This window comes from Streptomyces sp. GMY02, from assembly GCF_019056675.1.
Classification (GTDB): domain Bacteria; phylum Actinomycetota; class Actinomycetes; order Streptomycetales; family Streptomycetaceae; genus Streptomyces; species Streptomyces odonnellii.
Map to the genome: position 1 here is coordinate 7,822,855 of NZ_CP077658.1, position 227,949 is coordinate 8,050,803.

Consider the following 227,949-nt stretch of genomic DNA (forward strand, 5'->3'; position numbering starts at 1 on the left):
GTGGATCAGCCATGAGTCGCTGGTGGTGACGACCCCCTCGCGGGTCCGGTGCCGCCGGATCCAGGCCATCTTCGGTGCCGCGATGTACGGGTCGAGGGGCAGCCCGGTGAGAGCCCTCAACCGCTCGCCGTGCGAGGCGAGTTCGGTGCAGAGGGACTCGCTGCGCCGGTCGTGCCACACGATCGCGTCCGTCAGCGGCGTCCCGGTGACCGGGTCCCAGGCGAGCACCGTCTCGCCCTGGTTGGCCAGACCGACGGCCGCGACCGGCTCCGCCGCCTCGGCGAGGGCCTCGCGCCCCGCGTCCAGTACGGAGCCGAGCAGCACGGCCGGATCGATGTCCGCCACGCCGCCGGAGCCGTGCCGGGGAGGCGCCGGGGCCGACCCCGTACCGATCACGCCCCGTTCGGGGCAGATGACCAGGGCCTTGGTGGACGAAGTGCCCTGATCGAGGGCGAGCACCGGCCGGCCGGCCGCGTGGGCGCGCGGACGGCTGGATCGCTGGACTGGCGGCATGTCCTGTTCTTCGGTTCGAGGGGCTGCGGAGCCTCGGGTTCGAGGGCCTTTCAAGTGTTCTTCGAGGTCTTCCGGGGCCCGGCCGGACCGGTTTTCCGGCCCCGCGGAAGCCCCGTACACGGGCGGGTTGATCGCTCAGCGAAAGCGTGGTGCAGGTCAGAGCAGGCGTCAAGGGTTCCAGGACGCCGCCGCGGAACCGGTTCCGGAGGGGCGTAACCTGCGTTGATCAACGGAGAGTTGCGAAAGATCAGCAAAGTGTTCGAGTGGACTCATCGCGCCCCCTACACTGATCGCCGCGGCGGCAGGCGTCCTTGACCGGTTTCGCCCTTGCCGTGGCCCACGTCAGGTCGGTGCCCGCGTACCGCCCACCGGACCGCTCCACCCCCCTCACCGTCCCAGAGGATCTATGACGACCATCTTCTCAGCCGGGGGCCTCGTCGGCCCTGCCTGGCCCCGTCGTTACGAGCGGTCCTCGGCCGCCCGGGCCTCGTACCCCGGATCCTCGGCCGCGCGGACGGATCCGAGCTGATGGCGAGCGACAACTTCCGCCCCGTCTACCATCCGGCGGGCCACGACAACGAACTGCGCGCGGCGGTACAGGATCTGCGCACCGGACGCTGGCTCGCGATGCGCAACCTCCTCGCCGGGACGTCCGACTGGGGCCGGTGGACCCAGCGGACCCAGATCCTCGCCGCCGTCGCCGCCGGTTCCGACGCCGTACAGGCCTGGCGCGCCGAGGAGCCGGAGAGCCTCGCCGCCACGGTGATGCACACCCGGGTCGTGGTGGAACGCGCGATACGGGCCCATCGCGACGGCCATACGCGCACCCAGGAGCTGTGGCAGCAGGCCTGGGAGGCATGCCGGAGCGCCACCCGCCACGCTCCGGACGACCCGGTTCCCTGGGTGTGCCTGCTGGCGCTGGCCCGGCTCGACGACCGGCAGCAGATGGACGAGCACCGGCTCGCGCCGCCCGGACCGATGCTGTTCCCCGGCCCCTGGGGCCTGCTGGCGGAGGCCGACAAGCGCGATCCGTTCAACCGCGAGGCGTACCACCGTATGCTCCAGTTCGTCTACGCGCGGAGGAGCGACGGATCGCTCTCGGAAGCGGTCAACTTCGTTCAGTGGGCGGCCTCCGCCGCGCCCAAGGGCTCGCCACTGCACGCGCTGCCGCTGTTCGTCAGGGTCGAGCGCTACCGCCGCGAGAACGGCCACGAGAAGGCGCTCGACCTCCACTGGGTCACCGAGGACGCGACCCGGGACGCCCTGCGCGCCGTGCATCTCTGGTTCGACCACGCGGACCTGGCCGAGGCGGCACTGCCCGATCTGAACCATCTCGCGCACGCCCTCTGGGGCTCGCTCCAATTCACCGAGGGGGCCAGGGTGTTCGAAGCGCTGGGCCCGTTCTACGCGACGGTGCCATGGGCGTACCGTACGCGGAGTCCCGGTGACGCGGCTCAGGCCGAGGACGTGTTCGTCCGTGCCCGCAGCCGCTGTCTCAGCAGCCGGGAGGGGCGGAACGGGCCGTCCGGCTGACCCGCCCCGCCGGGACCGTACGACGCGTCTCCGGCACGTATGCGCCGCACGGCACCACTCGTACGGCACCACTCGCACGGCTCTCCTGGCACAGCACTCGCACAGCACTCGTACGGCACCACAGACATCACAGGCACCACCCGTACCGCACCACCCGCACGGCACCATCCGTACCGCCGCACCATCTGTTCGCTCCTGATCTCTCCTGTCAGTTCTCCTTCGTTTCCCTACTACAGGCGTTTCCCCGGAGGTACTTCCCGTGTCCGTTTCCCCACCGGCCTGGTCGAAGGCCGATCTCGTCCCGCAGAAGGACGAAGAGCAACGGCTGCGCGAACTGGGCTATCAGCCGGTTCTCGCCCGCCGCATGGGCGGCTTCGGCAACTTCGCGATCAGCTTCTCGGTCATCTCCATCCTCTCCGGATGCATGACCCTGTACGGATTCGGCATGGGCACCGGCGGCCCTTCGGTGATGCTCTGGGGCTGGGCGGGCGTCGGCCTCTTCGTCCTCTGTGTGGGCATGGCACTGGCCGAGGTGACGAGCGCGTACCCCACCTCGGGCGCGCTCTACTACATGGCCGACCGGCTCGGCGGACGCAAGTGGGGCTGGTACACGGGCTGGCTCAACCTGCTCGGACTGCTGGGTGCGATCGCCGGTATCGACTACGGCGCCGCGCTCTTCACCGGGGCCTTCCTGAACCTTCAGTTCGGCTTCGACCCCACGCCCGGCTGGACCATGGTCATATTCATGTGCATCCTGCTGCTGCACGCGACCCTGAACCTCTTCGGCGTCCGGCTGGTCAGTGTCCTCAACTCGATCAGCGTGTGGTGGCATCTCGCCGGTGTGGCCGTCATCGTCGGCGCCCTCGCCATCGTTCCGGACAGCCACCAGTCGCCGTCCTTCGTGTTCACCGAGTTCGTCAATGAGACCGGCTGGGAGAACCCGATCTATGTGGCGGCCATCGGCCTGCTGCTGGCGCAGTACACCTTCTCCGGATACGACGCCTCCGCGCATCTCTCCGAGGAGACCTCCAACGCCTCGGTGTCGGCGGCGCGCGGTATCGTCCGCGCCATCTGGGTCTCCTGGATCGCCGGCTTCGTGCTGCTCGCCGGACTCACCTTCGCGATCCAGGACTACGCGGGGACCCGGGAGAGCGCCACGGGAGTGCCGCCGGCCCAGATCCTGATCGACGCCCTCGGCACCAGCGGTGCCACGGCGCTGCTGCTGCTCGTGATCGTCGCGCAGCTCTTCTGCGGCAACGCCGAGGTCGCCGCCGCCAGCCGTATGGTGTTCGCGTTCAGCCGTGACAACGCCCTGCCGGGCTCGGCCCTGTGGCAGCGGGTCAGCAGCCGTACCCAGACCCCGGTGCCGGCCGTCTGGCTCTCCGTCGTCGTCGCGTGCCTGCTCGCCGTGCCGTCGCTGTACTCCACGACCGCGTACGGCGCGGTGACGGCCATCAACGTCATCGGCATCACTCCGGCGTACGCCATCCCGATCTATCTGAAGCTGCGCGCCGGCAACCGCTTCGAGCACGGCCCCTGGACCCTGGGCCGCTGGAGCAAGCCCATCGGCTGGATCGCGGTGATCTGGGTCGCGGTGGTCACGGTGCTGTTCTGTCTGCCGCAGTCCAACCCGGTGACCGTCGACTCGATGAACTACGCGGTGATCGCCCTGGCCATCGTGCTGATCCTGGCGACGGTGTGGTGGTACGTGGCGCGCAGCGCGTACAGCACTCCGCAGGCGTACGGCAACGCCCGCGAGCAGTCGGAGATCTCCGAGGGCATCGTCTGACGGACGAGGGTGGTGTGTGGTGGATGTGCCGTCCTGGGGTTTTCCGGACCGCACGTCCACCGCACACCATTCCCCGACCGCCGACGGCTCACCGGAGAATCGTTCATTCCTGAAGGGGAATCGTTAATTCTCCTGGAGGAACTGCTTCGCCAGTTCCTCGCCCTGACGGGCCGTGGTGTCCTGGTCCTCCAGGGACGGGACCTGCGAGTCCTTAAAAAGGATATACGTCACACCTTCTCCCACACCGCCCCTGCTGGGGTCGGTCGCGATCCCGAGGCCACGGGCCGCCGCGAACGATCCCTCGCCGATGATCCCCGGCGGACCCGTGTCCCCGACGACCGCGTACTGCACCCGGTCGCCATGGATGACAGCCGCGACGGACCCGCCGCTGATGCCTGAATTGCGGTAGTTCCAGATCCGGCTCGGGGTCGGCACGACGATGTACGGCAGTTCCTTGGCGTTCAGCGCCCTGCCGCTCGACTCCGTATACGACGTCGCACTCTGGAAGTACGGGTCGGTCCTCTTGTTGCAACGGTCCGTCACCTGGCCGTCGCAGTCGATGTCCATGTCCGCCTTCCAGAACACGGCCCCGTTGGCGTCGCAGACGGGTACCGCGGTAGGAGCGCTCTCACGGGTGCGGTAGAGGCCGTTGGAGATCTGCCGGCAGCGGCTGACCTTGGAGAGCAGTGCCGCCGCGCTGACCGGTCCGTCGCCGGCGGGCACGTCGCCCACCGGTTCGTCCCCGACGAGCCCGGGGTCGACGAGGCCGGGATCGACGGGCCCGGGATCGACGGGCCCGGCGTCGGCGCGCAGTTCCGGGGCGGGCGGCCCGCCCTGCGGTTTCGCGCCCGGTGGCCCCGGTACGCCGAGGCGCTCGGCCCGCGGCCCGTGCGGCGGCTCATCGGTGGGCTGGGCCAGGGCGGGAAATACGGTGATGGGAACGGCCGCGGCGGTCAGCAGTGCCGTACCGGCGGCGATAAGCACATAAGTGCGAGGATGCACGGGGTGATGCCTTTCCTGGTTCCTGGACTGGATGCGGGCTCCCGACGGCTCCTGGACGGCGTTCAGGGACAGCGAGGAGCCCCGGACCGATGCGGCCTAACGGCCGGGCGGAGGCTGACGCCGGTCGGTGCCTATGCACTCGCCCAGTCGTTCGAGGAACACTCGCTGTCCCGTTACCAGCGGTTCCACGGCGTCCGCCAGATCGAACCAGCCGACACGGTCCAGTTCCGGGAACTCACGCACCACACCCGACCCCCTGGGCCACTCCATGGTGAAGGTGCCGAACACGGCCAGGGCGGGATCCAGATCCCCCTCCACGGCCCATGCGGTGACGGTCTTTCCGCCGCGCCGGCGGGCTTCGCCGAGGGGGATCCAGGGCCCCTCGGGGACGGGCAGTCCCAGCTCCTCCCGGAACTCCCGGCGGGCGGCGTCCTCGGGCTCCTCCTCCGGCCCGAACTCACCCTTGGGGATCGACCAGGCGGCGGTATCGCGGCCCGACCAGTAAGGTCCGCCCATGTGTCCGAGAAGCACTTCGGTACCGGTGTCGCCGACCCGGTACAGGAGGAGTCCCGCGCTTCGTTTGCCCGACATGCCGTCAAGTCTCCGTGGGGGCGCGAAGCGTCGCCATTCGCGCGCCGGGGGGAGTGCGCCGCCCTACACGGGCACCGGACCGGCCGTCGGCCGGGAACGCCGGGGGCTCCGGCGCGGGATGACACGCCGGAGCATTGCGGTGACGCGCCGAGCCCATCGTATGAACGGTTGCGCCGAACGGCGCAGGGCCCGGCCTCCGTGGGGGGAGACCGGGCCCCTGTGTGCCGGGGGACCGGCGTGGGTCATGGGACCGACCGGGGGTTTACGGGAACGACGTGATGGTCGACGGGACCGTCGAGGTTCCCGAGGTCGGTGACCCCGTGCTGTTGATGACGTGGTTGTACTGGCCCATGCCACCGAGAGAGACGACCAGCAGGTCATGGAACTTCACACCGGGTTTCACCGGTGCCTGGAATCCGTGGTCCTGCTGGATGTTCGGGTCCGAGGTGTAGTTGCAGTAGCTGCCCAGACCCCAGCCCTCGTGGTTGTTGACGGAATCGGCGACCTTGTAGGCCGCGTATCCCTTGATGCTGCCGTTCTGGATCGCCGCCTGGTTGGGCGCGTCGTACGCCTTCTCGTTCTGGAAGAAGATCGTCCGGCCGTTCTCGCCGTACCATTCGACGTCGTACTTGTTGAAGTGCTCGACGAACAGACCGGTGGCCAGCACGTCGTCACCGTTGACGCGGACGCCGTAGTCCGCGCGGTTCGTCTCCCAGCCGACGCCCGCGCCATGGTCGGCACGCCAGACCCAGGTGTGGTCGATGATCGTGTCATCGCTGTTGATCACCATGCTGGTGGTGGCCTTGCCGGGGCCCGCGCCACCGATCCGGATGAAGACGTCCTGGACCGTGGTCGGGTTCGCGGAGTGGTCGGTGGCCGCGCCCGCCGGGCCGACCTCCAGCAGCGTCGGGGAGTTCACCGGACCGGCGTCGATCAGGAAGCCGGCCAGCTTCACGCCGTCCACATCGGCGACCTTCATCGCGGTCACCCCGTTGTCCGGGATGATCGTGGCGAGCCCCAGACCCAGGACCACCGTGTTGGCGCGGGTCACGTTGATGGTCTGGTCGACGTGGTAGACACCGGGCGTGAAGAGCAGGTTGAGCCCCTGCGCCAGCGCCTGGTTGATCGTCGCCGCGGTCGCGCCCGGCTTGACCACGTAGAACTGGTCGAGCGGCAGGGACTGGCCCTGCGGCGCGCCATTGCCCCAGGTGGTGCCCCGCGCGTTGGTGCGCTTGGCGGGGACGAACACCTTGTACGCGTTGCCGTCCAGGTACAGGAACGGCTTCTCCCGCGAGGTGGGCGTGTTGCTCAGGGTGGTGTACGGCGGGTTCGGGAAGCTCTGCGCGGGCGCGCCCTCGACCCCGGAGAACACCATGTTCCAGACGCCGTTGGTCCAGCCGCCGACGGAGCTGTCACGGGTGTACCACTGCTGCTGGGAGTACGGGCCGACCGTGCCGTCGATCTTGCTGTCGGCGATGTAGCCGCCACTGGCCCAGCCGTAGCCGTTGGGCGCCAGGTTGAGCCCGCCCTTGACATGCATACGACGGAACGGCGCGGCCTGCGCGACCGCCCAGCGGTTGGTGCCGCTGACCGGGTTGAGCGCGAGGTTCTCGGCGGAGCGCCAGAAGTTCTGGGTGGCGTTCCCGTTGAACCAGCCGGCGTCCACGGTCACATCACCGTTGAAGGTGGTGTCGTCGGGCGACAGACCGAGACCCGAGATCGAGGTGTAGAAGCCGAGCTGGGCGTTGATGTTGTTGTACGTGCCCGGCTTGAACAGGAACTGGTAGCGGCCGGAGCCGAACTGGTCGGCCTCCTGACGCTTGAAGACCTCGTCCAGCCTGCCCTGGATGTTCGGCGTCGACGGGTCGAAGACGATGACGTTGGGGCCGAGGTCACCGCCGCCCGGGATCGGGTCGCCGGTGCCGCCCGAGGTGCCGCCGTAGATCTGGAACTCCCACAGCGAGTAGCCCCACTGGGTGGCCCGCTGGGTGCCCGTCAGCTTCACGTAACGGGCGCTGCCCGAGACATTGAGCGTCTCCGTGCCACCGGGTCCCGTGGTGGTGGAGTACGCCTGGGTCCAGCCGTTGCCGTCGGTCGAGAACTCGATCTTGTACGCCTTGGCGTACGCGGTCTCCCAGTTCAGGACGATCTGGCTGACCGCGACGGTGGAGCCGAGGTCTATCTGGATCCACTGCGGGTCGGCAGCGGCGCTCGACCAGCGGGTCCCGGTGTTGCCGTCGTTGGCGCCGGTCGCGGGGGTGCCCGCGTTCTCCACGCTGGAGACGGTCACGGCCTTGCCCTGCGAGAGCAGGGTGGGCGCGGCCTGGGCGGTGGTGCTGGGAATGAGGAGCAGCAGCGAGGCGATCAGCGTGGCCGCGACGGAGGCGGCCAGTCCTCGCCGGCGTCCCGGAGCGGTTCTCCGGAACACCGGTGGAGTGAGCGGAGGAGCGTGCATGGGCAGGTCTCCTGAGTCATTCGGACAACGGGGCAGGCGGAGCGGGAGGGAAAGAAAGCCGGAGAGCGCTCTCTCGGTAGAGGAGATGCTTCTCTCGTGTTTCGGACACGTCAAGAGTTGTGCACGAGGCCGTCAAGTTCGGTTGTGCTGCCGACAACAAATAACGGGCGGGACGCGGTGATTGTCGGGTTTTGTGGGGTGACCGGGGCGTGTCGGGTGGGTGTCGTTTCAGAATCTGACGACGGGGGTGGGGTGCGTGAAACATTGCTACGAGATCCGGGTAGCGTCGATAACTGAAGGGTGTTAGCGTTGCTTCTGGGGGTGCGGATCGACGTACCCCGACCGGAAGGGAGCACTGTCATGCCTGAGAGCCCTGTGACTGACGCGAACGTCGCGAGCGTTGAGAACGGCACGCTTCCCGGGCCCCGGGTGGCCATCGTCACCGGCGGCTCACGCGGCATCGGCCGGCAGAGCGCCGAGCGTCTGGCGGCGGACGGGTATGCGGTCGTCGTCAACTACGCGGGGAGCGAGAAAGAGGCCGACTCGGTGGTCGAGGCCATCACCGCCGACGGCGGCCGGGCCATCGCGGTCCAGGCCGATGTCGCCGACGAGACGGCGGTCGCCGCCCTCTTCGACGCCGCGACCGAGACCTATGGCGGAGTCGATGTGGTCGTCCACGCCGCGGGCCGGATGGTGCTGTCGCCGCTGGCCGAGCTGGAGCTGGACGCTCTCGACGCCATGCACCGCATCAATATCCGCGGCACCTTCGTCGTGGGCCGGGAGGCGGCACGCCGCCTACGGAAGGGCGGAGCCATCATCAACTTCTCCAGTTCCGTGCTGGGTCTGGCCCTGCCCGGATACACCGGTTACGCCGCGAGCAAGGGCGCCGTCGAGGCGATCACCCTGATCCTCGCCCGCGAACTGCGCGGCCGGGACATCACGGTGAACGCGGTGGCGCCGGGGCCGACCGCGACCGCGCTGTTCCTGGACGGCAAGGACGAGGAGACCATCGCGCGGATGGCGGCCCAGCCGCCCTTGGAGCGTCTGGGCACTCCGGAGGACATAGCCGAGGTCGTCGCTTTTCTGGCGGGTCCCGGCCACTGGGTCAACGGTCAGATCCTGCGGGCGAACGGCGGCATCATCTGATCTTTCGGTCGCGCGATCCAGGGCGTCCGTGGTGGCCTGTGGGTCGCCGTGGGGCCCGTGGCGTCCGTGACGTTTCGGAAGGTCCCGGTGCGGGGGCCAGTGCGGGTGCGGGTGCCGACGGGAGGTGGTGCATGGTCACGGTTACGAGGAGCTGGGGGTGGCCGTCGGCGAGGAGACCGCGGCGTCCGGCGTGTCGGACGTGTGCGGGGCGCCGTGGACGTCGGGGATGTCGCGGCTGTCGTGGGTGCCTGGGGTTCCCGGGGTGTTCGCCACGCGCTGAAGCCACTCGGACAGCAGCGCGGCCTCGACCGCGGTCAGCGCCGAGGGCGGCGACTGGCGCAGCAGCGCCCCCAGCCGGGCCGCGGCGGCCGGGGTCTCGGTGCCGGGAGCGGCCGGAGCGGCGGACGCCCCGCCGTTGGGCACGGGGGAGCGCATTGCCTCGGGGGTGAACACGGCCGCGTGCAGGGAGTCCCGTACCCGCCGCGACATCTCGGGATCGGTGAAGGTGGCGGGCCGGGAGACCAGCATCAGTGCCACGCCCACATTCGCCGACATGATCATCTGGGCCGCCAGCTCGGGCGAGATCCGCAGCAGCCCGAGAGCCGCCGCGCGCTCCAGGTCGCGGGTGAGGATCCGGTGGGACTCCAGGGCCGAGGCGGGCGGCTTCCGCATCGCCGGGGAGTTCATCAGCCGGTACAGATTGGGATTCGCCACCGCGAACGCCACATGGGAGTCCCAGCCCTCGCGCAGGTCCGTGATCGGGTCCGCGCCCGGCTCATGCAGGCGCTTGGTCGCCAGATAGGCGTCGAAGCCATGGTCGACGACGGCGGAGAGAAGCCCCTCCTTGTCGCCGAACTGCCGGTAGAGCACCGGCGCCCCGACCTGGGCGGCGTCACAGATCGCCCGCGTGGAGATGTCGCCGTTCGGCGACTTCGCCAGCAGCTCGGCGGCCACCTCCAGAATGCGTGTTCGCGTGCTCATGAAGGGGATGCTACCAATTGGACGGTAGCGTTGCTATCGCGTAGGCGTATCTGTCGCTACGGGCTTGAGGCTGGGCGCGGGTTCGGGTTCCTCACATATGCATGATTCTGGATAGAAGGCCTCATATGTAAAGATTTAGCAAGAAAGGTTAGGCTTCTTGTTCGAACACATGAGCTTCGGCGACCGGGTGGAAGGGCGGCGGGGCTCCCGGCCCACCTCCGGAGCGGGGCGCATGGCAGCACGCAATCGGGACCGCAGCCGAGCGGCGATAGGCGCAGACGAGAGACTCGCGCTGAACCGCATGGGGAGTTTCGACTGGGATCTGGAAAACGGGATCCTGGAGCTCGACGCGGCAGCGCTTGAGGTGTTCGACCTGCGCCCGGACGAGTACGACGGCACGGCCGACGCCCTGTTCTCCCGGTCGCCGCGCGAAGAGCGGATACGGCTCAGAGCCGTCGTGGACGCGGCCGTCCGTGACGGCCGCTCGTCGTACGGCTCGTACTTCCGGTTGACCCGCCGTAACGGGGCGTACCAGTGGACCCACACCCGGGGCCGGATCCTCCGGGACGACGGGGGCCGCGCGTACCGCATCGTCGGAATCGTGCGTAACGCCACGGCCGAACTCACCGAATGCTCCACCCTGGCCGGTCCTCCGGAACTCGGCAGGCAAGGGCTGAACCGCCTGGTGCAGAGCACCACGGAAGCCCTGTCCAGGGCGGTCACCGTGGACGATGTCGCGGCCGTGCTGACCGGGGCGGGCGGGTTGGAGAGGTTCGGCGCCGACGGGCTGGCGCTCGGCCTCGTCGAGGGCGGCACGCTCAGACTCATCGCGCTGGCCGGGGAGTCCATGGAGGTCCTGGACGATCTGCGGCTGCACCGCCTCGACGGATCCCTGCCGCTCGCGGACAGCGTCCTCAACCAGCGGCCGCGCTTTGTCACCTCGCTGCGCGAGATGGTCATCGACCGCTTCCCGGGGCTGCGGCCCTATGTCGGCAGGCTCGGGTTCAACGCGGCGGCCTTCCTTCCGCTGGTCGCCCAGGCCCGCTCCATCGGCTGCCTCGCGCTCTTCTACCGGCGGCGCACCCACTTCTCGCCCGAGACCCGCACGATGTGCATGGTGCTGGCCGGGATCGTGGCCCAGTCGCTCCAGCGCGCCGTCCTCTTCGACCAGGAGCGCGAGTTCGCGACCGGCCTCCAGGCGTCCATGCTGCCCCGCGACATCCCCGAGTTCCCCGGCGCCGAGATCGCGGTGCGCTACCACGCGGCCTGGAGCGGCAGAGAGGTCGGCGGCGACTGGTACGACGTGATCGCCCTGCCCAGGAACCGGGTCGGGGTGGTCGTCGGCGATGTCCAGGGACACGACACCCATGCCGCCGCCGTCATGGGACAGCTACGGATCGCCCTGCGCGCCTTCGCGGGCGAGGGCCACGCGCCCTCGACCGTCCTGGCCCGTGCCTCCCGCTTTCTCGCCGAACTGGACACGGAACGCTTCGCGACCTGCACCTATGCCCAGGTGGACCTGTCGACCGGGATCGTACGAGCCGTACGGGCCGGACATCTCGGCCCGCTCATCCGGCACACCGACGGACGGACAAGCTGGCCCAATCTGCGTGGCGGGCTCCCGCTGGGCTTCGCCACCACCTTCGGGCAGGAGGACTTCCCCGAGACCCGGCTCGATCTCGTACCCGGGGAGACGCTGGTGCTGTGCACCGACGGACTGGTCGAGGAGCCCGGCCATGACATCACGGCCGGCATGGACACGCTCGCCGACATCGTCAGATCGGGCCCCGGCCCGGCCGGCTCGCTGGCCGACCATCTCTCCGACCGGCTCTGGGAGCGGTGGGGGACCGGCGACGACATGGCGCTGCTCGTCCTGCGCCGCAGGCCCGATCCCGGCACCGGCCAGGCGCCCCGGATCCATCAGTACGTCCATCAGGCCGACCCGGAGGGCCTGGTCGAGACCCGCGCCATGCTCCGCCAGGCCCTGGCGGACTGGGATCTGACCGCGCTGACGGACGATGTGGAGCTGGCCGCCGGCGAGCTGCTGGTGAATGTGCTGCTGCACACCGAGAGCGGCGCCGTGCTCACCCTGGAGGTCCTGCCCGACCCGGTCCGCCGCGTACGCCTCTGGGTCAAGGACCGCTCCAGCGCCTGGCCACGCCGCCGTACCCCCGGCGAGGCGGCGACCTCCGGCAGGGGCCTGCTGATGGTGGACGCGGTCGCCACCCGCTGGGGCGTCGAACCGAGAGGCGAGGGCAAGGCGGTCTGGTGCGAGTTCGAGTCGATAGGGAAGTGCGCCTGAGAGGGCGCGCCTGAGGATGCGAGGGCGCGGGGGCGCGCCTGAGGGCGCGGCTCAGGAAGGCACGACGCAGGAAGACACGACTCAGGGTCCGTCGACCGCGTTTGCGACGGTGTCCAGGAACCGCGCGTGCGCGAGATGGCTGCACGGTGCCTCCGGATTCCAGGCCACGATCCGCGCCCGCTCCTCGATGGCGCGCCAGTGCGTGTTGTCCAGGAGCCGCGCGCGTGGCGCCGCGTTCGCGCGGACATCGGCGAGCACGATGTCCGGTTCCAGCGCGGCGGCCTCGGCCCAGGTGACCGTACGCCAGTTGGCGCCGCCGCCCTCCTCGGGGTCGATGAGATCCACCCCCAGCTCACCGACCGCCCGTAGATCCGGCCAGGTCAGCGGCCTGGCCAGATACGCGGTCTCCGAGTCGGCGGCCGACAGGGCCAGCACTCGGGGCGCGCCCGGCCGCCCCGCCGCGGCCCGCAGCCGCGCCTCCGCCCGCTCCAGCTCGGCGGCCGCGGGCGGGCGCGGCGCGTCCAGCGCGCGGGCCAGCGCCGTGAACCGGTCCCGGATGCCGTCGAGCGTACGGTCCTTGCCCACATCCAGGACGACCACCGGCAGCCGCTCCTCCAGATGCTTGGCCGCCTCCGGGTCGATGCCGTACACCTGCCCGCCGCCATAGCTGACCGCGACCACCAGATCCGGTTCCGCCGCGTGCAGCGCGTCCAGATCGAGGGCGCTGCCCGCGCCGAACGAGCGCAGCCCGTCGAGGGGCAACTCACCGGCCTTCGCCGGGTCGGGAGCCTCTCCGTCATGGTGGGAACCGAAGATTCCCAGGGGCCGCAGGCCGTGGTCCCACAGAGTCGCGCCCGCCTGTATATAGGCCACGACCCGGGCCGGCCGGCCCGGCGCGACGGTCAGATGGCCACGGTCGTCAGTGAACTCCCAGCTCTTGCCCGGGTTCATGTCTCGCCTCGTTCCGCTTGTGATTCCGCTCGGGGTTCCGTGCGTGGTGGCGCGGCGTCCTGTGGGGGTGTTCGTACGCGTTGTTCGCGTGGGCGCCACCCACTGTCTGCCCATCCCGGGCTGCCCGGACTCCCGTCGTACGCCGGTCCTCCCGGCCATTCCGCACCCGCCCCCCGAGGTCCGCGCCCCGGCCGCCGTGGCCGGATGATGGAGAATCCGTGTTCGGGTGGCACGTACAAGTCATCCGCCGCTCAGGACCAGGGGCCCGGGTGTGTGTTGTAAGACACACCCCGCGCCCACCGACCTCTCAACACGCCCGTATGGAGCGTTTTCATGGAGCACACCGCTCATGTCAGCAAAACCGCCCTGCCAGGAGTCGGCACCCGCTACGACCTGAACACGGAGGCGGGCAAGCATCTTTCGGTCGTCGTGCACCAGGACGGCCGGCGGATCATCGCCTTCCACGATCCCGAGGACGACGACAACTGCAAGGAGGCCGTGTCCCTCGCCCCGTACGAGGCGACCGCGCTGTCCAAGCTCCTGGTGCCCGACCCCGTCGCCCATCTCCACCAGCACCTGGAGATCGACCTGCTCACCGAGCACATCCCGGTGACCAAGAGGTCGCCGTACGCGGGCCGGACCCTTGGCTCAGCCCAGGTGCGTACCCGGACCGGCGCCTCCATCGTGGCCGTTCTGCGCCGTACCGCCGCCTTCCCCTCGCCCACACCGGACTTCCGCTTCGCCTCGGGGGACACCCTCGTCGTCGTCGGAACCCGGGAAGGCGTCGACGCCGTCGCCGAACTGATCACCGGAGGATAAGCGCCCGTGCACGACACCACCGCACTGCTCATCGAACTCGGTTCCGTCATCCTGGTGCTGGGCATACTCGGCCGCCTCGCCGGCCGGGTGGGCTTCTCCGCGATCCCGCTCTATCTGCTCGCCGGACTCGCCTTCGGCCATGGCGGACTGCTTCCGCTCAACGCCAGCGAGGAGTTCATCGCAACCGGCGCGGAGATCGGCGTCATACTTCTGCTGCTTCTGCTGGGCCTCGAATACAGCGCTTCCGAACTCGTCAGCAATCTCAAGACCCAGTACCCCTCCGGCATCGTCGACTTCGTCCTGAACGCCGTGCCCGGCGCCGTGGCCGCGCTGATCCTGGGCTGGGGCCCGGTCGCCGCCGTCGCCCTGGCCGGTGTCACCTGGATCTCCTCCTCCGGAGTCATCGCCAAGGTCCTCGGCGACCTCGGCCGGCTCGGCAACCGCGAAACCCCGGTGATCCTCGGCGTCCTGGTGATCGAAGACCTCGCCATGGCGGTCTATCTGCCGCTGCTCACCGCCCTGCTGGCCGGACTCAGCCTGGCCGGCGGCAGCCTCACCCTGCTGATCTCGCTCGGTACGGTCGGCGCGGTCCTCTATCTGGCCCTGCGCCACGGCCGGCTGATCAGCCGCGCGGTCTCCAGCGACAACCCCGAGATGCTGCTGCTGGTCGTCCTCGGGCTGACGCTGCTGGTCGCCGGGGTCGCCCAGGAACTCCAGGTCTCCGCTGCCGTCGGGGCGTTCCTCGTCGGTATCGCGCTGTCCGGCGAGGTCGCCGAGGGTGCGCACAATCTGCTCGTCCCACTGCGTGACCTGTTCGCGGCGGTCTTCTTCGTCTTCTTCGGTCTGAACACCGACCCGGCCGCCATCCCGCCGGTGCTGGTGCCCGCCCTGATCCTGGCGACGGTCACCGCCCTGACGAAGATCGGTACCGGCTGGTACGCGGCGCGGCGCGCCGGGGTCAGGACCGCGGGCCGGTGGCGGACCGGCGGCACGCTCGTGGCGCGCGGCGAGTTCTCCATCGTGATCGCCGGTCTCGCGGTCGGCGTCGAACCCAGGATCGGGCCGCTGGCCACCGCGTATGTCCTGCTCCTGGTGATCCTCGGGCCGCTTGCCGCGCGCTGGACCGAGCCGCTGGCGCGCCGGCTCACCAGCGGGCTCAGCGGGGTGCGTGCACTGGGCGGGCCCGGCGGGCTACGTGGGCGCAAGGCGGCGCCGGTGAAAGCCGCCGAGCCCGAGCCGTCGGCGGAGTCCGCTTCCGAACTGCCCGCGTCGGAGCCGAGCGCGCCCGAAGCGACGGACCCGGCACCCAGCCACGGCTGACCGGCTGACCGAGGTCCGCCGCGAGCTGCCGGAGTGCGCTGATCGACCGGCCGAGGCTGACCGGCTGATCGGCTGGCCGTAACGCCATTGCGTCATTACGCCGTGACGCCGTGATGACGGACAACGTCCGTGCGAAGTCCGCGTCCGGCGATGTCCCGCAATGACAAACGGGGCACAGAACGCGCGCCCCGCGTCCTGTGCCCCTGCCGTGGTCGCGCCCGCCCACCCCCGCGCCAGTACGGGGCCGGCCGGCTGACCGGGATAGAATCTACAGCAGTGTAGAAGTGAGCGGGAGTGGTGACCGCGACAGCGAGGCGTACGCCGGTGCTCAGTAACATGAACGGCTGCCATCCAACGCGGCGGCGCGGCTGGAGGGAGACAACGTGAGGGTGCACGGCGGTCCGAAAGGTCCGGAAGGCCCGGACGGTTCCGGCGGTCCGGACGGGCGCCCCCGTCGGCGCGGCCAGGGCGAGCTGGAGTCCCAGGTGCTCGCCGTCCTGCGGCAGGCGCCGGAACCCGTCACCGCCGCCTGGGTGCAGGAACGACTCGGCGGAGACCTCGCGTACACAACCGTCATGACCATCCTGACCCGCCTCCAGGCCAAGAAGGCGGTCACCCGCGAACGGGCGGGGCGCTCCTTCGAATGGCGCGCCGCCTCGGACGAGGCCGGGCTCGCCGCCCTGCGGATGCGGAAGGTCCTGGACGCGGAGGCGGACCGCGAGGCCGTACTGGCCCGGTTCGTCACCGCGCTCTCGGCGGACGACGAGCGGCTGCTGCGCGATCTGCTCGGGCTGCCCGAGGACTCCGAGGCCGGGGCCGGGGGTCCCGATGCCGGTGCGGAGCCTGAACCCGGGGCCGAGTCCGGGGCGGAGGGCTGACGGGGTGGGGGTGTTCGTCTTTCTGCCGCTCGTACTCCCGCTGACCGCGCTGCCCATCGCACGGCTGGCCGAACCGTATCTCCATCCCCGTATCGCCACCCGCTTACTGACCGTGCTGGCCGGGGTGCTGGCGCTGTGCAGCACGCTCTGTCTCGGGCTGCTCGTGGTGGTCGGTACGGCGCAGCTCCCCGGCAATCCGCTGCCGGACGCCTGGTCCGACCCCGAAGTCCGCGCGGCCGTTCCGTACGACGAGATCGCGGGCAAGGCGGCCATCGTCGCTCTGGTCGCGGTCGCCGCCGGGTGTGTGGCGGCGGCCGGGCGGCACTGTACGGTGCGCCGCCGGGCTCACCGCGCCCTGGCCGGTCTGCCCGTGGGCGAACTCGCCGTACTGACCGACGAGGCACCGTACGCGTACGCACTGCCCGGTACGGGTGCCGGTACGGGGACCCGGGCCGGGCGGGTCGTGGTGTCCACGGCCATGCTGGACTGTCTGGACGCCGGGGAGCGCGCGGCGCTGGTCGCCCATGAGCACGCTCATCTCGGTGGGCACCACCACAGGTATCTGCTCGCCGTACGGCTCGCCGCGCGGGCCAACCCGCTGTTGCGCCCGCTGCGTTCGGCGGTGGCGTACACCACCGAACGATGGGCGGACGAGGAGGCGGCCCGGGTGACCGGCGAACGTACGGTGGTGGCACGCGCCATCGGCAAGGCCGCGCTGGTCTCCCGGGGCACGCCCACCCCGACGCTGGCCGGTTTCGCCGCGCCGGGCCCGGTCCCGCGCCGGGTCGCGGCCCTGCTGGAACCCGCGCCCACGGCCGTGAGCTGGCCGTCGGTGTCCACCGCGGTCGGCCTTGCGGTCTGGACGGCCGCGGCGGGAACCATCGGCTCGGCACTTTCCTCGGCGAACGCGACGATCACGCTCTTCCTGGTGCTCAAGGCCGCGACCCCGCTGTGAGCGGAGGCGGCTTCCGGGACCGGGCGCTGAGGATGCGGTGCCGGGGGCGGGACACTCCGGCCAGTCCGTCCCGCCGCTGCCCGGTTTCCGCGCGGTCAGCCAGCCGCGCTCTCCTTCCGTAGCGGCGGTTCCGTCGGCGCGGGCAGGACCGGGCCGAACAGCACCGCTCGTACGACGCGCGGCGCGAACAGCACCGAGACCGGTGATACGAGCGAAGTCGCCGAGCGGAACGCCGCACCGACCACCGGGTCACCCGGCGCGCGCCGCACCACCCGGGCGAGATACCAGGCAGCGGGACGGTCCACCGCACGGGTCCTCGCCGCGTCGCCCCGCGCGCCCGGCAGCTCCTTGTCGGCTCCGGCAGCGATGTCCCAGGCCTGCCGCGAGGCCCTGAGCAACGCCCGCTGCACTCGGCGTGTTGTGGGGGTACGGCGGGGATCGGCCAGCGCGTCGCGCAGTGCGACCGCGCCGAGCGCGGCGACCGCCAGACCCTGCCCGTACACCGGATTGAACGCGCACAGTGCGTCGCCGATGGCGAGGAAGCCGGCCGGACGGCGGCCCGGACGGTCGTACCGGCGCCGGACATTGGCCGTCGAGCGGAAGGCGTGCACCGGCGACTCGGGCCGGGCCTTCAACAGCCACTCGTGCAGCACCGGATGGGGGAGCTGGGCGGCGAAGTCGACGAACGCGGCCTCGTCGGACGGCGGTTCGCTCCCGCGCAGGCCGGAGAGCGTGACGAGATGGCGGCCACCCTCGACGGGCAGGGCGACCCCGCCACGGGCCTGGCCGCGGCCGGGGACGAAGTAGTAACCGACACTGTCCGTCGCGCCGGTGTCACCGCTACCGGCCACCGAGTTGTCGGGGTTGCTGTCCGTGACGCCGGCACCGGTGTCCGAAGCGCCGGCACTGGAATCGGCGGTGCGGGCAGGGCCGGTGTCGGCACCGGTCGGGTCGGTGTCGGTCGGGCCGGTGTGGGCCGGGGTGGTGTCGATTGGGCCGGTGTGGGCGGGGTGGGTGTGGGCCGGGGTGGTGTCAGTGGGGTCGGCGTGGGCCGGAGCCGTGTCGGTCGAGCCGGTGTCGGTCGAGCCCGCGTGGGCCGGGGTGGTGTCGGTCGACCCGGTGTCCGCGGAACCGTTCGTGTCCCCGTGCCGGTAGACCCGGGTCGCGTACGCCAAGCCGGTGTCGAGCGTCTCCTCGTGCGGCGGTTCCGCGCCGATCGCGGCCAGCCAGTCCGGTGCTCGGGAACCTCGGCCCGACGCGTCCACGACCAGATCGGCGGCGAGCTGCCGTACGTCCTGATGGGTCTCCGACCCGCGTCGGCGCAGCCGTACGCCCCGGACCCGGGCCGAGTCCCCGACCAGCCCCACCACCTCCGTGCCCTCCAGCACCGTGATCCGCGGCTCCGCCAGCACCCGCCGCCGTACCAGCCACTCCAGCAACGGCCTGGTCCCGGTGAGGAGATGGGCGGTGGCGCCGGTACGCCGGTAGTAGCGCCAGGCCTGCCACTGCACGATGTCGCTGGGCAGTCCGACCCGCGGCGCGCCGTGCTCGCGCAGTTCGGCGACGATGCCGGGAAGTAACTCGTCGAGCGCCCGCTGCCCGCCCTCCAGCAGAACATGGGTGTGGCGGCTCTGCGGGACACCCGCCCGTGGCTCCGGTCCTTCGGGAAGAAGATCGCGCTCGACGACCGTCACACGGTCGGCATGGCTGCTGAGCACATGGGCCGTCAGCAGGGCCGCGACGCTCCCGCCGACGACCACGGCATGGCGGGTCCGGCGGTCCGGGGAACGGTACGGACCCTCCCCGCGCGCCCGGTCGGTCTCCGCGTCTGCCGTGTTCACCATGCTTGTTCCTCCGCGGTCCTGTGCCCCGTACTGATCCTGATCGGTACGAAGTCAGTATTCCCACGGGGGAGGACCCGGAGGCGCGATGCGCGGATCACGGCGACTATGCGCCGTTTCCCGGTGCTCCGCGAGCCAATATGCCGCTGGGCGGTGTATCCCACGCCCATGTGCTTTCGATCCATGTGCGTCGCGCACATGTGTCCCGGATCGGTGCCCCGGGCTGATGTGTCCCGGACCCATGTGCGCTGCCCCTATGTGCGTCCCACCCATGTGCCCCCCGGCTCATGTGCCCCCGAGCCATGTGCTCCACACTCATGTGTTCCGCACCCATGTGCGTCGCGCCCATGTGGTCCGAGCCGGGCAGTCCGTGGGCGGAGGCACGGTCACCCCGATCGGCGTGCTCGCTCACGCCTTGTGGTACTGGTACGCCTCCGTCGCCGCCGCCTCCACCGCGTCCAGATTCCCGCCCGCCGAGGCGGTGACCAGCGCCGCCACCGCGCCCTCCACGAACGGGGCGTCCACCAGCCGTGCCCCCGCCGGGAGTTCGTCGCCCTCGGCGAGCAGACTCTTCACCGTCAGTACGGCGCTGCCGAGATCCACCAGTATCGCCACACCGGCACCCCGGTCCACCTGCGCGGCGGCGGCCGAGATCAGCTCGGAGCTGGTGCCGAGGCCCCCGTCCGGCGTACCCCCGGCCGCCGCCACCGGCGCGGTCGCGCCACCGCCCGCCAGCCCCCGGGCCATGACGGCGACGGCCTCCGCCACCGGTCCACTGTGCGAGACCAGCACGATGCCGACCGGCTCCCCATTGCTCATGGCGTCGCCTCCGCGGCTTCCGCGAGAGCGGCCATCAGCAGGGCGGAGGAGGTGGCCCCCGGATCCTGGTGCCCGATGCTCCGTTCGCCGAGATAACTCGCCCTGCCCTTGCGCGCCTGGAGGGGTACGGTCGCCAGGGCGCCCTTCTCCGCGGCCTCGGCGGCGGCGGAGAACGAAGTTCCAAGCGCCTCGGCCGCCGGCTCCAGCGCGTCCAGCATCGTCTTGTCCCCGGCCTTCGCTCCGCCGAGCTGAGCCACCGCCGCGACCCCGGCGCGCAGCGCCTCGGTGAACTCACCGGGGGTGACCTCGGTGGCATCGCCGAGCGCCTTGCCCGTACGCCGCAGCAGCGTCCCGTACAGCGGCCCCGACGCACCGCCCACCGTGGAGATGAGCCGGCGTCCCGCCAGCACCAGTACGGCCCCGGGGCCGGCCGGCGACTCCTTCTCCAGCTCGGCCGTCACCGACCGGAAACCGCGCTGAAGATTACTGCCGTGGTCGGCGTCGCCGATCGCCGAGTCCAGTTCGGTGAGCCGGCCGGCCTCGCGCTCCACCATGGCGGCGGCGACCGTCAGCCAGCGGCGGAAGAAGTCGGAGTCGAGTATCCGGTCGGGTTTCTGATCGGTCACGTGATCTCCCTCGCCCGTCAATCGTGCCCTGCTGTTCCTGTGTTCCTGAGCCCTGTCCTTGATGCCTGTCCCTGCCCGACCTTGTCCTGCACCGTTCTGCCCTGCCCCTGACCCTGCCGTCGCCCCCGCACTGCCAGTCTCCGCTTCCGCTCCGCCGTCCCCGTCGGCCTTGCTGTCTCTTTGCAGTTCTGAGCGGAGCCGCCGGAAGCTTTCAGCGGCCCCACCGGAGCGCGGGGGTCTTAACCGGCGCGTCCCAGAGGCGCAGCAGCTCCTCGTCCACCTGGCAGAGCGACACCGAGCAGCCGGCCATGTCGAGCGATGTCACATAGTTGCCGACGAGGGTACGAGCCACCGGTACGCCCCGCTCCTTCAGCACCCGCTGCACCTCGGCGTTGAATCCGTAGAGCTCCAGCAGCGGTGTCCCGCCCAGGCCGTTCACCAGGACGATCACCGGGCCGGAGGGCCGCAGATCCTCCACCACCGCGTCCACGGCGAAGTCGGCGATCTCGCGTGAGGTCATCATCGCGCGCCGCTCGCGGCCGGGCTCGCCATGGATACCGATGCCCAGTTCCAGCTCCCCGGGGGCAGATCGAAGGTCGGACTGCCCTTGGCGGGGGTCGTGACGGCGCTCAGGGCGACACCGAAACTCCGCGAGCGCTCGTTGACCCGACGGCCGATCGCCTCCACCCGCTCCAGCGGCGCCCCCTCCTCGGCCGCCGCGCCCGCCAGCTTCTCGACGAACAGCGTCGCGCCCGTACCGCGGCGGCCCGCCGTGTAGAGGCTGTCCGTCACCGCCACATCATCGTTGACCAGCACCTTCGCGACCTGAATGCCCTCGTCCTCGGCCAGCTCGGCGGCCATGTCGAAGTTCAGGACGTCGCCGGTGTAGTTCTTGACGACGAACAGCACCCCGGCGCCGCTGTCGACCGCGGCGGCGGCCCGTACCATCTGGTCGGGCACGGGGGAGGTGAACACCTCACCTGGACAGGCGGCCGACAACATCCCGGGCCCCACGAACCCTCCGTGCAAAGGCTCATGCCCGGACCCACCACCGGAGACCAGCCCCACCTTCCCGGCGACGGGCGCGTCCCCCCGTACCACCACACGGTTGTCCACATCGACAAAAAGCTCCGGGTGCGCCGCGGCCATCCCCCGAAGGGCATCCGCGACCACGGTCTCCGGCACATTGATGAGCATCTTCATGGGTGTCTCCCGGGTAGGTTAGCAGCTATGCCTCTGACCATGGTTTTCGCAGGTCACATGTGCTGTGGTCACTCTGCGATCTTGGCGGTCCCCGGCGCTCCGAAGCGGCTTTCGGCGATACTGATGCTGACTAGATGCTGACTTTTCTGACGCATGGTCAGCTCCTTCGGGCGCGGTTGAAGACGCTCTGCGGCGGTCCGCCGCTGGCATTCAGTATCGATCCAACAGCGCCGCGCGGCACGGCCTGCGGGACAAGGGTTTGCACGCGAGGGACACGTACATCCGTTCGGGTGAGACGGGGTGCTTCTGGGAGCCGAAGGCTGGATGATCATCCCAACGGGCGATCCGCGGTGAGGAGTGAGAGCGTCCGTGATCGCTGTGTGACGAACGATCCGAACGCCCGCGCGACCCCTCTCCATGTGAAGATCGACGGCTTGCTGAAGCAGGCCGCAGTTCCCTCCGTAGGGGCCGACCGTGGCGTCTTATCCCATGCCACCCGCCGGGCGTACACCAAGAGCCAACGAGACCTCGCGAGGCTGATGTGAAGCGAGTTGGCTAGAGGTTGGAGGGTAGTGTGGCGACGAAGTTACCGCCCGACACGGAAAGTTACTTACTGTGAGCGCTGCTGTGGCCCCGTCGACTTCGGACTTCTACTGCCATCAGGCCATCCCTGGACTTACGCCGGTCAAGGTGGTGGTGGAGACGGAGGATGTGCTCGCGTTCGAGCACACCAATCCCGCCCATCCGGTGCACGTCGTGGTGGTACCGAAGCGGCATATTCCTTCGCTGATCGACCTCGGTGACGGGGGCGAGGAACTGCTGGCGAAAGTCATGGCGGTTGTAGGGCAGGTCGCAGCGCAGATCAAGGGAGAGCACGGCGCGGCTTCTGTCACCACGAACGTCGGGCTGTATCAGGAGTCCCAGCACCTGCATTTTCACGTGTACCACCGCGGGGAGTCCGACGAGCAGATCCTGGCGATGTACGGGCACCACGACGGCTGAGTTCTACCGGGCGCGACGGGTGCGGCCCGGCCTGGTTGCAGCGACGGTCTCCTGCGCGATCAGGTCGGCGGCACGATGGATGACCTCCGGGCCGGGCCACTTCCGATCGGTCTGGCCGAGGTCGGCGGCAAGCTCCATACACGCCTTGGCCAGAGATGCTCCATCGTGCAGCCGGTCGTCGTCGGGCACCACAACGCACCGCCCGGGGTGCCGTCGCGCGTAGGCGGCGGCGTTGTCGAGCTGGTCGCCGCGGTTGACTGTGGCAGGCAGCGGAATGAGGACGGCTCGTTTGCCGAGCGCTTCGAGTTCGGCGAGCGTCGTTGCGCCGGCGCGTCCGATTACCAGGTTGGCGAGCCATAGGGCGTCGGCCATCTCGTCGTGGAGGTACTCCAGTTGCCAGTACCCCGGTACGTTCTGGAGTGAGGGGGCAAGGTTGCCCTTCCCTCGGACGTGCACGATCGCGAAGCGCGCACGCAGCGATTCGAGTTGGCTCTGTACGGCGTCGTTGATGCGCTGGGATCCGCTGCTCCCGCAGAAGATCAGCAGTACGGGCTTTCCGGCAGGGATGCCGAGCCCCTTACGGAGCCTTTCCGGGTCGCCGTTGGCGAGGTCGTGTCGCAGCGGCAGACCAGTGACGGCGGATTTGCGGGCGAGCCATTGTGGTGTGTCGGCAGGGGCGGCGACGGACAGGCAGACCCTGGTGGCCATCCGGGTGACGATCTTGTTGGCGAGGCCGAGGGAGTGGTCGGACTCGTGGATCACGATCGGGACTCGGCAAAGCCAGGCGGCGATCCCAACGGGCACGGATACGTACGAGCCTTTGGAGAACAGTGCGTTGGGGCGTTCGCGTCGCATGGCCCTCACTGCAGCAGCGATGCCGCGCAGCACAGTGAGTGGCATCAACAGGTTGCTCCATGAGCCGTAGCGCTTCAGGCCCGCAGAGGGAACTGGGCAAAACGGGATGCCGGCCTTCTCCGCATATTCGTGCTCAATACTGTCCGGCCGCCCGAAGAACACCAGTTCTTTCACGCCTTGTTCGGGAAGCCGGGCCGCTACGGCAAGGGCGGGGACGACATGTCCGGCGCTTCCGCCTCCGGTAATTCCAATTTTCATTCAGACTGCACCTGGCCTGTGTGGTTGCAATTTCATTGAAGGGGATTTTCTTCGGGTTTTCATTGCTACCGCGCCCGGCGCTGTGAGCTGGGCATCCGAGCGGTACCCACTGGGAGGTTTGTCGGGTCGGCTGGATTCGAACCAGCTCTTCGGCAACACTTATGCCGTGCTCCAGCCCTTGAGCTACGACCCGTTGGTGACTTCGAGGTTAGGGGAAGGGGGGGAAGTCCGGTCAATGCCGAGATCGGAATCGGAGGAGAATTTAAGTCACGCCTTTACCTTTTCTCTGGTCGTTCCTTTTCCTTATTTTTAGGCAGGCGGATTTCGACACACTGTGCGGTAATAGTTGAGCGACTGCTTACATTGGCTTTAGCTGGGAATGCGGCTGGCTTAACGCAGATTCAGGGCATCCGGGATTTGGCTGATTGGCATTCGGTGCGCCCTGGAGGTCCACCGGTCGATGAACTCGGCCTCGTCCCCGTCCTGTTGGGGGGAGAGAACCAAGGCATGCGGGAGGCCGAGGAGCTTGGCGTAGCGGAACTTCTCGCCGGCGGGTTCCGGGCGGTCGTCGACGAACAGAGCGGCTCCGCGGTCGCGGAGCTGTCGTACGGCCTGGTCGGTGCGTTCGCGCATGGCTGGCTGGTCGGGCCGCAGGACGACTATGTGGAGGTCGGCGGGCCCGGTTCCCTTCTTCCACCGGAGCCCGTCCTTGTCGCGTTGGAGGTCGGCAAGGGTCTGGAGGCAGCGGGTGATGCCGATGCCGGAGCAGGCCATGTACGGGGTGCGCGCGGCCCCGTGTTCGTCGGTGAAAGACACGTTCATCGGGGCGGTGTACTGGGTGCCAAGCTCGAAGACGTGGGCGAGTTCGATGGCCCGCGCCTCGCGATAGTGACCGTCCTCGCAGTGGCCGCATCCCATGCCCTGGGCTGCGCGGTGGAGGTCGGTGCCGGTGGGCGACAGAGTTTCCAGACCGGCGGTCCCCGACCAGCCCACATTGTGGCGCAAACCGGTAGAGCCGTCCGAGATGGCGAAGTTGTCGAGGTGGGCGACGGAGGTGTCGAAGAGGGTGGTGGTTCCGGTGCAGTCCCAGGGCGTGAGAGTGCCGGCCTCCTTGCCGAACAGCTCGGGCAGTTGGGCCAAGTCGAGGAGATCGACGCGGGTGGCGCTGGTGGCGGCGGCGAGTTTGCGAGGGCTGACCCGGAGGTCCGAGCGGATCGCCACGGCTGCCGGGACGGTCGAGCCGTCGTCTGCGGTGAGGGCGAAGGCGATGATGTTGACGACCGGGTCGTTCAGTGGAGCCGGCCGGGCCCGCAGAATGGCGTCGTCGCCGCGGTGGCCGCAGCGGTCGCAGACCAGGATGGTGCTCTGCCCGGTGTCGCCGAGGACCAGGTGTTCGGTGGTCGGGCCGGCCGAGATGCAGCCGCCGTCGGCCGCGGCCTGGAAGACGCCGGTCAGGCCCATGCCCAGCAGGGCGGCATGGCAGGCGTCGTTGAGGAAGCCGATCGACGTGCGCATTCCTTCGGGGGTGGTGTCGAAGGTGTAGGCGTCGGCCATGGTGAACTCTCGGCCTCGCATCAATCCGCCGCGCGGGGCAATCTCGTCGCGGTACTTGGAGGTGCTGAGGAACAGCCGGACCGGGAGGTCGCGGTGGGAGCGCAGGTGTTCGCGCACGGTGGCGGCTGCGATCTCCTCGGAGGTCGGGGCCAGACACATCTGCTCGCCACTCCTGCTCGTTGACGTCAGCAGCGCGCCCTCCGACCGGTAGACGTCCCAGCGGCCGGACTGCTCCCACAGCGTGCGGCTCTGCAGGGTGGGGAAGGCGACGGTGTTCGCGCCGCGCTCCTCGAACGCCGTCTGGGCGATCCGGGTGAGCCGATCATGGACGCGCAGCCCCAGCGGCAGCAGGGTGAAGACACCGGTGGCGTCGGTCTTGGCGACGTATCCCAGGGATTCCAGCAGGTCCATGGTGGGCGCGGTCGCGTCGGCGGCGCGGCGGCGTACGGGGGGCCACAGGCGGCTGGCGTACAGCGGGATGTCAGACACGGGCGGCAGCTCCCATCACGGTCTTCGACAGTTCGTGCAGGTGCGCGGTGGTGGTGCTGATGTCGTGGCGCCGAGCGCTGGTCGCTGCTACGTCGCCCAGGGTGCGGCGGAGTTCGGGGTCGTTGGCGAGCTGGTCGATACATGCGGCCAAGGCGGCGGTGTCGCCGGGCTGATAGGCCAGGGCCCCGGCGCCGAGGGTGTGGCGGAGGCCGGGCAGGTCGCCGTACACGATCGGGAGTCCATGGGCCTGGGCTTCGACAGCGACCAGGCCGAATGCCCTCAACTGCTTGGTGGTGAACAGGAACGCCTCGAAGCCGGCGAAGCGCAGCCATAGTTCCTCGCGGGGTATGAATGGCTTGAACCGAATCCGGTGGCTGAGGCCGAGGTCAGTGGTCCGCGCCGTGAGGCCGGGCAGTTCGCTGCCGCTGCCGATGACGGTGAGCTGATGCTCGTCGGCAGTGAAGGCCATGGCTTCGATCGCGGTGACCGTGGACTTGTTCGGGTCGAGTCGCCCGGCGTGCAGCAGCCGTAGTCGGCGCCTGTTGCTGGGCTGAACGGTGGGGTGGTCCGGTACGGGGATGCCTCAGGGGATGGTGATCAGCCGGTCGTTGAACTTCCTCTGGGTGAGGGCGTTCACCTGGTCGGCCATGGCCGCGTTCGGTACAGCGACGGCCGTGCTGGCAGCCATGATCTCGATCAGCGCATCGCGGACCTGCTCGTTCTCGGCGGCGGCGATCACATCGGTTCCGTGCGCGATGGAGATGAGCGGAGTACTGCCCGCAGCGCGGGCGAAGGCGAGCGCGAGTCCAAAGCCCAGGTGCTGGGCGTGGATGAGGTCCGGACGCCTCTCACGCACCAGGCGCTCGACCTCCTCCGTCAGCTTCTCGGCGTACTGGGCGAAGTCTGGGCCGTAAGGTCGCTTCGCTGCGGTGAGGTCGGTGGTTTCCTCGAAGGAGTGCTGCCATCCGCCGGAGCCGGGCAGGGCCAGAAACGTGATGCGGAAGTCAGGGGCAAGCCAGGTCGTTGCACCAGATGGTGGAGCCGCAGGACGGCTCCAAGGGCAGGTCGATGCCGGTCATGATGAGCGGCCGGGTCACTGTGCTTCCCCCGTGGGGCGGTAGGTGCTCAGGCCGGCGTTGAGCATGGCCGACACCCCGGCCCAGCCGATGGCGCAGGCGGCGTCGATGACGGACAAGCCCGGCTCGAAGCCCTGCTTGGGCCAGGCTTGGGCGTAGCGCGGGTGCCGGTCGGTGAATTCATTCCAGGTGACGGTGATTTTGTGCTCGGCGAGCGCCGTGGTGTCGAGGTACTGCCTCGTGCCCGAACCGGCCCATAGTTCGTGCTCGCCGGCGGCGGCGCAGATGCGTGCCAGGCGCTCGGACTTGTCATCGGCGGTGGTCGAGGACATCCGGGAGGTATGGAGCTGGGAGGCACGGGAGCCGAGCGCAAGCGCGATCTGCGTTACGAGGTCGGTGTTCAGGTCGGCCAGCCAGCGGTGACCGGCCGACAGGGGCGGCTCGATGACCTGGAGGGCTTCTTCGGTGTACGGGCTACGTCCGTAGGCCAGGCGTAGCGTCTTGACCATGCTCGGCATGTCGAAAGTCATCGGCAATCCGTGTGTCACGGATGAGCTGCCCTGTGGCACGGACCACCGGAACGGTGACCCAGGCGGGGCCGTTGGCGGTCTTGATCCGATTGCGGTTCTGCCATCCGCCCTGCGTGAACTGCACGTCGTCGTAGAGCGCGACGCTCGTGCAGGCGATCAGTGCCTCGCAGAAACCCAGCCACGGCAGGAACGGCGGCTGCTCGATGTAGATCACTGACTACTCCTGTTCCGGCACGGGGTGCAGCAGCGTGAGTAGCGGCGTTTCGAACGCCTCGAAGGCACGGCCCGCCGCGGCGTCCGAGGGTCGCAGCCGCCAGCCGGCCGCCGTCGCGCGTAGGCGGGTGTAGGTCTCGCCGAGATACCAGCGGCCTCGTTGTGACTCGTGCCTGGCCAGCGCTTTGACCTTGTCGTCCAGGAAGGCCGTGATGTCGACCAGGACGGTCGGGGTGAAGCCCCTGCGCGGGGCGTGCGGTTCGCCGTACAGCACGCTGCGGCAGGACGAAACGCGCGTTCAAAATTCCCTCCTTATGCGTGGTCGATCAAAGGCTTCGGGCCGCAGCCAGTCAGCCAATAACCAGCCCCGCCGTTTCGGCTGCGTGCAGGGCACCATTGAGCCCGACGACGCCTCGGCGCTCACCTCTCCGCGGAAGCGGTGCGCTCGCCCGCTCTGCGTACATCCCCCGCTCCCCTCTCAGGTGTTTTCGCGCAGGGTGGACCTCAAGGCGTCGATGGCTGCGGGGTCGTCGATGGTGGCAGGTGTGGGCTCGTGCTTGCCGCTGGCAATGGTGCGCATGTACTCGCGCAGGATTTTCCCGGAGCGGGTCTTGGGCAGGGAAGCGACGACGGAGACGTTTTTGAGAGATGCGACGGCACCGATCCGCTCACGCACTAGCTGGATGAGTTCGGCGCAGAGTATCTGCTGGTCCGTCGTAGCATCGGCCGTGAGGACGACGAAGCCGCGTGGCACCTGTCCCTTGGGCGGGTCCGTGACCCCGATGACGGCGCACTCGGCCACGTCCGGGTGGGAGGCGAGGATCTCTTCCATGGCGCCGGTGGACAGCCGGTGCCCCGCGACGTTGATGACGTCGTCGGTACGCCCCATGATGAATAGGTAACCGTCGGCGTCGAGGTGGCCGCCGTCGCCGGTCATGTAGAAGCCGTCGGCCGAAGCGAGGTAGGAGGATACGAACCGCGAGTCGTCGTTCCACAACGTGGTCAGCGCCCCGGGCGGCAGGGGCAGCTTGATGGCCCAGCAGGCCGTCGGTGCCGGTCTCGGTGGGTTTGCCGGACCGGTCGACAACCTGGATGTCCCATCCGGGCACCGGCTTTGTGGGCGAGCCGGGTTTGACCTTCATGGGGTCCAGACCCATCGGGTTCGCGGCGATCGGCCAGCCGGTCTCCGTCTGCCACCAGTTGTCGATTACCGGCACGCCGAGGTGTTTGTGGGCCCAGCCCAGGGTCTGCGGATCCAGCCGTTCGCCGGCGAAGAACAGGTACTTGAACCGCGACAGGTCGTACTCGCGCAGGAATGCGCCTTTCGGATCCTACTTCCGGATCGCCCGCACCGCGCTCGGTGCGGTGAGCATCGCTTTGACCTGGTGCTCGGCTATGACCCTCCAGAACTGCCCGGGGTCAGGAGTGCCAACCGGTTTGCCCTCGTACAGGATCGTGGTCGCGCCGGTCAGGAGCGGGCCGTACACGATGTAGGAGTGGCCGACCACCCAGCCCACGTCGGAGGCGCTGAAGAGGGTGTCGCCGGGGCCGATGTCATAGACATTGGCCATGGACCAGCGCAGGCCGACCGCGTGACCACCGTTGTCACGGACAACGCCCTTGGGCTTCCCCGTGGTTCCTGATGTGTACAGGATGTACAGGGGATCGGTGGCTGCCAACGATACGCACTCGACCGGGTCCGCCTGGGCGGTCGCGGTCTCCCAGTCCAGGTCGCGGTCGTGCATTGCGGCTTCGGTTTGGGGGCGTTGGAGAATGATGCACCAGTCAGGGGTGTGCTCGGCGATGTCGATGGCTTTGTCGAGCGGTGGCTTGTAGTCGATGACGCGGGTTCCCTCGATTCCGCAGGACGCTGAGACGATTACCTTGGGGCAGGCGTCGTCAATGCGGATGGCCAGTTCCTGAGGCGCGAACCCGCCGAAGACCACCGAGTGCACGGCGCCGATACGGGCGCAGGCCAGCATCGCGATCGCCGTGTGCGGCAGCATCGGCATGTAGATCACTACTCGATCGCCTTTGACAACACCGCAGTTGGTGAGGACGCCGGCGAAGCGGGCTGCTTCGTTCCGCAGTCGCGCGTAGGAGTAGGTGGCCTTGGTATTGGTGACCGGACTGTCGTAGATGAGTGCGGTCCGCTGCCCGTCTCCGGCCTCGATGTGTCGGTCAAGCGCGTTGTAACAGGTGTTCAGTTCACCGTCGGGAAACCACCGGTAGAACGGCGGATGGGACCGGTCCAGGATTCGAGTGGGTGTCTGGTACCAGTCGATCGCTGCTGCGGCCTGCTGCCAGAAGTGTTCCGGGTCGTCGAGACTTGCCCTGTAGGTGTCGTGATAGGTGCTCATTGCCGTGTCTCAGTCCTATTGAACTCGCAGGTGTTGTGGTTGGTCGGCCAGTGCGATCACAGGCCGAGGAGTGATGCGGTGGCCAAGCAGGACCGGCCGGTTGGCGTGGCCGAGCAGCAGTGGCAGCAACTCGTCGGCACGCACAGTTCCGTACCACCCGTGTCTGGCGGGTGCCTCGCCGAAGGCGGTGACCTCGTCACATCGGACCGTGGGGCCGACGACCGTCAGCGGAGTGGGCTCACCAGCGTGCAGCAGGCTGTGGGTGGAGGGCGTGGAGTGGTCTCCGGTGACGGCGACGATCGCGTGCTCGGCGATGTCTCCGAGACGGGCCAGTCCGCGGTCGATTCCCTCCAGGACGGTTCGCTTGGCGTGCGGGGCTTTGGTATGGCCGGCTTCGTCGGTGGTCTTGGTATGTACGTGAACGAAGCGTGCGCCGACGTCGATGAGTTCCTCGGCCGCGGTGAGACGGGCATCCAGGTCCTGCTTCATGTCTGCCTGGGGCCCGAGATGGATGTGCCGCATACCGAGCATGGTGGCCAGGCCCCGGTAGAGCCGGGTGCTGGTGACGGCCGCTCCGGCGACGCCGATCTGGTCGATGAAGGCGGGTACGTGCTCGTACACCCCGGCCCACTTGGTGGTCAGTACGTCCAGCGCGGGTAGACCGCGGGCGGTTCGGCGGCTGTTGATCGGGCTGCCGACCAGGTACTTCCGAGCCGCGTACAGGGCGTTCGTCAGTGTCACGGTAAACGGCTTGCCAGCGTCACTGGTGGGCCGGGGCTGCAGCCATGGGTGGAAGGCCTCGAAGAACGGGTCGGAGTCGGTGACATCCGCGATCGTGTGCGCGGGTGCGGTGAGCAGAGCCTCGCCCCGTCCACCGAGCGACTGGATGTGGATGCCGTGGTCGGCGAGTGTCGGCCCGAGTGCGGTGAGCAGCGCGTCCGCGTCGTCGTTGTCGGCACGCAGGGACCGTCCAGTGATCCACAGTCGGTCACCGTCTTGCTGGGAGGTACGCAGAGAGGCGTGGACAGTCGCGGCGTTCGGGGTGACGTTCACGTCGGCGCCGAGGGCTTCGAGGACGCCGCGGCCTGGGAAGGGCACCGTGGAGTAGCCGAACATCGCCCAGTGGGCGAGTTCGGAGGTGGGGGGCACGGCCCCAGCCGAAGGGCAGGTGCCAGCCATTGGATCCCTGGCGGGCCAGCGCGTCCAGGTGCGGGGTGTGGGCGGCCTCGGACGGTGTGCGGTCGGTCAGTTCGGGGACGGGGCGGTCCCCCAAGCCATCGAGGATGACGAGGACGATGGGCAGCCGGTCGTCGCCCGGGCGCTGATGGTCCTCGCCGTAGCCGGGCTGCTTCATGCGCCATGCTCCTTGGCCGTCGAGGTGAGAGCCGAGGTGAAAAGAGGGCGAAGGTGAGGGACGATTGCCTCGGGTACCAGCTCCTGCCAGTCGGAGTGCTCCGCCAGGCGGCCCCGGATGTCGGACGCGGACAGGCGGTGTCCGGGATCGCCCGTCAGCACGCGGACCTGATAGCCCGCCTCCGCCAACATCTGAGCCTTGTGCCATTCCCAGTCGCTGTACGCACGTACCCAGTGGACGGCGTCGAGGGGTACGTAGTCGCTCCAGTGCCCGGGACGCGTCAGGTCGAAGGGAACAATTGTCGTGCGGGCCTCCAGGCCGCGGGCGGCGCAGGCGGCCTGGAGCATGCGGACCCGCTGGTAGTACGTGAAGGGGTTGGACGACGGCAGGTGCCGGTGGGCCGAGGAGGCCTCCTCCCGGCGGGCCCCGGCGTCGGGGTTGGTGACCGCGACGATCAGGTGCTCGCCCTCGTGCAGTGCCAGCTCGAAGAGCTCCAGGTGCTGGTGGTGCACCGGCTGGAACCGGCCGGTGACGCATACGGGAGCACTCATGGATGTCCTCCCCGAACGCTCACAATTCCAGGGGCCCCAGCCACAAGATCACCGACGATCGCGGCGGCTCGGTCGCCGCGATCGCGCAGATGGGCCACCGCGGTGTCGGCGCGGTCGGGCTCGACCGCGAGCAGCAGTCCGCCGGAGGTTTGTGCGTCGGCGAGGAGTATCTGACCCGAACGCGTCAGCGGTCCTGGATTGAACCATCCCTCGTCGAGGGCGCCCGCGAGGGTGCGGCGCGTCCCGTCGGGAGCGCATCCCCGTTCGATCAGCTCAGTGACACCGGGCAGCAGCGGTATCTCGCCGGGCCGGACCCGTGCGGCAACGCCGGCGGCGAAGGCCATCTCATGCAGATGCCCGATCAACCCGTAGCCGGTGACATCTGTGCCGCCGCTGAGGCGTGCCGCGCGGGCCACCGCCGCGGCGTCGGCGTTGAGCCGGGTCATCGCCTGCACGGCGGCCCGGACGGTGGCGGGGTCGGCTTCGCCGCGTTTCACCGCGGTTCCCACAACTCCCGCTCCCAGGGGTTTGGTCAGCACCAGTACGTCACCGGCGCGGCCGCCACCCTTCCGCAGGATCGTGCCCCTGTCGACGTCGCCGACGACGGCGAGCCCGTACTTGGGGGCTGGATCTGTAATGCTGTGCCCGCCGGCCAGCAGCGCCCCGGCCTCGCCGACCGCCGCTGCACCGCCGCGCATCACTTCGGCGAGCAGTTCCCGGTCGAGATCGGCGGGCCAGGCAAGGATGTTGAGCGCTACAAGCGGACGGCCACCCATCGCGTACACGTCGGACAGAGCGTTCGCGGCGGCGATTCGCCCCCAGTCGTAGGCGTCGTCCACGACGGGGGTGAGGAAGTCGCAGGTAAACACCAGGGACCGGCTGTCCAGGTCGTAGACGGCGGCGTCGTCGGCCGGATCCGTCCCCACCCACAGGGGCCCCGAGACCGCGGCCAGCAGGCCGTCGCCGCGCATTGTGGACAGCACATCATTCAGCAGGCTCTGGGGCATTTTGCAGGCACATCCACCGCCCGGTGAGTACTGCGTGAGTGGTACGGCCTCTTGAGTGGTCATGCTGCACGCTCCCGGAGCAGGCTGCGAGCGATGGCATTGCGCTGGACCTCGGCGGTTCCCGCGGGGATGCGCAGGTTGCGGGCCACACGGAACAGCTTCTCCTCCGGCGAGCCGAGGAGAAGGCCCCTGGCGCCGCGGATCTGTACAGCGTTATCCGTCACACGACCGAACGCCTCGTCGTTGATGACCTTGACCAGGCTGATCAGGCGCGGTGCCTCGGGGTGCAGCGGGATGTCGAACGGGCCGAGCGCGTCGAGTTCCGCCTGGGCCACCAGCGAGGTCGCACGCGCCTGGTAGACATCGGCGTCCATGTCGGCCAGCAACCGCTGCACGGCCTGGAGATCCGCGATCGGCCGCCCGCCCGCCCGCCTCTCGCGGGCGTAGCCGAGGGCGCGGTCAAGCAGCCACCGGCCCCAGCCCGCGCACATGCCGCCCCGGCACAGCCGCCGCCAGTTGATCCATGACATGGCCAGTGCGAAGCCGTCGCCGGTCTCACCGACCATATTCTCGGCGGGGACACGGACATCGCTGAACTCCAGCTCGCCGGTGAGCCCGTCGGTCATCATCGTCGGCAGGTCGGCCCCGCGGCGGAACCCGGGCATGTTCGCGTCGACAAGGAACATCGACAGTGACCGGCTGCCCGTACCCGGCTCGGTGACGGCCACGACCTGCACGACATCCGCGAAGTGCGCGTTGGTGATCCATGCCTTCTCCCCGTTGATGATCCAGTCGCTGCCGTCCCGCTTGGCCGAGGTCGACATACCCAGCACGTCGGTGCCGGCGTCCCGCTCGGTGTTGGCGAACGCCGCGGTGATCTCACCGTTGATCAGGGGGCTGAGGTACTGCTCGCGCGCCTGCGGGGAGCAGTGCTCAATGGCCGGGTTGGGGCCTTCGGTCCACGCGAGGGCTGCCAGCCCCAGGCCCAGCCCGGCTCGGCGGTAGACGAACTCCTCGACATGGTGCATCTCCACTCGCGAGAAGCCTCCGCCGCCCACGTGAACACTGTTGTGCGGGGCGTACAGTCCGGCATCACCCGCCTGGCGCCGCACCTCGCGCCGAGCCTCCCACACCATCGGATGCATACGGCCCGCCTCGTCCAGGCCCGGCCGCCCCCCGGTCCCCACCTCCTGGCCGGCCAGCTCTTCCTCGACGGTGGCCACCGTGCCCTGGAGAAATGACGCGAAGCGCGCGGTGTAGTCCGCGACCCGCTCGCTGACAACCCTGTCCGTGTTCTGCGACATCGTTGAACGACACCACCAAGCAATGAATGATGTCCAAATTTTCGAACACTGTTCACGCTAACACTGGGACGGGGGGGGAATAAAAGGTATTTTTGGTGCAAATCTTGGTCGGTGAACACGGGGCGGCCGTGCTTCGGCTCAAGATGCCGTACGGAACGAGATGCGGCGCGAGCCGGGACAGACGCAACGTCCATCGCGGCATGGAAGCCTGTTCAATAAGGAACACTCTGATGCTTGCGAAAGCGTTACCGCACTTCGAGGGCGAGGTGGTCCCATGGCCGGGGACGCATCGGAGCGGCGGCGCAGCGCCGTAGCCGAAATGAAGCGGGGGATCATCCTCGAAGCCGCACTGCGCGTCTTCTCCGTAGAGGGCCTGCACGGTGCCAGCATCCGCGCCATCGCCAAGGAGGCGGGCTACGCCCCGGGCGCGATCTACAGCTACTTCCCGAGCAAGGAGCACATCTACGCCGCGGCACTCGGCGAGTCCCTGACACGCTTGCGGCAAGCCACGGAGACCGCCGCCGCCCCGGCGGGCAGCGCGGCGGATCGCCTCATCGGCGCGGGCGTCGCATTTTTCGATTTCTACGATGCCAATCCCCGCGATCTCGATCTCGGGTTCTACCTGTTCGGTGGCGGAATCGAGCCCCGCGGACTGTCCGAGGAACTCAACCGGGAACTCAACGCTTCTCTCCTGGCCACACTGGAGCCTGTGAGGCAGGCCGCGCGGGAGCTGGGAGCCGACCCCGATCGGGCAGTGGTGATCACTGCCGACGCCTTCGCACACGCCGCCGGCCTGCTCCTGCTGTCACACACACGGCGCCTGAGCTTGTTCCGCCTTCAGGCCCGAGAGCTGATGCAGCAGCACCTGCAACGACTCGTTGAAAGCGCTGCCGACCCGGGTACTGCCGCACCGTCACGCCACTGACGGCCGCCGGCTGCGCCTCGGCACCCTGTTTGCCGTGGAGATCCACTGGATCGGCGCTGTGCACGTTGCCCCATGTCCCGGTACACCAGCTACGTCACGGAGTCTTGCCAGGCCCAAAGTGTTCGCCGTCACCGCAACTTGGCCGAACGGCGACCCCGCCGAAGTCGGCCAGGTCCTTACCGTCACGTGACACGACGAGCCTTCGCTGCGACTCCGGCTGGGCGGCGACGCGTACGCCTACCGCCGCGCAGCCTGGGCCAGGAGCCTGGATGAGGACGAGAAACGTGACCCGAGTGTGTCCACGGACCACTACAATGCCGAGGGTTACGGACCAACGCTGGCTCGACGAAGAAGTCGGCCTGGAAGACCGAACCCGCTCCTGTTTGAAGCTGCCCGGTGGGCGCGACGCCGGCAAGCGGAACCTCTGGGTGCCGCTGCCGTGACGACGTCGCGGCAGTCGTCGTCGGTCAGTGCGGGAATCGCCGTCCGGAGGGTGCCGGTGAGGGAGCCCAGTGCTTCTGCGGCGGCGAGTTTGTATGCGCGGGCACGGATTCCGGTGGGACGGACCGCTCGAAGGCGGCGGTCACGTGAGGGGCCGGGCGGGTGTGGCCATCCATCGAAACGGGGGGGTACGGGCCTGTCGTTCCTTGTGATTGATGAACTCGGTGCAGGGTCTCCCTTCCCCAGGGCGCCATCGAGTGGAACCGCAGAGTGTCGGCGGTGGAACAGGCAGGTAGCCGCTGGCGGCTCGCCATCGAGGACGGCGACGAGATCGAGGCGGATCTCGTGATCGGCGCCGACGGCGTCAATTCCCAAGCCCGCGCCGCCGTCGCCGGGGAACCCCCTTCCTACGTCGGAGTCACCCTGATCGCCGGAGAGATCAAACATCCGCTACCTGGCTCGTAGGCGGCGGAGATCGTCGGCGGGGGATCAGGACTGGTCATCGGGGACAACAGGGTGTTGCTGTGCCAGCGCAACGGTGACGGTTCCATCCGCGTCTACTTCGCCCGGCGTTGCGACGGAGCCCCTGGCCGCACTAACAGTGCGCTGGTCAAGAACGCTGACTGCGTGCGTAACTCGACCGTGAGTGCGCCGGCTTCTCAGCGCGTGTGCGCGGCATCCTGGACGAGGTAAAAGCGATTTCATCCACGTCACGCCGCCCTTCACCGGACAAGGCGTGAACATGGGCCTCCTCGACGCCCTCGAACTCGTCGACGCACTGACTTCACGCACGCACATCGACGTCGACGCGGCGATCGGCGCCTACGAATTCCCCATGCTCATCCGTATGGGCGCGGCCGCGCGAACTACGGCAGCCCAGGGCCCGGGCTCGAACCGGACCCGCACAGCGCATCATGGCGCGGTGTCGATGACGCCTTACTTGATAAATTCACCGACTTGACTTTCACAGTATCATCTCTACTGTGGGTTGTGTGAAAGTTACCCCCGGACGGGCGCCCCTTGCCGGACTGCGCGAGCGTAAGAAGCAGATGACCCGACAGGCGATTCTGGACGCCGCAGAGAGGCTTTTCGACGAACAGGGCTTCGACGGAGCGACGGTTGCCCAGATCGCCGACGCTGCCAATGTGTCGGTGAAGACCCTGTTCACGTACTTCAGTTCTAAGGAAGACCTGGTCTTCGGGACCGAGGAGTCCACTCGGGACGCTTTGGTCGACGCGGTACGGAGCAGGGCTCCCGGTACTCCGGCGCTGGACGCAGTTCGGGACTTCGTGGATGCCATGGTCGACGACTTTGACCAGGTCCACGGTCTGGAGGGATTCCACCGGACGATCGGGAAGTCGGCCGCCCTGCAGGCGCGCCTGCTGGTGACCTTCGACCGGTACGAGGAGGCACTGGCCAAGGTGCTCGCGGAGGAGGCCGGTGCCGAGACACCCGACCCGCCGACGCGGCTCGCTGCAGCCCAGCTGGTGCTCCTTCTGCGGACCGTCACTTCGCAAGAGGTGCGTGTCCTGGTGGCACGCCATCCCCTGTCCGTACAGCAGCAGATCCTGCGTGACTGCGTAGGCCGATCGGCCGACATGCTGGCCGACGGTCTCGCCGACTATGCCGTTCGCCGCGCCTGATCGTCAGGTCATGACCCTGCTGCGCCCCGGTCACCGCTACTTCGTTTCTCGGAATCACCTTGAAGCGGCAAACTCACCACGGCGGTGACGCCTCGGCCGGGAGCGGTGTCCAGCTCCACGGTCCCCCCCCCATGAGAGAGGACGGCCGCCTGAACGATGGCCAGCCCGAGGCCGCTTCCGCTGCGTGTGCTGTCCTGCTCGGTCCGGAAGAACCGGTCGAACGCCCTGGCCGCGTCCTCGGAACTCAGACCAGGACCCTCGTCGGCCACGGTCAGTACGGCGTTCGAGCCCATCGGGCGGACGGCCAGAGCGACGGGGACGCCCGGCCCGGTGTGAGCGCGTACGTTGGCGAGCAGGTTCCCGATGACCTGGCGCAACTGGTACTCGTTCCCTAGGACACCGTCGGGCCGTCCGTATCGGCCTCGCGGAGACGAGCCGGGTCATCGGTGCCGCCGCTGTCATCATGGTCTGCGTCTTCGCCTCCTCCGCCATGCACGGAGAGTGGGTCAGCGAAATGTTCGGTCTCGGTCTCGCGGCCGCTGTGGCCGTCGACGCCTTCCTCCTGCGCATGGTGCTGGTTCCGGTGATCATGCACCTGATCGGCAAGGCCAACTGGTGGCTGCCGAGGAGAATCGACCGGACGCTGCCACGCCTGTCGCTCGAGGCCGCGGACGGTCCTGACAACGGAGCCGTTCTGTCGGACCCCGTTCTCGTGAACGGTAGCCTCTCTTCTTCGCATATCTCCAGTACACCAAAAATTCAGTGAGTGATGAAGGATGTCGAATGAGGGAATTTGCTGTTACTCTCTGTGCTTGGATAGGTCTGTTGGGTCGCCATGACCTGCTTGGGTGACGGCGAGGCTGCCCAGAAGACGGAGCCGGTCTTCGGTGGGTGAGCCGGGTTCGGCGGTGTAGCCGAACATCGTCCATCCGGGGCTCTCGGGGAGTTCCATCGTCTCGACGGCCAGCTCGAGGTCGCCGACGGCGGGATGGTGGAGGCGTTTGACGCCGCCGCGGTGGAAGCCCACGTTGTGCGCGGCCCAGCGGACCCTGAACTCGTCACTTCGGGTGACGAGTTCGCCGATGAGGTCAGTGAGGTCCTTGTCGCGTGGGTTGCGTCCGGCATGAAGGCGGAGGGTGGTGGCGACGTCGTCGGCTCCTTGTTGCCAGTCGGCGTAGAAGACCCGGGCGCCCGGGTTGAGGAAGACGTACAGGGCGTTGTTCCCGCCACTTCCCGGGTCCTCGAGCACCGGAGCGTAAAGAGCGCGGCCGAGCGGATTGCCGGCGACGAAGTCCAGACGCTGGTTGCGGATACAGGCCGGCGCCCTGGTGATGGAGTCGAGAAGCCGGAGCAGGCTCGGCCGGACCCCCGTGTCGCGCCGCGCTCTACGTCGTTTGGCCGGCTGGGGCCTCGCGGAGCGGGCGAGGTCGTACAGATACGAGGTTTCGGCTTCGTCGAGGCCGAGGGCGGCGGCGAGCGCGGCGAGTACTTCCTCGGAGACGCCGACGAGATTTCCGCGTTCCATCCGGGCGTAGTAATCGACGCTCACACCGGCCAGAAACGCCACTTCCTCGCGGCGCAGGCCCGGGACGCGACGGCGGGTGCCGCCACCAATGATGTTCGCCCGTGCCGGGGAGATCCGGGCGCGGCGGGTACGGAGAAAATCCCGCACCTCGGCTTGATTATCCATGCCTCCACGCTACGACCTTGACCGCCGGTGAGGGACTGACTGCCAGTACACGTACCGGCCGTCACTGCCTTAATCCCACGCAAGGGACTGAACTTGGAGTGGGATCACAGGGAAGCGGGTCTTCCCGCCTCCCGGACCGGATCGCGCCACCGTCCAGTGACAAAAGGATGTGCGTCTCATGCAGACAACCACTCTGAACAACGGCATCGAAATGCCGGTACTCGGTTTCGGTGTCTTCCAGCTCGACGCCGAGCAGACCGAGCGGGCAGTCTCCGACGCCCTCGAGGCCGGCTACCGGTCGATCGACACCGCCTCCGGCTACCGCAACGAAGAAGCCGTCGGCCGTGCCATAAGGAACAGCGGCCTCTCCCGTGGCGAATTGTTCATCACCACGAAGCTGTATGTGCAGAACGCAGGTGAGGAGAACACCAAACGTGCATTTGAAGCGTCTACGGAGCGGCTCGGTCTGAACTACCTTGACCTCTACCTCATTCATCAGCCCTTTGGCGACTACTACAGTGAATGGCGCGCCATGCAGGACCTTCACAAAGAGGGAAGGATCCGCGCGATCGGCGTCTCCAACTTCCCCGCAGACCGACTGATCGACCTCGTCGTCAACAACGAGATCACTCCGGCAGTGAACCAGGTCGAGACTCATCCGTTCCGTCAGAACTGCGACTACCACGAACTCATGTGTGCCGAGGGCGTGCAGATGGAGTCGTGGGCGCCGTTCGCGCAGGGGAAGAACAACCTCTTCGGCAATCCCACCCTCACTGCGCTCGCCGAGGCGCATGGGAGATCCGTCGCGCAGGTCGTACTCCGCTGGATGATCCAGCGCGGCGTGGTTGTCATCCCCAAAACGGTCCGCCGCGACCGCATGGCCGAGAACCTCGACGTGTTCGACTTCTCGCTCACTGACGACGACATGAAGCGGATCGCCGGCCTGGAGGTCGGTTCGTCGCAGTTCTTCGACCACGCGGATACGGACGTCGTCCGCCAGCTGAGCGCTCTGCGCTTCGACTGACCGCCCGCCGGCCACCTGTCCGACCGAAGCGCGGATCAGCCGGTGACGCTGAGGACCGCCTTCCCGGCCATGCGGCCGGCACCCAGGCGTTGCAGAACGGAGGGGGTCTCCTCCCAACTGCCACGATGCCCGATCTCGGCTCGCAGATGGCCGCTCGCGGCGAGGACCACGAGCGCCTCCAGGTCCTCGCGGTCGCCGCCCGTCATTCCTTGCGAGTAGACGAAATGGTGGAGCGTCAGCGACTGGCCGCCGGAGAACAGCCCGAAGAAGTCCAGGGTGATGGGTTCTCCGCCAGCCTGGCCGAACCAGAGAAAGGTCCCCCCGGTACGGAGCTTCGACGCGATGGCGGAGCCGAGTTCGCCTCCTACCGATTCCAGGGCCGCGTCGAAGGACGCGTCAGTGAGGTCGGAGGCGCGGTGGGCGACTTTGGCGCCCAGCTGAGGCAGGTGCTCCCACGGTTCGTCCTGCGCCGCGACCGCTGTGATCTCGGCTCCCCCGGCCGACTGGACGAGGAACTGTCCGACTCCTCCCCCGACCCCGGTGGCAACCAGTCGGCGGCCCGCCAGGTCTCCCAGCCGGTCGAGAAGACGTCGCGCCACCAGCCCTCCCAAGGGGAGGGCCGCCGCTGTCGCGGAGTCGAGGCTGTCCGGGACGCTGGCGATCTGACCGGTGGAGACAGCGATGCGCTCGGCGGCGGCGCCACCCTCGGGGGAGTGGAGGAGCACACGCGAGCCGGCCGCGGGGCCGCTGCCGTCGGCGGCAGGGTGCAGGATCCTGCCAACCGCGTCGATCCCGGGCCGGAACGTGGAGCCGGGTATCGCGAGATACAGATAGTCGGGGCGATTGAGCGAGAAGGCTTCGACCGAGACGAGCGCCTGGTCAGAAGTGGGTTCCGGCTCGGGTACCTCGGCCAGGCAGGCGAGGGTTTCCGGCGCAGGGGAAGCGACGAACGCACGCACGTGAATCTCCAATAGAGCTGGCGCTTCCCGCGCACGGCGACAGGAGGCGGTATATTCGGTAGTGCCACTATCGTTTCGGAACACTATCACCTAAGTGGTGGTGGCACACCCATTTTGTTTCGGTGGTGAGGAACGGACGCGACAGTGAGCGCAGCACTGAGGACCCAGGCCCACGAACCAACACCGCCGGAACGGCGCCGTGGGCCGCGCAAGGACCAGATCCGCAATCGCGCCCGCCTCCTGGAGACCGCGCGCCTGGCCTTCACCAGCAAGGGCCCCGACATCAGCGTCGAAACGATCGCCCGCGACGCAGGCGTCGGGGCAACCACGTTCTACCGGCACTTCCCGACCAAGGACGACCTCATCGACGCACTGATGGACCAACTCGCCGAGGGATCAGGGGAGGTAGGCCGCCGCGCAGAATCGATCGAGGACCCCTGGGAGGCCTTCACGATGGTCTTCCTCCACGGTTGCGTGCTTGATGACAGCGACCTGCTCCTGTTCGAGAGCCTGTGCCGCACTACCCCGCACGCCGCGCAGCGCGGACACCGCATAGGGACACAGCTCGTGGAACCCGTACTGGGCAGGGCAAGAGCGGCGGGGCTGCTGAGCACCGACGTCAGTGCCGACGACATCGCGACCTTCATGCGTATGACGGAGACAGGGACGAGACAACAGCGCGACACCGCGAAACGCCTGATGCTCGCCGGCCTCCACCAGCAACCGGCCGAGGCCTGAGCACATGATCAAGGTGCTTCTTGTCGACGACCACGAACTGGTCCGGACGGGCTTTCGAGTGGTACTCGGCGCAGCACCGGACATCGAAGTGGTGGGCGAGGCGCGCACGGGCACCGAAGCGCTGGCCGCAGTACGGCGGGAACGACCTGACATTGTTCTGATGGACATCCGGATGCCCGACATGGACGGCATCGAAGCGACGCAGCGCATCTGCGCCGAGTCCGATGATGCACGGGTGATCATGCTCACCACGTTCGAGCTGTCGGACCACGTGGTGGGAGCGATTCGCGCGGGAGCGAGCGGCTTCCTCGGCAAGGGATGCGACCCCGCACGACTCGTAGAGGCGATCCGCAGCGTGGCCGCAGGAGAGTCGCTGCTGTCGAGCAAGGCGACCCTGCATGTGCTGGAACGGGTCCGCAGCATGGCCGAGGGGCCGCGTGTGGGCACCTATTCCCTCACAGCACGGGAAGCAGAGGTCGTCGACTTGGTGGCACAAGGACTGTCAAACCACGAGATCGCCGCACGGCTGGACCTCTCACCGCTCACGGTCAAGACCCATGTGAGCCGGATCATGGTCAAACTCGGGGCGCGCGACCGCGCACAGTTAGTCGCCTGGTACTACCAGGGACACACCGGCGTCCGCCGGCCGTGACGTGTAGGGGAGAGCCGCGCTCAGCAGGAACCGGCCGTGGAACTGGCGGACCGTGAGGGTGCCGCCGACCTCCGTCGCCCGCTCCCGCATTCCGGCGATTCCCCTCCCACCCCTGGAAACCCGCGCCGCCCCAGCCCTGTTGCGCACCTCGATGCCGAACGACTCCTCATCGCGGTAGGTCAGAAAAAGGCTCGCAGTCCGCCCGGAACCGTACTTCACCGCGTTGGTCAGCGCTTCCTGGATAATCCGGTAGGCCGCCTCACTCATCCGCGGATCCAGCGGCCGAGGATGCCCCTCGGTGAACGTCTCCACCGTGAAACCCACCGCCGACAGACTCGCCGTCAGCTCCGGCAGCGAGCCGATCCCGGCCGCGCGATCCCCAAGGCCCGGACCGCGCAGGACGTCGAGCAGACTGCTCAACTCGTCGAGAACCGTCGCACCCGCGGCACGCACATGGTCGAGCGCCACTCTGGCGCTCACCGGGTCACTCGTAATGAGCTCAGCCGCCACAGAACTTTGAATATTCATGATCGCGATGCGATGCCCGACTGTGTCGTGGACATCGCGGGCGATCTGCAGACGCTCCTCCGCCACCCGCCTCCTGGCCTCGTTCTCCTGGGCCAACTCCGCCCGCCGGGCCCGCTCCTCGACGGCCCACAGGTAAGCGCGCCGATTGCGCGTGCGGTCGCCCGCGGTGACCGTGACTACGAGCCACAACAGCGTGGACAGCAGATCACTACTGTTCCAGGGCGCGGCCATCACACCGATGACCGCACCGGCACCCACCACCGTCAGCCACGCCTCACGGCGCGGCCCTTTCTTCGCTGCGGAGTACAGGGCGAACCCGAGACTCACCTGGTACGGCGTGATCCCGGTGTGCAGGGTGTAGCCGGACACCAGGGCAAGCGTCATCACAGCCACCGCCGCGTACGGCCACCGGTGACACAAAGCGATGGCCGCCACGCCGCTCACGGCGAGCACGCACTCCAGCGGCCCGAACCGGACGCCGTGTTCCCACTCAGGGGTAAACCACAGCAGGAGCACGAAGAGTGCCCCTGCCGCAATGTCCGTGCCCCTTTTCATCCCGGTAGATCTCCTCATTTCGTAGGACGATACCTAAAAGGAATGGTCGCGAGGTCGGACCAAAGGGTGAACGCGGCCTACTCCCGCGGGAGTACACGCCCCCGCAGAAGAAACAGCGCTGTCCGATCCCGCAGGCGGATTCGTCGGCACCCCGGTCCGCAATAGCTTTAGAATCATGATCAGCACATTGGCCCAGGCCGAACCGATCGGCGGCATCGCCGGATTCGCACTGGATCTCATGGACAAGATCGGCGCACCCGGAGCCGCACTGTTCGTCGCACTGGATAGTTTCATCGTCGGGTTCCCCGGCGAAGTCATGCTTCCGATGGCCGGCTTCAGCGCCAGCCGCGGATCCTTCTCCCTCGTCAGTGCAATACTCTGGACAACGCTGGGCTCCGTAGTGGGAGGACTACTCTCGTATCTCGTCGGCATGTATCTCGGCCGCGATCGACTCAGAGCGCTCATGCACAAACTGCCACTTATGAAAGCCGCCGACTTCGACAAGACCGAAGCATGGTTCAGCAAGCACGGCAGAAAAGCAGTTTTCTTCGGGCGGATGCTGCCGCTCTTCCGGACCATCATCTCCCTGCCGGCAGGCGTTGAACGCATGCCTATCCCTCTGTACGTCGCGCTCACAGCAGCCGGAAGTCTGATATGGAACAGCACTTTCGTGGGAGCGGGCTATGCGCTTGGCGCCAACTGGCAACGGGTCGAGCCATACATGGACACCATCCAGTACAGCGTTCTCGCAGTTCTACTCATCGTGATCGTCGGCTTCGTGGCGAAGCGGCTGCGCCGACGCGCCGACGAGAAGGTCAGCAACTGACTGCCCACCCGCCGGCCGCCCGGTAAATAATGGGCGCGGCAAGATTCGCGAGTTGGACGTAGCGCATCGTCGATGACATCAGCGGAGTTATGGACGATGCGCTATATTCCCGGTGACTGCGAAGTCCTGTCGAGGAATCGGGTAAGCCCGTTGTCGACCTGCTCGACTGCTTGCCGGATCCAGCCCCGCAGGGCGTCGGTCTCCTCACCGGGGAACCCGGAAACGTACTCACGGACCTCATCCGAAGTACATGATCTTATGATGCCGATGAGTTGAGTCGCCGCCAGGCGTATCGCGGGATCAGGCGCCGGAAGACTCGCCTCCCGGGCAAGGACCGTTGCAATGGCATCTTCGTAGTCGGCCCACATTCGCAACAACCTTGAACGCAGTGCTTCCGACTCCCCGAAGCCTCGGTGGAAGGCATCGAGGCCGCCTGAATCGGGGTTAAGAGTGCGGAGAGCTTGGTTCAGGACCTCGCCGACGGCCTGGGCATGGCTCGTACCGGAGGGGCGCCGGCTCAACGTGTCGACCACCGCGTCGATCAACCACGTGTCGGCGAAGGCGAGGTCTTCCTTGGATCGGAAGTAGACAAACAGTGTTTTCACGGAGATGTTCGCCGCGTCGGCGATCTCAGCGCCGGTTACCTGGTCATACCCGCGCTCCTCGAAGAGCCGTTCGGCATGGTCAAGAATGGCTGCGCGTGTAGCAGCCTTCTTACGATCCCTGAGTGACGGACATGGTGATGGGATGTCATGATCGGTAGCCATGTTCACACTTCACAGACACATCAGATAGAGGTGGGAGGGGTTTCGGTCCGTGCAGTAGGAGTCCGTGATCGGAGTGAACTACAAGGGCAGGGAGGGGAGAAGGCGGTGGCTGGATGAGTGATGTTTCATTTCCCTCCAGTCGGCTGATGTCCTGACCCGCTCGAACAGCACGTATTCGACTGCCGACGGGCCGGGCCACTGTTCCAGTGTCATCTTTCTTCTGACCGCTGTTTCCCTTGGGGTTGGAGGACGGTGATCAGTATTCAGGGGCTTCGGCTTTGCCTTCCACGATCTCGGCCATCTCCTCCGACAAGGGCTTCTCCTCCATCACCACGGCCAGGATCAGGGACAGAACCATGAAGGGAACGGTGAGCAGGAAGACTGTGTCAAAAGCATGAACCGACGTGTGGAGGCCGGGTGTTCCGGAGCCGAGACGCGCCGTCAAAACCGTTCCGAACAGAGCTGCTCCGAACGCTCCACCGATGCTCTTGAAGAAATTGAGAGCGCCAGTGGCCACGCCTAGATCCTTGTAGTGCGCCGCGTTCTGGCCCGCAAGGAGAGCGACCTGCACGAACAGTCCCAACCCCGCGCCGGCACCGACGAGTGGGGTTATGAGGGCGAGGGTGCTGGTGTGCTGGTCAGACAGGGAGATTACCCACATCGACACACCTGTGAGGACGGCCCCGATCACCGGGTAGACCTTGTAGTGGCCGGTTTTGGTGATCAAGGGGCCCACAACAGCAGTGGCGGCAACCAGGCCGACCAGCAGTGGGATGACGTAAAGTCCCGCAGCGAAAGCAGATTTCCCTTGGACTATTTGCAGGAACAGGGGAACGTAGAGCATGGCTACGAAAAGCACCATCGTCGAGATCAGGAACTGGGCCGCGGAGATATTGAAGACACTGCTGCGGAATAGCCTTAGCGGTGTGATGGGGGCAGCCACTCTTCGCTCGACGAGCAGATACGTGACCAGAGATACGACGCTGACTACGCCCAGGGTGATGATCCAGGGGGAAGTCCAGGCGTAACGGTTCCCGCCCCAGGTGGCGAAGAGCAGCACCGAGGTGGTGAACGCAGCGGCGAGGAGACCGCCGGAAATGTCAACGCGTGCCTCACTGGCGCGGCGAGGCAGACGAAGGCGCGCCGCGACGATGATCAGGGCGACAACGCCGATCGGTATGTTGATGTAGAAGATCCATCGCCAGGACAGGGTGTCTGCGAAGAGCCCGCCCAGGAACGGGCCGGCGATCAGGGCCAGTGTCGACACGATTCCCAGATAACTCTGATACTTCGAGCGCTGACGCGGCGGAACGACGTCGCCGATGATCGCCAGGATGAGAGAATTCAGACCACCGCCACCAATTCCCTGAAGTGCACGGAAGATGATCAGCATGGTCATGCTCTGTGCGGCTCCGCACAGTACCGAGCCGGCCAGGAAGATCACGATCGATATTTGAAAGATCTTCTTGCGGCCGTACATGTCGCCCAGCTTGCCGAATATGAGTGTCGTGATGGCGCTCGTCAGGAGATACGCCGTGGCAACCCACGCTCCCGTGGTCGACTGGAGATCCCGGCCGATGGTTGGCAGGGCTGTGGCCACGATCGTCTGATCCAGGTTCGAGATGAACAGCACGAGCATCAACGGCACCATGAGGAACAGCACGCTGCGGTGCGCAGATTGTGTGTCGGTGTCGGCTGAGACCGGCGGGGGGCTGGAGAGCATGGGCCCTCACCTCCAGGAGTTAGGTAAGTACATGTAGAAGGTAATGCACTAACCTTTTTGTTTCAAGTTGTGGCTCCGTCGCTGCCGAGGGTCGGCCGTGCGGCCTATCCGTGGCGCTCGAGAAAGCTGCGCGGTGTCGAGGAGAAAGCTGCGCGGTGTGGTGTCGAGGGGCGTTCCGGCCCAGCAGCGGTACGGCTCCGGTGACTGTCCGTGCACCGCGACGATGGCCCCGGTCCGGCGGCGAGGAATGCCTGGCCTGGGCGGGCCTGCGCGCATCAGTGCGCTGGCATGCCTGCGGGGAGCCGGCCTGGAAGCGGATGCGCTCGTCGAGTCAGCGGATCGGCTCGCCTGCTGCTCCCTCATGCATCGACAGCGGGAGGTCCACCCGCCGTCGATGCCCGCTGCCGGCTCGCGGCCTCCGTCCCCGCCCTTGCCGCCGGAGTGATGCGACGGAAGCGCCCGGCGTGAGAGGGCGGCAAGGGCCTACCTGGATGCGTGGCCGATCCAGTCCCGTACGAAAGGGCAGGTGAGAGGGGCTGTCGGAGCTAGCTTCGACAGCCCCTCTCTGGATTGATGTTTGCCGCAGGGCGGGTTCTCGGCCCGGTCCCTCTGGATCAGCGGCGCCGTAGATGCGCGTGGTGCATCAACTGCGCTGTCAGAACGGTCGATAGTAGGTGGCGGCAGCTCCCAGTGCGCTGCGGACCTGGTCGTTGACCGTCCCGTAAATGTCGATGTCGATGAGTTCGTACATGCTGCCGAGGAGTGCGCGGTCGCCGCCGTCGTCAGCTCCTATATTCGCCAGGAGCGCTGCGGAGCTGACGTGGCTCTCCAGGAAGACAGCCTGTTGCGTCTGATCGTCGTAGTAGTACGCCACACTCGCCGGACCGTTTTCGATCGGGGGCTGCTCGGAGACGCGCGTGATGAGTTTCTTGAACTCCTCGATGTGATCCGAAAGCACCTGTACACGAACTTTGAGGAATATGTCGGTTTTGCTCATTTCGGCTCCAGGTTCTCGATGGCATCAGCCCAGGTGTGCGGTCTGCTGACCAGATGCTGGTAACCGCGGGCCTGCTTCACGCTGTTACAGCTGAGGACGGCGGTGACATCGCTGTCCGTTCCGTACAGGGCGACGAACCGACCGCTGTCGAGGCCTCCTTGGGCGACAACGCAAGAGAAGTCCGGCCCGCAGGTGCCGCGTACCTGGATGGTTGTGTCGTAGTGATCGGTCCAGAAGTAGGGGGTGGGGTCGTAAGGCCGTCCTTGTCCCAGGAGGTTGCGGGCCACCACCATTCCCTGCTCGTTGGCGTTCATCCGGTGCTCGATGCGCACCAGCTCTCCGGCGGTGGGGTTGTACCAGCGCGCGACGTCTCCGGCGGCGTATATCCCCGGTGCGGCGGCGCAGGTCATGTCGCACACCAGCCCGTTGTCCAGGGTCAGGCCCGCACCGGTCAGCCACGCTGTGTTGGGCACGGATCCGATGGCCACCAGGACGAGTTGGGCATCGACGCTACTGCCGTCGGTTAGCTGTACGCCGGTGACCCTACCGTTCTCATGGAGCAGTCCCGCAGCGCCGACCCCCATACGCAGGCTGACACCGTGGTTCCGGTGCAAATCGGCTATGTGCTCGCCGACGACGAGCCCAAGCTGCCTGTACAGAGGTGTGGGAGAGGGGTCGATCAGCGTCACTCGGTCTGTTCTGCCGCGCGCGGTCGCGGCGAACTCCGAGCCCAGCGGTCCGGCGCCTATGACAACCACATCCGGGGCGGCCGCGAGTTCCTCGCGCAGTGTGATGGCGTCGTCGAGTGATTTGAGTGTGTGAACCCCGCTGATCGCGCCGGGGAGCGTTCTAGGGGTCACGCCGGTGGCGATGACCAGTTGGTCGTAGCCCAGGGGCTTCCCTGTCGAGAGAGTGATGACGCGGTTGGTGGCGTCGAGCGCTTCGGCACGTGTTCCGAGCAGCCATTGGGCGTCGAGTGCTGAGATGGCATCGGCATTGCGTAGCTGGACACGGTCGGTGTCCCAGTCTCCGGCCATGAACTGCTTGCTCAGCGGCGGTCGGTCGTACGGTGCCCGGTTTTCCTCACCCACCATGGTGACGCGGCCGTCGAAACCCTCGCGGCGCAGGCCTTCCAAAGTGCTCAGGCCGGCGGCGGATGCCCCGACAATGACGATGTGTTCCTGCTGGGATATCGCCATGGCCTAGTCCTCAAGAACGATGGCCGCTGCCGGACAGAGGATGGCCGCCTCGTGGGCGGCGGGGGCTTCCGCTTCGCCCGGGGACTCGTTGAGCAGAAGGACGATCCCGTCGTCGTCCTGGTCGAACAGATTCGGAGCGGCCAGGACGCACTGGCCGGCCCCGCAGCACTTGTCGCGATCAATGTTGATCTTCATGGGAGCTTTCCACTTCTGGGGTGCGAGCACGGTTGGAGGGGGAGTGCTCATCACTCACCAGGTGACGGGCATGCTGTGGACGCCGAAGATCTGGGAGTCGTTCTTGAAACGGATCTCATCGAGCGGCACCGCCAGGCGCAGGCCGGGGATGCGCTCGAAGAGGGTGCGGTAGGCGATCTCCAGCTCGACCCGGGCAAGGTTCTGGCCGAGGCACTGGTGGGGGCCGTAGCCGAAACCGACATGGTGACGGGTGTCTTCGCGGCGGATGTCGAGTTCATCGGGGTGATCGAAGGCCTCGGGGTCGCGGTTGGCTACCGAGATGATCGGCAGCAGCCCGTCGCCGTTCTTGATCTGTGTGCCCTGGAAGTCGAAGTCAGCCGTTGCTGTTCGGGAGATGTCGACGTCGCCGAGCGATTGGAACCGCACCATCTCGTCGGGGGAGTTCACCGCGGCGGCAGGGTCTTCCCGGAGTGCCTGGAGCTGCTCCGGGTACTGCAGGAAGGCCAGCACGCCGAGCGAGATGGTGTTGGCCGTGGTTTCGTGCCCCGCGAGGAGCAGCAGTACGGCCGTGCTGACGAGCATTTCATGGGAGAGCTCACCGGTTCTGAAGTACTTGGTGACAAGGCGACCCAGAATGTCATCGGTCGGCTCGGTCTCTTTCGCGGTCACGGTCACGTCGAGGAAGCTGTACAGCTCCATGTACGCGGTGAGCTTTTCCGCACTCGTAGCGGCCCTGGACACCACGGTCTCAGTGCGCGTCTGGAAGAAGTGGTGGCTGTCGTTGGAAATGCCGAGCAGCTGGCAGATGACGGCAGAGGGAATGGCCAACGAGTAGGCACTGACGAGATCGGCGGTGGGGCCCTTGGCGAGCATGTCGTCGATCAGACCGTCAACGAGTTGCTGGATGCCCGGCCGGAGCTCTTTGACGCGTTTCACGGTCAGTTCGGGTATCAGCATCCGCCGGTACACGGTGTGCAGGGGCGGATCCATCTCGATCAGCTGCGGCAAGGGCTCACCGCCGCCCTCTTCGTCCGGCTCCTCTTCCGCAGCTGCTGCATTTTCGGCGTCATCGGGAGCTTCCTCTGCCTCTACATCGGGGAAGGGCTCTGGGAAGTTGGGGTGCTGAGGGTTGGAACTGATGTCCGGACGAGTCAGGAGTTCGCGCACCGCGGCGAGAGTGGTGACCGCCCAGGCATGCTTGTCTCCCGGAAGTGCCACCTGGGTGACGGGCCCGGCTTCCCGCAGAAGCGCGTATTCCCGAGGGGGAGAGAAGGGGCATGTCCGGGCGGCGGGAACCTGTGGCAGGCCGTTGTCCGGTTCGGTGATCAAGTTCTTTGTCCTTTCGGTTCCACGAGAAACGACCCTCCTGCGTCTGATGAGCCCGCCAGGGGGCGAGGCGCTGGGTGCGTGGCACGACGGAGGTGATCCGGTAGACCGATACGCGGAGGCTCAGGGCGGAGGCGCTGACCGGCCTGGCGGGCGGCCCCCCGTCCGGCACGAAGAACTGCCGCTCTGCCGCGTGGGCACCCCATTCCTCGGAGCCGCGCGGCCGAAGCGAGGTTCGCCCTCAATCTGCACGCAACCCCAAAGCGTCACGCATGCACTTAGGTTACTCACTCACCTTAGTTATACAGTGAAGCTATTGGGAGTTGCAAGCAAGGAAGTGGGGTGCGGGCGCCATCCTCTGTGCGGGACCACCTACGCCGACTCTCCTGATTTCGGTGCGGCCCCTGGCGGCGGGCCCTGCGGGCGTTCCGCGCGGGGCGCCCAAGAAGGTGGATCATCCGCAGTAGGTCCGGCCAGCGCGTGACTCCCTTGCTCGGATCCTGCTTCTGCAGCACCGGTGCGCCTTTTCCGAGCTGAGGATCCGAACGGCGGGGCTCCGGCGGCGAGGACGCGAGGTCCGCAGCCGGCTTCTGTCTCGCCGACTGCGCAGAGCCGGTCGCGGTCGCGGTGCGACAGGTGGGCTGAACGCAGAGGGCCGCGTGGCGTCTTGGTGGAGTTGCAAAGTGCCAACTCCAAGATGATCGGCCGGGCTACGCCGCACGGGATGCCAACCGTCTTCCCCGCAGGTGATTTGCCTGATAAGGGGCTGGTCGATGTGCGCCAACTCTCCCTCCTCAACGCCTCCTCATTCAGGATGGCGCCGGGGATGTGGCAGATGTTGAGCCTAAGCGTTGTCCCGTAAGTGATCGTCCGCAGGTGAGATGATCTTGGTGTGGCTGGTCTGATCACGGCGTCGGAGCCCTCGTGGATAGCCCCGTTCAGCGGGTTGAGCCCGCGGCAGTTCGGCAAGCTCGTCACCGCCCTGCGGCGCGAGGGTGCCGACCCGGTCGGCAAGGGCCGTCCGTGGTCGCTGCCTTTGGAGAACCGAGTCCTGCTGGTGGCGGCCTACTGGCGGACGAACCTGACCCTGAGGCAGCTCGCCCCGCTGTTCGGCGTCTCGAAGTCGGCCGCCGCCCGCATCATCGACCACCTCGGGCCTTCACTCGCGCTGGAGCCCCGCAAGCGGTTCCGCAAGGACACCGTGCTGATCGTGGACGGCACCCTGGTGCCCACCCGCGACCACAGCGTCGCCGCGCAGTCGAAGAACTACCGCTATTCCACCAGCCACCAGGTCGTCATCGACGCCGGCACCCGGCTTGTCGTGGCCGTCGGCCGGCCCCTGCCCGGCAACCGCAACGACTGCACAGCCTGGGAGGAATCCGGCGCCAGGGCCGCGGTCGGCCGCACCACGGTAATCGCCGACGGCGGCTACCAGGGAACCGGCCTGATCATCCCGCACCGCCGAAAACCCGGCCAGAGCGAACTCCCGGCCTGGAAAGACGAACACAACACCTCCCACCGCAAAGTCCGAGCCCGCGTCGAGCACGCCTTCGCCCGCATGAAGACCTGGAAGATCCTCCGCGACTGCCGCCTCAAAGGCGACGGCGTGCACCACGCCATCCACGGCATAGCCCGCCTCCACAACCTCGCCCTTACCGGATGACATAGAAGCAGTCAGGTCAGCCAGCATGCCGTAGATCATTTACGGGACAACGCTTAGGATCAGAGCGCGGCCAGGGGTATCTCCAGCCCCTCCGTACCAGTGCGGCTGTCGCCGACGCGACTCCGGCGACAGCCCGTACCGAGTGGGCTTCTGCCCGTATAGCTCAGTTTCCGGATTGTTCTTCCACGTAGATCGGCGTCTGCTGGCCGGCCGCCACGAGCAGACGCTGGCCGTTTTGATACTTCCAGGCCGGCATACCGTCAGTATCCGCCCGGACCGGAGAACAGTTCCTACGGCCTCGATACAGTTACCCTCGCTGGCGCGAGAAGATTCATCTTGTACTCCACCGTGAGCATCGAGGCGCCCATGGGAAACAGTGTGAAGGCGGCATAGCCGCCCGCGCTGTCGGTGATGGTACTGGTGGCACGCGTGGAAAAAGCCGTGATGCGGTGTTACTTTCGGCCGGGCCGGAAGCACGATGTGCACGCGCTCCGATGCGAGGTGCGCGATGCGTGAACCGAGGCGCCCCATCAGCCCTTGTCGATCGGAACTGGCCCGGACGTGCCCCCGTACCTGTGGGCTTAACCCTTGCTGCCGTGTTTCGGAACTGGCCAAGAGGTGTGCCTTTGCCTCTGGGCTTACCTCTTCCCGCAACGTCTGGTCTTCCACGTGCCCTCCTCCGGGTGGACAACATGGCCGGCCGTACCAGCCGTAAGCAGTAGCTGGGTGCTGCGGTCGTCGGGTTGGGCGAAGCGGCCGGTCATCCAGCCAGCCGTTCGGCGAGGAGGAATCCGCCGATGGCGATCATCATGGCGCCGGAGGTGCGGGTGACCGCGCGGGCCGCCGAGGGGCGGGTCCGGAGGACGGTCCGGGCCAGGAGGCCGACGCCGAGGTAGACGGCAGCGCAGATCGTCATGTGGAAGGTGCCGAGCAGTCCGATCTGGGCGCCTACGGGCCACCCCGAGTGCGGGGCGATGAACTGGGGGAACAGGGAGAAGTACAGCAGCAGGGCCTTGGGGTTCAGGCCGCTGATTCCGAAGCCTTTCAGCATGATCTGCCGCCGGGAGGAGCCGGTGGGCTCCGCGCCCGCACCCAGGACGACCTGATGGGTCAGGACACCTTGGCCGAGCCACATCAGATACAGCGCTCCAAGGACGGTCAATGCCGTGAGCATGCTGGGGGAGCTCGCGACGAGTACCACCAGGCCGGCCACCGCGAGCAGGGTGTATCCGGCGTATCCGGCTATGAGCCCGGCGATCGCGGGGACGATGGCCCGCTCGCGCAGTCCCGCGGAGATGGCGTAGGCCCAGTCCGCGCCGGGAGTGAACACCAGCAGGAGATCCACCGCCAGGAAGGCGGTCAGTTTGGTCGTATCCATGGATCGCGTTGCCTCTCACTTCTTGCTTTACGAGAGGGAACATTAGGTCGGATATGGTCGAAGGTGTTCCTGTTCTTACCCCCGATTCGGGTCTATCTGGGGGAGAATCTTCCTCATGGACGCCTTGGACCGGAAGATTCTTACTGAACTGCAGCTGGATGGCCGTCTGACAGTGACCGAGCTGGCCGCACGGGTGCGGCTGAGCGTCTCGCCCTGCCACCGACGCGTACGCGATCTCGAACGGGAAGGGGCGATCCGCGGCTACCGCGCCGTGGTGGACCCCGCAGCCGTCGGGCTGAACTTCGAAGCCTTGGTGTTCGCCACCCTGCGCTGGGAGAGCTCACACACTGTCGCCGACTTCGAGGAGGCCGTGGCAGATGTTCCGCAAGTGATCCAGGCCCAGCGACTGTTCGGCGAACCTGACTATCTCCTGCGCGTCGCCACAACCGACCTGGCCGCTTTCCAGCAGCTCTACGATCAGCGGCTCGCCACACTGCCCGGCGTCCAGCGCCTGACCTCCACCCTGGTCATGAAGAACGTCATCGACGACCGCCCACTCCCCGAGTAGGTCGATATCGCAGCGTGGGCAGCGTTCGACGGCGCCCGAACCAAGTCGGCCACCGCTGGCGAGGAGGATGAGGTGGACACACGGAAGCCCGTGAGCTGGATGCATGCCGCTGGCCCGGCACGATCGACATCGACGCACCGCATAGCGACCGGCGTGATGACCACCGACAGGAGTCAGCTCACCGCCCACGGCATGATCTTCCACCGCGGGGCCGGAACCTGGGGCGGGCCGAAGGATCCGGGGCCGTTGCCGTCTCGGTTCACTGCTTTTTGACCGGACGGGTGGGATCGTTGGGGGCTGAGCTGATGACTGAGTCCATCTCGGCGGCAGTGAGGGGAGCATGGATGAAACGCTGCCCGGCAGGCGCGAAGCCGGCGAGGAGAACTTCCACATGCCGCTGCCACGCCTGGACCGGCAGGCCACGGGTGGTGTCCACCACGCCTTGCAGGGACCAGCAGGCCACCGCGACGTCCTCGGCGGTCAGCTCGGGCCGTGCCAGGCCATGCCGCTGGGCGTCGGCCAGCAGCACACCCTGAAGTTCACGGGAGCGCTGAAGCACAGGCTCGGCGTCGGGCATCGTCCAACGGCGCGCCATCAGGCCGCTGTGTGTCGACAGCAACTTGCCGATGTCCTGGAAGTAGCCGGCCAACCCGGTCCCCAAAGGATCTTCGAGATGGTGCTCGGCGATGGCGACCACATTTGCCAGCAGGCGTCGGCCCAGTTCGTCCAAGAGGGCGTTCTTGTTGGCGAAGCGCCGGTAGATGGTGCCCAGACCGACACCCGCCCGCTGCGCGACGACCTCGATGCTGGTGTCCACACCCTCCTCACTGAAGGTGGCTACGGCCACGTCCAGGATGCGCGTGAGATTCGCTTCGGCGTCCCGTCTCAGGGGGCGCGGAGTGTCGGGCATGAGAGGTCCTCTTCCTCAAGGGCAAGGGAGCGGGGCCGACGTCGGGTCTGGGCCTTCGGTCAGACGTATTCGCCCGGCTGATGGGCGCTGTCAGGGAAGTCTGCGCCACGCGAGACGTCCTGCCATGCCCGTGTCTCGGCCAGCATCGCCTCCAGCTTCTGGGTGACCTGCTCGTAACCCAGGCCCCCAAGAACCAGGCGGTGCGGAGGGTTTCCCGAGGCCACCGCTTCGACGACCGCGCGAGCCCCTCGTGCCGGATCACCCGGCTGCGTGCCGTTCATCATGACCAGCGCATCCCTCAACACACCGACGGTTCCCTCGTAGTCCTCGCGCACGGGAAACGCCCCGAGGGAGTAGCCGACGCTGTCGGCTCTGGTGCGAAAGGCCCCCGGCTCGACAACCAGGACCTTGACCCCGAGCGGTTCGACCTCCTGGCGCAGAGATTCAGAGAGGCCCTCGACGGCGAACTTGGCAGCGTTGTAGTACCCCACGCCGGGGAAGGCACGTACGCCGCCCACGGAGGAGACGTTCACGATGCAGCCCCTGCGCCGGACGCGCATGCCGGGCAGAACTGCACGGATCATTGTTGCGGTCCCGAAGAAGTTGATCTCAAAGGTCTGCCGCAGTTCGCGCTCGTCAGCGTCTTCGACCGAGCCATGCGAGCCGCCGCCGGCGTTGTTCACCAGTACGTCCACCGCGCCGAACCGTGCCTCGGCGGCAGCGACCGCCGCGGCAGCCTGCCTCGGATCGGTGACATCCAGAGCGAGCGTCAGCACACGGTCGCCGTGCACGTCGGCCCATTGCTTGAGCTGCTCGGGTCGTCGCGCGGTCAGTACCACTTGGTCGCCGCCCTCCAGGGCGGCGACCGCATATGCCTGCCCGAAACCAGAGGTCCCTCCGGTGATCAGCCACGTACGCATCACAATCAACCCCTTCCAGGAGGCGGGCCCAGTGTCGAACTAACCGGGAAGACTTTTCCGCTTACAAATCCACCGTACCTCAATCGGGAACACTTTTCCGGTTAGGATTGAGGGTGCCCTACTTCACACTCCGGCTCGACGCATCAGTCGTCGAGGTCCAGGCGCAGCCCTTCGGTGACACCAACCATCTACAACTGGCTGCCGTTCCCGAGGCATAACGATTCAAGCAGCCCATGCCCGCCACATGATCGCCCGGACAGGGCCTAGTGTTCTGAGTCTTAAATTTCCGTAGGGTTGGGTCATGGTGCGTCCGGGACCGAAGCTTGTGCCGTTGGATCTGACTGATGCTGAGCGGTCGGTGTTGGAGGGTTGGGTTCGGCGGCGTAAGTCCGCGCAGGACATGGCGATGCGGGCTCGTGTGGTCCTGGCCTGTGACGAGGTCGGGGAGGACGGTTTCCCTGTGTCGACGCGTGTGGTGATGGAGCGGGTCGGGGTGTCGCGTGACACCGTGTCGAAGTGGCGTCGGCGGTTCCTCGCGGACCGTCTGGACGGGCTGTCGGACGAGCCCCGTCCGGGCCGGCCCCGCACGGTGGGGGATGAGCAGGTCGCCGATCTGATCGCGCGGACTCTGGAGTCGGGGCCGGAGGATGCCACGCACTGGTCGACGCGGTCGATGGCGAAGAGGACGGGACTCTCCCAGTCGACCGTTTCGCGGGTCTGGCGGGCGTTCGGGCTGCAGCCGCACCGCTCCGAGACGTTCAAGCTGTCCGCGGACCCGTTCTTCGTCGACAAGGTCCACGACGTGGTGGGACTGTATCTCGACCCGCCGGAGCGGGCGCTGGTGCTGTGTGTGGACGAGAAGTCGCAGATCCAGGCACTGGACCGGTCTCAGCCGGTGCTGCCGATGATGCCCGGGGTGCCGGAGCGGGCGACCCACGACTATGTCCGCGCCGGCACCACCACCCTGTTCGCCGCGTTCGACGCGGCCACCGGCAAGGTGATCGGTTCGCTCCACCGCAGGCACCGGGCCGAGGAGTTCAAGAAGTTCCTGGGCAAACTCGACAGAGAGGTCCCTGCCGGGCTCCAGGTCCACCTGATCTGCGACAACTACGCGACCCACAAGACCGCGGCAGTCAAGAAGTGGCTGCTGGCCCATCCCCGGTTCCACATGCACTTCACGCCCACCAGCTCGTCCTGGCTGAACCTCGTCGAGCGATGGTTCGCCGAGCTGACGAACAAGCGGATACGGCGAGGCGTCCACAAGTCGGTCCAGGCACTGGAGAAGGACATCCGCACCTGGATCGACTCATGGAACGAGGACCCCAAGCCGTTCATCTGGACCAGGACCGCCGACCAGATCCTCGAATCCCTCGCCTCATACTGCCGACGAATTAGCGACTCAGGACACTAGACCGGGGCAGCGGTTCAGCCCTGTGGGAGTGCGATCGGCAGATCGTGCAGGACACGAAGGTGGGATATCTGCCATCCGGAGCCCGCCCGCTGCAAGGTGAGGTCGTAGTAGCCCGCCTCGAAGGGCTTGATGACGCCTTGGGCGCCGGTTGTGCCTGCCGGCCAGCCGATGGCAGGTTCGGCTGCTCCGTGCACGGCGTAGGTGAGGAACTGGGCGTTCAGGTGCGCGGTCTTCCCGTGGATCTCCACGAGCGGGTCGGAGGTGACGTGGTGCTCGGAGCGCATCCCTCCCAGTGGGCTCTGACGTTCTGTGACCGCGGAAGCGATGGCTGTCCGGCCAACGATCCGCGATCCGACCGGCTGGTGGTCGCCCTTGGCGTTCTTGGCGGAGACGTCCACCTTTCCCTGTGGTGTGAGGAGCGCGGACAGAGCGGCGCCGTCTCGGTGGTCGGTGGCACGTACGTAGCGCGCCAGGATCTGCTGGACGTGGGCGCCGGCGGAGTCATTGGCACGGGTCGCCGCAGCGGCTGGCGGAGGGCCCCTGGTGGCGGCGTTGCTGACACCGACGCCGACGAGGCTCACACCAGCCGCAACGGCTGGGGCGATCATGGTCGTCCGCACAGTGCGGCGACGAGATGGGGCGATGGTCGTGTGAGTCCGTCCCAAGGACAGTAACCGCGTAGTGCGGTCAGGTTGCTGACAGGTGATCGACTACGCGCCTGGGCGCACCCCGAACATCGCGCCCGCAGCGCGTTCGACGAAGAAGGGGTGCGACCGAGGCAGGCGAGGGTGTAGTGGGATCAGCACGAGGCCGAGCCGACGGCTCAGCGGATCTCGACGACGACCTTCCCCCGCGTGCCGCCACCTGCGAGCGCGCGCTGTGCGTCGGCCGCCCGTTCCAGGGGGTAGGTGGCGCCGACCCGCACAGTGAGCCGGCCGGTCTCGGCGAGCTCGGTCAGGGCGGCGAGATCGGTGCGGTCCATACGGCAGAACACCGAGGTGACGCCCGGAGTACCGATCTCGGCGATGGACGCCATCCGTGCACCGCGGCGACCGGCTGCCGCCGTCGCGGCGAGCACACCGCCGACGGCACCGAAGACCACGTCCGCGCCACCCGGTGCGAGTTCCCGGACCCGCTCGACGACGCCTTCCCCGTAGGCGACCGGCTCGGCCCCGAGCATGCGCAGATAGGCGTGGTCGTGGGTGGAGGCGGTGCCGATGACCCGTGCTCCGCGGGACCGGGCGATCTGGACGGCGAGGGACCCCACCCCGCCGCCCGCGCCGTGTACGAGCAGGATCTCGCCCCGCTGGACCTTCAGGACGTGGACGATCGCCTGGTAGGCAGTCAGGCCTGCCAGCGGGAGGCCAGCCGCCTCGGCGAAGCCCATGGTCAGGGGCTTGCGCACGAGGGTGCCGACACCGGTGGAGACGAGTTCAGCCAGCCCGCCGTGGGCGCGCTGCACGTCGCCGCGGATGTATCCAATGACCTCGTCCCCCGGGGCGAACTCCGGGGCCCCGGGTCCTGCGCGCTCGACCACGCCCGCGATGTCCCAGCCGGGGATGACCGGGAAGTACGTCTCGACGGCGCTGTCGAGCGCCCCGGCCTGGATAGCCAGGTCGGCGGGGTTCAGCGCGGCGGCCCGTACCCGCACCAGGACCGAGTCGACATGGGTCTTGGGCTCGGGGAGCTCGCCCGGCTCCAGGGCTTCCGGGCCGCCGTAGCGGCGGTAGACCATGGCGCGCATCAGGTCCCCGGAATCGCGATGGGCATGTCCATCAGCACGGTGTGCCTGACGATCTTCCACTCGCCGTCGATCCGGCGCAGGTCCGTGTCGTAGTAGCCGGACTCAACGGGTCGGATGGTGGCCTGGGGCCCAATCGTCCCGGTCGGCCAACCGTCGACCGGGCGGGTAAGGGCTTGCACCTTGTAGACAACGAACTGGGCGTTCAGGTGGGCATCGTCACCGTCGACGTCGATGAGGTGGTCAAACGTGGTGTGGTGACTGGAGCCGCCCTCCGGATGCGGGGACATGAGGTTCGTGACCGCGTACTCCACACCCGCCCCGCCGATCAGGGGCTCGCCGAACGGCTCGTAGCTGTCGGGGCCGGCCTTGATCTTGATCGACACGACCGCCTCGTCGGTGAACAGGGCGCCCTGCGTCTTGCCGTCGCGCCGGTCCGTCGCCCGGACGTAGCGGGCGAAGACTTCCTGCACCTTGCGCTCGTCGCTCATGGGAGCAGTTTCCTTTCGTCGTCTCATTGCCGCATCCGGGACCCGCAGCAGATGCCCGGTGGGGCGCTCTCCAGTGGGGAGAAACGCCCGCCGCGGCTGTTTCCATCGAAGCAGCGTGTCGCTCGGGGAGCCATGACCATTCCGACACGAAGCGATACTCTGGAGGTATGGATCAGTTGGAGACCCGGGAGCTCGTGTACTTCGTCGCGGTGGCCGAGGAGCTGCACTTCAGCCGGGCGGCGGAGCGATTGGGGATGGCGCAGCCGCCGCTGTCCCGGGCGGTGTCCCGGCTGGAACGCCGTATCGGAGTGCGTCTCCTGGAGCGCACCAGCCGCCGGGTGGAGCTCACCACTGCCGGGGTCGTCTTCCTCAACGACTGCCGCCGACTGCTGCGAGGACTGGACGCCGCGGTGCAACGCACCCGGCGGGCAGCCGGTCCCGCACGGCTCGTCATCGCCGTACGTCCCGGCACCGGGTCCGGGCTGCTCGCGCAGGTCCTGCGGTCCCACGAGGGGGTCGAACCCGAGCTCGTCTTCACCGACGACCAGGCAGGTGCGCTGCGCGACGGAACGGCCGAGGTCGCCATCCTCTGCATGGACAGCGCCGACCTCACCGACCTGCAGACCACCGAGGTCGCGGAGGAATACCCCGTCGCGCTCCTGCCGCACGACCACCCCCTCGCGCATCGCACGGCGGTGAGCACCGCCGACCTCCGCCAGGAGCCCGCCTACCTGAAACGCTGCCCGCCCATAGGCCTCGACGAGATCGTCGACCGGGTCGCACTGGGCCGGCTCATCGCCGTCGTCGGCTCGGCCGCCGCCGATCGCCTGACCCGGGAGGTCGTCGCCGTCCCCGTGACCGACCTGCCCGCGACGACGCTGGCCCTCGGCTGGCTCCCGAAGACCTCACGGCCCGAGGTCATCGCCTTCGCCCGCACCGTCCAACGCATCGCCGCCGACCGCGGCAGCGCCCAGCTACTCAGCGAGAAGGCCTCGTAAAGTAGTCGCTCCGTTCCCATTCCGCCAGCTTCAGCTCCGCCGCCGGTATGTAGGATGCGCGCCGACGTTCCCATCATGCACTCAGACGCGTCAAGGTCGACCGCCGGCGTGTGGCTGCGGGAGCAGACGACCCCCCACGACGTCGACCATGCGGTACGCATCTCCAAAACTCTCACGGTGGCTCCGATATACGGTCCCGAGCATGCAGCTTGAGAAGGGTTGCATGGCGGGAATCCCGGTACCCCACAACGTCAAGAAACATTGTGAACCGGTACTCCATCCAGACGGATGGAGTACCGGTTCACAGAGGTGATTTGACCAGCCTGGCTGTGGTCTGGTTACTACCCTCGCTTCTCCCGGGCCTTTCTCGGACAGACCTTCAGCTATCCGGCGCTGCTTGTTGAGGAAGGTGTTGACGTCGGCGGCGTAGCGCTCGGGGTACTGGAAAAAGGGAGGCGTGGGAGGCATCTTCGACATGCGCAATTCGGCGTCTGGGATGAGGGCGGCCAGCAGGTAACTGTTCCGGGTAGGGATCATAAGGTCGTTGTCACCCTGTGTGACGAGTGTCGGCTGGACGATCGACTGCAGTCGGGAGAGCGCATGGCGGTCCGGGACACCCCATTCCACGATGGCGTCGTACTGCGCGTCGCGCGCTGCGAGCGTGGTGAAGACATCACGGTTCTCAGTGCGGGCGGTGAGGCGCTCGTTGCTTCGTTCGGCCAGGACCGTGCCGACCAGGTGGATCAAGGCGGTGTGGTCAGGGAGGAACCCTGATCGGTACGTCGGCGGAGTTCCTTGTTCAGCCCCTCTCGCGGGTTGCTGGACCAGATCTGCCTCCAGATCACCCTCTCTACCAGGCCCATGCAGAATGGAGGAGAAAGCAGGCGAATTTGGCCACTTTGGCAAGCCGTGGTTCGCCCCGTCAGCGCGGCTCTGTCGGCCGACCGAGGGCTTGGAAGGCGGCGATGGGGTCGAGGTAGTCGCGCCAGTGCGTCACCTGACGGTCCTTGATGGTGATCACGGAGACGAAGTGGTTGTCGTAGGCGCGTCCGGTGTGGACCGCTCGCCCGTGCACGGCGTACTCCACCAGGACGACCACGGACTTGCCGGTGTCGTGGTGGAGGCCAACTCGTCCGCGCCTGACAGGACCATCGTGTCGCCGTAGTTGCGGTATAGGTCGGCAATTGCCGCGGCGCCCCTCGACTTGGTGCGGGTAGCCAGGGACGGAGACCACATAGTCGGTTACGACGTCCTCGGCCAGGATGTCGAAAAAGTGCTCCCCGTCGACCAAGCCGGCGAGTCCCTCCTGGATGATCCGGAAGAAGTGCTCTCAGGCGAGGGCGATAAACGCTCCTCACCAGGCGCTGCCACTACAAGCGTCGCACCGCGGTCGCGAACCCCTGCCACGTGACGGCGAGTCAGCCCACCACGCTCAGAAACCTGCGCCTGACCAGCAGCGATAGCGAACTGCAACCGGAGTACTGAAGCAGACAAACCTTTGCACACCGCTGCTGATGACCGGGCAATGCAGCCTCCGGCCAGATCAGAGAAATCTCGTCGGCTCTCGTTGCGGCCCCTGATTGTTGGCTCCTGGCAGGAGCCACGACCGCAGACTGCAGGGACCCGGCGGCACCGAGGCCCTGCACATTGATCTACGCATCGAGCGGTGCGCACTGAGATGTGATCGCGTCTAAGCGCACAGGCCATGGAGATCGCCTCCGGCTTCGATCTGGTCACCCTCCGGCTGCTGGCGCTCCAGCCCGAGCAGCTTCAGCAGGTCGGCTGTCACCACACGGTAGGCGTTGCCGAGCCGCAGCACCCTGACCGGATACTCCCCCTGCTTGGCGAGCCCGTAGCCCGTGGATCGGCCGCCTCGGAAGCACCCCGGAGTTCCCGGAAGGTGCGGCAGCACTCAGCTCGTCGAGAAGAACGAGCCAATCACCGCTCCTGGACATTTCGCGTAGTGCCCTGTCGAACTGCGCCCATTTGGTTCACGGTCCCCTCGGCCCGACGCGACGTCCTCTGCAGCGTACTGAGCTGGCCTCGCCTGGAGTGCCCGTGGGTTCGCTCACCCACTTCGCGGCTGCCGACTCCAAGTGGTGTCTTCCCCGAACCCGTCAACCCGATGACCGTCTCATGTTCGCCGTGGCGCCAGCGAAGCGAGCTGACTGTAACGAGAATCATGTCCACGGCTGGTCCCTCCATAGCGACGTCCTTGCTCGCCGATTCGCCATCAGCCGCCTTCGGGGATCGGCGGTTTTATGGGAACCCCCAAGAACACCCTGAACCGCCGGTCGCCCCGCGAACCACAGATGCCCCCCGGGGCAGGTTCCATTCGAACTCCGGTGGCTCCCCCTTCCAGCTCTTACGCTGGTGGCCGGCAACCCCAAGTCCACGCCTCCGGGATTTCGGCGCGGCCTCAGCGACAGGGAGGACGTTGATAGTGACCACAGACCGACGCGCGGGAGGCACCGGCACAGACGTGGTCGTGGTCACCGCCTTGCTGGTCTTCTTCGGAGCAGTGGCCTGCACCGCGCTGTACGCACCCCGCGAATACAGCGACCGGGCATTCCGGCTGCTGGAGTGGATGAAGGGCAGCTCTGAGCCCCGGCCCCGGCGCCCGAGCCGCCGGTCCGGCGCCGTGGTCAACAAGGAGGACGCTGAGGGACAACGGCGGAAGTCCCGGAGAGTGCGACCACCGGTATCGCCCCGATGCCCCTTAGGCGTCGTTTCTTATGGTTGACGCTCGCGTCGTTGACCGACTGCGCGGTTGTCAGTGCGGTATGGGAGCCTCCCGGGCATGACTTACGACCTTGCTGTCTGGGAAGGCGAGAGACCAGCGGATGACAAGACCGCCGGCCTGGTCTTCAGCGATCTGTACGACCGCTACATCGATGGGGAGGTGGAGGAGCCTCCCTCCGAACGCATTGCGGCCTACGTCGCTTCGTTGCTTGAGCGGTGGTGCGACATCACCGAGGACGACGAGGACACCTCGCCCTGGTCCACTGGTCCGTTGATCGACGAGGCAAGCGGTCCGCTGATCTACTTCGCCATGCGGTGGAGCATGGCTGAAGAGGCATCGGCCTACGCGGCGGCCGTCGCGCAGTCCATGGGGCTGATCTGCTTCGACGTTCAGCAGGACCGGCTCAGGCCGTGAGCGCAGTAACCAATCGGCGGTAGCCGATGAGGGTTGCGGCTGTGCCGACGAAGGCGAGGTAGTGTTCGGCCTTGCGTTCGTAGCGGCGGTGGAGCCTTCGGCAGCCGGCCAGCCAGGACACGGTTCTCTCCGCCACCCAGCGGTGCCTGCCCAGCCGTTGTGATGACTCAATGCCCTTACGTGCGATGCGGTGGCGGATGCCACGCTTGCGGAGCCATCGGCGCAGGTGGTCGTAGTCGTAACCCTTGTCTGCGTGCAGTTTCGCCGGTCTGCGGCGCCGGGGCCCGCGGCGGGACCGGATGGGCGGCATGCCCCGCACGAGCGGTTCCAGACCCTGGCTGTCGTGCATGTTCGCACCGGAGATACCCAAGGACAGCGGCAGCCCGTTCCGGTCACAGATCAGGTGGATCTTCGATCCCGGCTTGCCGCGACCGGTCGGGTTCGGTCCCGTCAGCAGCCCCCTTTTGCGGCGTGCAGGCTGACCGAGTCGATCGCGCACCGGGACCAGTCCAGCTCACCCCTCGCTCCGAGTTCGTCGAGGATCACGCGGTAGAGCCGGGCCCAGACCCGGTCCCGGCTCCACTGGGCGAACCTGCGGCAGACCGTGGGCCAGGCGGGGCCGAACACCGGCGGCAGCTGCCGCCACGTGCAGCCTGACGTCACCACGAAGATGATCGCTGCCAAAGCTTCACGGTCACCTGCCCGACGCCGACCACCACCCTGCGGACGCGTGACCACTGTCGGCGGCACCACTCGCCTGAACAACACCCACAACTCGTCCGGCACCAGCCACTCAACGAGATCAGCCATGTACGGATCAACGACCGATCACGCCATAAAAAACGACGTCTTAGTTTCCTGAGTCGGAGAATCGACACCGCTCAGCTCGGTGCTCACGCGTTCACCGCCCCGGCCGTGTCGCTGGCCAAGTGGGCTTGCACTTTCCTGGCAGATACTCACTGCGCCCAGCGTCCGCAGATACATCCCTGCCTCGAACCGATCAGTCCGACAAGCTCACCGAGAAATGCGCGCGTCTGGACAACTCCCGGTAACTCAAACCCGCCCGCGGCTCCCCGTAACTGCCGCAACTCCCAGGCGAACCGCTCAAGCGGCCCCGCCTCCGGATCCAGCCGACGCTCCGGACGCCCCACGGTCCCCCCATGGTGGTTCAGACGTTGTTTGTCCACCCTGATGTGCACGTGCTGGACAACCCCCTCGCGACTATACCTATGGGCAGCATCACAAACACCACACAGAACACCCGCGCCTTCCGTAGGAAAGAGACCTCGTACGAGGGGGAGGAGCGTGAAAGCGCCAAGGAGGGCGGCATGCGGATTCACCGGCGAGCGGTCGCCATGACGGCCGCGGTCGCGGTCGCGCTGGCAGCGGTCTCCTGTGGCATGTCCGACTCCCGTCCGGTCGCCGGAAAACAGCCGACGACGGGGTACGGGACGCGGCCACTCACCGAACAGGACAAGGACCTGCTCCATGACGCCGAGGAGTCGCTGACACGTTCGTGTATGGCATCCCGCGGTTTCAAAATGTGGGTCGTCCCTCGGAAACCGTTGCCCGAGGACCGTGAATTCCCGTACGTCATCGACGATGTGCCGTGGGCATCCGCACACGGTTACGGAAGCGATATCCGAACCCGACGCGATCAGTTGCGCGTATCCGACCCGAACCGGCGGTACTTCGACGGTCTGTCGCCGATGGAACGCGAGCGCGCGCTGGACGCCCTCCACGGCGAACCGTCCGCGAGGCGCCTGGAGGCCAGGACCCCGGACGGCATGACGCTCGGACGCGTCGACGGCGGCTGCACCGCGCTGGCCCAGAAGAGGCTCTACGGGGACCTGGCTGCCTGGTTCCGCGTCACGACGGTGACCGACGCGCTCAACAAGATCCGCTACTCACAGGTCACCGCCGATACCGACTACGCCGACTCGATCAGAAAGTGGTCGGCGTGCATGCGGGAAAGGGGATCCCTGTACGCGGATCCCCACGAAGCCCGCGCCGTGTTCCTGGACCCGGACAAGGCCGTTCCGCGGGTGAGGGAAATACATACAGCGGTCACCGAGGCCGAATGCGCGATCAGCAGCGGCCTCTCCGATACGGCCCGTCGCCTGGACCGGCGATACGGCGAGCGCCTGCGGCACGAGTACGCGGACGAGGTACTCACCAGGCGGCGACTGGAAGCCGCCGCTCTGGAACGCAGTCGTTCCACCGTCCGGAACGAACGGGACCAGCCCGACCAACCTGCCGAGAAGAGAAGGAAAGAACAGTGACGAAGATCAACACCGCCCTGTCCGCTCTGGCGCTCACCGCCCTGGCCGTGTTCACCGCCCCCGGCACCGCACAGGCGGCGGCCCCAGGCCCCGCGTCGTCCGACTCCGTGTCCATGGCCGCCCCGGACGGCAACCTCTGGGCGTGGGACGGCATCAACAGGGGCGGCGTCTACTGCTACTGGGCTGGCGACGACTCAGACTGGAACACGTGCTCCGGATCCAGCAACAACGGGACCATGCGGAACAGGGCCAGCTCCCTGGAGAACCGCGGCTACGCCGGCTCGTACGACGACGTCAACCTGTACTGGACCACGGGCTACGGCGGCGCCAGGAACTGCCTACCCAACGGCTACTACCTCAACGACCTGTCGGGCATCTACTTCCTGTGGGACGGCAACTCCGGTCAGGGCCAGTCGATGAACAACAACATCTCCGGCCACCGCTGGGCAAACTGCTGAAGTCCCTGACAGAACGCCGCGGCCGCTGGGCCGTGGAAGGGCCGATGATACGGGATGGGGTGCCAGCCGGGAAAAGGCGAGAGCACCCAGCGTGTGGTCGGTCACGGGCGCCTGTGCCTGGTCGCCGGGCGCTTAGACGTCGTTTTTTATGGCGTGATCGGTCGTTGATCCGTACATGGCTGATCTCGTTGAGTGGCTGGTGCCGGACGAGTTGTGGGTGTTGTTCAGGCGAGTGGTGCCGCCGACAGTGGTCACGCGTCCGCAGGGTGGTGGTCGGCGTCGGGCAGGTGACCGTGAAGCTTTGGCAGCGATCATCTTCGTGGTGACGTCAGGCTGCACGTGGCGGCAGCTGCCGCCGGTGTTCGGCCCCGCCTGGCCCACGGTCTGCCGCAGGTTCGCCCAGTGGAGCCGGGACCGGGTCTGGGCCCGGCTCTACCGCGTGATCCTCGACGAACTCGGAGCGAGGGGTGAGCTGGACTGGTCCCGGTGCGCGATCGACTCGGTCAGCCTGCACGCCGCAAAAGGGGGCTGCTGACGGGACCGAACCCGACCGGTCGCGGCAAGCCGGGATCGAAGATCCACCTGATCTGTGACCGGAACGGGCTGCCGCTGTCCTTGGGTATCTCCGGTGCGAACATGCACGACAGCCAGGGTCTGGAACCGCTCGTGCGGGGCATGCCGCCCATCCGGTCCCGCCGCGGGCCCCGGCGCCGCAGACCGGCGAAACTGCACGCAGACAAGGGTTACGACTACGACCACCTGCGCCGATGGCTCCGCAAGCGTGGCATCCGCCACCGCATCGCACGTAAGGGCATTGAGTCATCACAACGGCTGGGCAGGCACCGCTGGGTGGCGGAGAGAACCGTGTCCTGGCTGGCCGGCTGCCGAAGGCTCCACCGCCGCTACGAACGCAAGGCCGAACACTACCTCGCCTTCGTCGGCACAGCCGCAACCCTCATCGGCTACCGCCGATTGGTTACTGCGCTCACGGCCTGAGCCGGTCCTGCTGAACGTCGAAGCAGATCAGCCCCATGGACTGCGCGACGGCCGCCGCGTAGGCCGATGCCTCTTCAGCCATGCTCCACCGCATGGCGAAGTAGATCAGCGGACCGCTTGCCTCGTCGATCAACGGACCAGTGGACCAGGGCGAGGTGTCCTCGTCGTCCTCGGTGATGTCGCACCACCGCTCAAGCAACGAAGCGACGTAGGCCGCAATGCGTTCGGAGGGAGGCTCCTCCACCTCCCCATCGATGTAGCGGTCGTACAGATCGCTGAAGACCAGGCCGGCGGTCTTGTCATCCGCTGGTCTCTCGCCTTCCCAGACAGCAAGGTCGTAAGTCATGCCCGGGAGGCTCCCATACCGCACTGACAACCGCGCAGTCGGTCAACGACGCGAGCGTCAACCATAAGAAACGACGCCTAAGGCAGTGTCCGGCGGATCATGTGACTGTCGGATTGCTGACTCGTTGTTCCCGGCATGGGGCGGGGTGATCTGACGAATGCCGAGTGGGTCCGGCTGGAGCCGCACTTGCCGACGGTTGGGACGGCGTGGTGGCCGGCGGAACGATCACCGCAGAGTGATCGACGGGATCTTGTTTCGCGTGCGCACGGGCATACCGTGGTGGGACCTTCCCGAGCGTTTCGGCAGTTGGAAGACCGTCTACAAACGGCACCGCCGTTGGTCGGCTGACGGCACGTGGGACCGTATCCTGCGTGCCGTCCAAGCCGAAGCCGACCTCGCGGGCCGGATCGACTGGAGCATGGTCAGCGTCGACTCGACGTCCTGCCGTGCCCATCAGCACGCGGTCGGCGCCCGGAAGAACAAGCCGCACGTCCCGAAAAAAGGACAATGCCCCGGCACCACCGCCCCGACGAAGGACTCGGACGGTCCCGGGGCGGCCTGACCAGCAAGATCCACCTGGCATGTGAAGGCGGATACCGCCCGATGCCCTTCCTGCTCACACCCAGCCAGTGGGTCGACGCACCACAGATGATCGCGGTCCTCGAACGCATCCGTGTCCCCCGCCCGCAAGGCGGCCGACCGCGCGAACGACCGGACCACGTGAGCGGCGACAAGGCGTACAGCTTACGCCGAAACCCACGCTACCTGCGAAGACGCCAGATCAAGCACACCATCCCCGAGCCGAAGGACCAGCGGGCCAGCCGCAAGAGACGGGGCAGCAGGGGCGGTCGGCCCACCGGCTTCGACAGCGAGATCTGCAAGCGCCGAAACGAAGTGGAGCGGACGATCAACCGGCTCAAGAACTCTCGCGCTGTCGTCACCCGCTACGACAAGAGGTCCTCCGTCTTCCACGGCACCGTCACTGCCGTCGCGATGCGCCTATGGCTTCGCTCATGATCCGCCGGACAGAACCTAGTGTCCTGAGTCGCTAATTCGTCGGCAGTATGAGGCGAGGGATTCGAGGATCTGGTCGGCGGTCCTGGTCCAGATGAACGGCTTGGGGTCCTCGTTCCATGAGTCGATCCAGGTGCGGATGTCCTTCTCCAGTGCCTGGACCGACTTGTGGACGCCTCGCCGTATCCGCTTGTTCGTCAGCTCGGCGAACCATCGCTCGACGAGGTTCAGCCAGGACGAGCTGGTGGGCGTGAAGTGCATGTGGAACCGGGGATGGGCCAGCAGCCACTTCTTGACTGCCGCGGTCTTGTGGGTCGCGTAGTTGTCGCAGATCAGGTGGACCTGGAGCCCGGCAGGGACCTCTCTGTCGAGTTTGCCCAGGAACTTCTTGAACTCCTCGGCCCGGTGCCTGCGGTGGAGCGAACCGATCACCTTGCCGGTGGCCGCGTCGAACGCGGCGAACAGGGTGGTGGTGCCGGCGCGGACATAGTCGTGGGTCGCCCGCTCCGGCACCCCGGGCATCATCGGCAGCACCGGCTGAGACCGGTCCAGTGCCTGGATCTGCGACTTCTCGTCCACACACAGCACCAGCGCCCGCTCCGGCGGGTCGAGATACAGTCCCACCACGTCGTGGACCTTGTCGACGAAGAACGGGTCCGCGGACAGCTTGAACGTCTCGGAGCGGTGCGGCTGCAGCCCGAACGCCCGCCAGACCCGCGAAACGGTCGACTGGGAGAGTCCCGTCCTCTTCGCCATCGACCGCGTCGACCAGTGCGTGGCATCCTCCGGCCCCGACTCCAGAGTCCGCGCGATCAGATCGGCGACCTGCTCATCCCCCACCGTGCGGGGCCGGCCCGGACGGGGCTCGTCCGACAGCCCGTCCAGACGGTCCGCGAGGAACCGCCGACGCCACTTCGACACGGTGTCACGCGACACCCCGACCCGCTCCATCACCACACGCGTCGACACAGGGAAACCGTCCTCCCCGACCTCGTCACAGGCCAGGACCACACGAGCCCGCATCGCCATGTCCTGCGCGGACTTACGCCGCCGAACCCAACCCTCCAACACCGACCGCTCAGCATCAGTCAGATCCAACGGCACAAGCTTCGGTCCCGGACGCACCATGACCCAACCCTACGGAAATTTAAGACTCAGAACACTAGTCCGCGCTGCGTCGGCAAGAGGTGTGCGCGAGGCTCCGGCAGGGGATTCGAACCACTCGGGGCACCGGAGACCGGTGCACTGGCGGTTCTCTCGGCAGACCGCCCGGTCTCAGCTCCAGAGGTGCGCAGAGCATCGCGCCCCGACCAGGCTCGCGTGCGATGCCAACACGGGCAACGGCGCTGCGGTGTCGGTTCGGGGGCGTCAGGAGCAGTCTTCAGCGCAGGGTGCCGGGTGGGTACTTCATCACCGCCTCCTGGTGCGGGTCCCAGACCCATATCCACGACGTGCGCCACAGGATGGGCAGTTCGTAGACCGGCTCGGCATAAGGGCTGGCCTCTTCCCCGGTGGACGCGTCCACCCAGCCGGTCTCGACGGGCGCCGGCCGCCAGCTGGGGTCGCCCACGAGAATGGCAGTGACGTACAGGATTCCGGCGGTGCCCTGGGGCCGAGGAAGGCGCCACTCGCGTTCGTGCATCCAGGTCGAGCCCGTTGCCGTGCGGACACTCCAGTGTGCGAGTTCGGCCTGCTGAAACTGCGCGTGCACGGTGTCCGGGACATAGGCGACCGAGCCCCCGCCAGCGCTGAGGATCGCGGAACGGTGGGTGACGATGCCCCAGGGGGAGAACCGGCCGATGCCGAGGAGGTACTTGAGGTGATCGGGCGGGCTTTCGGAGAAGCAGATACACGGTGTGGTCGCGCCGAACGGCGCGTACGCCCGGAACTGCTTCTCTCGCAGGATGCTGTCCAGGCGTTCCTGCGCGCTCATGCCCTGAATCGACTCCGGTACCGAGTCGGGCCGTTGTCCAATGCGACCGGTGAAGTGGTACAGGTAGTCACTCTGAGCTGGGCCGACGACTCCCAGATCCAGCATCGTCACGTTGCGGGTCCCCCTCTTCGTTCAGCCGCGATCGCCGCCTCTGTACGTCATACACGAAGAGAGAGGGCCCGAAATTCGCTGTGCGCTACTCCATGTCGCACGTGCAGGGCGAGCACCGGTGGACCGGCGTCGGCGCTGTGCGGCAGTAGCCGCACAGCGGGCACTCCCAGCATGTCCCCTGCGGTGCTGGGGTGCAGACTTCGGCGTTGATGCCTGTGCCTCACCATCCGCTCGCGCATCGCGCGCACGAAGACCTGCCAACACAGGGGGCGGGATCTCAGCATCACCATCGTACGAGGGCACCGATAGGCGCTGGGAAAACATCACGCTTCAAGCGGGGTGCCGGTGTCATCCTGTGCTGGTGGACGTATCTCTTCCCGACCAACTGGGCACAGTTGAACGAGATTCCTGCGCGGCTGCGCTAGAAGTGATCCGAAAGCTGAATCTCTCCGCGCTTCCTGAGCAGATCACGGGTCAGCAGGAGGTCGCCTTTGTACCGGTGACCCGCGCGCAATGGAAGACAGTGCTGAGGGAAGCCGACCTGTCCGGGCTTCAGCGGGAGACCGACAAGAAGGTTACGGAGATCCTGCGCCTGCGGACCGCTTCCGGCCGAACCATCGGAAAGCGGCTTCCGGAGTTGCTGCGGAGTCTCCACGCGTCGGTTGTTGCTGTGGGTGCTGCCGGAGGAGAGATGTCCCGGTTCAGTCCGTCCCGTACCAGCGCGGCAGAGCGACGGTTGGCGACTGACCTGGCGCAAGCGAATCGGAACGAGGTTCAGGCGCTGTTCGCCTGCCTGGAACAGGGATGGGCGGAGTCCGCTTGGTCTGCAGTACGGAAGTATGCTCTCGCGGCTCAGGCGGCCTGGCGAACTCTGAAAGCTGCCGCCAGGACTGATCACGCTGGCCTTCCTTACGAGGACGTCTACCAGCGAACGCTCGGGGTGTCGGCCGAGCAAGTGGGTCCCGGGTCGGGTGTGGCGTCGCGGGCCCGCCTCCTGGCCGCTTGGGCGGAAGCCCCGCAGATGCTCGATCATCGGCTGCGCCGGAGCATGAGACATCTGATCGATGACTCGCTGCCCCTAACGGTGATACTTCTCCATCACCTTGCCGTCCTAGCGGTCTCCGATCGCCCCTTGGTAACGCACCGTGCTGCCCTCCTGGGACGTGACCTGGTGACGTCCCATCTGAAGTCCGATCCGGAACTCGCATGTTCACTGATGGCACGACACGACGTTCGAGAACCGGAGATGGTGTCCGCCCATCGGGGACAGATCGCCTACCTCAACGCTTACTACGAGGAGGAGTACCAGGAAGAAAAGGCGCGGGCGGTCATGGACCTGCACCGGGCCGTGCTGGAAGCAGACGTCAGGCGCACGGCTGTTGTGGTACTGGAGCTGCTGGGAAGGACGGCTCCGCAGGGGGCCTCGCTCGCCACCGTCCGGGATGTGCTGGCAGCTCAAGACGGTCAGCCACTGTGCAAGTTGCTTGCCTCGACGATCCGCTCTGAGTGGCGCAACGCGAACGCCCACGAGGACTTCCGCTGGGACCCTGTCAACGACACGCTCCTCTTGGGCGGACGGCAAACCGATCTCGACGAGGTACTGGACGCCGCGCTCCGAGCTCGCGCCATTTGCCGCGGGTTCGAGCACGGGGTCGCCGTGGCCTACGCACAGAACGCATCGCTGGTCATCCGGGGCGCAGAGGACTCGAACTACGTCGGCCGAGACCTCTCCATACTCCAGGCAGCGGGAGAAGCCAGATTCCCGGTGCTGGATATCCGGCGCCATGGCAGCCTCGTGCGGCTGGACGTGCCCGACGTCTCCGTTGAGAACCTGAGAGAGGCGTTTCGTGCGATCCTCGGGGCCGCCATCGCGGACCCCAGCGTCGAGCGCTGGGAACTACGTCAGGCATCTCCCGACCGGCCTCTGCTGCACGTGGACCGTACGGGAACACATGCCGGGCTCCAGGTCGCGGAGCCCCTCTGGGACATTACCGACCCCCTGCCTTTCGCCGCTCTCCCCCTGCTGGTGAATGCCATGACCAATGCGGGAGAATCCGCCGAGACAACAACGTCGACGGTTCTCTGCCTGGCAGCTGCCCACGTGCTCGGAGAACGAGACCGCTTGTCGCCTGCTCTTGCACACGGGGATTCAGCCGCCAAGGACGAGTTGATCAGCACCACGAAGCTGATCAGCGTCGGCGCCAAGGCGGCAGCACACCTGATGGAGGGAGCAGCCAACCGCAAGTTGCTGGCCTTCGCTGAAGTCCTTGCCGGAGAGTGCCACCGGTTGAAGGGTGCTCCCCCCTTCGCACTTGTGCGCGAGTTCGTGCCGACGTATCGGGCCCTGCGGAGGCATGGGCCAGCTCACCTCCCATGGATCACAGGGCTCAACGACTCTGCCGTCTGAGATCCCCGACACGGTCGGGCTCAGATCACGCTTCAGAATTCAGCGCGCTGGCGAGATGGCCGACAGGCTGATCATCCTGGCCGAGAATCAGGACTGCTGGGCGTCCTTCGTCGTGGTACGAGGGCTCGGAACCGAGTTCTGGTCCGTGGTCTTCCCCTTTCCGTCCAGCCCCAGGGACTGCTTGATGTTCTCGTAGTCGACGACCGGGGTGCCGATCCTGGCCACCATGTGCCCGTGTGAGGTCAGCATGGCCTCGGCGAACGGGCTGTCCGGCGTGGCGACGCGGGCCCACGAGCGGACCTCTGCTGACGGAACAGACTGCACGATCTCGAAGTCGACCAGGAGGTCCGGGATGTCGAGGTACTTGGGCAGAATCCGGTAACGGGCGTTGTTGTCGCGGAACATCTCCAGAGCCGCGTTCCGCTCCCGGCTCCCCTTGGTGGGGGATCCGGCCTCGATCCAACGAGCGATCAAGGGCGCTTCACTCAACGGCACCGCCTTGGCGAGACGCACGTACTCGGCCTTGGCCGCGCGGTTGCCGCCGCTGGGCAGGTCCTCGTAGATGTCGCACGCAGGGGTGAGGACGAGCCACCAGCCGTCTTGGGGGTCGTGCAACTACGGACACTGCCCCCGGCGCACGGAGCTGGGGGCGCCCAGCGCGAGAGCCTGGCGCGTCAGTGGCGGCATGTGCTGGCCAACCGGCCGTTCCTCGCACTGCCGATGGCCGTACGGGACACGGCGGACGACGAGCGAACCGCGACAATCGGCACCGGCGCGCTGTTCGCCGTCTCGGGCCTGGCCACGATCCTCAGCCAGACCCGCGTCAGCGCCTGGTGCAAACAGCGTTGGTCCTCCAGCAGAGCGATCACCGTCGGGCTGGCACTCATGGGTGCCGCCTTCGTCCCGCTCCTGTGGCCTGTACCAACAACCGGCATCAGCCGGACCATCGGCGCCGTCGCTCCGGCAGTGCTGTGCGGACTACTGCTGGCCGTGGCCACGATGATCGTCTACCCGTTCGAGAGGGACACCATCGTCACCTTCACGCAGAGCCGGCTCGTGGCCACCCACTACGGCCTGTACAACACTATCTGTGGCATCGGTGTGACGGCGGGGAACCTCCTCACCGGCGCCGCTCTCGACGCCGCGGCCCGCGCCGGAATCCCCGCACTGCCCTGGATCTCACTCACGACGCTCGGACTCATCTACGCCGGCGCCATCCACCTGCTGTCCCGGCCCGGCCAACGCTCCGTGGCGGGCAAGAAGGAGGCCGCCGAAATCACCGGACAACCCTAGTCACAGCCGGTACGCCACACCCGCTGCCCCAGCCCGACTCGGCGACCGGTCTGTCAAATGGCGGACGGGTCGGCTGTTTTGCGCGTAACCAGGTCGCATATCGCAACCCCGAGCTGAGACATGGACATCCCCTTCGGACCCATCCGAGGCGGGTGGAGGGAATACCGCGCCGCATCTGTCGATTGGTTCTCGCGTAGCAATTACGCGAGGGGGCACGGGTGACCGATCTGAAGCTGTTCCGGCTCGGCACCGATGGCCGGGATGTCGAGTTGCGTAGTTCGGCGGTGGCGCTGGAGGTGGAATTGCAGCATCGGGTCGAGGCGAGCATGGAGGCGATGCTCGGTGTCCGGTTCCTTGCATCTGAGTACCCGACGGGGCCGTGGCATCGGGGCCGGGTCGACTCGCTTGGTCTGGACGAGAACAACACGCCGGTGGTGATCGAGTACAAGAAGGGCAGCGACAGCGGGGTTCTGTCGCAGGCCGTGTCCTACCTGTCGTGGCTGTGCTCCGCGCGTCATGAGTTCGAAGCGCTGGTCAAGGAGAAACTGGGTTCCGAGACCGCCGAGGCGATCGACTGGCGGAATCCGCGGATGGTCTGTATCGCCGCCGGTTTCTCGCACCACGACCGGGTCGCGGTGCACCGTCTGGACGAGCGGATCGACCTGGTGCGCTACCGCGTCTTCGACGGCGGACTGCTGAGCCTGCTGCTGGTCGAGTCCACCCCTGGCTCGGCCAGATCTGTCGCCTCACGGCGAGATCCTCGGGAGCGTGAGGTGCCGGCCGGTGCCGGCCGGACGAAGTCAGAACTGGCGGCTCTTGACGCGGCGCCTGCTTCGCTTCGGGCTCTGTACGACGAGCTGGACGAGGTACTGGCCGCCTCGGGTGAGGTGGAGGTCGACGTCAAGCTGCACTACATCGCCTACCGGAGGCTGGTGAACGTGGCCTGCGTCGTCTTCCGGCCCAAGAACGAGGAAGTCCTCGTCTACCTGAAGGTGGACCCGGACACCGTGACGCTGGAGGAGGGCTTCTCGCGCGACATGCGCGGCATCGGCCACCACGGTACGGGCGACCTGGAGGTCCGGATCGCCTCAGCAGCCGACCTGGAGAAGGCGGCGCCATTGATCCGGCGGGCGTTCGAGGCGGCTTGACGCAAGAGGAAGGACGGCGGGTGCATCGGTGTCACGATGCACCCGCCGCCCTTTGGCCTCTACGGTCTGTGGGCCCTGGTCTGGGCGTTCTCATGCTCATGCCTCCGGTCCGGCGAGGACGAAGTCGTTCCGGCTGCCGTGGGACCTGGGCGAAGCGCGCGAGAACGAGATGGCCGGCCACGCCGCCCGGATGCTCACCGCGGCCGACTACCAGGTCGACCTCGACCCGCGCCTCGATGCCTCACCTGTCACCACGCCCGCCGGTCCCCACGGCACCCGCGTGCACGGTCTGCACATCGTGGCCGTGGCCGAGCGGCTCAAGGCAGCGGACACGTACGACGCGGCGGCATCCCTGACCGAGCAGGTCCTGGATCCGGTCGACTGTGTACTGGCGAGGCTGAGCGAGTTCTTCGACGCCGCCGAGCAGGCCAACGCCGTCGATAACGAGGACGGCTTCGACCTGGGCGGCCGTTTCACCGACGCCGCCAGGCGGCTCACCGAGATCAGCGAGGACCTCCACGTCGCCAGCGACCGGCTGCGCGCCCTCGGCCCACCCGGCGTACCAAACTGGCAGACCCAGCTCACCGCCTACCGCGAAACAGCCCCACCACAACACGCAGGCGCCCCGGCCACCGTGCTCACCCAGTCCGCCGCCACGGCCCTGCCCACACCGCCGGGGCCCCGGCGGTCCCGCTGACCGCCAACTTCCTTTCCTCGAAAGGCCGCTTCATGTCCTTCCTCCATGAGGAGTACGGCACCGACGCCGAGATCTACCGCAGGCAGTTCAGCACCGAGGTCATCGCCGACAGCGGCAACGCACACGCCCACCGGATCCTGAAGGCGTGCGGCTTCACCGAGAAGTCGATCCGCCCCACTACGTCTGGCACGAACTCCCCGCGGGTCTGGGCGAGGAGGAAGAGGAGAAGGCCCGGTCCACCCGTGCCGTGTGCCTTCTGCGCGCTGCCGGATTCGACGCGAACATCAATGAAGCCCTCCTGTCCCCCACCGCGCACGAGCCGTACTCGCCGAGATCCACCAGGACCACACGCTCCACAGCAGCGCCGCCGCGCCATCGTCGCCCGCCGCCGCAGCACACCCGCCGGCAGGCACTGACGGGATCGCAGCAGTCCCCGCCGCATCCAGCACGTCCACTTCTGCCATTCGGGGCCGCAGTCGCTAGAACCCGGCACCGGTGCGACAAGAAAGGAGAAGCATCCCTCATGCGCCCACAGCCGACTACGGTCACCTTCCAGCGCGCTAACGGCCTTGCCACCGCCCGGATCAACGGCGAATTCTCCGACGGGGAGTTCGCCGCTGCCCTGCCGCACCACGCGGGCTTCGTCCCCGTCGCCCGCCTAGATGAATGAGTCCGATGTTCTCAGTGGTCATAGGCGATGAGTGATCGTTTGGTTTTGGCGCCGGTGGTCCAGTTGTGCCAGATGGCTGTGGCGAGGGCGAGGAGTCGTTGGCCTGTGCGGGCGAAGACTCCGGCTGGGGTGCGGCCGCCGTGCTGTTCCAGGCTGAGCTGGCCTTTGAGGGTGTCGAAGACGGCTTCGATCCACTGGCGGGCCCGGGCGAGGCGGCCGTGCCGGGTGGGCTCGTCCTTCCGGTCGGGCCGTACCAGATGGACGCCGAGGCGTTCGGTGAGGAACGTCTCGAACTCCCGCCCGGCGAAGCCCTTGTCCGCGAGGATCACCTGGCCTGCGCGGACGAGGTGGTGGTCGCGTTCCAGCAGCGCGGTCATCACCTGCCGTTCCCCGGGTTTCGGGTTGGCCAGGCACCAGGACACCGGCATGCCTTCGGCGGTGGTCAGCAGGTAGAGCCGGAATCCCCAGAAGAAGCGGGAATGGGAGCGGCAGTAGCCGTATCCGGCGTGCGCGGCCAGTTCGGAGCGTCTGACGGTCTCGCGGGAGGCCGCGCAGGGCAGTGGTGTGGAGTCGATCAGCCGCAGGTCGTCGTGCCAGGTGGGCACCTGCCTGGCCAGGGCCTCGATGACCTGGCTGATGAGCGGGCCGGCGGCGTTGAGCCGTTTGTTGTAGGCCGACTGCTGGGGCAGGTAGCGGAAGAGGTGTCCCAGACGGGCATGGGCGAAGCGGATCCAGTGCCGGGCCGAGGGAAAACCCAGCAGGACCTGGGCGACCGCCAGGCACAGCAGTTCGGCGTCCGTCAGTTTCGGTGGTCGCCCGATCCGGCGACGAGGGGCCACATGGTCGTCGATGAACACGTACAGTGCCGCCAGAAGGGCGTCCAGGCTGGTCTTCACACCCAAGCCAACGGGCGCCCTTCGCCATGGTCGCGGCCAGCACAAACATCGGACTCATTCATCTAGGACTCGGCTCTGATCGGGTGGGCAGGTCAACCGCGGTCGCCCCGGGGCGGGACTTCGTAGCTGATCCATCCCGTGCCCCGCCGGGCTGCGCACGGGTGCATGCAGTGCTTCGCCGCGGCACCGGCCAGCGGCCGGTGCCCCGCACCGGCGGACGCCAGCGCGCTGTGGGGCCGCTGGAGTACGTCGTTTCAAGCATTGCGTACCAACTCCTGCCGCCAACCGCAGGGTTCAGCTCTCCGCGTCCAAGGCCAGGAGCGGATGACGCCCTGTCATCACCCGTCCATGAAGGAGTGAGATGACCGACCAGACGACAGCAGACATTCTCGGCGCCGCGCCGCAACGGCCGCCTTTCGACGCCGAACTCATCCCCGTGGTCAAAGCGTATGCCGCGATCATGCCGCGGTGGTCGCAGGAGAGCCTCGCGGCTTACCGGCAGGCGGGGCCGAGGGGATGCCGGGAGCGGAACCGCTTGATCTGACGGCGGGCGGGCGCGTTCGGGTGGAGGAGCGCCAGGTTCCAGGGCCTCAGGGCGCCGGACCTCACGCTGCTGATCCTCAGTCCGGCCGCAGACCGTGGACCTGTGGGTGGCATCTTCCACATCCACGGCGGGGGCATGGCCTGCGGGGACCGCCGCACGGGTGTGGATGCCTTCCTTCCATTCGTGGTCGAGGGCCGCGCAGTCGTAGTGTCAGTTGAGTACCGCCTGGCCCCCGAACACCCCGACCCCGCCCCCATCGAGGACTGCTACGCCGGGCTTGTGCGGACGGTGGAGCACACGGTTGACCTGGGCTCGCCCCCGAGCGCCTCCTCATCGCCGGGGTCAGTGCTGGCGGCGGACTGGCGGCCGGCACCGCGCTGCTCGCCCGCGAGCGGGCCTTCTCCCAGCTGAGCCACCAAGTACTGATCTGCCCCACGCTCGACGACCGCTTTGAGCCCCACAGCAGCCGCATGATGCGGGGCGAGGGGACCTGGGACCGCGACGACAACCTGTTCGGCTGGACCGCCCTGCTGGGCGACCGCCGCGCTGGCCCCAACGTGTCACCGTACGCCGCACCGGCCCGGGCCGAGAACCTCACCGACCTGCCCCGCACCTACCTCGACACCGGTTCCGTCGAGGTTTTCCGCGACGAGATCCTCACCTACGCCCGCCGCCTGTCCGAGGCCGACGTGAACGTCGACCTCCACATGTGGGGCGGCGGTTCCACGGGTTCGACGCACTGGCTGCAGACCCCCGGTGTCGCGGGCCTCCGCCGCCACCCGCGAGGAGTTCATCCGGCGAGCCTTCGAAGGCTGAGCCGCCGGCGGCCGGTGCGCTCTCGACGGCCGGGCGGTGCGAAGGGAAACCGCTCACGAGTTGGCCGGCCTGACGGCTGGCCTCCGTGACGCGATGGCCACCGGAGTGAGGGTCCCTCATGGCCAGCCTCCTGATCCTCCGCCACCACAGGTGGCCCCGGATCAGCCCCGGTATCCGAGCGAACGTCACACGGCGCGCCTATCGTGGGGGCGGCCGTACGGGAGTTGTCCCGTACGGCCGCCTTAGGGTTACGAGGTGTGGCGCGCCGCGTCCTCGATGACGTCCTTCACCGTGGCGGGGTGGGAGATCATGGACAGGTGGGAGGCGCGGACCTTGGTCACGGTCGCACCGGCCCGCTTGGCCATGAATTCCTGCGCCGCTGCGGGCACCGCGTGGTCGGCGGTTCCGATGACGTCCCAGCTGGGGATAGTCTTCCAGGCCGGTGCGCCGGACGGCTCGTCGAGCGTGGATGCCGCCAGCGGCCGCTGGGCGGCGGCGATGGTGGCGGTCTGCCGGGCCGGGAGGTCGTTGGCCATGATGTCGTGGAACTTCGTCGGCTTGAGGTAGGCGTCGACGACGCTGTCGGCGGAGGGCACGAAGTCGAGCGCGTCCGGCGTGACGTGGCTGCCCGGGAATTGGGCGGTCAGTCCGTTCAGGGTGTCGTCCTGGGCGGGGATGTACGCGTCCACGTAGACGAGCGCCTTGACGTCGGTGTTGCCCGTGGCGGCGTTGGTGATGAGGAATCCGCCGTAGGAGTGTCCGACCAGTACGACCGGTCCCGGGACGGTCTTGAGGTAGCTGGCGAGGTAGGCGGAGTCCCCGGCCACGCCGCGCAGCGGGTTCGGGGGGACGCGGACGGTGTAGCCGTCGTGTTGGAGCCTGCTGACGACGCGGTTCCAACTGGAGCCGTCCGCCCACGCGCCGTGGACGAGCACGATGGTCGGCTTGACCGCCGGGTCGCCGTGCTTCCCGTCCGCGGTGGCGGATGCCTGCGTGGCGGGAAGAACCCCCGCGGCGAGGGCTATGGCAGCGCCCGCCAGGGCGAGTCGGACTCCACTCTTGGACAGTCTCCGTGGTGATTGCATGAATTTTTCCTTCCGTGAGTGTCGGGGTTCGCCGCGGGAGCGGCGTGGGGTGTGGGGTTCAGAGGCTCTGGTGCATGAGCCAGGTGAGGGTGAAGTCGGCGATCTGACGCCAGCCGTGGTCGAAGGCGAGGGAGTGGCCCCGGTCGGGGAATGCCTGGTAGTCGGTTGTGGCGCTCGAACCGGCATAGAGCTTGTACGCGGCCTTGGCGACGACCTCGGGGACGGTGTGGTCCTTGCCGCCGCCGATGATGAGCAGGGGTCCGCGATCGTCGTTCCTGGTGTCCACCGCCGCCGGCGAGTTCTTGCTGAAGTTGGCGGTGCTCGCCTCGAAGAGGGGTTTTCCGGGGCCGGGGATGGCCCAGCGGTCGAACAGTTCGTCCGATTCGGACTGCGGGATGGCGTTGCCGAAGCTGTAGCGGAACTGCTTCCTGGTGAGCGAGATGGCCTTCTTCTTGTTGCCGGGCCTGGAGAGCACCGGCAGGCCCGAGCGGATCTGCGCGAGCGGTACGGGTTTGACGCCCCTGATCTGGCCCGGGTCGATGGCCACGGCGGCCGACGCGTTCCCGCCGGCCAGCAGCTTCTGCGCGATCAGGCCACCGAAGGAGTGGCCGATGACGATCGGCTTGGTATCGAGGCCGTCGATCACGCGCAGGTAGCCCGCGGTGATCTCGTCGATACCCCGATTGCCGACGGCGGTGGCGTTCCTGCGGGTCTCGGCCACGGTGTCGGAGTCGCCGGGCCATCCCGGGGCGATCGGGTCGTAGCCGACCCGTCGGAAGAGGTCCAACCAGTTCCGCCAGGAGTCCGAGTGGATCCAGAGTCCGTGGACGAAGACGACCGGGGTTGATGTGGACATGCTCGCTTGCCTCCAGCCCGCCTAGGTAGACTAACTAGTAACTCTACTTGACCCTAGCACGCCTCTCGCGGCGCGAACCGCGCACGGCGCATTCGCGACGGGGAGAGGATGGAAGGGTGGATCACATGACGCAGCAGCACGTCGAGACGACAGGTACGAGCACGGACGGGGTCGCACGATGACGCCCACACTGTCCCGGGGCGGCCAGCCGTCGATGCGGGAGCGGATCATCGAGGCCGCGGCGGAACTGTTCTACGCGCAGGGCATCCGAGCCGTGAGCGCCGAGAAGGTCATCGCCAAGGTCGGCATCACCAAGGTGACCTTCTACCGGCACTTCCCCACCAAGGACGAGCTGATCGTCGCCTACCTCGAACGCCGCGCCGGATGGGAACGCGGCGCCGTCGAGGCGGCGCGCCTCGCGGCCGCTGGCAAGGCATCCGAGGTGTTCCGCATCATCGCCGAGGGAATCGGAGCCGAGAGCTGCTCACCGGGCTTCCGAGGATGTCCGTTCATCAACGCGGCGGCCGAGTACGCCGACGCCGAGCACCCGGTCCGGCAGGTCGTGCACGCCCATCGACAGTGGTTCAAGGCGACCATCGAGGAGATGATCCAGGAGCTCGGCGTCACCGATGTCTCCGTCGCCGCCGACCAGTTGGTGATGCTGCGCGACGGAGCAATGGTCGGGGGCTACCTCGGCGACCCTGGGACCATCGCCAAGTCGCTCTACGATGCCGGCCGCGCCATCCTCGCGTTCCACAGCTGACCCCGAGAGGTGGAAGCCACCGGCTTCCGCCGCGGAGGGCGGCGGTTCTGCAGTTGTACAGTCTTCAGTCCCGGACAGGAGAGTCGACCTCTTGCGCGTGCTCGATGCCAAGATCGCCAGTCTGCCTGAGCGTGAACTCTTCCAGGCCGGCGAGTACCGTGCCCACGGACGAGAGCGGAACGGCCTCCACGGGTGCGGCTGCCTGGCAGTACTGGGCGAACTGCTCCAGGTAGCTGGACTCGCCTGCGACTGTGGCCGCGGGGTTGCGTTCGGCGACGTGTCGGGCGCCCGAGTCGACGCCGGGGCGGGACATACCGCTCTAGGGAGCGGACGAAGGCGTGGTGGAGCGGGCCAGCAGCATCGGGGTGGAGGTGCCGTCCTCTGCGTCGTGTGTCAGGGCGCTGTGGCGGAGCCCGGTGGAGCGTCCAGCCGTCCAGGTCCTCGATGTACTCGGATGAGGCGAACAGGTTCGGGGAGCAACTGGCACTGGACCAATCAGCCTCGCGGCGCTGTCCGGCTCATCGAACGGAACCTTGAGCGCCTCGCAGTGGAGGCTGGCTCCAGTGCCGCGTTCGCGACAACGGGTCCGGTCGCACGAAATCGCCGAGACTCGCTCCCCGAATAGCGCGCGCCTCGAATAGCGCTCCCCGCCAGCTGGAGCCTCCCCCTGGACCCCAACGCGGCGTGAGGCGTACGCGAACGACCAGCGGCAGACGACCAGACTCGTCGCGGTCACCGCCCGCTCCAACAGGCAGGAGTCGGACCAGGACCCCTTCGAGTGGCTGGCGCCGGCGTCGGCGGCGCTGTGCCGGTACGCCTCGGAGTGAACCGCGACCAAACTCCGCTGCGACTCGCCGCCGACCAGGACGAGCACGACCGCCTGCTCGACATCGCGGCCGACTGCGGCAGGACCATGGTCACCTACACCCCGGCACCGTATCGAGCGTGGGCCCTGCTGCGCTCCCAACGGCGCAGTGCGTCGGCGAGGGGGCAGCAGACCCAGCCAGAGAACCTGAGCCTCCGGCCCAGATTCCTCCGCCCGCCTGCCCCGCCCCCGCAGGCGGGAGCGGCATCGGCCTGACCATTGCCCGCGGCATCGCCCGAGCGCACGGCGGCGACATCATGGCCACATCCCCGGGCCTCGGGAGAGGAACGGCCCTCACCGTACGGCTGCCTCTTGGGCCCACAGGAACCGCGTAGCGGCCTTGCAGCCGTACACCTTCGTCGCGTACCGCTGATCGTCGAAAGCCCGGGCACAGCCGCGTATTGGTGTGTGCCCTTCTACAGGTGAAGCGCGTGTTCCAGGAGTTCGAGCAGGTCGTCGGTGGCGTCCATGGCGCCGAGGGCCGGGAGGATGCCGAGGGCGAGGGCGAAGGCGGCGATGGGCCACAGGTGCGGGGGTGGGGCGGTCTGGAGGGCCGCGATGCGGCGGATGACGGCGCCGTCGGTGAAGTTCAGCGCGCGGACGGGGCGCGGGCGTTGGACGATGAGGGCGGCGCGGGCCAGGGCCCGGGCGGCGGTCTGACGGTCCCCCGCCGCTTCCGCTGCTTGTTCGTCGGCCCATCGTTCGATGAGGAACGTGACGGTCGTACGCGTCGGCGTGAGCAGGGGATTGGCCGCAGCGGCGAGGGCGACGGCATACGCGTACAGGGCGTGGCGGTGGGTGAGGTGGGCGCGTTCGTGGGCGAGGAGGACTCGGCGCTCGGCCGGGCGGAGGGCGCCGAGCATGACGGCGGTGACCAGGATGCGGCCGGGCCTGCCGTTGGCGGCGGGGATGGCGAAGGCCCGCGGGGTGGCGGAGGCCGCGACGATGAGTTCGGTGTCCGGCGGGTGGCCTTCGCACAGGCGGTGCAGCGTGCGGCGGGTGAGGTACTCGGCGCGGACGGCCTTGTACAACCGGTGGGCGATCAGGCAAAGCGTAAGGATTGCGACCAGCGCGATGGCCTCGGGGACCGGTTCTGCCAGGTCGCGGCCGTTTTCGCGGGCCTCGGCGGCCACCGGCGGGACCTCGCCGACGAGGGTGAAGGCCAGCAGGACGAGAGCCCAGGTGGTGGCAGCCGCGGTCAGAACGGCCGAGGCGGTCAGGACACGGGCGGCCAGCGCGGGCGCCACCCGCCTGCCCACCTGCCCGCTGATCGCGGGGAGCAGCAGTGACAGGACGAGTGGGCCGTAGACGTCGATCCTCATGGGCTGCTCCCGCCGAGGAGGTCGCGCAGGGCGTGCTCCTCTTCCGGGCTCAGCCCGGTGACGAACTGCTGGAGTGCGGCGATCGGGTCGGGGCCGCGGTCGAGCGCCTGATGCATGGCTTCGGCGGTGAGCTCGGCGGCATTCTTCGCCGGCCGGTACGCGCCCCGGCGCCCGTCCACATCGCGCAGGACCAGGCCCTTGTCATGGAGGCGTTTGAGGATGGTGTGCACGGTGTTGTACGCGAGGTCTCCGCCGAGTTGGGCCTGGATCCCGGCCGGAGTGAGCGCCTCGTCCGTCGCCCACAGGGCGGCGAGGACCTCACTCTCCAGCTCACCGGCGCTCCGCCGTTCCGCTCTGCCGCGGGGTGTTGTGCCTGCCATGTCGCCACCTTACAGCGCGTAGTGTTTCTGCGGGTTCGGTGGGTTTGGTGGGGAACGTGACAACGCTGGCCATCGCCGATGGCAGGGCTGGTTCGCCGCGCTGTGCGGTGGGCGGCAGTGATACGGCTCGCCGCGTCCAGGCTTTGTCGATCAGCGGGTTGATGAACTGCTCGTCGGGGAGCTGCGGCGGTGATCCGGGGCCGTACCGCTGTGCGGACGCTTGGCCGGCTTCCCGCCGAAGTGACCGTTTCCGTGGGGCAGTTGGGCCGGGGAGTCCGGCGCGGGGCTGGTGTGCCGGCGGCGGAAGAGCGCGGGCAGGCCGGGTACGGTGAGGAAGCCTTCCGCACGGGCGCTTGCGACGACGATGCGCGGGACCTCGCTGCTCTTCTCGAACAGCAGATAGCGCGGTTCCCAGACCGGCCGGTACTTGGCGTTGGCCCGGTAGAGGGACTCGATCTGCCACCAGCGGGAGAAGAAGGTCAGCACCGAGCACCACAGGCGCAGTACCGGTCCGGCGCCCAGGCGGGAACCGCGTTCGAAGACGGACCGGAACATCGCGAAGTTCAGTGACACCCGCTCAACGCCCAACTCCTCTGCCCGCAGTAGCAGTTCGACCACGGTGAACTCCATGAGTCCGTTCTCGCAGTCGCGGTCCCGCCGCATCAGATCCAGCGACAGCCCCTGCTCGCCCCACGGTACGAAGTTCAGCAGGGCCCGTGGCTCGCCCCGGCCGTCGCGGCACTCCAGCATCATGCAGAGGCCGTCGTCCGGATCGCCAAGACGCCCCAGGGCCATGGAGAAGCCGCGCTCACCCCTGCCGTCCCGCCAATGGTCCGCTTTCTCGATCAAGGCTGTCATGTCGCACTCGGGAATGTCCGCGTGGCGGCGGATACGCACGGTGTACCCGGCCCGGCGGATGCGGTTGTGCGCCTGCCGGACCCCGCGCATCGCACGTCCGTCGAGGGTGAAGCCGGCCCGGTCCACGATGGCTTCGTCGCCCAGTTCGAGGGCGTCCAGGCCGTGCCGGGCGTAGATGATGCCGGCCTCCTCGCTCGCGCCCATCACGGCCGGTGTCCACGCGTGACGACGGGCTTCCTTGAGCCACTCCTCGATCGCGCCGGGCCACGCTTCGGGGTCGCCGACCGGGTCGCCGGAGGCCAGGGTGACGCCGCCGACCACCCGGTAGGCGATCGCCGCCTTGCCGCTCGGGGACCAGATGACGGCCTTGTCGCGGCGCAGTGCGAAGTATCCCAGTGAGTCGCGTTCGCCGTGCTCGGCCAGCAGTGCGCGCAGGCGCTTCTCGTCGTGTTCACCGAGCAGTTCGCGACTGCGCGGCGCGCGGAAGCACGCGTAGAGAACAAGGAGGAAGGCCGCGGCGATCAGGATGTTGATCAGTACGTCCACCCAGCGCGGAGCGGCGACGGTGTCGAAGCGGTCGGCAAGGGGTCCGATGCTGACCCCGCGCAGCAGGGTGTAGGCGATCCGGTCGCCCAGCGGCGCCCCGGTCACACGGTTGGTGGCGCTCACGAGCAGAGTGCCGACGGTGCCGCTGACCAGGACGCCACCGACCAGCACGGCCAGGGCCAGCCTCGGATTGGAGCGGTCTCCGACGGCCGTGAACTCCCTGCGCCCCAACAGCAATGCGACGACGAACAGACCGGTCAGCAGGACGGAGAACCAGTTGAAGGCGTGCCTGCGGTACTGCTCCTGGGCCAGGGCCAGGACGTAGAGCACAAACAGAAGGCCGGCCAGCAGCATGTTGAAGATCCACGCCGCGCGTTTACGGCGCCGCATCACCGTGGCGAGGAACAGCGCCAGCGCCGCAGAGACCAGAGCGGCGGTGGCCAGGTAAGGCGTGAAGTACTCGCCCGCGTTGTGCTCGTGGATCTCCTCACGGAACGGCACCGAGACGACCGCCACCAGATTGAGCAGCGCGACCAGCCGCAGATACCAGACCGTGGCCGCGGCTGCCCGCGACCGCAACCGTGAGCCAACGAGCGGGCGTCCGACGCGACCGAGGACAGGGCGCAAGGAGGAGTTCCCCTGCTGGGAGATCGGTACGGGCTGCTGAAGGGGCACCGTGGCGTCACCTTGCGAAGAGGCCGGGAGTACCGGCGTGGACGGGAGACGGGAAACGGGACACCGCCTACGGGAGCCTGCGCCCGTCCTCGGGTAGGCGCAGGGAGCGCTTACCGGGACAGCACGGGGGTTGGGGCGCCCGCGACCAGTCCGCTGCCGAGTGCCTGATGCATGACCTGGATGGTCAACTTGGCGGCACTCTTCACCGGTTCGTATGCGTAAGACCTTGCAGCAGGAGGATCTGTCCGCCGCGCGGCTGGATCTCCTCGACCTCCGCACTGCACCGCTGAGCAGGACTCGATGACTTGTTCATATTTTTCTCTCCCGCTCCATCCTTCACCCTACACCTTGTAGGGTGACTGAAACTCTACATCCTGGAGGGGCAGGGGCGGATACTGACCAAGACCTCTGTCGCCCTTCGGGGAGCCGCGGGGGCGCTCCTGGACCGTGGCCTCGCCTCCGGCGACCGTGTGCTTGTGCCGCTGCCCACCGGTCGCGACCATCTGACCGCGCTGCTGGGCTGTCTGCTCGCGGGTCTCGTTCCGTGCACGGTTGTGGTGTTGCCGAACCCGGCGGATGAGACCTCGGTGGGCGTACGGCAGTATCGCGCTGACCGCGACCACCGCCCCGCCCGGCTACCCCGCGGCAGCCGCCCTGCTGCTCAAGGGCAGCTCGTACGGCGTCGGAAAACTGCCGGCCGTCTCGCGGCATGGCTGCCGTACATGTCGGCACCCGACGCCCGCTGACCTCGCGTAAAGGTGTGTCAACTGCTTGCAGCTGACTGCCTGTTCCTCAGAGGTCGCCGGTCTACGGCCGTCCCTGAGGGTCGGCTGAAGCGCCGGACGGGTCCGAGGGCGCAGGGGAACCGATGCCGCGCAGTTCCTGGAGTTCGCCGCCGACTTTCTTGCGGAGCGTCTTGAGTACGGCCAACTCGCCGCTGATGGCCCATCTCGGCCCCACGAGATAGGTCCCGCCGTACATGCTCGCGGCGTCGAGCCATGACCGTTTGAACTTCTCGGCCGGGAAGGTCGTCACGATCCAGTTGCCCTGCGGTGTGACGCATACCCCTTCGCGAAGTTCATCCGCCTCGGTGCGCAGCTCGACGGTGCAGTTCGTCATGGAAGCGATCTTCTCGACATTGGCGGGTGCGGCGGTCACTCGGCTGCCGCTGCTCCGCACCTGGGGGCTGCTCTTGCTCTGCGGAGGCGAAGCCGCCGAACAGCCCAGCACGAGCGGAGACATGAGGAGTACCGCGAGGAGCGCGGCGGTACGCGGGCGGTGCGAACGATGGGCCGTCACCGGTTGTCCCTTCCACGGGTGGGGCTGGGCGTACCGAGAGATACGAGTGGCGGCGGCCGTTCGTTCAGTGCTGGGCTGAGCGAGGCGTGATCGCGATTACCGGGAGTGGCCGGCCGGGCGAGATGTCTGCGCTGCCGTTGGTTGTGGCGCACTCCGCGCAGCAGCCGCCGCCGTCCTGGTTGGCCGTGTCCGCCGCGGGCAGATTCGCCCGGTTCGGTGTGAGCGGTGCGGAAGAGAGCGTGTCCATCCCGGGGAGCGGCGTCGTGCGGGCCGCCCGGACGGCGTTGGCGATGACGACGACCTCGGCGAGTTCATGGATGAACACCACGGTGGCCAGACCCAGTACGCCGAAGGCGGCCAGGGGAACGAGGGCTGTGATGATGGCCAGGGACATGCCGATGTTCTGGATCATGATGGTGCGGGCCCGGCGGGAGTGGCGCAGCAGTTGGGGCAGGTGGCGCAGGTCCTCGCCCATGAGGGCGGCGTCCGCGGTCTCGATGGCGACGTCGGTGCCCATGGCGCCCATGGCGATGCCTATGTCCGCGGTGGCGAGTGCCGGGGCGTCGTTGATACCGTCGCCGACCATGGCCACGGTGCCGCGGGGCCCGGTGGTCTTGAGCTCGGCGATGTGTGCGGCCTTGTCCTCGGGGCGTAGATCGGCCCGTACGTCGTCAATGCCGGCCGCCGCGGCGAGGGCGCCGGCGGTGCGGGTGTTGTCGCCGGTGAGCATGGTCACCCGGACCCCGATGCGGTGCAGTTCGCGTACGGTCTGGACGGCTTCGGGCCGCAGTTCGTCCCGTACGGCGATCGCGCCCAGCAGTGTGCCGTCCCGTTCGACAAGGACGACGGTGGCACCTTCGGTCTGCAGGCGTTCGACATCGGCGGCCAGCGGTCCCGGTTCGATGAACCCGGGGCGGCCGAGCCGCAGTTGTGCTGTGCCGATACGACCGGTGAGGCCGTGGCCGACAACTGCGATGACGTCGGTGGCGAGCGGGACGTCGGTGGCGGCGCTGATGATGGCTGCGGCCAGCGGGTGTTCGCTGCGTGACTCCGGCGCGGCGGCGAGTCGCAGCAACTCGGCTTCGGGGGTTGGGGCGTTGGGGACGGTGGCGATGACACGGGGTTCGTTACAGGTCAGCGTGCCGGTCTTGTCGAGCGCCACCGTGTGTACGGCACCCAGTTGTTCGACGGCGAGTCCGCCCTTGACCAGGGCGCCGGTGCGGCCCGCCGCACCGATGGCGGCCACGATCGTGAGCGGGACGGCGATGGCCAACGCGCACGGCGAGGCGGCGACGAGTACGACGAGCGCGCGCTCCAGCCACAGCAGCGGGTCCCCGAACAGCACGCCGAGCCCGGCCACCAGAGCGGCGAGGACGATGATGCCGGGCACCAGGGGCTTGGCCAGACGGTCGGCGAGCCGCTGTCCACTGCCCTTGCGCTCCTGCGCCTCCTCCACGATGTGGACGATACGAGCGAGGGAGCTGTCCTTGGCGAGCGCGGTGACCTCGGCCTCGATCGCGCCGCCTCCGTTGATGGCGCCCGCGTACACCGTGTCGCCGGGGCCCGCCTCGACGGGTATCGACTCGCCGGTGATCGCTGACACATCCAAGCTGGTGGTCCCGGTACGGATGATGCCGTCGGTCGCCGCACGCCCGCCCGGGCGGAGCAGCATGATGTCACCGAGCACCAAGGCAGCGGGAGCGACCCGTACTTCGCGGCCGGCACGCAGGACCGACGCCGTGTCGGGGACGAGGTCGAGCAGCGCCCGCAGGCTGCGCCGGGTACGGACGACGGCGTAGTGCTCCAGGCCTTCGGCGATCGAGAAGAGCACACCGAGCATCGCGGCCTCGAAGAACTGGCCCAGCCCGACCGCGCCGAGCGCGGCGATCGTCATCAGGGTGCCGACGCCGATGTGCCGGTGTTTGACGACGTTACGTACGGACGCGGGGACGAACGTCGACGCGCCGGCCACCACGGCGGCCAGCTCCAGCACCAGCTCCGCTGTCTCCGCTCCGGCGAGGCCGCTCAGCCACCCCGCTCCGAGGAGCACGCCCGCCACTGCCGCGAACCGCAATTCGCGGACCTGCCAAAGCCGTAGCGCGCCCGCTTCGTGTTCCTGGTCATCGGCGGCCGTACCCGCCCCGGCCGGTGCGCAGCACTCCGCGCCCATCGTGATCCCCCCTCTCCTGTACGACACCGTCCGCCACGTCCCTCGTCGAGGTGGCTGGTCCCGCCCATCAGTATCAACATACTAACGAATATTGATATGAAGTACTAGCGGTAGGCCGCTCGCGTATCAACAAGCGTTAGGATGTTCAAGTGACCCCGGAGAGTACGGATTCCTGCGACCTGCTGTGCCTCGACCTGCCCGTGGCGGAGGGGATCCGCAGCCGTGTCTCGAAGACGCCGGACTTGGAGGCAGCCGCGTCGGCAGCCAAAGCCCTTGCGGACCCCACCAGACTGAGCATCGCCGTAGCTCTCGCCGAAGGCGGGGAACTATGCGTCTGCGATCTGGCCTGGGTCGTCGGCCAGGCACAGAATCTTGTCTCCCATCACGTACGACTGCTGCGTACCGCCGGCCTCGCCGCCTCGCGCCGCGACGGCCGCCTGGTCATGTACTCCTTGACCGACCAGGGCCGCCATCTGCTGCACGTACTGACCGAGGCGATGAAGAGTTCCTCAGCGGTCCTTCGGTGATTGCCCGAGGTCCTTGTCGCCGATCGCTTCGGTGATCCGGTCGAGGTACTCCTGGGCCCGACCGAGAAGGTGTCGGCAGCGCTCGACGGCATCGTGCGCGGCCGGCTCCGCGCTGGAATGATGTGCCAGGGGGCCGAGCAGGGCATCGGCGCCCTCTATCAGGCAGAATGCGGCCGCCGCCCAGCCGTCGACGGTCAGGTCGTCCTCCCCTCCCGTACTGACCGGAACCGACCAGGGCGCGACCGAGCCGGCCATGATCTCGACCCGCGCGCAGGTGAACCGGAGCTCTTGCAGAGCGCGGCGGGGCTGGTCTTCGGCGAGCGGCCATTCGTACGCGCTGACGAGATAGCCGTAATCGTCACCGCCCTCGGTGGCGTCGGCGAGGCGGGTTCCCGCCGTCCGCCACAGCAGCGCCCACAATGCGGCACGCCGAAGTCCCGCGTCGTCGCTGTGCGCCTGGTGCAGGCGGCCAGGTACCTCGATGCCGAGATCGTCGAGCGCCGCACGTATCCGGGCCTCCTCATTGAGCAGGTCCAACAGTCTTTCCTTCCAATGGGGTTGGCGGCCCGGCGCCGGGAGGTGCCGGGCCGCCGAAGGAGGTGTCGCGGTGTGGATCAGACAGCCGCGATGACGTGAACCCGTTGTGGTTCGTGGGTGTTGTGCTGTTCGGCCCAGGCCAGGAGTGCTGTGGTGCAGGCGTGGTCCTGGTGGCGCAGTTGTGTGAGGTCGAGGTGGATGGGGCGGTCGGCGGGCAGGGAGCCCAGTGTGTCGAGGAGTTTCGGCAGACGCAGGAAGGTCGCGTAGCCGGTGATGCGGACCAGAAGTGGTCCGGTGTCGTCGTTGTGAGTGACGTCGATCTGGATGTGTGAGATGTCCCAGGCGGTTTTCACCACGGACAGTGCCAGGCCGATCAGCACGCCCTCGAACATGTTGACGGTCACGATGGCGGCGGCTGTGGTGAGGAGGATGACCGCCTCGCCGCGGTGTGCGCGCCACATCGGACGTACCTGCCGTATGGGCAACAGCTTGAATCCGGCGTGGATGAGTACGCCTGCCAGGGCTGCCACCGGTACAAGCCCCAGCACCGCGGGGAACAGCGCTGCGAACAGCAGCAGCCACACGCCGTGCAGGACCCGGGACGCCTTGGTCTTGGCTCCCGCCTGGACGTTGGCCGCGCTGCGGACGATCACCGCGGTCATGGGCAGCGCTCCGAGCAGCCCGCACACCGCGTTGCCCGCGCCCTGGGCCATCAGTTCCTTGTTGAAGTGGGTACGGGGACCGTCGTGGAGGCGGTCGACGGCGGCGGCACTGAAGAGGCTCTCCGCGGAGGCGATGAGAGTGAAGGCCACAACGGTGGCGAGCGCGCCGAGCCCGGTCAGTGTCCCGGCCTCTTGTGCGGAGGGGAAGTTGACGGCGTCCAGGAGGCCGCCGACCTCGACGGTGGTCACCGGCAGACCGAGTGCGCCCGCGCCGAGCGAGGTGATCAGGACCGCGGCGAGTGCGCCGGGCACCCGCTTCAGCGCCCCGGGCATCCACCGCCACAGCGCGCACACGGCGATGGTGGTGCCGCCCAGAGCGAGCGCGGAGGCGGCAGCCGGTGAAGTGGTCACTTCGCCGATCAGCGCGGGCAGTCCGGCGATTTTCCCGATGCCTGAGGCAGGCGCCGGGGTGTCGGCCAGCGTGTACAACTGGGCGGCGATGATCACCAGCCCGATGCCGGCGAGCATTCCCTCGACGACGGCGACGGAGATCGCGCGGAACCAGCCGCCGAGCCGCATGGCGCCGAGTGCGATCTGGAGCAGCCCGGTGGCCAGCACGATGACGCCCAGCGCCGGCAGACCGTAACCGCGGACGGCTTCGGCCACGAGGACGGTCAGCCCGGCGGCGGGCCCGCTGACCTGAAGACTGCTGCCGGGCAGCAGACCGGTGAGCAGACCGCCCACGATGCCGGTGATCAGCCCGAGTTCGGCGGGCACGCCGGAGGCGACCGCGACGCCCACGCACAGAGGCAGGGCGACGAGGAAGACGACGAGGGAGGCGGGAGCGTCGGTACGCAGCACGTTTCCGACGGCTTTCCATTGAGGCATGAGGGTGTTGTTCCTTGTGAGCGCGTGGTGGGGGGGACTGGCCGGCTGGAGGCGTCTGGGGCTCAGGCGCGGCGGCACATGGGCGTATTCACAGCGGCCGGAATACGCGGGAAAGCTGGGAAGACACCAGGACCTGGCCGCTGTCGACGGCGTAGAACCAGCCGTGCAGCCGCAGGCGGCCTGCCGCGAGACGCCTGGCGACGCAGGGGTAGCTGCGCAGTTGGTCCAGTTGTGTCACCAGGTGCCGTTGCGCAATCGTGGTCGGATCTTGGTCCGTCTCTTGGTACGTCGGTGTGTGATTCGTCGACGTACTGGTAGGAGCGGGGGAGGGGCGATGTCCGGCCCAGGACAGCCATCGCTGAACGAGCGGCAGTGATTCGACGCTCCGCCGGTTCACCAGTCCCTCGACGGCGCCGCAGTGGGAGTGACCGCAGCCCACGATGTCAGGGACATTCAGCGCCTTGACGGCGAACTCGATGCCGGCGGCCACGCCGCAGGCGGCCTGAGCTCGGTAGCGAGGCACGATATTGCCGGCGGTGCGTAGTTCGAAGAGCTGACCAGGGCGGGCACCGGTGACCAGGGAGGGAACGACCCGGGAGTCCGAGCAGGAGATGAACAGGGCGAGTGGCCGCTGGCCATGGGCCAGTTGGGCGAACTCTTGCCGTCGATCGGCGATCGCGGCTGGGAAGTTTCGGGCATGGTCGATGAGCGGTTGCATGGTCGGCCTCGTGCTCGTCGTACGGATGAGTGCGCGTACGGGAGGCGTTCACAGCCAGTGGGCACACCTCAGCGACGGCCCGCGAGAGGCCGGAGCAGGAAGGTGCGGGGGCTGGAGAACGCGGGGCCGCTCAGCAGCGGAAGGTCTGCAGTGTGCTGGGAGTGGGCGCGGCGGCGCCGGTGGGGCGGTGTCTGTCGCGGGCCGTCGCGGGGTGGGAAGCGGCGATGGCGTCGTGGGTTTCCGGGACAGCGCCGTCCGTCTGACTGCCGTCGACCGCTCCCAGGGCCAAGGGGCTGTTCTGCACCCGGTTGGGCAGCGCGAGAGGATCCTGCTGATCGTCGTGAAGGCTGCTCGGCGCCTGGACCTCGAACATCAGATGCGGGGTACTGTGCACTTGGTCCTGCGGGTGGCTCGCCGCATTGACGCGAGGAGCGGTCCAGGCGTGGTGCGGGGTGACGGCGTGCACCAGGACGGCGGCGACGAGCATGAGCAGAGCCGCCACTGCACGACGTACCACGGGCACACCTCCCTCGACCGGCTGCCGTTGTGGATACGTTACCGTCCACGCCCGGACCGTCACGCCCAACTCCCGTGTTCCCTTGATGTGATGGGGAGCACGATCTGGAACTCGTCGGGCTCGCTGCTATGAGAGCACCAGGCGCGGTCGGCCTTCACGACAAGGTTTCCGCCTAACACTGGATCCAACTGCGGACCACCAGCCCGATCGAGCCGCACCTCGTCGCCCTCGACCGTGCCCGAGCCCGGTTCGAACGAGGGCAGCTCGTCGGACGCGCCGAGGCCCTCGCGGCATGACCGCGGGGCCGGGTGGAGGTCGCGTAGCAGTGAGGCTATTGCTCGGTGCCGGCGCGCAGGGCCTCGATGAACCAGGCGAATACTGGCGCCAGGCTCGGCGGGACGGGCCATCCGTTGATGACGGCCAGGAGGTGCCAGTAGCGTTCCGCGCGGGGGTCGTTGGCGATCTCCAGGCGTGTCAGCAGCCAGTGGCGCAGTTCGGTGTCGTCGGCGCGGCCGAAGACCTGGGCGTAGCGGGTAGTAAGGGCGTCGATGTTGGGGGCGGCCTCGGCGGACGCCGGGTCGATGCCGGCGTCGAGGGCGTGGCCGACCCTGTCGCGGACGGATTCGGTGAGGTCGTGGTGCAGACCGGTGGTGTCGCCCTGGGCACGTTCGTTCGCCTGGTACTCGGCCATCCGGCGCACGGCGGCGCGGAAGTCCGCGTCCTGGGTGAGTTCGGCGAGTTCCACCCAGGCGTCGACCTGCTCGGGTTCAGGGTCGTCCGGAAGGCCAGGCATGGCCGTACGCATCATGTCCACGAAGTCGGGGTTGGCGTCCAGGCCCCCGAAGGTGTCGTCGATGAAGTCGTTGACGAGACGCCGGCGTTCGTCGTCGGAGAGTTTTGCGAGCTTGTGCATGAGGTCCATTTCCTCGGGGGTGGAGCCCCGCTTGGCCACCGCTCGCAGCACCGCGCGCCGCAGTCGAAGGGTGCGGATCTGCACCTCCAGAGCGTCGGCATGCGCCGCCGCGACCTCGGGCACCGAGATCTCCCGGTCCAGCACCTGCCGGATGACGGCAAGGTCGAGTCCCAGGTCACGCAGTGTCCGCACCAGGTCCAGACGCGCGAGCGCACTGATGTCATAAAGCCGGTAGCCGGCCGGGCTGCGGCCGGTCGACGGCACGATCCCCGTGTCGGAGTAGAACCGGATGGTCTTCACCGTCAGCCCGGTCCGCCGGGCCAGCGCCCCGATCGTGTAGAGCGTGTCGCCGTCCATGCCCTCACCCTTGTGTCTCCCCCTACGGGAGACTCAAGTCCATCTTCCAGGGGCTTCCGTCACCCTGCTCGGAAGGCGTACTCGCCCCACCCGCAGGTATTGGCAATTGTTCGTTGGGGTGCTGGGGCTGTGCGAGCAGAAAGCAGCAACACCAGCCGTTGATGACGCGTCAGCCAGAAACGCTGGTCCCTGATCAGAATCGTCCATGGCCGCCCAGAATCCGGGTCTTCACGGTTCCGTCGCCCCGGCGGTTCTCGCCTCCGCCTTCCTCACCTCGCTCGTCGGCGCCGACGCGCACGCGTTGCGGGCGGGACTCAACCTGGGAGCACACCGCAAGCGCGATCAGGACGGTGGCCAGGCAGGCGGACCAGCTCAGCGGCGCGCGCAGCCGGGGCCCACGGCGCCCGGCGTGCTGGTCTGTACCGGCCACCAGCCCGCCGATCATGGGCAACAAGCCGTAGGGAAGAACGATCAGGACGATCGCGACGCCGACCAAACCGGAGATGAGCCGCCAAGAACGCGGAGCGGACAATCGCGCGTCGTAGTCCGCTCGTCCTGGTCGTGCATGCGTGACAGCCTGACACGGTCCCGCTCAGGTCAGATGTTCGGGTGTATGGGCGGACAACCCCGAGTCGGGACAGGCGGGGTAAGCCGCCGCGATCGGCCCCAGTACGCTACAGCGAAGGGCAACAAGCCAGTCAGGGCAACGCCCTTGGCCCGGTGCGACAGACGCCGTACGGCCTTCGCCGCCCCTACCTGCCTGGAAGCTGTGACGCGATGCGACCGACGACACCCGCCACTGGGCCGGGCGTGCAGCGCCCGTCCGGTGTTGTGCGGGCGGCGGGTTTCGCGGCGCTGTGTGTGCTGCTTCCACTGCTGGGGCAACGGGCGTTCACCGGCCACCTGCCCTCCGGCATCGCGTTGTGGGGGTTCATCGCGTTCACGGGCGCAGCAGCGGCCTTCTTCGCCCGCCGCCCGCTCTCGCACCAGCAGGCCCTGGCGGCGTTGGCCGGTGCCCAACTCGCCTTCCACGCCGCCTACACCCTGCCCGGGGCCTGTGCCGCTGCCGGATCACGGACCGCCGCACTCTGGCTGGAGCACACCACGGGCAGCAACCATCCCGGCTGGGAAATGCCGGCCGCCCACGCGGTGGTTGTCGTCCTCGCGGTGCGCCTGCTCGGTGTCGCCGACGCCCTGCGTCAGCCTCTGTGCTACTTGATCATCACGGTGCGTGAGCGGGCCGCCCTGGTGCGGGTGCGCAACATGCAGGTATGTCCGGCCTTGCCCCTGATTCCGGTGGACGGGCCTCGCGCGGCACCGACGGGTTTCCGCGCACCGCCCCGTCGCCCGGTCCGGGCCCCGCCTCGTCGCCGACAGCAACCACGCACCCTGCTTCCCATCCGGCTCGTACCGGGCGGCGGTGCTCTGCCGGCCTGACGGCCGGAGGCGGCCCGCTGCCACCGGTAGCAGCCGCCAAGCCCCGACCGCACTGGCCGGTCGGAGTGAAGGCATTGTCATGACCCCATTGCCACGTACGTGGGCGATCACGATGGGGGCGCTGGCCGGCGCCGTCCTCGGCGCCGCAGCCGTCCTCGCACCACCCGCCCACGCACACACCGCGCTCAACTCCACCGATCCGGCCGACGGATCGACACTCTCCGTACCGCCCGAGCAGATCGCGCTGACGTTCAACGAGGAGATGGGCGGCGCGTACGCCCGTGTGGCCGTGACCGGACCCGACGGCCGCTCCGTTACGAGCGGGAGTGCGACGGCCAAAGGGCAAACCGTGCGGCAGGCACTGTCGGCCACCGCTTCCGCCGGCCGCTACACCGTCGCGTTCCGTGTTGTGTCCACCGACGGCCATCCCGTCACCGGAAGCCTCACGTACACCCTTGCCCCCGCGCCTTCGCCAAGCGTCGGTGCCACTGCCGTCGGTCCGATCGGTCCGATGAAAACGGCCCCTCCGACGGCCGCTCCAAGCCCGCAAGCCGCGACCACCGCGGCCAGTGCCAGTGCCAGTGCCAGTGGAAAGGACCTTGGCGTCTCGACGGCAGCGGTAGTGGGCAGTGTGGTGCTGATCGTCGCCGCGGGTGCCACGGTATTCGGGCTGAGGCAACGGCGAGGCCGCTATGGTGCTTGATCACGTCCTCCGGCGCTCAGCTCTGCGTCCGCCGCTGCTGGCCGCCGTCGCTCTGTCCGCCGCCGGCGCCGCGACCCTCGGAGCCGTCTGGTTCGGAGGAGGAGTTCCCGAAGCGCTGCCCGGACTTCCCGACGCCGGACCGGTCACCTCCTGGGGCCTGCCACTGGCCAGGACCACCGCGAACCTGGCCGCCGTACTCACCGTGGGCTGTCTGCTCCTGGTGACGGCCCTGCTGCCCACCGGGCCGTATCGCTTGACTCAAGAGCGGCAGCGCGCACTGACCTGTGCCTGGGGCGCGGCCGGACTCTGGCTCGCCGCCACCGTCGCGACGCTGCTGCTGACCGCCTCGGACCTGCTGGCCCAACCGGTCGGGCAGGTCCTGGAACCCCGCCTGCTGACGAATCTCGCCGTCTCACTGCCTCAGGGGCGCTCCCTTGCGCTGACCGCCTGTGCGACGCTGGCACTCGTCACCTTCGGCCCCGGCGTCACCACCGTACGGGGCGCGCGTGTGGCTCTGTTGATCGCGCTCGCCGCCCTGGTCCCGCCCGCGTTCACCGGACACTCCGCCTCAGCAGGAAACCACGACGCGGCCGTCATCAGCCTGGCCGTGCACATCGTGGCCGCCACCGTCTGGATCGCCGGACTCGTCGCTGTCGCCGCCACCGCCGTGCGGGCCCGCGGCCACGCGGTAGGGGTCGCCGGCAAGTTCAGCGCGCTTGCCGGGTGGTGTCTGCTCGCCGTCGCCGCGTCCGGCATCGTCAACGCGCTCATCCGCGTCGACTCGCCGACCCGGCTCATCTCCACCTCGTACGGACAACTGCTCATCGCCAAGACGATCGCGCTGGTCGTACTCGCGGCCTGTGGGGCCTGGCACCGACGCCGTACCCTGCGTGCGCTGGAAGCCGGGCGCCGGGCTGTGTTCGTGCGTCTCGCCGTCGTGGAACTGCTGCTGATGGCCATCACGGTCGGGCTGGCCGTAGGTCTGTCCCGCAGTCCCGCGCCCGCCACCGAGCCTCTGCCCTACTCGGCGGCGCGTGAGCTGATCGGCTATCAGATGCCCGCCCCCGTCAACGCCCTCCGGCTACTGACCGAATGGCGCTTCGATCCGGTCTTCGCGCTGATCGTCACCGTCGCGGCCCTCGCGTACTGGCGCGGTGTACGCCGTCTCACGGCACGCGGCGATGCCTGGCCGCCGGGACGCACGGTGGCCTGGATGCTGGGCCTGTTCGCCCTGACCTTGTGCACCATGAGCGGTCTGGCCACCTACGGCCGCGTCATGTTCAGCGTCCATATGGGGCAGCACATGGCGATGGCCATGGTCGTGCCGATCCTTCTGGTCCTCGGTGCGCCGATCACCCTGACCCTGCGGGCCCTGCGCCCTGCTCCCAGAGGCGGCAGAGCGGGGGTGCGCGAACTGCTGCTGAGGATTCTGCACAGCCGGATCAACTCGGCGATCACGCACCCGGTGGCCGCCATGGCACTCTTCATCGGCAGCTCGTTCGTGGTCTACTTCACGCCGCTCTTCGAAATCGCCATGCGCAACCATCTGGGTCACCTGGCGATGCAGTTGCACTTTCTCGCCATGGGTCTGCTGTTCTTCTGGGTGATCATCGGCATAGACCCGGCTCCGCGACGCATTCCGCACTTCGCGAAGCTGATCATCCTCGTCATCACGATGCCCTTCCACTCCTTCTTCTCCATCGCCCTGATGAGTTCCACCGATCTGATCGGCGGTGACTACTTTCAGGCGGTGGAACGTGTTTGGGGCGCCACCCTGGCCGACGACCAGTACCGGGCCGGCGCCATCGCCTGGGCCACCGGCGACATCCCCATGCTGATCACCACCATCACCTTGGCAGCCCAGTGGGTCCGCTCGGACGCCCGGGAGGCCAAACGAATCGACCGGGCCATCGACCGCGGCGACGGCAAGGACCCGCTCACCGCGTACAACGCGTACCTCGCCGCACTCCACGGGCGCGACCGAGCCACCGGCCAACTCCAACCCGACAGGCGGCACTCGAACTCAGCGAGCCCCGAGGAATAAGCACGGCCCTGGGCTGGAGTAGCCCGTACGTCTTGTCGGCCGTCAAAGTCGGCGCTGTGCGGCCGGGCCCGGTCTCTTGCAAGCTATCGCCGGCGGCCGGAGGCAGGAGGACCTCCGGCCGCCGGGTCAAATGCCAGGGCAGTGGACTCCGTTCGTACAGTCGCCGGCTCTCCGTTCAGCGCGCCGAGCGGAGCGGTGGCGCCTGCGGAGTGCCTCACCTCGCGACATTCTGGGCCCAGTCACCGCCTGATCCGTGCACGACCACAGCCCGCGACACAACTGATCACGGTATCCGGGAAGGCAGGTATTGGCAAAGCCTTGGTTGCTCTCCGTGTTTCCGGTTCAGTCGTACATCTTCTCCTTTGGTTCGATCCAGATTCGAGCCGCTTTCACCGACCTACCGTCGTGGTTGTCTCCGAAGTATCGTGTTGTGAGCTGTGACCAGCGCAGATTTCCTGTCATCAGAAACTCCAGCCCTTCGAGGTAGGTCTGAACATCCTTCCGTTTCCCCATAGGAAGAAGCAGAATCTTCTCGCGAGCCTGAACGTACTCTGCCTCTGCCAGATGGATCTCATCCACCAGCCGGTCTACCGCCCCCTGAAGCGTGTATCCATCGTGCGTCATCCATACCAGGATCGCGTTCTTCTCTTCCGTGTGGTCTATCTCTTTTGGGAATGAGTAAAGGTCGTTGACCAGTGCCACATGCCGCATCGCCGGAATCCTTGCCTCCAGGATCGGATTCGAAGACGTCAAATCCCCCAGGAGGATTCCTGCCTGATACTCGATCGTGTCCGTCAGCCACCACCCGTAGATGTTGGTCAGCCGCTCTTCGATGTAGTCCTCGTAGGTGCGCACATGCTTCTTCGCCCGGTCGATCGCTTCGAAGTAGTGCGAGTCGGCCAGCTCCCGCCACCGCCACCGCAATCGTGCAGACAGCAGCGGGTCCTGCCGCTCGGTCAGCTCGATTGTCTCCCATGCGACGGAGAAGACCGGATTTCCCGGCCCAGGTGCTTTGAGGTCGAACAGCCTCCACCACCTGTCGTGCAAACCCTTCGCGGCTTCGGCCGATGCTTGGATCTGTGGTCTGGAGAACGTGTCGTCCAGCACCACGATCGACATCATCGACCGGTGCGTATTCGCTTTCCGGTCCGGCAGGGAACGCGGATACACCATGCAGGCAAAGTGACAGATGCGCTGCCGTTCGTACCGTTTGGCGAGCTCCTCGGAGCCGAAGTACTCCAGCAAGCGCCCCCATGCCCATGTGTTGGTGTCCGCGTCCAGTTCAGCGCAGTCAGGCCGTACCTCTTCTCTCAGGTTGGTGATCACGTCCGGCATCAAGAACGACTGGCCGTACAGCGCGCTGCGATCGATGGGCATGACGAAACTCCTTGTCCGGAATGAGGGGGCCTGCCATGGCGGTGGTGACCAGGGCCATGAGAACCATCATGGTGAACATGCGTGTGTCGAGGACGCCCATTCTCAAACCGGCATTGAGAATGATCAGTTCGGTCAGGCCTCGCGTGTTCATCAGCACACCTATAGTGGCCGCCTCCGGCCAGGTCATGCCGGAGATGCGAGCGGCCGCGGTGGCGCCCCCGAGCTTTCCCGCACAGGCGACGGCGACAATGCCCACCAGTTGGGGCACGTCGCCTCCGAGGTCCGTGACATTCACAGTCAGGCCGGTGGTGACGAAGAAGATGGGCATGAGCAGGGCAGTGACGTTTTCCAAGGGAGTTCTGAGGTTCGATTCGAGGGGTTTTGCCAACCCGCGAGGCATGGCCAGGCCGAAGGCGAAGGCGCCGAATATGGCATCCAGGCCGATCTGGTTGGTGACGTAGGCAGAGATAAACGCTCCCGCCACTACGACGGCGATGACTTGCGGGGAGATGGTGTCGTTGCGCGTCATGCGACTGATCAGGCGTCGCAGGACCGGCCGTACGGCCAGACAGAGAACCGCCGCGTACAGGGCGGTGCAGCCCAGGAGCTGCCACAACTCGGCCTGGCCGGAGGAGGCGGCCACGATGGATACAACGGCGAGTGCGCACCAGGCCAGGACGTCGCCAACGGCCGCGCTGGCCAGTGACAGGAGGCCGACGGACGTCGTCTGCAGTCGGTGTTCCACGATGATGCGCGCCAGTACGGGAAAGGCGGTGACAGCCATGGCAGTGCCGACGAACAGCGCGAAGGCGAGTTCTCCGACGCGGTGCTGATCGACGTTGGCGTGGTCGTGGTAGAGCCAGGTTGCCAGGGCAATACCGCCGACGAACGGCAGTGCCACCGATGACAGGGAGATGCCCAGTACGGTGCCGCCGCGGACGCGGAGATGCCTGAGATCCATCTCCCAGCCGACGAGGAACATAAACAGCAGGATTCCCACCTGGGCGATGGCCGACAGATTTGGGCGTACCGCCATGGGGAAAAGCGCGGTCGTCAGATGCCCGGGGAGCAGGCCGAGCAGACTCGGTCCCAGGACAATTCCTGTGGTGATCTCGGCGATTACTCTGGGCTGGCGCAGCCGCCGCAGGAGGGGAGCCAATACCGCGCCCATGACCAGTACGGCTGCCACGGCGGCAACAGTCTGGGCCAGGACCGATGCAGAGTTCTCAGTCATGCTCCCCCCTTAAGACCGATGGCGCGGGAGCGATCGCGGAACCCCGCGTCGCCGTAACTACTCGGTGGTCTGCGACGGTGTCGCTGCCTGACGGGCACCCGCACTGTTCCGGCCCGATATCAAGATGGATCCGCCTGGGCGTGTTCCTTCGCCTTCCAGTCGTTGTTCCAGGGCTTTACGCAGTCCCGGGTGTAAGGATGGATTACGTCATATGCCTGCCTTGCTTGACGTCGCAACTGCCTGGCTCCCTCGCCGAGCGCGCTGGGCACGGCGGCAGGAGAGAGGATTTCCACCGGTGCCCGGTGCTTGCTCCAGTACAGGAGACGCGCCACGTTCCCGATGGAGAGCTTGCCGATGGGGAGACGGGAATCCGGATCGGTCATGCCTTTGAAGAACGGCGGCGACCACGTGTGCAGCACGGGGTGTCGGTAGATCGCCTTCACCGTCTCGTCCGCCGTCTGCCGACCGTCCTTGTACGCCCGGAGCTCTTCGACAGTGTCGTCGAGGTACTGCTGGAGGGCGGGTTTGTCGGCCGAGAGAATACCTCGTTGCGGAGCCTGTTCCAGCCTGTCGAAAACCTTGGGGTCTTTGGTGCGCTGGTAACGGGTCCAGGTCTCCACGGGACTGAAGGTGCTGTAGGTCCCGAGGAGAACAAAGGGCCGGAAAGCGGCATTTACCAGCCTGATGTCTCCGGAGAAACTCGTGTACATGTTCCACGCGAGCTTGTCGGCGCAGTCGAAGGAACGCCTGGTCCATTCCTCGATGTAGGCGAAACGCTCCGCCGAGAAGTCGCCGTCCCGGCCGGCGTCGATCAGCCGGTGTGCCAGAGCATGGATACAGGACACCGTCACCAACAGCCCTGTGGAGTTGAGCGGATCGACGAACTCAGCCGCGTGCGGCAGCAAGCAGTAGCGTTCGCCCACGATGTGCCGGGCGGAGAACTGGTTCCGGCTGGACGCCATGTAGGGGCGGACGGGTCTGGCCTGTGCGAGTTGTGCTTTGACCGAGGGGAACCGCTCGATCACCTGCCAGAATTCGCGCTCCGGCGAAATCTCCGGATCGTAGGGGTATTTGTCGATGTCGAGGCTGATACCGACACTGCACAGTGAGCTGACCGACGTGCGGTGGTTGTCGAACGGGATCACCCACATCCAGCCCCCGTCGAAGACATGGTGGAGTGTCCCCTGGTGGAAGGGGAAGGGCAGGCCGTGCTCTTTGCGTGTCGGACCCACCGCGTCCCAGGGCAGAACGCCGGTCATGTGTGTGAACAGTGTGCGGGTCCGGGTCATGAACCGTGGTTCCATGTCCCGCAGCCCGAGCTGTCGCGGGACGAGCGCGTTGCGGCCGCCCGCGTCGATCACGTACCGGGCCGCCACCTGCTCACCGTTCTCTGCCTGGAGCGTGACGCCGTGGCTGGTGAAGTCCGCCTCCTTCACCCGTAGGCCGCTGCGTGGCGCCGCGCCGTACCGGATCGCCAGACCGTACAGATAGGCGTCGACATCCTGACGCAAGTAGTGCATGTCAGGGCCGAGGGGCGGCGGCAGGGTGGGACCCAGTATGGTGTCGCCGCCCCGGGCGGGTTCGCCGTCGTGATGCAGTACGTAGCAGAAGTGCCGCTTGACACCTACCGTGGGCACGACGCGCTGGAGGTCGCCGTACGATCCGAGGTGGGCGATCTCGGGAACCCGGTACCGCGCGGCGAGCAGACGCATGAGGAACGACATCTCCGGGACCGTCGACTCGCCGATGGCGAACCGGGGGTGGGGAGTTCCTTCGATCAGTACGACGTCCACGCCGTTGCGGGCGAGGATCGCGCCGAGCAGCGAGCCACCGAAGCCCCCGCCGATGATCGCGACGTCGTGCACGGTCTGTTTCATGGGGTGGCGCTCCTTGTCCTGTGTGGTGTGGTCCAGGGCTGGTACTGGCGTAGTCCGTAGAGAAGCGGGGCGCATGCGCGGTAGCGGCGGACACGGAGGACCTCCCCGAACACTGCCGTGTGGTCGCCCGCATCGTGCGTGTGGGAGACACCGCAGTCGGCGACGGTGTGCGCCGCGTCCGGGAGGTGTGGGCCACCGCTGTCGTCAGGTGTGGACCAGCGGACGCGGGAGAAGCGAAGGGGGTCGCCGGAGGAGAACAGTTCTGCGGCCTCCATGGCGTCGGACTGGAGAAGGTTGACGCTGAACAGCGAGTGCTGGAGTGCGGCTGCGAGAGTCGGGCCGCCCTGTCGCAGGCAGACCAGCAGAGTGGGCGGAGCAGTCGTCACACTGCACAAGGACGAACATGTCATCCCCCAGGGCAGGCCGCTCGTGTCGAAGGCAGTGACGACGGCGACCCCTGACGGAAAGGTCGCCATGAGGTCCCGGAAGCCGTCGGCCGAGACCAGCGACGAGCCGGACGAGTCGGCTCTCAGAGGTGGCCTCCGCTCTCCCGCCCCGGGTTGCGGGGGATGCTGGAATCCTGCGCTGGAGGTCGTGCTCCGACGCTGGCGGAATGGCGCTTCACTGGCCATGCCGGTCTCCTTGCGGCTGTCCGCGGTCGAAGTGGGCGATGACGCTGTGGGCGGAGACTCTGTCGGCATGCAGGGCCGCGCACATGTTGTCGGCCATGACACTGAGTTCTTCCAGGGGGCCGGTGACGCCGTGGGGGAAATGGTGTTCGATGTTGGCTTTGACTTGTTCGAACCAGTGGGCGACGTCGGCGTTGGAGGGCAGAACCCGTAGGTCGTCGATGGCGAAGCCGTGTTGCTCAAGTACGCGGATGAAGTGGGCGGGGGTCTTGCGGTTGCCACAGGCGACACGGTCCACGTCGTCGGGGATGGACGATCGGTAGCCGTCAAGGGTCTTGTAGAGGGTGTCGGAGATGATCACGGTGGTGCCGGAGCGCGCGCGTTCGGCGAGGGCGGCGACGGAGGCTTCGAAGACCTCGTTGGTGAAGTGCGTGTAGACGCCGCGGATGACGACAAGGTCGTAAGGGGTGTCGGCAGCGGGGAGATGGTCGATGTCCTGGCCGTCGCACAGGTAGAGGTTGACCCGGTGGGCCAGGTCGTGGTCGGCGAGGTAGTCGGCGCAGTAGGCGAGTTGGCGTTCGCTGATATTGACGGCGTCGATGCGCGGGCAGTCCGGGAAGCGGCGGGCGAGGAGGTAGGTGATGAAACCCCAGCCGCAGCCGAGGTCGAGGATGCGGTCGAAGCGCGGGCGGGGGCCTTCAAGCAGGCCGGCGAGGTGCAACTGCCGGTCGAAGAAACGAATCCCGGCCTCGCCGAGGCTGATGTCGCGCCGTGCGCCCTCGTAGATGCCCCACTCGAACAGACAGGTGTCACCGAGAGCTCTGCGCCAGTCCTCGGGGTCGTCGGCGTAGGTGTGGACGACCTTGTCGCGATACGGGTCGACCCGGGAGGTGGTGATCTCTGTGATCGTCGGCCTGGCCGGGGCGGTGGCGTCCATCGCGGTGGCTCCCGATGCGGGGGTGAGCCGGTGGCGGGCGGTGGCCACGGGCGTGCTGGGCACTGTTGTCATGGCGCGCTCTTTCCTGTCGGTTGTGGAAGGGCCTGGCACCGCATGCGCGGTGTGCGGGGGCTCAGGACGGCGCTCAGGGCGGGCCGGGGTTCCCGGCGTGATGTGGGGTGCAGGTGCCAGTGGGCGGCGATGGTGGCCAGGGTGAGCGTGGCCTGGGGCATGGCGAAGGTGTCGCCGACGCATTGGCTGTCGCCGATGCATTCGGCGGTCCGGCGCCGAAGCAGAGGAAGGGCGCGCGGGGCTGTTGCGGGTGGGTGGTCCCCGTCGTTTCAGCCCGGTCCGGGCAGTCCCACCAGGCCCAGGCGGGCGGGTACGGGTTCGAGAAGGGGGCGAGGGTGATACGGGCGTAGGCCGGCGGGCCGTGCTCGGCTTCTGACACCACTCCACTCATCGGCTCACCCCTGTTCAGCGATTGGCCTGCCGGAGATCCACGGGAGGATCGTCAGACGCTCGCCTTCAAGTAGGGCCTCAACAGCCGGGAACGGGAACCAGCCGGCACTGGGCACGGCGTTCACGCGTTGAACGCATGTGGCCGTGCACGTGGAGGCAGGGCCGTGGGCATTGGCGTAACCGACGTCTCCGGCGAGGCTCCCCAGCCTGGTCGACGGCGGCGGTGAGCGCCCGCGCCTGACCGACTTCGCGGATGAGCATGCGGGCGGCGTGGCCGGCCATCTGGTTCTCAGGAGCCGCAGTACTGCCCGATGGCACGCACTTCGATACGGGGTGTCCCTCGGTCCCCGTGACCGGTGGCGGGCCGAGTCCGGCGGCGAGCGTCGCGCCCCCGACGACTCCTTCTCCAGCTCCGTGAGCAGGAGGCCAGGGCGGCGTTCGGGTTATCGGCCTGTCACCGTGCCCGCCCGCTTCGTTTCGGCGGGGGCGTCGCGCAGTCCCAGGCGCAGGTGCTCCACGTGGTGCAGTGCTTGGTCGAGGAGCTCGGCGACGTGGTGGTCGTAGAGCGAGTAGACGATGGAGCGGCCGTTGCGCTCGCCGGTGACCAGCCCGAGGTTGCGTAGCAGACGGAGCTGGTGGGAGCAGGCGGACTGCTCCATGCCGACCGCCAGAGCCAGGTCGCCGGCCGAGCAGGGGCCTTCCCTCAGGCGGGCGAGGATGTACAGCCTCGAAGGGGTCGCGAGCGCTTGGAGGGTGGCGGCGACATCAGTGGCCCCTACCGCGTCCAGACGGTCGCGGGTGGTGGTGTTCTCGTCGACTCCATGGCCCATGGGTTCCATTCTACTGACGACAAATGAAGAAGTGTTCATATTTTCCTGTACTGTGGACGGGTCGTCCATGCCGACCGCGTAAAGGAACCCAGCCGCATGTTTTCCACCGTCACTGATCTCCCGGCGCGGTCCGCAGGCGAGCGGGGCTTGGTCGCACCTCGGCGGCGTACGCGCGTGTTCGCCCTTGCGGAGGCCCGCTGGGCGGCCGCCGCGCTCGTTCTCTTTCTGATCGCGCTGCCGCTCCAGCTCTTCAGCGCGCCGGCCTGGTCGTGGGGGCCGCTGTACGCACTCGCCTATGCGTCCGGTGGCTGGGAGCCCGCCCGGGCGGGGCTGCTGGCGCTCAAGGAGAAGACCCTCGATGTGGACCTGCTGATGATTGTCGCGGCGATCGGGGCCGCGGCGATCGGTCAGGTGATGGACGGGGCACTGCTGATCGTCATCTTCGCCACCTCCGGCGCGCTGGAGGCCCTGGCCACTGCCCGTACCGCCGACTCCGTACGCGGGCTGCTCGATCTCGCCCCCGCGACCGCGACCCGACTGCCGGCCGGCGGCGGGGAGGAGACGGTTGCCACCGAGGACCTCGCCGTCGGCGACACCATCCTGATCCGCCCCGGCGAACGGATCGGCGCCGACGGGCGGGTGCTCGACGGCGCGAGCGAGGTGGACCAGGCGACCATCACCGGTGAACCCCTGCCCGTGGCGAAGGAGACCGGCGACGAGGTGTTCGCGGGCACCCTCAACGGCACCGGCGCGCTGCGCGTACGGGTCGAACGCGACGCGTCGGACTCGGTGATCGCCCGGATCGTGGCGATGGTCGAGGAGGCGTCGGAGACGAAGGCTCCGACGCAGTTGTTCATCGAGAAGGTCGAGCAGCGGTATTCGGTCGGCATCGTCCTCGCCACTCTGGCGGTCTTCGCGGTCCCGCTGGGCTTCGGCGCGGACCTGACCGACTCACTGCTGCGGGCGATGACCTTCATGATCGTCGCCTCACCGTGCGCGGTGGTCCTCGCCACCATGCCGCCACTGCTCTCCGCCATCGCCAACGCGGGACGGCACGGAGTCCTGGTGAAGTCCGCAGTCGTCATGGAACGCCTCGGCCAGATCGACGCCGTGGCCCTGGACAAGACCGGCACACTCACCGAAGGCACCCCGCGGGTCACTGACATCCGTCCGCTCCGTCCGCTGACCGGCGCCGGACCGGACGGTGACGAACTGACCGAGGCCGCTTTGCTCAGCCTCGCGGCGGCGGCCGAACACCCCAGCGAACACCCGCTGGCCCGGGCCATCGTCGACGCCGCCCGTGAACGCGGCCTCGGTATCCCGGACGCTCATGAATTCACCTCCGCCCCCGGCATCGGCGTGACGGCCGTCATCGCGGGCCGCACGGTCTCCATCGGCACACCCGCACGCCTCCTCGAAGACACCACCGATCCGAAGACCGCCGACGTCGGCGCGATCGTCGGCGAATTGGAGGGCGGAGGCCGCACTGTGGTCCTCGTCCTCCGAGACGGTGTACCCGTTGGCATCCTCGGGATCGCCGACCGTCTGCGCCCCGACGCCGCAGCCACCGTCGCCTCCCTCACCGCCCTGACCGGCAGGGCGCCCGTACTGCTGACCGGCGACAACCCGCGCGCAGCCGCCCACCTCGCCGCCCAGGCCGGCATCACCGACGTACGGGCGGGACTGCTGCCCCAGGACAAGGTCACCGCCGTACGCGAACAGGAGGCGGCGGGACGCAAAGTGCTGGTGGTCGGCGACGGCGTCAACGACGCCCCCGCCCTGGCCGCCGCCCACACCGGCATCGCCATGGGCCGGGCGGGATCGGACCTGGCCCTGGAGACCGCCGACGCCGTCATCGTCCGCGATGAGCTCGCCACCGTGCCCACGGTCGTCGCCCTCTCCCGCGCCGCACGCCGCCTCGTGGTCCAGAACCTGGTCATCGCCGGGCTGTTCATCTCCGGCCTCGTCGTCTGGGACCTCGTCGGACACCTGCCGCTGCCGCTCGGCGTCCTGGGCCACGAAGGCTCCACCGTCATCGTCGGCCTCAACGGCCTGCGGCTGCTGCGCGACGCGGCCTGGCGCCGCGCCGCTGCCCTGGACGGTAACGGCAGGTGATCCGCCGCCATGCGCCAAGCCCCTCCCGGGAGCACGTCCCCCGGCCACTGAGGGCAGGTGAGCCTTCGGGGGTTGGCGGCGGAGGCAGGAGCGTTGGCCCGTCTCGCGGGACCTCGCCTCTGTCTCACCTGACCTTGTTTCGTTCGCATTCCGGGAACAAGGCCAGGTGAGCCTGTCCAGGGCGGCGCCGGACCCTGTCCCCGGCCGCGCGGCGCCCTGCCGGGCCGGGCGGGTGAGGTCCGGAGCTCAGTTCCCCGTCGGCGACGGGGCGTTCGCCGGCCCGGCCAGGTGATCGGGTTCGAGTACGAAGACGGGGATCACGCGGTCGGTTTTCTCCTGGTATTCGGCGTACGGCGGATACGCGGCGACCGCGCGCTGCCACCACTGCGCCTTCTCGTCCCCGGTGAGCTCACGGGCCGTCATGCCCTGGAGTTCGGGGCCGTCCTGGACATCCACCCGCGGGTCGGCCCTGAGATTGAAGTACCAGACCGGGTGGTGCGGGAAGCCGCCCTTCGAGGCCACCGCCGCGTACCGCCCCTCGTGCTCCACGCGCATCAGTGGAATCTTGCGGATCCTGCCGCTCTTCACGCCGCGCATCGTGACAATGACGACCGGCAGACCCGTGTCCCAGAGCGTTGTGCCCTGCGTGCCACCCGAACTCTCATACAGCTCGACCTGATCGCGCACCCACTGCGCCGGACTCGGCTCGTACTCGCCCTCAAGAGGCATCGCATTCACTCCATCGTGGTGTACGGATTATGCCGGGCCAGTCCAACACAAGCCCCGTACGCAGGGGAGACCGCCGCCCCGGCTCCGCCGCCGACAACTTCACGTGGGACAGGCTGGTGAACTCGGTAGGCAGGCAGTGCTCCGCAGGTGCAGTGCCCCGCAGGTCAATCGTGGACGACGACCATCTTGCCCCCGGCCTCGCCGGCCTCCATCACACGATGTGCCTCCCGTATCTCCTCGAAACGGAACACGCGTGAGGGCTTCGCCTTCAAACGGCCCGCCGCCACCCGCTCCGCGATCGTCTGGAGCGGCACATCGGACAGTGGGAAGCCGGGCTTCCCGAAGGCGAAGCTGCCGAAGAAGGTCAGACAGACACCACTCGCCATTTGCAGCAGGGGGTTGAAGTCGGTGATCGGGTCGAGACCCCCGAGCCAGCCCGCCAGACATGCCCGGCCGCCTCGCCGCAGCATCTCCAGAGAATCGAGGACGGTGCTGTTTCCCACGAGATCGAGTACGGCGTCGATGTGCTTGGCTTCCTTGATCCGTTCGGAAAGGCCGGGGCCCTCCAGCTCGGCTCGTTCCACACCGAGCCTCTCCAGCAAGGGGAACCGCTCAGGATTGCGGGAAGTGCCAATGACGTGCACGCCGGCATCGACCGCGAGACCGACCGCGGCCCGGCCGAAGGCCGAGGTCGCACCCCGGATGACGAGCGTCTGCCCGGAAGTGATCTCCAGATTGCGGAACAGGCACGTCCAGGCGGTCGCGTAGGTCTCCGGGATCGCGGCCAGTTCGGCCCAGGAAAGGCCGGATTCGATGACCGCCACGTTCGACGCCGGGACCCTCGTGTATTCGGCGTAGCTGCCGTTGATGGTACGACCGAGGCCGCCCATCAGCGCCGCGACCTTCGCGCCGACCGGGAACTCGCCACCGGGGCAGGATTTCACCAGGCCGACACACTCGATACCGCTGACCCTGGCGGCTTCGGCCCACTCGCCCCTGCGCATATGCATCTCGGCGTGGTTCAGGCCGAACGCCTTTATCCCGATGACGACATGACCGTCGAGCGGTTCGGGTTCCGGCAGTTCCGTATAGACGAGGCTGTCCGGTCCGCCGAATTTCTCGATGACGATGGCACGCATGTTTTCCCTCCGAGGTGGGGCGGGTGGATCAGACGAGGGGCTGGCCGCCGTCGACGGGCAGTGAGACGCCTGTCATGAAGGTGTTCGTCAGCGCGAAGATGACCGCCTGAGCGATGTCGTCGGGTGTGCCGATGCGGCGCGAGGGGTTGTCTTTCGACAGGCGCGCGAAGAACTCCGCTTTCCGCTGCTCTCCCAGTGCGTCCCAGGCGCCGGTGTCGATGGTGCCCGGTGAGATCGCGTTGACCCGGATCGGTGCGAGTTCGACGGCGAGGGAGCGGGTGACGGTGTTGACCGATCCGTTGGTCGCGGCAACCGCGAGGAATCCGGGGTCGGGCTCAAGGGCGGCGACTCCGGAGAAGAGTACGAACGACCCGTTCTCGGGCATGTTCGGCGCGAAGTGCTTGGCGAGCATGATCGGCCCGACGACCTTGGTGTGAAAGGAGAGGAGAATCGCCTCGGGTGTCAGTTCGCTCACCTTTCCCCGTGCCCTGGCGGAGGCGACGGACACCACGTGGTCGACGCTGCCGAGGCCCTCGGCGAGCGCCGCGATGGAGTCCTCGTCGGTCAGGTCGACGCTTTTGGTGAGCACGTCGGTGCCCTTGTAGTCCTTTTCGAGAGTGGAACGGTCCCGGCCCGCCGCGATCACCCGGGCGCCGGCCGCGAGTGCGGCGTCGGTCACAGCGCGGGCGATTCCGCTGCCGCGGCCCACCACGAGCACCGTCTTGTTCCGCAGAGGCGCTGTCATGACGGTCTCCTTGATCTCTTTGTCCGGAGGCTGGAACGAGGGACGGATCCGAGGGGGCCTGTTGCCCAGGACCCGCTGCGGCGGACTGCCGCACCACTCCACGCCTACTAACGCATAAGTAGACGCTATATCCATTAGAAGCGAGCTGCAAGGCGTCGCCTCTGCTCGATCGGGGCGCGACGTTACTGATTGTCGACGTTGATGGACGTCAGTCCCTCTAATGTTTACTGTTCACACATGAGCGTTAAGGTGACGGTCGAGGAGTTGCAGGCGGCGGGCTTCCCCATGGGTGGGGAGCCGCTGGTGGCGCTGGATCTCGTGGACACGGTGATGACGGTCAAGGACCCGCCGGTGGATCTGATCGGGGATCCCGCTGCGGGGGCGGTGTGGTGGGGCATTCAGGCGCGTCGTCTGCCGCCCGGTCCGGTTCCCGCTCCCGCCGCGGTGCGGCGGCTGCGGGCTGCCGTCCGTGATGTGCTGGACGCGCGGGTGGAGGGGCGTGCGGCGGACCCGGCGTCGGTGGAGGACATCAACGCGGCCGCGTCGTCGGTTCCGCGCAGCCCGCGCCTGGTCACGACCGGGCCGGAGGTGCGTGAGGAGACCCGCTGGCATGTCGAGCACGGCGGGAACGCGGCGCTCGCGGCCATCGCCGGCGAGGTGATCGGACTCCTGGCCAGTCCCGGGCGGCTGGAGCTCCTGCGCAGATGCGGCAGCCCGGACTGCTCGATGCTGTTCCTCGCCGAGAACAGGCGCCGCAAGTGGTGCGTGGGCAATGTCTGCGGGAACCGCACCCGCGTCGCCCGCCACTACGAACGCACCCACCCTCGGGACACCTGACCACACCCGACCCCACCCGACCGCACACCATCGATCAGCGCCGGCCTGGCCGGCGCTGGTTGCGCGCTCGCCTTCCCCGGCGCGCACACCCAGCCGATGACCTGGGAAGCGGTCCGCGCGGCCCGGCCGGACATGATACTGGTCCTGCCCTGTGGCCTTCCGCCCGAGCGGACCCTTCGCGAGACGGAGTCGCTCACCCGCCTGCCCGGCTGGGCGGAGCTTCCCGCGGTACGGGCCGGGCGCGTCCACGTGCTGGACGGCCCGGCCCACTTCAACCGCCCCGGCCCCCGCGTGGTGCGCGGGGCGGAGGTGCTGGCCCATGTGCTGCACGGTGTACGGGCCGGGGAGCCGGGGACGGAGGCCGAAGCGCGTCCGTTCCCCGGTGTCCCCGGCCGGTAGGGGCCACGGCACCGGTCAGAACGCCGTCCGGGTGGTGGCGTGGTCCGCGGTGGTCTCAACGACGGTCGGCATCAGGCCCGTTCCGGGAAGCCGTGCCGAGCCGCGGCGGAGTGATGGCGTACAGACCGAGGATCTCCGGCATGGGTGTGATGCCCGGGCCGCCCGCGCGTGCCCAGTCCGTGATGTCCTCGGTCGCGTCGGGGTCGTTGACCAGCCCCAGCCAGACCGGCCGCCCTCCGGCTGCCCGGCCCGCGGCCGAGGGTTGTACGACGATGACGTTGGCCTGCTCACACACGTCCAGGCACGCTGAGATCCGTACGGGTACCTCCGCACGCAGACGTGCGGTCTGAGCCGCGTGATCGACCCCGGTCACCTTGGCACTGCCACAGCAGCAGTCCCGGCACACGACAACACGGCACGGCACCAGGTCGGCCTCCCGTGCGACCACCTCGTCGCCGGGTGCCTCTTCCGCAGACTTCTCGGGCACGCTCAACCACCCCTCTCCCCGGGGAAATCCGCCCCGGTGTCCCATGAGGAGGCGACCGCGTGAGTCTCCTGGCTCTCGGGTCGTCGCTCGTCCGGGCCTGCCCGCCCCTCTCGGACAGTGACTGCCGGAACTCGCTCGCCGATCACAGTGGCGGGACCGCGCCGGATTCGCACCGACTTCCTCGAACCGCCGTCGCCTTGTCATCGATCATCATCCCATCGCCCCCGGGTGCGTGACTCCGTCACGGAGTTGGCCGACGCAAAAACTCCATTGTGAGTTGAACGGTCGGTTTGGTATTGGGGCGTTCATCTCTTCATGTCGGCCGAGTGAAACATGCTTCCGCACTGTTGCAACCGTGTGGACGAGATCGGGAAGCGACTGGACAGACCGCTCTGACCTGCGGATATGTGGATCAGACGGTGAAGTGCGCAGGAGTCGCTCAGAGGCCCGAGGCCGTTTCGAAGAGGTCGTGTGAAATGGACGACCATGGTGAAAATCTAAAACGTATGTTCAACTAGACCACGCCAAAGGACAAGCGGGGGCTCCTGGTCCAGCGCGGTGGGGTGACTGGATCCGGTGTCCGGCGGAGGGATTTTCGTCGTGGATTTACACCGTTCGCATCGAACACACGAGATCGTCTGGAGCGGGGTCGCCGACGACTTCGTCACCGAGTACAGTCGACGGATGCTGGTGTCGCTGCCGCGTCGCGACCAGCGGAAGTACGGCGAACTGTACATCTCCGGGTTGCTGTCGCTCACCAGTCGCAAGTCGATGCGCTCGATAGCGTCGATGGCCGGAGGCGGCGCGGCCGAGCAGCGGCTGCACCACTTCATCAGCAAGTCGTCGTGGGACTGGGTCCCGGTGCGCAAGGCGCTGGCCGCGGACCTGGATCAGGCGCTCGACCCGCTGGCGTGGGTGGTCAAGCCGATGGTGGTCCTCAAGACGGGCGAACACACCGTCGGGGTTACTGAATCGTTCGTTCCGCAACTCGGGCGTATCGTCAACAGTCAGCGCTCGTACGGCGTGTGGATGGCCAACGACCACTACAGCGCACCGGTCAACTCGCGGCTGAGACTGTCCGGGAAGTGGCTCGCCGACGGCGAGCGCAGGCGGCGCGCGGAGATCCCGGACCGGGTCGGCGCCGACGACGGCGGCGTCCCGCCCGCGGCGGCTGCCGTGCTGGAGCTGACACGGGGATGGGGGCTGAGCCCCAGACCGGTGATCGCGGAGGCCCTGGAGGAGGACGCGGGCGTTCTGGTGCGGCATCTGACGGCGGCGAAGGTCCCCTTCGTGCTGAGGATCGGCGGTGCCATGCGGCTGATCCCGTGGAGCACGGTACGGGCGGGCGGGACGGTCCGGTTGATGGCGGCGCAGCACCTCGCGGAGGGGGCGGACCCCGGCGGACGTCCGGTCCGGTGGGCCGGCCGTACCTGCCAAGCCGGCCGGTCGCCCGTTGTGACCAGTACCGACGTCGTGCTGTCGCCCGGCTCCGGCAGCCCGATGCTGCGGCTGGTCGGCGCACGGCGCCTCGGGGAGCGCCGGGCGCGGGAGCTGTGGCTGTCGAACATGACAGAGACAGAGGCGCCGCCCTCGCTCGTCGTGCGCCTGGGCCGCCTCGGCGAGCGTGTCGACAAGGACTTCGCCGAGATCAGCACCAAGGTCGGCGCGATGGACTTCGAGGGCCGGACTTTCGGGGGCTGGCACCGCCACACCACTCTCAGCGCCGTGGCGCATGCCATCGTGACCCTGTCCGCGGTACGCGACCAGGCGGTTGAGCTGCCGTGCGGTGATCACTTGCAGATCGCCTGACGGAACCGGCACAACACCGCCGAGCCAGGCGTCACATGGAGAGGAGCCCGACTGTCGTGGACGGGGTGGGGGACACGGCCGGTGCCGTGGACGCGGACGTGGTGATCGTGGGGGGCGGTCCGGTCGGCATGCTGCTGGCCGGCGAACTGGCCCTGCACGGAGTCCGGACGACCGTGGTGGAGAAGGAGCCGGAGCCCTCGGGCGAGTCGAAGGCGGGGACGCTGCACGCCAGGACCGCGCAGACACTGCACCGGCGCGGACTGCTGGAGGCCGTGCAGCCGGGACGGTACGTGGCCGGACGCGCCCCGCAGCGCCACGTGCCGTTCCACTTCGGCGGCCTGCCGCACCTCGACCTGGCCCCGGTGGTCGAGGAGTTCCCCGCGATGGTCGGTAGTCCGCAGACCTACGCCGAAGCGGTCTTCGCCCAGCGCGCCGTCCGGCTGGGCGGGCGGCTGGTGCGGGGCGCCGAGGTGACCGACCTGCGGGAGAGCGGCGAGCACGTCGAGGTGACGTATCGTCAGAAGAATGGCGGTGAGCGGTCCTTGCGGGCGAGCTGGGTGGTGGGGTGCGACGGGGCCCGCAGCGTGGTGCGGCGGAAGGCCGGTATCGCGTTCACCGGCACGCTGCCGACGATCTCCTGCCTGATGGGTGACGTACGGCTGGCCAACCCCCAGGACGCGCCGGGCGGTTGGAACCGTACCCCGCGCGGTTGGACCATCTTCTGGGTCAGCCCCGCGGGGTACAGCCGTGTCGGCACGTACGACTTCCGCGGCCCGCACCCCGACCGGAAGTCCCCGGTCACCTTCGAGGAGTTCAGGTCGGAGGTCGAGCGGATCACCGGACACCCCATCGAGATGGACGCGCCCCGCCACCTCTCCAGGTTCAGCGACGCGGCGTTGCAGGCCGAGCGCTACCGTGCCGGACGCGTCCTGCTGGCCGGGGACAGCGCGCACGTGCACTTCCCCGCGGGCGGCCAGGGGCTCAACACCGGCCTGCAGGACGCCGTCAACCTGGGATGGAAACTGGCCGCCTGTGTGCGGGGGCACGCGCCGGCCGGACTGCTCGACACGTACCACACGGAACGGCATCCCGTCGCCGCACGGGTGCTGGAGAACGTCCGTGCCCAGGTGGCGTTGATGCACCCCGGCCCGTCCACCGACGCCCTGCGCCGGCTGTTCGCCGACCTCATGAGCGTGGACCAGGTCAACGCGTACCTGGCCGGCATGGTCAGTGGGTCGGACATCGTTTATGACGTGGGGCGTCCCGCGGACGCGCTGGCGGGACGCTTCATCCCCGAGACGCGGCTGAGGACGGCCGGTGGCAGGACCAGCCTCGCGGCGCTGCTGCACCCCGGGCGACCGGTGCTGCTCGACCTGGCGGACCGCGCCGATGTACGGCGGGCCGCCGCGGGCTGGGCCGGGCGGGTGGACGTCGTGACGGCCCACGTGGAAGGGCAACCGCTCGCGGACGCGATCCTGTTGCGTCCCGACGGTTACGCGGCCTGGAGCGCGCCGGCCGGCGGGTCCGGCACCGACGGGCTGCACGCGGCGCTGCGGCTCTGGTTCGGTGAACCCGCCGAAGAGACGGAAGCGGCGGCCCTCCGGGGCGGTGAGGGGCTGCCCGGCTGAAGGGCCGCCCCGCCCCGGGGCCCACCTCACGGACCGGCCGGCGCGCGGGCGGCTCTCCGGGCGGCTTCGGCCAGGACCAGGCCAGGACCAGGCCAGGACCAGGCCGGGGGCAGGCACCGGGGGACACGCTGCCGTGTCCGACGACGTGCTGACCGTGAGGTCGTAATGGGGCCCGTAGGCAGCGATCAGTCCAGTGCGGCCAGCGCGAGGCGGGCGGCGGCCCGCAGCCGCTCGGCCTCCGGCGCGGCCCGCGCGATCACGCGCACGCCCTGCATCACCACGAGCAGGAAGTGGGCGATCTCGTGCGGGTCCTTGTCGGCGGCCAGCTCGCCCTGGGCCTGGGCACGCAGCAGGGAGGAAACCAGAGCCGTCTCCACGACGCTCCAGCTCACCTCCACCTGGCGGGCGACCTCGGGATCGCGTGGGGACAGCTCCACGGCCGCGTTCACCACCAGACAGCCCCGGCGGCGCGGGTCGGTCAGGGCCTCGGTGACCCAGCTCTGCACGAAGGCGCGTACGGCCGGCAGGGCGGGGCCCGGCTGGGCGAGCGCCGTGACGAAGCCCGCCTCGCTGCCCCGCAGATACCGCCGCATGGCGGCCAGGTACAGGTCGTGCTTGCTGCCGAAGGTGCCGTACATACTGGCCCGGCCGATGCCAAGGTGCTCGACCAGGTCGGCCATCGAGGTCGCCTCGTAGCCCCGCTCCCAGAACAGGTCCATAGCGCGCTGCAGCACCACGTCGGGATCGAATTCCTTGGTTCTGGCCATACCCACGAGGCTAACAACGAACAGACCGACCAGTCCAGAAAAGCCCGCCCCCGGTGTGCTGGGGGCGGGCTTCCGGGTGTGCCGGGCACCGGTGGGCGTCACATCCGCTACCGCGGCGGGAGGGCGGGGCTCAGAGTCCCGGCGGCCGGACGGACTGCCCGTGCCGGAAGAAGTCGGTGGGGTCCCAGGCGGCCTTCACACGCTGCAGCCGGGGATAGTTCTCGCCGTAGTAGAGCGTGGTCCACGGTATGCCCGACCGGTTGCGGCGCGGGTCGTTCAGGTCGATGTCGGGGTAGTTGACGTAGCAGCCGTCGGTGTTGTCGTCGGACACCGGTACGCCGCCGGTCCGGGCGTACACCTCCTCGTAGATGTCGCGCAGCCAGGCGATGTTGGCGGCGTCCTCGTCGGCCGAGTGCCAGTACGTCTGGTACAGCAGCTTGAACGCCGAGTCACGGTGGACGGAGGCGGTGGCGTTCCGCGACACGGAGTTCACGGCCGCCCCGTAGGAGCTGAGCAGCACCATGGCGTTCGGGTTGGCGAAATCGGTCCGGGTCAGGTGCCGGTACATCGTGGCGATCTGCTGCTCGGGCAGGTTGCGGCGCACATAGGCCGACTTGTGGTCGCCGCGCAGCGTGGGGTCCACCAGGACGGAGTTGGTGACACCCAGATAGCGCGTGGCCTGGAGCCAGGGCAGCCGCCGCGGGGTGGCGAACTCCGGCATCGGCCCGTGCTCGCCCATCGCGTTGGTCACCGCGCCGTGGGGTACGCCCACGCCGTCGGAGACGGCCCGGAGGAACGCGTCCAGCAGTCCGCGCGCGTCCGGGAGCGTCGCGTCCATCTGGGTCAGCAGGCCGATCTGGCCGTTGGAGCGGTGGCTCAGGCTGAGGTTGGCGACCAGCCCGTCGTACGGGCCCCCGGCCGCAGCGTGCGCCTCGTGCCAGGCACCGTAGTTGCGGACCAGGCGGGTGACCGCCTGCTGCGTCATCTCCTCCCAGGGCCAGGAGACCGCACTGAGCAGTACCTCGGCCGGCGGCCTGGGCAGCAGTGAACCGGGCGCGGTGCCCGTCGTGCCCGGCGAGCGGAACCAGTACCGTGTCACCACACCGAAGTTGCCTCCGCCACCGCCGGTATGAGCCCACCACAGCTCGCGGTGGGGATCGTCCGGCTCGCGCGTGGCGACCACCACACGAGCCCTGCGCTGGGCATCCACAACGACCACCTCGACGGCGTACAGGTGGTCCACTATCAGGCCGTCCCGGCGGCAGAGCATGCCCCAGCCGCCGCCGCTGACGTGCCCGCCGACGCCGACCGAGTAGCACACGCCGCCCGGGACGACGACTCCGTACGCCTTGTAGAGACGCTCGTACACATCGGTGAGCGTGGCGCCGGCCTCGACCTCGAAGGCGCCGCGCTGCTCGTCGTGGCGTACCGAGGTCATCTCGGAGAGATCGACGACCGTCTCGACGGCGTCGTTGAAGACGAAGTCCTCGTAGCAGTGGCCGCCGCCGCGCACGGTGAGCCGCTTGCCCGCGTCGGCCGCCTGCTGCACGGCGTCGCGCACCTGCTCGGTGGAGGCGACCAGCCGCACGCTCTCCGGCCGGGCCGTCCAACGCTGGTTCACGCCCCGCACCAGGTCGGGGTAGCGGGCGTCGCCGGGGTGGACTGTGGTGGCGGGGAACGGCGCCGCCTCCGCCGTCCCGGCCGCGTCCGCCGCGGCGGCCCGGCCGGTCGCGACCGGTACCGCCGCGCCCGCCAGGACGGCCGCGTTCGTCATCAGGCGCCGGCGCGACCAGCCGGCGGCCGAGGAGGCCTCCGCGCGGTCGTCGGGGGAAGGAGTGCTGGATGCCACCGTCATACCGCCTTGATCGACAGGGAGTGGTTGAAGATGTTCTTCGGGTCCCACTGGGCCTTGACCGTCTGGAGCCGCCGGTAGCCGGACTTGAAGTACAGCTCGTGCCACGGGATGCCCGAGGTGTTGTGCCGGGAGTCCGCGAGATCGGCGTCGGCGTAGTTGATGAAGCAGCCGTCGGTGTCGGCGTTGGCGGCGGGCACGCCGCCGGAGGCCGCGTACACGTCCTGGTAGAAGGAGCGGATCCAGTCCAGGTGGGTGGCGTCCTGGGCGGGGTCGGTCCAGAAGCTCACGTAGTGGAGCTTGAGGATCGAGTCGCGCTGCGGAACTGCCGTGTCGGCCGCCGGCACGGTGTTGGTCCTGCCGCCGTACGACGTGATCATGACGAGCGACGCGGGATGCGCGTAGTCCGTGCGTGTCATGTGCGTCCAGAACGCCTTGAGGTTGGCGTCGGTGAATCCGCGCCGCATGTACGCCGACTTGCCCTTGAAGCGTGTGGTGGTGTCGGTTCCGGTGAAGCCGGGCCACTGGGTGACGGCGTGCAGCCACGAGATCCTGCGGCGGTCGTCCACGCGGAAGTTGACGCCGGTGCCCTCGTTGACGGCGGCGAGGTAGGAGTCGAGCAGCGCGGCGGCGTTCGGCACCGATGCGTCGATCTGCGTCGTCATGGAGAACGAACCGGCCGACTTGTGCTGCGGCTTGAGCTGGCTGAAGAGCGTGGCGTACGGCGAGTCGGGCGAGCCGTTGGTCTCGTACCACTTGCCGAAGTTGCGCAGCAAGCGGGTGAACGCCGCCTCGGTCATATCGCTCCACGACCAGGTGACGTTCGAGACGATGACCTCGGACGGCGGCTTGGGCAACTGGTCGGCCGGGCTGGTGCCGGTGGCGTCGGGGGATCGGAACAGGTAGCGGGTGACCACGCCGAAGTTGCCGCCGCCGCCACCGGTGTGTGCCCACCACAGGCCGCGGTTGGGGTCGTTGGCCTCCCGGGTGGCGACCACCTTCGACGCCTTGCCGGCGGAGTCGACGACGACCAGCTCCATGCCCCACAGGTGGTCGACGATGAGTCCGTGCCGCCGGGACAGCGGGCCGTACCCGCCGCCGGCCACATGGCCGCCGATTCCCACGGTCGGGCAGCTCCCGCCGGGCAGGGTGACACCCCACTGGTGGTAGAGGGTGCGGTACACGTCGCCGAGGCGGGCGCCGGGCTCGACGTGGAACACCCTGCGGGTCTCGTCGTACCCGATCGCCTTCAGGCCGGACAGGTCGATGACCGTGCGGACGCGGTCGGCGGTGACGAAGTCCTCGTAGCAGTGGCCGCCGCTGCGTACCGCGAAGCCCCTCCCGCCGCTGACGGCCTGCTGGACGGCGGTGAGGACCTGGGCCGGCGTGCCGGCCAACTGCACGTTGTCGGGGGTGCCCACCCAGCGCTGGTTGCTGCCCCAGGTCAGGTCCGGGTAGCGGCGGTCCCCGGGCCTGACCGTGACGACGGTGGATCCGGCGTCATCGGCCGCGACCGCGGCGGTGGCCTTCGACGGCTCAGCGGCGGCCGCCGGTGCGGCGGTGACGGCGGGCAGGACGGCCGTCGCGCCACCTATCAGCGCGACATCTCTGACGAAAGCGCGACGGGAGTGGCCTTGCATGGTGGTGTGCTCCTCTTTCAGTTTCCTGGCAGGTCGGGCGGGGGGCGTGCGGTACAGGCAGGCAAGAGGTGTGGGGGTCGCATGCTCCGGTGCCCTGTGGGGGGAGGGGATGGGGGAATCGGCAGGCGCGGCGGTCAGCGCGCATGGCGCTGGACGAGGCCGTCGACGATGAACCGCAACGCGTCCGAGAAGTAGCGCTTGGTCTCGTGCAGGAAGTAGCGGGTCCCATCGGCCTTCTCGACCCCGGCCGGGCTGAGGGTGACGCGCAGGGTCAGCGTGGGGCGGCCCGCTTCGTCCTTGCCGAGTTCGTTGACGATCTGCTCGATGCAGGGGTCGTCGACGGGACGGAAGACCACGCGTTCGCGGCCTTCGAACGTCACGCGTTCCTGGACCCGGTCCGTGTCGCGCACGGTGATCTCGCGGAGGAACCCGTCGTCGTAGCGTTCCAGGACACGGCAGGCCGTCACCGCGGGTACGTACGGACTGGGGTTCTCCGCTTTGTGGACCAGCCCTTCCCAGACGTGGTCGGCGTCCGGCCAGACCGGGTTCTCTCCCGTTCCCTTTACGGGAAGCGTCCAGCTGTATGTGGCCATGGGGCGTTGCCTTCCTGATCCGTGGATTGAGCCGCAGTCTGGTCGGCTCGCAGCGCTGGGACATCGCATGAACGTGCGATCTCTGGCGATTTCCGACCGCGGCACGGGTGTCTCCCGCTGCTTCCGGCCGCCAGCGTTCTGCCCGGAAAGAGACCGCCCGCGTTGGATTCGGCCACGGCATCCGAAATCAGAACTGGACCGCTCGTTCAAGAGCGTGCTAGCTTTCGATCACCTTAGTTGCCGGGGTTCCCGCAGCTATTTTGTCCCTATAGTGGAATGAGCATTCATCTATGGGTACGGTCTCTGGGGACATCTCACCCGGTACGGCCCCGCCCCGGCTGCGGCCGGGACTGTCCTTCGCGCTCCTGGGTGCGGTCCAGATCACCCTGATCGCCACGATCACCGTCATCACAGTGGCTCTGCCGGTGATCCAGCGGGACTTACGTCTGACCGACACGGATCTTGTCTTCGCCACCTCCGCCTACAGCCTGTCGTTCGGCGGGCTCCTGGTCCTCGGCGGTCGCCTCGCCGACCTGCTGGGTCACCGGACGGTGTTCGTCGCCGGGGTGGCCGCCTTCGGCGCCGCCTCGCTCGCCGCCGCGGCAGCCCCCACACTGTGGGTCCTGGTGGCCGCCCGGTTCGCACAGGGCGTGGGCGCGGCCTTGGCGGCCCCCGCCGCGATGGCTCTGCTCAGCTCGGTCTTTCCCGGCGCGGCGCGGCGCGGCCGGGCGATGGCGGTCTGGGGAGTGCTGGCCAGCATCGGCGCCAGCTCCGGCAACATCCTGTCGGGTGTGATCCTGTCCCGGGTCGAATGGCGCTGGGTGTTCGTCGCGCCGGCCGTCGTCTCCGCGGTGATCGTCCTGTGTGCGCCGTTGCTGCCCACCGGCCCCGCACGCCGGCGCGAAAGGCTCGACGTGCCGGGCGCCCTGCTCATCACGGCGGGGCTGACCGCGTTCATTTTCGGTCTGGGGGAGTCGGACTGGACATGGATCGGCGTCGGCGCTCTGGGGCTGGCCCTGTTCGCGCTGACCCAGGCCCGGTCGTCCCGGCCGCTGGTGCCGCCGGCGCTGCTGGCGTCGGCCCGCAGGCTGGCGGCGCTGTTCGCCATCGGTGTGACGGCCGCCGCGATGGCGTCGTATTTCTTCCTCCTGGCGCTCTACTTCCAGAAGACGCTGGACTATTCACCCCTGCGCACCTCGGCGGCCTTCCTTCCCCCCGTCTTCGCGGTGCTGTTCACGGCGTCGGCAGGTGGCAGGGCCGCGCGCCGGTTCGGGGCCGGTGTCCTGACGGCCGCCGGGCTGGCGCTGGGGGCTGCCGGAATGGGCCTGCTGAGCACGCTCGACGCGGATTCCTCGTACTGGGGCGTGCTCGTGGTGGGGATCACGCTCTTTCCGGTCGGCGCCGGCTTCACCTTCTCCGGGGCGACCGTGTGGGCGGTGGAGCGCACCGCGCCCGGGGAGGCCGGCCTGGTCGGAGGGGTTGTGAACACGGCCATGGAGGTGGGGCCTCCGGTCGGCCTGGCCGCCCTCGTACCGCTCGCCCTCTCGCACGCCGCTGGCCATGGGGGCAGCGAGGCCGCGGCGGACGCGAGCGGGTACGGCTTCGCCTTCGGCGTGGCGGCCGTCTCACTGGCCGTCGCCGCAGGGCTCGTACTGCTCCAGCGCGCGACGAGGTCTGCCAGGACCCCGCCGGTCGCGCCCGAGGAGGAGTCGACGGCGGGTGCGGCAGGTGCCGCGTCCCGCGACTGACACAAGCCAACGCACAGTGCACATCCCTGAGAAAACAAGGAGTTCGTCATGAGTACACGCTTCACCGACAAGGTCGTTCTCGTCACCGGCGCCGGCGGCGTGCTGGGACGGACCGCGGCTCTTTCCTTCGCCGGCGAAGGTGCGACCGTTGTCGTGGCCGACCTCAACGAGAGCGGCGTCGACGAGACGGTCAAGCTGATCGAGAACGAGGGCGGCAGGGCTTCCGGCGTCGTCGTCGACGTCACCAGCTCCGAGAGCGTCAAGGCGATGGTGGACACCGCGGTCTCCCGTCATGGAGGTTTGCACGTCGCCTTCAACAACGCGGGCATCCTCGGCGGCGGCACGCCGGTAGGTGAGCACGACGAGGACGTGTGGAACAAGGTGCTCGCCGTCAACCTCACGGGTGTCTTCCTCGCCTTGAAGCACGAGACCGCGTACATGGCGGCCAATGGCGGCGGCGTCATCGTCAACACGGCCTCCAACCTGGGTGCCCACTGGCGCCTGGCCGGCATGAGTGCCTACTCGACATCCAAGGCCGGCGTCAGCTTCCTGACCCGTACCGCCGCGCTGGAGTACATCAAGCAGGGCGTGCGCGTCAACTCCATCAGCCCGGGCCCGATCGACACCCCGATGTCCTACCTTCCGGGCGAGACCCGCGAGCAGCGTGACGCCCGCCTGGCCCCGACGGTGCCGCTGGGCCGGGTCGCCGACCCGCAGGAGGTCGCCAACGCCGTCCTGTGGCTGGCTTCGGACGAGTCCAGCTTTGTTGTGGGGCATGACCATGTGATCGACGGCGGTGCCACCGCCTGATCGCGGGAAGGTGTACGGCGTGGTGACGCGCCGCGAGGAGGGGGTCGCGGAAGCCGTGGCCCCCTTCGCCATGCCCCGCGTGGAAGTTCTCGCCGGAGCCCGGAGCCCGGAGCCCGGAGCCCGCACTGACCGCCGGACCTGACGAAGTTTCCCGATTCTGACGCAGCCGCCCGGATCTGACGGGATGCGGCGGACCTGACGCCGTGCGCCGGAGCTGACGTAATTCTGCGGCGGTGACGAAATTCCCCGTACCTGACCATGTGTCCGGCGCGTGACATTCTCCGACGCGTCTGATGATGTCCTGCATTCCGCTTTGCCGTTGGGTCCGGCGGCAGGGCATTCTCGTCTCTGTAATCGCCCGGAAAACGCGGAGAAACAAACACCCGCAGGGCGTGGTGCAATTACGATGACTTAGCAACGCAGTGACACGGAAAGCGAGTCGATGCAGACGCGCAAGGTGACGAGGGGGGCTCGTCCGAGCAGATGCCGGTCGGGCTGGAATTCGCTGACACCGGCCGAATTGCAGGTGGCTCGCCTGGTGGCGAGAGGGCTGAGCAACCGTGCAGTGGCCGAGGAACTGACCGTATCTCCCCACACGGTCAATACGCATGTGAGAAACGCGTTTCTGAAACTCGACGTATCCAGTCGGGTTCAGTTGACGCGGCACGTTCTGCTTCATGACGCGGAAGCTTTCTGACCGCCCCACGCTCAACGAAAGGACCTGAATTCTCATGTGCGGACTGGCCGGATGGGTGAGCTACGGACGCGATCTGAGCGGGGCGGGCGAGGTCGCCTCGGCGATGACCGGGACCATGGTCTGCCGGGGTCCCGACGCGGGTGGTCTCTGGACGTCGAAGCACGCGGTCCTCGGCCACCGCCGGCTCGCGGTCATCGACCTGGAAGGCGGCCGGCAGCCGATGGCCGCCGCGGCCGACGGCAGCCTTCCGGCCATCACGTACACCGGAGAGGTGTACAACTTCCAGGAGCTGCGGGAGGAACTCGCCGCGCTGGGACACGAGTTCCGCACTTCCAGCGACACCGAGGTGGTGCTGCGGGCCTACCTGGAGTGGGGAGCCTCGTTCGCCGAGCACCTCAATGGCATCTACGCGTTCGCCATCTGGGACCCGCGCACCGAGGAACTCCTCCTGGTCCGCGACCGGATGGGCGTCAAGCCCCTCTACTACCACACGACCGAGGACGGCGTGATCTTCGGCTCCGAGCCCAAGGCCATCCTCGCCCACGACGAGGTCGAGGCGGTCGTCGACGCCGAGGGCCTGCGGGAGATCTTCAGCATCGTCAAGACCCCGGGCCACGCGGTGTTCAAGGGCATGCGCGAGGTGCTGCCGGCCACCGTGGCACGGTTCTCGCGCAGTGGCGTCAGCACCCTGACGTACTGGAAGCTGGAAGCCCGCGAGCACACCGACGACCTGGAGACCACGGTGACCCGCGTGCGGGCCCTGCTGGAGGACATAGTCGACCGGCAGCTCGTCGCCGACGTCACCGTCGGCACCCTGCTCTCCGGCGGGCTGGACTCCAGCGCCGTCACCGCGCTCGCCGCGGCCGCCCGTGCCCGGCGCGGCATCACCGAGCCGATCCGCGCCTTCTCCGTGGACTTCGTGGGACACGAGCAGCGCTTCGAGTCCAACGTCCAATGGGAGGACCCGGACACCCCGTTCGCCATCGAGGTGGCCGAGCGGGTCGGCGCCGAGCACATCGTCGTCGAGTTGGACAACGACGACATCCTCGACCCCGAGGTCCGCGGCGCGGTACTGCGGGCGCAGGACCTGCCGGTGTCCACCGGCGACATGGAGTACTCCCTGTTCCTGCTGTGCCGCGCGCTCAAGGAGCGCATGACGGTGGCGCTTTCGGGCGAGGCGGCCGACGAACTGTTCGGCGGGTACACCTGGTTCCACGACAAGGAGGCCGTAGCGCTCGACAGCTTCCCGTGGCACCACCCCTTCGAGAAGGCCGGCGGTATCGGCGCGCTGCGCGACATCGGGCTGTGGGACCGCCTCGACCTCACCAACTACGTCAAGCGGCGCTACGCGGAGGCACTGGAGGAGGTTCCGCGCCTGTCCGGCGAGAGCGGCCACGAGGCCCGTATGCGCGAGCTGACCTACCTCAACATCACCCGGTGGGAGAACTTCCTGCTGGACCGCAAGGATCGCGTCAGCATGGCGGTCAGTCTGGAGGTCCGGGTGCCGTTCACGGACCACCGGCTGGTCGAGTACGTCTACAACACCCCCTGGGCGATGAAGAACTTCGACGGCCGGGAGAAGAGTCTGCTGCGCGCGGCGATGCGCGGCGTGCTCCCCGACTCGGTACTGGACCGGAAGAAGAACCCGTACCCGTCCACCCAGGACGCCAGGTATGAACTCGCCCTGCGGCGGAAGGTCGAGGAGATCCTCACCGACGGCGCTCCGGTACTGCGCATCGTCTCCGAGGAGGACGTGCGCCGACTGCTCGACCGGCCCACGGGCTCCTTCGGAGTCGGCGGCCCCTGGAGCGCCCGTGCAGTTCTTGAACGACTGGTCGAGTTCAACACCTGGGTCTCCGAGTACGACGTCCGCGTCGAGTTCTGACCGGTGTCCGCACCGGCACGGCGCCCGCGCCCGCAACCGCACCCGCGTGGGGGCGGCGCCCCCCTGGGGCCGACCGCCCGTCCGCGGCCGACGCCGTGCTCGCACCCGCTTCCCTGATGCCGTCCCGTGACGGTGTACCGGCCTACCACCCCGTGGGGTTCCCGTGACCGACATGACATCGCATCTGCGTACTCTGCCCGCCCTCCAGCAGCCCGACTGGCCGGACGAACGACACGTGGACCAAGTCCGCGACGAACTGGCCCACATGCCGCCGCTGGTCGACGCCGAGGCGGTGCACCGGCTGAGCGAACTCCTGATGGAGGCGGCCGCCGGGCACATCCAGATCGTGCAGGCGGGCGACTGCGCCGAGGATCCGGCCGAATGCAACCCGTCCGACATCGCCCGCAAGGCCGCGCTGCTCGACGTGCTGGGCGGCACCATGAAGCTGGCACTGCTGAAGCCGGTGCTACGGGTGGGTCGCCTGGCCGGCCAATTCGGCAAGCCACGCTCCCGGCCCACCGAGACCGTCGGCGACATGGAACTCCCCGTCTACCGCGGCCACATGGTCAACCGCCCCGAGCCGGACCCGGAGGGCCGCCGCCCCGACCCCGGGCACCTGCTGTCCGGTTACCGGGCCGCCAGCGACGCGATGCACCACCTCGGCTGGCGCACGCCCCGGCGCCACCGCCTCGAACTGCCCGTATGGACCAGTCACGAGGCACTGCTGCTGGACTACGAGCTTCCCCTGCTGCGCCGCGAGCCGGACGGTTCGCTGCTGCTGACCTCCACACACTGGCCGTGGATAGGAGAGCGGACCCGGCAGCTCGACGGCGCGCACGTCGCGCTGCTCGCCGCCGTCAGCAATCCGGTCGCCTGCAAGGTCGGCCCCGGCATGTCGGCGGACGAACTGCTCGCCCTGTGCGGGAAGCTGGACCCCGAGCGGCGTCCCGGCCGGCTCACACTGATCGCACGGATGGGCGCGGCGGCCGCGGCCGAGCGGCTGCCCGAACTGGTCAAGGCCGTCGCTTCGGCGGGGCACCCCGTCATCTGGCTCAGCGATCCGATGCACGGCAACACGGTCAGCGGCCCGAACGGGCTCAAGACGCGGTTCCTGGAGACCATCGTGCGGGAGATCGACAACTTCCAGCAGGCGGTGCGCGAGAACGGTGGCACGGCCGGTGGCCTGCACCTGGAGACGACGCCGGAGACGGTCACCGAGTGCGTGCGCAACGCCTCGTACCTCGACCACGTCGGCGAGAAGTACCTGAGCTTCTGCGACCCGAGGCTCAGTCCCGCGCAGGCCGTCGAGGTGGTTTCGGCCTGGCGCGGATGACCGGGACCGACGTCCCGGCCCGGCACCCGAACGGAGCCGCCACGCCTACGACACGGAGGAAAGCATGGAAGACAGGATTGCCCTGGTCACCGGGGCGGCCGGGGGTATCGGCGAAGCCGTCGTGCGTACCCTCACCGAGCGCGGCGCCCGGGTCGCCGCCGTGGACCGGGACGCCTCCCGGCTGGCGGAGTCCGTGGACCGGTTGACGGCGCGGGGGCTGCGTGTCACCGCCGTTCCCGCCGACGTCACGTCGAGCGCGGACGTCGACCGGGCCGTCGGCGCCGTCGAGGACACCGTGGGGCCGGTGGACTACCTGGTCAACGCGGCCGGCGTGCTGCGGCTGGGCGAAGCCCGCAAGCTCACCGACCGGGACTGGGCCGAGACCTTCGCCGTCAACGCCACCGGCGTCTTCCACGTCTCCCGCGCGGTGGTGGACCGCATGGTGGCCCGGGGCGGCGGGGCCGTCGTCACGATCGCCTCCAACGCCGCCGGCACGGCCCGGACCGAGATGGCGGCGTACGCCGCCTCCAAGGCCGCGGCGACCGCGTTCACCAAGTGTCTGGGGCTGGAGGTGGCCTCCTACGGCATCCGCTGCAACGTGGTGGCTCCCGGCTCCACGGACACACCGATGCTGCACGGCATGCACGAGGGGGACGCCGCCGTCCGCTCCTCGGTGGCCGGAACGCCGTCGGCCTTCAAGACCGGCATCCCCCTCGGCAAGGTCGCCCGGCCCGAGGACGTCGCCGAAGCGGTCGCCTTCCTGCTCTCGGACGAGGCCGGCCACATCACTCTGCACAGCCTGACCGTGGACGGCGGGGCGACGCTCGGTGTCCAGTGAGGAGAACACGGTGACCTCGCCCGCCCCGGGCATCCCCCCCATCGAGTCCTACCCGATGCCCACCGAGAGCGACCTGCCGCGGGGCACGGTCTCCTGGGTCCCCGATCCGCGCCGGGCCGTCCTGCTGATTCACGACATGCAGCGCTACTTCCTGCGGCCGTTCGCGGGCGACGACGCCCTCGGCGGCGCGCTGGCGCACAACGCGGCCCTGCTGCGTGAGCGGTGCGCCGCCGCGGGAATCCCGGTGGCGTACACCGCGCAGCCCGGCGACATGAGTGTCGAACAGCGGGGTCTGCTGCGTGACTTCTGGGGACCGGGCATGCGTACGTCCCCGGAGGACCGCGAGGTGATCGACGAGCTGGCCCCCGTGCACGGGGACTGGCTGCTCACCAAATGGCGCTACAGCGCCTTCGCGCGCACCGACCTGCTGGAGCGGATGCGGGCCGCGGGCCGCGACCAGCTCATCATCTGCGGTGTCTACGCCCATGTCGGTGTGCTGATGAGCGCGGTGGACGCCTTCACCCACGACATCCAGCCGTTCCTGGCCGCGGACGCGGTGGCCGACTTCTCCGCCGCTCACCACGGGATGGCTTTGACGTATGCGGCGGAGCGCTGCGCCCGCGTGGCCACCACCAAGCGGCTGCTGACCGATCTGGAGGATGCCCGGTGACCGCCCCGTATCGCACCACACCGCCCCACACGGCTCCGCACGACGCCTCTACGCACCACGCCTCACCACACCACGCCTCTCAGCATCACGCCGACCTGCTGGGGCGGATCCTCGGCGACCATCCGCCCGCCTTCGCCCTCCTGCACCGGCCGCACACCACCGGCCCCGGCGTCGTCGACCTCGTGCTCGGCGACATCGCCGAGTGCGCCTCCCTGGCGGACATACCGCTGGCCGCCTCTCCGGCCGGGGACGGAGCCGACGGCCCGGGCGACGGGCACGAGGTGCTCGTCCTGGTGCCCTACCGGCAGCTCGCCGAACGCGGGTTCGCCGCCGTCGACGACGGCGAACCCCTGCTTGTGCTGACGGTGGACGAGCAGGCCGCGCTGCCGCTCGGCGAGATCCTGCGCCGGCTGCCCGACCTGCCGGTGACCCTGACGGACGGCCGCTTCGACACGGACGACGACACCTACGCCTCGGTGGTGCGCCGGGTGATCGACGACGAGATCGGCACCGGCGAGGGCGCCAACTTCGTCATCAAGCGCTCGTTCACCGCAGACATCACCGGATACACCCCCGCGTCCTCCCTGTCGTTCTTCCGGCGGTTGCTGGAGCGCGAGACCGGCGCCTACTGGACATTCCTGATCCACACCGGCGAGCGCACGCTCGTCGGCGCGACACCCGAGCGGCACATCAGCCTGCGCGACGGCACCGCCGTGATGAACCCCATCAGCGGCACCTACCGCTACCCGGCCGACGGCCCCACTCTCAGCGGCGTACTCGATTTCCTCGGCGACCCCAAGGAGACCGACGAGCTGTACATGGTCGTTGACGAGGAACTGAAGATGATGGCCCGGATCTGTGAGACCGGCGGCCGGGTGACCGGCCCCCACCTCAAGGAGATGGCGCGGCTGGCGCACACCGAGTACTTCATCGAGGGCCGTACCAACCGCGACGTGCGCGACATCCTGCGCGAGACGCTGTTCGCCCCGACCGTCACCGGCTCCCCGCTGGAAAGCGCCGCCAAGGTCATCGGCACATACGAGCCCGCCGGCCGCGGCTACTACAGCGGTGTCGCCGCTCTCATCGGCCGGGACACCTCCGGCACGCCCGTCATGGACTCCGCCATCCTCATCCGCACCGCCGACATCGACGGCTCCGGGCGGCTCCGGATCGGTGTCGGAGCGACGCTCGTACGCCACTCCGACCCGGTGTCCGAGGTCGCCGAGACCCGGGCGAAGGCGGCCGGGCTGCTCGCGGCGCTGGACGGCGGCGGCTCCCCCCGTCTCGCCACCCAGCCGCAGGTCCTCAGCGCGCTGGCCCGGCGCAACGAGACCATCGCGGACTTCTGGCTGGCCGGGACGGCGGAGGGCCCCGCGGTCGCGGGCGCCGCCCGACTGGCCGGCCGCAGCGTGCTGGTGGTGGACGCGGAGGACACCTTCACCTCCATGATCGGGCACCAGCTCACCTCGCTCGGCCTCACGGTGACGGTGCGGCGGTTCGACGAGCCGTACGACACCGACGCCTACGACATGGTCGTGATGGGTCCCGGCCCGGGCGACCCCCGTGCCACGGACGACCCGAAGATCGCGCATCTGCGCGGCACCATCAGCCGGCTGCTGGAAAGCCGGCGGCCGTTCATGGCGGTCTGCCTGAGCCACCAGGTGCTCGCCACGCTCCTCGGCCTGCCGCTGGTCCGGCGGGACGTGCCCAACCAGGGCGTGCAGCGCGAGATCGACCTCTTCGGGCGGCGGGAGCGCGTCGGCTTCTACAACACGTTCGCCGCGCGCTCCGGCTCCGACAAGACCGAGCACTCCCTCCGCGGCGTCGTGGAGATCTGCCGCGACCCCGACAACGGCGAGGTCCACGTCCTGCGCGGCAGCGGGTTCGCCTCCGTGCAGTTCCACGCCGAGTCGGTTCTCACCCAGCACGGCGTGGCCATCACCGCGTCCCTGATGACGGAGGTGCTCGGTTCATGCGCGCCGTGATCGTGTGGTGGGACCTGGCCGACTCCGCGCAGACGGTGCGGTCGCTGCGCTCGTTCCTGCGGGACGAGGCCGTGGACCGCTTCGCCCAGGTGCCCGGCCTGCGGCTGAAGTTCTGGATCTCGGACGCGGCGCAACAGCGCTGGGGCGCGGTGCTCCTCTGGGAGTCCGCCGAGGCCGCCGCGGTGCCGCTGGCGCCGCGGGCTGCCGAACTCATCGGCTACCCCCCGACCTCCGTATCCGCCTTCGACGTCGAGGCGACCGTCGAGGGACTGTTCACCGTGGCGGGCCTCGGCGGCCGCGGACTCGCGCTGGAAGGGTGAAGCGACGTTGACCGCCGACACCGGCTCCCGCCCGGAGGCCCTGACCGCGCGCGTCCCGGGCTCCAGGGGCATCACCAGCCGGGCACTGCTGCGGGCCTTGATCGCCTGCCGTCGCGACCACCGGATCGCCATGGCGTTCTCGGTGCTCGGGCTGCGCGTCCGTGGCGTCACCCTCGACGATCCGGCGTGCGTGGCCAAGACGTTCCCCGGCTTCCACGGCGAACCGCGGCGACTGGGATTCACCTCGGCATTGTCCACGTGACGACTCATCCAGGTGACGCGTCCGCATTCCGCGGGGCCGTCATCCGTCCGTACGACAGGGAAGGGACTGCTGACACATCATGGCCAGGATCATTGTCGTCGGGGGCGGCATCGGCGGACTGGCGGCCGCGCTGAGCGTCGAACGGCAGGGACACGACGCCGTCGTGCTGGAACGCCGCCGGGCCTTCGAGGAACTCGGCGCCGGCATCCAGCTCGGCCCCAACGCCTTCTGGGCCCTGGACCGCCTCGGCGTGGGCGCGGACGTCCGCGACAAGGCCGTCTTCATCGACGAACTGCGTTTCATGGACGGCACGTCGGGCGTGTGCGTGGCCCGTATGCCGCTCACCGAGTCGTACCGCGCCCGCTTCCGCAATCCGTACGCCGTCGTGCACCGCGGCGACCTGTACGAACCGCTCCTGCGGGCCTGCCGCGCCGCCTCCCGTGTGGAGCTGGTCGCGGGAGCCTCGGTGACCGGATACGTGCAGAACGACGCCGGGGTCGCGGCCACTCTGGCGGACGGTGCCCCGGTCACCGGTGACGCGCTGATCGGCGCGGACGGCATCCGCTCGGCGGTCCGCGCCCAACTCGTCGGCGACGGCGAACCACGGGTGTCCGGCCACACCATCTACCGTTCCGTGATCCCGATGGAGAGGGTCCCCGAGGACCTGCGCTGGAACGCCGTCACCCTGTGGGCCGGACCCGAATGGCACTTCGTCCACTACGCCATCGGCGGTGGCAGGTACCTGAATCTCGCCGCCACCCGCGACGACGGAGCGACCGTCGCCGTCGCGGGAGAGCCCGTCGAACGCAGCCAGGTGCTGTCGGAGTTCCCCGGCCTGGGCGACACGACCCGCCGCCTGCTGGAACTCGGCGAGGACTGGAGGACATGGGTCCTGTGCGACCGCGACCCCGTCGGCGGCTGGACCGACGGCCGGGTGGCGCTCCTCGGCGACGCCGCCCATCCCATGCTCCAGTACGCCGCCCAGGGCGCCTGCATGGCGCTTGAGGACGCCGTCGTCCTCGGAGAGCTCCTCGACCGCCACGTCGGCCCCGACACCATCGCCCCGCGACTGGAGAAGTACGCCGCCGAGCGCTACGACCGCACGGCCGATGCGCAGCTCGTCGCCCGTGAGATGGGCACCCGGCTGTACCATCCCGCCGGCGATGACGCGACGGCGCGCAACGCCATGCTGTCCGCCTTCTCCGAGACAGACCTGTACGACAAGGTCGACTGGCTGCACGGCTTCTCGTCCTCGGGCGGCTTCACCGGCGGAGTGGTCCGTTGAGCAGATTGCGCTGGCTGACCGCGGGGGAGTCCCACGGCCGGGCACTCGTGGCGACGCTGGAGGGTCTTCCCGCCGGCGTGCCGGTCACCACGGAGATGGTGGCGGACCACCTCGCCCGTCGGCGCCTGGGCCATGGGCGCGGTGCCCGGATGAAGTTCGAGCGCGACGAGGTCACGTTCCTCGGCGGTGTACGGCACGGTCTGACCATGGGCTCGCCGGTGGCGATCATGATCGGGAACACCGAGTGGCCGAAGTGGGAGCAGGTCATGGCCGCCGACCCGGTGGATCCGCGGATCCTGGCCGGGCTGGCCCGCAACGCGCCGCTGACCCGGCCGAGGCCCGGTCACGCGGACCTGGCGGGCATGCAGAAGTACGGCTTCGACGAGGCCCGTCCGGTCCTGGAGCGGGCCTCCGCCCGGGAGACGGCGGCGCGGGTGGCCCTGGGCGCGGTGGCCCGGTCGTATGTCAGGGAGACGGCCGGGATCGAAATCGTCTCGCACGTCGTCGGGCTGGCGGCCGTGAAGGCGCCGTACGGTGTGTACCCGGCCCCCGCGGACGTGGAGAGGCTGGACGCGGATCCGGTGCGCTGTCTGGACGCGGACACGGCGAAGGCGATGGTCGCGGAGATCGACCGGGCCCGCCGGGACGGTGACACGCTCGGCGGAGTCGTGGAGGTCCTGGCGTACGGCGTGCCGGTGGGCCTCGGCTCGCACGTGCACTGGGACCGCCGCCTGGACGCCCAGCTCGCGGCCGCGCTGATGGGTGTCCAGGCGATCAAGGGGGTGGAGGTCGGCGACGGGTTCGACCTGGCGCGCGTGCCCGGTTCGAGGGCGCACGACGAGATCCTCGCCACCGATCAGGGCATCAAGCGGGCGTCGGGTCGTTCCGGCGGCACCGAGGGTGGTCTGACGACCGGTGAGTTGCTGCGGGTGCGGGCTGCCATGAAGCCGATCGCGACCGTGCCGCGCGCGCTGGCGACCGTGGACGTGAGCACCGGTGAGGCGGCGCGGGCCCACCACCAGCGCTCCGACGTGTGCGCCGTACCGGCGGCCGGGATCGTCGCCGAGGCGATGGTCGCACTGGTCCTCGCGGACGCCGTCGCGGAGAAGTTCGGCGGCGACAACGTGGCCGAGACCCGCCGCAACGTCCGCTCGTACCTTGAGAATCAGGCGATCGGACGGACAGCGGGCCGCTGATGGTGGGCTCGGCCCGATGAGCACGAACCGGGGGTCTCTCGCGTTGGGGCGGTCGCCGGTGCGTGACCTCATCCCGGGAGGCGTTCCTCCGGTCGCGTCTCCGACGGCCGACGCGCGGGGGTGTCCTTCCCCGCCCCCGCGCCCGTCACTGGCTCTGCCGTCGCGGGAACTCCCGCGACGGCAGGGCCCGAACGGTTGAGCCGCCGACTCCGCACACCGCGTTGTGGCGTCCGAGTGGTCGAACCGCCCGCCTCCCGTATGTATCGCGTTACGTCCGGGGGTTCGCGTATCAAGCGCCCGTAAGCAACACGGCTCCCACCGACTACCGGGCATAGCGTCACCGAAGCGCGCCCACCGCAGGTCCGACCGGGCGGCACAGGTCGTCGTCCCCAAGGAGCAACAGCGTTGTCTCAGGCTGATCACCCCGAGGCCCCGGGACCGAATGCCGTGCTGGATCCGCGTCGGACTCGCTGATACCCGCCCTGGGCAAGCCGCCCGTGCCCCGTCCCCGCCGAGTACCCCTCGGCGAAGTGGCGTTCCGCGCCTGCCGCGGGCAGCCCCCAGGATCACCTAAATTCCCCAAGCATGAGGACGAGGTCTCGATGACCCGCGAAAACACCGCCGGCCTGATCGTGGCCGCCAACTCGGTTGCCCGCCTGATGGTGGCCCCGAGCACGCCGGAGCGCTCCTGATGTCCGCTCCCGCTCCGGTCAGGCCCGTCGCGGTACGGGACGCACGGTCCGCCGGCGCCGAACGGCCGCGCCGCGTCGGCGCCGGCATGCTCGATCCCGGACAACTGTGGCGCGCACTCCCCGAGGCGTTGCGCAAGCTCGATCCGGTCACGCTGTTCCGTAACCCGGTCATGTTCGTGACCGAGGTGGGCGCCGCTCTCACCACCGGAATCGCGATCGTCGACCCCACTCCGTTCGGCTGGCTGATCACCGGCTGGCTGTGGCTGACCGTGGTCTTCGCGAACCTCGCCGAGGCCGTCGCCGAGAGCCGCGGCAAGGCGCAGGCCGACACACTCCGGAAGACCCGGCAGCAGACGCGGGCCAGGCGCCTGACCGGCTGGGAACCGGGCACGAGCCGGGCTTCGTATCGGGAAGTGAGTGTCGCTGCCTCGGAGTTGCGGCGCGGCGACATCGTTTCCGTTCCGGCCGGGGAGCTGGTTCCCGGTGACGGCGATGTCATCGAGGGCGCGGCGAGCGTTGACGAGTCCGCGATCACCGGTGAGTCCGCACCGGTCATCCGTGAGTCCGGCGGCGACCGCAGTGCTGTCACCGGCGGTACGCGGGTCCTGTCCGACCGACTGGTCGTGAAGATCACCCAGGAGCCCGGGAAGAGCTTCCTGGACCGCATGATCTCCCTGGTCGAGGGTGCCAACCGGCAGAAGACCCCCAATGAGCTGGCACTGAATCTGCTGCTCGTCATGCTGACCTTCGTCTTCCTGGTGGCGGTGGTGACACTTCAGCCAATGGCGATCTTCTCCAAGGGGTCCATGGCGGCCGCGCCCGACACCGCCGCGCTCACCTCGGACGGTGTGACCGGCATCGTCCTGGTCTCGCTCCTCGTCTGCCTGATTCCCACCACCATCGGCGCGTTGCTCTCCGCGATCGGGATCGCGGGCATGGACCGCCTGGTGCAGCGCAACGTACTGGCCATGTCCGGCAGGGCGGTCGAGGCGGCAGGCGATGTCAATATGCTGCTGCTCGACAAGACCGGCACCGTCACCCATGGCAACCGGCGCGCGAGCGGGTTCCTGCCGGTCGGTGGTGTTTCCATGGACCGGCTCGCCAAGGTGGCACTGCTGTCCAGCCTCGCCGACGAGACGCCCGAGGGCCGCTCGATCGTCGAGTACGTCAATGACGCACACCACACGGTTGTTGAAGACACCCGTGACGTCCACGGTGGCGAGTGGGTGCCGTTCAGCGCCACCACCCGGATGTCGGGCATCGACCTGCCCACGGGACAGCGGCTGCGCAAGGGCGCGGTGGCTTCCGTGGTGGCATGGGTACGCGGGCACGGCGGTGAGGTGCCTGCCGCCCTTGGGGCGAGTGTGGAGCGGGTGTCGTCGGCGGGCGGAACGCCCCTGGCGGTCGCGGAGTTGAGCAGCGACGGTACGGCCGAGGTGCTCGGTGTCATTCACCTCAAGGACGTCGTCAAGCCGGGCCTGCGTGAACGTTTCGCCGAACTGCGCCGCATGGGCATCCGTACGGTGATGATCACCGGCGACAACCCGCGTACCGCGAAGGCGATCGCCGAGGAGGCGGGCATCGACGACTTCCTCGCGGAGGCGACCCCCGAGGACAAGCTCGCCCTGATCAAGCGCGAACAGGCGGGCGGGCACCTTGTCGCGATGACCGGCGACGGCACCAACGACGCGCCCGCGCTGGCCCAGGCGGACGTCGGTGTCGCGATGAACACCGGTACGTCGGCCGCCAAGGAGGCCGGCAACATGGTCGACCTGGACTCCGACCCCACGAAAATCATTGAGATCGTCGAGATCGGCAAGCAACTCCTCATCACCCGGGGCGCGTTGACCGCGTTCTCCATCGCCAACGACATCGCCAAGTACTTCGCGATCCTTCCCGCGATGTTCGTGGCGGTGTATCCGGGGCTCGAACGGCTCGACATCATGAATCTTCACTCGCCGCTGTCCGCGATCCTCTCCGCGGTCATTTTCAACGCGGTGGTCATCGTGGCGCTGATCCCGCTCGCCCTGCGCGGTGTGCGCTACCGGCCGAGCAGTGCCTCCGCCCTGCTCACCCGGAACCTGTGGATCTACGGACTCGGCGGTGTGATCGCGCCGTTCCTGGCCATCAAGCTCATCGACTTCGCCCTCGTCCAGTTCATCCCGGGGATCTGACATGAACCAACGACTGCCGCACTGGCTCGCCCAGCACATCGCCGCCGTACGCGTCGTCCTCGTCCTCACACTGCTGACCGGCCTGCTCTATCCGCTGGCCATGACGGCCGCCGCACAGATACCCGGACTGCGCGACAGCGCACGGGGCTCCCGGGTCGAGGGCCCCGGCGGCGAGGACGCGGGCAGCTCGCTGATCGGCCAGTCCTTCGCCGACGAAAAGGGACATCCGATCGAGAAGTACTTCCAGCCGCGGCCCTCCAACGCCGGTACGGGGTACGACGCTTCGGCGTCCGGCGCCGGCAATCAGGGCCCGGAGAGCGTCGTGGACGCCCAGGACAAGCCGAGTCTGCTCACCCTGGTGTGCGGCCGCAGCAAGGCGGTCGGCGACCTCGAAGGCGTCGACGGCTCACGCCCGTACTGCACGTCCGACGGTGTCGGCGCGGTCCTCGGTGTGTTCCACAGCGGCGGTACGAGCGGTCGTGTCACCCGGGTCGTCAGCCTCGACCAGCCGTGCCCGGCCAAGCCGTTCCGCCCTTTCCACGAAGGGGTTCCGGTCGAGTGCGCCAGGCCCGGCGCGGACTACAGCCGTGCCGTGACCGTTCCCGTACGGGGTGACGCACCGGCCGACCCGGTCGTCCCCGCCGACGCCGTCACAGCGAGCGCCAGTGGTCTCGACCCGCACATCAGCCCCGCGTACGCCGCATTGCAGACCCCGCGCATCGCACGGGAGCGCGGCACCGACGAGACCTCCGTACAAAAGCTGATCAAGAAGTACACCACCGGCCGCGCACTCGGCGCACTCGGTGAACCTGCCGTCAATGTCGTCGAGTTGAACATCGCGCTCGACCGCACCTACCCGAAGCAAGGGGCCTGACCATGGCGGCCTGGATCCAGGCATCGCTCGTCCTCGCCGTCGTGGCGGGACTGCACATCCCGCTGGGCGACCACATGGCCCGCGTCCTCGACGGTGGGAGACACAGCAGGGCGGAGAGGGCTCTGTACCGTCTCTGCGGAATCAACCCCGACAAGGAACAGACATGGCGGCACTACCTCACCGCCCTGCTCGCCTTCTCGGTGATGAGCATCGCGGCACTCTTCGCCCTCTTCACCCTCCAGGACACACTGCCCTGGTCGACCGGGCACGAGGGCATGCCGTGGCGCCTCGCACTGCACACGGCCGTCTCCTTCACCACCAATACGAGCTGGCAGAACTACGCGGGTGAATCGACGACGGGGCATCTCGCCGTCATGGCCGGCCTGGGCGTCCAGGCCTTCGCCTCCGCCGCTGTCGGCATCTGCGCGGCTCTCGCGCTGATACGCGGCCTGGTCCGGCACTCGACCTCCGACCTCGGCAACTTCTGGGTCGATCTCCTGCGTACCGTCCTCCGGATCCTGCTTCCGATCGCCGTCGTCGCCGGCCTGATCCTGATGGCGGGAGGCGTCGTCCAGAGCCTCGGCGCCCCGGAAACCGTCACCACGGCCGCGGGCGGGCGGCAGACGCTCCCCGGCGGGCCCGCTGCCTCCTGGGAGGCACTGAAGCTGATGTCCGGGGACGGCGGCGGAGTCTTCAACGCCAACAGCGCGCACCCCTTCGAGAACCCGTCCGCATGGACCAACGCGGTGGAGATCGTGCTGATGCTGCTGATCCCGACGGCCTGCGTCCGTATGTACGGCAGGATGACCGGCAGCCTGAAGCAGAGCTGGACACTGCTCTCCGTGGTCTCCATCCTCTTCGGCCTGCTGCTCGCCGCGGGCACCCTCGCGCAGAGCGCCCGCACCGGCACGGTGACCGAGGCGGTCGGAGGGCCGTACGAAGGCACCGAGACCCGGTTCGGAATCCCCGGCTCCACCCTCTTCGGTGTCGCGGCCACAGGTTCCGCGGACGGCGCGGCCAACGCCTCGTACGACAGCTTCTCCAGCCTGGGCGGCGGTGTGCTCCTCGCCGCGATGATGCTCGGCGAGATCGCACCCGGCGGCACTGGCAGCGGCCTGTACGGGCTGATCATGGTGGTCCTGGTAGCCGTCTTCATCGGCGGGCTCATGGTCGGCCGCACCCCCGAATACCTGTGCAAGCGCCTCGGTTTCGGCGAAATGCGGTACGTCGTGATGTATGCCCTCGTCCCGCCCACCGTGATCCTGGCCTGTACGGGCCTCACGCTCTCGCTGGGGCACGGACAGACGTCCATGGGCAACCCGGGAGCCCACGGCCTGACCGAACTGATCTACGCGTACACCAGCAACACCAACAGCAACGGCAGTGCGATGGCCGGCTTCAACGGCGCCACCGACTTCCACAATCCGCTGATGGTGGTGGCGATGCTGCTCGGCCGCTATCTGCCGATGGCGTGTGTCCTGGCGCTGGCGGGCCGACTGGCCGCACAGCAGCCGGGTGTTGTGACCGTCGGCACACTGCGTCCGCAAGGTGTCAACTTCGTCGTCCTGGCCACCGGAGCGGCCGTCATCCTGGCGCTCCTCAACTTCCTTCCCGCACTGTCCCTCAGCGCACTCGCGGAAGGAACGCTCACGAACTGAGCCGGTGCGGGGCATGCCCGCGACCTGTCGAACGAGAGCGGGCTCAGCGGGTCGTGTCGAGTCCGGTAACAGGAGGTGTGTGCGGTGGCGGAGCCGGATGCCAGGCCGAGAGGACCGAAAGGGCCCGGGAGACTGAAGGTGTTCCTCGGTGCCGCGACCGGTGTCGGCAAGACGTACCGGATGCTGGAGGCAGGCAGGCAGTCGCAGGGCGGAGCGCGGCACGGATGCCGTCGTGGCATTCGTCGAATGCCACGGGCGCCGGCACACCGAGGAGAAGCTCGCGGGCCTGGAGATCCTGCCCCGTGGGCGCGGCGGCCGGAGGTGGCGCCGGCGGAGGAGGAGAGGACTACTCGACGCCGGAGACCTTGAAGACCGTGAGGGCCGTCTCGCGGTCGACGCGCTCGGACAGTTGCCGTAGCGCCATCACCCCGTGCGAGAGGGTTCCGGCCGCAGTCGCGGCGCGGGCGTCCGTGTCCAGCAGGTGCCACAGCTCGGGGTTGGCGACGAGGACCCGTGCGTCGATCTCGACCCGTCCGCCGTTTTCGTCCCGCAGCACGAGCCGCTGTGAGACACCGTCGGACCAGTGGACCGAGGTGAGACGGTCTGTCCGCACCCGCCGCTCGACGAGCAGACCGCGCGAGGACAGCCGGCCCGGTCCCGCGGTCACCTTCGCCGGCCACAGCACAACGAACAGCAGAACGGCGAGTGTTGCCCACAGCGCGCCACGTGGCCCGCTGATGGTGCCGGCACTGGTGTCCACTGCCAGCAGCAGAACAAGAAGCAGCAGGGCACAGCCGACGGCGGCCCGCGCGTTCCCGGCCCAGCCGGTGTCGTGCGCGACAGGTCTCCCACGTGCGGTGCGGTCGGTGTTGTGCTGTTCACGCGTGCTGTGCTGTTCACGCGGGGAGCGGATGACGCGTCGTCGCATGCCAGGATGCTAAGGACGAGGCCAGGCCCCAAAGCGCGTGTTGACGGACCACTGACGTGGTGCCGGTCGTTCCTGATGGGACGCATATGGACCCTTTACGCAGGCGCGGATGGGCCTGGGACGCGAAGGCGGCAGGGCCGGTGCCGGGCTCCTGGACGCCCCGCCCTGCGATCGCCGTCACCTCTTCGAGCCGCGTGAGGACGACGGCGTAAGGAAAACGTCAAGTACGCGGCGACGGCCGTAAGAGCGCCGTCAACGAGAGACGGGAATCCGGTACGAGGCGGTTTCCTCAGGACGTCCGTCCGGCACTCCGTTGCGGAGCATCCGGGGATCGCCGCCCGGCGCACTCGGCTCCGCGTCGGCCTGCCCGCACCGGTATTTCCATGTCCCAGCCCGAAATCGCACTCAAGGAACTCACAGCCAAGTGACCGTGTTACCGCAGGGGGCAGGAGCTCACGCTCCGCAGCAGGCCCCCCGTACCACCGGCTCCTGCCCCGGCCCCGGAATCGGACGACTTCCGCGCACCCGAGCGGGCCGGAGCGTCCGGGGAAGATGCCGCACGAATGTCCCGGGTGCTGGTCGTGGAGGACGAGCCGCAGCTCGCGCGGGCCCTTGAGATCAGTCTGAGGGCTCGGGGATACGAGACCGATGTCGCGCCGGACGGGAGGACCGCGCTTCAACTCGCCTCGGTGCTTCCGCCCGACGCCGTCCTGCTGGACCTCGGACTGCCCGACATGTCCGGTATCCAGGTGATGAAAGCATTACGAGCCTGGTCCCGGGCGCCGGTCCTGGTGGTCTCGGCCCGCAGTACGTCCGACGAGAAGGTGGCCGCGCTCGACGCGGGTGCGGACGACTACATCACCAAGCCCTTCGCCATGGAGGAACTCCTCGCGAGGCTGCGGGCCGCGACCCGCCGGGCGGATCCAGACTCGTGCTCCGACGGCACCGCGGTCGTCACCGCCAACGGATTCACACTGGATCTGCCGGCGAAGAAGGCACAGCGCGACGGGAACGACATCCGCCTCACACCGACCGAATGGCACCTGCTGGAAGTTCTGACGCGCAACCGCGGGCGGCTCGTCAGCCGGCGCCAGTTGCTCCAGGAGGTCTGGGGCCCCGCCCATCGGACACAGAGCAACTATCTCCGTGTCCATATGGCGCACTTGAGGCGCAAGCTCGAAGCGGATCCGGCACACCCCCGGAGCCTCATCACCGTGCCGGGAATGGGATACCGCTTCGAGGTGTGATCCCCCTCGACCGCAGACGACCTCACCGCAGACGAACGACAGGGACCGGAATCATGGCCCGAGGCAAACTCCGCGTCTATCTCGGCGCCGCGCCGGGTGTCGGCAAGACGTACGCGATGCTGTCCGAGGCGCACCGGCGTATCGAACGGGGCACCGACTGCGTCGCCGCGTTCGTCGAGCATCACGGCCGGCCGCGTACGGAAGCGATGCTGCACGGGCTGGAACAGATCCGGCGCCGCGAGACCGAATACCGGGGCGCGGTCTTCACCGAGCTGGACGTGGACGCGGTCCTGGAGCGCCGCCCGGCCGTCGCCCTCGTCGACGACCTCGCCCACACCAATGTCCCGGGCTCGCGCAACACCAAGCGCTGGCAGGACGTCGGAGAACTGCTCGACGCGGGCATAGACGTCATCACGAACCTCAACATCCAGCACCTGGAGTCGCTCGGGGACATCGTCGAGTCGATCACCGGGGCACGGCAGCGCGAGACCGTGCCCGACGAGGTGGTCAGGCGCGCCGACGAGATCGAGCTGATCGACATGTCGCCCCAGGCCCTGCGGCGCCGGATGGCCCACGGCAACATCCACACGCCCGACAAGGTCGACGCGGCGCTCTCGCACTACTTCCGCCCGGGCAGTCTGACCGCCCTGCGCGCGCTGGCGCTGCTCTGGGTCGCCGACCGGGTCGACGAATACCTTCAGGAGTACCGGAGCGAACACCGGGTCTCCACGATCTGGGGCTCGCGCGAGCGCATCGTCGTCGGCCTGACCGGCGGTCCCGAGGGCCGTACGCTCATCCGCCGCGCCGTCCGGCTGGCCGAGAAGGGCGCCGGCGGCGAGGTACTGGCGGTGTACGTGGCGAGAAGTGACGGCCTGAGCTCCGCCTCGCCCAGAGAACTGGTCACTCAGCGCACCCTGGTCGAGGACCTGGGCGGCACCTTCCACCATGTCGTCGGCGAGGACGTCCCGGCGTCGCTCCTGGGGTTCGCCCGCGGTGTCAACGCCACTCAGATCGTGCTTGGTTCGAGCCGCCGCCGTGCCTGGCAGTACATCTTCGGCCCGGGCGTCGGGGCGATCACCACCCGCGACTCCGGACCGGACCTGGACGTCCACATCGTCACCCACGAGGAGGCGGTGAAACGGCGCGGACTGCCGGTGGCACGCGGAGCGCGGCTCGGCAGGGCCCGGAGGGTGTGGGGCTGGCTGACCGGTCTGGCCGGCCCGCTCCTGCTGTCGCTGCTGCTGACGCACATCGACACGGACCTCGGCCTCGCCAACGACATGCTCCTGTATCTGTCGCTGACGGTCGCCGCGGCCCTGCTCGGGGGATTCCTCCCGGCGCTTGCCTCGGCGGCCCTGAGTTCGGTCGTCATCAACTGGTTCTTCACCCCGCCGATCCACCGCCTCACGATCGCCGATCCGAGGAACATCGTCGCCATCTCGGTCTTCGTACTGGTGGCGGTCGCTGTGGCCTCGGTGGTGGACCTGGCGGCCCGCCGCACCCAGCAGGCGGCGCGTCTGCGGGCGGAGTCCGAGATCCTCTCCTTTCTCGCGGGCAGCGTGCTGCGCGGTGAGACGGCCCTGGACGCCCTCCTCGAACGGGTCCGCGAGACTTTCGTCATGCGGTCCGTGGCGCTTCTGGAACGGACCGGCGGCACGGGACCCTGGACCCGTACGGGAAGCGCGGGCCCGGAGCCGGCCGGCCATCCCGAGGACGCCGACGTCGACATGCCGATCGGCGACGACATGACGCTCGCGCTCACCGGACGGGCGCTGCCGGCGGAGGACCGCCGCGTGCTCGCCGCCTTCGCCGCCCAGGCCGCCGTCGTACTCGACCGTCAACGCCTCGTCGGCGAGGCCGAACAGGCACGCCGGTACACCGAAGGGGACCGTATCCGTACCGCGTTGCTGGCGGCTGTCAGCCATGATCTGCGGACACCACTGGCGGGCATCAAGGCGTCCGTGACGTCTCTTCGCTCCGACGACGTGGACTGGTCCGAGGAGGACGAGGCGGAGCTGCTGGCGGGTATCGAGCACGGCGCCGACCGCCTCGACCACCTCGTGGGCAACCTGCTCGACATCTCCCGGCTCCAGACCGGCACGGTGACGCCCGTCATCCGTGAGATCGACCTGGACGAGGTGATTCCGATGGCGCTCGGCGGCGTACCCGAGCACAGCGTCGTACTCGACATCCCGGAGGACCTGCCGATGGTCGCCGTCGATCCGGGACTCCTGGAGCGCGTGGTGGCCAACATCGTCGAGAACGCGGTCAAGTACAGCCCGGCCGGCGAGCGGGTACTGGTGTCGGCCAGTGCCATCGTGGACCGGGTGGAGATGCGGGTGGCGGATCAGGGACCAGGCGTCCCGGACGAGGCCAAGGACCGTATCTTCGCGCCCTTCCAGCAGTACGGGGACGCCCCGCGCGGCGCCGGGGTCGGTCTCGGCCTCGCGGTGGCCCGCGGATTCACCGAGGCCATGGGCGGGACCCTCACGGCCGAGGACACCCCGGGCGGCGGCATGACGATGGTCCTCACACTGACACCGGCGCCCGGCCGGCCGAGGTCCGTCAACGACGGGCGGTCGCCTGCCCCTTGATGAGAGCGGCGGCGCGTTCGGCGATCGCGTAGACAGCCGCGTTCGTGTTGGAGTTCACGATGGACGGCATGACGGACGCGTCCGCCACCCGGAGCCCGGTGATTCCCCGTACCCGGAGGGCGGGGTCGACGACGGAGGTGGTTTCGTCCGGGCCGATGCGGCAGGTGCCCGCGTAATGGAAGTACACCAGCAGGCTCCTGCCGAGGTAGTCGTGGAAGGCGTCGCCGTCGCTCGTGCCGGGGCCCGGCAGCGCCTCTTCGTCCCGCCAGGCACTCAGCGCGTCCGCCTCGCCGATCCGACGTGCCACACGCAGACCGGTTGTCATCGTCTCGATGTCGCGGCTGTCGCCGAGGTAGTCGGGGTCCACCAGGGGCGTCGCTCCGGGTTCTGCGTTCGCGAGACGTACCGATCCACGGCTGCGGGGACTCACCGCCGAGAAGGCGATCGTGTAACCGCTCTCGGGCCCCGGCAGAGACGGGGCGCGGTAGGGGAGGCTCGCGAACAGGATCTGCAGATCCGGTACGGCGACGTCGGGGCCGGTCCGTACCATCCCCATCGCTTCACCCGGGGGATTGCTCATGTTCCGCGGGACGGGCCGCCGGGTGGTGTACGTGAGGGTCGACATGGGATGGTCGTGCAGATTGGCCCCCACACTCGGCAGGTCGAGCACCACGTTCACTCCCACCGCGCGCAGATGGTCCGCCGGTCCGATTCCGGACAGCAGCAGTAGCTGAGCGGAACCGATCGTGCCCGCCGTCACCACGACCTCCTCGGCGCACTCCGCGGAGCGGATCACACCGTCCTTCGCGTACTCGACCCCCCGGCACCGGCCGTCGGTCACCACCAGGCGCAGTACAAGGGCATCGGTCACCACATCGAGGTTCGCCCGGGCCATGACCGGCCTGAGATACGCGTCGGCCGAGCTCTGGCGTACGCCGTCCGCGATGTTGTTGTCGCACCAGCCGAAACCTGTCTCCAGACCGTCACTGATGTCGTCCGCGCGCGCGTACCCCGTCTCCACCGCCGCGTCGACACACGCGGCCACCAGGGGATTGGGCTCGGCCGGAGGCCCTACGGTCAGTGGACCGTCCTGGCCGCGCAGCGCGGGATCGTGGCCCTCGGCCGTTTCACTCCGCCGCATGTACGGCAGGAGATCGTCGAATCCCCATCCCGTGGCGCCCTGCTCGGGCCATATGTCGTAGCTGGAGCGATGGCCACGGATGAAGTTCAGCCCGTTGATGCTGGAGGAACCCCCCAGCCCTCGTCCGCGGGGCGCCGGAATCGCCGTTCCCGTCGACGCCTGTACGACGGTCGTACCGCCCCAGTCGGCCGTACTCCCCATCAGCGCCGGCCAGGCACCCGGCACAGCCATCAGCTCCAGCGGATCCCGGGCACCGGCCTCCAGCAGAAGCACCCGGACGTTCTCGTCCTCCGTCAGCCGCGCGGCGAGCACGCATCCGGCCGTCCCCGCGCCCACGACGACATAGTCATAACCCGTGGTCGAACCCATCGGTCCACTCCTTTCCTCACTCCATCCATCAGGCCATTCGGAGCAGCGGTCCGCATGCCGAGCCATGGCCTCGGCCTGGCCGGCCGCCGTGCGCGGAGTGCCGCCGATGCGTGAGGAGGGTGTCCGTGCGCTCTGTCCGCGGCGCATGGGGCGCACGAAGCGCAAGCGCAGGGAGCGGGCGGAGGGGACGAAGCGGACGGAAAAAGGAAAAGGCAAGGAGGTCGTCCGCTCCTTGCCATGCTCAACGTATAGCGCACCGGGGGGCTTGCGGCAAGGCCCCGGTTGTGCCGCAGAATCACCCGCCGAGGCCGGAACCTGCGGAAACGGGAGTCACGAAGTGCGTGTGTTGTTGTCGACGTACGGGTCGCGTGGGGATGTCGAACCCTTGGTGGCCCTCGCGGTGCGATTGCGGGAACTCGGCGCGGAGGTACGGGTGTGCGCACCGCCGGACGACGACTTCGCGCAGCGGCTGGCCGGGGTCGGCGTACCGCTGATGCCCTTCGGACGGTCGGCGCGAGCGCTGACGACCGCGGCGCCGTCGTCGTCATCGGCGGCAGACTTGCCCCGGCGCGCGGCCGAGATGATCACCGGCCAGTTCGACGCGGTCACCGCGGCGGCCGACGGATGTGACGCGCTGGTGGCGACCGGCGTGATGCCCGCTGCGGCCGGCGCGCGGTCGGTGGCCGAGAAACTGGGCATCCGCTCCGTCTACGTGACCTTCCAGAAGCTCACTCTGCCGTCGCCGCACCATCCGCCGTTGGCGTATCCGGGCCGGCCGTTCCCACCGGAGGTGACCGACAACCGGGTGCTGTGGGACCTGGACGCGCGGAGCATCGACGCGCTGTTCGGCGAGGCGCTCAACATGAACCGGGAGTCGGTCGGCCTGCCCCCGGTGGACAACGTCCGCGACTATGTCATCGGCGACCGGCCGTGGCTGGCGACGGACCCGCTCCTGGACCCGTGGCAGGAGCCGGCGGACCTGGACGTGGTGCAGACCGGTGCGTGGTTCCTGCCGGACGAACGCCCGCTCCCGGCCGGGCTGGTGGCATTCCTGGAGGCCGGTGAACCACCGGTGTACGTGGGCTTCGGCAGCATGCCCATGCACCACTCGGCGGACGCGGCCCAGGTGTCCGTCGAGGCGATCCGCGCGCAGGGCCGCCGCGCGGTCGTGGCCCGTGGCTGGGCGGACCTGGCCCTGATCGACGACCGGGACGACTGTCATGTCGTCGGCGAGGTCAACCATCAGGCACTGTTCGGCCAGGTGGCCGCCGTGGTGCATCACGGCGGCGCGGGTACGACGACGACGGCGGCCCGGACCGGCGCGCCCCAGGTGGTGGTACCCCAGGCGGTGGACCAGCCGTACTGGGCAGGCCGCGTGGCCGAACTGGGCATCGGCACGGCACACGACGGTCCGACCCCGACCTTCGAGTCCCTGTCCGCCGCGCTCAAGACGGCCCTGACCCCCGCGACCCGCGACCGGGCGGCGGCCGAGGCCGCCACGATCCGCCCCGACGGGACGACGGTGGCCGCGAAACTGCTGCTCGACGCGGTTCAGGACCTGCCCGGCTGAGCATGCGCGCGGATGTGGGTGGCGGCCTTCTCCGCGATCATGATGGTGGGCGCGTTGGTGTTTCCGCTGGTCACCGTTGGCATGACCGAGGCGTCCACGACGCGCAGGCCGTCCACACCGTGCACCTTGAGCTGGGGGTTCACCACGGACTCCGCGCCGTCACCCATGGCGCATGTTCCCACCGGGTGGTAGCACGTGGCGCTCCACCTGCGGATGTGGTCCTGCCACGCCGCGTCGTCGAGGGAGTCGAGGTCGACGGTGTCCGGAAGGTACGGGCGGGCGAGGTGGTCGGCGAAGGGCGGGCAGTGGGCGATGCCGGTCATCGCCCGAAGCCCCTCGGTCAACAGGTTCAGATCCGTTGGATCGTCGAAGTACCGGGGATCGATGAGCGGGTGTGCCCGGGGATCGGCCGACGCGAGACGGACGGTCCCGCGCGTCACCGGATTCAGGACGGTCGAGTTCATCGTGAACACCGGACGCCGAGGCACCTCCTCTCCGCTGAGGATCAAGGCCGTGGCCCCGCCGGTCAGTTGGATGTCGGGCCTGTCCCCGCCTTCGGTGGCGCTGAGGAACGCGCCGACCTCTCCGTAATTGGAGGCGAACGGCCCGCCACCGGTGGTGCGCCACAGTTCCAGATGCTCCGGTGTGAGCAGGTCCCGGACGATGTCGCTGGAGTTCCTGGTCTCCCAGACGATGGGGGCCAGCAGTTGATCCTGCAGATTCCGCCCGACTCCTGGCAGTGGTACCCGTACCTCGATGTCCAGGGCCCGGAGGTCGTCCGGGGGACCCATCCCGGACAGCAGCAGTAGCTGCGGCGAGTTGACGGCTCCCGCGCAGACGACAACCTCCGCGTCGGCGTACACGGTCTCCTCCGCTCCGTCCGCGAGGCAGGACACGCCGGTCGCCCTGGAACCCGCGAGAACGATCCGCGTCACCAGCGTGTCGGACCGTACGGTGAGATTGGGACGGGTCAGCACCGGGCGCAGATAGGCGTCGGCGGTGGAACAGCGACGCCCGTTGTGGCATGTCACCTGGTACGGGCCGGCGCCGAGAGGCGACGGCCCGGCGAAGTCGTCGTTGTGGTCGAGGCCCCAGTCCAGGGCCGAATCCAGCCAGGCGCGGGAGAGTTCGTGGGTGTAGAGGCGGTCCTCGACGTGCAGCGGACCGGCCGACCCGTGGTAGGGCGGGCCGAGACGGTGGTGGGATTCGGATGCCACGAAGAACGGGAGCACATCGTCGTAGCCCCAGCCCTCCGCGCCGAAGTCGTCGCGCCAGCCGTCGTAGTCGTGCCTGTTGCCGCGGATGTAGATCATGACGTTGGTGGACGACGATCCGCCCAGGGTCCTGCCCCGCGGCCAGTAGAACGTACGGCCCGGCGGTGACTGCTCCACCGTCCGGTAGTTCCAGTCCATGTCCGACTTGAACAGCGTTCCGAGCGCGGCCGGTATGCGCAGGTTCTCGTCGGTGTCGGGGCTTCCGGCTTCGAGCAGGAGCACACGGGCGGAGCTGTCGCGGCTGAGTCGGTTGGCGAGTACGCACCCGGCGCTCCCGGCGCCGACAATGATGTAGTCGTAGCTTTCCATGGCGGTCATGGGTGGAAGATCGACTGGAGTTCCTGGTACGCCCGGAGCCCCTCGGGGCCCAGTTCCCTGCCGAGTCCGCTGGCCTTCATGCCGCCGTAGGGCGAGGTGATGTCGGGGAGGTAGCCGTTGAGTCCCACGGTGCCGGTACGGATGCGCCGCGCGACGCGGGCGCCCCGGTCGAGGTCGGAGGTCCATACCGTGCCTGCCAGTCCGTACGCCGAGTCATTGGCGAGGCGAACGGCCTCGTCCTCACCGTCGTACGGCGTGATGGTCAGGACAGGGCCGAAGATCTCTTCCTGCGCGATGGTGGACGAGTTGTCCACGTCGGCGAATATGGTCGGTTCGACGAACCAGCCCCGGTCGAGTCCGGCCGGCCGGCCCCCGCCCGTGGTCAGCCGGGCACCCTCGCTGAGGCCCTTGCGGACATAGCCCTCCACGCGGTCCCGTTGCCGGGCGCTGACGAGGGGGCCGATCTGCGTGGCGTGGTCGAGCGCGTCGCCCACCACCGCGCCTCGTGCCATGGCGGTGTAGAGCTCCACGATCTCGGGATAGCGGCTGCGGGGGGCGAGGATCCTGGTGCTCGCGTAGCAGGTCTGGCCGTTGTTGATCAGGCTGGCCATGAAGAGCTGTTCGGTATGGGAGTCCAGGTCCGCGTCGTCGAGGATGACCGCGGCCGACTTGCCTCCCAGCTCCAGGGTGACCGGCCGTAGCAGCTCCGCGCACGCGGCGGCGATGCGACGGCCCGCCGCGGTCGATCCGGTGAACGACACCTTGTCGACGCCGGGGTGCGAGACCAGGTACGCGCCTACGTCAGGACCGCCGGGCACGATGTTGATCACACCCTCGGGGAAGCCCGCCGTCTCGATCGCGCCCGCCAGCAGCGCCGGGTCCAGCACCGTCTGCGGCGCAGGCTTGAGTACGAGCGTGCAGCCCGCGGCCAGGGCGGGAGCGACCTTGAAGAAGGCCATGGTCTGGGGGAAGTTCCAGGTCATGACGGCCGCCACCACGCCCACGGGGTCCCGGCGGACCACCGTGGTGCCCTGGGGCAGGCCGACGCGATGCTCCTCGCCGGACGCGTCGACGGCCAAGCCGGCGTAATAGCGCAGCAGCATGGCCGGGACCTGGCCCTCGTAGAGCTCGGCGGTGGAGACCGGCATGCCGTTCTGTGCGCTGATGGTGCGCGCCATCGTCTCGCTTCCGGCGTCCAGCGCCTCCGCGAGCCGCGTCATCGCCGCGGCGCGGCGCTCCGGCTCCCAGGTGGGCCACCCGCCCGGTCCGTCGAACGCGGAGCGGGCCGCCTGGACGGCGCGGTCGACGTCCAACTCCACTCCGGCCGGAGCCGAGCCCAGATATTCACCGGTACTGGCGGATGTGACGGCGATGGTGTCGCCGCCGGCCGGTGCTGTCCATTTCCCCCCGATGAACAGGTGATTCACATTCATGGCAAGTGCTTCTCTCAGTTGCGCTGTATCGGGCGCGCCCCGTTCCGACGACCACCGGCAGTGGTGGTCCACCGGGCGGCAATATGTCTGGTTTAGTCCTGATGTCATTGACGGTACACCTATCTGGTGGCGCGTGCCATCAGATGGTGTGTGGGGCGCAGGGAGCCCGAGGAGTCTGATCGAATGAGAACTTATGACGGTATGACCGCTGAGGAACGAGTCTCGGCACGGCGGCGCCGCATCATGGAAGCCGGGCTCGATTTGTTCCACACCCAGGGATATCCCCGGACGTCGATCCGCGCGGTGCTGCGCCGCAGCAGGCTGCAGGACAGATATTTCGCGGAGAACTTCTCATCTCTCGACGAGTTGATGGCGGAAATCCTCAAAGAGATCAACCAGGAAGAACTCGCCGGGTGCCAGGACGTCCTCGATACGGCTGGAACCCGTCAAGACAGGGCGCGGGGCATACTCGACGTGCTGGCCCGCGGAGTCACCGACGATCCGCGCAAGGGGCATGTCAAGCTCATCGAGTCCCTCGCGGCGGGCCCGCTCGCCGCGAAGGAGCGGCGGCGCGGGATGCGGCACATGGCCGGCCTGGTGGAGTCGCTGCTCCGCGAGGACTGGCCCGACCCAGGAATCGATATCACCGCGATGTCCATGGCCGTGGTCGGAGGCGTGAACCAGATTCTCCTGAACTGGGCGGACGGCAGTTTCCAATTCTCCCGCGAGGGCGTCGTTGAGCAGTCACTCCATCTGTTCGAGGCGGTGGCGGAATTCGGCGGTGCCCGGGACCGGGCACAAGGGGTTGATCGATGGTGATGCCGGCCGCGTCGGCCCGCTCAGGGAAGGACCCCGGCGGGGGAGCGGACGCCGCTGCGGAGGCGGACGGCGTCCTGGCTGGGGGGTGCGCCGAACTGGCGGCGGTACTCACGGCTGAACTGTGACGCGTTGTCATAGCCGACGCGCTGGCCCACTCCCGTGACGTCGCCCGGGTGGGTGGCGAGCAGCAGCCGGGCCTCCTGAAGGCGGATCTGCTTCTGGAACTGGATGGGGCTCATCGCCGTCACCGCCTGGAAGTTGCGGTAGAAGGCGGAGACGCTCATGCCGGACAGCCGCGCGACATCCTCGACCCGGAACGGCTGCGCGTAGTGCTCGCGGATCCAGCGCACGGCCCGGGACACATGGCTGAGACTGCTGTCGGCCAGTCCTAGCTGGCGGACCGTCGCCCCCTGCTCGCCGGTGATCAGGCGCCACAGGATCTCGCGCTTGATCAGCGGGGCCAGTACGGCGCGGTCCCTGGGCTCGTCGAGCAGGCGCAGCAGCCGGACCACCGCGTCGAGCAGCGCGGCCGGGGCATCGCTGACGGCGATCCCCGACGGCGCGCCTCCGCCGATACGGGGAGTCTCTTCGGGCCCGGCCTTCAGCAGCAACTCGGCGACAACGGACGGTTCGAGCAGGAGACCGAACCCCAGCGCCGGCCGCCCCGGCACCACCTGGGTGAACTGTCCGGTCACGGGCAGGTCGACCGACGCGACCAGGTACTGCCCGGCGCCGTACTCGTACACCCGGTCGCCCAGAGCGAGCCGTTTGGCGCCCTGGGCGATGACCGCCAGCACGGTGCCGGTCATCGAGGGCGCCGGCGGATCCGACTGGTCGACCTTCGAGATGAGGACGCCGTCGACGGCGGTGGTCCAGTCGGGCCGGGCATGCCGGGCCAGCAGGGTGCGTAGCTCTTCGAGATGCATGTGTCCATTGCAGCACCATTGCGCGCCACGGCTCCCGTCATCGCGAGGATCGTGCAAGCCCGAGCGAGCATCGTTCTAACGTTTCCGCAGATCACGCGGGTTGAATGGAATCACCGCACTCCATCAGGTGCGTCAAACACGAAATCCCATCCCTGTGGAAGAAGGCATCCATGATCGCCCATTACGGCTTCAACGCCACCCTGACCGCCAAGCCCGGAATGGGCGACCGGCTGGTCGACCTGCTGCTGACCGGCCTGGCCGAGGGAAGCCCCGGCGCGAGCGAGCACTGCGTCGTCTACCTCGTCTCCCGTTCCGCGTCCGACCCGGACGTCGTCCATGTCACCGAGGGCTGGACCAGCGAGGAGGACCACCACCGGATCTTCGCGGGTGAGGCCGCCCAGGCCATCGTGGCGCGGATCGACGGTCTGCTGGCCAAGGAGTCCGAGTACACCGACTACGTGCCGGTCCGTGGCAGGGCTGCCTTCTGACCCACGGATCGCCCCGTACCAACGCCCCGTGCGACAACACCCCGTACGACGACACCCCGTTCGGCACCACCCCACGAAAGGCGGCACCATGATCACGGCACGACCCGGCCTGGACCCCGAACTGAGCGAGCTGCTCGCCGACATGCCCCTCATGTCCCAGCTCAGCCCGGAAGTACTCGCACAACTGCGCCGGCTCCCGTCGGCCCCCGTCGAGTCCCTCCTCGCTCACCGGCAGGTCGAGCGGCGCGAGGTCACCGTGCCCGCCAAGGACGGCGCCCCGATCCCCCTGTCGGTCTTCAGCCCCGCGGACACCGATCGCACCACTGCCGCACCCTGCGTCTACTGGATGCACGGCGGCGGGATGGTCATGGGCGACCGCTTCTCGCAGATCGACATCCCGCTGGAGTGGCTCGACGAGTTCGGCGCGGTCGTGGTCTCCGTCGACTACCGGCTCGCGCCGGAGGCGACCGGCACCACCCTGGTCGACGACTGCTACCAGGGACTGCTCTGGGTCGCCGAGCACTCCGCCGAACTGGGCATCGATCCCGCCCGGATCGTCGTCGCCGGAGCCAGCGCGGGCGGCGGCCTCGCCGCCGGTGTCACCCTGCTGGCCCGCGACCTCGGCACCCCGGCGATCGCCGCGCAGATGCTGATCTGCCCCATGCTCGACCACCGCGGCACCAGCACCTCCAGCCGCCAGTACGCGGACGGGCCCGGCGTCTGGACGCGCGAGATGAACGAGTTCGGATGGCGCTGTGTCCTCGGGGACCTCACCGACGACGAGATACCCGTATACGTCTCGCCCTCGCTGGCCGGCGACCTTTCGGGGCTGCCGACCACGTACGTCGACACCGGCTCCGCCGAGGTCTTCCGCGACGAGGACGCCGACTACGCCACCCGCATCTGGGCGGCCGGCGGTCAGGCCGAACTCCACGTCTGGGCGGGCGGCTTCCACGGGTTCGACGCGCTCTACCCGCAGGCGCGGATCTCGGCCACGGCCCGCCGGACCCGTACCGACTGGCTTGCCAGAGTCCTGCCCCCGGCCTCCGCCGCATAGCGCTGCCCGCTCACTCACTCACGTACGCATACGCACGCACCCAGACGCACCTACACGTCAGCACGACCGCATCCCCAGGAGGAACACACCATGAAGGTCGCCATCGTCACGGGCGCCAGCTCCGGCATCGGACAGAGCGCCGCGATCGAGATCGCCCGGCGCGGAACCGGAGTCATCCTGACCTACGCCAACAACCCGCAAGGAGGGCTGGAAACGGCCGCCGCCATCGAGAAGGAGGGCGGCACCGCCGTCGCACTGCCGCTGAACGTCGGTGAGTCAGGTACCTTCGCGGCTTTCCGTGACTCGGTGGCCGGTGCGCTGCGCGACACCTGGCAGCGCGACACCTTCGACTACCTGGTGAACAACGCGGGTTTCGCACAGACGTCGTTGATCGAGGACATGACCGAGGAGATGTTCGACGGCCTCATGCGGGTGCTGCTCAAGGGACCGTACTTCCTGACGCAGCGGTTGCTGCCCCTGATCGCGGACGGCGGGGCCATCGTCAACACGAGCAGCAGCTCGGCGACGACGGCCACCGGCGTGGAGCCCGGCTACTCGGTCTACGCGTCGATGAAGGGCGGCCTGGACGTGCTGACCCGGTACATGGCCAAGGAATTCAGCACACGGGGCATCCGTGTCAACGCCGTCTCGCCGGGATCGACCCGCACCCGCATCGGCGACGACGCTTTCAGCCGGTTCCCCGAGGTCGTCCCGGCCCTCGCGGCGAAGACCGCGCTCGGCCGGGTCGGCGAACCCGACGACATCGGAGCGATGATCGCGACACTGGTCTCCGACGAGAGCCGCTGGGTCACCGCTCAGAACATCGAGGTATCGGGCGGCTACAACCTCTAGGCCCTGCCGGGCGGACAGGGCCTGGAGCGGGAGGGGTCAGGACGTGTCCGGCCGGCCAGGTGACCGACCGGACCCGGCTCGTTCGTACGTACGGCTTGTCAGACGGCCACGCCGAAGTCGGCGGCGATACCGGCCAGGCCGGACGCATAACCCTGGCCGACCGCGCGGAACTTCCACTCCGTCCCGTGCCGGTAGAGCTCGCCGAAGACCATCGCGGTCTCGGTCGCCGCGTCCTCGCTCAGGTCGTAGCGGGCGATCTCGGCGCCGCCCGCCTGGTTCACCACCCGGATGAAGGCACCCCGCACCTGGCCGAAGCTCTGGCCGCGGTCTTCGGCGTCGTGGATCGACACCGGGAAAACGATCCTCGTGATGTCCGCGGGTACGGAGGCCAGGTCGACCCTGATGGACTCGTCGTCGCCTTCGCCCTCGCCCGTGAGGTTGTCCCCGGTGTGCTCCACCGAACCGTCCGGGCTGGTCAGGTTGTTGTAGAAGATGAAGTGCCGGTCGGAGGCGACTTTGCCGGAGTCGTTGAGCAGCAGGGCGCTGGCGTCGAGGTCGTAGTCGGCGCCCGTGGTCGTACGTACGTCCCAGCCCAGCCCGACCAGTACCGCGGTCAGTCCCGGGGCTTCCTTGCTCAGCGAGACATTGCCGCCCTTGCCGAGGCTCACACCCATGTCGTTTCCCTTTCCCGTGTCCGGGGGCGCTTGCTCGGCTCCCCGGTGACCGTAAACCAAAATCTACAGCACTGTAGAAAATGGTTGCCCGCTGCGGCCGGGCGGTGAGCGGCTTCCGGCAGGGCCATATGAATCCCCGTACAAGGCAAGCGCGTCCGGGCCGCCGGGAAGGGGCGGCCCGGACGCGCCGTGGCGGCGAGGGGCGTCAGCCCTCGTCGCCCTCCTCCTCGTCGCCTTCGAAGAAGTCGCCGACCTCGTCCACCACTTCGGCCGCGACCATTCCGCCGACCACGCCGACGGCCAGCCCCGCGGCCCCGGCGGCGATCACGGTGCCCATGCCGGGCCCGGAGCGCTGACCGTGCCCCTCGTCGTGGTGATGTCCGCCGTGGCCGTGGTGACCTCCGCCGTGATACGCGTCGCCGTGCCCGTACGAAGCGTGCGGGCCGTGTGAGCCGTACGCCGCTCGGTGTTCGATCAACTGGCGCATCCAGCCGTCGACTTCGGCGTACCAGTTGACCTGTCCGACGTCGTAGTGGCTGACGGTGAAACGGGTCACCGCGTCATGGCCGCCGGAGAAGAGGCCGCCGCGCTTGTCGGCCTCCAGGACCACCTCCATCCCGCCGGGATCGGCGAGGAAGGTCACCTCGATCTCGTTCACCTGGTGCGCGTACTGCGCGGAGGGGGTGAGCTCGATCTCCTGGTAGAACGGCAGTTGCTGACCGGTGCCGCGGATGTGCCCGTACTCCAGGTCCGCGGACCTGAACCCGAAGCCGAGCTGCCCGAGGGCTTCCAGGACCGCCTCCTGGACCGGCAGCGGCCGTACGGAGAGCTGGTCGAGGTCGCCCTTGTCCCTGGCGCCGGCCACCGACACCTCGGTGCGGACGCCGAGGGCGATCCCCAGGGGCTGGCCGTGCAGTTCGGTGACCGGGGTCTCCCAGGGCAGCACCACACTGAACGGGATGCTGAGCCGTTCGTCCTCGGCGAGACGGAAGTTGCCGCCGACGGTGAACCGTTCGAAGACGACCGTGCCGTCCGACTCCCCGCCGTCGTGCTCGGCCTCGACCCGGGCCACAAGCTCCAGGGTGATGTGCTCGACCGCGAAGTCGGCGCCGCCGCCCTTCATATGGACCTGTCCGGTCAGTGCGCCGCCGGGCAGCACCGCGTCCGTGTCGAGGACCGTGTCCACCTCCGGGCCGCCGACGCCGAGTGAGCCGAGCAGCCGCTTGAACACCATCGTGGCGTTCACTCCTTCTCTGTTACGTGTCGCCCGGAGCGGCCGGGAGATCCGTACCGCCCCTCGCGTATCTACACTGCTGTAGAAGCATAGGCTTGGGGCGTCGTCCTCCGGTGGCATTCCGGCGGTCCGGGGGAAATGAGTCCGAAAACCGTCCGGCCGGGAACGAAGCACGCGTCGCGAGCGGTACGTCCACGGCGGCGGGCGGGCGGGCCGTCCGTGCGGGCCATCGATGGCTCCGGGACGGCTCCGGCTGCTCGGCTACGGTTTCGGCTGTTCCGGCTCCGACTTCGGCTGTTCCGGCTACTCCGTGCTCGCGGACGCCACCGCCTCCGGCGGCGCGTCCTCGCAGGGGCGTGGCCAGGGGCGGCCCACATAACGTTCCACGTCGGAGTTGAACCGCTCCAGCGCCGCCGTGAAGGCCGTGACTTCCTCGGGGCTCCAGTGTTCGAGCACGCGCCCGAGTCCGTTGACCACGACGTCGCGTTCCTTGTGCAGCCGGTCCCGGCCGACGGACGTGATACGGAACTTGCGGGCGATCCCGCCGTCGGGATCCGGCACCCGGTCGACCAGGCCGGCCCGTAGCATCGCCGAGGTCTGCCGGTTGAGTGTCGACACGCCGAGGCCGAAGGCGTCCGACAACTCCGCGACCGACATCGGGCCCTCCAGTTCGATCCTGCTGAGCAGCAGGTACGCGCTGCGGTCCATCAGCCCGCCGCCGCGCTTGCCCCGGGGGGTTGTGACGGAGTGGCGTCCCAGGAGCATCAGCTCGCGCTCCAGCCGTCGTCGGCTTTCCGTCGTCACGGTGACCCTCCTTCATCGTTTCTTTGCCGGGCCTTTCCTCTTGTATACCACCGGATGTGCATGATGCATATCGCGTGTACGATGCTCATCGTTTGCATGATGCACATGCCTGCCTGCGGCTCCGCCATGGAGGAAACAACGTGAACGCCCAACAGTCCGGCCCCAGCGCGCACGCCGGCCCCGGTCCGCATTCCGGGGGGACCGTCATCGTGCTGGCGTGCGCCGGAATCGTCGCCGCCCTGATGCAGACCCTGGTGGTGCCGCTCGTCGGTGAGCTGCCCCAGATCCTGCACACCACCGCCTCCAACGCGTCCTGGGCGGTGATCGCCACCCTGCTGGCGGGGGCGATCTGCACTCCGGTCATGGGCCGGCTCGGCGACATGTTCGGCAAGCGGCGCATGCTGCTCGTCTCGATACTGCCGCTGGTGGCGGGCTCGGTGACCTGTGCCCTGGCCGACTCGCTCGCCCCCATGGTGATCGGACGGGCCCTCCAGGGCATGGGCATGGGCATCGTCCCGCTGGGCATCAGCGCCGTACGCGATGTCGTACCGGCCGAGCGGGTGGGCTCCTCCATCGCCCTCATCAGCGCCTCCCTGGGGATCGGCGGGGCGCTCGGCCTGCCGATCGCCGCCGCCGTGGCCGAGAACATGAGCTGGCGCGTACTGTTCTGGGGCTCGGCCGCCCTCGGTGCCGTGATCGGTGTGCTGATCTGGCGGGTCGTACCGCGCATCGAGCCCACCGGGCAGGGCGGCTTCGACTACGTCGGCGCGGCCGGCCTGGGCTCGGGACTGCTGTGCCTGCTGCTGACGGTCTCCAAGGGCGCCGACTGGGGCTGGACGAGCGGCACCACACTCGGCCTGTCCGCCGCGGGCGTCGTCCTGCTGCTGCTCTGGGGCCGCTGGGAGCTGCGCGTCACCGACCCGCTTGTCGACCTGCGGGTCACGGCCAGGCGCCAGGTCCTGCTGACGAACCTCGCCTCGGTCGTCGTCGGCTTCTCGATGTACGCCCAGTCGCTGATCGTGCCGCAGTTGCTCCAGCTCCCCGAGGCCACCGGCTACGGTCTCGGGCAGTCGATGCTCGCCGCAGGTCTGTGGATGATGCCAGGAGGCCTGTTCATGATGGCCCTCTCCCCGGTGGGCGCGAAGCTCTCCGCGGCCCGCGGCCCCAAGGTCACCCTGTTCGTCGGTTCCCTGGTCATCGCCGCCGGCTACATCTCGTCCCTGTTCCTGATGGGCGAGGCCTGGGGCCTGATGATCGTCGTCTGCATCGGCAGTACGGGGGTCGCCCTGGCGTACGGTGCCATGCCCGCGCTCATCATGTCCGCCGTACCCCAGTCCGAGACGGCGGCCGCCAACGGCTTCAACGCGCTCATGCGCTCGGTGGGCACCTCCGTCTCGGCCGCCGTCGTCGGTGTGGTCCTGGCGCAGATGACCGTCCGGATGGGCGGGTACGAGATCGCCTCGGAGGACGGGTTCCGTACGGGCATGCTCATCGGCGGAGGAGTCGCGCTGGTCGCCGCCGCCATCACCCTCGCCATCCCCGGCCGCAAGGCGTCCTTGGGGCAGCCTGCGGCCGTATCCGCTGTCCCGCAGGAGGCGTCGGACCTCGCCCGGAGCTGAGTTCCTCCGGCGTGACAGGCCGCCTCCGTCCGGGGCGCGGATGCCGGGGGCGAAATTAAGTCAGTCGCTTGCATTACCCCCAGGGCCACAGTTAACTGATCACAGGCGCAAATCCAGCTTCGACGCAGAGCGGCTTCGAGGAGACATGCGATGAGCCACAGTGAGAGCGATCAGGTACTGAGCCATCCGATCTCCGGCGCGGGAGCTGCGCCGGAGAGAGGGTCTCGTCGTCGGGGGCTCCGTGAACTGCCGGTGCGGTGGTGACCATGACGGGCAAGGCCGTCCGTACGGCCCGGGCCGACGCGACGCGTGAGCTGATCCTCGCCGCGGCCGAGCGGCTTTTCGCGGAACACGGGGTATTCGCCATTTCCAATCGCCAAGTGAGCGAAGCCGCACAGCAGGGCAACAACGCGGCGGTCGGCTACCACTTCGGTACCAAGGCGGATCTCGTACGGGCGATCGCGCACAAACACAACGAGGGGATAGAGCGGCTGCGCCTGCGGATGGTCACCGAGGCCGACGGCTCCACCGACACCCGGGACTGGGTCGCCTGTCTGGTACGCCCGGTCACCGAATATCTCGACGCGCTGGGCAGCCCCACCTGGTACGCCCGGTTCGGCGCGCAGGTCATGACCGACCCGGCCCTGCGCGACATCATGATCCAGGAATCGCTCGGCTCGCCCTCGCTGCACCGGATCGCCGACGGACTCGACCGGTGCCTCGCCGACCTGCCCGCCGACGTGCGGGCCGAGCGCAATGACATGGCCCGACAGCTCATGGTGCACATGTGCGCCGAGCGGGAGCGCGCGCTCGCCCAGGGCACCCCCACCCCACGATCCAGTTGGCGTGACGCCGGTACGGGCCTGGTCGACGCGATCGTCGCGTTGCTGCTGGCCCCCGTCTCACGCGCCTGAGGAAGGAACAACCCCCCATGCAATTACGTGAACCGCAGGAGTGCCGACGATGAAGGCAACGGTGGACGAGGCCATGTGCTGCGGCGCGGGCCAGTGCGTACTGCCCTCCCCGGACGTGTTCGACCAGCGTGACGAGGACGGCGTGGTGGTGCTGCTCGACGCGGCCCCGCCCGAGCCCCTGCACACCGTCGTCCGCGAGGCCGCCCGTGTGTGTCCGGCCGCCGCGATCTCGTTGAGCGAGGGGGCGTGACCGCCCCCGCCGGCGTCCTTGTGGTCGGCGCGTCCGCCGCCGGCCTGGCCACGGTGGAAGCGCTGCGGCGGGGCGGCTACCCGGGCGCGGTGACCGTACTGGGAGCGGAGCCCCATCTGCCGTACGACCGGCCGCCGTTGTCCAAGCAGGTGCTCTCCGGCGCCTGGCAGCCGGACCGGGCTCTGCTGCGACCGCAGGACGTACTGGCGGCACTCGACGCCGAGTTCGTCCTCGGCGACCCGGCCGTCGGTATGGACGCACCGGCACGTTCCGTCCGCACCGCGTCCGGACGGACACTGCGCGCCGACACCATTGTCATAGCCACCGGGACGAGCCCCAGGACCCTTCCCGGGCAGGCCGGTCTGGCCGGGGTCCATGTCCTGCGCACCCTCGACGACGCGCTGGCACTGCGCGCCGGCCTGCTGCGGTGCGCACGGCTCGTGGTCGTCGGGGACGGAGTGCTCGGCGCCGAAGTCGCCGCCACCGCCCGGACCATGGGCCTGGACGTCACCCTCGCGGGTCCTCAGCAGGCCCCCATGGCGAGCCAGCTCGGCCGGCCGGTCGCCGACCGGCTCGCCGGACTCCACACCGAGCGCGGGGTACGGCTCCGCCTGGGCACGGGCGTACGCGGACTGACCGGCGCCCGGGGCACGGTCACCGGCGTGAGTCTGGACACCGGCGAGGTGCTGCCGGCCGACCTGGTCGTGGTCGCGATCGGGGGCGACCCGGTCACCGGATGGCTCCGCGACAGCGGTCTGCCGGTGGACAACGGCCTGGTGTGCGACTCCCGTTGCCGGGCCGCCGACGGGATCTACGCCGTCGGGGACGTCGCACGATGGCACCACGACCGGCTGGGCACGCTGCTGCGGCTGGAGAACCGTACCAACGCCACCGAACAGGCCGTCGCCGTCGCGGCCAACATCCTCGGCGGCGACCGGCCGTACACCCCCGTGCCGTACTTCTGGACCGACCAGTTCGGCACCAGGATCCAGGTGTACGGCGTGCTCCCCGCCGACGCCGAAGTGACCGTCGTCGACGGCGACCCGGAGACCGGGCGATTCGTCGCGCGCTACAGACGCGACGGCAGGGTCACCGGCGTACTCGGCTGGAACATGCCCAAGCAGGCGCGCATGCGCCGCCAAGAGGTCGCCGACGCGCTCGCCGCGCCCGACTCCGCGCCCGCGCCGCGCTGACTCCCCGCCGTCCGCGCCGCGCAGGCCCTCCCCGCGACGCGGCTGCCCACTCGGGTCCAGTCGGCCGGGCCCACCGACCCGGGCCCGGCCGGGCGTACCCCCACACCACTTTCCGACCGCGGAAACACCGCAACACAACACCGCAACACAACACACCCCCCTTGGAGTACAGGATGACCAGCACGGTCCCCACGGCCGGCGAACTCCCGGCCGACATCCCCGATTTCCCCATGTCCAGGGCGGCGGGCTGCCCCTTCGACCCGCCTCCGACCGCGATGGCCAAGCAGCAGGAGGCCCCGCTCGCCAAGGTCCGGCTGTGGGACGGCAGCACACCGTGGATGGTGACGCGGTACGCCGAGCAGCGGGCCCTGCTCGCCGACCCGCGGGTCAGCGCGGACATCACCCGGCCCGGCTACCCGCTGCCGACGGCGATCGCCCCCGGCAACCGGTCAGGGACCGGCAGCTTCATCCTGATGGACGACCCCGAACACGCCAGGATGCGGCGCATGGTGACGGCGCCCTTCGCCATCAAACGCGTGGCGGTGCTGCGACCGGCCATCCAGAAGATCGTCGACGACCTGATCGACGGCATGCTGGCCGGCCCGAAACCGGTCGACCTGGTCGACGCGTTCGCCCTGCCGGTGCCCTCGCTGGTGATCTGCGAACTGCTCGGAGTCCCCTACAGCGACCACGACTTCTTCCAGGACAACAGCAAGGTCGTCATCAAGCGCGACGCCGACCCGGAGGAGCGGGCCGCCGGCATGGGCGCGCTGAGCGGCTATCTGGACGACCTCATGGGCGAGAAACTCGCCGCGCCCGCCGACGACCTGCTGTCCGGGCTGACCGAGCGGGTGAAGGCCGGCGAGCTGACCCGGCAGGAAGCGGCCCAGATGGGCGTGCTGCTGCTGATCGCCGGGCACGAGACCACCGCGAACATGATCGCGCTCGGTACGCTCGCCCTGCTCGAACACCCCGACCAACTCGCGCTCCTGCGTGACACGGACGATCCCAAGCTGGTCGCCTCGGCCGTGGAAGAACTGCTGCGCTATCTCAACATCGTCCACAACGGCCGGCGCCGGGTCGCCCTCGAAGACATCGACATCGCGGGCCGGCGCATCCACGCCGGCGACGGGCTGGTCTTCGCCACCGACATCGCCAACCGCGACCCCGAGGCGTTCCCGGACCCCGACCGCCTCGACATCCAGCGCGACGCCCGCCACCACGTGGCCTTCGGATTCGGAGTGCACCAGTGCCTGGGCCAGCCGCTGGCCCGGCTGGAACTGCAGATCGTCTACAGCACCCTGTACAAGCGCATCCCCGGCCTGCGACTGGCGGCCGGCCTCGAACAGATCCCGTTCAAGCACGACGGCGTCGTGTACGGGGTCTACGAGCTGCCCGTCACCTGGTGACCCCGGTGACCGGCCGCGCCCGGCCCCGGCCCCGCAACCCCCAGCTCCACCACTTCTCAGCCCAACGAACAGCGCCGTCAAAGGAGATATCGTGAAGGTCATCCTCGACCAGGACAAGTGTGTCGCATCCGGACAGTGCGTGGTCGCCGCCGCGGACGTGTTCGACCAGCGTGACGAGGACGGCATCGCGGTCCTCCTCACCTCCGACCCGAGCCCGGACCAGGCCGACGACACCCGCCACGCGGCGGCGGTCTGCCCGGCCCTGGCCATCCAGATCCAGGAATAACCCCGCTCCGGCGTCATGCCCGTAGCGACCGGGGTCCCGTGGCGGAGCACTGCCCGCCGCGGGACCCCGCCGGGGCGGTCGTCGCGCACGGCTCGCGGCGTCCGCCGGGTCCGGTCGGCCCCTCACCCGCTGCGGGGGCGGCGCGGCTCGTTCATGATCGGACGGAAGGGGGAGACAGCCGGCCGGACTGGGAGCGCGCTGATGGAGCTGAACCTCGAGGGCCGTACCGCCCTTGTCACCGGATCGACACAGGGCATCGGCGCCGCGATCGCGGCGGGGCTCGCCCGGGCGGGCGCGCGCGTCGGTGTCAACGGGCGGGACCCTTCGCGGGTGGAGGAGGCAGTGGCGCGCCTTCTCAAGGAGGCGCCGCACGCGAGCATCGTGCCCGTGGTGGCGGACCTCGGTACGGAGGAGGGCGCGGCCAGCGCGCTGGAACTGCTGGCCGAGGCCGACATCCTCATCAACAACCTCGGGATCTTCGAAGCCCGCCCGGCGCTGGAGATCACCGACGACGAGTGGCGCCGCTACTTCGAGGTGAACGTCCTGTCCTCCATCCGGCTCACCCGCGCCTATCTGCCCGGGATGATCGCCCGGGGCTGGGGCCGCGTCCAGTACATCGCCAGTGACGCGTCCGTGGCGATCCCCGCGGAGATGATCCACTACGGCATGACCAAGACCGCGCTGCTGGCCGTCAGCCGAGGCTTCGCCAAGGCCTCGGCGGGCACCGGTGTCACCGTGAACTCGGTCATCGTCGGCGCCACGCACACGGGCGGCGTCGAGGACTTCGTCTACCAGTTGGTGAGCGAATCCCTGCCCTGGGACGAGGCGCAGCGCACCTTCATGCGCGAGCACCGGCCCCAGTCACTCCTCGGGCGGCTGATCGAGCCCGAGGAAATCGCGAATCTCGTCGTCTATCTCAGCTCCGAGCAGGCGTCCGCCACGACCGGGGGAGCGCTACGGGCCGACGGCGGCTATGTCGACTCCATCCTCCCCTGACCAGCCGCCCGACCAGGACGACCCCTCGCATCCGGCGACAGCGGACCGGCTCGGTTCGTCCTGGGTGGTGATCGCGCTGACCCTGACGACCGGGTCGGTGGACGCGATCAGCTTCCTGGCGCTCGGAGGCGTCTTCACCAGCGTCATGACCGCGAACATGGCGCTGCTCGGACTGGCCGTGGGCTCGCAGGATCTCTCCCTCGCGGCACACGCTCTGATGGCGTTCGGCGGATATGTCTGCGGCGCCCTCGCCGGTACCCGGATCGCCGTGGCGAGGCGTGGACCGCTGGGCTACGGGGCCCATCAAACCGCCCTGGCCGTCGAGCTGTTGGTGCTCTGCGGAGTCCTCGTCTGCTGGATGGCGGTCTCCGGCCGGCCAGGCCCGGGAACGCGGATCGGGCTGCTGGTGGCGGCGGCCTTCGCCATGGGCTGTCAGAGCGCTGTGGTACGGGTTGCGGGAGCCCCCAACGTATCGACCACCTATCTGACCGGCACACTCACCGGAGTCCTGGCGGAACTGGCCACCAAGCGGAGGCTGCGGTGGAGAACCGCGCTTCTGATCCTGACACTGCCCGTCGGCGCCGTATTGGGTGGCTATCTGATCACTGACGCCCGGTTTTTCGCACCGGCCCTGCCCGTCGCTTTTCTGACCGTGGCTCTGGTCACCTCTGTCGCACGCGAACGGGGATTCCGGCAGCCCGCCGAGCGTCCTCCCCGCTGAGCGGGGCGTACCGACTGGCTGTCGAGGCCCTCCAGAATCGCGACGGTCACCGCCGCGTAGGCCAGATGGGGCAGGACGTCGGACACCCAGTCCAGCGCCGACCAGGTACGGGGGTCGGTGACTCCCAGCACCGTCATGGGTCCGTTCGTGCCGATCAGGGCGGCCAGCGTGGTGCCGGCGCCATCGGTCACCGGCCCCGCCCGCCAGCCCGCCGAGCGCGCCGTCCCGAGCAGGGCCCCCACCGCGAGGCCCGCGACGATGCCGGTCAGGGGCGCGAGACCGGCGATACGGTTGGCCCGCGCCGACGCGGACCCGGGAATGGGCAGCCGCAGTATCTGCGACAGCCGTACCACGGTGCCTTCTGGGGTGGTGCTGGCCGGCCGCGCCCGTACGACCATGTCGAGATACCCGACAACGTTCAGAGCCGTGGTGCCGGCGGCCCCGGCCGCGGCCCCTTTGAACGCTCCTTCGACGAGTCGATTCATTCCGGCCTCCTCGATATGTACGGCTCTCTCTGCACAGAACCGCGCCGTGACCGAATTCGCTACTCGACGGCGGAAAGCTTCCGGTCGGGCCATTCCATGACGGACGCGTAAACCTGTTCGATCGCCGCCCATGACCTGTCCGTACAGCAGGCAGACCGTATGCGTACGCCGATTGGCCGAAAAATTACAGCGATTGTTCGGGTCCGACTCCAGCGGGCTGCGCCATCCTTCGGGCATGTACCTCCGTCTTGCCCGGCTCCTGCGTTCCCTCGTCTCTTCCATGGGGAAGTGGGTGATCGCCTACGGTCGGATCTGGGTCTACATTCCCCCCTCGCCCCCGCCGTCCCGGCCTGACTCCCGGCCGCTGACCGGGCCGGTGCGTGGCCATCCCGAGCGGCTCTGTCCCGAAGTCCCGCTGAACGAAGTCGAGTTGGCGTTACGGAGGCAACTGCTGGGGAGCAGCGGCGCCGAGCCCTGAGCGGGCGGAGGCTCCTGCGGGAGGATCTGGGTATGGTGCGCGACATTGCAGCGTGACATTGTACTGCCATGAACACCTCGGATCGATCTCCCGATGTCCTTGTCATCGGGGCAGGCATGGTCGGTGCCGCCTGTGCTTACTACTGTTCGCTGGCGGGCCTGCGCGTCACCGTCGTCGAGCGGGGCGCGATCGCTAGCGGTACGACCGCCGCGTGTGAGGGCAACATCCTGCTCTCCGACAAGGAGCCGGGGCCCGAACTCGATCTCGCCCTGCTCTCGTCGCGGCTGTGGCGGGAGGCCGCCGAGGCGGTGGGGGCGGAGCGGCTGGAGTACCAGCCGAAGGGCGGCGTCGTGGTGGCCGCCGCGGAGCCGACCGCCGACGGGCTCCGTGAACTCACCGCCGTTCAGCGCGCGGCAGGGATCGACGCCGTCGACATCTCCGCCGCCGAAGTCGTCGAACGGGAGCCCAACATCACCCGGGATGTGGTCTCCGGCGCGTACTACCCGCAGGACAGCCAGGTCCAGCCCATGCTCGCGGCGGCGCGGCTGCTACGAGAGGCCCGTGCCCGGGGGGCGACCGTACTGCCGGGCACCGAGGTCACCGGATTCGTACGGGACGGCCGCGGCGCGGTCCGCGGTGTCCGTACGAATTCGTCCTCGGCGCCCGTCATCCATGCCGGCTCCGTCGTCAACGCCACCGGGACCTGGAGCGGGCAGACGGCCGGGCTCGCGGGGGTGCCGGTTCCGGTGCTGCCGCGCCGGGGGTTCATCCTGGTCACCGAGCCGCTGCCCCGGGTGATCCGGCACAAGGTGTACACCGCCGAGTACGTCGCCAATGTGGCCAGCGGAAGCGCGGCCCTGGAGACCTCGGTGGTGGTCGAGGGCACCCGGGCCGGCACCGTACTGATCGGGGCCAGCCGCGAGCGGGTCGGTTTCGACCGCTCGGTGTCGCTGCCGGTGCTGCGCAAACTGGCCGCGCAGGCCATCGCCGTCTTTCCGTTCCTCGCCGAAGTGACGCTGCTGCGCAGCTACTTGGGATTCCGGCCGTACTGCCCGGACCATCTTCCGGTCATCGGCGCCGATCCGCGAGCCCCCGGTCTTCTGCATGCGGGCGGGCACGAGGGCGCGGGGATCGGGCTGTCCACTGGTACGGGGCTGCTCATCGCGCAGGTCATCACGGGGGCGGAACCGGATCTGGACCTCACGCCCTTCCGCCCGGACCGGTTCGAGGAGGCCGCCGCATGACCCCGGACACCAATCCCGTCACCGACCCGGGTGCTGACCCGGTCTCCGGCACCGGTGCCGGAGCGACCGGGGCATCCTTCCAGTTCCGCTTCGACGGCGAGACGGTCCGCGCCGAAGCCGGTCAGACCATCGGTGCCGCGCTCATCGCCGCCGGGCGCCGCTCGTGGCGCCGCACCCGGGTCGGGGGCGCGCCGCGCGGGGTGTTCTGCGGGATCGGGATCTGTTTCGACTGTCTGGTCGTCGTCAACGGCCGCCCCAACAACCGGGCCTGTCTGGTCGAGGCCGCCCCCGCAGACCTCGTACAGACACAGGAAGGAGCGGGCCATGACGATCTCGCGTGCTGACACTCCATACGATCTCGCCGTCCTGGGCGCGGGACCGGCCGGTCTCGCGGCTGCCGTCACAGCCGCCGCGGCGGGCGCGCGGGTGGCGCTGGTGGATGCCGGGCCGCGGCCGGGCGGTCAGTACTGGCGGCACCGCCCGGGCGGCGACGGTGTGCCGGGGCACGGCCGGACGGCCTTCCAGCGGCTGCGGTACGGACTGACCGCACACGCGGACAGGATCGACTACCTGGCGGGGCACTGGGTCTGGCATGTCGAGCGGACGGATGATGGCTTCCGCACCCATATGGTCCGGGCCCATACCGGCCCGGCGCATATGGTCTCCACGCACACGGCCGCCGCCCAGACCGCTCCCGGCCATACGGTCTCTGACCACATGGGCCCTGACCACATAGGTCCTGACCACATGGGCCCCGACCACACGGGTCGTCATCATATGGCCGCACGCCACATGGCTTCCGGCCACACAGTCGACGGCCCGGCCGGGCGTGTCCTGCTCAGTCGTACGGTCGTCGTCGCGACCGGTGCGTACGACCGTCAACTGCCCTTCCCCGGCTGGACCCTGCCGGGCGTCTTCACGGCGGGCGGGGTGCAGGCTCTGCTGAAGGGGCAGGGCGTGGTGGCCGGGCAGCGGATCGCGGTCGCCGGCACCGGGCCCTTCCTGCTCGCCGTCGCCGCGGGCCTGACCGAGGCCGGGGCACGCGTGGTCGGGGTCTTCGAGGCCGGGCTGCCCGCCGGTTTCGCGCGCCATCCGCTCGCGGTGGCCCGTAACCCCGCCAAACTCGCCGAGGGCGCGGACTTCCTGCGCACCCTGCTGCGTCACCGGGTGCCGTACCGGACCCGTACCGCCGTGATCGCCGCACATGGCGACGGCGAGGTCACCGGAGCGACGGTCGCCCGCCTCGACGCGGGGTGGCGGATCGTGCCGGGCACTCAGCGTCGTATCGACTGCGACACACTCGCCGTCGGCTACGGCTTCACACCCCAGACCGAGATCGCGCTCCAACTCGGCTGTGCCACTCACATCGATCTCGACGGCAGCCTGGTGGCCACCGCGGACGGACGGCAGCTCAGTACCGTCCCGGGCGTCTATCTGGCGGGGGAGGTCTGCGGGGTCGGGGGAGCGGCCCTGTCCGTGACCGAGGGCGAACTCGCCGGGCTGCACGCCGCCTTCGTCACCACCGGCGCGGTCGCCGACCGGGCGGTGGTACGCAGGCTGACACGGCGGCGCGCGGCGCAGCGGGGCTTCGCCACCGCCCTGCACGAGGCATACCCGGTACGGCCAGGATGGACGACATGGCTGGACACCGACACCCTGGTGTGCCGGTGCGAGGAGGTGACCTCGGAAGCGGTCACCGAGGCGGTCGAGGAACTGGGCGCGACCGATGCCCGCGGGGTCAAGCTGTACGCGCGGCCGGGTATGGGGCTCTGCCAGGGGCGGGTCTGCGGTTACGCCGTCGGCTGTCTGGTCGCCGCGCGCACCGGGCGCGGGCCGACCGAGGACGATCTGCGCTCGATGGCGGGCCGGCCTGTCGCGCAGCCCCTGACGCTCGGCACGCTCGCGGCAGGCCTCGGCGCCGACGACCCCGAGCCTGACCCCGCCCCCGACGTTGACGCCCCCGCTCCCGGCGCTGACGGCTCCGCCCCGGCCGACCCCGCCCCCGAAGAGTCCGCCCCGGACCAGAAATCCGGTCAGTAGAATGTCACATGCCGTATTGCACCCAGCCTCAGTGGAATGTCACACTGCACACGCCCGGGAGCTCCCGGACACCGGAACGGGAACCATGGAGGTCGCATGAGCATGGGCACGAGCGTGCGCGCGCAACCGTGGCACGGCGTATTGGTGGCGACGGCGCTGCCCCTGCGCGAGCGCGCGGGGGAGCGGCTTGAGGTCGACTACGACGGATTCGCCGCGCATGTCGCCTGGCTTGCGGAGAACGGCTGCGACGGTGTCACCCCGAACGGTTCGCTCGGCGAGTACCAGACCCTCTCGCCCCAGGAGCGCTCCCGTGTGGTGACCACCGCGGTCGAAGCGGCCCGCCAGGCCTCCCGGGCGGCCGAAGCGGCAGCCCCGGCCGGCACCGCACCGGATCCCTTCACCGTCATGCCGGGCGTGGCCGCCTACGGCGCCGACGAGGCCCGCCGCTGGGCCGAGCAGGCCCATGAGGCCGGCGCCGACGCCGTGATGCTCCTGCCGCCCAACGCGTACCGCGCCGACGAGCGCGCGGTGATCGCCCACTACCGCGAGGTGGCCAAGGCGGGCCTGCCGGTCGTCGCGTACAACAACCCCTTCGACACCAAGGTCGACCTCGTCCCTGAACTGCTGGCCGAACTCCACGCCGAAGGGCTGATCGTCGCCGTCAAGGAGTTCTCCGGCGATGTCCGGCGCCCCTACCGGATCGCCGAACTCGCCCCCGGTCTCGATGTCCTGTGCGGCGCCGACGATGTCGCGCTGGAACTGGCCGTCGCCGGTTCCCCCGGCTGGGTGTCCGGCTACCCCAACGCCTTCCCGCGCGCCTCGGTCGCGCTCTGGCGGGCGGCCTCGTCCGGCGATCTGGAGACCGCGCTGCCCCTCTACCGGACACTGCACCCGCTGCTGCGCTGGGATTCGAGGACCGAGTTCGTACAGGCGATCAAGCTCAGCATGGATCTCGCCGGCCGGTACGGCGGCCCGTGCCGCCAGCCGCGCGTACCCCTGACCCCCGAGCACGAGGAACTCGTGCGGCGGGCCACCGAGAAGGCGCTCGCGGAAGGACTCGGGTAACAGACATGCGCAGCAGCAGAGTCTTCCACGCTGTCGACTCCCACACCGAGGGGATGCCCACCAGGGTGATCACCGGCGGCGTCGGAGTCGTACCGGGCGCCACCATGTTCGACCGGCGCCGGTACTTCGTCGAACACCTCGACCACATCAGGAAGTTCCTGATGAATGAGCCCCGCGGCCACTCGGCGATGAGCGGAGCCATCCTCCAGCCGCCGACCCGCCCCGACGCCGACTACGGCGTGCTCTTCATCGAGACCTCCGGCTGTCTCCCGATGTGCGGCCACGGCACGATCGGTGTCGCCACCGTACTGGTCGAGACCGGCATGGTCGAGGTCGTGGAACCGGTCACCACCATCCGTCTCGACACCCCGGCCGGACTCGTCGTCGCCGAGGTACGGGTCGAGGGCGGGGCCGCCAAGGCGGTCACCCTGCGCAATGTGCCGTCGTTCGCGCTCGGTCTCGACCGTACGGTACGGGTGGGGCCCTGGGGCGACGTCCCGTACGACATGGCCTTCGGCGGCAACTTCTACGCCATCGTCGCCCTGGAGAAGCTGGGCATCCCCTTCGAACGGGCCGAGAAGCAGCGCCTGCTCGACGCCGGTCTGGCGATCATGGCCGCCATCAACGAGCAGGACCGTCCCGTCCACCCGGGCAACCCCGAGATCAGCGGCTGCCACCATGTCTATCTGGCCGCCCCCGGCTCGGACGCCCGGCACTCGCGGCACGCGATGGTCATCCACCCCGGCTGGTTCGACCGCTCACCGTGCGGTACGGGTACGAGTGCCCGGATGGCCCAGCTCCACGCACGCGGCGAACTGCCCCTGGACACCGATTTCGACAACGAGTCGTTCATCGGGACGCACTTCACGGGCCGCCTCGTCGAACAGGGCCAACTCGTCGGGCAGGAGGGCGGCGGGCAGGAGTCCGGCGGACAGGGCGACCGGCAGGGCGCACCTGGCACGCTCACCACCGTGACGCCCCTCATCACCGGCCGCGCCTGGATCACCGGCACCGCGCAGTACCACTACGACCCGGACGACCCCTTCCCCGAGGGCTTCGAACTGTGAGAGCCACGACGGCTGTTACGGCCGCGAGCGCGCCCCGGCTCCTCGGCGCCGCCGATGTCCTCCGCGCCATGCCGATGGCGTCGGCGGTCGACGCGCTGCGGCGCGCACTGGGGGCGGACTGGACCCGGAGTCCGATCCGCCCCGTACGGTCGTGCCCGTCGCGTACGGCCAGCTCCTCCTGATGCCCGCCCATCAGCGGCGGTACGCGGGGGTCAAGATCGCCACCGTCGCACCGGGCAATCCGGCGGCGGGGCGGCCCCGTATCCAGGGGCAGTACCTGCTTCTGGACGCCCCGACCCTCACCCCGCTCGCGCTGCTCGACGGGGGCGCGCTGACGACCGTACGCACCGCCGCGGTCTCGGCCCTCGCCGCCGATCACCTCGCGGAACCCGGCGCGGGGCATCTGGTGCTGTTCGGTACGGGCCCTCAGGCCCGTGGCCACCTCGACGCGCTGCGGGCCGTCCGCCCGCTGAACCGGGTGACCGTGGTGGGGCGCACGCCCGGCCGTGCGGCGGAATTCATCGAAGCCGCGCGCCGGGACACCGGGCTCGACATCGGACCGGGGGAGCCCGCGGATGTCGCGGGTGCCGACCTCGTCGCGTGCTGTACGACCGCCAGGGCACCGCTCTTTGACGGGTCGCTGCTCCCGCCCCATGCCACCGTCATCGCCGTCGGCTCCCATGAACCGGACGCCCGCGAGGTCGACCCGGCCACGGTCCACCGCTCGACGGTCGTGGTCGAGTCCCGAGCGGCGGCCGTACGGGAAGCCGGGGACCTGATCCCGGAGCTGGCGGACGGCAGCATCGGCCCGGACAGCCTGGTGCCACTGGCCGACCTGGTCAACGGCACCGTCGCCGTGGACGGCCGACGCCCCCGGCTCTTCAAGAGCGTCGGCATGGCGTGGGAGGATCTGGTCGTGGCCAGTGCGGTGCACGAGGCCATCAGTGAAGGAGACGGAAAATGAGCGTGGGCGACCCCATGACACCGGTACTGCCCTCGTTCAGCGCCCGGCGCAATCTTCGCGAGGAGATCATCGAGACGCTGCGCGCGGCGGTGATCTCGGGGCAGCTACGCCCCGGCGTGGTCTACTCGGCGCCCAGCCTGGCCGAGCAGTTCGGTGTGTCCTCGACGCCGGTGCGCGAGGCGATGCTCGATCTCGTACGGGAAGGCCTGGTGGAGGCCGTACGGAACAAGGGCTTCCGGGTCACCGAACTGTCCGAGCAGGACCTCGACGACATCACCCATCTGCGTGCCCTGATCGAGATCCCGACTGTGCGCAGGATCGCCGAGGCCGGGGTCGACCCGGCGGTCATCGAACGGCTGCGCCCGCTGGCCGCGGGGATCGAGGACGCGGCCCGCCGCCAGGACCTGATCGCGCATGTCGCCATCGACATGGAGTTCCATCTCACGCTGCTGGGCCTGACGGGCAACAGCTATCTGGTCGAAACGGTCCGCTCGCTGCGCTCCCGGTCGCGGATCTACGGCCTCAGCATCCTGGCCGCCCACGACCAGCTCGTCCCCTCCTCGCACGAGCACGCGGAACTGCTCGACCTGATCGAGGCGGGCGACGCGGACGGCGCGGAGGAGCTGATGCGGCGTCATATGGGCCACGTACGAGGCATCTGGGCCGGCGAGAGCGGCGCGCAACAGCACTGACGGAATCGACAGCGCCGGCAGCACACGGGCCTGGCGCGGGAGCCGCGGCTTGTACGCGGCCCCCGGCCCTGCATCTGGTGCTACCTGTGCCGGTGCCTGCTCCCCGCTATCGGTCGAGGAGACCGTTCATACGGGTGATCTCGGCGCTCTGAGCGGTGACGATACGGCCGGCCAGATCCTTGGCGGCAGGGTTGGCGCCCTGGGACTGCTCCGTCTTCGACATGGTGACCGCGCCTTCGTGGTGCTTGACCATCAGCTTCAGGAACGCGGTGTCGAACTCCGCGCCCGACGCCGACTCCAGCGAGGACATGTCGTCCTCGCCCATCATGCCGGCCATGGCATGACCGGAGTGGTCCGCGCCCGCGGCCGGAATCTGTTCGCCCCAGCCCTTCAGCCAGCCGGACAGGGTCTTGATCTCCGGGTCCTGGGCCTTCTTGATCTCGGCGGCGAGTGTCATGACCTCCGCCGAGGAGGCGCGGGTGGTGGCGAGATCGGCCATCTCGACCGCCTGCCGGTGGTGCGGGATCATGCTCTGCGCGAACGCGATGTCCGCGGCGTTGCGGGCCGTGTCCGGTGCCGACGCGGACCCCGGGGCCGCCGCCGTACCGGAGGCCGAGGCCGCAGCGGAGTGCGACGAGCTGTTGCCGTGGCCGGCTTGTCCCGATGAGTTGGTGTCGTTGCCGCCGCAGGCGGCGAGTGCCAGTACGGCGCCGGTGACGGCCGCGGTGGCCGCTGCCCGGCGGGCGGGGGTACGGAATGAGGTCATGGTGAAGCGACTCCTGTGCGAGAGGTACGAACAAGCGGGATGAAGGCATGCCGAGTCGGCCCACGGCCCGAAGAGCGAGGGGTCGGCCGTGGGGCGGGCCTATATGCGCAGGAGTTGGAGTTCGCTCAGGGTTGGCGGGGCCGGGCCGCCCGACGCGGCTCCGGGTGCCTGCCGCGGGCCGGTCGCCGGATCGGCGAGGCCGGAGGGGAGGCCCGAGGCCGCCAGTGCGGAGAGCGCGGGTCCGGTACTGGTACCGGCCGCCGCGCACAGGCCGTCCGCGTGATCGAGATGCCCGCCGTCCTCATGGCCCGGCTGTACGCAGTCCCGCGCACCGACCGGCATGACATGGGCGGTTGGCGGTGCGGCGGCGGGGGAGGCCTCCGGAGGAACCGGAGCCAGGCCGTGCATGGCCAGCACTCCCGCCGCCAGGGTCAGCACCAGCAGCAGAAGGGCACGCACCCGAGCGGGCCGTACCAATCCGCCTGGTGGCCGTCTCATGCGATCATCGTAAGCCGAGACCGGAGGCTTCGCCGAACCGCGCCTTGTCCGGAAGACCGGAAGGCGTGACGCCCGGCCAAGTGCCCTGCGTCACGAAGGGCGTACGTTCTTCCGCTCCCTCGACAGCAGCCACAGCAGATAGACACCGCCGAGCGCCCCCGTGACCAGCCCCACCGGGATCTGGAAGGGGGAGAGGAGACGCTGGGCCAGCAGATCGGCCAGGGCCAGCACGAGCGCTCCGGTGAGCAGGGCCGAACCGATCGGGGCGCCGGGGGAACGCGTGATCCTGCGGGCCAGTTGGGGCGCCGCCAGCGCGAGAAAACCGATGGGGCCCGCGACGGCGATGGCCGCACCGGCGAGCGCGACACCGAGCAGCAGCGCGAGCGCGCGGACCCGGGTGACATCAACTCCCAGCGCGCCCGCGGTGTCGTCCCCCATCTCCATCAGCCGCAGCGGCCGTCCCAGAACCAGCGCCATCACCGCGAGAACCGGCAGCACCAGCGCCAACGGGGTGACCTGCGGCCAGGACACGGCGTTGAGGCTGCCGAACGTCCAGGCCTTCGCGTTCTCCGCCGACTCCAGATCGGCCCGGGTGAGAAGGAAGTCGTTGACCGACGCGAGCATGGCGCCGACGGCGATACCCGCCAGGACCAGTCGGCTGCCGGACACCCCGCGCGACGCGGTGAACCCGTACACGGCCGCCGCCGTGACCAGACCGCCCAGCACCGCGCCCGCGCCGACACTCGTACCGGCGGCGCCGCCCGCCCCGCCGCCCGCCAGGATCACGACGAGCGCGCCGCTGGTGGAGCCGGTGGTGAAACCGATGACATCCGGGCTGCCGAGCGGATTGCGCGACAGGCTCTGGAACAGCGCCCCGGAAAGGCCGAGGGCCGCCCCGACGAGCAGCGCCGCACAGACGCGCGGCAGCCGCTGACCCACGACGATGAACCGGTCGGTGCCGGAGCCGCCGCCCGCGAGCACGTCCAGGATCCGGCCCGTACCGATCCGGTACGTACCGGTGAACACGGCGAGCACCCACACCGCCGCGCAGGCCAGCAGCAGTACGGCCATGACAGCCGCGGTCCGCGCCGACCAGCGGAGCGTGAACCCGCCCGGAACCCGCAGCACACGCGTCGGGGCGCTCACGCGGTCACCTCCCGGCGCCGTACGACGAGCCACAGCAGCACGGGGGCGCCGATGAACGCGGTGACGATGCCCGCCTCGATCTCACCAGGAGGAGCGATCACCCGTCCGGCGACATCGCTGACCAGGAGCAGCATGGCCCCGCCCGGCAGCGAGAAGACCAGCAGCCGGCGGAGATCGGGGCCGATGAGCATCCGCAGGACATGCGGAACGACCAGGCCCACAAAGGCGATCGGGCCCGCGGCGGCGGTCGAGGCACCGCACAGCAGCATGATCGAGAGAAAGCCGGCCGCGCGGACCCGGCTCACCCGTAGCCCCAGCGCCGCGCCCGTCTCGTCGCCCAGCGCAAGGGCGTTGAGGGCCGGACCGAGCGCCAGCGCGATCAGTGTTCCGGCGGCGACGAAGGGGACGGTGGCGGTGAGCGCCTCCGTACCGCGGTTCTCCAGTGCGCCCACCACCCAGAAGCGGTACGAGTCAAAGGCCTGCGTGTCGAACATGGTGAGGATGCCCGTACAGGCCCCCAGACTCGCCGAGAGCGCCGCCCCCGCCAGTACGAGCCGGGTGTGGTGGTGGCCGCGGGCGGCGCCGGAGGTCAGCGCGTACACGAGCAGGCCGGCCAGGACGGCGCCCGCGAAGGCGAACCAGACATAGCCGGACGCGCCGGTGACCCCGAATCCGGCGATCGCGATCACCACGGCGAACGACGCACCGGCGTTGACGCCGACGAGCCCCGGTTCGGCGAGCGGGTTGCGGGTGATGGCCTGCATGACGACCCCGGCCAGGGCGAGCGCCGCGCCGACGGCCACCGCCAGGACGGTACGGGGCATCCGCAGCCGCCGGACGATGATGGCCTCCGGACTTCCGTCGTCATGGACCAGGACACGCGCCACGGTTCCCAGCGGGATGCTCCGCGCGCCGACCCCCAGGCTGACCAGGATCAGCAGTACGACGACACCGAGACAGACCAGGAACGCCACGAACAGCCGTGCGCCGCCCGGCAGTCGGGACCTCCGCCCGGGCTTCCCCTCCGCTGCGCGCTCGGCTCGGTGCTGTTCCGCCTTCGACCGTTCCGCCTTCGACCGTTCCGCCTTCGACCGTTCCGTCTCCGGCTGTTCCGTCTCCGGATGGGCGGAGTGCGCGCTTCCGGATATGTGATCTATCGCATTGCTGCCATACCTACTCATCGACACTTAGGGAAGCCTAAGCTAAGCGCTCGTGTACCGCTTCCGTGATCTTCATCTCACCCGTGTTGTCAGTGGTGTCGCCCTGGCCGGCGCCCTGCTGCTCACCGGCTGCTCCACCGACTCGGCCGGCTCTTCGGCCACCGAACCGACTCGGTCGGCCGAACCGGCCGACGCGTCGGTCCATACCGCGCCACGCTCCGTGCCCAAGGGCATGGGCAGCGGCAAACCGGACGGCGAATTCCCGCGTACGGTCACCCACTTCGAGGGCCGGACCACCGTCAAGGCCGAGCCCGAGCGAGTCGTGGTCATCTCCACCGGCCAGGCCGACGCGCTGCTCACGCTCGGTACGGTGCCGGCGGGCTCCACCCGGGGTGACGGCGCGGATCTCGTACCCCGGTATCTGATCGACGACTTCCCGCAGTACGCCGCCCAGTTGGCGAAGGTCGCCGATGTGGGGTCACGGGTGGACCCCGATCTGGAGGCCATCGCCAATGTCGAACCCGATCTGATCCTGATGAACATCGCGGGCAAGAACGCCAAGAGCCTCTACACCGCACTGAGCGCGCTCGCGCCCACCATCGCCACCCAGGGCACCGGGCTCTACTGGAAGCAGGACTTCCTGCTCGTCGCCGACGGGCTGGGCAGGACCGCCCGGGCGCGGTCGATCCTCGACGGTTTCCACGCCGACGCCGCGGAGCTGGGCAAGAGTCTCGACAAGCCGGTCACGGTGTCCTTCCTCCGGCTCAACGGCGACCGTCTGCGGGTCTTCGGGGTGCCCTCGTTCACCGGCAGCATCGCCGAGGACGCCGGACTGGGGCGGCCGGAGAGCCAGCGGTTCGACGAGACGTCGGAGGACATCAGCAACGAGCAGCTCGACCGGGCCGACGCGGACTGGCTGTTCTACGGAGTCCAGGACGCCGGAGCCAAGTCCTCCGCGCTCACGGGGGCGCCGCTGTGGCCGACCCTGTCCGCCGTCGCGGGCGGGACGGCGGTCCCGGTCGACGACGACGTCTTCTATCTCAACACCGGGCCCACGGCGGCCCGCGATGTCCTGGCCGTGCTCAAGAAGCACCTGGCCGCGAAGGGCTGAGCCCTTACCGTCCCACCGCCCCTGGACCCGTTCGCCGAGCCAGTGCCGCTTTTGGCGCCGGCCCGGCGGGCGGGTCCGTCCTATTGGCGCCCGACCGCTTCCGTACTTACTTCCGTAGTACGGTCCGGACTTCCGTACTTACGGTCCCGTCGGCTCCGGCGCGGTCACGCACAGCGCGGCGATATGGTCCAGCATCGCGTCCAGCCCCGCTTCGAGCGCCACGGTGTCCCGGCGGATCTGGGTGAGCAGCAGCCCGCCCTGGAGCGCCGCGAGTGCGGCGAGCGCCAACCGGCCCGGATCGGCGTCACGGCGCAGCTCGCCCCGGTCGTACATCGCCTGAAGCCCGTCCTGGATGGACTGCCCCCACCGCGCGAAACCGGCGGCGACATCCTCGCGTGCCGCCGGATCGGTCTCGGCGAGTTCACTGCCCAGCGAGCCGATCGGACAGCCGCCCGCGCAGCCCCGCCGCACCTGGAGCGCGACCATGAAGTCCCGCCACGCCCGCAGCGCCTCCAGACTGTCGAGCCGGCTGAGCAGCGCTTCCTGCGCGTCCAGTACGGCGTCGGTCGTGACCGCGATCACGGCCCTGACCAGGGACTTTTTGCCCTCGAAGTAGTGGTAGACCTGCGAGGGGCTCACCCCGGCGGCCTTCTGGACGTCTTCGAGACTGGTCCCCGCCACTCCGTGCTCGGACATCAGCTCAGCCGCGGCCGTGACGATCCGGCCGCGCGTCGCCATGCCCTTCCGGGTCAGACGAGGGGCGGCGGTGGCTTCTTCGGTGGACATGACCTCAGGATAACCGCGCTTTGGAGTCGCCCCTCCAGAAAACGAAGAACAGCCCCCGGCAATGCCCGCTCACCCGGCAGTACGAGCCCCCGTCCGGCGTTCCGGGCGGGGGCTCGTGGCTCACACACGGGAGCGGGCGTCAGCCGACGAAGATCTCGACCACCGACCAGACCGCCAGCCCGAGCATGCACAGCCCGCCGATCCGCTGGACCGTCCGCAGCGGGACACGCGTGGCGATGAAACGGCCCGCCAGCAGCGCCAGTGCCGAGACCGACATCAGCGCGGCGGCCGAACCGATCGCCGTCGACCAGGGCCCGTTGCTTGCCGCGAGGTTGGCCGTGGTGATCTGAGTGAGGTCGCCCCACTCACTGATGAACACGGCCATGAAAGCGGTCGAATAGACGGGCCAGAACCCGGTGACCGTCCTCGGCGCCGTCTCCTCGTCGTCCTCACCGCCCCCGCCGCGCAGCAGCATGAAGGCGCCGAAGGCGAAGAGCAGTGCGGAGACGAGCTTGACGATCCAGCCGGGCAGCAGCCCGAGGAGACCTCCCGCGCCGACGGCGATGGCGACATGCACCAGGAACGCCGTTGACGTACCGAACCAGACATAGAGCGGACGCATGCGCGTGCCCATGGCCAGGGACGCGAACATGGTCTTGTCGGGCAGCTCCGCGAGGAAGATGAGCCCGAAGGCGGTGACGATCGCCAGGGGGTCGAGAGACATTCCGGGTGGCTTTCTCTGAGGGCCGGACCCGGGTCTTCGCGACGCGCCGTGCGGAGCGGGACGACCTCTCGGTCCGGCACGACGGCGCGCCCGCGGGATACGGGTGCGTCATGCCTGACCGAAGGTCTCGCCCGCCCGCCGTAACGGCGGGCCCGGCCACCGGGAACCCGAAGGCTCCAGTGTGTCGACGACCGGTTCGCGGGGCTACTCCCCTTCGCGGTCAACAACACTACCCCACCGCCCGAGGCCGTCTCCCGGCCGGTCGGCACCGGGAGCCGCGGCCCCACGAGCACCGGGACGCGCCTCCGCCCGCGGTGCTCCACGCCGCCTCCGCCCGCGGCGCGCCACCCGGACGGCCCTGTCCGGTGGCCCGGTATCGGGGTCTGTCGTGTAGTGGGTGCTGTGGCCGTGATCTCGCGGTCGGACTTGCTGCCCCTGTGGCGGCCGGACCAAAGGAGTCTTGATGAGGACCAACACCAGGACAGCCGCGGCCATGGCCGCCGCCGCACTCTGTGTCGCGGCGCTCGCAGGATGCTCGGGCAGCAGCGACAGCGGCGCCGAGTCCCAGGCAGAGGCACCCGCGGACTTCGCAGCGGCCCCGACCACCACCGCACCGACGAAAACACACAGTCCCTCGGTGAACCCGTCCGACGAGGTGGGCACCATCTCCGCCAAGCGCGGGCCGCTCGGGGACATCCTCGTCGACGACAAGGGCCGTACGCTCTACCTCTTCGAGGCGGACAAGACCAAGCAGTCCACCTGCAAGGACGCGTGCGCCAAGGCGTGGCCTCCCGGACTCGTGCTCACCGGTACGCCGAAGGCCGGCACCGGCGGGGTGCGGGAAAACCTGCTCTCCACCATCACCCGCAGCGACGGCACCAAGCAGGTCACGTACAACAACCACCCGCTGTACCGGTTCGAGGGCGACAAGAAGCCCGGCGAGACCAACGGCCAGGGTCTGACCGACTTCGGCGCCAAGTGGTACGTCGTCGACACCGCGGGCAAGGCCATCACCACCCCGGTCTCCAGCACCAGCCCGACCAAGAGCCCGGGTGCCACCCCCACCACCACCTCAAGCGAATACTGACCGCCTCCATGGGGCCGACAGCTCGGACACACCACGCCGCTCTCGCACGGCACCGGCCGGACATCCCTGGCCGCCCTGCGTGCCGCAGTCCGCGTGAGCGCCCTGGCCGGCTGTTCCAACAGCGACGGCGGCAGACAGACAGGCTCCGCCACTCCCTCGCTGGGTACGGCGTCCCCCTTCGGCGGCGGGCAGGAACAGGTCGTCATCGGCAATTCCGGGTACACGCCCGGCACCCTCAGCGTCGTGCCGGCACCGGTACCGTCCGCTGACCCTCAAGAAAGACCTCCGCTCTCCCCGCGGTGTGTGAACCCCGCCGCGCGGACTGCCGAGTCGTAGGACAACGGACCCGGCCCCCGCCGGCCACGGGAAGAACCGTGGTGGAGGCGGGGGCGTGGAGGTACGGTTCAGGTCCCGCGCCCAAGGAAGCCCCGGCGCCCAAGGGCCTCAGCGCCCCCGGCCGCGCCTGCCGCCGAAGTCCTGGCCCGTCTGGTCGGTGTCGTACTCGATCCGCTCCTTGCGGACGTCCGCCGAGACCTCCTTCTGCTCGGTGACCTTCTCCGTCTCCATGCGTACGCGCTCGACAGGGATGGTCTCCTTGCTGATGACCGGCTGCTCGGCGTGGAGCGTCACCTCGGTCTGGGCCTCGCTGATGGCGGAACGGCCCATCCGCGAACGGTCCTCGGGCGCGATCGCCTCATGGATGACCCGGACCTCCTCATGGCTGAGCGGCACGGAGGTGGTCACGTTCTCGGTCACCACGACCTTGCGCAGCCGCGCGTGGCCGATCTCGTGCTCCTCGGTGCTGACATGGAGCTGCTCCTCGGACCGGATGAGTTCCTCGGCCTGCGATGCCTTGCCCTCGCCCGGTTCGGCTCCGCGCATCCCCGCCATGGCCCTGCCCTGGCTTCCCGCGGTGGCCTGCCCGGTCCCGGCGGGCATACCCGCGCCTGCGGCGGTGCCGGCCATACCGGGGCGCGCCGCCGTACTCATCCCCGTACCCGCACCGGACTCCGTCCCGGTCCCGGCGGCGGCCGTGCCCCGGGCCTCTGTCATGCCCATGTCGGCGCCGGTCGTCGCCAGGCCGTAGTGCTGGTAGAGCTGCTTCTCCTGGCCCGGGTCGAGATGCTCGTCGGCCGCCAGGCGCGGTGCCTCCTTGACCGTCTCCCGGGCGTACGGGACATGGATGTCCTCACCGGCGCGACGGGCGCCGGCCAGCGGAACGAGCGTCTCGTTCATACCGAACAGACCGGTCTTCACGGTCACCCACTCAGGGCGGCCCGTACGGTCGCCCACATAGACCTGGCCGACGTTGCCGATCTTGTCGCCGTCCTTGTCGTACACGGGCAGCCCCGTGAGCCTGCTGGGGTCGTTGAACACGCCATCGGCTGACATCAGCGATCACTCCTCGCGTGGGGGAAGCGCGTCTGCGGGTTTGGCCCCTCACGGTCAGGCGCGCACGACACCATCGCGCCTCCGTCGGGCACGGGCGGCAACCTGGGGAGAGTCGGGACGTCAAGTCCATACAGCCCGTTTACGCCGTTCGAGCGGTGTTCGCCGGGGATGGCGACCCGTTGGAGTTATCCGCCATTCGGGTGAATTAAAGGCGATTGATCCGTATTCTTCAGTTGACGTAACCAATCGTCCCCGGCGCGGCGATCCTGGACGGCGGGGCGGCCGGATTCGGGGCCGACGGGCACCGTGCGTGACGGACGGAGCCCGGAGACGGAACGCATGGAGGACGGAGAGCGGGAACATGGCTGTGCAGCGGATCGGTCTGATCGTCCACCACGGCCGCCCCGAGGCCGTCGAGGCGGCCCGCGCCGTCCACGCCTGGTGCGGCGCGCGGGGCGTCCCGTACAAGGAGATCGATGTGTGGCGGGGGCACGAGCGGCGCCATGACAGCCAGGAGGAGGCGTCCTCGGCCGGCAACCCGGACCTGGTCGTCACCCTCGGGGGCGACGGTACGTTCCTGCGCGGCGCGCGGATCGCCGCCGAGAACGGCGCCGCCGTGCTGGGGGTCGATCTGGGCCGGGTCGGATTTCTGACGGAGGTTCCGGCCGAGAAGGTCACACGAGCCCTGGACGCCGTCCATGAGGGGCGCGCCACCATCGAGGAGCGGATGACCCTCACCATGCGGGCCTCGCGCGCGCTGGAGATGCCGACCGGCATGGAGGCGCTGCTGCGCTACGGCCGCGGGCCCGCCCTGCCGCCGCCGCATGTCAGGCCCGACACCACGGAGGGCGAGGGCTGGGGCGTGGCCCTGGACATCACCGCCGTCAACGATGTGGTGGTGGAGAAGCTCGCCCGGGACCGCCAGGTCAATCTGGGGATCTACATCGCGGGCCGGCTGCTCGCCTCGTACTCCGCCGACGCGGTCATCGTGGCCACCCCGACCGGTTCGACGGCGTACAGCTTCGCCGCCGGGGGACCGGTGCTCTCCCCGCACATGGACGCCGTGGTCTTCACGCCGGTGGCCGCGCACATGACCTTCGACCGCACGGTCGTGGCCGCGCCGGACGAGCCGGTGGCGGTACGGGTGCTGCCGCACTCGGGGGAGGCGGCGCTCAGTATCGACGGTCAGCTCCGGGGCGTGCTGGACCCGGGCGACTGGGTCGGGGTGTACGGGGCGGCGTACCGGCTTCGGCTGGTGCGGCTGGGTCCGGTCGACTTCTACACCAGGCTGCGTGAGCGCTTCCGGCTCTCCGACGCGCCCGCCACCGCGCCGGACGGCGAGTCGGCGCCGCTGTTCCGGCCCGACAGCCCGGTCCCCGACGACCTCGCCCATCTGCGGCTTCCGCCCGCGCCCACCCGCTCCTGAAGGTCCGCTACCACCGACAACCAATCCGTCGTGGACAAAAAAAGTTTTCGGTGAGAGTGTGGAGCCATGCTTGATGTGACCGTGATCGAGGACGCGGCGGCGGCAGCCGTGTCACTGGACCGCGTGCGAGCCCGGCTGCTCGCCGAGCTGGCCGCGGGGCCGGCTTCCGCGACGATGCTCGCCGGCCGGGTCGGACTGCCCCGGCAGAAGGTCAACTATCACCTCAAGGCGCTGGAGCGGCACGGCCTGGTCGAGCTGGCCGGCGAGCGCAGGAAGGGCAATGTCACCGAGCGGCTGATGCGGGCCACCGCGGCCTCGTACGTCATCTCGCCGCTCGCCCTGGCCGAGGTGCAGCCCGATCCGGGCCGGTTCCGCGACCAGCTCTCCGCGCGCTGGTTGCTCGCGCTCGCCGCGCGGCTCGTACGGGATGTGGGCGCCCTGATCACCGGGGCGGCGAAGGCCCGCAAGGGGCTCGCCACCTACGCGCTCGACGCCGAGGTGCGGTTCGGCTCGGCGGCCGAACGCGCCGCGTTCGTCGAGGAGCTGACCCATGGCCTCGCCGCGCTGGTCGCCAAGTACCACGACGAGCACGCCGAGTCCGGCCGTGACCACCGGATCGTCGTCGCGCTCCATCCCACCGTGAAGATCCACCCCACCGTCAGCACCGCCGGACCGGGCGGCGAACCGAGCGTCGAGCCGGGCGGCGCCGTGCCGGCCGTGCCACCGGAAGGTGCCGCCACGACGGCCGGATGAGCGCCTTCACCGGCGTACGGCCTCACCGGTGTTCAGCACATCGCCCACGCGCCACGGCGCGCCCCTGAGGAGTCACTTCTATGTCCGAGGAAGACATGTCCAAAGAATTCGAGATCGTCCGTGAGTTCGAGGTCGACGCGAGCCCCGAGCAGGTCTGGGAAGCGGTCACCACCGGTACGGCGGGCTGGCTGTGGCCCATGGAGTACGAGCCCCGCGAGGGCGGCGCCGCGCCGTTCGGCGGCACCCTCACCGCCTGGGACCCGCCGAGGCGGCTGACCGCCCGCACGGAGGACGTGGAGGGCATGTCGCAGCAGACGCTGAACCAGCTCGACCATGTGATCCAGCCCCGTGAGGGCGGAGGTTCCCATGTGCGCTACGTCCACAGCGGCATCCTCGTCGAGGACTGGGACAACCAGTACGACGGTGCCGACAAGCACACCGACTTCTATCTGCACACCCTGCGCCAGTACCTGCTGCACTTCACCGGGCGGCCCGCCGTGTTCGCCGGCGCCGAAGGGCCGACGGCCTCGACCGCGCCGGACGCGCTGGAGGTGGCGAGCCGGGGGCTCGGGCTGCCGGACGACGCGGCCGAAGGCAGCACCGTACGGGTCGAACTGCCCGGAGAAGCGGCTGTCGACGCGGTCGTGGACTACCGCAACCCGTACTTCATTGGGCTGCGCACCGACACCGCGATGTACCGGGTGTTCGGCAGGAACCACTTCGGCGCGCCGGTCGGGATCAGCGTGCACGATTTCGCCCCCGGCGCCGACGCCAAGCGGATCGAGGGCGCGTGGCAGAGCTGGCTGGACGGAGTGTTCGCGTAGACGGGAGTGTTCGCGTAGATCCCATGGAACCGCCTCCCGGCTTCCGTGACCCGAGGTCCTCCCATGACCCGAGGCCGGGAGGCGGGGAGGCGGCTGTCCGCAGGAGGCGGCTGCCGGGGTGGCCGGGTGGCCGCCCGCCGGGGACGCGCCGAAGCGGTACGGGATGAGGCCGTCCCGGCCGGGGGAGACGGCATGATCGAGGTTCTGCTCCAGGCCCGGGGCCCTGGGGCCCTGAACCGGAACGGGAGCGACACCCATGGCCACGCGCGCGGCACTGTTCGACGTCGACGGAACCCTGGTCGACACCAATCATCTGCACGTGACCTGCTGGTGGGAGGCGTTCCGGCAGGCCGGTCACACGGTGCCGATGTCCGAGATCCACCGGTCCGTCGGACTCGGCGCGGGCGAACTCATCACGCATCTCCTCGGCGACGAGCGGGATCCCGATCAGGACGCCTGGATCAGCGCCGCGCACACCACCCTCTACGGGACCTACCTCGGCCGGCTGCCCGCACTGGAGGGCGCGGGCGATCTTCTGCGGTCGCTGGACGACCGCGGCTGGCGGGTCGTACTCGCCACCTCGGCCGGAGAGGCCGAACTGACCGCGCTGCGCCGGGCGATCGACGCCGACGAGGTGATCTCCGCCGCCATCGGCTCCAACGGCGCCGCCACCGGCAAGCCCCTGCCCGACCCGGTGCACCGGGCCCTGGAGCCGGCCGGGGTGCCGGCCGAGCGCGCGGTGTTCGTCGGGGACACGGTCTGGGACATGGAAGCGGCGGGCCGGGCAGGGGTCCGCGCTGTCGCCCTGCTGTCGGGCGGCGTTCCGCGCGCCGCCCTGGAGGCGGCGGGCGCGGCGGCGGTCTACGAGGATCCGACCGAGCTGCTGGCCCGCCTCGACACGAGCCTGTTCGCGGAACTCGAACGCCAGTGAACCCGAAGGCCACTGAACCGAAGGCCAGTGAACTTGAAGGCCCCGGGGGCGCGACGACGTTCAGTCGGAGGACGGGGCCTCGCGGGACGAGGCCTCGTTCGACGGCGGCTGCCGGGTGCGTGTCCACTCCCGTAGCCCGTCGGCCGTCCAGGTGTTGACGACCCGGTCCGCCGGTACGCCGCACTCCTCCGCCCGCGCACAGCCGAGCAGTTGCCAGTCGAGCTGCCCCGGCGCGTGCGCGTCCGTGTCGACGGCGAAGAAGACCCCCGCCGCGACCGCCTCGCGCAGCAGCCGGCGGGGCGGATCGAGCCGCTCCGGGCGGCTGTTGATCTCCACCGCCGTACCGGACTCGGCACAGGCCGCGAACACCGCCTCCGCGTCGAACACCGACTCCGGCCTGGTGCCGTCACCCTGAGCGCGCCGGCCGCGCTGCCCCGTACCCCGGCGCGGTGTCAGCAGGCGTCCCGTACAGTGCCCGAGGACATCGGTCAGCGGATCCCGTACCGCCGCGATCATGCGCCTGGTCATCGGGGCGGAGTCCATCCGGAGCTTCGAGTGCACCGACGCGACCACCAGATCGAGCCGGTCGAGCAGCTCCCGCTCCTGATCCAGCGAACCGTCCGGCAGGATGTCGCACTCGATCCCGGTGAGCAGCCGGAACGGCGCCCAGCGTTCGTTCAGCTCCGCGATCACATCGAGCTGTTCGCGCAGCCGCTCGGCCGTCAGGCCGCGTGCGACGGTCAGCCTGGGGGAGTGGTCCGTGAGCACCGCCCACTCATGACCGAGCGCGGCGGCCGTACGCCCCATCGCCTCGATCGAACCGCCGCCGTCCGACCAGTCCGAGTGGAGATGGCAGTCCCCGCGCAGCGCGGCGCGCAGTGCCTGGCCACGGTCCGCAAGCGGCGCGCCCGCTTCCCGTTCCAGCCGTTCCAGATATCCGGGGACGGAGCCCGCGACCGCCTCCTCGACGACCTCGGCGGTCCTGGGGCCGATGCCCCGTACCCGGCCCAGTGTGCCGGCGGCGGCGCGCCGCGCGACCTCGTCGGGGGACATGCCCGCCACTGCCTCGGAGGCGGTACGGAAGGCCCGCACCCGGTAGGTCTCGGCCAGCGAGCGTTCCAGCAGAAAGGCGATCCTGTCGAGAGCCTCCACCGGATCCATGGGCGCCCCCAGCGTGTCGGTCGCGTCCCGCCCATTGTCGGCGGCGGCGGCGCGCCGCGCATGGCAAGGCCCCGCAGACGGGGGATTGCCGCGGGGCCTGCCTCGACCGTGGCCCGTCGTTCACCGAGGTGGTGCTACGACGCGCACGCGTCCCGCCGTACGGAGTCCGGGCCGACACATCTCAGGCAGGGCCTGGAGGAGGTCAGCCGGTCCATGCCTCTCGGCCGGGCGAGAGCCGTCCGGGCCGCCGCATGGTGGCGGCGAAAGGAGTGGACGGCAGCCGGCGTGGCGGCGGGGTCGTACGTGAGGCGCTGGGTCAGTTCTGTGCGGTACGACGCTTGCGCGCGGCCCACATGATGCCCGCTCCCGCGACCACCACAACAGCGGCCGCACCGGCGATCACCGGGGTGGCGCTCGAAGAACCCGTCTCGGCGAGGTTGTCCCCGGCGGGGCTCGGCTGCGACGAGGGCAGTGCTTCCTCGGAGCTGGTGGGCTCCTCGGTCGGCGCCTCCGAGGCCGGAGCGGACTCCGTGGGAGCCTCCGTGGGGGCCTCGGTGGAGGGGCTCTCCGCCGGCGGCGGAGTCGTGGACTCCGACGGCGACGGGGAGGTGCCCTCGCAGACCGGAGCGGTCTTCTCCTGGTCGACGTTGTAACGCTCGCCGTCGGCGGCCTTCACCACGAGCCGGATGCTCAGCTCGGTCGAGTGCTCAGGAAGCGCGAGCTTCTTGTGGAACTCGTTCTTGAAGTTCTCCGTGGGCAGCAGGTCCTTGCCGTCCGCGGTGATCGTCACGGTGTTCTGGTCGCTGTTGCCGTACGCGGTGAGGTCGACACTGACCTCGGAGCACGTCACCGACCAGTTGGGCGTGTGCGCGACCGCGGGAACGGCCGAGAGGCCGACGATCGCACCCGCCGTCGCGACTGTTATGAGGGCGCCTCTGCGCCGCCATGATCCGCTGAATAGAGTCACAGATTCCTCCGCTTTAACCGCGCCGCCCACGATGGCGGCGCGGGCGGCACAGTACCGCCATCTGCCAGGACCGCATCAACCGCCCCACCCAACTCACGCCCTCCGCACGCCTCATGTCCCTGGTGAGAGGCGTGCCGCCGGTCCGGCGGCCGGGCGTGGAGGGCCGCGCGCATGACCATGATCACATCGGGCCGGGCGGCGGGATCGCGCCGTCATCGCTGATGACGCCCTTTTCCGCCGGGTTTTGGGCGGTGGGTGCCGGGGCTGTTCCCCGAATACCGCGGGGATCATTGCGGATTGGGCAAAATTTGCGTCAATTAATGGGCGCGAGTTTCCCGTTGCGACGAGAACGAGCGAATCACGCCAGGACGGCGGCCGGATTTCGGAATGCGCGCGCACCGGAAATGCGACCGCGGTACGGACCGTTCCGCGCGCTCCGGACCCGTACCGCGATGCCCGTACGCGATCGCCTCCCGCCGTGCCCCGAGTGCTCCGTATCCGCGTGCTCCGTACCGCGTACCCCGTGCCCGGGCGCTCCTACGTACGGCCGCGGCGCGATACCCGTAGCCGTACCCACTGCCGGGCGGCGGCCAGCCGCGGGTGCCGCTCCCGCTGTTCGCGCGAGGCGTGGTCCAGCTCCTCCATCAGCCGCTGCGAACGGTTCTCCATGTCCAGCTCGTCCAGGATCCGGTCGATCTCCGTCAGCACCGCGCCATGGAGCTGCCACTGGCGGGGATGCCGCTGGACGCCCTCCAGCAGCAGCCGCGCCACCTTCTCCCGGCTCCTCGTCGCCTCCGCGAGATCCTCGGACAGCCGTGCCTCCGCCACCCGGGCGCTCTCGCTCGCCTCCGTGGTGACCAGGACCGCGAAGCTCACCACGGCGTCGGCGACACTCTCCAGCAAGTCCTCCAGCGCGGTGCCCACTTCCGGCGGGAACAGCGCCTCCTCCCTGCGCTCCTTGGCGAGGTCGGTGAACGTCCTGGCCAGCACGCGCAGGATGACCGTACAGATCTCCAGGGTGTCGAGACCGGTACGGAGCACCACCCGGTGCAGCAGCCCCTCCCTGACCCGCGGGTTGAGCCGGAGGCTGTCCTCCGCCTGCCGCAGCGCCGCGTCCACCTCGCTGATGTCGTGGTCGAGCCGGCGCGCCTCATGGAGACGGGCCGCCGCGCGCTCGACCGGGATCGTCCCGGTCAGCCCCTCGCCGATCCGCAGCAGCAGCCTGCGCATCCGCCGTGACAGGTCCTCGATGGACTCGCCCGCGCTGGCCACCCATACCGGCGGTACGAACAGGAAGTTGAACAGCAGCCCCACCACCGCGCCGATCAGCGTCTCCAGCACCCGGTCCCAGGCCGTCGACGCCACCCGGGTGACCCCGAGCACGAGCATCGCGCTGATCGCCACCTCGGGCACGAACTCACTCACCCGGACCAGCCGCCCGACCACCAGCGAAGCCAGGATGATCAGCCCCAGACTCCACCAGGACAGCCCGACCAGCACACTGAAGGCGCTGGCCAGCAGCACCCCCGCCACCACCGAGTTGACCCTGCGGACGCTGGTGGTGAGTGTCGAGTAGAGCGTGACCTGTACGACCAGCAGGGCGGTCAGCGGCGCGGTGAGCGGCGCGGCCTCGCTGCTCAACTGGAGCGCGACCACGTACGCGATGGTCGCCGCGGCCGTGGAGCGCAGCGTCTGCGCCACGGCCGGCTCGCGGCGCCGCTTCACGAGTTCGGCCACCGGCGCGCTCACCGAGGATCGGACAACACCCACGGGGACTCCCTTCCCGTAGCCGGTCCGCGCCGACCCGGCGGGGCCGCCGATAGGGCCGTGTGGATGACCCGCATCCGGTGAACCCTCCTTCGGCGCCCCGACCGGTCGCACACCCGGGCTCGCCGGGTGAGTCTGGAGGAGCGCCTCCCCGGGAAGCCGGGGCCACGCTCCACAGACACGGGAGGAAGCGATGGGTGTCCGCAGACTGATCCACGACTGGCCCGTCCGCCGCCAGTTCACCGGCTCCGACCCGCTCGGCCGCGGCCGGGCCGCGATGTCCTCCCGTACGGAGCACCTCAGGCCCCGCACCGAGACCGCCGACCGTGTCGTCCAGTCCGTGTGCCCGTACTGCGCGGTCGGCTGCGGCCAGCAGGTGTACGTCAAGGACGAGCGGGTCGTACAGATCGAGGGGGACCCCGCCTCACCGGTCAGCCGGGGCCGGCTCTGCCCCAAGGGCTCGGCGACGCTCCAGCTCACCACCGGACCGGCCCGCCGCCACCAGGTCCTGTACCGGCGCCCGTACGCCACCGAGTGGGAGCCGCTCGATCTGGACACGGCCATGGACATGGTCGCGGACCGGGTGATCGAGACCCGCCGGCGTACCTGGGAGTGGGAGCGCGACGGGGTGCGCACCGCGCGCACGCTGGGCATCGCCAGCCTCGGCGGAGCCACGCTCGACAACGAGGAGAACTACCTCATCAAGAAGCTGTTCACCGGCCTCGGGGTGGTCCAGGTCGAGAACCAGGCCCGGGTCTGCCACAGCTCCACCGTCGCCGGTCTCGGTGCCTCGTTCGGACGCGGCGGCTCCACCACCTTCATGCAGGACCTCCAGCACGCGGACTGCATCGTCATCCAGGGCTCCAACTACGCCGAGGCGCACCCCGTCGGATTCCAGTGGGTCATGGAGGCCAAGGCGCGCGGGGCCCGGATCATCCATGTGGACCCGCGGTTCACCCGTACGAGCGCGCTCGCCGATCAGTACGTACCGATCCGCGCGGGCAGCGACATCGCCTTTCTCGGCGGGATCATCAACCATGTCCTCACGGAGGAGAAGGACTTCCGGGAGTACGTGCTCGCCTACACCAACGCGGCCACGGTCGTCAGCGAGGACTTCCGGGACACCGAGGATCTCGACGGGGTCTTCTCCGGGCTCGACGACGACCACCACCACTACGACCACACGAGCTGGCGATACGAAGAAACGGCAGCGACGGCAGGGACGTCCGCCACGGCTCCCGGCGGCCGTCCGGACGGCCGGAGCGGGCGCCCGGACCGGCGCGGACAGAACGGACAGCCCGCGAGGGACGCGGCCGAGCGGATCGCGCAGGCGCGCATCCACGAGGCCGGCGGCGCCGAGGCGCACGGCTCCGGCGGCCCCCAGGCGACACCGCACGCCCTGCGTGACGAGACTCTCCGGCATCCGCGCTGCGTCTACCAGATCCTCAAGCGCCACTACGCCCGCTACACCCCCGAACTGGTCGAGCGGACCTGCGGAGTTCCGCGCGAGGCATTCCGCCAGGTGTGCGACGCGCTGACCGCCAACTCGGGCCGCGAGCGCACCAGCGCCTTCGTCTACGCCGTCGGCTGGACCCAGCACTCGGTCGGCGCGCAGTACATCCGCGCGGCCAGTGTGCTCCAGCTTCTGCTCGGCAACATCGGGCGCACCGGCGGCGGTATCCAGGCCCTGCGCGGACACGCCTCCATCCAGGGCTCCAGCGACATCCCCACGCTGTTCAACCTGCTCCCCGGGTATCTGCCGATGCCCCACGCGCACGCCCACCCCGACCTGGAGGCGTACATTGCCTCCAGCCGTACGGAGAAGGGCTTCTGGGGCAACGCGCGGGCGTACTTCGTCAGCCTCCTCAAGGCGTACTACGGAGACGCCGCCACCGCCGCGAACGACTTCTGCTACGGCCATCTGCCCCGGCTGACCGGTTCGCACTCCACGTACGAGACGGTCGTGGCGCAGCTCGAAGGGGTCTGCAAGGGCTACTTCCTGATGGGCGAGAACCCAGCCGTCGGCTCCGCCAACACCCGCCTCCAGCGGCTCGGCATGGCCAAACTGGACTGGCTGGTCGTCCGCGACTTCTCACTCATCGAGTCCGCGACCTGGTGGCAGGACGGCCCGGAGATCGAGACCGGCGAACTGCGCACCGAGTCCATCGGCACCGAGGTGTTCTTCTTCCCGGCCGCCGCACACACCGAGAAGTCCGGCTCGTTCACCAACACCAACCGCTGGCTCCAGTGGCACCACGCGGCCGTCGAACCCGAGGGCGACGCGCGCAGCGACCTGTGGTTCATGTACCACCTCGGCCGCCGGATCAAGGCGAAGCTGGCCGGTTCCACCGACCCGATGGACCGGCCCGTACAGGACCTGAGCTGGGACTATCCGGTGGAGGGCCGCTTCGACGACCCGGTCGCGGAGGCCGTGCTCGCCGAGATCAACGGACGGGCCGCGGACGGCTCGCCGCTGAGCGCGTACACCGAGCTGAAGGACGACGGCTCGACGCGCTGCGGCTGCTGGATCTACTGCGGGGTGTACGCGGACGGCGTCAACCAGGCCGCCCGCCGCAAGCCCCACACCGAGCAGGACTGGGTGGCCGCCGAGTGGGCCTGGGCCTGGCCCGCCAACCGCCGCATCCTCTACAACCGGGCCTCCGCCGCCCCCGACGGCACCCCCTGGAGCGAGCGCAAGGCGTACGTGTGGTGGGACGCCGCGCGCGGCCGGTGGACCGGCCACGACGTCCCGGACTTCATCCCGGACCGCGCCCCCGGCTACGTACCCCCGGAGGGCGCGACGGGCCCCGACGCACTGCGCGGTGACGACCCGTTCATCATGCAGGCGGACGGCAAGGGCTGGCTGTTCGCGCCCACCGGTCTGGAGGACGGCCCGATGCCGACTCACTACGAGCCGCAGGACTCGCCGTTCACCAACGCGCTGTACCCGATGGTGTCGCGCTCGCCCGTACGGCGGCTGATGGACCGCGAGGGCAACCGCTACCACCCCAGCGGCGACGAACCGGGCTCCAGCGTCTATCCGTACGTCGTCACCACCCACCGGCTCACCGAGCACTTCACCGCGGGCGGGATGAGCCGCTGGTCGCCCTATCTCGCCGAACTCCAGCCGGAGTTCTTCTGCGAGATCTCCCCGGCGCTCGCCGCGGAGCGCGGGCTCCGGCACGGCGGCTGGGCCACCATCATCACCGCGCGCAACGCCGTCGAGGCACGCGTGATGGTGACCGAGCGGATCAGACCGCTGACGGTGCACGGCCGTACGGTCCACCAGATCGGGCTGCCGTTCCACTGGGGCCCCAACGGCATCTCCACCGGCGACGCCGCGAACGAGCTCGTGGCCATCGCGCTCGACCCCAACTCGCACATCCAGGAGGACAAGGCGCTGACCGCGGACATCATCGCCGGCCGCCGACCCCGGGGCCCCGATCTGCTCCGGCTCGTCGCCGCGTACCGGCAGCGCGCCGGCATCACCGAGAAGACCGGAATGGAGGCCAGGACATGACGAGCCATCTGCTCAGCGGGCCGGAGACGGACCCCGCACGCGACGCGGGCCACGAGGACGCGCCGCCGCGCGTCGGGTTCTTCACCGACACCTCGGTCTGCATCGGCTGCAAGGCCTGCGAGGTGGCGTGCAAGGAGTGGAACGCGATTCCCGAGGACGGGCTTTCGCTCACCGGGATGTCGTACGACAACACCCAGAGCCTCGGCGCCTCGACCTGGCGGCATGTGGCCTTCATCGAGCAGTCCGTGCCGGCCGGGCAGCCGGCTTCGGCGCCGGGTCCGGCATCGGCTTCGGTGCCTGCTTCGGCTTCGGACGGGCATGTGCCGGCTCCTGACGGGCGTACGACACTGCCGCTCGCGTCCGGGAACGGCGAGGTGCGCTGGCTGATGTCGTCCGACGTCTGCAAGCACTGCACCCACGCCGCCTGCCTGGACGTCTGCCCGACCGGCTCCCTCTTCCGTACGGAGTTCGGCACGGTCGTCGTCCAGGAGGACATCTGCAACGGCTGCGGCTACTGCGTGCCCGCCTGCCCCTACGGCGTCATCGAGCAACGGCCCTCGGACGGCCGGGCGTTCAAGTGCACGATGTGCTACGACCGGCTCGGCGCGGGACAGGAACCCGCCTGCGCCAAGGCCTGTCCGACCGAGTCCATCCAGTTCGGCGTGCTCGACGAACTGCGCGAACGGGCCGCGCGGCGGGTCGGCCGGCTGCACGCGGCGGGTGTCACCGAGGCGCGGCTGTACGGGCACGAGCCGGACGACGGGGTCGGCGGCGACGGCGCGTTCTTCCTGCTCCTCGACCGGCCCGAGGTGTACGGCCTGCCGCCGGAACCCGTGGTCACCACCCGAGATCTGCCCGCGATGTGGAGGCACGCGGCCGCGGCCGCGCTCTGCCTGGCGGGCGGCATCGCCCTGTCGTTCGCGGCCTCCACGCTCACCGAAGGGCTGACCGGAGCGCTCGCCGGAAGGAAGGAACTGCCGTGAGGGAAAGGGCAGATGTGACCGCCGACGGGGCGCGGGGCACGCGCCGGCACAAGCGGAACGGCGAGGAGCCGATGGTGCCCCGGGCCGACTTCGACTCGTACTACGGACGGCCCGTCATCAAGGCACCCGGCTGGTCGGCCCGCGACATCGCCGGATACTTCTTCCTCGGCGGACTCGCGGGCGCGGGCTCGGTCCTGGCCGCGGGCGCGCAACTCACCCGGCGCCCGGCGACCGCGAAGGCGATGAAGATCTCCTCGCTCGCCGCGATCACGCTCTCCGCCGCCGCGCTCGTCAACGATCTGGGACGGCCCAGCCGGTTCGGCAACATGCTGCGGGTCTTCAAACCGACCTCGCCGATGAGCGTCGGCTCGTGGCTGCTCTCCGGGTACGGGCCCTGCGCGGGCGCCGCCGCGTTCTGCGCCGTCACCGGCCGGCTGCCCAGGGCCGGAGCCGTCGCTACCGCCGGGGCGGCCGTGACCGGGCCCGCGGTGGCCGCGTACACGGCGGTGCTCGCCGCGGACACCGCCGTACCCGCCTGGCACGGCGCCCACCGTGAACTCCCGTATGTCTTCGTCGCGTCGGCGGCCGCGGCGGCGTCCGGGATGGCGCTGGTCCTCGCGCCGGTCCGGGAGAACAGGCCCGCCCGGTGCGCGGCCGTACTGGCGGCGGCCGGGGAGATGTCGGCGATGTCGGCCGCCGAGCGCAGCCTGGGCATGGTCGCCGAGACCTACCGCGAGGGGCGTGCGGGACAGCTTCTGCGCGCCGCCCGTGTGCTCACGGCCGCCGGCGCGGCGGGCGCGGCCGTCTTCGGCCGGCACAGCCGTACGGTGGCGGTCGGCAGCGGCGCCATGCTGCTCGCCGGGTCGGCCTGTACCCGGTTCGGCATCTTCGCGGCGGGGATCGCCTCCGCGGAGGACCCCGTGTACACCGTGCGGCCGCAGCGGGCGGCGAAGGAGCGGACGGCGCGGGAGCGTGCGGCAGGGGAGCGTGAGGCGCGCAGGGGAGCGGCGGTTGTGCAGGACGGGGGCGGATGAGGTAGACACCTCTCCAGCGGGTCGATCGGCATTGGGCCGCGCGGCCGCCCGACTCACCGAACGGTTGTGCATGCCTTCTTCACCGTCCCGCCGCGATCCGCTGCGGGAACCCTCCGCCGCGTCCGCGCAGTACGCGCGTCCGCAGCACCACGGCATCTTCCTGGAGCCGCGCTACACCGTCGAACTGCCGCCCCTGTACGACGGTGAGGGGGAGGACGAGGGCGGCCCCGCGGACACTGCCCCTGACCGCTCGCCTTCCGCCTCCGACCGGCCGTCCTCCGGCTCCGACCGGTCGCCCAACGGCCGCTCGCCGTCGTCCGGCCGGTCGTCCGACAGGGGTTCCGTACGGCGCGGTAGCTCCGCTCAGCGCCGCGGGTAGGGCCAAGCTCGGTCCGGCGGATCTTCGCGGGCCCGGAACGCCTCGCGGGGCAGACGGGACTTCCGAAAACACGCCCTAGCGGTCGCAGGCCGACGGCACGATGGCGCGCGGGACGACCGGCGGGCGGGGATCACCCGGTCCGTCGGTCGTCGGCCCAGCCGATCCGGTAGTACTTCAGGTGCTCGTCCTCCCCGATCAGCCGCATGCCCGCCGCCGTCATGACGCGCTGTGACGCGGTGTTGTCGTGGTCGGTGTCGCCCAGTACGGCGCTCACACCGCGGGCCCGCGCGAAGCGCAGCAGTTCGCGCAGCGCCTCGGAGGCATAGCCCTTGCCGTGCGCCGAGGGCACGAGTCCATAGCCGACCGTGACACGGAGATCGTCGTCCGGGGCGCCGTGGAATCCGAGCCCGCCGATGGCGCGGCCGTCCTCGCGCCGCCGGATCTCGTACGCGCCGAAGGGCCGGGGATCCCCGGTGATCGCACAGGTCGTCAGATAGCGCCTGGCACCGACCATGTCGCCTTCGGCGGGGTACCCCGAGGCCCAGCGGTCCCCGGGATCCGGCTCACCCGCCGCGACCCGCTCGGCCTCCAGAACGCTCAGCGGATGAAGCACCAGCCGCTCTGTCACAAGATCATCCATGACAGGGAGAGCTATCACGCGCCGTGGCGCCGCCACGGCGGGTTCACAGGACCGCGCGATGCCGTCCGCCGACAGGCCACCGGCGCGTCGCCCGTACGTTCCTGTCGAGGCCCGGACGCCGCCCGTACTCGGGGCGCCACGGGCGGCAAGGCCGCGTAAACGATCCGCGGGTCCGGCGGCAGGACCGCGTCAAGACCGCCCGCCCGCCGTGCCGCCGGGCAAGAGCGGAGGGAGGCTGTCCAGGAGGGCCGCACCGGGCGGTCCGGGTGTCCGTCCCGGTATGCGTCCGATACGAGGCTCGGTGAGGTGGAACCATGACGTATCCGCTGCGCGACCGGTTCGCCCTGGTCGCGGCGCTGGCGGTGCCCCTGGTGGTCACCGCGCTGCTGGTGCCGTTCCGTACGGACCTGGCCGGCACCGATCTCGCGCTGATCCTGGTCGTGGCCGTCGTGGCGGTCTCCGCCCTCAGCAACCGTGTCGCGGGCGTGGTCGCCGCGCTCTCGTCGGCCGCGTGGTTCGACTTCTTTCTCACCCAGCCCTTCGGACGCTTCACCATCAACGACTCGAACGACATCGGGACGGCCGTCCTGCTGCTGGCTGTGGGGCTAGCCGTATCGCAGCTCGCCGCCCGGGCCCGGAAGCTGCGAGTCCTGACCGTGGTCGACGCGGGCCTGCTCGCCCGCATCCATGACACCGCCGTCCTCGCCCAGTCCACCGGCTCGCCCGACGCCGTCGTCGACCGCGTCAGCCGCCATCTCGTGGAGATCCTGCGGCTGCGCGGCTGCCGATTCGAGTACGGCACACTCCTCGGCCACCCGGCCCGGCTGCTCCAGGACGGCACGGTCGTGGTGGACGGCCGGCCCTGGGACCTGGAGGGCCGCGGCTGGCCGGCCGGCGAGACCGAGATCAGGGTCTCCGGCCACGGCCGGTACCTGGGCCGCTTCATGCTCCGCCCCAGCCCCGGCCTCGTCCCCACCCGCCAGGTCCGCCAGGTGGCGGTGACCCTGGCCGAGGACGCGGGCCTGGCTCTCAACACGACGGGCCCCGCCCTCGACCGCTGACCAGTGGAGCGGACAGGGTGTGCCGCGCGAGTACGGCGAACCCGGCGCCCTTTCGGTACCGCTCGCGACGCCGGACGCGCGGGTCAGGTCGTACCGGAGCCAGGTCGCACCGCACCGTGTCACAGCCGCCACGCCGGGGCCGGGTGCGGGGCCGGGATCCGGCCCGCTGTGACCGCTGCCGCGAGCGCCGCGTGGTCGGCCGCGTTGCGGTCCGCGTACCGCAGGGAGAAATCGGCCATGGCCCGGTCGAAGACGTCCGACGTGCCGAGGTAGTGGGCGATGGCGATCCGGTCGCCCGAGCGGGCATGCGCGCGGGCCAGCGCCTTGCCGCACAGCCACGCGTGGTCGAGCAGCAGCGAGGGCGACATGTCCTCGACCGCCGTGGAGCCCTTGGTGTCGCGGAGCTGGCGCCAGTAGAAGTGACGGCCCTCCGGCCCGGTGACCCAGCCGAGCAGAAGATCGCTGCCCGCCTGGAGCAGCCGCTGTCCCGCCACCACCCGGTGGCCCTGATGGGCATAGGTGCTCGGTCGCAGATGGGGTTCGAGCACCGGCCGCTCCGCCTCCTTGATCTGGAGGAGGAGCGGATCGTCGGTGTCGCGCCCGGCCAGCAGGACGATGTGGCAGCGCAGTCCGACACCCGCGACCCCCACCACCTTGTGCGCCGCGTCGACGAAGCGGAACCGGTCGAGCAGGGTCCGTCGCTCCTCCGGGAGCGTGGACCGGTATCCGATGAAGATACGCCGGAGCATCGCCGTGTCGAGCCGTCCCACCGGTTGCAGCAGGGGAGGGTCGGGGGTGATCCTGCGCAGCCCGTCCGGTGTGTCGGTCAGCTCCTCCAGCGCCCGGAGTGTGGTGCGCGGCCGGGTCTGCGAGGGGTCCCGGTTTTCGTCATGCTGCTGCCGCCGGCCCGACCGTACGAGGGTGAGGATGTCGGCCGGGTCGATGTGGTCGTACCAGACGTCGAGTTCGCCGAGACCGGCCAGCCGGTGCATCGAGGTGCGGTACGCCTCGGCCGCGGCGCGTACGGCCTGCCGGGTCTCGTCCACGGACTGGCCGTTGTCGCGGGCGGCGACCGCGATGCTTGCCGAGAGCCGCTTCAGATCCCATTCGAACGGGCCCGGATGGGTCTCGTCGAAGTCGTCGAGATCGAAGTGCAGGGCACGCTCGGCCGACGCGAAGGCACGGAAGTTCAGCAACTGCGCGTCCCCGCAGAGCTGCACGGTCAGGCCCGAGCGCGGCTGGGTGGCCAGATCGGCGGCCATCACGGCGGCGGCGCCGCGCAGGAAGGCGTACGGGGAGGCCGCCATCCGCTCGTACCGCAGCGGCAGCAGTTCGGGCACCCGGGTGGCGGTCTGCCGGGCCAGGACGGTGAGCGGGTCGAGCCGGTCGGCCGCCGGTATCCACAGCCCGTGCGAGGAGCGCGACGCCTCCTTCCGCGCGGCTCTGCCCTGTGCCGCCCGGTCGGCGGGGGTGGTCATCTACGGCCCCTCTCGCTCCGGTGTCGGACGGCCGCGGCACGGCCGCTGGGCCCGGTCGTCGACCGGACAGGACCAGAACGCGGCAAGCGCGAGCGGCCGCCGCGTGGCGGGCGGCGGTTCGACGACGGGACGTGGTACGAGCATTCCGCCCCGGCCGCGGGGCGGCCCGGCGAGGAGGGCATTCGGGTGGCTCCGGGGCCTGGAGGCGGTGGCTTCTCAGGGCCGTGCCCGGCAGTTTGCTGACGCATCGTCACCTCGGTGGCGGCTCTCGGCGGAGAGACGGAGGACTCGGCGGGAGACCCGCGGAGGTACGTTTCCGCAGGCACCCGCATGATCCTTGTGGCGTACGGTCCTCCACAGGGCGGTTAGCCTGAAGGCACGATGAACCGTTTGACGACAGCCTGGGGCGAGTTCGGCCTCACGCGTTTCCCCGAGCAGCCCCGTGACCCCCTCCGCGCCTGGGACACCGCCGACGAATATCTGCTGCGGCATCTCGCGGGGACCGGAACCGACAGCGGGCCGGCGGCGGGAGCGGGGCCGACGTCCGGTGTGGGGCCGGCGTCCGGTGCGGAGGACGGGACGCAGCGGGGTCCGGTCGGCCGGCCGGTCGACCTCTCGGGCACCGTGGTCGTCCTCGGGGACCGGTGGGGCGCCCTGACCACCGCCCTCGCCGCCCACCGGCTCGACCAGTACAGCGCGGACCCGCTCGTCCAGATCACCGACTCGTATCTCACCCAGCGGGCGACCCGCGCCAATCTCCGGCGCGGCGGCGCCGACCCGGGCGCGGTACGGCTCAGGTCCGTCAGGGACACCCCGCCGGAACGGATCGACGTCCTGCTGGTCCGGGTCCCCAAGAGCCTCGCCCTGCTGGAGGACCAGCTCCACCGGCTCGCCCCGGCGGTGCACCCGGGCACCGTGGTCATCGGTACGGGACGGGTCACCGAGATCCACACCTCCACCCTGAAACTGTTCGAGCGCATCCTCGGCCCGACCAGGACCTCGCTCGCCGAGCGGAAGGCGCGGCTGATCTTCTGCGTGCCCGCGCCGGACCGGACGCCGGCCCCCAGCCCATGGCCGCACAGTTACGCGCTGCCGGAGGGACTCGGCGCCGTGTCGGGCCGTACCGTCGTCAATCACGCGGGGATCTTCTGCGCGGAACGGCTCGACATCGGTACGCGCTTCCTGCTGCGCAACCTCCCGCACCGGAACGGCCCGGAACATGTGGTCGACCTCGGCTGCGGCAACGGTGTGATCGGTACGGCGGCGGCGCTGGACAACCCGGCGGCCCGGGTGACCTTCATCGACGAGTCGTTCTCCGCGCTCGCCTCGGCCGAGGCGACCTTCCGCAAGAACGTCGACGCCGCCGCCCCGGCGGAGTTCCTGCTCGGCGACGGGCTCGCGGAGACACCGCCGGGGACCGTCGACCTGGTGCTGAACAATCCGCCGTTCCACTCCCACCAGGCGACGACCGACGCGACGGCCTGGCGCATGTTCACCGGGTCACGCGCGGCGCTGCGGCCGGGGGGCGAACTGTGGGTCGTGGCGAACCGGCATCTCGGCTACCACATCAAGCTGCGGCGGCTTTTCGGCAACTGCGAGACGGTCACGAGTGATCCGAAGTTCGTCATCCTGCGGGCCGTCAAACGCTGAGCCGCAGAAGCGGCCCGTAGAGCAGTTCCGACATTGTAAATGCGAGCTGATCACGCATATCTTGTCGCACATGCAGTCCTACACAATCGGTCAGGCGGCCCGTCTTCTCGGGGTGAGCCCCGACACCGTCCGCCGCTGGGCCGACGGCGGCCGGGTCGCGACCCACCGCGACGAAGGCGGGCGTCGTCTCATCGAAGGCCGCGCGCTCGCCGCGTTCTCGGTCGAGGCCGCTCAGGGCGGCGGCGAGGACGACGTCCCGTACACCTCCGCCCGCAACGCGTTCCCGGGCATCGTCACCGCCGTGAAGCTCGGGGATGTCGCGGCGCAGGTGGAGATCCAGGCGGGGCCGCACCGGCTGGTCTCGCTGCTCACCCGCGAGGCCGTCGAGGAACTGGGGTTGGAGGTCGGCATGCAGGCCACGGCCCGTGTGAAGGCCACCAGCGTGCACATCGACCGCACCTGACCCGACCGCACCTGACCGATCGCGCCTGAACCCGATCGATCGCATCTGAGCCCGACCGCACCTGAAATCCGAGCCGACCGCCGCGGGCCCCGCGCCGGCGGGCGGCTCGCTCTCCGGCTGTTCGTTCTCCGGCACCACCCGGCGTCGTCCGTCCCCGGCGCTCCTGTCACCGTCCGCTCACGGGCCTGTTCCGGTCCGTAACGCCAAGGAGTCCACCCATGTCCTTCGCCCTCACCCGCCGCCGCGCCGCCGCTCTCACCGCCGCGGCCCTGCTCGCACCGCTGCTGGCCGCGTGCGGCAGCGACGACAGCACGGCCGACTCCAAGAAGGAGTCCACGGCCTCCGCCTCGGCGAGCGAGGTCCCCGAGGCGGACCTCACGGTGCTCGCCGCCGCCTCGCTGACCGATGTCTTCAAGACCGCGGGCGCCGCCTACGAGAAGGCACACCCCGGCACGAAGGTGACCTTCTCCTTCGCCGGCTCGCAGGAACTGGCCGCCCAGGTCGAGCAGGGTGCCCCGGCCGACGCGCTCGTCACCGCCGACACCAAGACCATGGACGGACTGGAGGCCGACACCGGCACCCCGACGGTCATCGCGAAGAACCGGCTGGTCATCGCCACCGCCGACGGCAACCCGGAGGGGATCGCGAACCTCAAGGACCTCGCCGACCCGAAGCTGAAGGTCGTGCTGGCCGCGCCCGACGTGCCGGTGGGCCGCTACAGCAGGCAGGTGCTCGACGCGCAGAGCATCACGGTGAAGCCGGTCTCCGAGGAGCCGAACGTCCGCGCTGTACTGAGCAAGGTCGAGCTGGGCGAGGCCGACGCGGGCATCGTCTACAAGACCGATGCCCAGACCGCGCCCGACAAGGTCGACGCGGTGGAGATCCCCGACGCGCAGAACGCCGTCGCGGAGTACCCGGCCGCCACGCTCAAGACGTCGGAGCACAGTGAGGCGGCCGCGGCGTTCGTGAGCTGGCTCAGCGGTCCCGAGGCGCAGAAGATCCTCCAGGACGCGGGCTTCCAGCAGCCGTAACCGCGGCGCGCGGCACGAAAACCGCTGCCCGCGGTACGAGCGGCCATCCGCGCAGGCGCTGGCCGCGGGCACGTGTCGTACGCGTGTCGTACGGAGACGCTCCACAACGAGCTATACGAGCCATACGAGCTATACGAGCCGTACGAACGTTCTCGCCGTGTTCCAGGGCTTGTCCGGGACGTAGGACCGGGCAAGCCTGTTCTTCATCCGCGGTGCCCGTACCGCCGGCCCGTACCACCGCACCGCCCCCGCATCACCGCAGCCCCCAGCCCAGGAACCCGATGAGCCGCTCACGCACCCGCAGCACCGGTACCCCCCTCGCACTCGCGGTGCCCGCGCTGCTCGCGATCGCGTTTCTGCTGCTGCCGCTGATCGGGATCCTGGCCCGTACCTCCTGGGCTGACATCGGTACGCATCTCACCAGCCCGGAGGTCGTCCAGGCGCTCAAACTGTCGCTGCTGGTCTCCTTCTGCTCGCTCGGGCTGTCCCTGGTGCTGGGGGTGCCGCTGGCCTGGCTGCTGGCCCGGGTGCCGTTCCCCGGCAAGGTGCTGGTGCGCACCCTGGTCCTGCTGCCGATGGTGCTGCCGCCCACCGTCGGCGGTGTCGCGCTGCTGCTGGGCTTCGGCCGGCGCGGGCTGCTGGGGCCCTGGCTGGAGGAGACATTCGGGCTCACCCTGCCGTTCCACACCTCGGGCGCCGTGGTCGCCTCGACCTTTGTCGCGATGCCGTTCCTGATCATCAGCCTCGAAGGCACTCTCGCCGGGCTGCGCCCCGCGTACGAGGAGACCGCCGCCTCCCTGGGCGCGCCGCCGCTCCGGGTGTTCCTCACCGTCACCCTGCCGATGGTGGCTCCCGGGCTCGCCGCGGGCGCCGCGCTGACCTGGGCCCGTGCGCTCGGTGAGTTCGGCGCCACGATCACCTTCGCGGGCAATCTCCCCGGCACCACCCAGACCCTGCCGCTCCAGGTCTATCTGCTGCTCCAGGACTCGCCGGAGGCCGCGACCTCCGTGTCGCTGCTGCTGCTCGCCATCGCCATGGGCGTGCTGATCGCCCTGCGCGGGCGCTGGACCCCGGGCGCCGCCGTGGACCGTGCGCCCCGGCCGGAACCCGCCGCCGACAACGACACCGCCGACACAGGCGCCAAGGCCGACACCGCGGGCACGCCGGGCACGGTGGACGCGACCGGTACGGCCGGTACGAAGGCGCCGCCTGCTGGCCCGTCCCTCGCCGGCATACCCGCGCTGCCCGAGCCCTGCGGGCTGCACGCCGAGGTCAGCGGCTTCAACCGGCTCACCCTGGACGCCGAGCCCGGCACCACCATCGCCGTCGTCGGCCCCAACGGCGCCGGCAAGACCACCCTGCTGCGCGCCCTCCTCGGGCTCACCCCGCGTGCCCACGCCGAACTGCGCCTCGGCGATCTGGATGTCACCGCCCTGCCGCCGCACCGGCGCGGGGTCGCCTGGGTCCCCCAGGACGGCGCACTCTTCCCGCATCTCAGCGCGCTCGCCAACACCGCGTACGGTCTGCGCGCCCAGGGCGTGCGCCGGGCCGAGGCCCGCCGTACCGCTCAGCGGTGGCTCGACCTGCTCGGCGTCGGCCCTCTCGCCCACCGCCGACCGCATCAGCTCTCCGGCGGACAGGCCCAGCGGGTCGCGCTGGCCCGCGCGCTGGCCGCCCGGCCCCGGCTGCTGCTCCTGGACGAGCCCCTGGCCGCGCTCGACCAGACCACCCGCGCGCGCGTACGGCACACCCTGCGCGGCCATCTCGACAGCTTCGGCGGAGTCTGTCTGATCGTCACCCATGATCCGGTCGAGGCCCTCTCGCTGGCCGACCGGATCCTCGTACTCGACGAAGGGCTCGCCCTCCAGGACGCGCCGCCCACCGAGGTGACCCGCCATCCTCGCTCGCCCTGGGTGGCCAGGATGCTCGGCCGCAACGCCTGGCCGGGCACCTACGGTCCCGGTGGGCTCGAACTGAGCGGGGGCGGGCGGCTGGTCGTCGCCCCGGCCGCCGACGGTGAATCCCCGGCCGACGGTACGGGCGCGCTCGCCGTCATCGCCCCGGAGGCCGTCTCCGTGCACCGCGACCGGCCCGGCGGCAGCCCCCGTAACGTCTGGACGGGAACGGTACGGGAGATCACCGCCCTCGGCAGCCGTCTGCGTGTTCTGATCACCTCGGACGAGGCACCGGACCTGGTCGCGGAGATCACGCCCGAGGCCGCGGCAGAACTCGGCCTGGCCGAGGGCTCGTCGGTGTGGACCAGTGTCAAGGCGACCGAGGTGACGCTCGTCGCGATGTGAGCCGACAGACCCCAGGTGAGCTGTATGTGCGGTGTGCGCGGTGCCAGCCGTGCGAGGGCCGTACCGGAGAGCAGGGAGCGAGCGATGTTGCTGCGTCAGTTGGAGTACCTGGTCGCACTGGCCAGGGAACGGCACTTCGCCCGCGCCGCGGCGGCCTGCTATGTGTCCCAGCCGTCCCTCTCCGCGGCGATCCGCAAGCTCGAACACGAGCTGGACGTGCCCATCGTGCGCCGGGGCCGCCGCTTCGAGGGGCTGACCCCCGAGGGCGAGCGCGTACTGCTGTGGGCGCACCGTATCCTCGCCGAACGCGACGCCCTGCGCCATGAACTGTCCGCGATGCGCGGCGGTCTGGCCGGCACGCTGCGGCTGGGCGCCATTCCCACCGCGCTCACCGCGGCCTCGCTGCTCACCACACCGTTCGTGGAACGCCACCCTCGGGCACGGGTCTCGCTCGACTCGCTTCCCTCGCGGGACATCACCCAGCGCCTGGCCGAATTCGAGCTGGACATCGCGCTCACCTATCTGGACGACGAGAGCCTCGGCCAGGTGCGCAAGACACCGCTGTACGAGGAGCGCTATCTGCTGCTGACCCCGGCCGGCGGGCCGATGCAGGGCCAGCGGACCGCCCGCTGGGCGCAGATCGCCGATCTGCCGCTCTGCCTGCTCTCGCCGCAGATGCGCAACCGTCTGATCATGGACGAGTACTTCGCCGCCGACGGGGTGGCCGCGGTCGCCCCCGCGATAGAGACCGACTCGGTCGCCGGTCTGTACGCGCATCTCGCCGCCGGGCGCTGGTCCAGTGTGATCTCGCACGCCTGGCTCCATATGTTCGGCGTCCCGGACGGGATGCGGGTGATGCCGCTGGAGCACCCGTCGCACGGCCCCCGGGTCGGCCTGGTCATCGCCGACCGCAGCCCGGAACCCGTACTGGCCAGGGCCCTGCTGGAGATCGCCAGGGAAGCGGGCGTACGAGAGGCGCTCGACGACCTTCTCGACACCTATCTGCACCCCGCCGACCTGCCGGAACAGCGCCTGGACGGCACCGTGGCAGCGACGGACCAGCCTCGGGACGGCACCGGTACGGCGTCGGGATAGCCGGTCTCTATCCCGACATAGAAACGTTCATTTTGACCATGGTCGCGGCTCGGAGCAGGGTGGAAAGCACCTTCCCGCAGCAATCGATGAGGAGCCGCAGTCATGGCAAAGGTGCTGTGCGTGCTGTACGACGACCCGGTCGACGGATACCCCAAGACCTACGCCCGGGACGACCTCCCGAAGATCGACCACTACCCCGGCGGGCAGACCACCCCCACGCCCCAGGGCATCGACTTCACCCCCGGCCATCTGCTGGGCAGTGTCTCCGGTGAACTGGGTCTGCGCTCCTACCTGGAGTCCCAGGGCCACACGCTGGTCGTCACCTCGGACAAGGACCGGGAGGGTTCGGTCTTCGACCAGGAACTGGTCGACGCCGATGTCGTCATCTCCCAGCCGTTCTGGCCCGCCTACCTGACGGCCGAGCGGATCGCCAAGGCCAAGAACCTCAAGCTGGCCGTCACGGCGGGCATCGGCTCCGACCACGTCGACCTCGACGCCGCCATCGCCAAGGGCATCACGGTCGCCGAGGTCACGTACTGCAACAGCATCAGCGTCGCCGAGCACGTGGTGATGATGACGCTGTCGCTCGTACGCAACTATCTGCCCTCGTACAAGTGGGTCCTGGACGGCGGCTGGAACATCGCCGACTGCGTCTCGCGCTCGTACGACCTGGAGGGCATGCAGGTCGGCACGGTGGCCGCAGGGCGTATCGGCCTCGCCGTGCTGCGCCGTCTCGCGCCCTTCGACGTCGGGCTGCACTACACCGACCGGCACCGGCTGCCCGAGTCCGTGGAGCAGGAGCTGGGGCTCACCTGGCACGAGAGCGCCGCCGCGATGGTCCCGCACTGCGACGTGGTCACCATCAACGCGCCCCTCCACCCCGAGACGGAGGGCCTCTTCGGCGACGAGCTGATCGCCACCATGAAGCGCGGCGCGTACCTCATCAACACCGCCCGCGCCAAGATCGCCGACCGTGACGCGATCGACCGCGCGCTGCGCAGCGGACAGCTCGCCGGGTACGCGGGCGACGTGTGGTACCCGCAGCCGGCGCCCGCCGACCACCCCTGGCGGACCATGCCGCACCACGGGATGACCCCGCACATCTCCGGCTCCTCGCTCTCGGCGCAGGCTCGGTACGCGGCGGGGACCCGGGAGATCCTGGAGAACTTCTTCGCGGGCACTCCGCAGCGTGACGAGTACCTGATCGTCGACAAGGGCGCGCTGGCCGGAGTGGGAGCGCACTCCTACTCGGTCAAGAGCTGACGACGGGTCACATCGGGGTCACCGCGCGCCCCCGCGGTGGCCCCGAATTCCCGTGCCCTCCACACTGTTCGTGTGACCTCACTTCCTCACCAGGTGCAACTCGGCATTCCCACGGGCCATATGATCGTCTGCGGCGACGACACCCTGGCCCAGCGGCTCGCGGGCGAGCTGCGTGACGTGTACGGCGAGCAGGTCACGCTCGTCGTCCCGCCCGCCCGCGGCCACCTTCCGCCCGCCCCGCTCGTGGCGCGCGGCAGGGCCTCAGCCCTCATCGGGCGGATGTCGGCGGCGGTGAACCGTACGGCCGGGGCGCAGCCCGCGGGGGACGGCATCGGGCGGGCCGAGGGGCCACGGGTCATCGAGGCGCAGGCACCCGACGAGGACGTCCTCGTGGAGGCGGGGGTACGGGAAGCCGCGGCGCTCGCCCTCGTCCATGACGACGACGGGATCAATATCCGCGCCGCGCTCGCCGCCCGCCGCCTCAATCCCCAACTGCGCCTGGTCATCCGGCTGTACAACCGCAAGCTCGGCCAGCATCTGGAGGCGCTGCTCGACCAGGCCGCCGCCGTCGCCATCCCTGGGATCGACGCTGCGGCCCTCGACGCCTCCACCACGGTCCTCTCGGACGCCGACACCGCGGCGCCCGCGCTGGCCGCCACCGCCGTCGCGGGCACCAGCAAGGTCGTCAGGGCCGACGGACTGCTGCTCCGGGCCGTGGAGCGCACCCCGCCGGGCCCCGGCGAGGTCGCCGATCCGGGGCTCTGCACCCTCGCCCTGCTGTCGGCCACCACCAACGACCCGGCGGGCGCGGAGGGTTCGGACAACAGCGGGCAGGAAGGCCCCCGGCTGCTGCCCGACGACGCCAGCGCCGCCGCCGCCACCGGACGGGGCATGGTGGTCCTGGAGGCCGTGACCCACGCGGGCCCCGATCTGCCCGCGCGCCGGCTCGGCGGGCGCGGGGCGCCGCTGGGCTCGCTGTTCTCCCGCCGGCTGCGCTGGTCCTTCGCCGGGATCGTGCTGGCCGTACTGGTGCTGGCCATGTGCTCGTGGATCTTCACCGGGGTCCATCTGCTGCGCGCGACGTATCTCACCCTGCTCGACCTGTTCGCCATAGGCGACCCCGCCGAGGGCGAGCCGGCGCCCCGTCAGATCCTGCAACTCCTCTCCGGCGCCACGGGACTTCTGCTGCTGCCGGTGGTGATCGCGGCGGTGCTGGAAGCCCTCGGCACCTTCCGTACGGCATCCGCGCTGCGCCGTCCGCCGCGCGGTATCTCCGGGCATGTGGTGCTGCTCGGCCTCGGCAAGATCGGCAGCCGGGTGCTGGTCCGGCTGCGGGAACTGCGCATCCCGGTGGTGTGCGTGGAGGAGGACCCCGAGGCGCGCGGCATCGCGCTCGCCCGCGGGCTGCGGGTGCCGGTCGTCCTGGGCGATGTGACCCAGGAGGGCGTGCTGGAGCAGGCCAAGATCCAGCGGGCGCACGCCCTGCTCGCGCTGACCAGCGTGGACACCACCAATCTCGAAGCCGCGCTCTCCGCACGCTCCCTCGCGCCCGGCCTGCGGGTGGCGCTCAGGGTGTACGACGACGACTTCGCGACCGCGGTCTACCGCACGCTGCGCGCCGCCCACCCCGAGGCGCTCACCCGCAGCCGCAGTGTGTCCACCCTGGCCGCTCCCGCCTTCGCCATCGCCATGATGGGGCGTCAGATCCTGGGCGCCATCCCGGTGGAGCGCAAGGTGCTGCTGGTCGCGGCCATCGATGTGGCGGGCCATCCACGGCTCGAAGGGCGTACGGTCGCCGAGGTGTTCCGGCCGGGCGCCTGGCGGATCATCGCGCTGGACACGGCGGAACCGGGGGACCGGGTGCCCGATCTCGCGGACACCCGGCTCGACCGCGAGGACCGCCGGCCGGCGGGTCTGGTCTGGGATCTGCACCCCGGTTATGTGCTGCACCCCCGGGACCGGGTCGTCGTGGCGGCCACCCGGCGCGGCCTGGCGGAACTGCTCGGCCGCCGCCCGGCCCGCCGTGCACCGGACACGGTCTAGACCGTCTCCGGCCGGCGCCCACGGGGCACCGGGGATGCGGTGGGCGCGGGCGGGAACGAGAATGGCCTCACACCGGACGAACGAGGAGGCGGCATGAACGCAGAGTCCGCTGCGCGGCCGGAGGGGCACGAGGGCATCACCCCGGACCGGCTGCTGCACACCGCCGGTGACGAGGTGACCGCGGAGGATCTCGCCCTGGCCTCGGGCCGTGATCTCACCCCGGAGAACATCGAGTGGGCCAGGCGCCGGCTGGCCGAGCGGGGCCGCGCGGCCATCGAGGAGCAGCTTCCGTAGCGCACCCCCAGGGCCCCGCCCACCCGGGCAGGACTTGGGAGGAGCCGCAGACCACCGTTGCCCCTGCCCCAGGGCCCCGCCCACCCGGGCAGGACCCTGGCATCACCGGCCCTGATCCCCGTACCTCCGTCATGCCCCGCTCCGCGGGGCGCAGCCGTACGACCCCGCCCCGCGCCCCCCACCACGCGCCGCGCATCCCACCGAGCCCTGCGCCCCCCCGCCGAGCCTTGCGCACCCTTCCCGAGCCCGCGCCCCGCCGCCAATGAGTGGTCGGGGCGCGCTCTTTGCCGCCCTCCGTGGCCTGCGCAACCGTAAGCTCGCGTCCTCCCGCTGGTCACTGAATTCCCCTACGCTCCCTCTCGGTTGACATGCCCAAGACATGCTCAGCGGGAGGAACAAGGGATATGGCAAAGCTTCTTCGCACCACGATCGCCGCCGGCGCCGTGGCCGTACTCGCTTTCGTCACCACTCCGGCCAGTGCTGCCGACACCGGCCGGCTCCCGTTCCCCGCCGCCACTGGGGTCGGTGTCCACAACGCGTACGAGAAGTCCACCTTCCCCTACTTCGCGGACGCCCTGGACTCCGGCGCCGGAATGCTCGAACTGGACCTGTGGACCAATGTGTTCGGCGCCTCCTGGCGTGTCTCGCACAGCAACCCGCTGGGCAATGACAACAACTGCGTGAACGCCGCCAACGTCGGCGAGCTGCGCAACAAGGCGCAGAACCGCGATCTGGCCGGCTGCCTCGCAGACATCAAGGTCTGGCACGACGCCAACCCGGGCCACCGCCCCATCGTCCTCAAGCTCGAACTCAAGGACGGCTTCCTGGGCACCGCGGGCCGTGGCCCCGCCGCCCTCGACGCCCTGCTCACCAGCAAGCTCGGTGACGCGCTGTACCGCCCCGCCGATCTGGTCGGCGGCCACAGCGACCTCGACCAGGCGGCCCAGGCCGGCGCCTGGCCCACCCGCGCTCAGCTCGCGGGCAAGTTCATCGTCGAACTCATCCCCGGCACGGTCGAGGAGCAGAACCCGTTCGACACGCTGTGGACCGACCGCGAGTACGCCACCTATCTGCGTGACCTCAAGGCGGCGGGCCGGCTGCGCGAGGCGTCCGCCTTCCCCGCCGTGCACAACGCCGCGGCCGGCGACCCACGCACCCGGTACGCGGACGCCTCCATCCGCCCCTGGTTCGTGTTCTTCGACGGTGACGCCTCCGCCTTCACCGGCGGCAGCATCGACACCTCCTGGTACGCGCAGCGCAACTACTTCGTGCTGATGACGGACGCGCACAACGTGCCGCCCGCCATCGACGGCACCAACCCCACCGAGCAGCAGGCCCGCGACCGGCTGGCCCTTCTCGCCCAGCGCAACGCGAGCCTGATCTCGGCCGACTGGCACGGGCTGAAGCCGGTACTGCAGTCGGTCGTCGCGCGCGGCGCGGCCCAGTAGAGCCACCGGGTCCCGGGCCGGAAGGGACGCCGGCCCGGGACCCCTCCGTACCACCACCGACCACTCCCCGTCCCCACACCCACGGCCGGGGCGCCTCAGGTCCGCTCCTCGGCGCCCCGGCCGTGGGCTGCCAGGTCGTGTCTGTCACATAGCGTCGTCCGCCCGCAGGGCGGGGCTCGCGGCGGCTGGTGCGTGCGATCGCAAGGCGGAGGGTCATCCTCGTACTGGACGTACTTGGATGATCCCGACAACGCGGCGAGCGTGCGTGCCAGGCGTCGCGAGCCAGACGCGATGTGTCAGACATGACCTAGTACCGTCCCCACGGTGTCCGCCTCCGCCGCCGGTTTGTCCTCCCGGTAGCGGATCACCCGGGCGAAGCGCAGTGTCACACCGGCCGGATAGCGGGACGACCGCTGGAGCCCGTCGTACGCGATCTCGACCACCAGCTCGGGCCGTACGGTGACGGTGAAGCCGTCGTCCCGTACCGCCAGCTCCCCGAGGCGCCCGGTCTGCCACTCCAGCATCGCGTCCGTCAGCCCCTTGAAGGTCTTGCCCAGCATCACGAACGAGCCGTCCTCGCGCCGGGCGCCCAGATGCAGATTGGAGAGCCTGCCGGTGCGCCGGCCATGGCCCCACTCGGCGGCCAGCACCACCAGGTCCAGGGTGTGCACCGGCTTCACCTTCAGCCAGCCCGCGCCCCGGCGGCCCGCGCTGTACGGGGTGTCGAGCCCCTTGACCACCACGCCCTCGTGCCCCCGGTCCAGGGTGATCCGCAGGAACTCCTCGGCCTCCGCCGCGCCCATGGCCCCGGACGCCGCGGACACGACGAGCCGCCGTACCCGCATCGGTTCCGGGACGAGCCGTACCAGCGCGGCGTGCCGCTCGGCGGCCGGCAGATCGAGCAGATCCTCGCCGTCCGCCGCGAGGACATCGAAGAAGACCGGTGAGAGCGGCACCGCCACCGCCGCGGACCGTACGTCGGTACGGGAACCCACCCGCCCCGCGATCTCCTGGAACGGCCGCGGTCTGCCCCGCTCGTCCAGCGCGATCACCTCGCCGTCCAGGACGAACCGGTCGCCGTCCAGCGCGAGCGCCGCCGCCGTCACCTCCGGCAGCCGGTCCGTGATGTCGTCGAGCGTGCGCGTGAAGATCCGGACCGCCGGACCCTCCCGGTGCACCTGCACCCGGATGCCGTCCAGCTTCTCCTCGACGGCGCAGTCCCCGAGCCGCCCGATGGCCTCGGTGACACCGGCGGCGGTCTGCGCGAGCATCGGCAGTACGGGACGGCCCACCGTCAGCAGGAACTCCTCCAGCACATGGGGCCCTTCGGCCAGCAGCCGCTGCGCGACCTGTTGCAGCGAGCCCGCCAGCATCACCGCACGGCGCACCACCGCGGGCGCGGCGCCCGAGGTCTCCGCGAGCGCCTCGACGGCGAGCGCGTCCAGCGCGCCCTGCCGCAGTTCGCCGGAGACCAGCCCGATCAGGAAGCGCTGCTCGTCCTCGGTGGCCGCGGCGAGCAGCCCCTGGACCAGCCGCCGCCGCTCGCGCTGCGATCCGGGGCCCGCGACGGCCGCCAGGGCGGTGAAGGTGTCATTGACGCCGTGCACGGTGAGGGTGGCGCGGTCCGCGGGCGGGGGCGGGTCCTTGAGAGCGTTCCATCCCACGCCGATCCGGCCCTGGGGCAGCCGTCCGGCCAGATACGGGATGACGATGGGCACGTCCTCGGGCCCGGCCGTACGGAACACTCCGGCCAGCAGGGCGATCTTCCGGGACCGCGCCGAGGTCTGCGCGACCTCCCGGGAGACACGGGCGAGCGGTGCCAGCATCATGCAGCCATCGTGCTACGCGGGGCGCACGTCCGCGCGTCCTGTGCCGGGACCGGAGCCGGGCCGGAAACGTACGGCGCCAGGGCATGTCCTAGCCTGGCCGTACCGCCCCGGCGGCGCGACGGTACGGAGCCGGGTGCACGGCGGGGAGGGGCAATTACATGGACGACCGCGTCGACCGCGGGCCGTGCGACGGGCAGGGTGCCGGGGGTGGGCCCGACCGCCCGGCCGGGGCCGGACCGTACCCCGGCGCACCGGGTACGGCGGGCCGGCACGGCCCCGGCACATCGCGCGCCCCCTCCGCCGACCCCGGGCTCTTCGGCCCCGGGTCCGTCACCTGGCAGCTCCACAGCGACCCCATGATGTGGATCGCCGGAATCAGGGCGCTCTATCTCCAGGCGCTTCACCCCCGCGCCATGCGGGGCGTCACGCAGAACAGCGACTTCAGGAACGACGCCTGGGGCCGGCTCCGCCGTACCGCCCACTTCGTCGGCACCATCAGCTACGGGACCACCGAGGCCGCCGAGCGGGCCGGCGCCCGGGTCCGCCGTATCCACCGGCATCTCACGGCCACCGACCCGGCGACCGGCGAGCGGTACGGCGTCGACGAGCCCGCGCTGCTGCTCTGGGTGCACTGTGCCGAGGTCGACTCGTACCTCCAGGTCCTGCGCCGCTCCGGCATCCCCCTCACCGACGCGCAGGCCGACCGCTATGTGGCGGAACACCGCGAGGGCGCCCGGCTGGTCGGCCTCGACCCGGCCCTGGTCCCGGACACCGTCGCCGGGCTGGCCCGCTACTTCGCCGGGGTGCTCCCGGAACTGGAGTGCGGACCCGAGGCCCGGGACGTGGACGCCTTTCTCCGCAGGCCGCCCGTCCATCCGCTGCTCGCCCCGGCGCGCGAACTGTTCTGGCGGCAAGTGGCCTCGCTCGCGTACCAGGCACTGCCGCCCTTCGCCCACGCGCTGTACGGCAGACCGGCCCCCGCGCCGGAGACCGTGACCCGGCGGCTCACCACGGCCGGGAGCCTGCTGCGCCGCATCCCCGCACGGGTGCGGTGGCAGCTCCCGCCCCGGCACATTCTGCGGGCAATGGCCCGCCTGGGCGCCGACACCCGTCCCACCCCGTACACACTCCCGGACGGGACGGCCATACTGGACGGGCCGGGGAGGGCGCAGCGAGGTGACGGGGGCGACAGCACGCGATGGGGGAGACCAGGCTGATCCAGGGCCGCTACCGGCTGCTCGAACAGATCGGGCGCGGGGGCATGGGCGAGGTGTGGCGGGCGCGCGACGAGTCGCTCGGGCGGCGGGTCGCGGTCAAGTGCCTCAAGCCGCTGGGCCCCCAGCAGGACTCGTCGTTCACCCGGATCATGCGGGAGCGCTTCCGCCGCGAGGCACGGGTAGCTGCGGCCCTCCAGCACCGCGGGGTGACGGTCGTTCATGACTTCGGAGAGTACGAAGGTGTCCTCTACCTGGTCATGGAACTGCTGGAAGGCCGCAACCTGAGCCAACTCCTTGAGGACAACGAACAGCGGCCGCTCCCGGTGCCCGATATCGTCGACATCGCTGAACAAATCGCGGACGCCCTCGCGTACACCCATCAACAGGGCATCATCCACCGGGATTTGAAGCCCGCCAACATCATGCGGCTCACCGACGGCACGGTGAAGATCTGCGACTTCGGAATCGCGCGTCTCGGCCACGACATCGGATTCACCTCCCGGCTCACCGGTACGGGCATCGCCATGGGCACCCCGCACTACATGTCGCCCGAGCAGATCGGCGGCGGCCATGTCGACCACCGCAGCGATCTCTACTCGCTGGGCTGCGTGCTGTACGAGATCGCCACCGGCTCCCCGCCGTTCGACCTGGACGACGCCTGGGCGGTGCTGGTCGGGCACCGGGACACCGTCCCCGAACCGCCCAGCGGGCATCGGGCGGAACTGCCCGGCTTCCTCGACCGGATCGTGCTCGATCTGCTGGCCAAGGTGCCCGAGGAACGGCCCGCCGACGCGGCGGATCTGCGGCGCAGGATCACCGGCGCGCGCTCGGCACTCCCCGCGCCCGGTCCGGGCCCCGGGACCGGCCCGTACGCCTACCCCGTGCCGCACCCCGGTGCGGCCGGCCGGCCGGGACCGCCGCCGGACGGGCCCCGGCTGCCGTCCTGGACACGGGGGATGACCACCGGGCACAAGGCGACCGGGATGTCCCTGCTCCGGCAGACACCGCCCGACCACACCGCGGGCCTGACCGGCGAGTGGACCGCCCCCGTCGACCCGCGCCTGGCCACCGGCCTCTCCTATCCGCGCCCCGCGCGGCCCACCCCGTCGCCCGAACAGCTCGCCGTCCTCGCCAGCAGGCACAACGCCGGGCTCAGCCTGGGCCGGCTGGGCCGCTGGGAGGAGGCGGGCGAGGTGCACCGCGCGGTGGCCGCCGAGCGCGAGCACGCCCTCGGCCCGGACCATCCGGACACCCTCCGGAGCCGGTACGAAGTCGGGTTCACGCTCAGCAGGACCGGCCGTACGGCCGACGCGCTGCGGGAATTCGCACGGGTCGTGGAGGGCCGTGAGCGCGCCCTGGGTCCCGACCACCCCGACACACTCACCGCGCGCCAGGAGATGGCGTACGTCCTCGGGCAGCTCGGCCGGCACTTCGAGGCGCACGAGGTGTTCACGGCGGTGCTCGCCTCCCGCGAGCGCACGATGGGGCCCGACCATCCGGACACGCTGCGCTGCCGCCACAACCTGGCGTACAACCTCAGCAGGCTCGGCCGGCTCGAAGACGCCTGCCGGCTGGCCCGCGAGGTCGCCGAAGCCCGCGCCCGGGTGCTCGGCGCGGGCCATCCCGACACCCTGGTCACCCGGTACGAGGTGGCGTACACGCTCGGGCTGCTGGGCCGCTGGCCGGAGGCGCTCAGCGCGTACCACGAGGTGGCCGCGGCCCGCGCCCGCGCGCTCGGCCCCGACCATCCCGACACCCTCGCCGCGCGCTACGAGGTCGGGATCGGTCTTGGCCGGCTCGGCCGCAGCGCGGAGGCGCTGGAGCTGTACCGGGCGCTCGTCGCGGACCGGACCCGCGTCCATGGCTCGCAGCATCCCGAGACCCTGCGGGCCCGGCACGGCTACGGCGTCAATCTGGGCAGGCTGGCCCGCTGGGGGGAGGCGCTCACGGAGTCCCGCGAGGTCTGCGCGCTGCGCGAGCGGGTGCTGGGTCCCGACCACCCCGACACGCTGGTCAGCCGCCGGGAGATCGCGGTCGGTCTCGGCTGGCTGGCCCGCTGGGGCGAGGCCCTGGCCGTCTACCGCCAGGTCGCGGAGACCCGCGACCGGGTGCTGGGCCCGGCCCATCCGGACGCGCTGGCCAGCCGCAACGACGAGGCGCACTGCCTGGAACAGCTCGGCCGCGGCGCGGAGGCGGTGGAGCTGTACCGCCGGGTGGCAGCGCTGCGCCAGCAGGGCACCCGCGGCGGCTGAGACCCCGGGTCCGGCCAGGTACGGGGTCGGCTCCCGGGTCCGGCCAGGTACGGGGGCGGCCCCCATGTCCGGTCAGGTACGGGACGGGCGCCCGGGTCCGGTACGGCGTCGGCCCTCATGGCCAGTCCGGTACAGGACCGACTCCCGAGTCCGGTCCGGTCCGGGACCGGCGCCCGCGCGCCGTCCGGGACCGGAGTATGTCGTTCGGCCAAGGGCCGGTACGGGCCGGTGGGACCGGCTCCCCGCACCCCGGGTCCGCGAAGGCGCGGTCGTACGGTCGTGGTCGCCGTGCCCCGGCGGTGTCCCCGAGTCGGCCGCGGCGCGTACCCCCGCGCACCCGTATCCCCAAGGGGTGTCTCGCCGATCTTGCCGGGCTCGCGGGGCCCGATCCACAAGACACCCCCTGGCCCCGCGATCAGCCTCGTGTTACCAAGAGCCATGCCCGCACATGTCTCGTACGACGCCGTCATCGTCGGCGGCGGCCACAACGGCCTGGTCGCCGCCGCCTATCTCGCCCGCGCCGGGCGCTCCGTCCTCGTACTGGAGCGGCTCGGCACCACCGGTGGCGCGGCCGTCTCCAGCCGGCCCTTCGCCGGCATGGACGCCAGGCTCTCCCGGTACTCGTATCTGGTGTCCCTGCTGCCGCGGAAGATCGTCCGGGAGCTGGGGCTGCGCTTCACCGTGCGCAAGCGGACCGTCTCCTCGTACACCCCGCTCGGCGACGGCGGACTGCTGGTCGGCGAGGGCCGTACCCGCGCCTCCTTCGCCGCGCTGACCGGCGGTGAGCGGGAGTACGCGGCCTGGCAGGAGTTCTACGCGATGACGGGGCGGGTCGCCGAGCGGGTCTTCCCGACCCTCACCGAGCCGCTGCCCACACGCGAGGCGCTGCGCGCGCGGGTCGACGACGGGACCGCCTGGCGCGCGCTCTTCGAGGAGCCCATCGGGGCGGTGGTCGAGGAGCGGTTCCAGCACGATCTCGTCCGGGGCGTGGTGCTGACCGATGCCCTGATCGGCACCTTCGCCGACGCCCACGATCCCTCACTCGTACAGAACCGCTGTTTTCTCTACCACGTGATCGGCGGCGGAACCGGCGACTGGGACGTGCCGGTCGGCGGGATGGGCGCCCTCACCGACGCGCTGGCCGATGCCGCCCGGTCGGCGGGCGCGGAGATCGTCACCGGTCACGAGGCGATCCGGATCGACACCGACGGCAAGGCCGCCGAGGTCTCCTTCCGGGCAGGCGACAGCCAGGGCACGGTGACGGCCCGTCAGGTGCTGGTGAACGCGTCGCCCCAGGCCCTCGCCGCGCTCCTCGGCGACGAGCCGCCCGCTCCCGCCGAGGGCGCCCAGCTCAAGGTCAATATGCTGCTGCGCAGGCTGCCCCGGCTGCGCGACCGCTCCGTCGATCCGCGCGAGGCCTTCGCCGGGACCTTTCATATCGCCGAGGGATACGGGCAGTTGGCGACGGCGTACCGGGAGGCCGCCGCCGGTCGGCTGCCGAGCGCCCCGCCGTCCGAGATCTACTGCCACTCCCTCACCGACCCCTCGATTCTCGGACCGGGGCTGGCGGAGCGGGGGTACCAGACACTCACCCTGTTCGGACTGCACACCCCCGCCCGGCTGTTCGCCGCGGACAACGAGTCCGTACGGGCGGAGCTGCTCGCCGCGACCCTCGCCCAGCTCGACGAACGGCTGGCCGAGCCGATCGCCGACTGTCTGGCGGTGGACTCGGACGGCCGCCCCTGTATCGAGGCGAAAACCCCGCTCGACCTCGAACGCGAACTGCGGCTGCCCGGCGGCCACATCTTCCACCGCGACCTCTCCTTCCCGTACGCCACCGAGGAGACCGGGCGCTGGGGCGTGGAGACGGCGCACGCCAATGTGCTGCTGTGCGGCGCGGGCGCCGTCCGGGGCGGCGGAGTGAGCGGAGTGCCGGGCCACAACGCGGCGATGGCGGCCCTCGGGCGATGAGTACGGGCCCTCCGCGGGCGGGCGGTGTCAGTCCTCGGAGGCCGTCCAGCCCACCGTCTCGATACGAGCCCTGTCCTCCTGCCGCGCCTCGTCGAAGACCGTACGGCCGCCGTCCTCGATCCGCAGGGCGTCCGCGTACACGCCCCGCCCGACGTACAGCCGGTCCGTGGTGTACCGCCAGCGCAGCCGTACCTCCGTACCGCGCCACCGCGCGAGATCCGCGGTCAGCCGGTGCCAGACCCGTCCCGACCAGCCGGTCGCCGAGCCCGTGGGGTGCTCCTGCGGCACCCCTCCTTTCTCCCCTTTCCGTACGGTGGTGAAGGGCACCGCCCGCCAGCTCGCGCCGCCGTCCGCCGACGCCTCCAGGGACAGCGCGTCCGAGCCGGGCTCGGTGTCCCACCACAGGGAGCAGCACAGCCGCGCGTCCCCGGACTCCGGGGTGACCGGGGGCAGGGTGAGCGTGGCCGTGGTGGCACCGGCCATTCCGGAGAACCAGGCGGTACGGCCCCGCTCCGGCCGGACCGCGACGGCCCGGGCCATCCGGTCGGCGGTCGCCACCCGGGGCGCGCTGCCGGAGCGCCAACTCCGCACGGGATGCACGGAGTTGCCGAGGACGACAAGGAACGAGTCGGTCGTCGGGTCGAGGACCAGACTGGTGCCGGTGAAGCCGGTGTGGCCCGCGGTGCGCGGGGTGGCCATCGCGCCCATGTACCAGTGCTGGTACAGCTCGAAGCCCAGACCGTGGGCGTCACCGGGGAAGTCCGTGTTGAAGTCGGTGAACATCAGCTCCACCGACTCGGGACGCAGGATTCTCGCCTGGCCGTAGGCGCCGCCGTTGAGGAGCGTCCGGGCGAGGACCGCCAGGTCCCAGGCGCAGGAGAAGACTCCGGCGTGGCCGGCGACCCCGCCGAGGCTGTACGCGTTCTCATCGTGCACCTCGCCCCACACCAGGCCCCGGTCGAGTCCGGACCAGGGCGCCCGGGCGTCCTCGGTGGCGGCGATCTTCGGCTTCCAGGAGGCGGGCGGGTTGTAGCGAGTGCGGTGCATCCCGAGCGGAGCGGTGATCTCGTTCCGGAGCAGTGTGTCCAGCGGCTGTCCGGTGATGCGTTCCAGAATGAGCTGGAGGGAGATCAGATTGAGGTCCGAGTAGAGATACGCCGTACCGGGCGGGCTGACCGGGGCCTCGTTCCACAGCAGTTCGAGTTTGCCCTCGTAGGTCGGCGCCGTGTAGAGGGGGACCCAGGCGCGGAAGCCGGAGGTGTGCGTCAGCAACTGACGCACCGTGATGCCATCTTTGCCCGCCCGCCCGAACTCCGGGAGATACGCCGTGACCCGCTCCTCCAGTTCCAGCGCGCCCCGCTCGATTCGCTGGACGGCGAGGATCGAGGTGAACAGCTTGGAGACGGACGCCAGATCGAAGACCGTGTCCTCGGCCATCGCGATCTGCCGCTCCGCCGGGAACTCGACTCCCTCGCCGGTCTTCTCGTCGTACGCCGAGTAGCGCACGGCCTTGCCGATCGGCTGGTGCAGGGCGACCGTGCCGCCCCGGCCCGCGAGCAGCACGGCGCCCGCGTACCAGGGGCGGACGGGGGAGGGGCCGAGGAACGCCACCGCGTCGCCGACCAGCCGCTCCAGCTCACGGGGGATCAGACCGGCCCGCTCGGCCGAGCCGCGCCGCAGGGTCCGGCGCCCGGAGCCGGGCCCCTGGCCCGGGCGCCCAGCGGTCCCGGCGCCCGGGCCTCCGCCGCCCGGTCCGGCCGTCGCCGCGCGGGCCGTGCCCTCGGCGAACGGAACCGGCGCCAGCGCGAACGCCCCGCCCAGGGCCAGCACCCCGCCGCTCAGCCTGCGCCGGCTGATCCCGTCGGCCGCGCCGCCGTCCGTACCGTCGCCCGAACCGTCCTGCGCCATCAGAGAGCCCTCCCTTGAAAGTATCTTTCGGGATCGCGATCGAATGCTGAAACTTTCTTGCGGGGTCCGGACGGTGTCAACCCTCCCGCCCCGCGCGGCCCCGATATCACGGCGAAACTGACGCGGCATCACCGGAAGCGCCCCGCGGAAGCCGTCCGGCGCAGCCCGCCGCGCGTACCACCGGCACCTCTGGCAGCGTGAGCCGACGTGAGCAGCGTGACGTGGAGCGACCGCATCAGATCACTGGTGTCGAAGTGGACCGTGGTGGTGCCGCTGCTCGCGCTGATCGCCCTGGTGCTGAGCTGGGGGCGCTCACTGCCCGGCTTCGCCGTCGCCCTGGTCGGCCTCTGTCTCGCGGGCGCGGTCCTCGCGGCCGTGCACCACGCCGAGGTCGTCGCCCACCGGGTGGGGGAGCCCTTCGGCTCGCTCATCCTGGCGGTGGCGGTGACCGTCATCGAGGTCGCGCTCATCGTCACCCTGATGGTGGGCGGCGGCGACAAGGCGGCCACGCTCGCCCGGGACACCGTCTTCGCCGCCGTCATGATCACCTGCGACGGCATCGTCGGCCTCTGTCTGCTGGTCGGCGCGCTGCGCAGCCGGGTCGCCGTGTTCAACCCCGAGGGCACGGGCGCCGCCCTGGCCACCGTCGCCACACTGGCCACGCTCACCCTGGTGCTTCCCACCTTCACCACCAGCAAGCCGGCACAGCAGTTCTCCCCGGCGCAGCTCGGCTTCGCGGCGGCCGCCTCACTGATTCTGTACGGGCTGTTCGTCACCGTACAGACGGTGCGTCACCGCGACTCCTTCCTGCCGGTCACCCCGGAGGGCGAGGTACGGGAGGAGGAGCCGCACGTCCCGCCGCCCGGGCACTACGCGGCTCTGCTCAGCCCGGTGCTGCTCGTCGTGTCGCTGGTCGCCGTCGTCGGCGATGCCAAGGCGGTGTCACCGACCATCGAGTCGGGAGTGGAGTCGGCCGGGCTGCCGCAGGCGGTGGTCGGTGTGGTGATCGCCCTGCTGGTGCTGCTGCCGGAGACACTCGCCGCCGTACGGGCCGCCCGCCGCGACCGGGTGCAGACGAGCCTCAATCTGGCGCTCGGCTCCGCGATGGCGAGTATCGGGCTGACGATCCCGGCCATCGCGCTCGCCACCGTCTGGCTCAGCGGACCGCTCGTCCTCGGCCTGAACTCGACCCATATGGTGCTGCTCGCGCTGACCGTGGTGGTGGGCGCGCTGACCGTCGCACCCGGCCGGGCCACCCTGCTGCAAGGCGGCGTTCACCTGGGCATCTTCGCCGCGTTCGTCTTCCTCGCCATCAGCCCGTGACCGGACCGGGGCCAACTCCTCGCCCGCGCAAGGGAGAAGAGGGTCCGTCCGCCGTGGCCTGTCGGGGACCGTCGCCGGTCGATAGGCTGGCAGCGGACGACGCAGCGGGAGGAGCAGGACGTGGCCGACAGCACCACCACCCAGAAGCCGCTTTCGGGCTGGGACAAGCCGGAACTCGATCTGAGCAACGCGGAATGGCAGTCGAGCAGCCGGGGCACGGGTGACGTCCAGATCGCCTTCGTGGAGGGCTTTATCGCAATGCGCAACAGCGGGCGCCCGGAGAGCCCGTCGCTGATCTTCAGCCCGGCCGAGTGGCGGGCCTTTGTGATCAACGCGCGTGAGGGGGAGTTCGACCTCACCTGAGCGGGGCCTCCGACGGTCTTCCGGGCTTCCGCACCCGACTCGCCTCCGTACGGCGGTGATTGAGCCGGGTGCGGCGGATCCGGCATACGTTTCCGGCATGTGGCACGCGTGTGTTCGCCCATGGCTGACGGCCGGATGCGGCCGTCGCCGTACGCGCGGGGCCGCCGCTTCCGTATCACTCGCACCATCCGTCCCACCAGCACCGACGCACGGAAAACGGCTTCCGCCGAACCGCTTCAGGCTCCCCGGAAGAGGGTCCACCCGGCTCCGGGGAAGTGGCGCGAACCCGTACCATAGTGGGATGTCCTTCCTCCGCCGCCGCAGCGCCGCCACACCCGCCGGCCCGGACTTCGATGTCCTGGCCATGGACCCGGGTGACTGGCCCGGAAACCTGGGCGCCGGTCTGCTGCCCGCCCCCGACGGCAGTTGCCAGGGTGTCTTCCTCCGGTACGACCTCTTCGGCGGCCGGGGCCCCGCGATGATCATCGGAAATCTGCCCGAGGGGTCACCGGCGCGCGAGCTGGTGGACGGACAGATCCCGTTCGAGGTGGCGCAGCTTCTGCTGGCGCTGGAGAACGAGGAGCCGGTCGAGGTCGTCGGCAGCGAGGACATCCCGGTGATGCAGGGGGACAATCTGCTGATCGTCCGCCGTCTCAAGCTGTCCGAGAGCCGGATCTCCTGTGTGCAGTTCGACCGCAGTGACCATGTCCTGGTCACCATCGCGAGCTGGGACCGGCCGATCACGGACGATCTGTACGCGCTGCTGAAGCCGCTGCCCGCGGAGCTGTTCCAGCAGGGCTGAGCGACCGGCTCCCGCGCTGAGCTGTACACCGACGGATCCAGGGCCGCGCCGCCTCCGAACAGGAGGCCGGCGCGGCCCTGTTCGTGCTGCCTGTGAACCGAATTTGTCATGCGTATTGCCAATTCCGTCATCGGACCTTTAACGTCCGGGCCATGACGCCTGGGATCAGCCGCAGAACCACGATCAAGTCCGCACTAGGGGTGACCGGCGCCTTGACGCTGGGAGTCCCGGCCGTGCCCGCCCTCGCAGGGGGCCATGACACCTCCGATGAATTTACTCTCTGGTATCAAAAGCCTGCCGCTGACTGGGAGCGCGAAACGCTGCCCATCGGCAGCGGCGCGCTCGGCGCCAGCGTCTTCGGGACGCTCGCCACCGAGCGGCTCACCCTCAACGAGAAGTCGCTGTGGACCGGCGGCCCCGGAGCCTCCGGCGGATACGACCACGGCAACTGGACCACGCCCCGGCCCGGCGCCCTCGCCTCCGTACAGCAGCGTCTCGACGCGGAGGGCAAGCTCACCCCCGAGACCGTAGCCGCCGAACTCGGCCAGCCCAAGCACGGTTTCGGCGCCTATCAGGTCCTCGGCGAACTGCAACTGGCCGTACCCGGCGCGCCGACGGCCCCCGACAGCTCGTACCGCCGCTCGCTCGACATCGGCTCGGCTCTCGCGGCCGTCTCGTACACCCATGAAGGCGTCACCCACACCCGGGAGTTCTTCGCCTCGTACCCGGGCCAGGTGATCGCCGGCCGGTTCTCCGCCGACCGGCCGGGGCAGACCGGCTTCATCCTCCGCTACACCTCGCCCCGCGACGACTACACGGCCACCGCCAGCGGCGACCGGCTGACCATCCGGGGCACGCTCCAGGACAACGGGCTGCGGTTCGAGGCGCAGATCCGGGTACGCGCCGAGGGCGGCAGGGTCACCGCGGGCCCGGACGGCACCCTTACGGTCAGCGGCGCCAACAGCGCCTGGTTCGTGCTCGCCGCGGGCACCGACTACGCCGACACCTATCCGCAGTACCGGGGCACCGACCCGCACGGAGCCGTCACCAGGACCGTCGACGCCGCCGCCCGCCGCTCGTACAACGCCCTGCGCGCCGACCATGTGCGTGACCACCGCGAGCTCTTCGACCGGGTCTCGCTCGACATCGGCCAGCAGCTCCCCGACCTGCCCACCGATCAGCTCCTGGCCGGGTACACCGGAGGCACCACCGCCGCCGACCGCGCGCTCGAAGCACTCTTCTTCCAGTACGGCCGCTATCTCCTCATCGCCTCCTCGCGTGCCGGGTCGCTGCCCGCGAACCTCCAGGGCGTCTGGAACAACGTCACCAACCCGCCCTGGTCCGCCGACTATCACGTCAATATCAATCTCCAGATGAACTACTGGCTCGCCGAGGTCACCAACCTCGCCGAGACCACCGCCCCCTACGACCGGTATGTCGAGTCGATGCGGGCTCCCGGCCGGGTGAGCGCGCGGGAGATCTTCGGCTCGACCGGCTGGGTCGTCCAGAACGAGACCAATCCGTACGGCTTCACCGGGGTGCACAACTGGGCGACCTCCTTCTGGTTCCCCGAGGCCGCCGCCTGGCTCACCCAGCAGCTCTACGACCACTACCGCTTCAACGGCTCCACCGCCTATCTGCGCTCCACCGCCTACCCGGTGATGAAGGAGGCCACGGAGTTCTGGCTGGCCAATCTCCGGACCGACCCGCGCGACGGAAAGCTGGTCGTCACTCCCAGCTACTCGCCCGAGCACGGTGACTTCACGGTGGGCGCGGCGATGTCGCAGCAGATCGTCTTCGACCTGTTCACCAACACCCTGGAGGCCGCCCGGACCCTCGGCGACAACGCGGACTTCCGCCGCAGGCTGGAGACCGCGCTCGCCGATCTCGACCCCGGGCTGCGCGTCGGCTCCTGGGGCCAGCTCCAGGAGTGGAAGACCGACCTCGACAGCCGGACCGACGACCACCGCCATGTCTCGCACCTGTACGCCCTGCACCCGGGCCGGCAGATCCAGGCGGGCAGCGCCTGGGCGGAGGCCGCGAAGGTCTCGCTGACCGCGCGCGGCGACGGCGGCACCGGCTGGAGCAAGGCCTGGAAGATCAACTTCTGGGCGCGGCTGCTGGACGGCGACCACGCGCACAAGATGCTCTCCGAGCAGCTCAAGAGCTCCACGCTGCCCAACCTCTGGGACACCCATCCGCCCTTCCAGATCGACGGCAACTTCGGTGCCACGTCCGGGATCGCGGAAATGCTGGTACAGAGCCAGCACGGGCCGATCGAGGTCCTGCCCGCCGTGCCCGCCTCCTGGTCCGACGGACGGGTGACAGGTCTGCGGGCGCGCGGCGGGGCGACGCTCGACATCGAGTGGTCGGGCGGCAAGGCCACCAGGATCGTCCTGCGCGCGAGCCGTACGGGCGAGCTGACCGTGCGCAGCACCCTGCTGCCGGGCGGGGAGCGGACCTTCCGGGCCACCGCGGGCCGGACGTACGTCTTCGGTTCGTAGAGGGATTCCCCGGAGACCGGCCGCAGGCCGAACAATCCAGGGCCCCGTCCGGTGTGGCAGCGGACGGGGCCCTGGTCCGTACGGATCCGAACGGCCCGGTACGGATGTGATCGGCACAGGATCGTCACGGCCGCACCTCGCGCGAAACCGGGTGGAATCGCGCACGATGGAGGGAGGCGAGGGGGCCCGTACGCCACTGTCCGCCCGCCGCCCGGCCGTCCAGCGAGCGAAGGGGCAGCATGGACAACAACGGTCTGACACCCGACGTCCTGCGGGAGCTGCGGCGCTCGCGCCCCTATCCGGCGGTGTCCCTGACGATGCCCACGCACCGGCGTGACCCCCGCCATGAACAGGACACGGTACGGCTGCGCAATCTGCTCACCGAGGCGGCGCACCGGCTGGAGGCCGACCCGGAGGTGGACAAGCGGGCCCGTACCGCGCTCAGCGCCCAGCTCGGCCGGGCCCTCACCGAGGTCGATCTGCGCCGCGCCCTCGACGGACTGCTGATCCTCGCGGACGGCCAGGAGCACCGGATCTGGTATCTGCCGCGCGAGGTGCCCGAGCGGGTCGTCCTCAGCGACAGCTATCTCACCCGGAATCTGGTGGCCGCCACCGCGCAGTCACGGCCGTACTGGGTGCTGGGAGTCGCGGCCGACCGCGCCACGCTGTGGAGCGGGACCGGCGAGTCGTTGCGCGAGCACCGCGGGAACGGATTCCCGATGGCGCCGCCCGAGGAGAGCTGGGACGTCGAGCGCGAGGAACGGATCGGCGACACGCCGAGCACCTTCAGCGACGAGGAGACCCGTAAGTTCCTGCGGTCCGTGGACGACGCGATGGGCGCGGTGCTGGCGCGCCGGCCGAGGCCGTTCTATCTGGTGGGTCTCGCGCCCGCGCTGGCCCTGCTGGAGGAGGCGGGCAGCGCCACGCGGCCGGCCGCCGGCAGGCTGGTCAAGGGCGGCCTGGCGGACGGGCCCGCGCCGGTGCTGCTGAAGGAACTCCGGCCCGTCGTCGAGGAGTACGCGCGCCGCGAGAAGGACGACGTACTGAACCGGCTGGACGAGGCCAGGGGACGGCGCACCTTCGCCGCGGGGCTCGACGAGGTCTGGGAGTCGGTACGGGGCAAGCGCGCCGACCTGATCGCGCTCGAAGAGCACTACCGGCGTACGGTCAGGGTCTGCGACGGCCATCTCGTACCGGTCGACGAGGCGGCGCTCACGGCCGCACCCGCGAGCCGGGCCGCGGCGAGCGGCGACGGCGGCCGCAACGACGTACGTGACGACATCGTCGACGAGCTGGTGGAGACGGCCCTGGACGGCGGCGCCGAGGTGGTGTTCCTGCCGGACGGCACCCTCGCCGCACACGACAGGATCGCCGCGGTACTGCGCTACTGACACTCCGCCGGTCGCGCGTCTGTGCGGCGGACGGAGACGGCGGGTGTCATCGGCCCCCCGTCGGCCGATGACACCCGCCTCGCTCCCCGCCCCTACGCCGTACGTCAGCGGCGCATCCCGCTCACCTCGACGTCGGACGCCTTCACATAGCCGACCCGGTGCCCGATCTGGATCTCGTAGTACATCTCCTTGCCGCGCACCACCCGGTGCTCCGTGATGTCGAACACCGGCGCGAAGTAGTACTCGCCCGGGGCCAGATCGCCCACCACGTACCGCTGCCCGGCGAGCACCTTGTACGGCAGCGGGGCGACCGTCTGCACCGGGATGCCGGCCGGGTACGCCGACGCCTCCGGGTAGGCACGCCCGTACACCGGTACCTCCGTCACGCCCGGCTTCGGCGTCAGCAGCGGGACCTTGGCGTTCACGGCGGTCGGCCGCGTCCGCGGATTGTGGAACCACGCCTTCTGCCCGAGGTACCAGATCGCCGTCCAGTCGCCCCGGCGCTCGGCGACCGCGTACTGCTGGCCGGTCGAGGCGCGTGCCCCCAGGTCGTTGACACCGGTCGTGGAGTCCTCGCCGCCAGGGCGCAGCCCGATGTCCTTCACCAGCGGGGCGCTCTCGTCGGGCGCGGTGTGCAGCCGTACGGCACCCGAGCCGTGCGGCGCGCACGCCTGGCCCGCCTTGTCGCAGTCGGTGTACGACGGCTGGTGCGAGGCGTACTGCGGACGGATGGTCACCGCGTCCGCTTCCGCTCCCGCCGTCGCCTGGAACGGCGCGCCGAGGAGCTGGAAGTAGTGCGCCCAGTCCCAGTAGGGACCCGGGTCCGTGTGCATCCCGGGGATCGACGCGGTGGTCGTGCCCGGCACATTGTCATGGCCGAGGATGTGCTGCCGGTTCAGCGGGATGTCGTACTTGTCCGCCAGATACCGCACCAGCCGCGCCGAGGTGCGGTACATCGCCTCCGTGTACCAGGCGTCCGGCGCGGTGAGGAAGCCCTCGTGCTCCAGACCCACCGACTTGGCGTTGACGTACCAGTTGCCGGCGTGCCAGGCCACGTCCTTCGCCAGCACATGCTGGGCGATGTGCCCGTCGGACGAGCGCAGGGTGTAGTTCCACGACACATAGTCGGGGCTCTGGATCAGCTTGATCGTGGTGTCCCACGAGCCCTCGGTGTCATGGATGACGATGTAGTCGATCGACTGGGCCGCCGGGCGGTCGGCCTTGTCATGGTTGCCGTAGTCCTTGTCGCCGAACTCCTCGTACGGCGCGGGGATCCACTCGCAGGCGACCGTGCGCGGACACTCCGTCGCGGGCGCGCCCGCCGTGCGGCGCAGGCCGAGCCGAGCGGTCCCCGAGGTGTCGGGCGCGATCCGGGGGACCGCGCGGAGCGCCACGCGCTGGCCGCTGTCCGTCGTACGCCGCTCGCCGCCCCTGATCACGTCGTACACATCGTTGGCGTAGGTGGTGGCGGTCGCGGTGTCGTCGGCGCCGGAGAAGCGGGCGACGGCTCCGTACCAGTCGGCCGGATCGGCGCTCGGCGGCTCGCCCAGCTCCCGCTGGGCGGCGGCCAGCAGGGCGGCGCCGCCCAGGACATTGGCGGCGGCGCTCTCCCGCAGCTCCTTCGCGGGCAGGCCGGTCAGCGCGGCGGCGCGGTCCAGGGTGCGCAGCCGGGCGGGCAGTTCGGACGCCTTCGGCACGCGGGCGGCGGCGTTGCGCGCGGTCCGCGCCGCACTCGCCGTGTCCGCCGTCCGCGCCGGACGGGACAGGTCGCCGCGCGCGTCCTCCGTACCGTCCGAATGGTGCGGCGCCTCGGCGAGCGCGGTCCTGGCGTCGGTGAGGTGCATCGGACCGTAGCCGCCGGAGACGCTCGGGGCGCCGCTGTGGGTGTCCCAGCGCGACTGAAGATACGAGACCCCGAGAAGAACGCTCTCCGGCACCCGGTAGCGCTCGGCCGCCACGGCGAAATCACGCTGGAGGTCACCCGGTCCGGGCAGTTCCGCGGTGGCGGAGGGGGCGGCGGAGACCAGGGGGAGCAGCAGGGCGGCGGATGCGACGACTCCGCCCGCTCTCAGCGCGCGTGCGCGGCGGAATCTCGGGGGTGGGGGGACG

203 protein-coding genes, 1 tRNA gene, 11 pseudogenes and 1 riboswitch (1 of these 216 only partly in view) are annotated in these 227,949 nt (G+C 69.5%); of the genes and pseudogenes, 114 read left to right on the top strand and 101 right to left on the bottom strand.

The genetic code is table 11. The features are described 5' to 3' along the window. On the bottom strand, positions 1–513 hold the beginning of the coding sequence (locus KQY30_RS33275) for an FGGY family carbohydrate kinase (RefSeq protein ID WP_217310241.1). 984 nt of this gene lie to the left of the window's left edge; 513 of the gene's 1,497 nt are visible here — the first part of the coding sequence; it begins with the start codon at positions 511–513; the stop codon falls past the left edge of the window. Between the two features lie 528 nt (positions 514–1,041). Here KQY30_RS33275 and KQY30_RS33280 point away from each other — a divergent pair. Both KQY30_RS33280 and KQY30_RS33285 read left to right on the top strand, forming a co-directional pair. Further along, complete coding sequence (locus tag KQY30_RS33280; RefSeq protein ID WP_217310242.1) at positions 1,042–2,046, top strand: hypothetical protein; 1,005 nt, start codon at positions 1,042–1,044, stop codon at positions 2,044–2,046. A gap of 259 nt (positions 2,047–2,305) precedes the next feature. Next, positions 2,306–3,835 carry an amino acid permease gene (locus KQY30_RS33285; RefSeq protein ID WP_217310243.1) on the top strand — a complete coding sequence of 510 codons (1,530 nt, stop codon included), beginning with the start codon at positions 2,306–2,308 and terminating at the stop codon, positions 3,833–3,835. Between the two features lie 123 nt (positions 3,836–3,958). Here the strand turns inward: KQY30_RS33285 and KQY30_RS33290 are convergent, their stop codons facing one another. From KQY30_RS33290 to KQY30_RS33300, 3 genes are all read right to left on the bottom strand, one after another. Next, positions 3,959–4,837 (bottom strand): glycoside hydrolase family 75 protein, encoded by an 879-nt coding sequence (locus KQY30_RS33290; protein ID WP_217310244.1) that lies wholly within the window; start codon positions 4,835–4,837, stop codon positions 3,959–3,961. Positions 4,838–4,933: 96 nt separating this feature from the next. Continuing rightward, positions 4,934–5,428, bottom strand: a complete 495-nt coding sequence (locus KQY30_RS33295; RefSeq protein ID WP_217310245.1) for an NUDIX domain-containing protein — start codon at positions 5,426–5,428, stop codon at positions 4,934–4,936. A gap of 262 nt (positions 5,429–5,690) precedes the next feature. Further along, the gene (locus KQY30_RS33300; protein ID WP_217310246.1) at positions 5,691–7,883 is read right to left on the bottom strand and encodes a discoidin domain-containing protein; all 2,193 of its coding nucleotides are present in this window, start codon (positions 7,881–7,883) and stop codon (positions 5,691–5,693) included. Positions 7,884–8,243: 360 nt separating this feature from the next. Between KQY30_RS33300 and KQY30_RS33305 the strand changes: the two genes are divergently transcribed. Next, the gene (locus KQY30_RS33305; protein WP_217310247.1) at positions 8,244–9,029 is read left to right on the top strand and encodes an SDR family oxidoreductase; all 786 of its coding nucleotides are present in this window, start codon (positions 8,244–8,246) and stop codon (positions 9,027–9,029) included. A gap of 141 nt (positions 9,030–9,170) precedes the next feature. Here KQY30_RS33305 and KQY30_RS33310 read toward each other — a convergent pair whose 3' ends face one another. After that, positions 9,171–10,010, bottom strand: coding sequence for a TetR/AcrR family transcriptional regulator (locus KQY30_RS33310; protein ID WP_217310248.1), 840 nt, complete (start codon positions 10,008–10,010; stop codon positions 9,171–9,173). Positions 10,011–10,242: 232 nt separating this feature from the next. On the opposite strand from KQY30_RS33310, the gene KQY30_RS33315 reads away from it, so the two are divergent. Then, positions 10,243–12,312 (top strand): SpoIIE family protein phosphatase, encoded by a 2,070-nt coding sequence (locus KQY30_RS33315; RefSeq protein ID WP_254407443.1) that lies wholly within the window; start codon positions 10,243–10,245, stop codon positions 12,310–12,312. 81 nt (positions 12,313–12,393) lie between these two features. On the opposite strand, the gene KQY30_RS33320 is transcribed toward KQY30_RS33315, so the two are convergent. Further along, positions 12,394–13,263 carry an ABC transporter substrate-binding protein gene (locus tag KQY30_RS33320; protein WP_217310249.1) on the bottom strand — a complete coding sequence of 290 codons (870 nt, stop codon included), beginning with the start codon at positions 13,261–13,263 and terminating at the stop codon, positions 12,394–12,396. A 333-nt stretch (positions 13,264–13,596) separates the two neighbouring features. On the opposite strand from KQY30_RS33320, the gene KQY30_RS33325 reads away from it, so the two are divergent. The 4 genes from KQY30_RS33325 to KQY30_RS33340 all read left to right on the top strand — a co-directional run bounded on the left by KQY30_RS33325 (position 13,597) and on the right by KQY30_RS33340 (position 17,235). After that, positions 13,597–14,082 carry a cation:proton antiporter regulatory subunit gene (locus tag KQY30_RS33325; protein WP_217310250.1) on the top strand — a complete coding sequence of 162 codons (486 nt, stop codon included), beginning with the start codon at positions 13,597–13,599 and terminating at the stop codon, positions 14,080–14,082. Between the two features lie 6 nt (positions 14,083–14,088). Further along, entirely contained in the window at positions 14,089–15,402 is a 1,314-nt protein-coding gene (locus tag KQY30_RS33330; protein WP_217310251.1) for a cation:proton antiporter, read from the top strand. Positions 15,403–15,791: 389 nt separating this feature from the next. Then, on the top strand, positions 15,792–16,280 hold the full coding sequence (locus KQY30_RS33335) for a BlaI/MecI/CopY family transcriptional regulator (RefSeq protein WP_217311457.1): 489 nt from the start codon (positions 15,792–15,794) through the stop codon (positions 16,278–16,280). A gap of 4 nt (positions 16,281–16,284) precedes the next feature. Further along, positions 16,285–17,235, top strand: a complete 951-nt coding sequence (locus tag KQY30_RS33340; RefSeq protein ID WP_217310252.1) for a M56 family metallopeptidase — start codon at positions 16,285–16,287, stop codon at positions 17,233–17,235. A gap of 95 nt (positions 17,236–17,330) precedes the next feature. Here the strand turns inward: KQY30_RS33340 and KQY30_RS33345 are convergent, their stop codons facing one another. The 4 genes and pseudogenes from KQY30_RS33345 to dhaK all read right to left on the bottom strand — a co-directional run bounded on the left by KQY30_RS33345 (position 17,331) and on the right by dhaK (position 21,724). After that, positions 17,331–19,079 (bottom strand): NAD(P)/FAD-dependent oxidoreductase, encoded by a 1,749-nt coding sequence (locus KQY30_RS33345; protein WP_217310253.1) that lies wholly within the window; start codon positions 19,077–19,079, stop codon positions 17,331–17,333. A 405-nt stretch (positions 19,080–19,484) separates the two neighbouring features. Then, the gene (locus KQY30_RS33350; RefSeq protein WP_217310254.1) at positions 19,485–19,895 is read right to left on the bottom strand and encodes a PTS-dependent dihydroxyacetone kinase phosphotransferase subunit DhaM; all 411 of its coding nucleotides are present in this window, start codon (positions 19,893–19,895) and stop codon (positions 19,485–19,487) included. Continuing rightward, a complete protein-coding gene (gene dhaL / locus KQY30_RS33355) occupies positions 19,892–20,497 on the bottom strand; it encodes a dihydroxyacetone kinase subunit DhaL (RefSeq protein ID WP_217311458.1) in 606 nt (201 codons plus the stop codon). Before dhaL ends, KQY30_RS33350 begins: the two co-directional genes overlap by 4 nt. Positions 20,498–20,732: 235 nt before the next feature. Next, positions 20,733–21,724: pseudogene (dhaK, locus tag KQY30_RS33360) on the bottom strand (dihydroxyacetone kinase subunit DhaK). A gap of 615 nt (positions 21,725–22,339) precedes the next feature. Here dhaK and KQY30_RS33365 point away from each other — a divergent pair. After that, complete coding sequence (locus KQY30_RS33365) at positions 22,340–22,726, top strand: HIT domain-containing protein (RefSeq protein ID WP_217310255.1); 387 nt, start codon at positions 22,340–22,342, stop codon at positions 22,724–22,726. A gap of 3 nt (positions 22,727–22,729) precedes the next feature. On the opposite strand, the gene KQY30_RS33370 is transcribed toward KQY30_RS33365, so the two are convergent. The 14 genes and pseudogenes from KQY30_RS33370 to KQY30_RS33425 all read right to left on the bottom strand — a co-directional run bounded on the left by KQY30_RS33370 (position 22,730) and on the right by KQY30_RS33425 (position 34,277). Then, positions 22,730–23,839, bottom strand: a complete 1,110-nt coding sequence (locus tag KQY30_RS33370; RefSeq protein WP_217310256.1) for a glycosyltransferase — start codon at positions 23,837–23,839, stop codon at positions 22,730–22,732. 121 nt (positions 23,840–23,960) lie between these two features. Further along, positions 23,961–24,032, bottom strand: a tRNA-Thr gene (locus tag KQY30_RS33375). Between the two features lie 197 nt (positions 24,033–24,229). Next, the gene (locus KQY30_RS33380; RefSeq protein WP_254407444.1) at positions 24,230–25,882 is read right to left on the bottom strand and encodes an aminoacyl--tRNA ligase-related protein; all 1,653 of its coding nucleotides are present in this window, start codon (positions 25,880–25,882) and stop codon (positions 24,230–24,232) included. Continuing rightward, positions 25,875–26,462: a glycosyltransferase family 4 protein gene (locus KQY30_RS33385; protein WP_217311461.1), complete on the bottom strand. Its 588-nt coding sequence runs from the start codon at positions 26,460–26,462 to the stop codon at positions 25,875–25,877. The genes KQY30_RS33380 and KQY30_RS33385 overlap by 8 nt, the downstream gene beginning before the upstream one ends. Before the next feature lie 3 nt (positions 26,463–26,465). Beyond that, entirely contained in the window at positions 26,466–26,879 is a 414-nt protein-coding gene (locus KQY30_RS33390) for a glycosyltransferase (protein WP_217311460.1), read from the bottom strand. A gap of 96 nt (positions 26,880–26,975) precedes the next feature. Next, positions 26,976–27,476 carry a WbqC family protein gene (locus KQY30_RS33395; protein WP_254407445.1) on the bottom strand — a complete coding sequence of 167 codons (501 nt, stop codon included), beginning with the start codon at positions 27,474–27,476 and terminating at the stop codon, positions 26,976–26,978. Further along, the gene (locus KQY30_RS36860; RefSeq protein ID WP_254407446.1) at positions 27,433–27,702 is read right to left on the bottom strand and encodes a WbqC family protein; all 270 of its coding nucleotides are present in this window, start codon (positions 27,700–27,702) and stop codon (positions 27,433–27,435) included. Before KQY30_RS36860 ends, KQY30_RS33395 begins: the two co-directional genes overlap by 44 nt. Before the next feature lie 3 nt (positions 27,703–27,705). Further along, the gene (locus tag KQY30_RS33400; RefSeq protein ID WP_217310257.1) at positions 27,706–27,975 is read right to left on the bottom strand and encodes a hypothetical protein; all 270 of its coding nucleotides are present in this window, start codon (positions 27,973–27,975) and stop codon (positions 27,706–27,708) included. 204 nt (positions 27,976–28,179) lie between these two features. Continuing rightward, positions 28,180–30,061, bottom strand: a pseudogene (locus tag KQY30_RS33405) (propionyl-CoA synthetase). 15 nt (positions 30,062–30,076) lie between these two features. After that, positions 30,077–31,210: a hypothetical protein gene (locus KQY30_RS33410; RefSeq protein ID WP_217310258.1), complete on the bottom strand. Its 1,134-nt coding sequence runs from the start codon at positions 31,208–31,210 to the stop codon at positions 30,077–30,079. A 49-nt stretch (positions 31,211–31,259) separates the two neighbouring features. Next, positions 31,260–31,415: pseudogene (locus KQY30_RS37555) on the bottom strand (hypothetical protein); the annotation flags it as partial. Beyond that, entirely contained in the window at positions 31,412–31,966 is a 555-nt protein-coding gene (locus KQY30_RS33415; RefSeq protein WP_217310259.1) for an adenylyltransferase/cytidyltransferase family protein, read from the bottom strand. The pseudogene KQY30_RS37555 and the gene KQY30_RS33415, both read right to left, overlap by 4 nt. Next, positions 31,963–33,036: a selenide, water dikinase SelD gene (selD, locus tag KQY30_RS33420; RefSeq protein WP_217310260.1), complete on the bottom strand. Its 1,074-nt coding sequence runs from the start codon at positions 33,034–33,036 to the stop codon at positions 31,963–31,965. Before selD ends, KQY30_RS33415 begins: the two co-directional genes overlap by 4 nt. Further along, complete coding sequence (locus KQY30_RS33425) at positions 33,033–34,277, bottom strand: acyl-CoA dehydrogenase family protein (RefSeq protein WP_217310261.1); 1,245 nt, start codon at positions 34,275–34,277, stop codon at positions 33,033–33,035. The genes selD and KQY30_RS33425 overlap by 4 nt, the downstream gene beginning before the upstream one ends. A gap of 274 nt (positions 34,278–34,551) precedes the next feature. On the opposite strand from KQY30_RS33425, the gene KQY30_RS33430 reads away from it, so the two are divergent. The 4 genes from KQY30_RS33430 (at position 34,552) to KQY30_RS33445 (ending at position 37,286) form a co-directional block, all read left to right on the top strand. Beyond that, positions 34,552–35,202, top strand: a complete 651-nt coding sequence (locus KQY30_RS33430) for a TetR/AcrR family transcriptional regulator (protein ID WP_217310262.1) — start codon at positions 34,552–34,554, stop codon at positions 35,200–35,202. A 720-nt stretch (positions 35,203–35,922) separates the two neighbouring features. Further along, a complete protein-coding gene (locus KQY30_RS33435) occupies positions 35,923–36,108 on the top strand; it encodes a hypothetical protein (RefSeq protein ID WP_217310263.1) in 186 nt (61 codons plus the stop codon). Positions 36,109–36,385: 277 nt separating this feature from the next. Continuing rightward, positions 36,386–36,604 carry a hypothetical protein gene (locus KQY30_RS33440; protein WP_217310264.1) on the top strand — a complete coding sequence of 73 codons (219 nt, stop codon included), beginning with the start codon at positions 36,386–36,388 and terminating at the stop codon, positions 36,602–36,604. 31 nt (positions 36,605–36,635) lie between these two features. Beyond that, positions 36,636–37,286, top strand: a complete 651-nt coding sequence (locus tag KQY30_RS33445) for a TetR/AcrR family transcriptional regulator (protein WP_254407448.1) — start codon at positions 36,636–36,638, stop codon at positions 37,284–37,286. Between the two features lie 8 nt (positions 37,287–37,294). Here the strand turns inward: KQY30_RS33445 and KQY30_RS33450 are convergent, their stop codons facing one another. Further along, on the bottom strand, positions 37,295–37,663 hold the full coding sequence (locus tag KQY30_RS33450) for a sensor histidine kinase KdpD (protein ID WP_217310265.1): 369 nt from the start codon (positions 37,661–37,663) through the stop codon (positions 37,295–37,297). A gap of 20 nt (positions 37,664–37,683) precedes the next feature. On the opposite strand from KQY30_RS33450, the pseudogene KQY30_RS33455 reads away from it, so the two are divergent. Then, positions 37,684–38,052 (top strand): annotated as a pseudogene (locus tag KQY30_RS33455) (MMPL family transporter); the annotation flags it as partial. A gap of 33 nt (positions 38,053–38,085) precedes the next feature. Here the strand turns inward: KQY30_RS33455 and KQY30_RS33460 are convergent. Continuing rightward, positions 38,086–38,976, bottom strand: a complete 891-nt coding sequence (locus KQY30_RS33460) for a helix-turn-helix transcriptional regulator (protein WP_217310266.1) — start codon at positions 38,974–38,976, stop codon at positions 38,086–38,088. Positions 38,977–39,154: 178 nt separating this feature from the next. Between KQY30_RS33460 and KQY30_RS33465 the strand changes: the two genes are divergently transcribed. Next, positions 39,155–40,000, top strand: a complete 846-nt coding sequence (locus KQY30_RS33465) for an aldo/keto reductase (RefSeq protein WP_217310267.1) — start codon at positions 39,155–39,157, stop codon at positions 39,998–40,000. Between the two features lie 35 nt (positions 40,001–40,035). On the opposite strand, the gene KQY30_RS33470 is transcribed toward KQY30_RS33465, so the two are convergent. Next, a complete protein-coding gene (locus KQY30_RS33470; RefSeq protein WP_217310268.1) occupies positions 40,036–40,959 on the bottom strand; it encodes a zinc-binding dehydrogenase in 924 nt (307 codons plus the stop codon). A gap of 144 nt (positions 40,960–41,103) precedes the next feature. Here KQY30_RS33470 and KQY30_RS33475 point away from each other — a divergent pair, with 144 nt between their 5' ends. Further along, entirely contained in the window at positions 41,104–41,697 is a 594-nt protein-coding gene (locus KQY30_RS33475) for a TetR/AcrR family transcriptional regulator (protein ID WP_217310269.1), read from the top strand. 4 nt (positions 41,698–41,701) lie between these two features. Further along, positions 41,702–42,349 carry a response regulator transcription factor gene (locus KQY30_RS33480; RefSeq protein WP_217310270.1) on the top strand — a complete coding sequence of 216 codons (648 nt, stop codon included), beginning with the start codon at positions 41,702–41,704 and terminating at the stop codon, positions 42,347–42,349. Here the strand turns inward: KQY30_RS33480 and KQY30_RS33485 are convergent. Beyond that, a complete protein-coding gene (locus KQY30_RS33485; protein WP_217310271.1) occupies positions 42,302–43,432 on the bottom strand; it encodes a sensor histidine kinase in 1,131 nt (376 codons plus the stop codon). The genes KQY30_RS33480 and KQY30_RS33485 overlap by 48 nt on opposite strands. 175 nt (positions 43,433–43,607) lie before the next feature. Here KQY30_RS33485 and KQY30_RS33490 point away from each other — a divergent pair, with 175 nt between their 5' ends. Then, entirely contained in the window at positions 43,608–44,258 is a 651-nt protein-coding gene (locus KQY30_RS33490) for a DedA family protein (RefSeq protein WP_217310272.1), read from the top strand. A 101-nt stretch (positions 44,259–44,359) separates the two neighbouring features. Here KQY30_RS33490 and KQY30_RS33495 read toward each other — a convergent pair whose 3' ends face one another. The 6 genes from KQY30_RS33495 to KQY30_RS33520 form a co-directional block, all read right to left on the bottom strand. Beyond that, positions 44,360–45,025, bottom strand: a complete 666-nt coding sequence (locus KQY30_RS33495; RefSeq protein WP_217310273.1) for a TetR/AcrR family transcriptional regulator — start codon at positions 45,023–45,025, stop codon at positions 44,360–44,362. Between the two features lie 256 nt (positions 45,026–45,281). Beyond that, positions 45,282–46,748 (bottom strand): MDR family MFS transporter, encoded by a 1,467-nt coding sequence (locus tag KQY30_RS33500; RefSeq protein WP_217310274.1) that lies wholly within the window; start codon positions 46,746–46,748, stop codon positions 45,282–45,284. Positions 46,749–47,403: 655 nt separating this feature from the next. After that, the gene (locus KQY30_RS33505; RefSeq protein ID WP_217310275.1) at positions 47,404–47,745 is read right to left on the bottom strand and encodes a hypothetical protein; all 342 of its coding nucleotides are present in this window, start codon (positions 47,743–47,745) and stop codon (positions 47,404–47,406) included. Continuing rightward, positions 47,742–48,944, bottom strand: coding sequence for an NAD(P)/FAD-dependent oxidoreductase (locus tag KQY30_RS33510; RefSeq protein WP_217310276.1), 1,203 nt, complete (start codon positions 48,942–48,944; stop codon positions 47,742–47,744). The genes KQY30_RS33505 and KQY30_RS33510 overlap by 4 nt, the downstream gene beginning before the upstream one ends. A 3-nt stretch (positions 48,945–48,947) precedes the next feature. Then, positions 48,948–49,139 carry a ferredoxin gene (locus tag KQY30_RS33515; RefSeq protein ID WP_217310277.1) on the bottom strand — a complete coding sequence of 64 codons (192 nt, stop codon included), beginning with the start codon at positions 49,137–49,139 and terminating at the stop codon, positions 48,948–48,950. A 54-nt stretch (positions 49,140–49,193) separates the two neighbouring features. Beyond that, on the bottom strand, positions 49,194–50,468 hold the full coding sequence (locus KQY30_RS33520) for a cytochrome P450 (RefSeq protein ID WP_217310278.1): 1,275 nt from the start codon (positions 50,466–50,468) through the stop codon (positions 49,194–49,196). An 889-nt stretch (positions 50,469–51,357) separates the two neighbouring features. Here KQY30_RS33520 and KQY30_RS33525 point away from each other — a divergent pair. Then, positions 51,358–52,128: a transposase gene (locus KQY30_RS33525; RefSeq protein WP_217310279.1), complete on the top strand. Its 771-nt coding sequence runs from the start codon at positions 51,358–51,360 to the stop codon at positions 52,126–52,128. A gap of 163 nt (positions 52,129–52,291) precedes the next feature. Here the strand turns inward: KQY30_RS33525 and KQY30_RS33530 are convergent. Next, positions 52,292–52,659: pseudogene (locus tag KQY30_RS33530) on the bottom strand (PaaI family thioesterase). Positions 52,660–52,888: 229 nt separating this feature from the next. Beyond that, on the bottom strand, positions 52,889–53,506 hold the full coding sequence (locus KQY30_RS33535; RefSeq protein WP_217310280.1) for a LysE family translocator: 618 nt from the start codon (positions 53,504–53,506) through the stop codon (positions 52,889–52,891). Positions 53,507–53,621: 115 nt separating this feature from the next. On the opposite strand from KQY30_RS33535, the gene KQY30_RS33540 reads away from it, so the two are divergent. Next, positions 53,622–54,074: an Lrp/AsnC family transcriptional regulator gene (locus KQY30_RS33540; RefSeq protein WP_217310281.1), complete on the top strand. Its 453-nt coding sequence runs from the start codon at positions 53,622–53,624 to the stop codon at positions 54,072–54,074. 259 nt (positions 54,075–54,333) lie between these two features. Here the strand turns inward: KQY30_RS33540 and KQY30_RS33545 are convergent, their stop codons facing one another. Beyond that, complete coding sequence (locus KQY30_RS33545; protein WP_217310282.1) at positions 54,334–54,984, bottom strand: TetR/AcrR family transcriptional regulator; 651 nt, start codon at positions 54,982–54,984, stop codon at positions 54,334–54,336. Positions 54,985–55,043: 59 nt separating this feature from the next. Then, positions 55,044–55,904, bottom strand: a complete 861-nt coding sequence (locus KQY30_RS33550; protein WP_217310283.1) for an oxidoreductase — start codon at positions 55,902–55,904, stop codon at positions 55,044–55,046. Between the two features lie 301 nt (positions 55,905–56,205). Between KQY30_RS33550 and KQY30_RS33555 the strand changes: the two genes are divergently transcribed. Then, positions 56,206–57,315 carry an IS630 family transposase gene (locus KQY30_RS33555; protein ID WP_217308917.1) on the top strand — a complete coding sequence of 370 codons (1,110 nt, stop codon included), beginning with the start codon at positions 56,206–56,208 and terminating at the stop codon, positions 57,313–57,315. Positions 57,316–57,329: 14 nt separating this feature from the next. Here the strand turns inward: KQY30_RS33555 and KQY30_RS33560 are convergent, their stop codons facing one another. From KQY30_RS33560 to KQY30_RS33570, 3 genes are all read right to left on the bottom strand, one after another. Further along, positions 57,330–57,923 carry a nuclear transport factor 2 family protein gene (locus tag KQY30_RS33560; RefSeq protein WP_217310284.1) on the bottom strand — a complete coding sequence of 198 codons (594 nt, stop codon included), beginning with the start codon at positions 57,921–57,923 and terminating at the stop codon, positions 57,330–57,332. 215 nt (positions 57,924–58,138) lie between these two features. Next, complete coding sequence (locus tag KQY30_RS33565; RefSeq protein ID WP_217310285.1) at positions 58,139–59,059, bottom strand: NADP-dependent oxidoreductase; 921 nt, start codon at positions 59,057–59,059, stop codon at positions 58,139–58,141. Further along, positions 59,059–59,547, bottom strand: coding sequence for a nuclear transport factor 2 family protein (locus KQY30_RS33570; protein ID WP_217310286.1), 489 nt, complete (start codon positions 59,545–59,547; stop codon positions 59,059–59,061). Before KQY30_RS33570 ends, KQY30_RS33565 begins: the two co-directional genes overlap by 1 nt. Before the next feature lie 167 nt (positions 59,548–59,714). Between KQY30_RS33570 and KQY30_RS33575 the strand changes: the two genes are divergently transcribed. Further along, positions 59,715–60,545, top strand: a complete 831-nt coding sequence (locus tag KQY30_RS33575) for a LysR family transcriptional regulator (protein ID WP_254407449.1) — start codon at positions 59,715–59,717, stop codon at positions 60,543–60,545. 702 nt (positions 60,546–61,247) lie between these two features. Here KQY30_RS33575 and KQY30_RS36865 read toward each other — a convergent pair. From KQY30_RS36865 to KQY30_RS33590, 3 genes and pseudogenes are all read right to left on the bottom strand, one after another. After that, positions 61,248–61,393: pseudogene (locus tag KQY30_RS36865) on the bottom strand (transposase); the annotation flags it as partial. A gap of 74 nt (positions 61,394–61,467) precedes the next feature. After that, positions 61,468–61,836: a nuclear transport factor 2 family protein gene (locus KQY30_RS33585; protein WP_217310288.1), complete on the bottom strand. Its 369-nt coding sequence runs from the start codon at positions 61,834–61,836 to the stop codon at positions 61,468–61,470. Positions 61,837–62,235: 399 nt separating this feature from the next. Then, on the bottom strand, positions 62,236–62,454 hold the full coding sequence (locus KQY30_RS33590) for a hypothetical protein (RefSeq protein WP_217311465.1): 219 nt from the start codon (positions 62,452–62,454) through the stop codon (positions 62,236–62,238). Positions 62,455–63,345: 891 nt separating this feature from the next. Here KQY30_RS33590 and KQY30_RS33595 point away from each other — a divergent pair. After that, complete coding sequence (locus KQY30_RS33595) at positions 63,346–63,702, top strand: hypothetical protein (protein WP_217310289.1); 357 nt, start codon at positions 63,346–63,348, stop codon at positions 63,700–63,702. Here the strand turns inward: KQY30_RS33595 and KQY30_RS33600 are convergent. Beyond that, positions 63,692–64,512 (bottom strand): IS5 family transposase gene (locus tag KQY30_RS33600; protein ID WP_217310290.1). Its coding sequence is split into 2 segments (ribosomal slippage): positions 63,692–64,162 and positions 64,165–64,512, totalling 819 coding nucleotides; the frame shifts between segments, so codons are not numbered across the junction. The two genes, KQY30_RS33595 and KQY30_RS33600, sit on opposite strands and share 11 nt — an antisense overlap. A gap of 419 nt (positions 64,513–64,931) precedes the next feature. On the opposite strand from KQY30_RS33600, the gene KQY30_RS33605 reads away from it, so the two are divergent. From KQY30_RS33605 to KQY30_RS33615, 3 genes are all read left to right on the top strand, one after another. After that, positions 64,932–65,984 carry a hypothetical protein gene (locus KQY30_RS33605; protein WP_217310291.1) on the top strand — a complete coding sequence of 351 codons (1,053 nt, stop codon included), beginning with the start codon at positions 64,932–64,934 and terminating at the stop codon, positions 65,982–65,984. Continuing rightward, the gene (locus KQY30_RS33610) at positions 65,981–66,442 is read left to right on the top strand and encodes a hypothetical protein (RefSeq protein WP_217310292.1); all 462 of its coding nucleotides are present in this window, start codon (positions 65,981–65,983) and stop codon (positions 66,440–66,442) included. Before KQY30_RS33605 ends, KQY30_RS33610 begins: the two co-directional genes overlap by 4 nt. A gap of 175 nt (positions 66,443–66,617) precedes the next feature. Beyond that, positions 66,618–67,438, top strand: a protein-coding gene (locus KQY30_RS33615) for an IS5 family transposase (protein ID WP_217310290.1) whose coding sequence is annotated in 2 segments (ribosomal slippage) — positions 66,618–66,965 and positions 66,968–67,438 — 819 coding nt in all. Because the reading frame shifts where the segments join, the coding sequence is not laid out codon by codon here. Here the strand turns inward: KQY30_RS33615 and KQY30_RS33620 are convergent. Beyond that, a complete protein-coding gene (locus KQY30_RS33620; protein ID WP_217310289.1) occupies positions 67,428–67,784 on the bottom strand; it encodes a hypothetical protein in 357 nt (118 codons plus the stop codon). The genes KQY30_RS33615 and KQY30_RS33620 overlap by 11 nt on opposite strands. A gap of 135 nt (positions 67,785–67,919) precedes the next feature. On the opposite strand from KQY30_RS33620, the pseudogene KQY30_RS33625 reads away from it, so the two are divergent. After that, positions 67,920–68,801 (top strand): annotated as a pseudogene (locus KQY30_RS33625) (IS5 family transposase). Between the two features lie 15 nt (positions 68,802–68,816). Here the strand turns inward: KQY30_RS33625 and KQY30_RS33630 are convergent. Beyond that, the gene (locus KQY30_RS33630; RefSeq protein ID WP_217308917.1) at positions 68,817–69,926 is read right to left on the bottom strand and encodes an IS630 family transposase; all 1,110 of its coding nucleotides are present in this window, start codon (positions 69,924–69,926) and stop codon (positions 68,817–68,819) included. Between the two features lie 253 nt (positions 69,927–70,179). Then, entirely contained in the window at positions 70,180–70,842 is a 663-nt protein-coding gene (locus KQY30_RS33635; RefSeq protein ID WP_217310293.1) for a hypothetical protein, read from the bottom strand. Positions 70,843–71,203: 361 nt separating this feature from the next. Here KQY30_RS33635 and KQY30_RS33640 point away from each other — a divergent pair, with 361 nt between their 5' ends. Beyond that, positions 71,204–73,249, top strand: a complete 2,046-nt coding sequence (locus KQY30_RS33640; RefSeq protein WP_217310294.1) for a hypothetical protein — start codon at positions 71,204–71,206, stop codon at positions 73,247–73,249. A gap of 87 nt (positions 73,250–73,336) precedes the next feature. On the opposite strand, the gene KQY30_RS33645 is transcribed toward KQY30_RS33640, so the two are convergent. Beyond that, positions 73,337–73,864 (bottom strand): hypothetical protein, encoded by a 528-nt coding sequence (locus KQY30_RS33645; RefSeq protein WP_217310295.1) that lies wholly within the window; start codon positions 73,862–73,864, stop codon positions 73,337–73,339. On the opposite strand from KQY30_RS33645, the gene KQY30_RS33650 reads away from it, so the two are divergent. The 4 genes from KQY30_RS33650 to KQY30_RS33665 all read left to right on the top strand — a co-directional run bounded on the left by KQY30_RS33650 (position 73,859) and on the right by KQY30_RS33665 (position 77,057). Continuing rightward, on the top strand, positions 73,859–74,542 hold the full coding sequence (locus KQY30_RS33650; protein ID WP_217310296.1) for a hypothetical protein: 684 nt from the start codon (positions 73,859–73,861) through the stop codon (positions 74,540–74,542). The genes KQY30_RS33645 and KQY30_RS33650 overlap by 6 nt on opposite strands. 218 nt (positions 74,543–74,760) lie before the next feature. Beyond that, positions 74,761–75,690 (top strand): DUF5655 domain-containing protein, encoded by a 930-nt coding sequence (locus KQY30_RS33655; RefSeq protein ID WP_217310297.1) that lies wholly within the window; start codon positions 74,761–74,763, stop codon positions 75,688–75,690. Positions 75,691–75,859: 169 nt separating this feature from the next. Then, positions 75,860–76,387: a hypothetical protein gene (locus KQY30_RS33660; protein ID WP_217310298.1), complete on the top strand. Its 528-nt coding sequence runs from the start codon at positions 75,860–75,862 to the stop codon at positions 76,385–76,387. A gap of 523 nt (positions 76,388–76,910) precedes the next feature. Beyond that, positions 76,911–77,057, top strand: a complete 147-nt coding sequence (locus KQY30_RS33665) for a hypothetical protein (protein ID WP_217310299.1) — start codon at positions 76,911–76,913, stop codon at positions 77,055–77,057. 11 nt (positions 77,058–77,068) lie between these two features. Here the strand turns inward: KQY30_RS33665 and KQY30_RS33670 are convergent, their stop codons facing one another. After that, positions 77,069–77,953 carry an IS982 family transposase gene (locus KQY30_RS33670; protein WP_217311466.1) on the bottom strand — a complete coding sequence of 295 codons (885 nt, stop codon included), beginning with the start codon at positions 77,951–77,953 and terminating at the stop codon, positions 77,069–77,071. Between the two features lie 361 nt (positions 77,954–78,314). Here KQY30_RS33670 and KQY30_RS33675 point away from each other — a divergent pair, with 361 nt between their 5' ends. Both KQY30_RS33675 and KQY30_RS33680 read left to right on the top strand, forming a co-directional pair. After that, the gene (locus tag KQY30_RS33675) at positions 78,315–78,497 is read left to right on the top strand and encodes a hypothetical protein (RefSeq protein ID WP_217310300.1); all 183 of its coding nucleotides are present in this window, start codon (positions 78,315–78,317) and stop codon (positions 78,495–78,497) included. A gap of 102 nt (positions 78,498–78,599) precedes the next feature. Continuing rightward, positions 78,600–79,402: pseudogene (locus KQY30_RS33680) on the top strand (alpha/beta hydrolase fold domain-containing protein). A 159-nt stretch (positions 79,403–79,561) separates the two neighbouring features. Here KQY30_RS33680 and KQY30_RS33685 read toward each other — a convergent pair. Together KQY30_RS33685 and KQY30_RS33690 are read right to left on the bottom strand one after the other, a co-directional pair. After that, entirely contained in the window at positions 79,562–80,398 is an 837-nt protein-coding gene (locus KQY30_RS33685; RefSeq protein ID WP_217310301.1) for an alpha/beta fold hydrolase, read from the bottom strand. Between the two features lie 58 nt (positions 80,399–80,456). Further along, positions 80,457–81,254 carry an alpha/beta hydrolase gene (locus KQY30_RS33690; RefSeq protein WP_217310302.1) on the bottom strand — a complete coding sequence of 266 codons (798 nt, stop codon included), beginning with the start codon at positions 81,252–81,254 and terminating at the stop codon, positions 80,457–80,459. A 178-nt stretch (positions 81,255–81,432) separates the two neighbouring features. Between KQY30_RS33690 and KQY30_RS33695 the strand changes: the two genes are divergently transcribed. Beyond that, positions 81,433–82,017 (top strand): TetR/AcrR family transcriptional regulator, encoded by a 585-nt coding sequence (locus KQY30_RS33695; RefSeq protein WP_217310303.1) that lies wholly within the window; start codon positions 81,433–81,435, stop codon positions 82,015–82,017. Between the two features lie 64 nt (positions 82,018–82,081). Here the strand turns inward: KQY30_RS33695 and KQY30_RS36870 are convergent, their stop codons facing one another. Next, positions 82,082–82,330 (bottom strand): hypothetical protein, encoded by a 249-nt coding sequence (locus KQY30_RS36870; RefSeq protein WP_254407450.1) that lies wholly within the window; start codon positions 82,328–82,330, stop codon positions 82,082–82,084. Between the two features lie 465 nt (positions 82,331–82,795). Between KQY30_RS36870 and KQY30_RS37560 the strand changes: the two genes are divergently transcribed. Next, positions 82,796–83,098: a hypothetical protein gene (locus KQY30_RS37560; protein WP_217310304.1), complete on the top strand. Its 303-nt coding sequence runs from the start codon at positions 82,796–82,798 to the stop codon at positions 83,096–83,098. Positions 83,099–83,298: 200 nt separating this feature from the next. Here KQY30_RS37560 and KQY30_RS33710 read toward each other — a convergent pair whose 3' ends face one another. The 3 genes from KQY30_RS33710 to KQY30_RS33720 form a co-directional block, all read right to left on the bottom strand. Further along, positions 83,299–84,204 (bottom strand): M48 family metalloprotease, encoded by a 906-nt coding sequence (locus tag KQY30_RS33710; RefSeq protein WP_217310305.1) that lies wholly within the window; start codon positions 84,202–84,204, stop codon positions 83,299–83,301. Further along, on the bottom strand, positions 84,201–84,584 hold the full coding sequence (locus KQY30_RS33715) for a BlaI/MecI/CopY family transcriptional regulator (RefSeq protein WP_217310306.1): 384 nt from the start codon (positions 84,582–84,584) through the stop codon (positions 84,201–84,203). The genes KQY30_RS33710 and KQY30_RS33715 overlap by 4 nt, the downstream gene beginning before the upstream one ends. A 150-nt stretch (positions 84,585–84,734) precedes the next feature. Continuing rightward, on the bottom strand, positions 84,735–86,615 hold the full coding sequence (locus KQY30_RS33720; RefSeq protein WP_217311467.1) for a phosphatidylglycerol lysyltransferase domain-containing protein: 1,881 nt from the start codon (positions 86,613–86,615) through the stop codon (positions 84,735–84,737). Between the two features lie 624 nt (positions 86,616–87,239). Here KQY30_RS33720 and KQY30_RS33725 point away from each other — a divergent pair. Continuing rightward, on the top strand, positions 87,240–87,419 hold the full coding sequence (locus tag KQY30_RS33725) for a hypothetical protein (protein WP_217310307.1): 180 nt from the start codon (positions 87,240–87,242) through the stop codon (positions 87,417–87,419). A gap of 51 nt (positions 87,420–87,470) precedes the next feature. Here KQY30_RS33725 and KQY30_RS33730 read toward each other — a convergent pair whose 3' ends face one another. Both KQY30_RS33730 and KQY30_RS33735 read right to left on the bottom strand, forming a co-directional pair. Further along, complete coding sequence (locus KQY30_RS33730; RefSeq protein ID WP_217310308.1) at positions 87,471–87,962, bottom strand: hypothetical protein; 492 nt, start codon at positions 87,960–87,962, stop codon at positions 87,471–87,473. A gap of 64 nt (positions 87,963–88,026) precedes the next feature. After that, on the bottom strand, positions 88,027–90,132 hold the full coding sequence (locus tag KQY30_RS33735; protein WP_217310309.1) for a cation-translocating P-type ATPase: 2,106 nt from the start codon (positions 90,130–90,132) through the stop codon (positions 88,027–88,029). 149 nt (positions 90,133–90,281) lie between these two features. Between KQY30_RS33735 and KQY30_RS33740 the strand changes: the two genes are divergently transcribed. Beyond that, positions 90,282–90,659 (top strand): metalloregulator ArsR/SmtB family transcription factor, encoded by a 378-nt coding sequence (locus tag KQY30_RS33740; protein ID WP_217310310.1) that lies wholly within the window; start codon positions 90,282–90,284, stop codon positions 90,657–90,659. Here KQY30_RS33740 and KQY30_RS33745 read toward each other — a convergent pair. The 6 genes and pseudogenes from KQY30_RS33745 to KQY30_RS36880 form a co-directional block, all read right to left on the bottom strand. Next, entirely contained in the window at positions 90,642–91,196 is a 555-nt protein-coding gene (locus tag KQY30_RS33745) for a hypothetical protein (RefSeq protein ID WP_217310311.1), read from the bottom strand. The genes KQY30_RS33740 and KQY30_RS33745 overlap by 18 nt on opposite strands. Positions 91,197–91,273: 77 nt before the next feature. Continuing rightward, positions 91,274–92,746: a SulP family inorganic anion transporter gene (locus KQY30_RS33750; RefSeq protein WP_217310312.1), complete on the bottom strand. Its 1,473-nt coding sequence runs from the start codon at positions 92,744–92,746 to the stop codon at positions 91,274–91,276. Positions 92,747–92,834: 88 nt separating this feature from the next. After that, complete coding sequence (locus tag KQY30_RS33755) at positions 92,835–93,464, bottom strand: carbonic anhydrase (protein ID WP_217310313.1); 630 nt, start codon at positions 93,462–93,464, stop codon at positions 92,835–92,837. Positions 93,465–93,594: 130 nt separating this feature from the next. Continuing rightward, a complete protein-coding gene (locus KQY30_RS33760; protein WP_217310314.1) occupies positions 93,595–93,981 on the bottom strand; it encodes a hypothetical protein in 387 nt (128 codons plus the stop codon). 331 nt (positions 93,982–94,312) lie between these two features. Next, positions 94,313–95,251, bottom strand: coding sequence for a MerR family transcriptional regulator (locus KQY30_RS33765; protein ID WP_217310315.1), 939 nt, complete (start codon positions 95,249–95,251; stop codon positions 94,313–94,315). Positions 95,252–95,669: 418 nt separating this feature from the next. Next, a pseudogene (locus KQY30_RS36880) lies at positions 95,670–95,783 on the bottom strand (DUF3093 domain-containing protein); the annotation flags it as partial. Positions 95,784–96,028: 245 nt separating this feature from the next. Between KQY30_RS36880 and KQY30_RS33775 the strand changes: the two are divergent. The 3 genes from KQY30_RS33775 (at position 96,029) to KQY30_RS33785 (ending at position 99,435) form a co-directional block, all read left to right on the top strand. Then, entirely contained in the window at positions 96,029–96,688 is a 660-nt protein-coding gene (locus KQY30_RS33775) for a hypothetical protein (RefSeq protein WP_217310317.1), read from the top strand. A 79-nt stretch (positions 96,689–96,767) separates the two neighbouring features. Continuing rightward, positions 96,768–97,391, top strand: a complete 624-nt coding sequence (locus tag KQY30_RS33780) for a copper resistance CopC family protein (RefSeq protein ID WP_217310318.1) — start codon at positions 96,768–96,770, stop codon at positions 97,389–97,391. Continuing rightward, a complete protein-coding gene (locus KQY30_RS33785) occupies positions 97,381–99,435 on the top strand; it encodes a bifunctional copper resistance protein CopD/cytochrome c oxidase assembly protein (protein WP_217310319.1) in 2,055 nt (684 codons plus the stop codon). Before KQY30_RS33780 ends, KQY30_RS33785 begins: the two co-directional genes overlap by 11 nt. A 342-nt stretch (positions 99,436–99,777) precedes the next feature. On the opposite strand, the gene KQY30_RS33790 is transcribed toward KQY30_RS33785, so the two are convergent. The 6 genes from KQY30_RS33790 to KQY30_RS33815 all read right to left on the bottom strand — a co-directional run bounded on the left by KQY30_RS33790 (position 99,778) and on the right by KQY30_RS33815 (position 106,781). Further along, positions 99,778–100,812, bottom strand: a complete 1,035-nt coding sequence (locus tag KQY30_RS33790; protein WP_217310320.1) for a terpene synthase family protein — start codon at positions 100,810–100,812, stop codon at positions 99,778–99,780. Then, the gene (locus KQY30_RS33795; protein WP_217310321.1) at positions 100,727–102,046 is read right to left on the bottom strand and encodes a cation:proton antiporter; all 1,320 of its coding nucleotides are present in this window, start codon (positions 102,044–102,046) and stop codon (positions 100,727–100,729) included. Before KQY30_RS33795 ends, KQY30_RS33790 begins: the two co-directional genes overlap by 86 nt. A 119-nt stretch (positions 102,047–102,165) precedes the next feature. After that, positions 102,166–103,923 carry an NAD(P)/FAD-dependent oxidoreductase gene (locus tag KQY30_RS33800; RefSeq protein WP_217310322.1) on the bottom strand — a complete coding sequence of 586 codons (1,758 nt, stop codon included), beginning with the start codon at positions 103,921–103,923 and terminating at the stop codon, positions 102,166–102,168. Then, the gene (locus KQY30_RS33805) at positions 103,920–104,624 is read right to left on the bottom strand and encodes a flavin reductase family protein (RefSeq protein WP_367997459.1); all 705 of its coding nucleotides are present in this window, start codon (positions 104,622–104,624) and stop codon (positions 103,920–103,922) included. Before KQY30_RS33805 ends, KQY30_RS33800 begins: the two co-directional genes overlap by 4 nt. Then, positions 104,545–105,561 (bottom strand): cyclopropane-fatty-acyl-phospholipid synthase family protein, encoded by a 1,017-nt coding sequence (locus KQY30_RS33810; protein ID WP_254407452.1) that lies wholly within the window; start codon positions 105,559–105,561, stop codon positions 104,545–104,547. The genes KQY30_RS33805 and KQY30_RS33810 overlap by 80 nt, the downstream gene beginning before the upstream one ends. An 833-nt stretch (positions 105,562–106,394) precedes the next feature. Next, positions 106,395–106,781: a metalloregulator ArsR/SmtB family transcription factor gene (locus KQY30_RS33815; RefSeq protein ID WP_217310324.1), complete on the bottom strand. Its 387-nt coding sequence runs from the start codon at positions 106,779–106,781 to the stop codon at positions 106,395–106,397. A gap of 96 nt (positions 106,782–106,877) precedes the next feature. Between KQY30_RS33815 and KQY30_RS33820 the strand changes: the two genes are divergently transcribed. Beyond that, complete coding sequence (locus KQY30_RS33820) at positions 106,878–108,896, top strand: heavy metal translocating P-type ATPase (RefSeq protein ID WP_217310325.1); 2,019 nt, start codon at positions 106,878–106,880, stop codon at positions 108,894–108,896. Between the two features lie 246 nt (positions 108,897–109,142). Here KQY30_RS33820 and KQY30_RS33825 read toward each other — a convergent pair whose 3' ends face one another. The 3 genes from KQY30_RS33825 to KQY30_RS33835 all read right to left on the bottom strand — a co-directional run bounded on the left by KQY30_RS33825 (position 109,143) and on the right by KQY30_RS33835 (position 111,509). Then, positions 109,143–109,625 (bottom strand): nitroreductase family deazaflavin-dependent oxidoreductase, encoded by a 483-nt coding sequence (locus tag KQY30_RS33825; RefSeq protein ID WP_217310326.1) that lies wholly within the window; start codon positions 109,623–109,625, stop codon positions 109,143–109,145. A gap of 164 nt (positions 109,626–109,789) precedes the next feature. Then, complete coding sequence (locus KQY30_RS33830; RefSeq protein WP_217310327.1) at positions 109,790–110,764, bottom strand: zinc-binding alcohol dehydrogenase family protein; 975 nt, start codon at positions 110,762–110,764, stop codon at positions 109,790–109,792. A 28-nt stretch (positions 110,765–110,792) separates the two neighbouring features. Next, the gene (locus KQY30_RS33835) at positions 110,793–111,509 is read right to left on the bottom strand and encodes an SDR family oxidoreductase (RefSeq protein WP_217310328.1); all 717 of its coding nucleotides are present in this window, start codon (positions 111,507–111,509) and stop codon (positions 110,793–110,795) included. Positions 111,510–111,746: 237 nt separating this feature from the next. On the opposite strand from KQY30_RS33835, the gene KQY30_RS33840 reads away from it, so the two are divergent. Next, on the top strand, positions 111,747–112,346 hold the full coding sequence (locus tag KQY30_RS33840) for an ABATE domain-containing protein (protein WP_217310329.1): 600 nt from the start codon (positions 111,747–111,749) through the stop codon (positions 112,344–112,346). A 96-nt stretch (positions 112,347–112,442) separates the two neighbouring features. Beyond that, positions 112,443–112,745: an ABC transporter substrate-binding protein gene (locus KQY30_RS33845; protein ID WP_254407453.1), complete on the top strand. Its 303-nt coding sequence runs from the start codon at positions 112,443–112,445 to the stop codon at positions 112,743–112,745. A 55-nt stretch (positions 112,746–112,800) separates the two neighbouring features. Here KQY30_RS33845 and KQY30_RS33850 read toward each other — a convergent pair whose 3' ends face one another. Then, positions 112,801–113,169 (bottom strand): (2Fe-2S) ferredoxin domain-containing protein, encoded by a 369-nt coding sequence (locus KQY30_RS33850; RefSeq protein ID WP_217311469.1) that lies wholly within the window; start codon positions 113,167–113,169, stop codon positions 112,801–112,803. Between the two features lie 124 nt (positions 113,170–113,293). Beyond that, a riboswitch (cobalamin riboswitch) is annotated at positions 113,294–113,415 on the bottom strand. Between the two features lie 417 nt (positions 113,416–113,832). Here KQY30_RS33850 and KQY30_RS33855 point away from each other — a divergent pair. Both KQY30_RS33855 and KQY30_RS33860 read left to right on the top strand, forming a co-directional pair. Continuing rightward, on the top strand, positions 113,833–115,041 hold the full coding sequence (locus KQY30_RS33855; RefSeq protein ID WP_217310330.1) for a transposase: 1,209 nt from the start codon (positions 113,833–113,835) through the stop codon (positions 115,039–115,041). Between the two features lie 56 nt (positions 115,042–115,097). Beyond that, complete coding sequence (locus KQY30_RS33860; RefSeq protein WP_254407454.1) at positions 115,098–116,669, top strand: FAD-dependent oxidoreductase; 1,572 nt, start codon at positions 115,098–115,100, stop codon at positions 116,667–116,669. 185 nt (positions 116,670–116,854) lie between these two features. Here KQY30_RS33860 and KQY30_RS33865 read toward each other — a convergent pair whose 3' ends face one another. The 4 genes from KQY30_RS33865 to KQY30_RS33880 all read right to left on the bottom strand — a co-directional run bounded on the left by KQY30_RS33865 (position 116,855) and on the right by KQY30_RS33880 (position 121,521). Next, on the bottom strand, positions 116,855–117,436 hold the full coding sequence (locus KQY30_RS33865) for a TetR/AcrR family transcriptional regulator (RefSeq protein WP_217310332.1): 582 nt from the start codon (positions 117,434–117,436) through the stop codon (positions 116,855–116,857). A 130-nt stretch (positions 117,437–117,566) separates the two neighbouring features. Continuing rightward, on the bottom strand, positions 117,567–119,210 hold the full coding sequence (locus KQY30_RS33870; protein ID WP_217311470.1) for an FAD-binding oxidoreductase: 1,644 nt from the start codon (positions 119,208–119,210) through the stop codon (positions 117,567–117,569). A gap of 77 nt (positions 119,211–119,287) precedes the next feature. Then, positions 119,288–120,928 (bottom strand): FAD-binding oxidoreductase, encoded by a 1,641-nt coding sequence (locus KQY30_RS33875; protein ID WP_217310333.1) that lies wholly within the window; start codon positions 120,926–120,928, stop codon positions 119,288–119,290. Positions 120,929–121,062: 134 nt separating this feature from the next. Further along, on the bottom strand, positions 121,063–121,521 hold the full coding sequence (locus tag KQY30_RS33880) for an AtaL-like protein (RefSeq protein ID WP_217310334.1): 459 nt from the start codon (positions 121,519–121,521) through the stop codon (positions 121,063–121,065). A 290-nt stretch (positions 121,522–121,811) separates the two neighbouring features. On the opposite strand from KQY30_RS33880, the gene KQY30_RS33885 reads away from it, so the two are divergent. From KQY30_RS33885 to KQY30_RS36885, 16 genes and pseudogenes are all read left to right on the top strand, one after another. After that, a complete protein-coding gene (locus tag KQY30_RS33885) occupies positions 121,812–123,269 on the top strand; it encodes an MFS transporter (protein ID WP_217310335.1) in 1,458 nt (485 codons plus the stop codon). Between the two features lie 48 nt (positions 123,270–123,317). Further along, complete coding sequence (locus KQY30_RS33890; protein WP_217310336.1) at positions 123,318–124,079, top strand: SDR family NAD(P)-dependent oxidoreductase; 762 nt, start codon at positions 123,318–123,320, stop codon at positions 124,077–124,079. 442 nt (positions 124,080–124,521) lie between these two features. Next, on the top strand, positions 124,522–124,776 hold the full coding sequence (locus KQY30_RS33895; RefSeq protein ID WP_217310337.1) for a response regulator transcription factor: 255 nt from the start codon (positions 124,522–124,524) through the stop codon (positions 124,774–124,776). Between the two features lie 34 nt (positions 124,777–124,810). Then, a complete protein-coding gene (asnB, locus tag KQY30_RS33900) occupies positions 124,811–126,661 on the top strand; it encodes an asparagine synthase (glutamine-hydrolyzing) (protein ID WP_217310338.1) in 1,851 nt (616 codons plus the stop codon). Positions 126,662–126,833: 172 nt separating this feature from the next. Continuing rightward, positions 126,834–127,994, top strand: a complete 1,161-nt coding sequence (locus KQY30_RS33905; protein ID WP_217310339.1) for a 3-deoxy-7-phosphoheptulonate synthase — start codon at positions 126,834–126,836, stop codon at positions 127,992–127,994. Between the two features lie 64 nt (positions 127,995–128,058). Further along, positions 128,059–128,832: a 2,3-dihydro-2,3-dihydroxybenzoate dehydrogenase gene (locus tag KQY30_RS33910; protein WP_217310340.1), complete on the top strand. Its 774-nt coding sequence runs from the start codon at positions 128,059–128,061 to the stop codon at positions 128,830–128,832. Positions 128,833–128,887: 55 nt separating this feature from the next. After that, positions 128,888–129,502 (top strand): isochorismatase family protein, encoded by a 615-nt coding sequence (locus KQY30_RS33915; protein WP_217311471.1) that lies wholly within the window; start codon positions 128,888–128,890, stop codon positions 129,500–129,502. A 95-nt stretch (positions 129,503–129,597) separates the two neighbouring features. Next, positions 129,598–131,487 (top strand): anthranilate synthase family protein, encoded by a 1,890-nt coding sequence (locus KQY30_RS33920; protein ID WP_217311472.1) that lies wholly within the window; start codon positions 129,598–129,600, stop codon positions 131,485–131,487. Next, positions 131,475–131,807, top strand: coding sequence for a YdhR family protein (locus KQY30_RS33925; protein WP_217310341.1), 333 nt, complete (start codon positions 131,475–131,477; stop codon positions 131,805–131,807). The genes KQY30_RS33920 and KQY30_RS33925 overlap by 13 nt, the downstream gene beginning before the upstream one ends. Before the next feature lie 94 nt (positions 131,808–131,901). After that, positions 131,902–132,069: pseudogene (locus KQY30_RS37565) on the top strand (hypothetical protein); the annotation flags it as partial. Between the two features lie 79 nt (positions 132,070–132,148). Further along, on the top strand, positions 132,149–133,354 hold the full coding sequence (locus KQY30_RS33935; RefSeq protein ID WP_217310342.1) for a 3-hydroxybenzoate 6-monooxygenase: 1,206 nt from the start codon (positions 132,149–132,151) through the stop codon (positions 133,352–133,354). Continuing rightward, the gene (gene aroC / locus KQY30_RS33940) at positions 133,351–134,550 is read left to right on the top strand and encodes a chorismate synthase (RefSeq protein ID WP_217310343.1); all 1,200 of its coding nucleotides are present in this window, start codon (positions 133,351–133,353) and stop codon (positions 134,548–134,550) included. The genes KQY30_RS33935 and aroC overlap by 4 nt, the downstream gene beginning before the upstream one ends. Positions 134,551–135,328: 778 nt before the next feature. Further along, positions 135,329–137,416: a potassium-transporting ATPase subunit KdpB gene (gene kdpB / locus KQY30_RS33945; protein WP_254407731.1), complete on the top strand. Its 2,088-nt coding sequence runs from the start codon at positions 135,329–135,331 to the stop codon at positions 137,414–137,416. A 1-nt stretch (position 137,417) separates the two neighbouring features. After that, positions 137,418–138,290 (top strand): potassium-transporting ATPase subunit C, encoded by an 873-nt coding sequence (locus KQY30_RS33950; protein WP_254407455.1) that lies wholly within the window; start codon positions 137,418–137,420, stop codon positions 138,288–138,290. A 2-nt stretch (positions 138,291–138,292) separates the two neighbouring features. Beyond that, the gene (kdpA, locus tag KQY30_RS33955) at positions 138,293–139,948 is read left to right on the top strand and encodes a potassium-transporting ATPase subunit KdpA (RefSeq protein ID WP_217310345.1); all 1,656 of its coding nucleotides are present in this window, start codon (positions 138,293–138,295) and stop codon (positions 139,946–139,948) included. A gap of 84 nt (positions 139,949–140,032) precedes the next feature. Then, a pseudogene (locus KQY30_RS36885) lies at positions 140,033–140,252 on the top strand (hypothetical protein); the annotation flags it as partial. A 42-nt stretch (positions 140,253–140,294) separates the two neighbouring features. Here the strand turns inward: KQY30_RS36885 and KQY30_RS33965 are convergent. Further along, positions 140,295–140,876, bottom strand: a complete 582-nt coding sequence (locus tag KQY30_RS33965) for a hypothetical protein (RefSeq protein ID WP_367997460.1) — start codon at positions 140,874–140,876, stop codon at positions 140,295–140,297. A 563-nt stretch (positions 140,877–141,439) separates the two neighbouring features. Here KQY30_RS33965 and KQY30_RS33970 point away from each other — a divergent pair. Both KQY30_RS33970 and KQY30_RS33975 read left to right on the top strand, forming a co-directional pair. Then, positions 141,440–142,123 (top strand): response regulator transcription factor, encoded by a 684-nt coding sequence (locus KQY30_RS33970; protein WP_217310346.1) that lies wholly within the window; start codon positions 141,440–141,442, stop codon positions 142,121–142,123. Between the two features lie 53 nt (positions 142,124–142,176). Next, on the top strand, positions 142,177–144,717 hold the full coding sequence (locus tag KQY30_RS33975) for an ATP-binding protein (protein WP_217310347.1): 2,541 nt from the start codon (positions 142,177–142,179) through the stop codon (positions 144,715–144,717). On the opposite strand, the gene KQY30_RS33980 is transcribed toward KQY30_RS33975, so the two are convergent. Further along, complete coding sequence (locus tag KQY30_RS33980) at positions 144,689–146,227, bottom strand: GMC family oxidoreductase (RefSeq protein WP_217310348.1); 1,539 nt, start codon at positions 146,225–146,227, stop codon at positions 144,689–144,691. The two genes, KQY30_RS33975 and KQY30_RS33980, sit on opposite strands and share 29 nt — an antisense overlap. A 337-nt stretch (positions 146,228–146,564) precedes the next feature. On the opposite strand from KQY30_RS33980, the gene KQY30_RS33985 reads away from it, so the two are divergent. Then, positions 146,565–147,797: a glycosyltransferase gene (locus KQY30_RS33985; protein WP_217310349.1), complete on the top strand. Its 1,233-nt coding sequence runs from the start codon at positions 146,565–146,567 to the stop codon at positions 147,795–147,797. On the opposite strand, the gene KQY30_RS33990 is transcribed toward KQY30_RS33985, so the two are convergent. Further along, on the bottom strand, positions 147,779–149,389 hold the full coding sequence (locus KQY30_RS33990) for a GMC family oxidoreductase (RefSeq protein WP_217310350.1): 1,611 nt from the start codon (positions 149,387–149,389) through the stop codon (positions 147,779–147,781). The two genes, KQY30_RS33985 and KQY30_RS33990, sit on opposite strands and share 19 nt — an antisense overlap. Next, positions 149,386–150,822: an aldehyde dehydrogenase gene (locus KQY30_RS33995; RefSeq protein ID WP_217310351.1), complete on the bottom strand. Its 1,437-nt coding sequence runs from the start codon at positions 150,820–150,822 to the stop codon at positions 149,386–149,388. The genes KQY30_RS33990 and KQY30_RS33995 overlap by 4 nt, the downstream gene beginning before the upstream one ends. A 183-nt stretch (positions 150,823–151,005) precedes the next feature. On the opposite strand from KQY30_RS33995, the gene KQY30_RS34000 reads away from it, so the two are divergent. After that, on the top strand, positions 151,006–151,641 hold the full coding sequence (locus KQY30_RS34000; protein ID WP_217310352.1) for a TetR/AcrR family transcriptional regulator: 636 nt from the start codon (positions 151,006–151,008) through the stop codon (positions 151,639–151,641). 20 nt (positions 151,642–151,661) lie between these two features. Here the strand turns inward: KQY30_RS34000 and KQY30_RS34005 are convergent, their stop codons facing one another. Further along, positions 151,662–152,567, bottom strand: a complete 906-nt coding sequence (locus KQY30_RS34005) for an AraC family transcriptional regulator (RefSeq protein ID WP_217310353.1) — start codon at positions 152,565–152,567, stop codon at positions 151,662–151,664. A 170-nt stretch (positions 152,568–152,737) separates the two neighbouring features. Here KQY30_RS34005 and KQY30_RS34010 point away from each other — a divergent pair, with 170 nt between their 5' ends. The 3 genes from KQY30_RS34010 (at position 152,738) to KQY30_RS34020 (ending at position 154,964) form a co-directional block, all read left to right on the top strand. Next, positions 152,738–153,055 (top strand): putative quinol monooxygenase, encoded by a 318-nt coding sequence (locus tag KQY30_RS34010; RefSeq protein ID WP_217310354.1) that lies wholly within the window; start codon positions 152,738–152,740, stop codon positions 153,053–153,055. Positions 153,056–153,143: 88 nt separating this feature from the next. Next, positions 153,144–154,112 carry an alpha/beta hydrolase gene (locus KQY30_RS34015; protein ID WP_217310355.1) on the top strand — a complete coding sequence of 323 codons (969 nt, stop codon included), beginning with the start codon at positions 153,144–153,146 and terminating at the stop codon, positions 154,110–154,112. A 90-nt stretch (positions 154,113–154,202) separates the two neighbouring features. After that, a complete protein-coding gene (locus KQY30_RS34020; RefSeq protein ID WP_217310356.1) occupies positions 154,203–154,964 on the top strand; it encodes an SDR family NAD(P)-dependent oxidoreductase in 762 nt (253 codons plus the stop codon). Between the two features lie 98 nt (positions 154,965–155,062). On the opposite strand, the gene KQY30_RS34025 is transcribed toward KQY30_RS34020, so the two are convergent. From KQY30_RS34025 to KQY30_RS34035, 3 genes are all read right to left on the bottom strand, one after another. After that, the gene (locus KQY30_RS34025) at positions 155,063–155,638 is read right to left on the bottom strand and encodes a TerD family protein (RefSeq protein WP_217310357.1); all 576 of its coding nucleotides are present in this window, start codon (positions 155,636–155,638) and stop codon (positions 155,063–155,065) included. A gap of 205 nt (positions 155,639–155,843) precedes the next feature. Next, positions 155,844–156,872 carry a sporulation protein gene (locus tag KQY30_RS34030; protein ID WP_217310358.1) on the bottom strand — a complete coding sequence of 343 codons (1,029 nt, stop codon included), beginning with the start codon at positions 156,870–156,872 and terminating at the stop codon, positions 155,844–155,846. A 303-nt stretch (positions 156,873–157,175) separates the two neighbouring features. Further along, on the bottom strand, positions 157,176–157,637 hold the full coding sequence (locus KQY30_RS34035; RefSeq protein ID WP_217311475.1) for a MarR family winged helix-turn-helix transcriptional regulator: 462 nt from the start codon (positions 157,635–157,637) through the stop codon (positions 157,176–157,178). A gap of 179 nt (positions 157,638–157,816) precedes the next feature. Here KQY30_RS34035 and KQY30_RS34040 point away from each other — a divergent pair, with 179 nt between their 5' ends. The 17 genes from KQY30_RS34040 (at position 157,817) to KQY30_RS34110 (ending at position 173,099) form a co-directional block, all read left to right on the top strand. Then, positions 157,817–159,295, top strand: coding sequence for an MFS transporter (locus tag KQY30_RS34040; protein ID WP_254407456.1), 1,479 nt, complete (start codon positions 157,817–157,819; stop codon positions 159,293–159,295). A 266-nt stretch (positions 159,296–159,561) separates the two neighbouring features. Further along, positions 159,562–160,209, top strand: coding sequence for a TetR/AcrR family transcriptional regulator (locus tag KQY30_RS34045; RefSeq protein WP_217310359.1), 648 nt, complete (start codon positions 159,562–159,564; stop codon positions 160,207–160,209). 49 nt (positions 160,210–160,258) lie between these two features. Beyond that, positions 160,259–160,459 (top strand): ferredoxin, encoded by a 201-nt coding sequence (locus tag KQY30_RS34050; protein ID WP_217310360.1) that lies wholly within the window; start codon positions 160,259–160,261, stop codon positions 160,457–160,459. Next, positions 160,456–161,652: an NAD(P)/FAD-dependent oxidoreductase gene (locus KQY30_RS34055; RefSeq protein ID WP_217310361.1), complete on the top strand. Its 1,197-nt coding sequence runs from the start codon at positions 160,456–160,458 to the stop codon at positions 161,650–161,652. Before KQY30_RS34050 ends, KQY30_RS34055 begins: the two co-directional genes overlap by 4 nt. Before the next feature lie 173 nt (positions 161,653–161,825). Further along, positions 161,826–163,061, top strand: a complete 1,236-nt coding sequence (locus tag KQY30_RS34060; RefSeq protein ID WP_217310362.1) for a cytochrome P450 — start codon at positions 161,826–161,828, stop codon at positions 163,059–163,061. A 91-nt stretch (positions 163,062–163,152) separates the two neighbouring features. After that, on the top strand, positions 163,153–163,347 hold the full coding sequence (locus tag KQY30_RS34065; RefSeq protein ID WP_217310363.1) for a ferredoxin: 195 nt from the start codon (positions 163,153–163,155) through the stop codon (positions 163,345–163,347). Between the two features lie 201 nt (positions 163,348–163,548). Next, on the top strand, positions 163,549–164,343 hold the full coding sequence (locus tag KQY30_RS34070) for an SDR family NAD(P)-dependent oxidoreductase (protein ID WP_217310364.1): 795 nt from the start codon (positions 163,549–163,551) through the stop codon (positions 164,341–164,343). After that, positions 164,321–165,064, top strand: coding sequence for a YoaK family protein (locus KQY30_RS34075; protein ID WP_217310365.1), 744 nt, complete (start codon positions 164,321–164,323; stop codon positions 165,062–165,064). Before KQY30_RS34070 ends, KQY30_RS34075 begins: the two co-directional genes overlap by 23 nt. Positions 165,065–165,829: 765 nt before the next feature. Next, positions 165,830–166,027: a DUF6059 family protein gene (locus tag KQY30_RS36890; RefSeq protein ID WP_254407733.1), complete on the top strand. Its 198-nt coding sequence runs from the start codon at positions 165,830–165,832 to the stop codon at positions 166,025–166,027. A gap of 68 nt (positions 166,028–166,095) precedes the next feature. Beyond that, entirely contained in the window at positions 166,096–167,271 is a 1,176-nt protein-coding gene (locus KQY30_RS34080; RefSeq protein WP_217310366.1) for an FAD-binding oxidoreductase, read from the top strand. Beyond that, entirely contained in the window at positions 167,268–167,615 is a 348-nt protein-coding gene (locus KQY30_RS34085; protein WP_217310367.1) for a (2Fe-2S)-binding protein, read from the top strand. Before KQY30_RS34080 ends, KQY30_RS34085 begins: the two co-directional genes overlap by 4 nt. Next, entirely contained in the window at positions 167,596–169,311 is a 1,716-nt protein-coding gene (locus KQY30_RS37250) for an FAD/NAD(P)-binding oxidoreductase (protein WP_217310368.1), read from the top strand. The genes KQY30_RS34085 and KQY30_RS37250 overlap by 20 nt, the downstream gene beginning before the upstream one ends. Before the next feature lie 102 nt (positions 169,312–169,413). Continuing rightward, complete coding sequence (locus KQY30_RS34095; protein WP_217311477.1) at positions 169,414–170,376, top strand: dihydrodipicolinate synthase family protein; 963 nt, start codon at positions 169,414–169,416, stop codon at positions 170,374–170,376. Between the two features lie 5 nt (positions 170,377–170,381). Then, positions 170,382–171,443: a proline racemase family protein gene (locus KQY30_RS34100; protein WP_217310369.1), complete on the top strand. Its 1,062-nt coding sequence runs from the start codon at positions 170,382–170,384 to the stop codon at positions 171,441–171,443. Beyond that, positions 171,440–171,625, top strand: coding sequence for a hypothetical protein (locus KQY30_RS37570; protein ID WP_367997462.1), 186 nt, complete (start codon positions 171,440–171,442; stop codon positions 171,623–171,625). The genes KQY30_RS34100 and KQY30_RS37570 overlap by 4 nt, the downstream gene beginning before the upstream one ends. After that, entirely contained in the window at positions 171,595–172,407 is an 813-nt protein-coding gene (locus tag KQY30_RS34105) for an ornithine cyclodeaminase family protein (RefSeq protein ID WP_367997463.1), read from the top strand. The genes KQY30_RS37570 and KQY30_RS34105 overlap by 31 nt, the downstream gene beginning before the upstream one ends. Further along, a complete protein-coding gene (locus KQY30_RS34110; protein WP_254407457.1) occupies positions 172,404–173,099 on the top strand; it encodes a GntR family transcriptional regulator in 696 nt (231 codons plus the stop codon). Before KQY30_RS34105 ends, KQY30_RS34110 begins: the two co-directional genes overlap by 4 nt. A gap of 106 nt (positions 173,100–173,205) precedes the next feature. Here KQY30_RS34110 and KQY30_RS34115 read toward each other — a convergent pair whose 3' ends face one another. The 4 genes from KQY30_RS34115 to KQY30_RS34130 form a co-directional block, all read right to left on the bottom strand. Further along, positions 173,206–173,865 carry a DUF305 domain-containing protein gene (locus KQY30_RS34115; protein ID WP_217310370.1) on the bottom strand — a complete coding sequence of 220 codons (660 nt, stop codon included), beginning with the start codon at positions 173,863–173,865 and terminating at the stop codon, positions 173,206–173,208. Positions 173,866–173,964: 99 nt separating this feature from the next. After that, positions 173,965–174,363, bottom strand: a complete 399-nt coding sequence (locus KQY30_RS34120) for a DUF6153 family protein (protein ID WP_217310371.1) — start codon at positions 174,361–174,363, stop codon at positions 173,965–173,967. Between the two features lie 90 nt (positions 174,364–174,453). Further along, positions 174,454–175,509 (bottom strand): iron chelate uptake ABC transporter family permease subunit, encoded by a 1,056-nt coding sequence (locus KQY30_RS34125; RefSeq protein WP_254407458.1) that lies wholly within the window; start codon positions 175,507–175,509, stop codon positions 174,454–174,456. Next, a complete protein-coding gene (locus KQY30_RS34130) occupies positions 175,506–176,690 on the bottom strand; it encodes an iron ABC transporter permease (protein WP_217310372.1) in 1,185 nt (394 codons plus the stop codon). The genes KQY30_RS34125 and KQY30_RS34130 overlap by 4 nt, the downstream gene beginning before the upstream one ends. 31 nt (positions 176,691–176,721) lie before the next feature. On the opposite strand from KQY30_RS34130, the gene KQY30_RS34135 reads away from it, so the two are divergent. Next, complete coding sequence (locus tag KQY30_RS34135) at positions 176,722–177,780, top strand: ABC transporter substrate-binding protein (protein ID WP_217310373.1); 1,059 nt, start codon at positions 176,722–176,724, stop codon at positions 177,778–177,780. Positions 177,781–177,918: 138 nt separating this feature from the next. Here the strand turns inward: KQY30_RS34135 and KQY30_RS34140 are convergent, their stop codons facing one another. Beyond that, positions 177,919–178,566, bottom strand: coding sequence for a TetR/AcrR family transcriptional regulator (locus KQY30_RS34140; protein WP_217310374.1), 648 nt, complete (start codon positions 178,564–178,566; stop codon positions 177,919–177,921). Positions 178,567–178,705: 139 nt separating this feature from the next. Beyond that, a complete protein-coding gene (locus KQY30_RS34145) occupies positions 178,706–179,290 on the bottom strand; it encodes a TMEM165/GDT1 family protein (protein ID WP_217310375.1) in 585 nt (194 codons plus the stop codon). A gap of 463 nt (positions 179,291–179,753) precedes the next feature. Between KQY30_RS34145 and KQY30_RS34150 the strand changes: the two genes are divergently transcribed. Next, positions 179,754–180,377, top strand: a complete 624-nt coding sequence (locus KQY30_RS34150) for a hypothetical protein (RefSeq protein ID WP_217310376.1) — start codon at positions 179,754–179,756, stop codon at positions 180,375–180,377. 444 nt (positions 180,378–180,821) lie between these two features. Here KQY30_RS34150 and KQY30_RS34155 read toward each other — a convergent pair whose 3' ends face one another. Beyond that, positions 180,822–181,769, bottom strand: coding sequence for a DUF2382 domain-containing protein (locus KQY30_RS34155; protein ID WP_367997464.1), 948 nt, complete (start codon positions 181,767–181,769; stop codon positions 180,822–180,824). Positions 181,770–182,130: 361 nt separating this feature from the next. On the opposite strand from KQY30_RS34155, the gene KQY30_RS34160 reads away from it, so the two are divergent. From KQY30_RS34160 to KQY30_RS34175, 4 genes are all read left to right on the top strand, one after another. Continuing rightward, positions 182,131–183,195, top strand: coding sequence for an NAD(+)/NADH kinase (locus KQY30_RS34160; protein ID WP_217310377.1), 1,065 nt, complete (start codon positions 182,131–182,133; stop codon positions 183,193–183,195). Positions 183,196–183,261: 66 nt separating this feature from the next. After that, positions 183,262–183,948 (top strand): winged helix-turn-helix domain-containing protein, encoded by a 687-nt coding sequence (locus KQY30_RS34165; RefSeq protein WP_217310378.1) that lies wholly within the window; start codon positions 183,262–183,264, stop codon positions 183,946–183,948. 95 nt (positions 183,949–184,043) lie between these two features. After that, positions 184,044–184,772: an SRPBCC domain-containing protein gene (locus KQY30_RS34170; RefSeq protein ID WP_217311481.1), complete on the top strand. Its 729-nt coding sequence runs from the start codon at positions 184,044–184,046 to the stop codon at positions 184,770–184,772. Between the two features lie 256 nt (positions 184,773–185,028). Continuing rightward, positions 185,029–185,703, top strand: a complete 675-nt coding sequence (locus tag KQY30_RS34175) for an HAD family hydrolase (RefSeq protein ID WP_217310379.1) — start codon at positions 185,029–185,031, stop codon at positions 185,701–185,703. Positions 185,704–185,763: 60 nt separating this feature from the next. Here KQY30_RS34175 and KQY30_RS34180 read toward each other — a convergent pair whose 3' ends face one another. The 3 genes from KQY30_RS34180 to KQY30_RS34190 form a co-directional block, all read right to left on the bottom strand. Beyond that, the gene (locus KQY30_RS34180) at positions 185,764–186,864 is read right to left on the bottom strand and encodes a PHP domain-containing protein (RefSeq protein ID WP_217310380.1); all 1,101 of its coding nucleotides are present in this window, start codon (positions 186,862–186,864) and stop codon (positions 185,764–185,766) included. A gap of 316 nt (positions 186,865–187,180) precedes the next feature. Next, on the bottom strand, positions 187,181–187,831 hold the full coding sequence (locus KQY30_RS34185) for an LAETG motif-containing sortase-dependent surface protein (protein WP_217310381.1): 651 nt from the start codon (positions 187,829–187,831) through the stop codon (positions 187,181–187,183). Positions 187,832–188,368: 537 nt separating this feature from the next. Next, positions 188,369–189,601: an aromatic acid exporter family protein gene (locus tag KQY30_RS34190; RefSeq protein ID WP_254407459.1), complete on the bottom strand. Its 1,233-nt coding sequence runs from the start codon at positions 189,599–189,601 to the stop codon at positions 188,369–188,371. A gap of 190 nt (positions 189,602–189,791) precedes the next feature. Here KQY30_RS34190 and fdh point away from each other — a divergent pair, with 190 nt between their 5' ends. The 4 genes from fdh to KQY30_RS34210 all read left to right on the top strand — a co-directional run bounded on the left by fdh (position 189,792) and on the right by KQY30_RS34210 (position 195,514). Further along, complete coding sequence (gene fdh / locus KQY30_RS34195) at positions 189,792–193,118, top strand: formate dehydrogenase (RefSeq protein WP_217310382.1); 3,327 nt, start codon at positions 189,792–189,794, stop codon at positions 193,116–193,118. Then, positions 193,115–194,101 (top strand): 4Fe-4S dicluster domain-containing protein, encoded by a 987-nt coding sequence (locus KQY30_RS34200; RefSeq protein ID WP_217310383.1) that lies wholly within the window; start codon positions 193,115–193,117, stop codon positions 194,099–194,101. Before fdh ends, KQY30_RS34200 begins: the two co-directional genes overlap by 4 nt. A 71-nt stretch (positions 194,102–194,172) precedes the next feature. After that, positions 194,173–195,135 (top strand): NrfD/PsrC family molybdoenzyme membrane anchor subunit, encoded by a 963-nt coding sequence (gene nrfD, locus KQY30_RS34205; RefSeq protein WP_217311483.1) that lies wholly within the window; start codon positions 194,173–194,175, stop codon positions 195,133–195,135. Positions 195,136–195,205: 70 nt separating this feature from the next. Further along, positions 195,206–195,514, top strand: coding sequence for a hypothetical protein (locus KQY30_RS34210; protein WP_217310384.1), 309 nt, complete (start codon positions 195,206–195,208; stop codon positions 195,512–195,514). A gap of 130 nt (positions 195,515–195,644) precedes the next feature. Here KQY30_RS34210 and KQY30_RS34215 read toward each other — a convergent pair whose 3' ends face one another. Beyond that, positions 195,645–196,154, bottom strand: a complete 510-nt coding sequence (locus KQY30_RS34215; RefSeq protein ID WP_217310385.1) for a GNAT family N-acetyltransferase — start codon at positions 196,152–196,154, stop codon at positions 195,645–195,647. Positions 196,155–196,468: 314 nt separating this feature from the next. Between KQY30_RS34215 and KQY30_RS34220 the strand changes: the two genes are divergently transcribed. Further along, entirely contained in the window at positions 196,469–197,215 is a 747-nt protein-coding gene (locus tag KQY30_RS34220; protein WP_217310386.1) for a DUF4118 domain-containing protein, read from the top strand. A gap of 119 nt (positions 197,216–197,334) precedes the next feature. On the opposite strand, the gene KQY30_RS34225 is transcribed toward KQY30_RS34220, so the two are convergent. Beyond that, a complete protein-coding gene (locus KQY30_RS34225; protein ID WP_217310387.1) occupies positions 197,335–198,693 on the bottom strand; it encodes a DUF2252 domain-containing protein in 1,359 nt (452 codons plus the stop codon). A 381-nt stretch (positions 198,694–199,074) separates the two neighbouring features. Between KQY30_RS34225 and KQY30_RS34230 the strand changes: the two genes are divergently transcribed. The 9 genes from KQY30_RS34230 (at position 199,075) to KQY30_RS34270 (ending at position 210,280) form a co-directional block, all read left to right on the top strand. Next, the gene (locus KQY30_RS34230; protein ID WP_217310388.1) at positions 199,075–200,343 is read left to right on the top strand and encodes a methyltransferase; all 1,269 of its coding nucleotides are present in this window, start codon (positions 199,075–199,077) and stop codon (positions 200,341–200,343) included. A gap of 70 nt (positions 200,344–200,413) precedes the next feature. After that, entirely contained in the window at positions 200,414–200,806 is a 393-nt protein-coding gene (locus KQY30_RS34235; RefSeq protein WP_217310389.1) for a molybdopterin-binding protein, read from the top strand. A gap of 218 nt (positions 200,807–201,024) precedes the next feature. Continuing rightward, the gene (gene modA, locus KQY30_RS34240; protein WP_217310390.1) at positions 201,025–201,837 is read left to right on the top strand and encodes a molybdate ABC transporter substrate-binding protein; all 813 of its coding nucleotides are present in this window, start codon (positions 201,025–201,027) and stop codon (positions 201,835–201,837) included. Between the two features lie 281 nt (positions 201,838–202,118). Then, positions 202,119–204,137 (top strand): ABC transporter permease, encoded by a 2,019-nt coding sequence (locus KQY30_RS34245; protein ID WP_217310391.1) that lies wholly within the window; start codon positions 202,119–202,121, stop codon positions 204,135–204,137. A gap of 84 nt (positions 204,138–204,221) precedes the next feature. Continuing rightward, positions 204,222–205,232, top strand: coding sequence for a LysR family transcriptional regulator (locus tag KQY30_RS34250; protein WP_217310392.1), 1,011 nt, complete (start codon positions 204,222–204,224; stop codon positions 205,230–205,232). A 102-nt stretch (positions 205,233–205,334) separates the two neighbouring features. Further along, positions 205,335–206,495, top strand: a complete 1,161-nt coding sequence (locus KQY30_RS34255; protein WP_217310393.1) for an NAD-dependent formate dehydrogenase — start codon at positions 205,335–205,337, stop codon at positions 206,493–206,495. Between the two features lie 120 nt (positions 206,496–206,615). After that, positions 206,616–208,538 carry an NAD(P)-binding protein gene (locus KQY30_RS34260; RefSeq protein ID WP_217311484.1) on the top strand — a complete coding sequence of 641 codons (1,923 nt, stop codon included), beginning with the start codon at positions 206,616–206,618 and terminating at the stop codon, positions 208,536–208,538. Between the two features lie 93 nt (positions 208,539–208,631). Further along, positions 208,632–208,832 (top strand): hypothetical protein, encoded by a 201-nt coding sequence (locus KQY30_RS34265; RefSeq protein WP_217310394.1) that lies wholly within the window; start codon positions 208,632–208,634, stop codon positions 208,830–208,832. Positions 208,833–209,236: 404 nt separating this feature from the next. Further along, positions 209,237–210,280, top strand: coding sequence for a phosphatidylinositol-specific phospholipase C domain-containing protein (locus tag KQY30_RS34270; protein WP_217310395.1), 1,044 nt, complete (start codon positions 209,237–209,239; stop codon positions 210,278–210,280). 296 nt (positions 210,281–210,576) lie between these two features. On the opposite strand, the gene KQY30_RS34275 is transcribed toward KQY30_RS34270, so the two are convergent. Continuing rightward, entirely contained in the window at positions 210,577–212,109 is a 1,533-nt protein-coding gene (locus KQY30_RS34275) for an ATP-dependent DNA ligase (protein WP_217310396.1), read from the bottom strand. A 158-nt stretch (positions 212,110–212,267) separates the two neighbouring features. On the opposite strand from KQY30_RS34275, the gene KQY30_RS34280 reads away from it, so the two are divergent. The 3 genes from KQY30_RS34280 (at position 212,268) to KQY30_RS34290 (ending at position 217,549) form a co-directional block, all read left to right on the top strand. Then, a complete protein-coding gene (locus KQY30_RS34280) occupies positions 212,268–213,326 on the top strand; it encodes an oxygenase MpaB family protein (protein WP_217310397.1) in 1,059 nt (352 codons plus the stop codon). Continuing rightward, positions 213,308–215,578 (top strand): serine/threonine-protein kinase, encoded by a 2,271-nt coding sequence (locus tag KQY30_RS34285; RefSeq protein WP_217310398.1) that lies wholly within the window; start codon positions 213,308–213,310, stop codon positions 215,576–215,578. The genes KQY30_RS34280 and KQY30_RS34285 overlap by 19 nt, the downstream gene beginning before the upstream one ends. Positions 215,579–216,016: 438 nt before the next feature. Beyond that, positions 216,017–217,549 carry an NAD(P)/FAD-dependent oxidoreductase gene (locus KQY30_RS34290; RefSeq protein ID WP_217310399.1) on the top strand — a complete coding sequence of 511 codons (1,533 nt, stop codon included), beginning with the start codon at positions 216,017–216,019 and terminating at the stop codon, positions 217,547–217,549. 27 nt (positions 217,550–217,576) lie between these two features. Here the strand turns inward: KQY30_RS34290 and KQY30_RS34295 are convergent, their stop codons facing one another. Further along, positions 217,577–219,457 carry a serine hydrolase gene (locus KQY30_RS34295; RefSeq protein WP_217310400.1) on the bottom strand — a complete coding sequence of 627 codons (1,881 nt, stop codon included), beginning with the start codon at positions 219,455–219,457 and terminating at the stop codon, positions 217,577–217,579. A gap of 216 nt (positions 219,458–219,673) precedes the next feature. Between KQY30_RS34295 and KQY30_RS34300 the strand changes: the two genes are divergently transcribed. The 5 genes from KQY30_RS34300 to KQY30_RS34320 all read left to right on the top strand — a co-directional run bounded on the left by KQY30_RS34300 (position 219,674) and on the right by KQY30_RS34320 (position 225,840). Continuing rightward, positions 219,674–220,780, top strand: a complete 1,107-nt coding sequence (locus KQY30_RS34300) for a calcium:proton antiporter (protein WP_217311485.1) — start codon at positions 219,674–219,676, stop codon at positions 220,778–220,780. A gap of 120 nt (positions 220,781–220,900) precedes the next feature. Beyond that, positions 220,901–221,143, top strand: a complete 243-nt coding sequence (locus KQY30_RS34305; protein WP_046496401.1) for a DUF397 domain-containing protein — start codon at positions 220,901–220,903, stop codon at positions 221,141–221,143. 301 nt (positions 221,144–221,444) lie between these two features. Beyond that, complete coding sequence (locus tag KQY30_RS34310; RefSeq protein WP_046496399.1) at positions 221,445–221,945, top strand: hypothetical protein; 501 nt, start codon at positions 221,445–221,447, stop codon at positions 221,943–221,945. Positions 221,946–222,097: 152 nt separating this feature from the next. Next, positions 222,098–224,449, top strand: a complete 2,352-nt coding sequence (locus tag KQY30_RS34315) for a glycoside hydrolase N-terminal domain-containing protein (RefSeq protein ID WP_217310401.1) — start codon at positions 222,098–222,100, stop codon at positions 224,447–224,449. A gap of 239 nt (positions 224,450–224,688) precedes the next feature. Then, positions 224,689–225,840: a chemotaxis protein gene (locus KQY30_RS34320; protein WP_217310402.1), complete on the top strand. Its 1,152-nt coding sequence runs from the start codon at positions 224,689–224,691 to the stop codon at positions 225,838–225,840. A 104-nt stretch (positions 225,841–225,944) separates the two neighbouring features. Here KQY30_RS34320 and KQY30_RS34325 read toward each other — a convergent pair whose 3' ends face one another. Then, positions 225,945–227,912, bottom strand: coding sequence for an N-acetylmuramoyl-L-alanine amidase (locus KQY30_RS34325; protein ID WP_217311486.1), 1,968 nt, complete (start codon positions 227,910–227,912; stop codon positions 225,945–225,947). Positions 227,913–227,949 lie beyond the last annotated feature (37 nt).

Bases quoted from the DNA above. Each gene is read 5' to 3' on its own strand.
- KQY30_RS33280 (WP_217310242.1), top strand. From the start codon at position 1,042: ATGGCGAGCGACAACTTCCGCCCCGTCTACCATCCGGCGGGCCACGAC.
- KQY30_RS33295 (WP_217310245.1), bottom strand. From the start codon at position 5,428: ATGTCGGGCAAACGAAGCGCGGGACTCCTCCTGTACCGGGTCGGCGAC.
- KQY30_RS33300 (WP_217310246.1), bottom strand. From the start codon at position 7,883: ATGCACGCTCCTCCGCTCACTCCACCGGTGTTCCGGAGAACCGCTCCG.
- KQY30_RS33305 (WP_217310247.1), top strand. From the start codon at position 8,244: ATGCCTGAGAGCCCTGTGACTGACGCGAACGTCGCGAGCGTTGAGAAC.
- KQY30_RS33310 (WP_217310248.1), bottom strand. From the start codon at position 10,010: ATGAGCACGCGAACACGCATTCTGGAGGTGGCCGCCGAGCTGCTGGCG.
- KQY30_RS33315 (WP_254407443.1), top strand. From the start codon at position 10,243: ATGGCAGCACGCAATCGGGACCGCAGCCGAGCGGCGATAGGCGCAGAC.
- KQY30_RS33320 (WP_217310249.1), bottom strand. From the start codon at position 13,263: ATGAACCCGGGCAAGAGCTGGGAGTTCACTGACGACCGTGGCCATCTG.
- KQY30_RS33325 (WP_217310250.1), top strand. From the start codon at position 13,597: ATGGAGCACACCGCTCATGTCAGCAAAACCGCCCTGCCAGGAGTCGGC.
- KQY30_RS33345 (WP_217310253.1), bottom strand. From the start codon at position 19,079: ATGGTGAACACGGCAGACGCGGAGACCGACCGGGCGCGCGGGGAGGGT.
- KQY30_RS33350 (WP_217310254.1), bottom strand. From the start codon at position 19,895: ATGAGCAATGGGGAGCCGGTCGGCATCGTGCTGGTCTCGCACAGTGGA.
- KQY30_RS33370 (WP_217310256.1), bottom strand. From the start codon at position 23,839: ATGAAAATTGGAATTACCGGAGGCGGAAGCGCCGGACATGTCGTCCCC.
- KQY30_RS33395 (WP_254407445.1), bottom strand. From the start codon at position 27,476: ATGCCGAGCATGGTCAAGACGCTACGCCTGGCCTACGGACGTAGCCCG.
- KQY30_RS33415 (WP_217310259.1), bottom strand. From the start codon at position 31,966: ATGAGTGCTCCCGTATGCGTCACCGGCCGGTTCCAGCCGGTGCACCAC.
- selD (WP_217310260.1), bottom strand. From the start codon at position 33,036: ATGACCACTCAAGAGGCCGTACCACTCACGCAGTACTCACCGGGCGGT.
- KQY30_RS33425 (WP_217310261.1), bottom strand. From the start codon at position 34,277: ATGTCGCAGAACACGGACAGGGTTGTCAGCGAGCGGGTCGCGGACTAC.
- KQY30_RS33430 (WP_217310262.1), top strand. From the start codon at position 34,552: ATGGCCGGGGACGCATCGGAGCGGCGGCGCAGCGCCGTAGCCGAAATG.
- KQY30_RS33440 (WP_217310264.1), top strand. From the start codon at position 36,386: ATGGGCCTCCTCGACGCCCTCGAACTCGTCGACGCACTGACTTCACGC.
- KQY30_RS33460 (WP_217310266.1), bottom strand. From the start codon at position 38,976: ATGGATAATCAAGCCGAGGTGCGGGATTTTCTCCGTACCCGCCGCGCC.
- KQY30_RS33465 (WP_217310267.1), top strand. From the start codon at position 39,155: ATGCAGACAACCACTCTGAACAACGGCATCGAAATGCCGGTACTCGGT.
- KQY30_RS33480 (WP_217310270.1), top strand. From the start codon at position 41,702: ATGATCAAGGTGCTTCTTGTCGACGACCACGAACTGGTCCGGACGGGC.
- KQY30_RS33485 (WP_217310271.1), bottom strand. From the start codon at position 43,432: ATGAAAAGGGGCACGGACATTGCGGCAGGGGCACTCTTCGTGCTCCTG.
- KQY30_RS33490 (WP_217310272.1), top strand. From the start codon at position 43,608: ATGATCAGCACATTGGCCCAGGCCGAACCGATCGGCGGCATCGCCGGA.
- KQY30_RS33495 (WP_217310273.1), bottom strand. From the start codon at position 45,025: ATGGCTACCGATCATGACATCCCATCACCATGTCCGTCACTCAGGGAT.
- KQY30_RS33500 (WP_217310274.1), bottom strand. From the start codon at position 46,748: ATGCTCTCCAGCCCCCCGCCGGTCTCAGCCGACACCGACACACAATCT.
- KQY30_RS33505 (WP_217310275.1), bottom strand. From the start codon at position 47,745: ATGAGCAAAACCGACATATTCCTCAAAGTTCGTGTACAGGTGCTTTCG.
- KQY30_RS33510 (WP_217310276.1), bottom strand. From the start codon at position 48,944: ATGGCGATATCCCAGCAGGAACACATCGTCATTGTCGGGGCATCCGCC.
- KQY30_RS33515 (WP_217310277.1), bottom strand. From the start codon at position 49,139: ATGAAGATCAACATTGATCGCGACAAGTGCTGCGGGGCCGGCCAGTGC.
- KQY30_RS33535 (WP_217310280.1), bottom strand. From the start codon at position 53,506: ATGGATACGACCAAACTGACCGCCTTCCTGGCGGTGGATCTCCTGCTG.
- KQY30_RS33540 (WP_217310281.1), top strand. From the start codon at position 53,622: ATGGACGCCTTGGACCGGAAGATTCTTACTGAACTGCAGCTGGATGGC.
- KQY30_RS33545 (WP_217310282.1), bottom strand. From the start codon at position 54,984: ATGCCCGACACTCCGCGCCCCCTGAGACGGGACGCCGAAGCGAATCTC.
- KQY30_RS33550 (WP_217310283.1), bottom strand. From the start codon at position 55,904: ATGCGTACGTGGCTGATCACCGGAGGGACCTCTGGTTTCGGGCAGGCA.
- KQY30_RS33555 (WP_217308917.1), top strand. From the start codon at position 56,206: ATGGTGCGTCCGGGACCGAAGCTTGTGCCGTTGGATCTGACTGATGCT.
- KQY30_RS33560 (WP_217310284.1), bottom strand. From the start codon at position 57,923: ATGATCGCCCCAGCCGTTGCGGCTGGTGTGAGCCTCGTCGGCGTCGGT.
- KQY30_RS33565 (WP_217310285.1), bottom strand. From the start codon at position 59,059: ATGCGCGCCATGGTCTACCGCCGCTACGGCGGCCCGGAAGCCCTGGAG.
- KQY30_RS33570 (WP_217310286.1), bottom strand. From the start codon at position 59,547: ATGAGCGACGAGCGCAAGGTGCAGGAAGTCTTCGCCCGCTACGTCCGG.
- KQY30_RS33575 (WP_254407449.1), top strand. From the start codon at position 59,715: ATGGATCAGTTGGAGACCCGGGAGCTCGTGTACTTCGTCGCGGTGGCC.
- KQY30_RS33595 (WP_217310289.1), top strand. From the start codon at position 63,346: ATGACTTACGACCTTGCTGTCTGGGAAGGCGAGAGACCAGCGGATGAC.
- KQY30_RS33605 (WP_217310291.1), top strand. From the start codon at position 64,932: ATGGGCAGCATCACAAACACCACACAGAACACCCGCGCCTTCCGTAGG.
- KQY30_RS33620 (WP_217310289.1), bottom strand. From the start codon at position 67,784: ATGACTTACGACCTTGCTGTCTGGGAAGGCGAGAGACCAGCGGATGAC.
- KQY30_RS33630 (WP_217308917.1), bottom strand. From the start codon at position 69,926: ATGGTGCGTCCGGGACCGAAGCTTGTGCCGTTGGATCTGACTGATGCT.
- KQY30_RS33660 (WP_217310298.1), top strand. From the start codon at position 75,860: ATGGCCGGCCACGCCGCCCGGATGCTCACCGCGGCCGACTACCAGGTC.
- KQY30_RS33665 (WP_217310299.1), top strand. From the start codon at position 76,911: ATGCGCCCACAGCCGACTACGGTCACCTTCCAGCGCGCTAACGGCCTT.
- KQY30_RS33675 (WP_217310300.1), top strand. From the start codon at position 78,315: ATGACCGACCAGACGACAGCAGACATTCTCGGCGCCGCGCCGCAACGG.
- KQY30_RS33685 (WP_217310301.1), bottom strand. From the start codon at position 80,398: ATGCAATCACCACGGAGACTGTCCAAGAGTGGAGTCCGACTCGCCCTG.
- KQY30_RS33690 (WP_217310302.1), bottom strand. From the start codon at position 81,254: ATGTCCACATCAACCCCGGTCGTCTTCGTCCACGGACTCTGGATCCAC.
- KQY30_RS33695 (WP_217310303.1), top strand. From the start codon at position 81,433: ATGACGCCCACACTGTCCCGGGGCGGCCAGCCGTCGATGCGGGAGCGG.
- KQY30_RS36870 (WP_254407450.1), bottom strand. From the start codon at position 82,330: ATGTCCCGCCCCGGCGTCGACTCGGGCGCCCGACACGTCGCCGAACGC.
- KQY30_RS33710 (WP_217310305.1), bottom strand. From the start codon at position 84,204: ATGAGGATCGACGTCTACGGCCCACTCGTCCTGTCACTGCTGCTCCCC.
- KQY30_RS33715 (WP_217310306.1), bottom strand. From the start codon at position 84,584: ATGGCAGGCACAACACCCCGCGGCAGAGCGGAACGGCGGAGCGCCGGT.
- KQY30_RS33725 (WP_217310307.1), top strand. From the start codon at position 87,240: ATGAGACCTCGGTGGGCGTACGGCAGTATCGCGCTGACCGCGACCACC.
- KQY30_RS33735 (WP_217310309.1), bottom strand. From the start codon at position 90,132: ATGGGCGCGGAGTGCTGCGCACCGGCCGGGGCGGGTACGGCCGCCGAT.
- KQY30_RS33750 (WP_217310312.1), bottom strand. From the start codon at position 92,746: ATGCCTCAATGGAAAGCCGTCGGAAACGTGCTGCGTACCGACGCTCCC.
- KQY30_RS33755 (WP_217310313.1), bottom strand. From the start codon at position 93,464: ATGCAACCGCTCATCGACCATGCCCGAAACTTCCCAGCCGCGATCGCC.
- KQY30_RS33765 (WP_217310315.1), bottom strand. From the start codon at position 95,251: ATGGACGGCGACACGCTCTACACGATCGGGGCGCTGGCCCGGCGGACC.
- KQY30_RS33775 (WP_217310317.1), top strand. From the start codon at position 96,029: ATGCGACCGACGACACCCGCCACTGGGCCGGGCGTGCAGCGCCCGTCC.
- KQY30_RS33780 (WP_217310318.1), top strand. From the start codon at position 96,768: ATGACCCCATTGCCACGTACGTGGGCGATCACGATGGGGGCGCTGGCC.
- KQY30_RS33785 (WP_217310319.1), top strand. From the start codon at position 97,381: ATGGTGCTTGATCACGTCCTCCGGCGCTCAGCTCTGCGTCCGCCGCTG.
- KQY30_RS33790 (WP_217310320.1), bottom strand. From the start codon at position 100,812: ATGCCCATCGATCGCAGCGCGCTGTACGGCCAGTCGTTCTTGATGCCG.
- KQY30_RS33795 (WP_217310321.1), bottom strand. From the start codon at position 102,046: ATGACTGAGAACTCTGCATCGGTCCTGGCCCAGACTGTTGCCGCCGTG.
- KQY30_RS33800 (WP_217310322.1), bottom strand. From the start codon at position 103,923: ATGAAACAGACCGTGCACGACGTCGCGATCATCGGCGGGGGCTTCGGT.
- KQY30_RS33805 (WP_367997459.1), bottom strand. From the start codon at position 104,624: ATGCCGACAGAGTCTCCGCCCACAGCGTCATCGCCCACTTCGACCGCG.
- KQY30_RS33810 (WP_254407452.1), bottom strand. From the start codon at position 105,561: ATGACAACAGTGCCCAGCACGCCCGTGGCCACCGCCCGCCACCGGCTC.
- KQY30_RS33815 (WP_217310324.1), bottom strand. From the start codon at position 106,781: ATGGGCCATGGAGTCGACGAGAACACCACCACCCGCGACCGTCTGGAC.
- KQY30_RS33820 (WP_217310325.1), top strand. From the start codon at position 106,878: ATGTTTTCCACCGTCACTGATCTCCCGGCGCGGTCCGCAGGCGAGCGG.
- KQY30_RS33825 (WP_217310326.1), bottom strand. From the start codon at position 109,625: ATGCCTCTTGAGGGCGAGTACGAGCCGAGTCCGGCGCAGTGGGTGCGC.
- KQY30_RS33830 (WP_217310327.1), bottom strand. From the start codon at position 110,764: ATGCGTGCCATCGTCATCGAGAAATTCGGCGGACCGGACAGCCTCGTC.
- KQY30_RS33835 (WP_217310328.1), bottom strand. From the start codon at position 111,509: ATGACAGCGCCTCTGCGGAACAAGACGGTGCTCGTGGTGGGCCGCGGC.
- KQY30_RS33840 (WP_217310329.1), top strand. From the start codon at position 111,747: ATGAGCGTTAAGGTGACGGTCGAGGAGTTGCAGGCGGCGGGCTTCCCC.
- KQY30_RS33845 (WP_254407453.1), top strand. From the start codon at position 112,443: ATGACCTGGGAAGCGGTCCGCGCGGCCCGGCCGGACATGATACTGGTC.
- KQY30_RS33865 (WP_217310332.1), bottom strand. From the start codon at position 117,436: ATGGCCAGAACCAAGGAATTCGATCCCGACGTGGTGCTGCAGCGCGCT.
- KQY30_RS33870 (WP_217311470.1), bottom strand. From the start codon at position 119,210: ATGACGAACGCGGCCGTCCTGGCGGGCGCGGCGGTACCGGTCGCGACC.
- KQY30_RS33875 (WP_217310333.1), bottom strand. From the start codon at position 120,928: ATGCAAGGCCACTCCCGTCGCGCTTTCGTCAGAGATGTCGCGCTGATA.
- KQY30_RS33880 (WP_217310334.1), bottom strand. From the start codon at position 121,521: ATGGCCACATACAGCTGGACGCTTCCCGTAAAGGGAACGGGAGAGAAC.
- KQY30_RS33885 (WP_217310335.1), top strand. From the start codon at position 121,812: ATGGGTACGGTCTCTGGGGACATCTCACCCGGTACGGCCCCGCCCCGG.
- KQY30_RS33890 (WP_217310336.1), top strand. From the start codon at position 123,318: ATGAGTACACGCTTCACCGACAAGGTCGTTCTCGTCACCGGCGCCGGC.
- KQY30_RS33895 (WP_217310337.1), top strand. From the start codon at position 124,522: ATGCAGACGCGCAAGGTGACGAGGGGGGCTCGTCCGAGCAGATGCCGG.
- asnB (WP_217310338.1), top strand. From the start codon at position 124,811: ATGTGCGGACTGGCCGGATGGGTGAGCTACGGACGCGATCTGAGCGGG.
- KQY30_RS33905 (WP_217310339.1), top strand. From the start codon at position 126,834: ATGACATCGCATCTGCGTACTCTGCCCGCCCTCCAGCAGCCCGACTGG.
- KQY30_RS33910 (WP_217310340.1), top strand. From the start codon at position 128,059: ATGGAAGACAGGATTGCCCTGGTCACCGGGGCGGCCGGGGGTATCGGC.
- KQY30_RS33915 (WP_217311471.1), top strand. From the start codon at position 128,888: ATGCCCACCGAGAGCGACCTGCCGCGGGGCACGGTCTCCTGGGTCCCC.
- KQY30_RS33925 (WP_217310341.1), top strand. From the start codon at position 131,475: ATGCGCGCCGTGATCGTGTGGTGGGACCTGGCCGACTCCGCGCAGACG.
- KQY30_RS33935 (WP_217310342.1), top strand. From the start codon at position 132,149: ATGGCCAGGATCATTGTCGTCGGGGGCGGCATCGGCGGACTGGCGGCC.
- kdpB (WP_254407731.1), top strand. From the start codon at position 135,329: ATGCTCGATCCCGGACAACTGTGGCGCGCACTCCCCGAGGCGTTGCGC.
- KQY30_RS33950 (WP_254407455.1), top strand. From the start codon at position 137,418: ATGAACCAACGACTGCCGCACTGGCTCGCCCAGCACATCGCCGCCGTA.
- kdpA (WP_217310345.1), top strand. From the start codon at position 138,293: ATGGCGGCCTGGATCCAGGCATCGCTCGTCCTCGCCGTCGTGGCGGGA.
- KQY30_RS33965 (WP_367997460.1), bottom strand. From the start codon at position 140,876: ATGCGACGACGCGTCATCCGCTCCCCGCGTGAACAGCACAGCACGCGT.
- KQY30_RS33970 (WP_217310346.1), top strand. From the start codon at position 141,440: ATGTCCCGGGTGCTGGTCGTGGAGGACGAGCCGCAGCTCGCGCGGGCC.
- KQY30_RS33975 (WP_217310347.1), top strand. From the start codon at position 142,177: ATGGCCCGAGGCAAACTCCGCGTCTATCTCGGCGCCGCGCCGGGTGTC.
- KQY30_RS33980 (WP_217310348.1), bottom strand. From the start codon at position 146,227: ATGGGTTCGACCACGGGTTATGACTATGTCGTCGTGGGCGCGGGGACG.
- KQY30_RS33990 (WP_217310350.1), bottom strand. From the start codon at position 149,389: ATGACCGCCATGGAAAGCTACGACTACATCATTGTCGGCGCCGGGAGC.
- KQY30_RS33995 (WP_217310351.1), bottom strand. From the start codon at position 150,822: ATGAATGTGAATCACCTGTTCATCGGGGGGAAATGGACAGCACCGGCC.
- KQY30_RS34000 (WP_217310352.1), top strand. From the start codon at position 151,006: ATGAGAACTTATGACGGTATGACCGCTGAGGAACGAGTCTCGGCACGG.
- KQY30_RS34005 (WP_217310353.1), bottom strand. From the start codon at position 152,567: ATGCATCTCGAAGAGCTACGCACCCTGCTGGCCCGGCATGCCCGGCCC.
- KQY30_RS34010 (WP_217310354.1), top strand. From the start codon at position 152,738: ATGATCGCCCATTACGGCTTCAACGCCACCCTGACCGCCAAGCCCGGA.
- KQY30_RS34015 (WP_217310355.1), top strand. From the start codon at position 153,144: ATGATCACGGCACGACCCGGCCTGGACCCCGAACTGAGCGAGCTGCTC.
- KQY30_RS34020 (WP_217310356.1), top strand. From the start codon at position 154,203: ATGAAGGTCGCCATCGTCACGGGCGCCAGCTCCGGCATCGGACAGAGC.
- KQY30_RS34025 (WP_217310357.1), bottom strand. From the start codon at position 155,638: ATGGGTGTGAGCCTCGGCAAGGGCGGCAATGTCTCGCTGAGCAAGGAA.
- KQY30_RS34030 (WP_217310358.1), bottom strand. From the start codon at position 156,872: ATGGTGTTCAAGCGGCTGCTCGGCTCACTCGGCGTCGGCGGCCCGGAG.
- KQY30_RS34035 (WP_217311475.1), bottom strand. From the start codon at position 157,637: ATGCTCCTGGGACGCCACTCCGTCACAACCCCCCGGGGCAAGCGCGGC.
- KQY30_RS34045 (WP_217310359.1), top strand. From the start codon at position 159,562: ATGACGGGCAAGGCCGTCCGTACGGCCCGGGCCGACGCGACGCGTGAG.
- KQY30_RS34050 (WP_217310360.1), top strand. From the start codon at position 160,259: ATGAAGGCAACGGTGGACGAGGCCATGTGCTGCGGCGCGGGCCAGTGC.
- KQY30_RS34060 (WP_217310362.1), top strand. From the start codon at position 161,826: ATGACCAGCACGGTCCCCACGGCCGGCGAACTCCCGGCCGACATCCCC.
- KQY30_RS34070 (WP_217310364.1), top strand. From the start codon at position 163,549: ATGGAGCTGAACCTCGAGGGCCGTACCGCCCTTGTCACCGGATCGACA.
- KQY30_RS34075 (WP_217310365.1), top strand. From the start codon at position 164,321: ATGTCGACTCCATCCTCCCCTGACCAGCCGCCCGACCAGGACGACCCC.
- KQY30_RS36890 (WP_254407733.1), top strand. From the start codon at position 165,830: ATGGGGAAGTGGGTGATCGCCTACGGTCGGATCTGGGTCTACATTCCC.
- KQY30_RS34080 (WP_217310366.1), top strand. From the start codon at position 166,096: ATGAACACCTCGGATCGATCTCCCGATGTCCTTGTCATCGGGGCAGGC.
- KQY30_RS34085 (WP_217310367.1), top strand. From the start codon at position 167,268: ATGACCCCGGACACCAATCCCGTCACCGACCCGGGTGCTGACCCGGTC.
- KQY30_RS37250 (WP_217310368.1), top strand. From the start codon at position 167,596: ATGACGATCTCGCGTGCTGACACTCCATACGATCTCGCCGTCCTGGGC.
- KQY30_RS34095 (WP_217311477.1), top strand. From the start codon at position 169,414: ATGGGCACGAGCGTGCGCGCGCAACCGTGGCACGGCGTATTGGTGGCG.
- KQY30_RS34100 (WP_217310369.1), top strand. From the start codon at position 170,382: ATGCGCAGCAGCAGAGTCTTCCACGCTGTCGACTCCCACACCGAGGGG.
- KQY30_RS34110 (WP_254407457.1), top strand. From the start codon at position 172,404: ATGAGCGTGGGCGACCCCATGACACCGGTACTGCCCTCGTTCAGCGCC.
- KQY30_RS34115 (WP_217310370.1), bottom strand. From the start codon at position 173,865: ATGACCTCATTCCGTACCCCCGCCCGCCGGGCAGCGGCCACCGCGGCC.
- KQY30_RS34120 (WP_217310371.1), bottom strand. From the start codon at position 174,363: ATGAGACGGCCACCAGGCGGATTGGTACGGCCCGCTCGGGTGCGTGCC.
- KQY30_RS34130 (WP_217310372.1), bottom strand. From the start codon at position 176,690: ATGAGTAGGTATGGCAGCAATGCGATAGATCACATATCCGGAAGCGCG.
- KQY30_RS34140 (WP_217310374.1), bottom strand. From the start codon at position 178,566: ATGTCCACCGAAGAAGCCACCGCCGCCCCTCGTCTGACCCGGAAGGGC.
- KQY30_RS34145 (WP_217310375.1), bottom strand. From the start codon at position 179,290: ATGTCTCTCGACCCCCTGGCGATCGTCACCGCCTTCGGGCTCATCTTC.
- KQY30_RS34150 (WP_217310376.1), top strand. From the start codon at position 179,754: ATGAGGACCAACACCAGGACAGCCGCGGCCATGGCCGCCGCCGCACTC.
- KQY30_RS34155 (WP_367997464.1), bottom strand. From the start codon at position 181,769: ATGTCAGCCGATGGCGTGTTCAACGACCCCAGCAGGCTCACGGGGCTG.
- KQY30_RS34160 (WP_217310377.1), top strand. From the start codon at position 182,131: ATGGCTGTGCAGCGGATCGGTCTGATCGTCCACCACGGCCGCCCCGAG.
- KQY30_RS34165 (WP_217310378.1), top strand. From the start codon at position 183,262: ATGCTTGATGTGACCGTGATCGAGGACGCGGCGGCGGCAGCCGTGTCA.
- KQY30_RS34170 (WP_217311481.1), top strand. From the start codon at position 184,044: ATGTCCAAAGAATTCGAGATCGTCCGTGAGTTCGAGGTCGACGCGAGC.
- KQY30_RS34175 (WP_217310379.1), top strand. From the start codon at position 185,029: ATGGCCACGCGCGCGGCACTGTTCGACGTCGACGGAACCCTGGTCGAC.
- KQY30_RS34180 (WP_217310380.1), bottom strand. From the start codon at position 186,864: ATGGATCCGGTGGAGGCTCTCGACAGGATCGCCTTTCTGCTGGAACGC.
- fdh (WP_217310382.1), top strand. From the start codon at position 189,792: ATGGGTGTCCGCAGACTGATCCACGACTGGCCCGTCCGCCGCCAGTTC.
- KQY30_RS34200 (WP_217310383.1), top strand. From the start codon at position 193,115: ATGACGAGCCATCTGCTCAGCGGGCCGGAGACGGACCCCGCACGCGAC.
- nrfD (WP_217311483.1), top strand. From the start codon at position 194,173: ATGGTGCCCCGGGCCGACTTCGACTCGTACTACGGACGGCCCGTCATC.
- KQY30_RS34210 (WP_217310384.1), top strand. From the start codon at position 195,206: ATGCCTTCTTCACCGTCCCGCCGCGATCCGCTGCGGGAACCCTCCGCC.
- KQY30_RS34215 (WP_217310385.1), bottom strand. From the start codon at position 196,154: ATGGATGATCTTGTGACAGAGCGGCTGGTGCTTCATCCGCTGAGCGTT.
- KQY30_RS34220 (WP_217310386.1), top strand. From the start codon at position 196,469: ATGACGTATCCGCTGCGCGACCGGTTCGCCCTGGTCGCGGCGCTGGCG.
- KQY30_RS34225 (WP_217310387.1), bottom strand. From the start codon at position 198,693: ATGACCACCCCCGCCGACCGGGCGGCACAGGGCAGAGCCGCGCGGAAG.
- KQY30_RS34230 (WP_217310388.1), top strand. From the start codon at position 199,075: ATGAACCGTTTGACGACAGCCTGGGGCGAGTTCGGCCTCACGCGTTTC.
- KQY30_RS34235 (WP_217310389.1), top strand. From the start codon at position 200,414: ATGCAGTCCTACACAATCGGTCAGGCGGCCCGTCTTCTCGGGGTGAGC.
- modA (WP_217310390.1), top strand. From the start codon at position 201,025: ATGTCCTTCGCCCTCACCCGCCGCCGCGCCGCCGCTCTCACCGCCGCG.
- KQY30_RS34245 (WP_217310391.1), top strand. From the start codon at position 202,119: ATGAGCCGCTCACGCACCCGCAGCACCGGTACCCCCCTCGCACTCGCG.
- KQY30_RS34250 (WP_217310392.1), top strand. From the start codon at position 204,222: ATGTTGCTGCGTCAGTTGGAGTACCTGGTCGCACTGGCCAGGGAACGG.
- KQY30_RS34255 (WP_217310393.1), top strand. From the start codon at position 205,335: ATGGCAAAGGTGCTGTGCGTGCTGTACGACGACCCGGTCGACGGATAC.
- KQY30_RS34260 (WP_217311484.1), top strand. From the start codon at position 206,616: ATGATCGTCTGCGGCGACGACACCCTGGCCCAGCGGCTCGCGGGCGAG.
- KQY30_RS34265 (WP_217310394.1), top strand. From the start codon at position 208,632: ATGAACGCAGAGTCCGCTGCGCGGCCGGAGGGGCACGAGGGCATCACC.
- KQY30_RS34270 (WP_217310395.1), top strand. From the start codon at position 209,237: ATGGCAAAGCTTCTTCGCACCACGATCGCCGCCGGCGCCGTGGCCGTA.
- KQY30_RS34275 (WP_217310396.1), bottom strand. From the start codon at position 212,109: ATGATGCTGGCACCGCTCGCCCGTGTCTCCCGGGAGGTCGCGCAGACC.
- KQY30_RS34280 (WP_217310397.1), top strand. From the start codon at position 212,268: ATGGACGACCGCGTCGACCGCGGGCCGTGCGACGGGCAGGGTGCCGGG.
- KQY30_RS34285 (WP_217310398.1), top strand. From the start codon at position 213,308: ATGGGGGAGACCAGGCTGATCCAGGGCCGCTACCGGCTGCTCGAACAG.
- KQY30_RS34290 (WP_217310399.1), top strand. From the start codon at position 216,017: ATGCCCGCACATGTCTCGTACGACGCCGTCATCGTCGGCGGCGGCCAC.
- KQY30_RS34295 (WP_217310400.1), bottom strand. From the start codon at position 219,457: ATGGCGCAGGACGGTTCGGGCGACGGTACGGACGGCGGCGCGGCCGAC.
- KQY30_RS34310 (WP_046496399.1), top strand. From the start codon at position 221,445: ATGTCCTTCCTCCGCCGCCGCAGCGCCGCCACACCCGCCGGCCCGGAC.
- KQY30_RS34315 (WP_217310401.1), top strand. From the start codon at position 222,098: ATGACGCCTGGGATCAGCCGCAGAACCACGATCAAGTCCGCACTAGGG.
- KQY30_RS34320 (WP_217310402.1), top strand. From the start codon at position 224,689: ATGGACAACAACGGTCTGACACCCGACGTCCTGCGGGAGCTGCGGCGC.